The 186,682-nt window shown below is 36.2% G+C and carries 162 protein-coding genes, 4 pseudogenes and 1 riboswitch; of the genes and pseudogenes, 31 read left to right on the top strand and 135 right to left on the bottom strand.

Features of this window, described 5'->3' with window-relative positions; genetic code table 11:
• Positions 1-116: 116 nt before the first annotated feature.
• From JOE23_RS05265 to JOE23_RS05220, 10 genes are all read right to left on the bottom strand, one after another.
• Complete coding sequence (locus tag JOE23_RS05265; protein ID WP_017472115.1) at positions 117-746, bottom strand: V-type ATP synthase subunit D; 630 nt, start codon at positions 744-746, stop codon at positions 117-119.
• A gap of 7 nt (positions 747-753) precedes the next feature.
• Positions 754-2,130, bottom strand: coding sequence for a V-type ATP synthase subunit B (locus JOE23_RS05260; RefSeq protein ID WP_017472114.1), 1,377 nt, complete (start codon positions 2,128-2,130; stop codon positions 754-756).
• Entirely contained in the window at positions 2,123-3,907 is a 1,785-nt protein-coding gene (locus tag JOE23_RS05255) for a V-type ATP synthase subunit A (RefSeq protein WP_204436237.1), read from the bottom strand. Before JOE23_RS05255 ends, JOE23_RS05260 begins: the two co-directional genes overlap by 8 nt.
• Positions 3,908-3,923: 16 nt before the next feature.
• A complete protein-coding gene (locus JOE23_RS05250) occupies positions 3,924-4,235 on the bottom strand; it encodes a V-type ATP synthase subunit F (RefSeq protein WP_017472112.1) in 312 nt (103 codons plus the stop codon).
• Entirely contained in the window at positions 4,225-5,232 is a 1,008-nt protein-coding gene (locus JOE23_RS05245) for a V-type ATPase subunit (protein WP_204436236.1), read from the bottom strand. The genes JOE23_RS05250 and JOE23_RS05245 overlap by 11 nt, the downstream gene beginning before the upstream one ends.
• 13 nt (positions 5,233-5,245) lie before the next feature.
• Entirely contained in the window at positions 5,246-5,836 is a 591-nt protein-coding gene (locus tag JOE23_RS05240) for a V-type ATP synthase subunit E (RefSeq protein ID WP_204436235.1), read from the bottom strand.
• A gap of 28 nt (positions 5,837-5,864) precedes the next feature.
• Positions 5,865-6,341 (bottom strand): V-type ATP synthase subunit K, encoded by a 477-nt coding sequence (locus JOE23_RS05235; protein WP_017472109.1) that lies wholly within the window; start codon positions 6,339-6,341, stop codon positions 5,865-5,867.
• Positions 6,342-6,362: 21 nt separating this feature from the next.
• Positions 6,363-8,327 (bottom strand): V-type ATP synthase subunit I, encoded by a 1,965-nt coding sequence (locus JOE23_RS05230; protein WP_204436234.1) that lies wholly within the window; start codon positions 8,325-8,327, stop codon positions 6,363-6,365.
• On the bottom strand, positions 8,314-8,640 hold the full coding sequence (locus JOE23_RS05225; protein ID WP_204436233.1) for a hypothetical protein: 327 nt from the start codon (positions 8,638-8,640) through the stop codon (positions 8,314-8,316). The genes JOE23_RS05230 and JOE23_RS05225 overlap by 14 nt, the downstream gene beginning before the upstream one ends.
• A 216-nt stretch (positions 8,641-8,856) precedes the next feature.
• Positions 8,857-9,723: a CvfB family protein gene (locus JOE23_RS05220; RefSeq protein WP_204436232.1), complete on the bottom strand. Its 867-nt coding sequence runs from the start codon at positions 9,721-9,723 to the stop codon at positions 8,857-8,859.
• A gap of 78 nt (positions 9,724-9,801) precedes the next feature.
• On the opposite strand from JOE23_RS05220, the gene JOE23_RS05215 reads away from it, so the two are divergent.
• Positions 9,802-10,248: a YaiI/YqxD family protein gene (locus tag JOE23_RS05215; protein ID WP_204436231.1), complete on the top strand. Its 447-nt coding sequence runs from the start codon at positions 9,802-9,804 to the stop codon at positions 10,246-10,248.
• Here JOE23_RS05215 and JOE23_RS05210 read toward each other — a convergent pair.
• The 9 genes from JOE23_RS05210 to gltB all read right to left on the bottom strand — a co-directional run bounded on the left by JOE23_RS05210 (position 10,241) and on the right by gltB (position 24,073).
• Entirely contained in the window at positions 10,241-10,390 is a 150-nt protein-coding gene (locus tag JOE23_RS05210) for a hypothetical protein (protein ID WP_204436230.1), read from the bottom strand. The two genes, JOE23_RS05215 and JOE23_RS05210, sit on opposite strands and share 8 nt — an antisense overlap.
• Positions 10,391-10,640: 250 nt before the next feature.
• Positions 10,641-11,900 (bottom strand): threonine ammonia-lyase IlvA, encoded by a 1,260-nt coding sequence (gene ilvA / locus JOE23_RS05205; protein WP_204436229.1) that lies wholly within the window; start codon positions 11,898-11,900, stop codon positions 10,641-10,643.
• 206 nt (positions 11,901-12,106) lie between these two features.
• Positions 12,107-13,033: a manganese-dependent inorganic pyrophosphatase gene (locus JOE23_RS05200; RefSeq protein WP_204436228.1), complete on the bottom strand. Its 927-nt coding sequence runs from the start codon at positions 13,031-13,033 to the stop codon at positions 12,107-12,109.
• Positions 13,034-13,117: 84 nt separating this feature from the next.
• Entirely contained in the window at positions 13,118-14,365 is a 1,248-nt protein-coding gene (locus JOE23_RS05195) for a glutamate-5-semialdehyde dehydrogenase (protein WP_204436227.1), read from the bottom strand.
• A complete protein-coding gene (proB, locus tag JOE23_RS05190) occupies positions 14,362-15,486 on the bottom strand; it encodes a glutamate 5-kinase (RefSeq protein WP_204436226.1) in 1,125 nt (374 codons plus the stop codon). Before proB ends, JOE23_RS05195 begins: the two co-directional genes overlap by 4 nt.
• 423 nt (positions 15,487-15,909) lie before the next feature.
• The gene (locus JOE23_RS05185) at positions 15,910-16,437 is read right to left on the bottom strand and encodes a VanZ family protein (protein ID WP_204436225.1); all 528 of its coding nucleotides are present in this window, start codon (positions 16,435-16,437) and stop codon (positions 15,910-15,912) included.
• Between the two features lie 75 nt (positions 16,438-16,512).
• A complete protein-coding gene (locus JOE23_RS05180) occupies positions 16,513-17,583 on the bottom strand; it encodes a branched-chain amino acid aminotransferase (protein ID WP_204436224.1) in 1,071 nt (356 codons plus the stop codon).
• 424 nt (positions 17,584-18,007) lie between these two features.
• Positions 18,008-19,498 (bottom strand): glutamate synthase subunit beta, encoded by a 1,491-nt coding sequence (locus tag JOE23_RS05175; protein WP_204436223.1) that lies wholly within the window; start codon positions 19,496-19,498, stop codon positions 18,008-18,010.
• Positions 19,499-19,513: 15 nt separating this feature from the next.
• Positions 19,514-24,073, bottom strand: coding sequence for a glutamate synthase large subunit (gene gltB / locus JOE23_RS05170; protein ID WP_204436222.1), 4,560 nt, complete (start codon positions 24,071-24,073; stop codon positions 19,514-19,516).
• A 126-nt stretch (positions 24,074-24,199) separates the two neighbouring features.
• Between gltB and gltC the strand changes: the two genes are divergently transcribed.
• Both gltC and msrA read left to right on the top strand, forming a co-directional pair.
• Positions 24,200-25,114 carry a glutamate biosynthesis transcriptional regulator GltC gene (gene gltC, locus JOE23_RS05165; RefSeq protein WP_204436221.1) on the top strand — a complete coding sequence of 305 codons (915 nt, stop codon included), beginning with the start codon at positions 24,200-24,202 and terminating at the stop codon, positions 25,112-25,114.
• A gap of 17 nt (positions 25,115-25,131) precedes the next feature.
• Positions 25,132-25,656 (top strand): peptide-methionine (S)-S-oxide reductase MsrA, encoded by a 525-nt coding sequence (gene msrA / locus JOE23_RS05160; RefSeq protein WP_204436220.1) that lies wholly within the window; start codon positions 25,132-25,134, stop codon positions 25,654-25,656.
• Between the two features lie 502 nt (positions 25,657-26,158).
• Here msrA and hisIE read toward each other — a convergent pair.
• Genes hisIE through JOE23_RS05120 form a run of 8 tightly spaced genes read right to left on the bottom strand, consistent with a single transcriptional unit; the run spans position 26,159 to position 32,464 of the window.
• A complete protein-coding gene (gene hisIE, locus JOE23_RS05155; protein ID WP_204436219.1) occupies positions 26,159-26,812 on the bottom strand; it encodes a bifunctional phosphoribosyl-AMP cyclohydrolase/phosphoribosyl-ATP diphosphatase HisIE in 654 nt (217 codons plus the stop codon).
• The gene (gene hisF / locus JOE23_RS05150) at positions 26,802-27,560 is read right to left on the bottom strand and encodes an imidazole glycerol phosphate synthase subunit HisF (protein ID WP_204436218.1); all 759 of its coding nucleotides are present in this window, start codon (positions 27,558-27,560) and stop codon (positions 26,802-26,804) included. Before hisF ends, hisIE begins: the two co-directional genes overlap by 11 nt.
• On the bottom strand, positions 27,550-28,263 hold the full coding sequence (gene hisA, locus JOE23_RS05145; protein ID WP_204436217.1) for a 1-(5-phosphoribosyl)-5-[(5-phosphoribosylamino)methylideneamino]imidazole-4-carboxamide isomerase: 714 nt from the start codon (positions 28,261-28,263) through the stop codon (positions 27,550-27,552). Before hisA ends, hisF begins: the two co-directional genes overlap by 11 nt.
• Complete coding sequence (gene hisH, locus JOE23_RS05140) at positions 28,260-28,859, bottom strand: imidazole glycerol phosphate synthase subunit HisH (RefSeq protein WP_204436216.1); 600 nt, start codon at positions 28,857-28,859, stop codon at positions 28,260-28,262. The genes hisA and hisH overlap by 4 nt, the downstream gene beginning before the upstream one ends.
• Positions 28,856-29,443, bottom strand: coding sequence for an imidazoleglycerol-phosphate dehydratase HisB (hisB, locus tag JOE23_RS05135; RefSeq protein ID WP_204436215.1), 588 nt, complete (start codon positions 29,441-29,443; stop codon positions 28,856-28,858). The genes hisH and hisB overlap by 4 nt, the downstream gene beginning before the upstream one ends.
• A gap of 16 nt (positions 29,444-29,459) precedes the next feature.
• Positions 29,460-30,740 carry a histidinol dehydrogenase gene (gene hisD / locus JOE23_RS05130; RefSeq protein WP_204436214.1) on the bottom strand — a complete coding sequence of 427 codons (1,281 nt, stop codon included), beginning with the start codon at positions 30,738-30,740 and terminating at the stop codon, positions 29,460-29,462.
• A gap of 3 nt (positions 30,741-30,743) precedes the next feature.
• Positions 30,744-31,361: an ATP phosphoribosyltransferase gene (hisG, locus tag JOE23_RS05125; RefSeq protein WP_204436213.1), complete on the bottom strand. Its 618-nt coding sequence runs from the start codon at positions 31,359-31,361 to the stop codon at positions 30,744-30,746.
• Positions 31,358-32,464 (bottom strand): ATP phosphoribosyltransferase regulatory subunit, encoded by a 1,107-nt coding sequence (locus tag JOE23_RS05120; RefSeq protein ID WP_204436212.1) that lies wholly within the window; start codon positions 32,462-32,464, stop codon positions 31,358-31,360. The genes hisG and JOE23_RS05120 overlap by 4 nt, the downstream gene beginning before the upstream one ends.
• Positions 32,465-32,620: 156 nt before the next feature.
• Between JOE23_RS05120 and hisJ the strand changes: the two genes are divergently transcribed.
• Positions 32,621-33,433 (top strand): histidinol-phosphatase HisJ, encoded by an 813-nt coding sequence (hisJ, locus tag JOE23_RS05115; protein ID WP_204436211.1) that lies wholly within the window; start codon positions 32,621-32,623, stop codon positions 33,431-33,433.
• A gap of 171 nt (positions 33,434-33,604) precedes the next feature.
• On the opposite strand, the gene parC is transcribed toward hisJ, so the two are convergent.
• The 3 genes from parC to JOE23_RS05100 form a co-directional block, all read right to left on the bottom strand.
• On the bottom strand, positions 33,605-36,055 hold the full coding sequence (gene parC / locus JOE23_RS05110) for a DNA topoisomerase IV subunit A (RefSeq protein WP_204436210.1): 2,451 nt from the start codon (positions 36,053-36,055) through the stop codon (positions 33,605-33,607).
• An 18-nt stretch (positions 36,056-36,073) separates the two neighbouring features.
• On the bottom strand, positions 36,074-38,032 hold the full coding sequence (gene parE, locus JOE23_RS05105; RefSeq protein WP_204436209.1) for a DNA topoisomerase IV subunit B: 1,959 nt from the start codon (positions 38,030-38,032) through the stop codon (positions 36,074-36,076).
• 199 nt (positions 38,033-38,231) lie between these two features.
• Positions 38,232-38,642 (bottom strand): CoA-binding protein, encoded by a 411-nt coding sequence (locus JOE23_RS05100; protein ID WP_204436208.1) that lies wholly within the window; start codon positions 38,640-38,642, stop codon positions 38,232-38,234.
• A 174-nt stretch (positions 38,643-38,816) separates the two neighbouring features.
• On the opposite strand from JOE23_RS05100, the gene plsY reads away from it, so the two are divergent.
• The 3 genes from plsY to yidD all read left to right on the top strand — a co-directional run bounded on the left by plsY (position 38,817) and on the right by yidD (position 40,849).
• Positions 38,817-39,404, top strand: coding sequence for a glycerol-3-phosphate 1-O-acyltransferase PlsY (gene plsY / locus JOE23_RS05095; RefSeq protein WP_204436207.1), 588 nt, complete (start codon positions 38,817-38,819; stop codon positions 39,402-39,404).
• 282 nt (positions 39,405-39,686) lie between these two features.
• Positions 39,687-40,613: a GTP cyclohydrolase FolE2 gene (gene folE2 / locus JOE23_RS05090; protein ID WP_204436206.1), complete on the top strand. Its 927-nt coding sequence runs from the start codon at positions 39,687-39,689 to the stop codon at positions 40,611-40,613.
• Positions 40,614-40,615: 2 nt separating this feature from the next.
• Positions 40,616-40,849 (top strand): membrane protein insertion efficiency factor YidD, encoded by a 234-nt coding sequence (gene yidD / locus JOE23_RS05085; RefSeq protein ID WP_204436205.1) that lies wholly within the window; start codon positions 40,616-40,618, stop codon positions 40,847-40,849.
• Between the two features lie 423 nt (positions 40,850-41,272).
• Here the strand turns inward: yidD and JOE23_RS05080 are convergent, their stop codons facing one another.
• From JOE23_RS05080 to sirA, 8 genes are all read right to left on the bottom strand, one after another.
• A complete protein-coding gene (locus JOE23_RS05080; protein ID WP_204436204.1) occupies positions 41,273-41,794 on the bottom strand; it encodes a transposase in 522 nt (173 codons plus the stop codon).
• 472 nt (positions 41,795-42,266) lie between these two features.
• Positions 42,267-42,593 carry a hypothetical protein gene (locus tag JOE23_RS05075; protein WP_204436203.1) on the bottom strand — a complete coding sequence of 109 codons (327 nt, stop codon included), beginning with the start codon at positions 42,591-42,593 and terminating at the stop codon, positions 42,267-42,269.
• Positions 42,593-43,018: an acyl-CoA thioesterase gene (locus JOE23_RS05070; RefSeq protein ID WP_204436202.1), complete on the bottom strand. Its 426-nt coding sequence runs from the start codon at positions 43,016-43,018 to the stop codon at positions 42,593-42,595. Before JOE23_RS05070 ends, JOE23_RS05075 begins: the two co-directional genes overlap by 1 nt.
• Positions 43,019-43,021: 3 nt before the next feature.
• Positions 43,022-45,316, bottom strand: coding sequence for an AAA family ATPase (locus tag JOE23_RS05065; RefSeq protein ID WP_204436201.1), 2,295 nt, complete (start codon positions 45,314-45,316; stop codon positions 43,022-43,024).
• Between the two features lie 463 nt (positions 45,317-45,779).
• Positions 45,780-48,476 carry an aconitate hydratase AcnA gene (gene acnA, locus JOE23_RS05060; RefSeq protein WP_204436200.1) on the bottom strand — a complete coding sequence of 899 codons (2,697 nt, stop codon included), beginning with the start codon at positions 48,474-48,476 and terminating at the stop codon, positions 45,780-45,782.
• A gap of 168 nt (positions 48,477-48,644) precedes the next feature.
• A complete protein-coding gene (locus JOE23_RS05055) occupies positions 48,645-49,799 on the bottom strand; it encodes an ATP-binding protein (RefSeq protein WP_204436199.1) in 1,155 nt (384 codons plus the stop codon).
• A gap of 671 nt (positions 49,800-50,470) precedes the next feature.
• Positions 50,471-50,695 (bottom strand): YneF family protein, encoded by a 225-nt coding sequence (locus JOE23_RS05050; protein ID WP_017472072.1) that lies wholly within the window; start codon positions 50,693-50,695, stop codon positions 50,471-50,473.
• A gap of 151 nt (positions 50,696-50,846) precedes the next feature.
• Entirely contained in the window at positions 50,847-51,275 is a 429-nt protein-coding gene (gene sirA / locus JOE23_RS05045; RefSeq protein WP_204436198.1) for a sporulation inhibitor of replication protein SirA, read from the bottom strand.
• Between the two features lie 79 nt (positions 51,276-51,354).
• Here sirA and JOE23_RS05040 point away from each other — a divergent pair, with 79 nt between their 5' ends.
• Complete coding sequence (locus JOE23_RS05040) at positions 51,355-51,495, top strand: hypothetical protein (protein ID WP_204436197.1); 141 nt, start codon at positions 51,355-51,357, stop codon at positions 51,493-51,495.
• Positions 51,496-51,794: 299 nt separating this feature from the next.
• Here the strand turns inward: JOE23_RS05040 and tkt are convergent, their stop codons facing one another.
• The 3 genes from tkt to JOE23_RS05025 all read right to left on the bottom strand — a co-directional run bounded on the left by tkt (position 51,795) and on the right by JOE23_RS05025 (position 54,830).
• Positions 51,795-53,792: a transketolase gene (tkt, locus tag JOE23_RS05035; RefSeq protein ID WP_204436196.1), complete on the bottom strand. Its 1,998-nt coding sequence runs from the start codon at positions 53,790-53,792 to the stop codon at positions 51,795-51,797.
• A 102-nt stretch (positions 53,793-53,894) separates the two neighbouring features.
• On the bottom strand, positions 53,895-54,128 hold the full coding sequence (locus JOE23_RS05030; RefSeq protein ID WP_204436195.1) for a DUF896 domain-containing protein: 234 nt from the start codon (positions 54,126-54,128) through the stop codon (positions 53,895-53,897).
• 36 nt (positions 54,129-54,164) lie between these two features.
• Positions 54,165-54,830: a YneB family resolvase-like protein gene (locus JOE23_RS05025; RefSeq protein ID WP_204436194.1), complete on the bottom strand. Its 666-nt coding sequence runs from the start codon at positions 54,828-54,830 to the stop codon at positions 54,165-54,167.
• A gap of 394 nt (positions 54,831-55,224) precedes the next feature.
• Between JOE23_RS05025 and lexA the strand changes: the two genes are divergently transcribed.
• Positions 55,225-55,848 carry a transcriptional repressor LexA gene (lexA, locus tag JOE23_RS05020; RefSeq protein WP_204436255.1) on the top strand — a complete coding sequence of 208 codons (624 nt, stop codon included), beginning with the start codon at positions 55,225-55,227 and terminating at the stop codon, positions 55,846-55,848.
• Positions 55,849-56,011: 163 nt separating this feature from the next.
• Here the strand turns inward: lexA and JOE23_RS05015 are convergent, their stop codons facing one another.
• Positions 56,012-56,809 (bottom strand): N-acetylmuramoyl-L-alanine amidase, encoded by a 798-nt coding sequence (locus tag JOE23_RS05015; protein ID WP_204436193.1) that lies wholly within the window; start codon positions 56,807-56,809, stop codon positions 56,012-56,014.
• A gap of 136 nt (positions 56,810-56,945) precedes the next feature.
• On the opposite strand from JOE23_RS05015, the gene JOE23_RS05010 reads away from it, so the two are divergent.
• A complete protein-coding gene (locus JOE23_RS05010) occupies positions 56,946-57,575 on the top strand; it encodes a peptidylprolyl isomerase (RefSeq protein WP_204436192.1) in 630 nt (209 codons plus the stop codon).
• Between the two features lie 101 nt (positions 57,576-57,676).
• Here the strand turns inward: JOE23_RS05010 and JOE23_RS05005 are convergent, their stop codons facing one another.
• Positions 57,677-58,756: an AI-2E family transporter gene (locus tag JOE23_RS05005; RefSeq protein WP_204436191.1), complete on the bottom strand. Its 1,080-nt coding sequence runs from the start codon at positions 58,754-58,756 to the stop codon at positions 57,677-57,679.
• Positions 58,757-59,228: 472 nt separating this feature from the next.
• Between JOE23_RS05005 and JOE23_RS05000 the strand changes: the two genes are divergently transcribed.
• The 4 genes and pseudogenes from JOE23_RS05000 (at position 59,229) to JOE23_RS04990 (ending at position 62,751) form a co-directional block, all read left to right on the top strand.
• On the top strand, positions 59,229-60,926 hold the full coding sequence (locus tag JOE23_RS05000) for a methyl-accepting chemotaxis protein (protein ID WP_204436190.1): 1,698 nt from the start codon (positions 59,229-59,231) through the stop codon (positions 60,924-60,926).
• Between the two features lie 479 nt (positions 60,927-61,405).
• The gene (locus JOE23_RS18360) at positions 61,406-61,606 is read left to right on the top strand and encodes a transposase (RefSeq protein ID WP_476692426.1); all 201 of its coding nucleotides are present in this window, start codon (positions 61,406-61,408) and stop codon (positions 61,604-61,606) included.
• Positions 61,607-62,254, top strand: a pseudogene (locus JOE23_RS04995) (transposase); the annotation flags it as partial. It abuts the gene before it with no gap.
• Positions 62,255-62,562: 308 nt separating this feature from the next.
• The gene (locus JOE23_RS04990; RefSeq protein WP_204436189.1) at positions 62,563-62,751 is read left to right on the top strand and encodes a hypothetical protein; all 189 of its coding nucleotides are present in this window, start codon (positions 62,563-62,565) and stop codon (positions 62,749-62,751) included.
• Here JOE23_RS04990 and JOE23_RS04985 read toward each other — a convergent pair.
• On the bottom strand, positions 62,748-63,485 hold the full coding sequence (locus JOE23_RS04985) for a SurA N-terminal domain-containing protein (RefSeq protein ID WP_204436188.1): 738 nt from the start codon (positions 63,483-63,485) through the stop codon (positions 62,748-62,750). The two genes, JOE23_RS04990 and JOE23_RS04985, sit on opposite strands and share 4 nt — an antisense overlap.
• Positions 63,486-63,832: 347 nt before the next feature.
• Between JOE23_RS04985 and JOE23_RS04980 the strand changes: the two genes are divergently transcribed.
• Complete coding sequence (locus JOE23_RS04980) at positions 63,833-64,651, top strand: squalene/phytoene synthase family protein (RefSeq protein ID WP_239585265.1); 819 nt, start codon at positions 63,833-63,835, stop codon at positions 64,649-64,651.
• A 117-nt stretch (positions 64,652-64,768) separates the two neighbouring features.
• Here JOE23_RS04980 and JOE23_RS04975 read toward each other — a convergent pair whose 3' ends face one another.
• The 7 genes from JOE23_RS04975 to JOE23_RS04945 form a co-directional block, all read right to left on the bottom strand.
• On the bottom strand, positions 64,769-66,229 hold the full coding sequence (locus tag JOE23_RS04975; protein WP_204436187.1) for a protein adenylyltransferase SelO: 1,461 nt from the start codon (positions 66,227-66,229) through the stop codon (positions 64,769-64,771).
• Between the two features lie 382 nt (positions 66,230-66,611).
• Positions 66,612-68,015 (bottom strand): NAD(P)(+) transhydrogenase (Re/Si-specific) subunit beta, encoded by a 1,404-nt coding sequence (locus JOE23_RS04970; RefSeq protein WP_204436186.1) that lies wholly within the window; start codon positions 68,013-68,015, stop codon positions 66,612-66,614.
• Complete coding sequence (locus tag JOE23_RS04965) at positions 68,008-68,313, bottom strand: NAD(P) transhydrogenase subunit alpha part 2 (protein ID WP_204436185.1); 306 nt, start codon at positions 68,311-68,313, stop codon at positions 68,008-68,010. Before JOE23_RS04965 ends, JOE23_RS04970 begins: the two co-directional genes overlap by 8 nt.
• Entirely contained in the window at positions 68,313-69,443 is a 1,131-nt protein-coding gene (locus JOE23_RS04960) for an NAD(P) transhydrogenase subunit alpha (RefSeq protein WP_204436184.1), read from the bottom strand. The genes JOE23_RS04965 and JOE23_RS04960 overlap by 1 nt, the downstream gene beginning before the upstream one ends.
• A gap of 436 nt (positions 69,444-69,879) precedes the next feature.
• A complete protein-coding gene (locus tag JOE23_RS04955) occupies positions 69,880-70,560 on the bottom strand; it encodes an aldo/keto reductase (protein WP_338021892.1) in 681 nt (226 codons plus the stop codon).
• Positions 70,561-70,886: 326 nt separating this feature from the next.
• Complete coding sequence (locus JOE23_RS04950; RefSeq protein ID WP_204436183.1) at positions 70,887-71,309, bottom strand: hypothetical protein; 423 nt, start codon at positions 71,307-71,309, stop codon at positions 70,887-70,889.
• A complete protein-coding gene (locus JOE23_RS04945) occupies positions 71,299-71,508 on the bottom strand; it encodes a helix-turn-helix domain-containing protein (protein ID WP_204436253.1) in 210 nt (69 codons plus the stop codon). The genes JOE23_RS04950 and JOE23_RS04945 overlap by 11 nt, the downstream gene beginning before the upstream one ends.
• Positions 71,509-72,008: 500 nt before the next feature.
• On the opposite strand from JOE23_RS04945, the gene JOE23_RS04940 reads away from it, so the two are divergent.
• Entirely contained in the window at positions 72,009-72,647 is a 639-nt protein-coding gene (locus tag JOE23_RS04940; RefSeq protein WP_204436252.1) for an ATP-binding cassette domain-containing protein, read from the top strand.
• 3 nt (positions 72,648-72,650) lie between these two features.
• Positions 72,651-73,436: an ABC transporter permease gene (locus JOE23_RS04935; protein WP_204436182.1), complete on the top strand. Its 786-nt coding sequence runs from the start codon at positions 72,651-72,653 to the stop codon at positions 73,434-73,436.
• A gap of 884 nt (positions 73,437-74,320) precedes the next feature.
• On the opposite strand, the gene JOE23_RS04930 is transcribed toward JOE23_RS04935, so the two are convergent.
• Positions 74,321-74,725, bottom strand: coding sequence for a carboxymuconolactone decarboxylase family protein (locus JOE23_RS04930; protein ID WP_204436181.1), 405 nt, complete (start codon positions 74,723-74,725; stop codon positions 74,321-74,323).
• Between the two features lie 120 nt (positions 74,726-74,845).
• Here JOE23_RS04930 and JOE23_RS04925 point away from each other — a divergent pair, with 120 nt between their 5' ends.
• Entirely contained in the window at positions 74,846-75,295 is a 450-nt protein-coding gene (locus JOE23_RS04925) for an Lrp/AsnC family transcriptional regulator (RefSeq protein WP_204436180.1), read from the top strand.
• 41 nt (positions 75,296-75,336) lie between these two features.
• On the opposite strand, the gene JOE23_RS04920 is transcribed toward JOE23_RS04925, so the two are convergent.
• The 12 genes from JOE23_RS04920 to JOE23_RS04865 all read right to left on the bottom strand — a co-directional run bounded on the left by JOE23_RS04920 (position 75,337) and on the right by JOE23_RS04865 (position 90,452).
• A complete protein-coding gene (locus tag JOE23_RS04920; RefSeq protein WP_204436179.1) occupies positions 75,337-78,795 on the bottom strand; it encodes a hypothetical protein in 3,459 nt (1,152 codons plus the stop codon).
• Positions 78,796-79,115: 320 nt separating this feature from the next.
• Positions 79,116-79,988 (bottom strand): hypothetical protein, encoded by an 873-nt coding sequence (locus JOE23_RS04915; RefSeq protein WP_204436178.1) that lies wholly within the window; start codon positions 79,986-79,988, stop codon positions 79,116-79,118.
• 449 nt (positions 79,989-80,437) lie between these two features.
• On the bottom strand, positions 80,438-80,632 hold the full coding sequence (locus JOE23_RS04910; protein ID WP_204436177.1) for a YwbE family protein: 195 nt from the start codon (positions 80,630-80,632) through the stop codon (positions 80,438-80,440).
• A gap of 18 nt (positions 80,633-80,650) precedes the next feature.
• Positions 80,651-81,820 carry a 23S rRNA (uracil(1939)-C(5))-methyltransferase RlmD gene (gene rlmD / locus JOE23_RS04905; protein ID WP_204436176.1) on the bottom strand — a complete coding sequence of 390 codons (1,170 nt, stop codon included), beginning with the start codon at positions 81,818-81,820 and terminating at the stop codon, positions 80,651-80,653.
• 12 nt (positions 81,821-81,832) lie between these two features.
• The gene (locus JOE23_RS04900; RefSeq protein WP_204436175.1) at positions 81,833-82,384 is read right to left on the bottom strand and encodes a flavodoxin domain-containing protein; all 552 of its coding nucleotides are present in this window, start codon (positions 82,382-82,384) and stop codon (positions 81,833-81,835) included.
• Between the two features lie 83 nt (positions 82,385-82,467).
• Entirely contained in the window at positions 82,468-83,067 is a 600-nt protein-coding gene (locus JOE23_RS04895; RefSeq protein ID WP_204436174.1) for a TetR/AcrR family transcriptional regulator, read from the bottom strand.
• Positions 83,068-83,226: 159 nt separating this feature from the next.
• Positions 83,227-84,150, bottom strand: coding sequence for an AraC family transcriptional regulator (locus JOE23_RS04890; RefSeq protein ID WP_204436173.1), 924 nt, complete (start codon positions 84,148-84,150; stop codon positions 83,227-83,229).
• 430 nt (positions 84,151-84,580) lie between these two features.
• Complete coding sequence (locus JOE23_RS04885; protein WP_204436172.1) at positions 84,581-85,633, bottom strand: serine hydrolase domain-containing protein; 1,053 nt, start codon at positions 85,631-85,633, stop codon at positions 84,581-84,583.
• An 897-nt stretch (positions 85,634-86,530) separates the two neighbouring features.
• Positions 86,531-87,511: a MerR family transcriptional regulator gene (locus JOE23_RS04880; protein WP_204436171.1), complete on the bottom strand. Its 981-nt coding sequence runs from the start codon at positions 87,509-87,511 to the stop codon at positions 86,531-86,533.
• Positions 87,512-87,731: 220 nt separating this feature from the next.
• Positions 87,732-88,784 (bottom strand): amidohydrolase family protein, encoded by a 1,053-nt coding sequence (locus JOE23_RS04875; protein ID WP_204436170.1) that lies wholly within the window; start codon positions 88,782-88,784, stop codon positions 87,732-87,734.
• The gene (locus JOE23_RS04870) at positions 88,777-89,841 is read right to left on the bottom strand and encodes an alpha/beta hydrolase family protein (RefSeq protein ID WP_204436169.1); all 1,065 of its coding nucleotides are present in this window, start codon (positions 89,839-89,841) and stop codon (positions 88,777-88,779) included. The genes JOE23_RS04875 and JOE23_RS04870 overlap by 8 nt, the downstream gene beginning before the upstream one ends.
• Complete coding sequence (locus JOE23_RS04865; protein ID WP_204436168.1) at positions 89,838-90,452, bottom strand: TetR/AcrR family transcriptional regulator; 615 nt, start codon at positions 90,450-90,452, stop codon at positions 89,838-89,840. The genes JOE23_RS04870 and JOE23_RS04865 overlap by 4 nt, the downstream gene beginning before the upstream one ends.
• Before the next feature lie 735 nt (positions 90,453-91,187).
• Here JOE23_RS04865 and JOE23_RS04860 point away from each other — a divergent pair.
• Together JOE23_RS04860 and JOE23_RS04855 are read left to right on the top strand one after the other, a co-directional pair.
• Complete coding sequence (locus tag JOE23_RS04860; RefSeq protein WP_204436167.1) at positions 91,188-91,511, top strand: ArsR/SmtB family transcription factor; 324 nt, start codon at positions 91,188-91,190, stop codon at positions 91,509-91,511.
• Positions 91,512-91,605: 94 nt separating this feature from the next.
• A complete protein-coding gene (locus JOE23_RS04855) occupies positions 91,606-93,543 on the top strand; it encodes a heavy metal translocating P-type ATPase (protein ID WP_204436166.1) in 1,938 nt (645 codons plus the stop codon).
• Between the two features lie 387 nt (positions 93,544-93,930).
• Here JOE23_RS04855 and JOE23_RS04850 read toward each other — a convergent pair whose 3' ends face one another.
• The 3 genes from JOE23_RS04850 to JOE23_RS04840 all read right to left on the bottom strand — a co-directional run bounded on the left by JOE23_RS04850 (position 93,931) and on the right by JOE23_RS04840 (position 96,611).
• Positions 93,931-94,686: a MerR family transcriptional regulator gene (locus tag JOE23_RS04850; RefSeq protein ID WP_204436165.1), complete on the bottom strand. Its 756-nt coding sequence runs from the start codon at positions 94,684-94,686 to the stop codon at positions 93,931-93,933.
• A gap of 237 nt (positions 94,687-94,923) precedes the next feature.
• Positions 94,924-95,535 carry a methyl-accepting chemotaxis protein gene (locus JOE23_RS04845; RefSeq protein ID WP_420827531.1) on the bottom strand — a complete coding sequence of 204 codons (612 nt, stop codon included), beginning with the start codon at positions 95,533-95,535 and terminating at the stop codon, positions 94,924-94,926.
• 65 nt (positions 95,536-95,600) lie between these two features.
• Positions 95,601-96,611: a HAMP domain-containing protein gene (locus JOE23_RS04840; protein WP_204436163.1), complete on the bottom strand. Its 1,011-nt coding sequence runs from the start codon at positions 96,609-96,611 to the stop codon at positions 95,601-95,603.
• A 197-nt stretch (positions 96,612-96,808) separates the two neighbouring features.
• On the opposite strand from JOE23_RS04840, the gene JOE23_RS04835 reads away from it, so the two are divergent.
• Positions 96,809-96,952 (top strand): transposase, encoded by a 144-nt coding sequence (locus tag JOE23_RS04835; protein ID WP_239585263.1) that lies wholly within the window; start codon positions 96,809-96,811, stop codon positions 96,950-96,952.
• Between the two features lie 482 nt (positions 96,953-97,434).
• On the opposite strand, the gene JOE23_RS04830 is transcribed toward JOE23_RS04835, so the two are convergent.
• From JOE23_RS04830 to JOE23_RS04805, 6 genes are read right to left on the bottom strand one after another with little or no spacing between them, the layout of a single operon-like run.
• Complete coding sequence (locus JOE23_RS04830) at positions 97,435-98,202, bottom strand: ABC transporter permease (protein ID WP_204436162.1); 768 nt, start codon at positions 98,200-98,202, stop codon at positions 97,435-97,437.
• Positions 98,203-98,964 carry an ABC transporter ATP-binding protein gene (locus JOE23_RS04825; protein ID WP_204436161.1) on the bottom strand — a complete coding sequence of 254 codons (762 nt, stop codon included), beginning with the start codon at positions 98,962-98,964 and terminating at the stop codon, positions 98,203-98,205.
• 53 nt (positions 98,965-99,017) lie between these two features.
• Positions 99,018-99,203 carry a cysteine-rich KTR domain-containing protein gene (locus JOE23_RS04820; protein WP_204436160.1) on the bottom strand — a complete coding sequence of 62 codons (186 nt, stop codon included), beginning with the start codon at positions 99,201-99,203 and terminating at the stop codon, positions 99,018-99,020.
• A gap of 20 nt (positions 99,204-99,223) precedes the next feature.
• Positions 99,224-99,577 (bottom strand): DUF1048 domain-containing protein, encoded by a 354-nt coding sequence (locus JOE23_RS04815; protein WP_204436159.1) that lies wholly within the window; start codon positions 99,575-99,577, stop codon positions 99,224-99,226.
• Positions 99,578-99,587: 10 nt separating this feature from the next.
• Entirely contained in the window at positions 99,588-99,935 is a 348-nt protein-coding gene (locus JOE23_RS04810; RefSeq protein WP_204436158.1) for a DUF1048 domain-containing protein, read from the bottom strand.
• Positions 99,935-100,240 carry a PadR family transcriptional regulator gene (locus tag JOE23_RS04805; RefSeq protein WP_275581452.1) on the bottom strand — a complete coding sequence of 102 codons (306 nt, stop codon included), beginning with the start codon at positions 100,238-100,240 and terminating at the stop codon, positions 99,935-99,937. Before JOE23_RS04805 ends, JOE23_RS04810 begins: the two co-directional genes overlap by 1 nt.
• A 241-nt stretch (positions 100,241-100,481) precedes the next feature.
• Between JOE23_RS04805 and JOE23_RS04800 the strand changes: the two genes are divergently transcribed.
• Complete coding sequence (locus JOE23_RS04800; protein WP_204436157.1) at positions 100,482-100,985, top strand: hypothetical protein; 504 nt, start codon at positions 100,482-100,484, stop codon at positions 100,983-100,985.
• A gap of 82 nt (positions 100,986-101,067) precedes the next feature.
• Here JOE23_RS04800 and rlmD (JOE23_RS04795) read toward each other — a convergent pair whose 3' ends face one another.
• Positions 101,068-102,462 carry a 23S rRNA (uracil(1939)-C(5))-methyltransferase RlmD gene (rlmD, locus tag JOE23_RS04795; RefSeq protein ID WP_204436156.1) on the bottom strand — a complete coding sequence of 465 codons (1,395 nt, stop codon included), beginning with the start codon at positions 102,460-102,462 and terminating at the stop codon, positions 101,068-101,070.
• Between the two features lie 237 nt (positions 102,463-102,699).
• Here rlmD (JOE23_RS04795) and JOE23_RS04790 point away from each other — a divergent pair, with 237 nt between their 5' ends.
• Positions 102,700-103,740 (top strand): NAD(P)/FAD-dependent oxidoreductase, encoded by a 1,041-nt coding sequence (locus tag JOE23_RS04790; protein ID WP_204436155.1) that lies wholly within the window; start codon positions 102,700-102,702, stop codon positions 103,738-103,740.
• A 519-nt stretch (positions 103,741-104,259) separates the two neighbouring features.
• Here JOE23_RS04790 and JOE23_RS04785 read toward each other — a convergent pair.
• The 18 genes and pseudogenes from JOE23_RS04785 to JOE23_RS04710 all read right to left on the bottom strand — a co-directional run bounded on the left by JOE23_RS04785 (position 104,260) and on the right by JOE23_RS04710 (position 119,185).
• Complete coding sequence (locus JOE23_RS04785; RefSeq protein ID WP_204436154.1) at positions 104,260-105,195, bottom strand: nucleoside hydrolase; 936 nt, start codon at positions 105,193-105,195, stop codon at positions 104,260-104,262.
• 394 nt (positions 105,196-105,589) lie between these two features.
• The gene (locus JOE23_RS04780; RefSeq protein ID WP_204436153.1) at positions 105,590-105,979 is read right to left on the bottom strand and encodes a DUF2752 domain-containing protein; all 390 of its coding nucleotides are present in this window, start codon (positions 105,977-105,979) and stop codon (positions 105,590-105,592) included.
• Positions 105,980-106,076: 97 nt separating this feature from the next.
• Positions 106,077-106,415 (bottom strand): DUF4234 domain-containing protein, encoded by a 339-nt coding sequence (locus JOE23_RS04775; protein WP_204436152.1) that lies wholly within the window; start codon positions 106,413-106,415, stop codon positions 106,077-106,079.
• Between the two features lie 310 nt (positions 106,416-106,725).
• Positions 106,726-107,655 (bottom strand): glutaminase A, encoded by a 930-nt coding sequence (glsA, locus tag JOE23_RS04770; RefSeq protein ID WP_204436151.1) that lies wholly within the window; start codon positions 107,653-107,655, stop codon positions 106,726-106,728.
• A gap of 203 nt (positions 107,656-107,858) precedes the next feature.
• On the bottom strand, positions 107,859-108,065 hold the full coding sequence (locus JOE23_RS04765) for a zinc ribbon domain-containing protein (protein WP_204436150.1): 207 nt from the start codon (positions 108,063-108,065) through the stop codon (positions 107,859-107,861).
• A gap of 384 nt (positions 108,066-108,449) precedes the next feature.
• Positions 108,450-108,686, bottom strand: a pseudogene (locus JOE23_RS17830) (NADPH-dependent FMN reductase); the annotation flags it as partial.
• 273 nt (positions 108,687-108,959) lie between these two features.
• Positions 108,960-109,889: an AEC family transporter gene (locus JOE23_RS04760; RefSeq protein WP_204436149.1), complete on the bottom strand. Its 930-nt coding sequence runs from the start codon at positions 109,887-109,889 to the stop codon at positions 108,960-108,962.
• Between the two features lie 15 nt (positions 109,890-109,904).
• Positions 109,905-110,666 (bottom strand): amino acid ABC transporter ATP-binding protein, encoded by a 762-nt coding sequence (locus JOE23_RS04755; protein ID WP_204436250.1) that lies wholly within the window; start codon positions 110,664-110,666, stop codon positions 109,905-109,907.
• A gap of 38 nt (positions 110,667-110,704) precedes the next feature.
• Positions 110,705-111,397: an amino acid ABC transporter permease gene (locus JOE23_RS04750; protein WP_204436148.1), complete on the bottom strand. Its 693-nt coding sequence runs from the start codon at positions 111,395-111,397 to the stop codon at positions 110,705-110,707.
• A 15-nt stretch (positions 111,398-111,412) separates the two neighbouring features.
• The gene (locus JOE23_RS04745) at positions 111,413-112,114 is read right to left on the bottom strand and encodes an amino acid ABC transporter permease (protein ID WP_204436147.1); all 702 of its coding nucleotides are present in this window, start codon (positions 112,112-112,114) and stop codon (positions 111,413-111,415) included.
• Positions 112,115-112,129: 15 nt separating this feature from the next.
• The gene (locus JOE23_RS04740; RefSeq protein ID WP_204436146.1) at positions 112,130-112,996 is read right to left on the bottom strand and encodes a transporter substrate-binding domain-containing protein; all 867 of its coding nucleotides are present in this window, start codon (positions 112,994-112,996) and stop codon (positions 112,130-112,132) included.
• A 30-nt stretch (positions 112,997-113,026) separates the two neighbouring features.
• On the bottom strand, positions 113,027-113,704 hold the full coding sequence (locus tag JOE23_RS04735; RefSeq protein WP_204436145.1) for a cysteine hydrolase family protein: 678 nt from the start codon (positions 113,702-113,704) through the stop codon (positions 113,027-113,029).
• A 68-nt stretch (positions 113,705-113,772) separates the two neighbouring features.
• Positions 113,773-114,462, bottom strand: a complete 690-nt coding sequence (locus JOE23_RS04730) for a FadR/GntR family transcriptional regulator (protein WP_204436144.1) — start codon at positions 114,460-114,462, stop codon at positions 113,773-113,775.
• 348 nt (positions 114,463-114,810) lie between these two features.
• Positions 114,811-115,365, bottom strand: coding sequence for an NADPH-dependent FMN reductase (locus tag JOE23_RS04725; RefSeq protein WP_204436143.1), 555 nt, complete (start codon positions 115,363-115,365; stop codon positions 114,811-114,813).
• 132 nt (positions 115,366-115,497) lie between these two features.
• A complete protein-coding gene (locus JOE23_RS18050; RefSeq protein WP_275581445.1) occupies positions 115,498-115,629 on the bottom strand; it encodes a hypothetical protein in 132 nt (43 codons plus the stop codon).
• A gap of 168 nt (positions 115,630-115,797) precedes the next feature.
• On the bottom strand, positions 115,798-116,802 hold the full coding sequence (locus JOE23_RS04720) for an LLM class flavin-dependent oxidoreductase (protein WP_204436142.1): 1,005 nt from the start codon (positions 116,800-116,802) through the stop codon (positions 115,798-115,800).
• A gap of 247 nt (positions 116,803-117,049) precedes the next feature.
• Complete coding sequence (locus JOE23_RS04715) at positions 117,050-118,246, bottom strand: 3-phosphoglycerate dehydrogenase family protein (protein WP_204436141.1); 1,197 nt, start codon at positions 118,244-118,246, stop codon at positions 117,050-117,052.
• A gap of 114 nt (positions 118,247-118,360) precedes the next feature.
• Positions 118,361-118,441, bottom strand: a riboswitch (ZMP/ZTP riboswitch).
• 314 nt (positions 118,442-118,755) lie between these two features.
• Positions 118,756-119,185 (bottom strand): annotated as a pseudogene (locus tag JOE23_RS04710) (VOC family protein).
• 83 nt (positions 119,186-119,268) lie between these two features.
• On the opposite strand from JOE23_RS04710, the gene JOE23_RS04705 reads away from it, so the two are divergent.
• A complete protein-coding gene (locus JOE23_RS04705; protein WP_204436140.1) occupies positions 119,269-120,207 on the top strand; it encodes a helix-turn-helix transcriptional regulator in 939 nt (312 codons plus the stop codon).
• A 466-nt stretch (positions 120,208-120,673) separates the two neighbouring features.
• Here JOE23_RS04705 and JOE23_RS04700 read toward each other — a convergent pair whose 3' ends face one another.
• Together JOE23_RS04700 and uxaC are read right to left on the bottom strand one after the other, a co-directional pair.
• Positions 120,674-121,198, bottom strand: coding sequence for a hypothetical protein (locus tag JOE23_RS04700; RefSeq protein WP_204436139.1), 525 nt, complete (start codon positions 121,196-121,198; stop codon positions 120,674-120,676).
• A 377-nt stretch (positions 121,199-121,575) separates the two neighbouring features.
• Entirely contained in the window at positions 121,576-122,976 is a 1,401-nt protein-coding gene (gene uxaC, locus JOE23_RS04695; protein WP_204436138.1) for a glucuronate isomerase, read from the bottom strand.
• Between the two features lie 123 nt (positions 122,977-123,099).
• Here uxaC and JOE23_RS04690 point away from each other — a divergent pair, with 123 nt between their 5' ends.
• Positions 123,100-124,086, top strand: coding sequence for a LacI family DNA-binding transcriptional regulator (locus JOE23_RS04690; protein ID WP_204436137.1), 987 nt, complete (start codon positions 123,100-123,102; stop codon positions 124,084-124,086).
• 10 nt (positions 124,087-124,096) lie between these two features.
• Here JOE23_RS04690 and JOE23_RS18145 read toward each other — a convergent pair whose 3' ends face one another.
• The 8 genes from JOE23_RS18145 to JOE23_RS04650 form a co-directional block, all read right to left on the bottom strand.
• Positions 124,097-126,166 carry a glycosyl hydrolase family 28 protein gene (locus JOE23_RS18145; protein WP_204436136.1) on the bottom strand — a complete coding sequence of 690 codons (2,070 nt, stop codon included), beginning with the start codon at positions 126,164-126,166 and terminating at the stop codon, positions 124,097-124,099.
• A 22-nt stretch (positions 126,167-126,188) separates the two neighbouring features.
• Complete coding sequence (locus JOE23_RS04680) at positions 126,189-126,695, bottom strand: hypothetical protein (protein ID WP_204436135.1); 507 nt, start codon at positions 126,693-126,695, stop codon at positions 126,189-126,191.
• Between the two features lie 14 nt (positions 126,696-126,709).
• Positions 126,710-127,804, bottom strand: coding sequence for a glycoside hydrolase family 88/105 protein (locus JOE23_RS04675; protein WP_204436134.1), 1,095 nt, complete (start codon positions 127,802-127,804; stop codon positions 126,710-126,712).
• Between the two features lie 2 nt (positions 127,805-127,806).
• On the bottom strand, positions 127,807-129,384 hold the full coding sequence (locus tag JOE23_RS04670) for a glycoside hydrolase family 43 protein (protein ID WP_204436133.1): 1,578 nt from the start codon (positions 129,382-129,384) through the stop codon (positions 127,807-127,809).
• A 1-nt stretch (position 129,385) separates the two neighbouring features.
• Positions 129,386-130,900, bottom strand: a complete 1,515-nt coding sequence (locus tag JOE23_RS04665; RefSeq protein ID WP_204436132.1) for a glycoside hydrolase family 28 protein — start codon at positions 130,898-130,900, stop codon at positions 129,386-129,388.
• Positions 130,901-130,931: 31 nt separating this feature from the next.
• Entirely contained in the window at positions 130,932-131,822 is an 891-nt protein-coding gene (locus tag JOE23_RS04660; RefSeq protein ID WP_026065200.1) for a carbohydrate ABC transporter permease, read from the bottom strand.
• A 25-nt stretch (positions 131,823-131,847) separates the two neighbouring features.
• Positions 131,848-132,822, bottom strand: coding sequence for an ABC transporter permease (locus tag JOE23_RS04655; protein WP_204436131.1), 975 nt, complete (start codon positions 132,820-132,822; stop codon positions 131,848-131,850).
• Positions 132,823-133,045: 223 nt separating this feature from the next.
• Positions 133,046-134,587, bottom strand: a complete 1,542-nt coding sequence (locus JOE23_RS04650) for an extracellular solute-binding protein (protein WP_204436249.1) — start codon at positions 134,585-134,587, stop codon at positions 133,046-133,048.
• A gap of 297 nt (positions 134,588-134,884) precedes the next feature.
• On the opposite strand from JOE23_RS04650, the gene JOE23_RS04645 reads away from it, so the two are divergent.
• The 3 genes and pseudogenes from JOE23_RS04645 to JOE23_RS04635 form a co-directional block, all read left to right on the top strand.
• The gene (locus tag JOE23_RS04645; RefSeq protein ID WP_204436130.1) at positions 134,885-135,523 is read left to right on the top strand and encodes a YesL family protein; all 639 of its coding nucleotides are present in this window, start codon (positions 134,885-134,887) and stop codon (positions 135,521-135,523) included.
• Between the two features lie 58 nt (positions 135,524-135,581).
• Positions 135,582-137,876 carry an AraC family transcriptional regulator gene (locus JOE23_RS04640; RefSeq protein ID WP_204436129.1) on the top strand — a complete coding sequence of 765 codons (2,295 nt, stop codon included), beginning with the start codon at positions 135,582-135,584 and terminating at the stop codon, positions 137,874-137,876.
• 507 nt (positions 137,877-138,383) lie between these two features.
• Positions 138,384-138,863, top strand: a pseudogene (locus JOE23_RS04635) (transposase); the annotation flags it as partial.
• A 402-nt stretch (positions 138,864-139,265) separates the two neighbouring features.
• On the opposite strand, the gene JOE23_RS04630 reads toward JOE23_RS04635, so the two are convergent.
• The 4 genes from JOE23_RS04630 to JOE23_RS04615 all read right to left on the bottom strand — a co-directional run bounded on the left by JOE23_RS04630 (position 139,266) and on the right by JOE23_RS04615 (position 144,653).
• Positions 139,266-140,570: a Gfo/Idh/MocA family oxidoreductase gene (locus tag JOE23_RS04630; RefSeq protein ID WP_204436127.1), complete on the bottom strand. Its 1,305-nt coding sequence runs from the start codon at positions 140,568-140,570 to the stop codon at positions 139,266-139,268.
• 12 nt (positions 140,571-140,582) lie between these two features.
• Positions 140,583-141,581 carry an alpha/beta hydrolase family protein gene (locus JOE23_RS04625; RefSeq protein ID WP_204436126.1) on the bottom strand — a complete coding sequence of 333 codons (999 nt, stop codon included), beginning with the start codon at positions 141,579-141,581 and terminating at the stop codon, positions 140,583-140,585.
• 122 nt (positions 141,582-141,703) lie between these two features.
• Complete coding sequence (locus JOE23_RS04620; RefSeq protein WP_204436125.1) at positions 141,704-143,194, bottom strand: UxaA family hydrolase; 1,491 nt, start codon at positions 143,192-143,194, stop codon at positions 141,704-141,706.
• The gene (locus JOE23_RS04615; RefSeq protein ID WP_204436124.1) at positions 143,187-144,653 is read right to left on the bottom strand and encodes a tagaturonate reductase; all 1,467 of its coding nucleotides are present in this window, start codon (positions 144,651-144,653) and stop codon (positions 143,187-143,189) included. Before JOE23_RS04615 ends, JOE23_RS04620 begins: the two co-directional genes overlap by 8 nt.
• A gap of 229 nt (positions 144,654-144,882) precedes the next feature.
• Between JOE23_RS04615 and JOE23_RS04610 the strand changes: the two genes are divergently transcribed.
• Both JOE23_RS04610 and JOE23_RS04605 read left to right on the top strand, forming a co-directional pair.
• Positions 144,883-145,236, top strand: a complete 354-nt coding sequence (locus tag JOE23_RS04610) for a YhjD family protein (protein ID WP_204436123.1) — start codon at positions 144,883-144,885, stop codon at positions 145,234-145,236.
• Between the two features lie 948 nt (positions 145,237-146,184).
• Entirely contained in the window at positions 146,185-147,147 is a 963-nt protein-coding gene (locus JOE23_RS04605) for an arabinan endo-1,5-alpha-L-arabinosidase AbnA (RefSeq protein ID WP_239585261.1), read from the top strand.
• A gap of 1,078 nt (positions 147,148-148,225) precedes the next feature.
• Here JOE23_RS04605 and JOE23_RS04600 read toward each other — a convergent pair.
• From JOE23_RS04600 to JOE23_RS04465, 28 genes are all read right to left on the bottom strand, one after another.
• A complete protein-coding gene (locus JOE23_RS04600; protein ID WP_204436121.1) occupies positions 148,226-150,007 on the bottom strand; it encodes an ABC transporter ATP-binding protein in 1,782 nt (593 codons plus the stop codon).
• A gap of 27 nt (positions 150,008-150,034) precedes the next feature.
• On the bottom strand, positions 150,035-150,328 hold the full coding sequence (locus JOE23_RS04595; RefSeq protein ID WP_204436120.1) for a lasso peptide biosynthesis PqqD family chaperone: 294 nt from the start codon (positions 150,326-150,328) through the stop codon (positions 150,035-150,037).
• Positions 150,315-151,265: a phosphoenolpyruvate carboxykinase (ATP) gene (locus JOE23_RS04590; RefSeq protein ID WP_204436119.1), complete on the bottom strand. Its 951-nt coding sequence runs from the start codon at positions 151,263-151,265 to the stop codon at positions 150,315-150,317. Before JOE23_RS04590 ends, JOE23_RS04595 begins: the two co-directional genes overlap by 14 nt.
• 111 nt (positions 151,266-151,376) lie before the next feature.
• Entirely contained in the window at positions 151,377-151,529 is a 153-nt protein-coding gene (locus tag JOE23_RS04585) for a paeninodin family lasso peptide (protein ID WP_017471994.1), read from the bottom strand.
• Between the two features lie 142 nt (positions 151,530-151,671).
• Complete coding sequence (locus JOE23_RS04580) at positions 151,672-153,606, bottom strand: asparagine synthase-related protein (RefSeq protein ID WP_204436118.1); 1,935 nt, start codon at positions 153,604-153,606, stop codon at positions 151,672-151,674.
• 136 nt (positions 153,607-153,742) lie between these two features.
• Entirely contained in the window at positions 153,743-154,183 is a 441-nt protein-coding gene (locus tag JOE23_RS04575) for a lasso peptide biosynthesis B2 protein (RefSeq protein WP_204436117.1), read from the bottom strand.
• Positions 154,184-154,255: 72 nt separating this feature from the next.
• A complete protein-coding gene (locus tag JOE23_RS04570) occupies positions 154,256-154,942 on the bottom strand; it encodes a response regulator transcription factor (protein ID WP_204436116.1) in 687 nt (228 codons plus the stop codon).
• A gap of 101 nt (positions 154,943-155,043) precedes the next feature.
• Positions 155,044-156,423, bottom strand: coding sequence for a sugar phosphate nucleotidyltransferase (locus JOE23_RS04565; RefSeq protein WP_204436115.1), 1,380 nt, complete (start codon positions 156,421-156,423; stop codon positions 155,044-155,046).
• 133 nt (positions 156,424-156,556) lie between these two features.
• Positions 156,557-157,735 (bottom strand): nucleotidyltransferase domain-containing protein, encoded by a 1,179-nt coding sequence (locus JOE23_RS04560; protein ID WP_204436114.1) that lies wholly within the window; start codon positions 157,733-157,735, stop codon positions 156,557-156,559.
• A gap of 227 nt (positions 157,736-157,962) precedes the next feature.
• Positions 157,963-159,162: a glycosyltransferase family 4 protein gene (locus JOE23_RS04555; protein WP_204436113.1), complete on the bottom strand. Its 1,200-nt coding sequence runs from the start codon at positions 159,160-159,162 to the stop codon at positions 157,963-157,965.
• A 136-nt stretch (positions 159,163-159,298) separates the two neighbouring features.
• Positions 159,299-160,831: an oligosaccharide flippase family protein gene (locus JOE23_RS04550; protein WP_204436112.1), complete on the bottom strand. Its 1,533-nt coding sequence runs from the start codon at positions 160,829-160,831 to the stop codon at positions 159,299-159,301.
• Between the two features lie 39 nt (positions 160,832-160,870).
• Complete coding sequence (locus JOE23_RS04545) at positions 160,871-162,148, bottom strand: polysaccharide pyruvyl transferase family protein (protein ID WP_204436111.1); 1,278 nt, start codon at positions 162,146-162,148, stop codon at positions 160,871-160,873.
• A gap of 335 nt (positions 162,149-162,483) precedes the next feature.
• Positions 162,484-163,476, bottom strand: coding sequence for a glycosyltransferase family 2 protein (locus tag JOE23_RS04540; RefSeq protein ID WP_204436110.1), 993 nt, complete (start codon positions 163,474-163,476; stop codon positions 162,484-162,486).
• Between the two features lie 22 nt (positions 163,477-163,498).
• Positions 163,499-164,650: a glycosyltransferase gene (locus JOE23_RS04535; RefSeq protein ID WP_204436109.1), complete on the bottom strand. Its 1,152-nt coding sequence runs from the start codon at positions 164,648-164,650 to the stop codon at positions 163,499-163,501.
• A 376-nt stretch (positions 164,651-165,026) separates the two neighbouring features.
• Positions 165,027-166,151 (bottom strand): glycosyltransferase family 4 protein, encoded by a 1,125-nt coding sequence (locus tag JOE23_RS04530; protein ID WP_204436108.1) that lies wholly within the window; start codon positions 166,149-166,151, stop codon positions 165,027-165,029.
• A 32-nt stretch (positions 166,152-166,183) separates the two neighbouring features.
• Positions 166,184-166,750 carry a glycosyltransferase gene (locus JOE23_RS04525; protein WP_204436107.1) on the bottom strand — a complete coding sequence of 189 codons (567 nt, stop codon included), beginning with the start codon at positions 166,748-166,750 and terminating at the stop codon, positions 166,184-166,186.
• Complete coding sequence (locus JOE23_RS04520) at positions 166,740-167,318, bottom strand: glycosyltransferase (RefSeq protein ID WP_204436106.1); 579 nt, start codon at positions 167,316-167,318, stop codon at positions 166,740-166,742. Before JOE23_RS04520 ends, JOE23_RS04525 begins: the two co-directional genes overlap by 11 nt.
• A gap of 4 nt (positions 167,319-167,322) precedes the next feature.
• Positions 167,323-168,468: a glycosyltransferase family 4 protein gene (locus JOE23_RS04515; RefSeq protein ID WP_204436105.1), complete on the bottom strand. Its 1,146-nt coding sequence runs from the start codon at positions 168,466-168,468 to the stop codon at positions 167,323-167,325.
• Positions 168,469-168,482: 14 nt separating this feature from the next.
• Complete coding sequence (locus tag JOE23_RS04510; protein ID WP_204436104.1) at positions 168,483-169,619, bottom strand: glycosyltransferase; 1,137 nt, start codon at positions 169,617-169,619, stop codon at positions 168,483-168,485.
• On the bottom strand, positions 169,600-171,018 hold the full coding sequence (locus JOE23_RS04505; RefSeq protein ID WP_204436103.1) for a hypothetical protein: 1,419 nt from the start codon (positions 171,016-171,018) through the stop codon (positions 169,600-169,602). The genes JOE23_RS04510 and JOE23_RS04505 overlap by 20 nt, the downstream gene beginning before the upstream one ends.
• Before the next feature lie 30 nt (positions 171,019-171,048).
• Positions 171,049-172,194, bottom strand: coding sequence for a glycosyltransferase family 4 protein (locus JOE23_RS04500; RefSeq protein WP_204436102.1), 1,146 nt, complete (start codon positions 172,192-172,194; stop codon positions 171,049-171,051).
• Between the two features lie 11 nt (positions 172,195-172,205).
• Entirely contained in the window at positions 172,206-173,141 is a 936-nt protein-coding gene (locus JOE23_RS04495) for a glycosyltransferase family 2 protein (RefSeq protein WP_204436101.1), read from the bottom strand.
• Positions 173,142-173,174: 33 nt separating this feature from the next.
• Positions 173,175-173,801 (bottom strand): sugar transferase, encoded by a 627-nt coding sequence (locus JOE23_RS04490; protein ID WP_239585280.1) that lies wholly within the window; start codon positions 173,799-173,801, stop codon positions 173,175-173,177.
• 146 nt (positions 173,802-173,947) lie between these two features.
• The gene (gene galU, locus JOE23_RS04485; RefSeq protein WP_204436099.1) at positions 173,948-174,829 is read right to left on the bottom strand and encodes a UTP--glucose-1-phosphate uridylyltransferase GalU; all 882 of its coding nucleotides are present in this window, start codon (positions 174,827-174,829) and stop codon (positions 173,948-173,950) included.
• Between the two features lie 1,146 nt (positions 174,830-175,975).
• Entirely contained in the window at positions 175,976-176,692 is a 717-nt protein-coding gene (locus tag JOE23_RS04480; RefSeq protein ID WP_204436098.1) for a polysaccharide biosynthesis tyrosine autokinase, read from the bottom strand.
• A gap of 17 nt (positions 176,693-176,709) precedes the next feature.
• Positions 176,710-177,405, bottom strand: coding sequence for a YveK family protein (locus JOE23_RS04475; RefSeq protein WP_204436097.1), 696 nt, complete (start codon positions 177,403-177,405; stop codon positions 176,710-176,712).
• A gap of 332 nt (positions 177,406-177,737) precedes the next feature.
• Positions 177,738-182,345 (bottom strand): AAA family ATPase, encoded by a 4,608-nt coding sequence (locus JOE23_RS04470; protein WP_204436096.1) that lies wholly within the window; start codon positions 182,343-182,345, stop codon positions 177,738-177,740.
• Between the two features lie 2,802 nt (positions 182,346-185,147).
• Complete coding sequence (locus JOE23_RS04465; RefSeq protein WP_204436095.1) at positions 185,148-185,459, bottom strand: hypothetical protein; 312 nt, start codon at positions 185,457-185,459, stop codon at positions 185,148-185,150.
• 332 nt (positions 185,460-185,791) lie between these two features.
• Here JOE23_RS04465 and JOE23_RS04460 point away from each other — a divergent pair, with 332 nt between their 5' ends.
• Complete coding sequence (locus tag JOE23_RS04460) at positions 185,792-186,052, top strand: hypothetical protein (protein WP_338021891.1); 261 nt, start codon at positions 185,792-185,794, stop codon at positions 186,050-186,052.
• Positions 186,053-186,185: 133 nt separating this feature from the next.
• Here JOE23_RS04460 and JOE23_RS04455 read toward each other — a convergent pair whose 3' ends face one another.
• Positions 186,186-186,575 (bottom strand): hypothetical protein, encoded by a 390-nt coding sequence (locus JOE23_RS04455; RefSeq protein ID WP_204436094.1) that lies wholly within the window; start codon positions 186,573-186,575, stop codon positions 186,186-186,188.
• Between the last annotated feature and the right edge of the window lie 107 nt (positions 186,576-186,682).

Here is a 186,682-nt window from a genome sequence, read left to right as displayed (position 1 = left end):
TTCTTTCCCCATTTACTGTTTTTTCTCTAATTATACACAAAAGTACCCTATAGGTAGACTTTTTTTAAAGTGTCTACTCTATAGGGTACATTTTATATAACGAATAGCTTTTTTTCTTAAGTACCCATATCTTTAACTTTCATAATACGTGTAATACTTGCTCTCTCATTTTCTTCGAGCTTCATTTGAATATAATGAATCGTTTCCTTTAGTTGAGGAATCTTCAAATATTCAAGTGCATTGACACGTCTTCTTGTCTTCTCAATTTCATCAGCCATCAACTGACACGTTTTTTCGATTTCAGAAAGCTTTAAGAGTTTTGGCAGAATATTGCTAATGCGATCAATGGAATCATCTAATTCACTATTCGAATTTAGCAGACCATACTGCATCTCAGATTCTTTTTCATCTTCATTAACAGAAAAATTCATTTCAGGAACCATAACACTCATGATATTCTTTTCTTCAATATTTAAAGAAACAGATTTATCAGGTATAGCAAATAGTTCTTCAATAAATGATTCATTCAAAAGTGACTTAGCAACAACAAAAGCACGCATTGCCTCGGTCAGTTCTTTTTCCACTTCATCTCTTAACTTGTTATTTTCACGAATCAAGTCAATGAACTGACGCATTAACTCATCCTGTTTGTCCTTTAACAGCTTATGACCTCGAGTAGAAATTGCTAAACGGTCTTTAAGGTTAGATAGCTCCATCCGTGTTGGCTTGACATTTAATCTCGCCATGGGCCGATCACTCTCCTTCCGGCATATACTCTTCGATCAATTCACTCTTAATTCGTTTTAATTCAGTGCGCGGTAAAATAGAAAGTAATTGCCAGCCAAGTTCTAACGTATCTTCAATTGAACGATTTTTGTAGAAACCTTGATTAATATATTCTTTCTCAAATCGATCAGTAAATTCAACATATAGCTTATCTGTTTTAGATAATGCAGACTCACCAAGTACCACTGCAAGTTCTTTAGCCTCTTTACCTTTAGCATAAGCAGCAAATAACTGGTTCATGGTTGGTGCATGATCTTTTCTTGTTTTACCTTCACCTGTCCCTTTATCTTTCAAACGCGATAAGGACGGCAACACGTTGATTGGTGGTTTATATCCAGCTTTATCTAGGTCACGGGAAAGGATAATTTGTCCCTCAGTAATATAACCTGTTAAATCAGGTATTGGGTGAGTAATATCATCCTCTGGCATTGACAAAATTGGAATTTGGGTTACTGAACCTTTTTTACCAACTAAGCGTCCTGCACGTTCATAAAGTGTAGATAAGTTTGTATAAAGATAACCAGGATAACCACGACGTCCAGGTACTTCACGTCGTGCTGCTGAAATTTCACGTAATGCCTCACAATAATAAGTCATGTCTGTCATAATAACAAGGACGTGCATGTCTTTTTCAAAGGCTAGGTATTCAGCAGTTGTTAGTGCCATTTTAGGTGTGGCAATACGTTCAATGGCAGGGTCATTCGCCAAGTTAATAAACATAACAGAGCGATCAATCGCTCCCGTTTTACGGAAATCTTCCATAAAATACTCAGCTTCATCGAAGGTAATCCCCATCGCTGCAAAAACAACCGCAAATTTTTCATCGCTATTTAATACAGATGCTTGACGAGCAATTTGAGCGGCTAACTCTTTATGCGGTAAACCAGATCCAGAAAACACAGGCAACTTTTGTCCACGAACCAACGTATTTAAGTGGTCGATAGCTGAGATTCCCGTTTGAATAAACTCATCAGGATAATCACGTGCAATCGGATTGATCGCTTGGCCATTCACATCTAAGCTTGACTCTGGGATGATCTCAGGACCATTATCAATCGGTTCACCCATCCCATTGAATACTCGGCCAACCATATCTTCAGACACATCAAGCGAGAGAGGCTTTCCTCTGAAGCGTACTTTTGTGTCCTTAATATTAATGCCACTAGGTCCTTCAAAAATCTGAACCATCGCTTTGTCGCCTTCAACTTCTAACACTTGACCATGTCGAATTTCACCGGTCTGCATTTGCACTTCAACAAGTTCATCAAATTTAACACCTTCAACTTGCTCGACTGCCATCAGAGGTCCAACGACTTCGCTAACTGTTTTGTATTCCTTAAGCATTTTGCGTCATACCTCCTTCAGCAACAATATCATGTACTTTATCTTTAATTTCTTGTTTAATTGCACTAATTTCATCTAGGTTATCTTCAGAAATATACTTCGCACGTGCAATCTTATCGCGTAAGTCTTCTGTTCCGTCGATAATCTCTTTGAAGTAAGCGCCCAAACGCATCGCTTCTCTCGCCTCTGTTTCGAGTGAAAGGATTAAATCAAGCATTAAGAATTGTTTCTGTCTTGATGTATAAGTATCCACATCATCGAATGCATTTTGTTGTAAGTAATCTTCTCTCAATGATTGAGCAATGACCATTGTAATGCGGTCTTTTTCTGATAATGACTCAATACCGACAAGACGAACAATCTCCTGTAATTCAGATTCCTCTTGTAAAATATTCATGGCATGCTGAACCATATTTGACCAATCTTGTTTCAACTCTTCATTCATGTATTGACCAACTTCACTTAAATAAAGTGAATAGGATGTTAACCAGTTTACTGACGGGAAGTGGCGCTTTTGAGCAAGTGATGAATCAAGCGCCCAATACACTTTAACAACACGTAATGTATTTTGGGTAACAGGCTCTGATGTATCCCCACCAGGAGGCGATACCGCTCCAATTGCCGTAATACTCCCTTCACGGTCCTCTGAACCAATTGAAAGTGTTCGACCCGCACGCTCGTAATATTCAGCAATTCGACTACCTAAGTATGCAGGATACCCTTCATCACCAGGCATTTCTTCTAAACGACCAGACATTTCACGGAGCGCTTCTGCCCAACGGGATGTCGAGTCGGCCATGATTGCAACACTATACCCCATATCACGGAAATACTCAGCAATTGTAATCCCTGTATAAATAGATGCTTCACGGGCCGCAACAGGCATGTTTGATGTATTGGCAATTAAAATCGTACGTTCCATTAAAGACTCCCCAGTATTTGGATCAATCAATTCTGGGAATTCATTTAATACGTCTGTCATTTCATTTCCACGTTCACCGCAACCAACATAAACCACAAGATCCACATCACTAAATTTAGCTATTTGGTGTTGCACAACTGTTTTACCCGCACCGAATGGCCCAGGGACAGCTGCAGCTCCACCTTTAGTAATTGGGAAAAAGGTGTCAATGACACGTTGTCCAGTTAGCATTGGTTTATCTGGATTTAACTTTCGTTTAAATGGACGTCCACGACGAACAGGCCATCTTTGCAAGAGTGTTTGTTCTTTTACACCATCTTCAGTTTCAATGGTGTAAAGCACGTCATTCAGGGCGAATTCACCATTTTCAATGGATTTGATCGTACCTTTAACACCATGAGGTACCATAATACGATGTTCAATAACTTTAGTTTCTTGAACTGTACCTACAATGTCACCAGCTTCTACTTGATCTCCGACAGCTTTCGTTGCTGTAAACGCCCATTTCTTATCACGATCAAGCGCTGAAATATTTACACCTCTAACTAAAAAGTTACTACCTGTCTTCGCTTTAAATGTATCAAGTGGGCGTTGAATCCCATCAAACATCTGCGAAACGATACCAGGTCCTAGTTCAACAGACAGAGCCTCACCCGTTGTCTCTACAGGTTCACCTGGACCTAAACCAGAGGTTTCTTCATATACTTGGATTGAAGCAACATCATTACGCATTTCAATGATCTCACCTACTAATCTCATGTCCCCTACGTAGCAAAGGTCTTGGATATTCGCATGTTCCATTGCCTCTGCCATTACTAAAGGACCGGAAACTTTGATAATATTCCCTTTCTTCAAATAAGTCCCCTCCTAATTATAAGATGTTCTGTCCAACCGCTTTTTCTACATTATCTTGAATACGATCCTTACCGATATTGAGTGAACCCTTATGGTTCGGTATTAAGATAATAGCTGGTTGAACTTCAGCATCATAACGTTTAATCGTATCCGGTATTTCCTTTGCCATTGCTTCTGTTAAGTAAATAACACCATAGTCTTTATCCGCTAGTGAATCAATTGTTTCACGCGCTTTTTGAGGTGTAGAAGCAGCAAAAACATCAAAACCAAGAATCTTAAAAGGAAGCACCGAATCTTTATCTCCTACTACAGCAATTTTATGAGCCATAAATGGGTCGCATCCTTTCTCTAATGATATCTTCTTCGATTTGATTGTCTTTTCCGACAAGAATTAAACGGATATTTGTTACTTCTTTTTCTATAGCAAACATAAAAGCCATCACAGGCATTGGACCAAACGGTTGATACTTACCTTCCTCCATGAGTTCATGAATGATTTCATCAATCACTTTATCCAACACCATTGAATTTATACTGTCTTTTGAGTCTGCTAGTACAGCTTCCAATTGTTTAGCATATGGTTTATCTAAAAAGAGTTGTTGCATGACATTGACTGCCCCTTGATCAGCTGCTTCAATAATTGCTTGCTTTGATATAGACCCAGAACTCGATAATACCGTATGCAAAAATGACCGAGATTTACCTTGGTTAATACTTCTTACTACAGTTGATAGGTTATCTAAATCAATCATTACATCTGCCATCCGTGTAATCGTATCATTATCTAGACGGTTGGTTATCGCTCGCATATGTTTATAGTAATACGTATCCATAAACACATCAGCTGCTTCAATGCGACCGTATACCTCATAATCAGCAATTGCTTCTTGTACAGCTTCGACCATAATTGGATTTAACTCTTCAGATTGCTCCGTATTAACCAAATTTCTTAATGTGGTTAATGGATATTTACCAATTGGAATTAGCAAATGTTCAAGCTCTAAATCTTTAAAACGTTGCTTCAACAATACTTTTAAGTTGTGATATGAATAACGTAATGTGTAAATTTGGATAACCTCAGAATCAGGTGTTACACTATACAGTTCCTCATAAATATCCTTTAGACGATGCATAAGAAACGCATCGAAATTTTTATCTTCTAGAATCTCAGAATCATTAATATGATATTCTGTGCTCTTCAATACTTCTAATGCTTCCTTTAAATCTTCAGCACGAATCATCTTTTCGTAATCTTCAGATGTTAAAAGCCTTGTTTCATAAACACGCAACAGTGTATTGACGCCCTTATATTGAGTGTCTTGCATTTATTCTCCCCCCTTATTCATTACTTTTAAATGCTAAGGTTGCAAGTTGTGGAGAAAATTCTTTTTTAAGCTCAGCTACCAGCACATCAAAGCAGAAATTATAGTCAATGCCACCTTGTTGTACAATAAAACCAGCTTTTTGCTTAACGACGTCATTTGACACTGTCACAAATGAATAGTCATTAACTACAGACTGAACTTGATTTGTTTTAAAAAGGTCAGTTGATTTTTCACCCGAAACAAGTGTCCATTGACTATTCGCATCTAATTGAGACAGTACACCATTTAAGAACACAGAAAATTGTTCGCCATCCCATTGCGCCATTTTATTCGTAGCCTCAGTAAATACTGAATTTAGAAGTGACTGTTTTTTGGCAAGGACTGTGTTTCTTTGGGTGTTAGCTAATGTCTGTGCTTCTCGTTCGTAGTCGTTCTTCATTTGACGTGCAATTGACGCCTCACGATTTTTTTGACTTTCCACAAGCTTTTGACGTTGTTCTTCCATTTTGTCATTAGCAACTTTTTCGTACTCATCTAGTTTGGCTTGTCCTTCTTGTTTGGTTTTAGCCAAAATTTGTGTGGACAAAGCTTGTAAATCTTTCATAGTCCCCATCCTCTCACTATTTTTTATTTTATGCTAAAACAAGTAAGAAGGAGATAACGAACCCTAAGATTGCATAAGTTTCAACCATTGCTGAATAAATGATACCTTTTGAGTTTTGATCTTCTCTTTTTGCCAAGATTTGAACAGCTGCAGTTGATACACGCCCTTGTGCTACACCCGCAGTTAAACCTGTAAATGCAATAGGTAGTGCAGCCATAAACATATAGAAACCATCAGCTAAAGCCATATCTGGTGTCATGTTTAAGTAGATCAAGAAACCGATAACGAATCCGTATAAACCTTGTGTACCCGGTAATAATTGAAGAATTAAAGACTTACCAAATTTTTCAGGTTGTTCTTTGATTAATGAAGCCGCAGCTTCACCAGTCATCCCAACACCTTTAGCAGAACCCATACCTGCAAAAATAACTGCAACACCAATACCTAGTGCAGCAAAGATAAATCCTCCGTTATTTTCCATAAAAAATTGTAACCAGCTTTCCATAATGTAATTCCTCCATCTCGTTTATGATTCTTTTTGATTTTTTAATTGAATATATTTCTCAGATGCTTTTAATGGCGCTAGTGCCTTTCCGCCACCTTCATAGAATTTACCAAAAAATTCAACAAAGATTAAACGTGCACCATGCACATATGCACTTAACATCGTTAAACCAATATTGACTGCATGAAGGACAAGGAATAAAAGAATACCAACCGTGAACCTGCCCCACACAGGGATAAATCCGATAATCATATTAAATGCTAAAGCAATACTTGCACTTGAAACACCTAAAGCCATTAAACGTGTATAACTAACAATATCACCAACATAGCCTGTAATACCGTATAAATTATAAACACCTAAGCCAATACCAAGGCCTTTGTTTTCGGTACCTAATGTTGTAGCTAGTATAATACCTAAAGCACTGAGAACAGCGATAATCCCACCGATTGTACCTAGTAGTTCATTCTCTAACAACATATTACCTGCTAATAAGAGAATAAGGCCTGCAAATATACCAATCCAACCTATTCCATCAGCAAAGGCTCCATATTTATCTTGGCTTCTCCATTTAAGGTATGTATTAATACCTAAGCCGAAGAATATTTGAACGACACCCAACACCACTGAGATGATTAAAATCGTAATAACATCATCTGTTGTTGATAGAATAATAAATGGTAATGGAGCTCCAAAGAAAGTCCCGTATAGTATTCCCCAAAGCATAGTTGGATACGACAACAAGTGGAAAAATCTTAAATTTTTCTTCATTCCACCATCAAAATTAAAATAATTTAATGCAACAAAGGTTGCCACCCACAGCAACAATCCATAGCCGAGGTCAGCAGCCATCATACCGAAAAACAACAAGTAAAACGGTGCTAAAAATGGCGTCGGATCAATCTCATTATACTTAGGTAGATTGTACATTGATGTAATACTTTCAAATGGTGAAACATAACCATTATTCTTCAATACAATTGGAACTTGATCATATTCTTCTTCTTTGACATCATCAACGATTAAAGCAAAATCATCTTCTGAAAAGTTATCCGTCAAAGCTAATTTGATTGAGGAAACTTTTTCCTCTTCCAGCCAACCTTCCATGATAAACAAATGCTTTTCATCTACAAGTAATAATTTGCTGCGTTCCCGTTGAAGTTTAGCTTCATAATACTCTTCAGTCAGCATTAATTGCCACTCTTCATTGGTCATTTGTTCAAGTTCGCGTTTAATATTGGATTTGCGTTTTTTCAATTCTTTTTGTTGCTGTTGAACGGCTGTCAACTGATCACTTGGTGTTTGTTTAAATCTTTCTGTTAAATTTTCGAAATGACTGTCGTTAAGTAATTGTTTAATTGCTTGTTCATTTTGCTTATCATAGAAAATGAATATCCCGTGCTCATCTTTGTTCTGATAAACTTCTTCAACATACAGGAGCTCACTTTCTTTGAGTTGATTAATGTATGCATTTTGAACATTTTGTGGTACGGTACCGACACTTCCAGTCACGTGTTGCATTTGTTGCACATCAGCTTGTTTAAAATTCAACTTTTTCCAATTTGACAAAAACATTTCTTCTTCAATTAAACGTTTCTGCTCTTCAGCAAGACTTTCAAGTTGTTGTTGTTTATTTAAAAGGTTAGAAACTAAATCATGTGGTGAAAATTTGAAAATTTCTTGTTCAAGCTCTTCAAGAGAATATTCTTTTTTCTTCTCTTTTAACTTCTTCACCATTGATGTTTTTGGCAAGTGAGGCTGAATAAATGACAGAACAGCTTGCACTTGGTCAATTCGCGTTTCAAATTTTTTAATAATAGTTTCTAAGCTATCGACCTCATAGGCAGACACTTGATAATCACCTAAGTCAGATGATGGTAGATCAACAACTTCAAACCTTTGTAGCGCTTGAATCGACTGCAACAACTGATCTTTCTTTTCATGAAAAGATATGAGTGTCAGTTTTTTCATCTTAGCTATTGCCATACTTCCTCATTACCTCCTCAATGACTGCATTAACCAATTGATCGCTCTTATCTGTAAAGTTAGTTTCAAGATGGTTTAATTCTTTTTCTAACTGTTCTTGGTAAGACGTCTTTAATGCCTTCAGCTTTTCATCTTTAGTTGCAGATTCTTTCTTTTTGAAAGCTTCTAACTCACTTTCTACTTTCTCTTCCATCTCTGCAATGGTTTCTTTTGTTTCTTGTTTCATTTTCTGTAGCTTCTCTTCATAGTCGCGTTCAAGCTCTTCAGCCTGACGTTCTATTCTTTTAACTTCGTCTATGGTCTTCAAGCTCATTCCATTAGCACCCCCAATCATACAGCAAGCATAGTCTAAAGATTTAAAAAGCTCCAAGTAATCCTATTATATCTTTTATAGATCAGCTGTTCAAATCTTTTTAACTAGTTTGAGTCAATCAGTAATATCGATTTATAGTTATATTTAATAAGAAGAAATAATTTTTATTTTTTTAAAAAAAGCACCTTTTCCCTATTTCGAAAAAGGACTTTTGAACTAATCCTTTCTTTCCAATAAATATGTTTTTCCATCTTCTTGTTTAATTAATCGCTCTTTGTATAATTTCCCAATCGCTCGCTTAAAAGCGGCTTTGCTTAAGTTAAATGTTCTTTTAATCGCTTCCGGGTCAGATTGATTATCAAATTCCATCACCCCTTGCTGTGCTTTTAGATGGGATAAAATAGTCTCGGCATCTAATGCCTGTGCATCTTTTTTTCTAGGGATTAATGATATATTTAAGCTACCATCAGCTTTAACTTTGATCACCCGTCCATTTACCCATTCTCCTAAACGCAACTCCTGTTTACGTTGCGTATGGTGAATAAACCCTCGATAGCCTTCTTCTGTGATCACAACAGCTCCTTCTCTACCAGATCGAAAGACACGTCCTGAAATGTCATTATTTAACATGGATTCAGGCGCTAAATCCCAATTCCCTTCAAAATCGGCTTCTGAAACAGGATCAGCTAATAACCGTCCTTTTTTATCTTGTTTTAATGTCACATAAAGTTGATCACCGATTTCAGGCCAAACCGTACGTAACAATGGCAAGTCATCAACTGATACGAGCACATCTTTTGTGGTACCAATATTAACAAACACACCTAATCCTTCTTTGATTTCGGTCACTTCAGCCCAATCAAATAGGTCGTACCGTACATTAGGCAGCACCATTGTTGCAACGCATTTATTTTGTTTATCATGATAAACAAATACTTCAACTTCTTCTGACTCTTTTAATGTGCGCGTGGTTTCGTTTTTATGGAGTAGTATTTCAATCGAATGATCGGTTAATACATAACCCGTTTCAATTTCTCTTAGAACGGTTAGCATCATAACTTCACCAGGTTGGATCTTCGCCATATGTGCATTCTCCTTATTTTTTATGATAAAATATAGTATAAGTCCCAAAACTGTTATAGTACAATATTGGAGGAAAAAATGATTATTTACGTTGATGCAGATGCTTGTCCGGTGACAGAAGACATTATTAAGCTTTGTGAACCTTATCAATTGACCATTATTTTGGTTAAGAGCTACGCACATTTTTCACACCGGTTATACCACGAATGGATAAAAGAAATATACGTGGACAGTGAGAAAGAAGCGGTTGATTACAAAATATTAAGTATGATTAACAAAGGTCACGTGCTTGTGACGCAAGATTATGGTTTAGCTTCTTTAGCATTACAAAAGTCATGTTATGTTATACATCCGAAAGGGTTTCAGTACACGTCTAAAAATATAGACCAACTATTAGCATCCCGTTATCACAGTGCACAACTAAGAAAACAGGGGGGACGAACCAAGGGACCAAAACCTTTTGTTCAAGAAGATCACGAACGATTTCAGACAGTATTCACCAAATTGCTGAGCACCATCATTTAATCGTATTTTGTTCTTCTTCTACAATAACAGCTATTTTGCTTTGATGCCACCTGTGCGCTGTTGAATCAGGTACATCATAGATCTTATCTGCACGGAGTAAAGCATTTTTATATTGTGTTTGGATTAACATCTTCACTTTCATCAGTGTCACTCCTCCTATCCGCAACCTATTATTTTAGGCTCTTTTCTGAATAAGAGCCTTTATAACACCGTTACCTTTCACTGCTGGTGGACAAAAAACAGGAAAAAGATAGAGAGGAAAGACACCAGCCATCCTCTCTACCCTTTATCACAGATAACCGTCCGTAAAACACCCACCTCAAAATAGAGCTTAGAGCAAATCGATTGAGGTGGGTGATAACGAGCGCTCAGATTCGTTTTATTATCGATGATTAAATAAGTAATTGAAATAAACCTTGATCTTTATTGATCTCAATATAGGAGAATCCCTTCTCTTCCATTCGATCAATTAAAGGTAGATAGTCTTCTTTGTTTTGCAACTCAATCCCTACTAACACAGGACCGCGATCACGATTATTTTTCTTTGTATACTCAAACCTTGTAATATCATCATTCTCTCCCAGTACACTGGTCAAAAATTCACGCAGAGCCCCTACTCTTTGCGGAAAACTAACAATGAAGTAGTGCTTGTAACCTTCATAAATCAATGATCGCTCTTTAATATCTTGCATACGATCAATATCATTATTTCCACCACTTACGACAACGACAACATTCTTCCCTTTTATTTGATCTTTGTAATCATCTAATGCAGAAATTGGAAGCGCTCCAGCCGGTTCTACAACTAAAGCATTTTCATTATAGAGATTTAACATCGTTGTACATATTTTGCCCTCGGGTATTGTTGCAAAGCCATCGACCACTTGTTTAGCTACTTCAAAGGTTAGGTCACCAATTCGCTTGACACTTGCACCATCGACAAATTTATCAACATGGTCAAGTTTAACCACCTTATTTGCTTGCATTGAAGCTTGCATCGAAGCTGCACCTGCTGGTTCTACACCGATGACCTGCGTTTCAGGACTAATACTTTTTATATAAGAACCTACACCAGAAATTAGACCACCTCCCCCAACTGACATAAATATATGTGAGATGGGTTGATCCATTGCTTCTAATATCTCTAAACCTACAGTTCCTTGTCCAACTATAGTGCGATAATCATCAAACGGATGAATAAATGCCATTTCATGATCTTCGCAATATTTTTTTGACTGATCAGAGGCATCATCAAATGTATCACCCGTTAAGACAATATCAACGTAGTCTCCACCAAAAAAGGCAACGCGATTGACTTTTTGCCTTGGCGTGGTCGTCGGCATGAAGATCTTGCCTTTTACTTTTAATGCTTGACATGAATAAGCGACACCTTGAGCATGGTTACCTGCACTAGCACAAACAACCCCGTTTCTCAGCTCGTCTTTACTCAAGCTCTGCATAAAATTATAAGCACCCCGTATTTTAAATGAGCGGACGACTTGTAAATCTTCACGTTTTAAATAAACATTACATTGATATTTTTCAGAGAGTATCGGATCTCTTTGTAATGGTGTTTTGGTTACGACATCTTTAATCATCTGATGGGCGATGACAATGTCTTTAATAGCTATCGATTGTAATTGCGTACTCATTGTCCTGGATCCCTTCTTTGCTAAGATTAATAGTATTTTATTCTATCCAACAAATAATAGACTAAGATGAATTTTTCTCCATTGATTGAATAGGGTGAAACAAACCGCCTATATGCTAGCTATCGGTAATCTCCTATCCTATTATAACAATTGATAAAGAATAAAGGTGACGATAGCACTCATTTCCTTAACACGATGCATTTTATCTAAGAAAGTGCATGTGTTAATTGTGGTATAATTTGTTTTTTGCGTGATACAACACCTTTAAGTAGGGCTTTATCGTCAGCAAGTTCAACATTGAATGCCTGATTCATAACATCTGCTTTTTCACCTAATGCAATAATGGTTGAATCGTTAGCCAAAATATCAGTAATAACAAAAACGAACAAGTTTAATTTACGTTGTTCAATCACCGTTGTAATCGCATCTTTTATGCTAGCTTCTTCTTGTAATAATTCTTCGGGATCGACCGTATTCACTTGCGCTACCTCTATGTGATTTGTTCCAATATCAAACGCTTTAGCATCTAGCGCTAATAATTCCTCAACCGTTTTTTCACTTAAGTCAGCACCTGCCTTTAGCATTTCTAAACCGTAAATTTCAGAATCGACTTCTGCAAGTTCGGCCAGTTGATTTGCCGCCTCAATATCTTCATCTGTACATGTCGGAGACTTAAAAAGCAAAGAATCTGAAATAATCGCAGAAAGCATTAAACCTGCCATATCCTTCGGAATACGAACGTGATGTTCTTTAAATAATTTGTTTAGGATGGTCGCTGTACACCCTACTGGTTCTGCTCGATAATAGAGCGGGTCAGACGTTTCAAAATTAGAGATGCGATGATGATCAATCACCTCTTTAACTTTGACTTGATCGATATCAGCTACACTTTGTTGTTTCTCATTATGATCAACCAAAATAACTTCTTTTGTCTCTTTAGCGACTTCGTTCACTACACGAGGTGCTTCAACATTAAAGTAATCGAGGGCAAACTTTGTCTCATTATTAGCTTCTCCTAAAGCAACAGCCTCTACTTGATCACCTAATTGCTCTTTTAAATATGCATATACAATCGCAGAAGTAATCGTATCTGTATCTGGATTTTTATGTCCAAATATTAATGTTTTACTCACAATATCGCTCCTTTTATCGTTATACAGTTTAATAAATCTATGTTTAATTGTAACGCAAAAAACGTGATCTTTCATCATAAAAAATTACTGTTTAAATTGTCCTGCCCCAAATAATTGATATTTCGTTGATGTTAAAGCTTTTAACCCCATCGGACCGCGACTGTGCAATTTTTGTGTGCTTATACCAATCTCAGCACCAAAACCAAATTCAAATCCGTCCGTAAAGCGTGTTGATGCATTATGGTATACACATGCGGCATCTACTTGATTCATAAATTGGATAACATGCTGCTCATCCTCTGTAATAATGGCTTCAGAATGCTTCGTACCATATTGATTAATGTGGTCGATCGCTTCATCTAGGGTTGTGACGACTTTCATAGCAACAACATCATCTAAATACTCTGTATACCAATCTTCTTCATCTGCCTCAATAATTGAGTTATCATATGCTTTAATGTTTAGGTCACCATGTATTTCTACCCCAGCATGTTTTAATGCATGAATTAATGTATGACCATTTACTTCAAACCATTTTTTCTGTACTATTACAGTTTCAATCGCATTACATACGGAAGGTCGTTGTGTTTTTGCATTAATGACTAAGTTGATTGCCATGTCTTTTTCAGCATTATAATCGATATACATGTGACAATTACCAGCACCCGTTTCTAAGACAGGAACCGAAGCATTTGCAACAACCGTATCAATTAACTTTTTGCTGCCCCGTGGAATGAGTACATCTAAATATTTATTCATACGGAACATTTTTTCTGCGGTTTTCCGATCGGTATCTTCAATTAATTGGACGCTATCCGTTGGTAAATTAGAGTTTGTTAATGCTTTGCGAATCACTTGAACAATCGCTTGATTAGAATGTATTGCTGAAGAACTGCCACGTAAAATCACAGCATTACCCGTTTTTAAACATAGACTGGCTGCATCAACCGTCACATTTGGACGTGCCTCATATATGATTCCAACAACGCCAATAGGAACAGCTACTTTTCTTATCTTCAAATCATTTGGGCGTATCCATTCTTCTAATTGCTCACCAATTGGATCTTGTAACTCAATGAGTTGCAATAATGCATCGCTAATAGCTTTAATCCTACTATCAGTTAAACGAATACGATCAATAATTGCATCCGATATCTTATTTTTTTTAGCGATGTCGATATCTATTGCATTTGCTTCTAAGATTTGCACTTGTGAATCTAATAGCTGTTCAGCTATTAGAGCAAGCGCTGCATTTTTATCCTTCGTTGATGCCTGAGCTAAATCGTTACTCGCCCGCTTCGCCTTTAATCCCATTTCTTCTAAATTGCTCATACGTCTACCTCCTGAACCGTAATAATTAATTTATTTCTATGAATGACTTCCGGTTTGTTAGATCCAGTTAATTCCATTACCTCTTTACTACTTAATCCTTTAACACGCATTAATTGATCTGCGGCATAATTAACCTGACCCTTTCCAATCATTTCTTTATTATAATATATTTCAACGACATCTTCTTGTTCAAACTGGTTTTCAATCGCAATAATACCTGCTGCTAAAAGACTTCGACCTTCAGATAATAGCGCATCCTTAGCCCCATCATCAACTAAAATTCGACCTTTTACTTCAGAGTGAAAAGCAATCCACTGCTTATGTTTCCTAACATGTGACGTATGCTTATCCCCAATATAGGTTCCATTTCCTTTACCATCTCGTATAGCAATAAGCTTTTCTGCACCTTCTCCATTACCTACAAAACAGTTAACCCCTAATGTTGTAGCCATTTGAGAAGCAAGTAACTTAGATTTCATGCCCCCCGTACCTACTTTTGAACCAGCGTGCTGACTCGTCTGCTCTACCAATTGGTCTGATATATGAGGTAGATGATGATAACGTTTAGCATCTGGGGCTTTATTAGGGTTTTGATCATAAATACCGTCAATATCTGTAAGCATCACTAACATATCTGCATTTACAAGACCACTTACTAATGCAGATAACATGTCATTATCGCCAAATGTCAGTTCATCAGTTGCTACAGAGTCATTTTCATTAATAATTGGTATGATTCTACGTTTCAACAACTCGGTGATCGTTTGATATACATTAGTAAACTGCGTTTCATGTTTGAAAACATCTCGCGTTAGCAGAAGCTGAGCAGATACATAACCGTACGTCTTAAATATATGGTTATATGCTTCAATCAATAGGCCTTGACCAACTGCTGCTGCAGCTTGTTTTCCTTGAACGGTTACAGGTCGACTAGAGTAACCCAAGTCTCTAAAACCAGCCGATATCGCTCCCGAAGAGATTAAAATCACTTCGGTTCCCTGATTGATGAGTTTCACAATCGCCTCGCTATGTGCTTTTAATTTTAATAAACTTAACGTCCCATCTTTCCTTGTTAATGAGCTACTCCCAATTTTAACAACAATCCGGTTTTCCTTTGACACATCTAACACCTACTTTCCATTAACCAACACGGTAAATTAAGAAAAACTGCTTTTCAGCCACTACACATATACTGTAATGGACGAAAAGCAGTTTTCCGCGGTACCACCATGATTTGATAAACGATACATATCCTCTTGTTTTTTGTTAACGCTCTTATGGTGAGCGGTTAAGCTTTTTACTTAACAATTCAAAGGGCAGGTTTCGATAGCGAGAGGTATCTTGAAACGTTTCAGCCAATGCATTCCAATCTCTGTTCTTACATCATCTATCTACTTGATCCTTATCATCATTTTTGCTGATATGAATTTGATTCTATTATCCATAAGCCCGTTGCTAATGTCAAGGTTTTTATCAGAAAAATCTGTCCATTATATAGTAGCAGCAAAGCCTATGGTTTTAATTGATTTATAAAGTGGCAGTTTTCATTTTCTATTACCGATTGACCGCGCGTATAAATAAACAAAATAGCCACAGAGGCCACCTAATGTATTAAAAAATAAATCATCGACAGTACCTGTTCTCGTTAAGGTGAATAAAGCTTGACTAAGTTCAATGGCTAAAGAAAATAAAAAAGCCATGCTTATTAAAAGCAAAGGGTGACGCATTTTCTTAAACACGATTGGAGCTAGCATACCGAACGGAACAAATAATAAGATATTGCCAACCGTATACAATAATTGTAGATGCAGATAACCTTCAGCCATATGCGTCAATTGATAAAATAAGTTCATATCAAATGAAAAGGCTCGCTCCCCAACAATTGGTAATTGAAAGTAGAAAGGCTCCATTGTTAAATAAATCACAGCCAAGATATAAATAGCAAAAGCTTGCAACACAATTTCTTCTGTTAATCCGATGCTTTTTTTATGCTTAATCACATATCTTCTTCGTATAAAAAGCCATAATGGATAGCTGATTAAGAAAAATATAATAAATCTGTTTTCAATCATTAGTACCAATCCTTCACTTCACAATGAAGAGTAGCTGATCAAAATCAACTACTCTTTGCCATGTGAAGACATCTTTTATATTTCTTTAATCCAATCAAATGGATCGTCTATTTTTCCATATTGAATGCCAGTTAACGTTTCATATAATTTTTTTGAAAGCTGTCCGGTTTGCTGTTCATTAATCACCATTTCTTCACCATTGTAAGCTAACATTCCAATTGGTGAAATAACGGCTGCTGTTCCCGCTCCAAAGGCTTCTTCCAATTCTCCGCGTTGATAAGCTTGTATAATTTCATCTAAAGCTATTCTTCGCTCTGAAACCTCTATATTCCAATGTTTAAGTAACTGGATAACAGATTTCCTTGTCACACCAGGTAATATACTTCCATTTAATGCAGGGGTAATGATTTCACCATTGATTTTGAAAAAAACGTTCATACTGCCGACTTCTTCGATATATTTCTTTTCATACCCATCTAACCACAAAACCTGTGCATAACCATCGGCAGCTACCTTTTCTTGCGCGATTAAGCTACCTGCATAGTTTCCTGCGGTTTTGGCCTCTCCGGTTCCGCCTTTAATCGCTCGAATATATTGATTTTCTACTGCTATCTTAACCGGGTTAATTCCCTCTTTATAGTATGCACCTACTGGAGACAAAATAATGATGAACTTATACTGTTTAGAAGGGGCGACACCTAAGTAAGGTTCAGTTGCAATCACAAATGGTCGAATATATAACGAAGTTCCTTCAGCTTGTGGCACCCACTCTCTCTCTATCTGAACGAGCTTTTTAATCGCTGCTAGAGCTAATGCTGGTTCGATTTCTGGGATACACATACGCGCATTAGAACGATTTAAACGTAGAATATTTTCTTCAGGCCTGAATAATTGAATATCACCTTGGGGTGTAGCATAAGCCTTTAAACCTTCAAACACGGTTTGTCCATAATGGAAGATCATTGAAGCTGGATCTAATGTTAGTGGTTGATAAGGAACAATTCGCCCATCATACCAACCTTTATCAATGTGATAATCGATAATAAACATATGATCGGTAAAATGCTTACCAAATGCTAATTGATCACTTGCCGGTTTCGTCTTTTCTGTCATCACTTTGGTTACTGTAAAATCATAGTTAATCATCCTTCTCCCCCTTAATATATATTTCTGCGAACAAATTTTAAATAATATATCTATTTTATTATGTAAATATACAAACTGACAAGTTATTTTTCGAGAAAATTAAAGATATATGCTTTAGCTACCCTCTGACAACATAAGCGGTTTTTGTTGTTGACGCCCGGAACCTTGGTGACCTTTCTCTTGTCCTAATCGAAAATGCGTGAATTTCAACAAAAAAAGAATCTCCAAACCATGTCATTCTTGATTGTTTGGAGATTATTAGATTCATTCAAAACGAACCTTCAATCAGGGGGCGTTTAAGTTCTTCCCTCACTAATTGGTCGTTAACGTCCGCCATTAGCTCCCGCTTAAATAGATAAGCTCTACTCTCTATTTTGAAGAGGACATTTCACACGAAAAATTATCTTGATGCTAGCGCTTCTTCTTATACAGCGTGGACAGATGGTAAAGTTGTTTTGCCCATTAAATAATGATCGACAGCATGAGCAACTTCTCTTCCTTCATTAATTGCCCAAACAATAAGACTTTGACCACGTCTTGCATCTCCGGCAGCAAATACCCCTTCAATATTTGTTCTAAAATCACCATAGGGTGCGTCAATTTTATTTCTCTGTGTATCAACACCAAATGCATGTAATAACGGCTCTTCTGCACCTTCAAAACCAATAGCGATAATGACAAGTTGAGCCGGCCAAACCTCTTCAGTTCCGGCGATTTCATCATATACAAACATACCGTTCTCATCTCTTGTTTTGCCCATTTCCACCGTATACAATGCCTGTAAGCCATCTTCACCATCTGTAATAAAGGCTTTTGTTTGAATAGAATGATGACGAACATCTTCCCCGAATTGTTCTTTAGCTTCTTTATGAGCATACTCTAAGCTAAATACTTTAGGATAAGCTGGCCATTGATTATCTTCCGCTCGCTTAAACGGCAATTGCGGATTGATTGCAAACTGATTAATAGATTTGGCGCCTTGTCGTAATGCGGTAGCCACACAATCGGCCCCCGTATCTCCCCCACCAATTACAATAACGTCTTTCCCATGAGCATTTAATGCTTGATTTTCTTCGTTATCTAATAAATTTTTTGTTGCTTGTGTCAAGTAATCCATCGCAAAATGAACGCCTTTTAGTTCGCGACCTGGAATCGGTAAATCTCTAGGTTTTTGTGAACCCGTACAAAGAATAACCGAATCAAAATCCTTTTTCAACTGCTCTGGAGATATATCTTTACCTACTTCAGTATTAAGGATGAATGATACACCTTCCTGCTCAAGTAGATCGATACGTCGCTGGACGACCTCTTTTTCTAACTTCATATTTGGAATTCCGTACATTAGCAAACCACCCGCACGATCAGAACGCTCATAAATCGTTACTTTATGGCCGGCTTGATTTAACTGATCTGCTGCTGAGAGACCAGCTGGACCTGAACCTATAATGGCTACTCGTTTTTGTGTGCGAGCTTTTGGAATTCGCGGTTTAATCCAGCCCATTTCAAAACCTTTATCAATAATAGCTCGCTCAATATTTTTGATCGCTACCGCCGGGTCAGAAATCGCTACTGTACAAGAGCCTTCGCACGGTGCTGGGCAAACACGTCCAGTAAATTCAGGGAAATTATTTGTCTTCATTAAACGTTCCAGTGCTTCTTTCCACTTTCCTTTATAAACTAAGTCATTCCATTCAGGAATTAGATTATGAATGGGACAGCCGGATGTTGCCCCATCAATCTCCATTCCAATGTGACAAAATGGTGTTGCACAGTCCATACATCGTGCCCCTTGACGTTGCATCATTTCATCAGAGAAAGGAGCAGAATATTCTTTCCAATCATTTATACGCTTTTTCGGATCGCGCTCAATTGCCTGCTCCCGTTTAATTTCCATAAATCCAGTCGCTTTTCCCATATTCATGTCTCCTTTCTATTGCGCAATAACTTCTTGGTCATCAACATAATCAGCTAACTGATCAGCCTTCTTCAACTGAAATGCCTTCATTTTTGCTTGTTCTTCCGTATGACCAGCAGATACTAACGCATCGATTTTTGCTGTAATTTGCTTATAATCATGTGGAATAATTTTTATAAATCTTTCTACTGCTATATCCCAATTTGCTAAAATGTGCTGAGCACGTTTAGAATTTGTATATGCCACATGTTTTTGAATCATATTTTTAAGCTCAAGTATCTCTTCCGGATTCGTTACCGACTCAAATCCCACTAATTCAGAATTAGCTTGAGATTTAAAAGCTTGATGATCTTCACTAAACACATAGGCTATCCCACCTGACATTCCAGCACCAAAGTTTTTACCTACGCCACCGAGTATGACAACACGACCACCAGTCATGTATTCACAACCGTGATCACCAACGCCCTCTACTACTATTTTCGCGCCACTATTTCTAACTGCGAACCGCTCACCTGCATAACCATTAATATATGCTTCTCCATTAGTAGCACCATAGAAAGATACATTACCAGCAATCACATTGTCACTCGCATTAAAGGTTACCTGTTTAGGTGCTTTAACAATTAATTTTCCACCTGAAAGTCCTTTACCCACATAATCATTAGCGTCACCGTCTAAAGTCAATGTCATCCCGCGAGGTATAAAGGCACCAAAGCTTTGACCAGCAGAACCCGTAAAATTCAATTTGATGGTATCTTCTGGTAAACCTTTCGCTCCATATTTTTTCGAGATTTCACTGCCAATAACCGTTCCCACAACACGATTAATATTGGTAATCTTACTATTCACTTCAACCGGTTGACCAGTGGCAATCGTATCTTTAACGGCAGGTAATAGTGTAGTCACATCTAATGATTGATCGATTTTATGATCTTGATTCGTCTTATTAAGTTTAAATGCACCTTTAGGTTGATAAACGATCCGAGCTAGATCTAACTGGCTTGCTTTCCAATGTTTTTTGGCTTTATCATTAATGGTTAATATATCTGTACGACCTACCATTTCTTCAAGTGTTTTAAAGCCTAGTTCTGCCATAATTTCGCGAACCTCTTGTGCAACAAAACGCATAAAATTAACGATATGGTCAGGATCACCAGTGAACTTTTTGCGTAATTCAGGATTTTGTGTCGCTACACCGACAGGACAAGTATCAAGATGGCAAACGCGCATCATTACACAACCCAGAATGACAAGTGGAGCTGTGGCAAATCCATATTCCTCTGCACCTAGTAATGTAGCTAAAACAACGTCACGTCCTGTTAAGAGCTTCCCATCTGTTTCTAAAACCACACGCTCACGTAAATCATTAATTAATAAAGTTTGATGTGCTTCAGCTAAACCAAGTTCCCATGGTAATCCCGCGTGCTTAATGCTCGTTTTCGGCGAAGCACCCGTACCTCCATCATAACCAACAACAGAGATAACATCAGCGTTTCCTTTGGCAACCCCAGAAGCAATCGTTCCAACTCCAGCCTTGGCTACTAATTTCACACTTATACGCGCATCACGATTAGCATTTTTTAAGTCATGAATCAACTGGGCCAAATCTTCAATAGAGTAAATATCATGATGTGGTGGTGGTGAAATCAAGTCAACACCCGTCGTTGAATTTCGTACATTCGCAACCCACGGATACACTTTCTGACCTGGTAAATGACCACCTTCACCTGGTTTAGCACCTTGGGCCATCTTAATTTGTAATTCCTCTGCATTCACCAAATAATGACTATCTACACCGAAACGAGCTGAGGCGATTTGTTTAATAGCACTTCTCCTGAGCTCTCCGTTCTCATCAGGCTCAAATCGACGTGGGTCTTCTCCACCCTCCCCACTATTACTTTTACCACCTAATCGGTTCATAGCAATGGCTAAAGCCTCGTGAGCCTCTTGACTGATCGACCCAAATGACATTGCCCCGGTCTTAAAACGTTTGACAATGGCGTCAACAGATTCTACTTCATCAATGTCAATGGCCTCTCTTTTATTAAAAGTAAATAAATTTCTCAAGAAGCCAATTTGTTCATCGTTAACAGCTTGTGTAAATTCTTTAAATAGACTATAGTCTCCACGACGAGCGGCCCACTGCAATTTATGCAGTGTTAATGGGTTATAGGCATGATGTTCACCTGTTTTTCTCCATTGAAAGTCACTACCTGAATCAAGTGATTTATTCACTTCGTTACGATAACCTTGTTCATGCCTCATTTTAGCTTCAAGTGCTATAGTCTTTAAATCAATCCCATCAATTTGTGATGACGTCCCCGTAAAATGTTCATCGATAACCGTTTGGCTAATGCCGACTGCTTCAAATATTTGAGCACCTCGATAGCTTTGAATAGTTGAGATCCCCATCTTTGACATCACTTTGATAACGCCCTCCGTTACAACATCAATATAGCGTGTAACCGTTTCTTGATACGTCAATGTCAGATTATCTGACAAAATTTCGGACAAGTAAGTCTCGTAAACAAGATATGGTGTAATAGCATCAGCACCATAACCAATCAAGGCTGCAAAATGATGAACTTCTCGTGCTTCACCTGATTCTACAATAATACTTGCCTTCGTACGGATTCCTTGTCTGACGAGATATTGGTGTAAACTACTTACGGCTAATAAAGCAGGTATAGCCGTTTGATTCGCATCCATATTCCGATCTGTTAATACAATTAGATTTGTGCCATCATTGATAGCTGCCTCAGCTTGTTGATGCAATTGTTTTAAGCCTAAAGCTAAATCGTTGGTAAATAGACTATCAATCTCAGTTGCTATAAATCCTTCACTCTCTTTATTCAGGAGTTCCTGATGCTGTGCATTCGATAAGATCGGCGTCTTTAATCGAATTCGATGACTGTTCTTTTTGGATGGATGTAAAATATCACCTTCCGAACCTAACCACGTTAACGTTGATGTCACAAGCTTTTCTCGATATGCATCAATTGGCGGATTGGTTACTTGAGCAAATAATTGTTTGAAATAATTAAATAAAGATTGCGCTCGATTGGATAATACCGCTAGTGGCGTGTCATTACCCATTGCACCGATTGGATCTTTACCATTAGTAATCAATGGATTCAAATACTTTTCGATATCTTCTGTCGTATAACCAAAAGCGACTTGTCGCTCAAGCAATTGATTTGTTTGCTTTGGACTCGATTCAACTTTCGGTCCATTCAGCGTCACCACTTGTTCGTCCAGCCATTTCTGATAAGGTGCATCATTAACAATGTCATCTTTTATTTCTTGATCTGAAATAATTCGCCCTTCTTCTAAATCAACTAATAACATCTTCCCTGGACTTAAGCGATCTTTTAATAATACATTCGCTTCATCAACATCAACCACCCCTGTCTCAGATGAATAAATAATGTAATCATCTTTTGTTACATAATAGCGAGCTGGTCTTAAACCATTACGATCTAAAATAGCACCAATTTGCTTGCCATTAGTAAAAGTAATTGATGTCGGACCATCCCATTGTTCCATTAAACAACTATGGTATTTGTAAAAGGCCCGCTTTTCTTTAGACATATTAGGATTTTGTTCCCATGGTTCTGGAATTAACATCATCGCTGCATGAGCTGGTTTGCGACCGGCTAAAATAAAGAATTCCAACGCATTATCTAAAACAGAGGAATCACTGCCATCTGCATTTAAGATCGGGATGATTTTCTCCAAATCATCACCAAATGCATCAGAAACAAATTGTTTTTCACGCGCTCGCATCCAATTAATATTTCCACGCAATGTATTTATTTCTCCATTATGAATTAAATATCGATTTGGATGAGCTCTTTCCCAGCTTGGAAATGTATTTGTACTGAACCGTGAATGAACCAATGAGAATGCTGAGACAAACGCAGGATCTTGTAAGTCCAAATAAAACCGATCTACTTGCTCAGGTGTTAACAAACCTTTATAAACAATGGTTTGACTTGAAAAACTCGGAAAATAAAATGCATCATTGTTATCTCTGGCTATTTTTTCAGCTTGTTTTCTAATCAAATATAACTTCCGCTCAAAGCTAAGGGTATCTGAGATATCCGGATTTGCCTTGACGAAAACTTGTCGAACGAAAGGAGCCGAAGCTTGTGCTTTTTTTCCGACTTTTCTGAAATCGGTTGGCACGGTTCTCCACCCTAGTACCTCTTGCTCTTCTGCTTTAACTAATGCGTTAATTTGCTCTTCCCATTCCCTTTGCTTCGGATCATTTTGAGAAAAAAACGCCATCCCAACACCATATTTACCTTCCTCTGGTAAATTGAAGTTTGGAAGTTCTTTTCTAAAGAATGCATCTGGTAGTTGTACCATTAGACCGGCGCCATCACCTGTATCCGGTTCACTACCTTGACCGCCACGATGATCCAATTTAATTAACATTTCAATACCTTTTTTAACAATATCATGTGTTCGTAAGCCTTTAATATGGGCATACAAGCCTATACCACAGTTATCACGTTCAAACTGCGACTGATATAACCCTTGCGTTTCAGCCATTTGGTTATATTTCATGAAACACGCCCCCGAAAATAAGATTTTTGTGTCTATTTCTATTGTAGTTTTTATGATTTATATATACAATATATAATAACAATGAATATAATCTAAAATATAGATTAATCTTTTGGGGGGATGATGATGGAATTTAGACAATTGAAATATTTTATCGAGGTAGCAGAACGAGAACATGTATCGGAAGCAGCTGTTCATCTCCATGTTGCGCAATCAGCAATTAGTCGACAGATCGCCAATTTAGAAAATGAACTAGGTGTGCAACTTTTCGAAAGGGAAGGACGAAATGTTAAACTTTTACCAATTGGCAAAATTTTTTTAACTCATGCTAAAGAAGCGATGAAGGCGATTGATTATGCAAAAAAACAAATGGACGAATATATTGACCCTGAACGTGGATCAATTAAGATTGGCTTTCCCACTAGTTTGGCGAGTAGTTTATTACCCCATCTCTTAGCCGAGTTCAAAACCACTTATCCTAATATCCATTTTCAATTAAGACAAGGAGCTTATCATTTTCTTATTGAAGCTATTAAGGAGAGAGAACTCGATATTGCATTTATTGGCCCAGTTATAACGGATGATCCCCATATTAATGGTGATATCCTCTTTCACGAGAAGATGTATCTCTTAACTCCGAACAACCATCGGTTATCTAAACGAAAAAGTGTTTATTTAACTGAATTGAAAGAGGAAGATTTCGTTTTATTTCCTAGAGGCTATATTTTCGAAAAGCTTGTTATTGATGCTTGTTATTCAGTTGGATTTGAGCCACATGTAACTACACAAGGCGAGGATTTAGATGCGATTAAAGGGATGGTGGCTGCAGGTATAGGTATTACCGTTTTGCCTGAAAGTGCCATTGCTGAATATCAATCAAATTACACTGTAAGAATTCCCATTAGCAGTCCTGATTTAAAAAGAAGTGTAGGGATGATTACCCCTAAACATCGCGATTTAGCTCCATCTGAGAAAGTGTTTTATCAATTTGTTATTAATTATTTTAGTAAACATCACCCAACATTAGACAGAGAATTTTAAATAAGGGGGAAATAAATATGAAGAAAAAAGCTTATGCCACATTTGCTGGTGGTTGCTTTTGGTGTATGGTAAAACCATTTGACCAATGGGATGGTGTAGACGCTGTGATTTCTGGATATACCGGAGGAGATACAGATCACCCAACTTATGAACAAATAAAAACAGGGCAAACGGGTCATTATGAAGCTGTGCAAATAACCTATGATCCTGACAAAATAACTTACCAGCAAATCTTAGATTTATATTGGCCGCAAATTGATCCTACCGATCCAGATGGTCAATTTCATGATCGGGGTCCACAATACCGTACAGCGATCTTTTATCATAACGAAGAACAAAAGCGCTTAGCCGACGCAACGAAGCAAGCTGTTGCACAAAGTGGTCGGTTTAATAAACCCATCGTAACAGAAATCCTCCCTGCTAGCCCTTTCTATCCAGCGGAAGACTACCATCAGGATTACTACAAAACGAACACAGAACACTATAAAGAAGACCGTGCAAAGTCAGGTCGGGACGAATTTATTAAAACAAATTGGTCATGAAACGAACCTTCATTCAGTAGACGGAGGGCTACAGGATATAGGTCATGCAGACGTGGGCCTACAGGATGTAGGTTATGCAGACGTTGCCACAGGACGTGGCGCCCTTAGTCTGTAATCCTCTTAAGGAGGTGGCGATCTTAGTCTGTAATCCTGGCGGTCTTAGTCTACGATCTTACCCACCCACTGATGGTTCGTTGAGTGAATCCGAACATGAGCGCTCGTTATCACCCACCTAAACTGCTTTACCTCTGTTCTCTATTTTGTTTACGGACGGTTATCTGTGATAAATGCTCTATAATACAAATTTAAGATCTCCAAACGATGGTCTCATTCATTCGTTTGGAGATTTATACTTCTCATATACTTCAGCTATGTTTTAAAGATGATAAACCCATTTCAATACATTATCTAGTTTACATAATATTATTATCGTTAACAGGTAGTTTGTTTTTTACTACTGCCTGTTTCGTAGCGAATCACACCATTAAAAGATTATCCTTATTTACCACTGATCAATGTCAGGTCGGTCACCTTTACTATTGCCTTTTTTACTGAATCTTTTTGTTAATTCTGCTTTTATATCAGCTAAATCAACATCTTTCTCTGCTAACATCACAAAGGTATGGTAAAGTAAATCACTTACTTCTAATGTCAATTCTTCTTTATCATTATTCTTAGAAGCAATAACGACTTCGCCAGCTTCTTCGATAATTTTTTTGCCAATTTTATCAGTACCTTTATTAAACAAATAATTGGTATAAGAACCTTCTTGAGGACTTTTCTTCCGTAGCAAAATTTCATCGCATACTTTATCGAAAATGGTCGGGTCAAAATCTTTAGACCTTGAATCGTTTTGCACTTCATTAAAGAAACATGTAGTAGATCCAGTATGACATGCCGGGCCATTCGGTTTTACTTCAATGAGAAGTGTATCTTGGTCACAATCAAGCTTGATTGAAACCACCTTCTGGGTATTTCCAGACGTTGCCCCTTTATGCCATAATTGCTGCCTTGATCGAGAGTAAAACCAAGTCTCCCGTGTCTGTAAAGTTTTTTCATATGCTGATTGGTTCATATAAGCCAACATTAATACCATTTTCGTGTCTGCATCAACGACAATCGCCGGGATAAGGCCTTTTGTGAAATCAGGCTTCACGAACGTTCACTCCTTTCGCTTTACAAGCTGCTTTAACCGCTTTTATGGTATAAGTATTTTCATGAAAGATTGACGCCGCTAAACCAGCTGAAACATTTGTCGCATCAAATACTTCAGCAAAGTGATCTGGATGACCGACGCCACCTGATGCAATCACTGGAATACGAATAACTTCAACGATCGCTCGTGTTAACGAGAGGTCAAAGCCGTTTTTTACCCCATCAGTATCTACACTGGTTAACAATATTTCACCTGCCCCTCGCTGTTCTGCTTCTTGAGCCCACTCTACCGCGTCAATACCCGTATCTTTCCGGCCACCATGTGTCATCACATGCCATCGATCAGCAACTTTCTTAGCATCAATAGCTACGACGATACATTGTGAACCAAAGCGAGTAGCTCCCGCTGTAATTAATTGCGGATCAGTTACAGCTGCTGAATTAATGCCTACTTTGTCAGCACCTGCTTGTAACAATCGCGTCATATCTTCTATTGAACGGACCCCACCGCCGACCGTGAAAGGTACATGTACGTTTCGCGCGGTTTCTTTAACGATATCTACAATTGTATCTCTTGCTTCATGTGTCGCTGATATATCAAGAAAAACTATTTCATCAGCACCTGCTTCGGAGTATGTCTTTGCCATTTCAACTGGATCACCAAGTTCTCTTAAACCAACAAAATTAGTTCCCTTGACCACTTTTCCATCTTTAACATCTAGACATGGGATAATGCGTTTAGCAATCATAACGATTGTGCCCCTTTAATGTAACCGTACCTTGGTAAATGGCTTTTCCGACAATAGCTTCCTTTATGCCAATTTTGGCTAAATCCTTAATATCTTGGTCACGACTAATGCCACCTGAAGCAACGACTTTACACGATACCGCATGATTTAATGCACGTAATTGTTCTAAATTAGGCCCTTGCATGGTCCCGTCCTTTGATATATCCGTAAACACGATGGTTTGAACACCAAGTTGCTCAATTTCCTTTGCAAATGCAAGATAATCAAGTTCTGATAGGTTTTCCCAACCATGGCTCGCTACTTTACCATTTTTAGCATCAATGCCAACCACAATGTTTTCTGGGTATTTAGCTAAAGCCTCTTTTAAAAAATTAATGTTTTCTATTGCGGCTGTACCCACCACTAAACGTTCAGCTCCAGCCTTTATTAGCTGATCAACCGTTTCAATTGAACGAATCCCACCACCAACTTGAATTGGTACTGTTGATCGTGAACAAAGAGCCTCAATTAATTGAATTTGTCTGCCATTACTATTCCTTGCGCCATCCAAATCAACAATATGAACAATCTCCGCACCATCTTTTATAAAGCTGTCTAGTTGCTCAAGCGGATCACTTGCTACTTGTTCAGATTGATTAAAGTCACCTTGATAAAGGCGGACACATTTACCATCCATCAGATCAATTGCCGGTAATATTTTCATTTCTTCACCTCTTCTAAAAATGTTTTCATTATTTCTCCACCAATGGTTGCACTTTTTTCCGGATGAAATTGGATGCCGAATACATTGCCTTTACGGACAATAGCGGTAACCTCTCCACCATAGTCCGTTGTTGCAACAATATATTCTTTCGCTGTTTTAGCAGCAAATGTATGGACAAAATAAACAAATTCATCATTAAACGCTTGAAAACTTGGGACGAGATCAGTGACTTGCAGTTGGTTCCATCCAATATGTGGTAATATATGAGCGGTATCAATACGATCAACGCTTCCTGGGATAAGGTTAAGACCTTTAGTTAATCCTCCTTCAGTCCCTTCAGTAAACAAAAGCTGCATTCCTAAACAAATACCTAAAAATGGTTTGGTTTCCGCCAATTCAATTAGAATTTTCTTCAAATTTCGCGATTCAATTTCAATCATGGCAGCTTGAAAAGAACCAACGCCTGGTAAAATAATATGTGACGACTTACGTAATGTCGCATGATCATCCGTAAGCACCACTTGATAGCCTAAATTCTCAAAGGCTGTTTGTACACTTGCAACATTTCCCATACCATAATCAATAATGGCGATCATTCAAGCAACCCCTTTGTTGAATTAATCCCTTTAATTTCTGGATTAATTTTTATCGCTTCGCCAAATGCTCGACCTAATGCTTTAAAAATCGCTTCAATTTTATGATGTGTGTTAATTCCATATAAGACACGGGCATGCAAGGTTATGCCGCCATGAACCATAAAAGCTTGTAAAAATTCACGGACAAGCTCAGTATCAAAGTTACCTAGCTTATCATTTTTAAAATCAGCATCTAAAACAAGGTATGGGCGACCACTAATATCGAGCGATACAAACCCTAAAGCTTCATCCATCGGTACATAAGCCGTACCATAACGATTAATTTGTTGTTTGTCACCTAACGCTTCTTTGATCAATTGACCAATGACAATACCAACATCTTCAACGGTATGATGGCTATCAATATGTAAATCGCCATCTGCTTTAACCACCAATCCGAATCTCCCATGTTTAGCAAATAACGTCAGCATATGATCGAAAAAGCCAACGCCCGTGTCAATGTTTACTTCATTTGGATCATCCAAGTTTAGATTCACTTCAATTTTCGTTTCAAAGGTTTGTCTCGTTTTTTTAGCGTGTCGCATCCTAATCCCTCTTTTCTCATTTCATTAATCGTTGCGATACCGCTCGTGCGTGTCCGGCTAATTGTTCTTCTTCTGCGATCGTGATCACATCTTGAGCAGCATTTTGCAAAGCGGTTTTAGAGTAATATAAAAAAGTTGTTTTTTTAACGAAATCATCAACAGACAGTCCAGAAGAAAATTTAGCCGTTCCTGACGTCGGCAAAACATGATTAGGACCCGCATAATAGTCGCCCAATGATTCTGGTGTATAATGACCTAAAAAAACAGACCCGGCATGTTTAACATACTTCAAATAATCTAGCGCATGGTCAACTTGAATTTCTAAATGCTCAGGTGCTAACATGTTAGACAGTCTAAAAGCATCATCTAAATGTTCGACCATCACAAGCGCACCATTAGCTTTTAAAGCTGAAACGGCAATTTCAGCTCTTGGTAGTCGTTCCGTTTGTTTACTCAACTCCACTTTAGTTTCGTCAATTAATTGCTGTGAAGGTGTGAATAAGAATGCACGTGCGTTCGTATCGTGTTCTGCTTGTGCAATAAGATCTGCCGCGACATGGGCTGGATTAGCCGTCTGATCGGCAATAATCGCCACCTCCGATGGTCCAGCAATCATATCAATACCTACATCGCCATAGACAAGCGCTTTAGCAGCCGCTACATAAGCATTACCAGGCCCTACAATCTTATCAACAGAAGGGATCGACTCCGTTCCATAAGCCAATGCGGCAACCGCTTGGATGCCACCTATTTTATAGATTGAACTTACACCGGCAATATCAGCGGCTACAGATAAAATCGGTGCGATCTCAGCACCATGACGTGCTGGTGTAACCATAATAACCTCTTCTACCCCTGCAAGCACGGCAGGTATGGCATTCATAAGTACTGATGATGGATAACAAGCCGTACCGCCTGGGACATAAATCCCCACTTTATCAATCGCTCGATACAGTTGACCAGAAACAATATCAAGTTCATCTTGCATAAATTTTGATTGTTTAATCTGCTTAGCATGAAACGCTCTAATATTTTCAGCTGCATTTTTTAATGCTTGAATGGTTTGATCATCAACTTGTTGCCACGCTTGTTCACGCTCCTGTTCAGAAACAAGATAACGATCAGGTACAACGCCATCAAACTTCTCTACATACTTCGCTAGTGCACGATCTCCATCTGCTTGAACTTCGGCAATCACTTCTTTTGCAACTTGATAAGCTTCACTGGTTTGATTGCTTTGTTTTTTTTGCGCGTGCAACATCGCTTCAAATTCAGACGCACGATAAGTAGATATCATGACTTATTCATTCTCCTTTTGCTGTAGTTTTTCAATGATTGGATTGAGTTGTTGCCGTTTGATCTTTAATGATGCACGATTAGCTATTAACCGTGCACTAAATTCCATAAATTCTTCATCAATAACCAAACCGTTTTCTTTTAATGTTGTACCGGTCTCAACAATATCCACAATCGCATCTGCTAAACCTAATATCGGAGCGAGTTCTACCGATCCTTCTAATTTTATAATTTCTACAGACTCACCTTTATCTTTAAAAAATGCTTTAGTAATGCCCGTATATTTACTCGCAATATATTTTTTTTGATTTGACCAGCTTTTACCTTTTTCTGTTGCTACAGCCATACGACACTGACCGAACGGGAGTGGCAAGAGATCATAGACATCAGGTTGAAATTCAGCCAGTATATCCCCACCAACAATACCAAGGTCAGCAATACCATATTGAACATATGTTGCAACATCAGGACCTTTAGCAAAAATAAAAGCAAATTCATGGGTCTCAACACGCAATTTACGACCTTTTTCTATTAGTGGATTAATGTCATAGCCTATGGAAGCAAAAAAGCTTAAAAATTGTTTTTCTAAACGCCCTTTCGTTAATGCAATGACCGGCTTCATCTTTTCACCCCATCTGCTAACTGAATAATTTGATCATATTGATCCGATGATGGCATTTGATATTGGATATCGACACGGAACTCAGGATAATCTCGTCTCATTTTTTCAGCTTTAACATGCGTATTTGGAGAGGCTACAATGCAAAGACGTTTAGCTTCCAGTTGTGGTTTGATAATTTTCGCTAATTGATCAACGTCAAAGGCTAAACCGACTGCAGAAATATTTTGGTTAAATTGTTTGTATAACTTATCATAGCGTCCACCAGAAAAGCAGATATCTCCAGAGCTTGTTAAATAGCCACGAAACATCGTACCACTGTAATAAGGGAGTTGTTTAACACGACCAAGGTCTACAGTCACATCAATATCTCCAAGCTCTTCTAAGGCATTAACTAACTTTTTTAACAAACAGATGATTTCTTTAAGTTCATGAACATCCTGCCATTTTTCCATGTAATCATCTAATACGCTTTTTCCACCAAAAGCTTGTGTCAAAGTAACTAATTGCTCGGCAATGTCTTCATGTCCTTTCTCTAGGACTAAACGGTAGACCACATCTTTCTTTTTATCATGCATCGCTGCTCTTAGCAAACCTTCCTCTTTTCTATCTAATCCAAGAGGTGTTGTTAAGTATTCAAATATACCTGTATGTCCTAATTCAACCATATAATTGTCTATAGATAAAGCGGACAAAAAATCAACCGCCGTAAACAATGATTCCATTTCTCCAAGGAAGGCATCTGTTCTAATAATCTCAATCCCTGCTTGCCTACTCTCAATCCCGTTTTTATCTTGTCGAAAAATAGACCCTTGATAAAACCATTTTAATTGAGAGCGATGCTGTTTCATTAATGCTCTGGCAATCGCTGTTGTCCAATCTGGTCTAAGAACCTCTATTTCCCCTTCTCTGTCAAACCATTTTAATAGTTTGCTAAAATCCATACCAACATGCGGATTGGTAAACGTTTCTGCATATTCAACGACTGGGGTTTCTATCGCTTTATAATCCCTGCGCTGAACCACAGTCCTAAACATTTGATTAACATGCGCTTGCTTATTTAATTTTTCACCAATTTGGTCTTGACTCCCTGCAGGTAAAAACACGATCATCACTCCCGTTTCTTTATCGCTCTACCACTTTATCTAGATAAAGTATTTTATTGTACTAACAGTAACATGCAATCTTTAATAAAGTCAACAAAAAATCCTTTTCAATTCATCATTTTAACTTTATCATTAAATAAATAAGGAGGAAATGCGATGATAGCTTATGGAGATTTTCATGTACACACACCATTTTGTCCACACGGATCAAATGACCAATGGGAACACTATATTTTAAATGCAATCAAATTAGGATTATCAGAAATCAGCTTTACGGAACACGCCCCGCTGCCAATATCATTTCAGGATCCGGTTCCTAATCAAGATAGCGCGATGGCGTGGTCAGACTTAGACATGTATTTAAAAAAAGGCGAACAACTAAAACTACAATATAAAGAAGATATTAAAATTAATATAGGATTTGAAGTCGATTATATTGACGGTTATCAAGAAGAAATCCAATCATTTCTTGACCAATATGGTAAGCAAATTGACGATGCCATTCTTTCGGTACATATGTTAAAAGCGCCTGATAATCAATATGTATGTTTAGATTACAGTGCCACTGAATTCGCTAATATCATTAAGCAATTTCAGTCAATAGAAGCTGTATATAAACACTACTATCAAACCGTTCTTTCATCAATCACTGTCGATTTAGGCCAGTATAAGCCACAGCGAATTGGTCATTTAACTTTAATTGAAAAATTTGCACTCAAATACCCGAGTCCATTCAATGATCAGACCATCATAGATGAAGTACTAAATAAAATAAAAGCAAATCATTATTCACTTGACCTCAATACAGCTGGGTTATACAAACCAGACTGTCTATCGGTTTATCCAAAACTTGAAGTCGCACGAAAAGCTAAAGAAATTGGTATTGAGCTTATACCTGGATCAGACAGTCATCAATCGACAACAATCGGACGAGGATTCGAACAGATAAGAGAGCTCCTTAAGCCATAAAACGAACCTGCATCAGTGAGCGGAGGGCTACAATAACCAGCTTGTTATTGAAACTTTTTTCGATTACTAATAATAATGTTAAACCTCAATAAAAAAGCTTTTAATCATTTACTAAACCATTTTAAAAATCAGTAAGGATAATCAAACTATCCTTACTGATTAAATATCAAGTTATTCCGTTTTAAATGGTGTTTGATAAACAATTTCTTTCCAAATGGTTGCTACTTCTCCCATTTCATCTGTATCTAAAACAAAAGATCCATTGCTGTATCGATCACTGATGCTTAATTCCATCGGATGTACGGTCATCGTTTGACCAGTCTCGGTTAGAACAGTAACACGTTCTTCTGGAAATACTTCAGTAAATCCAGCTACACGATGAGGCTTGCCTTTTAGTTCTCTTAACATAATTTGTCCGCGCTTAGCACGCGTCGATTGTTCAAACTCTGTAATTTTCATGCGTTTCATTGCTCCACGTTGTGTGACAAGCGTGAAGTAAGTTTCATCTTGTTTATCACCGTCCATCACAAATCCATTAACCACGTACTCTTCTTTTTTTAAATTCATTGCCTTCACTCCTGCAGCACGTTGACCCACAGGCGAAACTTCTGCCTCGTTATAACGCAATCCATAGCCTCGATTGCAGACGACAAATACGTCCTGTAAGCCATTGGATAAGAACACATTAACAAGTTGATCATTACCTTTTAAGTTAATGGCAACCAGTGGCTTTGAATATCTTTGCGCCTCATATAAACTAAGTTCACTACGTTTAATCATGCCATTTTGAGTAAAGAAGATCAAATATTGTGGGGCCTTAAAATCGCGAATCGGTATCGCTTTAATGATCTTTTCACCGTTATCAATCGCTACTATGTTAGAAATATGTTGTGCTAAATCTTTCCATCTAATATCAGGTAAAAGATGTACAGGCATATAAATATATCGACCCTTATTAGTAAATAATAATAAGGTATCCGTTGTGTTGATTTCAAAAAGTCCAACAAGGCGATCATTATCTTTCATGGCTAAATCTTCGCCATTCGATGCAGCATATGACCGTAAACTTGTTCGTTTAAGATAGCCATCATACGTAACAGAAACAAGCACCTCTTCACTAGCTACCATTACCTCGAGATTTATTTTTAATTCTTCGACTTCAGCTTCAATAGAGGTCAGTCTTGGCGTGTTAAATTTTTTCTTAATCTGACGCAAATCGCTTTTTATTACCTGCGCTAATTTTTTCGGATCAGCAATAATACTGTTTAACTCGATAATCGCTTGTTTTAGTTCGTTAGCCTCTTTTTCTAATGATGTGATATCGGTATTTGTTAAGCGATATAATTGCAAATTCACAATAGCTTCTGCTTGCTTTTCCGAGAAGCCAAATTGTGCTTCTATCCGCATTTTCGCATTGGCTTTATCTTTACTAGCTCGAATGGTTGCAATCAATTGATCTAAAACAGAAATCGCCTTAATTAACCCTTCAACAATGTGTGCTCTGTCATTAGCCCGTTTTAAATCATAATGTGATTGTCTAAGAACAACCTCTTTTTGATGGTTAATATAAGCATCCAATAATTCTATTAAATTAAGTTGCGTCGGCGTTTTATCCTTAATTGCGACCATGTTAAAGTGATAAGCAATTTGTAAATCAGTATGTTTGTATAGAAAATTTAAAATCCCTTCACTGTCCGCTTCTTTACGCAACTCAACTACAATTCGCATCCCTGTCCGGTCTGTTTCATCTCGTACTTCAGCAATACCCTCGACTTTGCGATCAAGTTTTAATTCGTCGATTCGCTTTACCAATACTGCTTTATTAACCTCATAGGGAATTTCATCGATCACAATTTGTTCACGATTTCCTCTAATTGCTTCAATTTCTGCACGTCCTCTTACAATCACTTTACCTTTACCTGTACGGTATGCCTGTTTCAGTCCCTCTTCTCCTTGAATAATACCACCTGTTGGAAAGTCGGGCCCCTTCATGATCTCGAGCAATTGATCAATTGTGACATCTGGTTGATCAATTTTTTTAATAACTGCATCGATCACTTCAGTTAAGTTATGTGGAGGAATATCTGTTGCGTAACCAGCTGAAATACCTGTTGAGCCATTGACAAGTAAGTTTGGAAATCGTGCAGGTAAGACAACAGGTTCATTAATAGTATCATCAAAATTTGGAATATAATCAACGGTTTCTTTGTCAATATCACGTAATAATTCACTAGAAATCGCAGAAAGTCGAGCCTCAGTATAACGCATCGCGGCTGGTGGATCTCCATCAACACTACCATTATTACCATGCATTTCCACAAGAACGTTACGCACTTTCCATTCTTGACTTAAACGAACCATTGCTTCATATACAGAACTATCACCATGTGGATGGTAGTTTCCAATTACTGTACCAACCGTTTTAGCAGATTTACGAAATCCTTTTTCGTGTGTATTTTTTTCTTCATGCATCGCATAAAGGATTCGACGTTGAACCGGCTTCAAACCATCTCGAGCATCAGGTAAAGCACGATCTTGTATGATGTATTTACTATAGCGACCAAATCGGTCACCAATCACTTCTTCTAATGGTAAATCTAAATATTTCTCTTGTGAAGCCAAAATATTTCCTCCTCAAAACTAACCATGAATATTCTCATTGTCAATGATATTCGTCTCTTCATCAAGGCCAAAGGCAACATGCGATTCAATCCATTTACGTCGTGGCGCTACTTTATCCCCCATTAATGTTGTTACTCTTCGTTCTGCTCTTGCTAAATCATCAATGGTGACACGAATTAAAGTTCTTGTCTCTGGATTCATCGTTGTATCCCACAACTGATCGGCATTCATTTCACCGAGCCCTTTATAACGTTGCAAGATATAACCACTTTTCCACTCTTGAGTCGCTTGTTTCATCTCCTCTTCGTTCCAAGCATAGCGAATTTTTTCGTTTTTCCCTTTACCTTTTGAAACCTTGTAAAGAGGGGGAAGAGCAATGTAAATCTTACCGGCCTCAATTAGTGGTCGCATATATCGATAAAAAAAGGTTAACAAGAGTACTTGAATATGAGCGCCATCCGTATCAGCATCTGTCATAATTACAATTTTATTGTACTGAACATCATCTAAATTAAAGTCGCCGCCAACGCCAGCACCAATTGTATGAATAATGGTTGAGATTTCTTCATTTTTAAAGACATCTTCAAGCTTCGCTTTCTCTGTATTAATTACCTTACCACGTAATGGTAATACCGCTTGAAACTTACGGTCACGTCCTTGTTTGGCTGACCCCCCTGCTGAGTCACCCTCAACGAGATAGAGTTCATTGCGATCGGGCTTGCGTGATTGGGCGGGTGTAAGCTTACCACTCAATAAAGCATCTTTTCTTCTTTTTTGCTTACCCGTCCGAGCATCTTCACGTGCTTTTCGTGCCGCTTCCCGAGCTTCTTTTGCCCTAACTGCTTTCTTTAATAACATCGCGGCTACTTCCGCGTTTTCTTCAAGAAAATAAGCCAAATGTTCTGACACAACGGCATCAACTGCAGACCTTGCCTCAGAAGTTCCTAATTTACCCTTTGTTTGTCCTTCAAATTGTAACTTCTCTTCTGGAATTCTAACCGATACAATTGCAGTGAAACCTTCTCGGATATCATTACCTTCTAGATTTTTATCTTTATCTTTCAGTAAACCATTTTTTCGTGCATATTCATTAAATACTCTCGTAATCGCTGTTCGAGCACCAGATTCATGCGTTCCACCATCTTTCGTTCGAACATTATTAACAAAGGATAGCATACTTTCGGCATAACCATCGTTAAATTGAAAAGCAAAATCCACTTCTATATCTTGTTGTTCACTCTCAAACGAAACAACAGCATGTAACACATCCTTCTCCTCATTTAAATAATCAACAAAGGATTTTAAACCATCAGGGTATTTATAAGATTCTTTAAGATCTTGCCTTTTGTCAACTAATGTAATCTCTAAACCCTTCAGCAAAAAAGCCGCTTCTCTTAAGCGTTCTGAAAGGATATCAAATTGAAAAGTTGTTGTTGAAAAAATACCAGAATCAGGTTTGAAGTGTATGGAAGTCCCTGTCTTCTTAGTAGTACCGATTTGCGTTAGAGGCCCATCAGCTATCCCACCATTTGAAAAAGTTTGTTCCATGATTTTTCCATCTCGGTAAATTGTCACTGTTAATTTCTCTGATAGCGCATTAACAACTGAGGCACCCACACCATGAAGGCCGCCAGATGTTTTATAGCCCCCTTGACCAAATTTACCTCCAGCATGTAAAACGGTTAGAATAACCTCTGGTGTAGACTTTCCAGATTGATGCATACCAATTGGCATGCCACGCGCTTCATCGGTAACGGTAATGCTATTATCTGCATGAATCGTGACATTAATCTTCTCGCCAAAACCAGATAGCGCTTCATCAACAGCATTATCTACAATTTCATAGACAAGGTGGTGTAATCCCCTTGCATCAGTTGAACCTATATACATACCTGGACGTTTTCTAACAGCTTCTAAACCTTCTAATACTTGAATCGAATCGTCTGTATAGATAGTATCTTGATTAGTCAAACTCATCTTGCTCCTTCCATATATCTCAACATCCCAATAAAAGCGAACCTACGTTTGTAATTAGTTATTAAGTAAGTATAGCATGTGTTTATTAAATGTGAAATAGCTAAAATAGTCTCTATTTTGACTAGCTTAACTAAACCTGACCATAAGATCGGCTTAGTTAAGGCCTCAACTTAAGGTCATAGACATGCTTTAAAAATATTTAGCCGTGGTGGTGATAAGCCACTTTAATACATGAATCCATAACGATGAACAAGTCTTTATTATACAATTCATAGACCGCTTCATCAACCACGCCCTGTTGTGCCCATAACACTTTGGCTCCAATTTGAACAGTTTCCTTTGCAATGTCTTTTAAAAATAGCGATTTTCGGAAAACGTTAACAATATCAACCGGCTCTGGTATTTCAGAAAGATGACGATAAGCTTTTTCACCAAGGGATGATTGAATATTAGGATTAACGGGAATGATTTTAAAGCCGACTTTCTGCATCACTTGAGAAACTTGATACGAGATTCGATTGGGTTGATCGGATAGCCCTACTACGGCAATTGTCGTCGTCTGATTAAATATCTCTTTCAATCTTTCCTGGTTCGGATGTGAATAGCTCATAATCAGGCTCCACCTTTCATTATTCATCCATTAGTTTATAGTTTACGCTTTTTTGTTCATTTGGGTCAAATAGTAATGTATTAAAACCTGGTACTAAAAAGATTTAATATTATTTAAATTCATGTTAAAATAAAACGACCGGACTATATTGTTAAATAGAAATGAGGAACAAATATGTGGACTTATCTATTATTTATATTAATTGCTTATCTATTAGGATCGATTCCATCAGGGCTCATTGTTGGGAAAGTTTTTTACCAAACGGATATACGGGAACACGGAAGTGGAAATTTAGGCGCAACCAATACTTTTCGTGTACTAGGTAAAAAAGCAGGTATCATTGTAACATTGGCTGATATTTTAAAAGGTACCTTGGCAGCTAGCTTGCCTTTCCTATTTAATCAACCAGAGTTGAGCGCTTTGATTATTGGTATTTTTGCTGTTATTGGTCATATGTATCCTGTATTTGCTAACTTTCGAGGTGGAAAAGCTGTTGCTACATCTGGAGGTATGATTTTAGGTGTTAATCCGCTTTTGTTTCTAATTATTTTGGCTACGTTTCTTATTGTTTTATATATCTGTAAATATGTTTCACTCTCATCAATACTCACAAGCATTATCGCAGTGATCACTTCCTTCTTATTAAGTGATTACGGATCGCTGATTTTAACGAGTATTTTGGCTGTTTTTATCATCTATCGTCATATACCAAATATTAAGCGAATAGTGAACAAATCAGAGCCTAAAGTTACTTGGATTTAAATTATCTTCACTTTGAGCATAGCTTAAAGTGTTTTTTATTGCCTATTATACAGTTTGTCTGTAATAAACACGATGATATGTTACGAAGTGCCAAAGTTCAGCAAAATCCTCGGTAATTTGAAAGTTCTCCCTGACTCCCCTAGCTTGTCGTTTAGATACAGCCTTTGGAAGAGAGACTAACTTTTTTGTTAGCCTGTCTGTGTATAAGTTAAATAAATTGAATCATCACCCAGAGTTCAGTATACTTTGAACTAATAAAGACGCGAAAGGGGTCTATAATCCATGACGAATCATAAATTAAAATATCGAAATTTACCTAATAAAACAGAAAGACATCGTCTATTTGGTTCGGTTGAACCTGGAGAAAAAAATAAACCAACCAAAAAAGAAGACATGCCAGACTTACAAAATACGCAAAACGACTTTCTATTTAAATTAGATGCAGTTGGTATAACAAACGTGAAACATCCGGTTCAAATAAATAGTAAATACAAACCACACCAACAAAGTTCAATTGGTATTTTCACATTCTCTTCATCCGTGGATCAAGGGAGTAAAGGAACCAATATGAGCAGATTTACTGAGCAATTACAAGACTATTATAAAAATGGGGAATTAACATTAGACCTCCATTTACTGAAGAGATTTACAAAAGATTTAGCAAAACGTCTACACAGCTCTGATGCATTTTTAAAAGTAGATGTCCCTTGGTTTTATGAGCGCCGTGGACCAAGTTCAAATTTAGCTGGCTTAAATCATGCCAATTTGATGGTAAGCATTCATTTTAACGAACCTCATATTTATCAAATCAAAGTCGGATTAACCGGAACCGTTACTACACTCTGTCCATGTTCAAAGGAAATTAGTGAATATAGCGCTCATAATCAACGCGGAGAAGTACAAATGGAGATTGAACTCGTTGATGATTTTGATGAACAACATGCAGATTGGAAAGTTTTATTACTAGAAGCAGCCGAAAGCAATGCTAGTGCTCGCATTCATCCGGTTTTAAAAAGGCCTGATGAAAAAATGGTTACAGAACAAGCCTATGAAAATCCACGTTTTGTTGAAGATATGGTTAGACTTGTAGCAGCTGATCTATATGAATCTGAAGAAATCGTTGCTTTTAAAGTAACTTGTCAGAATGAAGAATCGATTCATTTGCATGATGCACTTGCATCAATTAGCTTTGATAAACGGGTGAACTAAAAATGAAGTACTTATTGTTGGCTCTTATTAATTTCTATCGAAAATACATTAGCCCGCATAAACAGCCAAGTTGTCGATTTCAGCCCACGTGTTCACAATACGGAAAAGAAGCGATTACTCGATTTGGTGCAATTAAAGGAGGATGGCTCACGATCATTCGCATCTTCAAATGCCATCCGTTTCACCCAGGGGGGCTTGATCCTGTCCCAGAAAAGAAAAATAAGAACAACAATTGAGGTTGGGACAAAAGCGTCATTAGAAAGATGAAATCCGGACATTAATATCTGAGCATTGCGCTTCAGCACAATACTTCGCTTTCCGTGGACACGGCCCATAGCCGTCAAGCTAAGGATCAATTACAGAAAAAGCAAGTCTAGAGCGAATAATTTTTACACAAAATTATATTATTTTCCAATTCGGTGCATGATTAGTAAAAACCACTTTATTGCTTTTTTTTAAATATTACGCTGTTAAAAGTGGCTGTTGATTTGCGATCCAGGCATTTCGCTTTCCGCGGGCTCGCGCTGAGCCTCCTCGTTCGCACAGAACGCTCACTGTGGGGTCTCATCGTCTTCGCTTTTCCCGCAGGAGTCGAATGCCTTCCTCTCCAATCAACAAAGTTAAAAAACAATAAGCTTTGGCAAAACCCAAATATTCATCTATACTGCTTTAAACGTTCGTTCATAAGTAAGATTTAAGATGTCAAAAGGACTCTTATACTGATAGCGATGATCTTTCCTTCCATGTCGGTATACATTTTGATAAATATTCTTCATCAGTGCACGAAGTGAAGAGATATCATGCAATGGCTGTCCTTTCTCATCTTCAATGGCGCTTTTCGCAAGGTCGATACACTTGTATTCGCTACCTTCGATCTGATGCTTCTTATGGAGATAATAACGACATTGAAAAGCAATCATAGACGAAAGAAGAATATGAATTAGCGTACCGTATAAATGACACTCAAACCGCTCTGGATTCATCGCTCGCACCTTATCGATATCAAATAATGATTTCCATGTTTTAAATAGAATCTCCACTTGCCAACGTAAGGAATAGATCGGATACAACGCTTGCATATCCAATTGTTGCCGTGTTATATTGGTGGCAAGCATTTGGATTTGATTCTTTTTTGTGGCGGATTGGATGTGACCCCTTATAGTTGCACATCGTTTACTCAACCGCTCAGAGCCTGCCGTTTGTTGTAAAAAGGCACAAATACTTAAGAAATCCTCTGGACTTAATTTTTTTGACGTTGAATGAAACCTACATTGCGAGCCAATTGACGAACCTCATTGACAGATAATACCTGATGGATAGCTTGAATAAATGGATCAATTTCTTTCATGAAATTCATCGAAACCCCCTCCAGACAAATATTTCTTGTCCGTTAGGGTAACGTATTTTTCAATTTATTTAAACCTTACTGCTTAGCTTGACGGCTATGAGGCACGGCCTCGGGCCTACAGGATGTAGGCCAATTAGACGTTGTCACACGAGGTGACGGATTTAGTCTAATATTCCACTGTGTGAATTAAGAACATTTCAAACAGTGGATCTTCAGCTTGTGCTATTTCCACAGGAGTTGGTAGTTTGCCTACGTTTTGTTATTTGTTCGGATTTTCATTACTTCTGTTCGTTTTGTCCCAGACTTCATTTGGCATGAGGATTATTGCCATCTATTAGATTAAAACGTTGTATTTGGTCATTTATTCCTTCTGCTTTTAATATTTCAATTTGGCGAGGCGCAAATAAATCATAATGTGGATAATCTCGATCGAGATGAATCCATTCCTGTTTCAATTGATATTTCTCTCCCCACTTTATTAATTTTTCTACATCTGCACACCCTACTTTAGTTACACTTGTACAGCTAGGAAAACGAGGATCTTGCCAATAGTGGGTAATAAATGCAATTTCTCCTGCCTTAACACGCTTCTTCCAGTTTATTAATTCTTGTCTATTTACACCAAAAGCCATTATACTTTTTCACCAAGCGCAGCACAGTAACTTTGATGCCATTCTGGAAACATACGCCGCACAGAAATAGGACGAAAATTATCTTTTTTCACCACAACATGATCTGTCTTGCCTGAGACAGCCACTTCTCCGACTTTATTGAGGACTTGATAGCCGTAGGCGGTTCGTAAACCGTCATAACTAACCAGCCATGTTTCTACAAAAGCAGCTTCACCATAACGAATCGGTTGCTTATAATCCACTTCCACATGGGTCACAGGAGAAACCACGCCAGCCTTTTCCATTTCTGCATAGGATAGACCAAGCGCGTCAACAAATGCTGTTCTACCAATTTCAAACCAGACCAAATAATTAGCGTGATAGACTACCCCCATTTGATCAGTCTCTTGATAACGTACTTGGATGGGTGTTTTTACTTTTTTCATTTACTAGTCTCCCTTCACTGTTTGCCACGCTTTTTTAAAGTCATCTTTATTTAGGTGTAAAAACTGATCATCACTTGGGGATTGTTCAGCCATACGTAAAGCTTGAAATTGAATAGCCTCTTCAACAAGGTTTACAACAAACCTTGCATTTCCTTTAATTGATTCAGCCTGATAGTGTTCAATTAAAAAGTCTCGTGCATCATCAGTTATTTTGTAGTGGTAACGTTCAATATGATAATGGGTAATCGCCAATAATTCATTTGCTTGATAATCAACAAATTCAAAGTACTTTCTGAATCGCGAAGATAAACCAGGATTACTATCAATAAATCGTTCCATGTCTTTCCGATAACCGGCAAGGATAACGACAAGATTTTCATTGTGCTTCGTCATCTCATCAACTAACGTATCAATTGCTTCCTTTCCAAAGTCATTTTCGCCCCTAAATAGTGCGTAAGCTTCATCGATAAATAATACTCCACCGAGTGCCTCTCTGATCTTATTTTTGGTTTTTAAAGCGGTTTGTCCCACATAACCGGCTACTAAATCACTACGTGAAGCTAAAACAAAATGACCGCGTTTTAATAAGCCGCATTCTTTTAATAATTTTGAATAGATTTTTGCTACAGTCGTCTTTCCTGTACCAGGATTACCAGAAAAAACAGCATGCAATTGGATTGGGACAATCGGATAGCCTTGGTGTTTTCTCTTTTGTTGCATTTTAACAAAAGAGGACAATTTCTTTACCTCTGCTTTAATGTTGTCTAAACCAATTAACTGATCAAGCTGGTCCATCGGTTCCGTATCATCTCTTTGATCATCCATTACAGACAGATCTTTTGATTCGATCCTCATGTGATCGAGCCAATCGTCGTTAGCATCTACAGTTATCGAGGCTCCTTTTTTGAATATAGCTTTCATGACAAGATCTCTTACCGTCCTAGCATTTCCAAACGTATCATCAACTTTGGCGCGTTCAATTAAATCGTAAAAGCTATTTAAAGCAGTCTCGGTAAAGAAGTAATCATTGCTTAATGCCGTCATTTCTGCAATTTCAACTAACTCACTCATTTTAAAATCAGGTAAGCTAATCATATTTTGATCAGGAAAGCGACTACGAAGACCAGGGTTTGACCATAAAAACTGTCGCATCTCTTCCGGATATCCTGCCAAAATAACGACAAATTTACCCGCATATTCACCACTTGTCATTGCTGATACCAGCGTATCAATAACAGCTTGTCCATAGTCACTTCCACTAGAATCTTGACGCTTTAAACTGTACGCTTCATCAATAAATAGGACACCACCAACTGCTTGACGTATATAAGTCATCGTGTTCTCTTCACTCTGACCAACAAATGATCCGACCAGATGAGAACGATTGACTTCAATCACATGTTTTGATTCAAGTAATCCAAGTTCATGATAAATCTCTGCGAGCAAACGCGCGATTGTCGTTTTACCTGTACCAGGGTTACCTGTAATAATCATATGTAAACCTGGCTCATCGATCATTTGGAAACCAATGTCTTTTCTATCCTTTTGATATTTCAGATAATGATAGTATTGCTTCATATATTGTTTAATTTGATCGAGCCCAATCATGCCCTCAAGCTTTTGCAAAGGACTTTTGTCAACTTTGGCATGTAGTGTATCAGGGAGTGTTTGATCAAATGTGTGTTCTAAATCCTCAAGTTCTTTAATAATAAGATTAATTTGTTTAGTCGGTATACCAGAGCGCTTATTCTCTATTGATTCAATACCTTCCTTCAACAGCTGATTCAAATTTATTAGTTTTTCTTTCATCTGGCTGTATATCTGATCCAGTTGCGATTGGTATTCGTCCGCCTCAAATTCTACTGCATCTGTTTCACTGTAAAAAGAAGTTATTTTTTTCTGCCATTCTTGAAGTTTCTTTAGTTTTGCTTGATCAAAATCCGTTTCTCGAATCGACCATTGATTGATATGGAGCTGTTTGAAATGTTGGATTAGGAAATAATAGTGTTTAATTGATTGAAGTTTGTGATGTATAGAAAGACTCGGTTCCATTTTAGCAGCTATGTCGAGTAAGTTTTGCGCTAATTGATCTTGCTCTTCGTGACGAACCAAACGATGAAAGGCTAACATCACGTGCAATATGGCCTCCGCATGTTTTGATAGTTGATCAGTGTCAACTTTAACTTGATCTAAAGCCCGCAGTATATCTATTTCAGAATAAGGAGGTGTGGTTTCGATATTATCCCATTCAATGATTGTCTGTTCATTAATTTTGGATAAAATTAAATGATTGGTCAAACGAATCAGCCCCTTTCTTCAGCTAAGTATTACGCTGTAAAACTACCATTTAAATTTATAATGTGTTGCCCTTTTTAGATGAATCACTGATTTGAGATTATTAACAAAAACCAGCTTCATTTGCTTATTTTAGCACATTTGATTTTTTTACGATAATGAACAAACTTGAATCATATAAACACAAAAGAAATATACTTCCACTCATAATTATTATTAGCATTATTTAAAAGTGACATCTATAAAACGAACCTTCAATCCGTGGGGGTTTTCATTCTTCTCCCACCTTGTTAGTTAAGTGAATTAGGCCATTGGCGTCCGTTATCTTCCGCCTAAATAGATGAGCTCTACTAACTTCGGGACGGTTATCTGTGATAAACGTTGATAGCTTACAGCATTAAAGAACCAAGTAAAAAGCCACCCTCGAAAGCTAAGCTTTCGGGACGGCATTTTACCAGCAAGTAGTTTACACGTTTTCTAATTTATGACGCAATACCATTGGTAGTATACCACCATGTCGATAATAATCAATTTCAACTTCACTATCAAATCGAGCGATGGCTTCAAACGCAATAATCTCGCCAGCTTCAGTAGTAGCAGTAACTTTGACTTCTTGATTAGGTTGTACCGATTGATCAATATCAACAGCTATCGTTTCCCGTCCTGTAAGACCAAGGGTATCTGCACTTTCTCCCTCTAAGAACTGAAGTGGAAGTACACCCATCATAACAAGGTTACTACGGTGAATCCGTTCATAACTTTGAGCAATAACCGTCTTAATACCCAATAAGTTAGTACCTTTAGCAGCCCAGTCACGAGAACTACCCATACCGTAATCATTACCTGCAAGGACAACTAATCCTGTCCCGTGTTCTTGGTACTTCATCGCAGCATCATATATTGACATCACCTCTTCAGTTGGCCAATACGTTGTAAATCCGCCTTCTGTTCCAGGTGCTAACACATTTTTTATGCGAATATTAGCAAACGTCCCACGCATCATTACCTCATGGTTTCCACGACGAGAACCATAAGAATTAAAATTGCGCGGTGAAACACCATGATCCTGCAGATATTTTCCTGCTGGCATATCCTTCGCAATAGCGCCAGCGGGAGAAATATGATCGGTTGTCACTGAATCGCCAAATTTGCCAATAATACGCAAATCAGATAACGGTTCAACTGATTTTGGATCTTTTGATAGATTTTCAAAAAATGGTGGATTTTGAATGTATGTTGATTTTTCATTCCATGCATACAAAGGTTGATCTGTTGTTTCAATTGCATTCCATTTTTCATTTGAGTTGAAGATGTTTTCATACTCTTTCTTAAAAATCTCAGGTGTGACAACTCTACTAACCTCATCACGAATTTCATCCAAAGAAGGCCAAATATCCTTAAAGTAGACCGGCTGCCCTTGTTCATCAAAACCTAACGGTTCATCTTGAATATCAATATCTACTGTACCAGCTAAAGCATAGGCAACGACTAATGGCGGTGATGCAAGGTAGTTAGCCTTAACAAGTGGATGAATACGACCCTCAAAGTTACGGTTTCCCGATAGAACTGAAGAGACCGTTAGATCATGTTCAATAATTGCTTCTTCCACAGCTGTTTCGAGCGGACCAGAATTACCGATACACGTCGTACAACCATACCCTACTAAGTTAAAGCCTAGTTTTTCAAGATAAGGCATTAAACCAGCATCTTCCAAATATCGAGTAACCACTTTTGAACCAGGTGCCAACGATGTTTTCACATACTCAGGAACTGTCAGTCCCTTTTCAACTGCATTCTTTGCCAATAAACCAGAACCCAACATAACATATGGATTTGACGTATTAGTGCATGATGTAATAGCAGCAATGGCTAAAGAACCTGTCTTCATCGTTGATTCTTCTCCATTTGCATGTTTAACAGTTGCTTGTTTACTAAATTCTGACTCATCTAATCCAAATCCCTGATTACCTGCAGGTGCCGTAACCGCCTCATTGAATGATTTTTTCATATCAGATAATAAAATTAAATCTTGAGGTCGCTTAGGTCCTGACAAGCTTGGCTCCAACTCCGAAAGATTAATTTCAACAAGATCAGTGAACTCTGGATCCGGTTGAGAAGAATCATACCATAAATTATTTTCTTTACAATATTTTTCAACTAAAGCAATTTGCTCTTCACTTCGACCTGTTAAATGCAAGTAATTAAGTGCTTCAGCATCAACTGGAAAGAAACCACAAGTTGCACCGTATTCAGGAGCCATATTTGAAATCGTAGCTCGATCAGCTAATGGCATTTCTTTTAGACCTGGACCAAAATACTCAACAAATTTCCCAACTACTTTTTTCTCACGTAACACTTGAGTAACTTTCAAGGCAAGATCGGTGGCAGTTATTCCATTTGGCATATTGCCAGTAAATTTAACACCAATAACATCTGGGGCAGGGAAATAAGAAGGTTGTCCTAACATACCAGCTTCTGCCTCAATACCTCCTACACCCCAGCCGAGTACACCTAAACCATTAATCATTGTTGTATGAGAATCGGTTCCTACAAGTGTGTCTGGGAAAGCATCGAAGCTTCCATCTTCATTTTCATACTTATGGACAACGTTCGCAATATACTCCAAGTTAACTTGGTGAACGATGCCCGTTGCCGGCGGTACAGCTCGATAGTTATCAAATACTTTTTGTGCCCAGTTTAAAAATTGATAACGTTCTGCATTCCGTTCAAACTCCAACTCCATATTAGCAAGCAAAGCGGTATTTGATCCGAACTCATCTACTTGGACAGAGTGATCAATTACCAGATCAACAGGGACCTCAGGATTAATTTGATCTGCTTTTCCACCTAGGTCAACCATTGCCTTTCTTAAAGAAGCCAAATCAACAACCGCAGGAACACCTGTGAAATCTTGTAGTATGACACGGGAGGGCTTAAAGGGGACATCCGTCTTATCAACCTTACCCCAGTTTACCAAACCTTCAATATGTTCATCTTTAATCACATGACCATCAAACTGTCGTAATAATGATTCCAATAAAACCCGGATCGAAAAAGGTAAACGCGCAATCTTTCCTTTTCCCGCTTCTTCTAAAGCTTTTAATTGGTAGTAGTTATACTTCTGACCATTCAGTTCAAATGTTTTTTTTGTATTAATAGCCATACTTGATACCCCCTAACTAAATCTCATAACACTTCCTAAATACGAACGATTAAGGATCGACACGGTTATGTACCTTACTATTTTAATGTATAACTGCAAATAAGTAAAATCTTTCGACACTAAATGCAAAAACAGCCAATACAAGTTAAGTATAGACTGTTTTTCCATTCACTCTTTATTTTCATTGATATGTTCAGGCTTATAGAATGGTAAATGCACTTCAAAAGTCGTTCCTTTATCATGATTTGTAATAATTTCAAAAAGCCCGTTATGGTTTTCAATAATACGGGTGGTTATCATCAACCCTAGACCAGTGCCATCTTTTTTGGTAGTAAAAAACGGTTCTTTAACCTTATGTATAAGATGTGGAGGGATACCAGGACCTTCATCAATAACTGAGATAACGCACAAACCTTTTCTGATTTCTACTTTAGTTACAACTTTACCAGGATTCGACATTGCTTCTATGGCATTTTTAATTAAATTAATGAATACTTGCTTCATTTGTGATCGATCAACATAAACCACGAAATCATCTGGACATATAAGTTCTAATTGAATATCATAATTTTTCGCCTGAGTATTCAGTAAAACAATGACATCCTTAATCATCGGTTTTAGCCATTGGTATTTTTGGTTGTGTGTAAGTGGTTTTGATATAAACAATAATTCTGCAGATATGGTTTCAATTTTGTCAATTTCATCTATCATTATTTTATAATATTCTTGCTCCCGATCAATGCCAGCTTGCAATAAATCAATAAACCCTTTTAACGATGTTAGGGGATTTCTTATTTCATGAACAACGCCTGCTGCTAGTTGACCTGCAACTGACATTTTTTCTGATCTTATCAACATCTCTTCTGCTTCTTTTTTATCACTAATATTTTTAATTAGAATGATATAGACCGTATTTTTCGTATCTTGAATAAAAATGGCTTTAATAACGATATCAGCCCAAACATATTTTCCAGTGGTACTTTTGAGTTGGATAGTAAAACGTTGTCTATAAGGTGTATCAAATAAAAATGTTTCTACAAAAGCTTGGCGGGAGCGCTTCGGGATATATCGCAAAGCAAAATTTCCAATTATATCTTCTCTTTGATAACCCAATATTTTCTCTATCGAAGTAGAGGTATATAATATTTTTCCTTTTCTATTACAGAAACCAATAAAATCAAAACCATGATGCTCTATCCAATCGACGATTTCTTCTGGTAAATTTGCCATATTGAAGCGGATTGGTGTTGTGTTAAGCGAAAAACGAACTTGATCTTGTTTAACATGATAATATTCTATTTTTCGTTGAGAATACACAAACATGCTCCTCTCCATTCAAGATAGACTACCATTACTTTACAATAATAACATATCTAGAACCATTATATGTACTAAATTCGTTAAATATGTGATAAATTTTACAGATTACTTACGAATTGTTTCAAAATTATCAATTAATATCAATGTTATGTAAACTAAAAGAGAAAAATAGGTTATCTTATTCAGGTTTTTGTTGCACATTAAAAAAGTTAGCAAAGAAGTTAGAAGTGATGACATAAAGCAAAACTTCAATCAGTGGGCGGAGGGCTACAGGACGTAGGTCATGCAGACGTGGGCCTACAAGGATGTAGGTTATGCAGACGTTGCCACAGGAGGTGGCGATCTTAGTCTGTAATCCTTCTTAAAGATGTGGCGGATTTAGTCTACGGTCTTACCCGTACATTGGTTGTTCGTTGAGTGAATCCGAACATGAGCGTCCGTTATCACCTACCTAAATCGATTTGCTCTGCTTTCTATTTTGAGGGGGTTTTTACGAACGGTTATCTGTGATGAAATTCTAGCGTACTAAGGATATTATTAAGGTGAAATACTCACCGAACGACAAGCGAATGTGAAGTTTTCTAATGCTTTTCTAAAAAAATAAACCTCCAGCACGTAAGTCGTACAAGAGATTTATTTGTTGCAATGTATATATCAAGGCCTATAAAATTGCTTTATTTTTCTTGATTTTGGTTGTTCATTGCACGCATCATTTGATTAATTTTTTTCTGCGATGGCTTTTGCCCCATTTGCATCATTAAAGTCCGTAACATTTGTTCATTAATTGGTGGATTCTTTTTCAAATAATTCATCATGTACTTTCTAGCGATGAAAAATCCTAGTGCTACACCAGCTAATAGTGCAATGATGACAATAAGTATTACCCAACCTGTAGCCATAAACTCTCTTCCTCCTTAAAAACATCTCTCATATAGTATATTAAACATTCAACTATATTACAATAGCAGTGAGCAAACTGGTAATGATCGCGTTTGAAAGAGGATGGCTAACATATTTATTTCAGTATGTTGACGAAATAATAGACGAATACTATGTACAATATGATTTAATCAGTTCTAGCTGATTAAGTGGGTGTGTAAGTGTATCAATTGACTCAACCTTATATATTGGAGAGCTCATCTTATGTAAGGGTGATAACCAACCAAAATGCTGATAGGTATGATCAACAATAAAGCAATGATGATTCTGATCTTCTAAATCATAGAGCAAGGGATGATCTAATATACATTGTGCACTCGAAAAAATCGTCATCATTCGATTGTTCGTTATTTCTATCTGTTGTGTTTGAATATTATCTTTTGTTGGAATCGGTCTGGTAATATAAAAAAACTGTTTTTCTAAATCTGAGCGATCTGGTTGACTCATATACTTATGAAAAAAACGATTTAGTAAAGCTGCTTTATAAAAATAGTGGTGATAAACTTCAGCTTTTAAAAAAAAGATATAATAACGATTCAATGGACAACCCCCTTTTTCATAATTATATGTACTTAAGGGATAAAAAACTGTCAATCACTGAAATAAAGAAGTACGAGTTTTGTCGAATTCAAATCAATTAAAAGATGGTGTTGCTTGTAGGGGTAAATTCAATAAAGCGAAACTTCAATCAATGGGCGGGGGGCTACAAGACGTAGGTCATGCAGACGTTGCCACAGGAGGTGGCGATCTTAGTCTGTAATCCTTCTTAAAGATGTGGCGGTTTTAGTCTACGATCTTCCCCATCCACTGATGGTTCGCTGAATGAACAGAACATGAGCGTCCGTTATCACCCACCTCAATCGATTTGCTCAATTCTCTATTCTGAGGGGGAGGGTTTACGGAGGGTTATCTGTGATAAAACGTGTTAATCAATACATTTAAATTGCGCTTTTTCTTATAATTACTGTCAGGAATATTGATTCCTTCACTATTTATTATTTTTTCCTAAAAAGACAAAAAGAAAATCCACCCAATTAATGTGGATTTTCTTTTTCAACCTTATTTTTCACCAATAGCTGTGAAGCGTTCAACAACGTTATCAACTGTAAAACCGTATTCTTGCATAACACGTTTTCCTTCTCCAGAAGCTCCAAAGCGGTCAATTGCTAGAATGTCGCCTTCTACCCCTACATAGCGATCCCATCCTAAAGACGCACCCATTTCAATTGCCAAACGCTTAGTAACTGATTTTGGCAAGATAGAATCTTTATATGCTTGATCTTGTTGCTCAAATCGATCCCATGATGGCATACTTACTACACTAACATCATAACCTTTTTCTCTTAAAGTAGCTTGTGCTTTGACAGCCAATTGCACTTCTGAACCAGCAGCGACTAAAATACCGTCAGCCTCTGCTTTTGTTGATGGACTAACAATATAACCACCTTTTTGTACACCTTCATAATTTGTACCTTTTAACGTTGGTAGACCTTGTCTAGTTAATACTAGTAATGTTGGTGTATCGACTGATTGCATAGCTAAACGCCATGCTGCTTGTACTTCGTTTCCATCAGCTGGACGCATAACTGAGATGCCTGGCATAGCTCGGAATGCGGCAAGCTGTTCAACAGGCTCGTGGGTAGGGCCATCCTCACCCACAGCAATTGAATCATGTGTCAGTACATAGGTCACAGGTAACTTTTGAATCGCCGATAATCGTACAGCTGGACGTAGGTAATCACTAAACACGAAGAATGTACCACCATATACTTTTAATCCACCATGAAGCGCCATACCATTAAGTGCAGCAGCCATAGCAAATTCTCGTACGCCAAACCAAATGTTACGACCTGCATAATTGGTTTTATCAAAGTCTTCTTCTTCATTCATTCGGGTGTTATTAGAACCGGCAAGATCGGCGCTACCTCCAAATAAGCTTGGCACTGATTGAGATAGTGCGTTAACCACTTTACCAGAAGATGCCCGAGTGGCAAGGGTGTCCTCACCAGGAGTGAAAGCAGGTAAATCAGCATCCCAACCTTCAGGTAATTCGCCTTTCATAGCTATTTCAAATTCGTTTGCAAGCTCTGGATATGTTGTTTTATATTGAGCAAACATTTGGTTCCATTCATCCTCAGCCACTTGTCCACGTTTTGCAACCTTTTCTTTAAAATCTGCATAAACCTCTTCAGGAACAGCAAATGGTTCATGGTCCCAGTTATACGCTTGCTTAGTTAAAGTGACTTCATCTTCTCCAAGAGGCGCACCGTGTGATGCATTAGACCCTGCCTTGTTTGGTGATCCAAACCCAATCACCGTTTTCACTTCAATTAGTGTCGGTTGCGTTGTATTCGCTTTCGCTTTTTCAAGCGCATTAGCAATCTCAGCCGTATCATTTCCATCTGCTACGTGCAAGACTTGCCAGCCGTATGACTCAAAGCGCTTCTCTACTGATTCAGAGAAAGATTTTCCTAATTCTCCATCTAAAGAAATATCATTAGAATCGTAAAGCGCAATAAGCTTGCCCAATCCTAAATGGCCAGCTAAAGAAGCAGCTTCATGAGAAATACCTTCCATAAGGTCACCATCACTGACTAGCGCATAACTGTAATGATCAACTACATTAAAATGATCACGGTTATATTTTGCAGCTAAATGTGCCTCGGCCATTGCCATTCCAACTGTCATAGCAATACCTTGTCCAAGTGGTCCGGTTGTTGCTTCTACACCGTCTGTGTCAGTGACTTCTGGATGTCCTGGCGTATGTGAGCCAAATTGTCTAAAATTCTTTAAATCCTCAATTGAAACATTGTAACCAGCCAAATGTAGTAAAGCGTATAGTAACATGGAGCCATGTCCAGCAGATAAAACAAATCGATCTCGATTCACCCAACTTGAATGGTTTGGATTTTGCTCCATAAATTCAGTCCATAATGTATATGCCATTGGTGCCGCACCCATCGGTAGACCTGGGTGACCTGAATTCGCCTTCTGAATGGCATCAATTGACAATGTTCGAATCGCGTTTATTGATGTTTGTTGCACGTTATTTGTCATTTTTTATAAATCCCCTTTCTATTTTAGATGCAAGAATATGTACGTACAATTATTATCCTATAATGAAATAGGATAATAAACAAGCAAAAATTGTACGTTTTTTCAATTATCTTTATTTTCCCTGCGTAAGTTCTTAACTTTTTCTGGTGTAACATCATCTCCATTAGGATCTACAATTTTCATGCTTTTAAATTGATTTGTGAAAGATTTGCGTACGTTGCTCAAATATTCTTCTCTTAATTTTTGTTGTTCCCGCTTTTCTTTTTCAGTTAAACCATCATGCTTTGATTTTTTAGCTAAGTTATTGATACGATCGAGTTTATCTTTGGATAACATCTTAATTCTCCTTAATTTACAATTTAAATATTGACTTTATTTTATCGAATCCGACCGGTCCTGCGCAAGTGAAAGGTAGTCTTGATATCTACGATGGATGGTTGCCTTCGATATATTGTAACCTAAGCCTCTCAAAGTGGTAGATATTTCTTGGAATGTCAAGCCACTTTCCTTTAGACGAACAACCTCTTCAATAGGTACGTCCTTTCGATCCCGCCCATGACTTAAATGCCGGTTACTTAAATTACGGGTTGGATCATAGCCTTTGGCAATTGCTTTTTTCATTCCGCGTTTAATTTTAATATTATGGATTTTACGTTGGTATTCTTCAACGATACTAACAATTTGTAATACCATTTCATCCGACTCTGATAAATTCATTTCGCCTTGATTCGCGTATGAATAAATCGTTACACCTTGTTTGGTCAATTGATGATATAATGCGATCTTAGTATGGCCTCTTCCTAATCTCGTTTCATCTTGTACCATAACACAATCAATCTTCTCATGACTACATCGATCTAGAATGGTCATGATACCATCACGGTCAATTTCATAGCCACTAGCCTTTTCCTCTACGATATCGATTATCTTGATATTATGCTTTTTAGCTAGCTTAATTAACTCTTCTTTTTGACGCCCAAGAGAAGTAACTTGCGACGCTTTATTGGTACTGACTCGACAATAAATTATAGCTTGCATTACCCGTTCCCCTTTTCGTAATACTGACAGCAGAACATCCATTCGCCTTTAGATTACTTTTATTAACGTGGTAAGTCAAGTTTTATCGAACTAACGTTTGTCTATAACATATGTTCGTGTTATAATATTTTCATAATAAAAAATTCAAGAAGAATAGTAATAGGTTTTTTTAACTTGTTCGAAGATGATCTAACTATTTACAGCATCACTTGAATGGTTCAAAAGTGTAACTTTTCACAATATGCACCTTTATATAATCAAGACTAATTAGTCGCATATAACGTTACACTATTATTGAGAAGCTGTCATAAGTATACCCACCTTACAATTTGATTAAGGAATTTACTATTCTATCCAAGATACGTTAAAAATGATCGGAGGTTTATTAAACATTATGCACGCATTATCAAAGCGTCAAGAAGCTATTTTAAACTACATAAAAGAGCAAGTTACTTTAAAAGGTTATCCGCCATCTGTTAGAGAAATTGGGGAGGCTGTTGGGCTCGCCTCGAGCTCCACTGTGCATGGTCACTTGGCTCGTTTAGAAAAAAAAGGGTATATTCGTCGTGACCCCACTAAACCTCGAGCTATAGAAGTCATCCATGTCGATGAAGAATTAAATATCCCAAAAGAAGGTGTATCCTATGCACCTGTTATCGGTAAAGTGACAGCTGGGCTTCCTATAACTGCAGTGGAAAATATCGAGGAATTTATACCTCTTCCTTCATCAATTACTCACTCAGATGATAATGTTTTTGTGCTTATCATTGAAGGTGATAGTATGATTGAAGCTGGTATTTTAAATGGAGATATGGTTATTGTTAAACAACAACAAACCGCTAACAACGGCGATATTGTCGTAGCAATGACCGAAGATGATGAGGCCACCGTTAAGCGCTTTTTCAAAGAGAAGGATCGTATCCGCCTACAACCCGAAAATGCAACATTGGAGCCCTTAATCTATAATAGTGTATCGATATTAGGTAAAGTTATCGGTTTGTACCGTCATATGCAATGAAAAACAAGCTATTTGCAGTGAAAGCAATCATGCAAATAGCTTGTTTTTCTAATAATTAACTACTGAACCGTTGTTTTTGCTCTTCCACAGTATGAAAGTAACAAATGTAATGAATAATTATGATTATTTCCCGGGTAAACGCAGCACTCGCCATACTCAAACATTATACTACAACTAAAAATCCCTCAAAACCGTCATTTTTTAGCGAATCAAGTCGGTTCTCGGCATTTTGCTTTTGGTGAAATGCACCTGCTATAACACGATAATAGCGCTGTCCTTGTTGGTCATACGGCAAAATATAGGCCTCATAGCTAGTTTTTTTTAATGCATTTACTCTTGAACGGGCATTTTGCTCCTCTCTAAATGATCCCACAACGACACGATATAATAGGTCATCAGCTGATTCGTTATTTTGACGTTTTAGTTGAAAAGCTTTTTCAATTCCATGTGCATGAGCAATGGCTACGTTTTCTACCCAATTATCATCACGCATTGCCCTAGCCTCACTTTGATGGTCTATAAAACCATTCTCTGTTAACACTGCTGTCATTCGTGTTTCTCTTAACACATGAAAGTTTGCCTCTTTTTGACCACGATCTCGCCAATTTTTTGTATTAACAATGGTTTGGTGAATCGTAGATCTTATTTGTTGAGTGCGTGATTTATTCGAAAATTGACCATTCCAAATATAGCTTTCAAACCCGCTTCCACCACCAGCATTAACATGAATCGATAAATAAAAGTCTGGCTCCCACTGATTTGCCATTTGTGTTCTACTATTTAAAGAAACAGTTTGATCACTTGTTCGCGACATTCTGACGGATACGTTTTGGTAATTTTTTAAAATATAATCTCTTAAGGCTAGGCCAATCGCTAATGTCAAGTTTTTTTCTGATAATCCATTAGCAACTGCACCTGGATCACTCCCACCATGACCGGGATCAATAAATATTTTAACCATTTTATCCCCTCCTTTCTATATTATTCATACGTTTAAGTCTAAACTTGGCTTGGATGCTCAACAGTTCTCTATCCCAAAATATTCTGGAACATGTTATGATGTTAACGCTTAATGATAACAATGGAGGACTGAAATAATGAGAATCGGTAAATGTATTCTATTAATGATTTTGTTCAGCTTACTTACAGCATGTGCGCAACCCCAAACCAATAATGACAGGAAAGAAGATATTCATTACCCTGAGGTTGAAAATAATCCAATCGTAACCCTCACTATGGAAAATGAAGATGAAATCGTTATGGAACTTTATCCTGAAATAGCATCTAACACCGTTGCCAATTTCATTTCTCTTATTGAGAGAGGTTTTTATGATGGATTAATATTTCATCGTGTTTTACCAGGATTTATAATTCAAGGAGGCGATCCAGAAGGTAATGGTTTAGGCGGACCCGACTATTCGATACCAGGTGAATTTACTGACAATAACTTTAAAAATAGTCTAAGTCATGAGCGAGGTATTGTGTCAATGGCTCGATCACAATCACCAAACTCTGCTGGCTCGCAATTTTTCATTGTTCAAGAGACCTCTACTTATTTAGACGGTCAATATGCCGCCTTTGGAAAAGTAACCGAAGGAATGGACGTGGTTGATAAAATAGCAAATATAGACCGAGATAACAGTGATAAGCCATATGAAGATCAAGTAATCGATCATATCATCATTGAAACATATGGCGTCGACTACCCATCTCCAGTAAAACAATAAAGCGTCTCTATTATATAATCGTTTTATTTTATAATACTAGGCCTAATCTATGTGTTGTAAAAAGATATGATATTTTGGAACACACAAAAAACGTCAGCCTATTAAACTGACGTTTTTCTTAATTGAAGCACTCGATATAAATGGGTGAGGAGTACTTTTGCAATTGCGTAAAAAGGAACTGCCAAAATCATGCCTAAAATCCCCGCAAATCGCCCTGCGACCAATACAAGAAATAACACGGTCACCGGGTGCATTGACATTTTTTTACCCATAACTTGGGGTTGAATAAACAGGCTCTCAATCTGTTGAATCACAACAATAATAATAATAACTGTTAAAGCCATTAAAGGTGATTGCACTAAACCCACAATCGTAGCAGGAACTGCACCGATCCATGGCCCTATATATGGGATAACATTTGTTACCATCGCAATTAAAGCCAATATAAGAGCAAAGTCTAAGCCAACAATTGAAAAACTAGTATAGCACAATATTCCTATTGATAAACAAACGATCATAACGCCTTGTATGTAATGACTAAGTGTCTGATCCAAATCTTTAAACGTGCTCTTAAGTTCCTCATGTCGAGCCTCTGGAACAAACCGCACAAAGCTTTTAGGAAACTTCTCACCTTCCTTCAGCATATAAAACAAAACAAAAGGGATAATAAACAAACTAATCATTATATTGAACAGGACACCAAGAAAATTAATCGTACCAGATACAAAATCACCAATCGTAGTAGAAATGGATCGCCCTACTTCTTCAACCTGCTCTTCTACCTCAAATAAATCAACCAAGTTAAGGCGTTCAAGCCATTCATTCTCTTGTAACTCAAATAGAAGCGATTGAATATCTTCAACAATTGCTGGCATACTATTAATCAGTAATAATACTTGTTTTTGAATTTCTGGCACAATAAAAGAAACTAACCCAATAAGTATTGCAATAAAGCAAATGTACAAAATGATAATAGCCATTGTCTTGGAAACATAATTGTTCAACCACTTCACCAATGGTTTAAATATATAAAATAACAAGCTAGCTATTAAAATGGGAATAAATAATGTTCGTCCAAATACTAGAACAGGATAAAAGATCCAATTAACTAATGAGGCCAAGTAGATCATAATAAACAATACAATAATCACTGACGCGATTTTCATAAATTTTTTATACATGTTAATCTCCCTTCCATATCTAACCTTAGTATAGCAAACTAAATAAATATTGTATTATAATAAAGCGAAATTTCAATGATTGTTAGTTGAGTGAATTCGAACATTAGCCTTCGTTATCACCCACCTAAATAGTTTTGATCTACTCTCTATATTTGAAGTGGGGGTTTTTACGGACGGTTATTTGTGATAAACGTTTTTAAAAAGAGGAAGCTAACGTAAGCTACTATTTGATTTAAGTTCTTAGATGACTCTGGATTGAACAGTTAATCGCCCTTACTATCGATCTATGTAAGACTTTATTTAAAACAATTGATATATCTTTCAATTTGCACGAGTAGCCAAGTCTCTTTTTACTAACTTTACAAACTATAAAGTTAGTAAAAAGAACTAGTTCTAAAGTCATTGACAACTGTAATTATCTATGAATATACTAAGTGAATATAATAGAAGGTATAAGGGAGATTTGTTTACAATGAGACTAAGTTTGACCAATAAAATGGCGTTGATCGTGTCGCTTATTGTTTTTTTAACGATAAGTATACTTGCAATATTCAATTATCGTTCAAGCTATCAAGAAGTGTTACAAGCTGCCGGTGTTGAATTAACAGGTTGTGCTAATATTACAACTGGGATAATTGACCCAGAAGCCCTTCAGCAATTAGTGAGCGGGGAAAGAAGTTACCTCAATCAAATTGAAGATGAAATTGAATGGACAATTGGAAAAAAAGATATTTTTGAAGCTCACTATATTTTATCATTAGATGGTAAAGTATTAGCTGCTGATAGTAATCTTCGGTCACAGGGTTTTCAAGCAGGTGATACATTCATGATTGATGAAGAGGCAATTGAACATGTTAAAGCCGGACATAGTTATTATACCGATGTTTATGAATTTGGTGGGATCACAAGGGTAACAGGCTATGCGCCTATATTCCAAGATCATAATCCTCAAAATGAAGTCATCGCTATTAATACCATTGACTTCGAAGGATCAATTGTACGAGAACGTACTTGGGAAATGGCAAAGCCAACATTAATAATAGCGATCATTCTACCGTTCTTAGCCGCTATCGTAACGATTATCATCATTCGAAAAATGACTAAGCCTATTCAATTAATTAGTTCGCATGTAAATAAAGTTGCTAAAGGCTCACTAAATATTCAACCTCTCTCAATCTCTAATAAGGACGACTTAGGCGCTTTAGCCGATGATGTCAACCAAATGGTCGCATCTTTACAACAAGTTATCGCAGGAGTTGCTGAAAACGCTCAACTGATTGCAGCAACCTCAGAGCAATTATTTGCGAGTGCTGAAGATACTAGCTTTGCCACTGACCAAATACATATGGCAATGAATAATATGGCTGCCGGTGTCGAGCAACAATCACAATCAACACAGAACGCAAATCAGAATATTACAAATATAGCTAAACATATACATGTAGTTTCAACACAAATTGAGCAAGCTGCACAGGCTTCCAACGATACAGACCAAGTTTCTAAAAATGGTAGAGAGGTTGTTAACCAAACGATTCAACAAATGAATAACATTAAAGATAATACAAATCAAATGGGTAAGATTGCAAATCAACTGAACATTAAGGCAAAAGAAATTGACAAAATCGTTACGTTGATTACATCAATCTCAGAACAGACCAACTTACTAGCGTTGAATGCTTCTATTGAAGCAGCTCGTGCAGGGGAACATGGTCTAGGATTTTCAATTGTTGCAGAGGAAGTTCGAAAGCTAGCAGAAGAAACCGGACAAGCGACGGAGCAAGTTTCAAATTTAATTAAAGACTTACAAAGCGAAGCTATTCAATCTGTGGATCAAACAAGTCATGCTCAATTAACGGTTGAACAAGGTATTGATTTGATTTACAAAACCAATGGTGCATTCACTAGTATTTCATCAACAGCTTCTAAAACGGCACAGCAACTTCATCAATTAACAATCGATATAAATAAAAGCAAACAACAAATGCAAGATCTAGTCAAAGAAGTTGATGGGATGACTGAAATCGCCGAACAATCATCAGGTAGCACAGAAAAAATCGCGAAATCTGGGAAAGAACAGAAAAAAATGATGGAAGATATTTTTCAAGCATCTAAAGCTTTGGCGACCATTTCAGAAAAACTACAATATAGCATCGATCAATTTAAGTATTAATTCCACATACCTTAAGATTAAACACTAAAAGAGGCCGTCCCAAAAGTATTGAAACTTTTGGGCAGCCTCTTGTTTTTCTGGTAATTACAATTAGAGTACTCGAACCGCTATAGGCGGACGCTTTCCGCGGGCAATGCTTCAGCTTCCTCGGAAAAACCACCCTGCGGGATCTTCAGCTCGTGCTATTCGAGACTGCTGAAAAACTAGCCCATGGAGGTATTTTATAATTAAAGTATGGTGTATTCCACTCCAGTTACAGACGATCGCTTTCCGCGGGCACGGCCTCAGCTAACTTCTCCTAGCCAAGAACGCGAGGAGAAGTGGATCTTCGGACGCGTGCTATTCCCGCTGGAGTCGTCGTCTTTCACTTCCGTTTTATTAGCGATCTAATCTTACTAAACACCTTACAATAATCCGTTTTAATCTCTTTTTTTTGGTATAATAGAAAGAGAAGTAATAAGAAAAGAGCGGTGAAAATAATGTTAAAACAACAAACATCCCTTTCGTTAAGTCCTTATACGCAACTTTATGATGCGCTTATTCCAAAAGACAACTTTCTTCGTCAAATGCACGATCTTGTTGACTTCCGTTTTGTTGAAGAGGAATTAGAAGATAAATATGGTCTAGATAACGGACGAACTGCAAGCCACCTATTCGCATGTTTAAATACTTATTGTTAAACCTATTCTTCTGATCCAGATGCTCGTAAAGGTTATAAATCTTCTGATTCCTCTTTTTTAGGCTATAAAACCCATATTGCAATGTCAGATGAACCGATGATAACAGCCGCAACCGTAACAACAGGAGAAAAAAGTGATGCGAATTCTTTGCAGGATCTTATCAAGAAGAGTAAAGAAAATGGGCTGGCATTTGATACGGTTATTGGGGACAAGGCTTATTCAGGAAAACGACATTTGATATTTTCAAAAGAAAATAATCTACGTTTAGTTGCGCAACTGCATCCAGTGATATCAAACGGGACACGAACAGAAGAAACAACATTTCAGTTTAATAAAGATGCGGGGATGTATGTCTGTCCAGCTGGGCATCTAGCAACCAGAAAGGGAATGAAACATCGGCATTCAACCACTCAAAACCCACAACTAAAATATTTTTTCGATGTGAAGCAATGTAAAGTGTGTCCGTTGCGTGAAGGTTGTTATCGAGAAGGGGCCAAAACAAAATCCTATTCAATAACAATAAAATCAACAGAACATGTGGAACAAGAGGCATTCCAAGAGACAAAAGAATTTAAGGAATTAGCCGCATCAAGATATAAAATAGAAGCAAAAAATGCAGAGTTGAAAAATAGACACGGGTATGAAAAAGAGATAAAATAGAGTCTCTATACTCTGAAAAATAAGCGTAATTTCTCACTTTTATAATGAGGATTACGCTCATTTTTTTTATTTTATTATTACGGGAGAAAAATATCACTTTTTCAGTAGTCTCATTGCTTTTCCCGCTGGAGTCGCCGCCTGTCGCTCTTTGCGTTATTTTCATACAATGGAAAAATACATGGTCATTACTTTAGTAATAAGCTTGCCTATTTTTAACAAAAATGAAAAATAAAAAAATCGCTCTAATTGGTATAATTAAAGTACCACCAATAACCTACCAAAGGAGCGATTTTCTTATGACATATGATCATATATCTTTCAAAAATTATAACATGAAACAGCTCTATTTACCAATGGATTTAGAAGTACATATACCCCAAAATCATGTTTGCCGAATTGTTCATGAAGCTGTTGAACAGGTTGATACGAAGTTTCTGTTGGATACCTATGATGGTGGTGGACGACCACTTTATTACAACATCTAAAGATACGTTTCAATTTCCGCATCGCTTCGAAGTACTTCAATCAAAGCCATAATCGCTTCTGATTCTTCTTGCATTTGCAATTCTTCTTCTATTTCAGTCCTAACTTCATCAAAAGGAGGTAATTCTTCCATACCTTCAGTCTCTTCATATTGTGCCGAAAGCTCATCATAAAATGTCTGTAATTCTTCTTCAGTGGCTTCAACTTCACCCACTTCATCAGCAATCAGTTGATCCAATTTAATTTGCATTTCTATTTGAGAGATAACCTCAGATTCAGACGTTCCTTGCTCGTCTAAAACAGCAAATAGCTCGTCTCGTGATTCTAGCTGGTTCGCTTCCATAATATCATTAATCATCTCATCTACCTCTTGCTCTGTTGCCTCAAATCCTCTGGTATCTGCCTCTTGAACTAATAGTTCTTGATCAACCATATTATCTGCGAGTTCAGATTTAAGCTGATCCTGATCAACGGGTTGACCTGTCATTTGTGATTGCATGGCAGCTTGTTGAAACTGACTAATGTAAGTCATTTCAAATTCAGCACCTGTAATTTCATTACCATTCACTTCAGCAACCACGTCAGGAATCCCTTCTAAATCAGGTTCTGGCATTTCTAACTCCTCATTCGGATCTGCTCCTTGCTCCTGTTCAGTTGTATCTTCCTCGTCATTACCACAAGCAACTAATAAACCTACAACAGTAATGAGGAATAACCCCAGTATCCATTTTTTCATTATTAAAAACCCCTTTCAGAACCAATTGATGCTTAGTTTAACACAATTGATTTTTAGTTTAAAGCCAAAGAATGAGCTCTAAAAGAATATGACAGTTGTGTAACATTACTAAAATCACCATTCACAGTCTTTTTCACTTTATCTCATCAATCTAACTTTTATTTTAGTAAAAAATGTGTAATCACATGCTTACCTCTGACTGACTTCATATTTCGTGTTTAATAACAACTATTTTTTACGAACGGTGTCTGTGATAAATGTGTTTACTATTTAAATTCCTTGCTTATTAACAATCAATCCTGCTAAACTTACATTAAGATAGGCTGGATTTTAAAGGAGGAAATAGATTGAGAAGTGATAACAAATTCAATAAAGAAGCCATGCGCGTCCTTAAAGAAACAAGCCGGACATTCTACATTCCCATCACTTTATTAAAGCCAACCTTAAAGAAAGCTGTTGCTTCTGCTTATTTATCCATGCGCGCAATCGACGAAATTGAAGATCATGAACAATTACCGCAACAAGTTAAAGCGGGCCTTTTAGAAGAGACAAGTCAATTATTACTTAAACCTTTTGATGTTAAAACATATCAACAACTAATTGCCCCCTATGTAGAAGTGCTCCCAGAAGTGACAAAACGTTTAGGCGACTGGCTTAGCATTTGTCCAGATGGGATTGTTGATAAAGTTAAAGCATCTACTTCCACCATGGCCATAGGAATGGCAAAGTGGGTGAAAAAAGACTGGAAAATACATACGAAGGAAGATTTAGATGACTACACTTATTATGTAGCTGGTCTTGTCGGTGTCATGTTATCAGATATTTGGAGTTGGTATGACGATACAGAAACTAATCAAGAACTAGCGATTGGATTTGGTCGTGGACTACAATCAGTAAACATCTTACGGAACCAAGATGAGGATCAAGAGCGGGGTGTCACCTTTATGCCAGACGGATGGGCTCGCGACGATATGTTTGCTTATGCAACAGAAAACCTTAGCTTGGCCAAAGCATATATGAAAGATATTGACAATCGTAACATCGCTACATTTTGTAAAATCCCTTATAAATTGGCAGAAAAAACGCTGGTTGTTATGAGGCATGGAAGTGAAAAGATGACCCGCGCCGAAGTTGCCGCAGTGGTAGAAGATATTGTTAACGACTGACCATAGCATTATTAGCAACTTCACATTAGACAAACCAAATTTACATGATCTCATCATTACTTCTTCATGTGTAAAAAACTCCAGACACCCTATTTTACAATAGTGGACTCTGGAGTTTTATGTTCCACAATAGGTTCGATATCCTTGTTCAGTTACCGGTGGGAGTTCTGCATAAACCTTTTGCTCATCTGTATAAGCATATGGGCTTAATAAAACATTTAGTAATTTATTAAACGGTTTAAAATCTTGTTTTTCTACAGCTGCGCTCAAAGCCTGTTCAACTCGAAAATTACGCGGAATCACCGATGGGTTATGGTTTTTCATATGTTGCTTTATTTGATCTAAGGTTTGCGTTTGACATTGTATTCTTTTTTGCCACCTCTGATACCATTGCTTGAAATCATTTGAAACAAACCACTGTTGACTGTTAAAATCAGATAATGTTAAAGCTCGAAATGTATCTGTATAATCTGCCTTAAACGTAGTCATTAATGTAAGAAGCTCTTTAATAAGATTGTCATCATCTGCCTGTTGCGTAAATAGACCGAGCTTAGCCCTCATCCCCTTACTCCAAGCATCTTGATAAACCTCTGAAAATTTGTGCAAAATAGCTTCTAAATCTTTAATTGCATCATCACTCTCTATCTCAATAAGTGGTAACAAAGATTCAGCCAGTCGAGCTAAGTTCCAAACGGCGACACGTTTTTGCTGGTTGTATGCATAACGCCCATGTTGATCAATCGAACTAAATACAGTTGCAGGATCATAAACATCAATAAACGCACATGGACCATAATCAATCGTTTCACCACTAACTGCCATATTATCTGTATTCATCACACCATGAACGAATCCCAATAGATCCCATTTAGCAATTAATTTAGCTTGCCGTTTAACGATTTCTTTAAACATCGATAAATAAATATTAGGTTGTTGTTGTATTTCAGGGAAATGACGAGCAATTGTATAATCAGCTAAAATCCGTAACTCATCTGTTGTTCCGTATTGTCTTATATACTGAAATGTTCCAACTCGAATATGGCTTGCTGCCACACGCGTTAAGATTGCACCTGGTAGTGGTTCCTCACGCATGACCATCTCACCTGTCATCACAACAGCTAAACTTCTATTGGTCGGAGCACCTAATCCATGCATCGCCTCACTAACAAGATATTCACGCAGCATGGGACCGAGAGTTGCCCTTCCATCTCCACCTCTAGAATAAGGCGTTTTACCAGCACCTTTTAACTGAATATCATAACGTTCGCCTTTAGATGTTACTTGCTCACCTAATAAAATAGCTCGACCATCACCGAGCATCGTAAAATGGCCAAATTGGTGTCCGGCATAGGCTTGCGCTATTGATTCAATTCCGTCTAGAACGTGGTTTCCAGCCAATAATTCTAGTCCTTGATCACTACTTAAGCTTTGGTAATCCAATTCTAATTCTTTGGCCAATCGTTGGTTGAAAACAACCCATTGTGGTGATTTGACCGGCGTTGGCTTCACTTTTTGATACATTTTATCAGGTAGACTTAGATACGAATGATCTAAACTTAAACGAATGTGCTGTCCCATAATACTCCCTCTCTATATCTTATTGTCTTTAGCTCATTATAAAACATAATCATAGTTTTAACTAATTAGCTGTTTATATGCTTTAAAATAAATGAATGCATGAAGACATAGAATGAGGATTTCAATATCTCTAACTTTTGTTAATACAGCAATGTATGATGGTTAAATTTGATTATGTAAACTGCTATAATTTAGAGGGACTTTAAAATAGGTTTCCCCAGAAAAAAACAGCCTCATTCCTATTAAAAAAAGGATTTGAGGCTACTTTTTCATCTCATCAGCTGGATGAAATGATTTTATATCTAGCTATGCTCATTTGGCATAATTTTTTAAAAGTGCAAATTGAAGGTAATGGCCTTTTTAAGCTAAAGCCTTAACACCATTAATCTTTAAATTCAGCCACCAAACCTTGTGTTGTTTTCTTAGCATCTCCAAATAACATTCTCGTGTTATCATTAAAAAATAATGGGTTATCAATTCCCGCAAAACCAGGATTCAATGAACGTTTCATTACGATAACGGTTCTAGCTTTATCAACATCGATAACGGGCATGCCATAAATTGGCGAGTCTTCATCCGTTCGTGCTGCTGGATTAACAACGTCATTAGCACCAATAACAATAACCACGTCTACCGATTCGATGGTTGGATTTACATCATCCATTTCTTTCAGTTGCTCATATGGTACATTGGCTTCTGCTAATAGCACATTCATATGTCCTGGCATTCGACCAGCTACTGGGTGGATGGCAAAGTTAACTTCAGCCCCATTTTCTTCAAGTTGTGCCGCTAACTCTTGAATAGCATGCTGCGCTTGAGCGACTGCCATCCCATATCCTGGTACGATCAAAACACTACCAGCAGCTTCGAGCATAAAATAGGCATCTTCAACCGATACAGGGTTAGCTTCTCCTTGAAAACCAGCTCCGGTTTTCGATTTTCCTGAACCAAAACCACTAAAGAGGACATTTGTTAAATTTCGATTCATCGATTTACACATAATATTGGTCAAAATAATACCACTAGAGCCAACCAATGCCCCAGCGACAATCAAAACATTATTAGTAATGACAAACCCTGCTGCACAAGCAGCCATTCCACTAAAGGAGTTCAGCAATGAGATCACGACAGGCATATCCCCTCCACCAATCGGAATAACAAAAGAAATCCCTAAAATACAGGACAAGACAATCGTTATAATCACTAACCAATAAGAATTCATGCTCATCAATTCACGAAGTGGTCCGAACAAAACCGTGGTACCAAGTAAGAAGATTAATAATAACGCATTAACAAGCTGTTGCCCTGGATATTGAATCGCTTTACTTGGTAATTTCTCTGATAGTTTACCCCACGCCATAATAGAACCGGTAAATGTGGCACCACCAATGACGATAGTAACAATAATAATGAGCAGTGAGGGTACACTAACCTCCATAAAATCACCAACTGTTACATAACGATGATATTCTGACCATCCTACAAGCAAACTTGCAGCACCACCGAACCCATTGAACAAAGCTACCATTTCCGGCATTGCTGTCATCGCTACCAAGCGAGCAGCTACAGCACCTACAATGGCACCAGCGATCATACCAATGGCAATCCATTGCCACTGAAGGACATCGTGACTGACAAGTGCTGCTAAAATCGCGATTAACATACCCAGAGCAGAAATCAAATTACCTTGTCGTGCTTTTTGGGCATTTCCTAACATTTTTAAACCAACGATAAATAAAATGGCTGCTAAAATATATAGTAAGTTAATGATAGTGTCATTAATCATGTTGGTCCTCCTTCTTGGCAACTGTAAACATGGATAACATACGATCAGTTACCATATAACCTCCCACAACGTTAATCGTAGCAAAGAATACAGATAAGGTTCCTAACACAATTCTAACCACTTCTCCCTCTACCACAAAAGTACCTGCGAGGCTGAGGATAGCACCAACGACCGTAATTCCAGATATAGCATTAGAACCAGACATGAGTGGTGTATGTAATTGTGACGGCACTTTTGATATTAATTCAAAACCTAAAAAAGAAGCTAAAATCAACACAAATACAAGTATCATTTCCATTACTTACCTCCATAAATATCTTTAAGTCGTTCATTAACTACATGGCCATCTTTGACGACAAGACACCCGTTCATGATTTCATCCGATCGATCTAAGTCCAGTGTCTTGGTCTCTTTATTATAAAAATGTGTTACTAAATTATTTAAATTGCTGGAATACATGGTCGATGCATCGTAAGCCACTTCACCTGGAAGATTATCAATGCCAATGACATCGACCCCCTCAAGGTTGACTGTTTCATCCACCAAGGTGCCTTCCACATTGCCTCCAGAACCTGCGGCCAAATCGATAACCACCGATCCATCTCGCATTTGTTTCAGTATTTCTTTTGTCACAATCACGGGTGCTTTTCTAGCAAATAGTTTGGCTGTAGTAATAACCAAATCAGCGTTGGCACAACTTTTTGCCATAGCTTGTTGTTGAATTTTTAATTGTTCATCAGTTAAGGCATTGGCATAGCCATCCTTATTTTGTCCCGTATCTCCTAAATCCACTTTAACAAACTTGGCACCAAGCGATGTCACTTGCTCTTCTACAACAGGTCTGGTATCAAACGCTTCCACTTTTGCCCCCAGTCGCTTCGCTGTTGCAATTGCCTGTAAACCAGCAACGCCCGCTCCTATAACAAATACTTTTGCCGGAGGAATAGTACCAGCGGGTGTCATCATCATTGGGAAAATACGATCCAATTTTTGCGCACCTAAAATGACAGCCACATATCCTGCTAGAGATGCTTGTGAACTAATTGCGTCCATTTTTTGAGCCAACGTCGTTCTTGGAATCATTTCCATACTAATGGCATTGATTCCTTGCTTCATGAAGCCACGCACAACTTCAGTTTGATTATACGGATCTAAAAAACTAATACTGATAGACCCTTTTTTCATTTTACTCACATCTTCTAGTGACGGTGCATTCACCCACAAAAACACATTGCCAGTGGACAATAACGCGTCTCTTGAATCCATCACACTCGCACCGGAATTTTGATAGGCTTGATCAGAAATCATAGTTGTTAAGTTCGTTTCGACTGCAACTTCAACGCCCTCTAATTGAAGCAATTTTTTGATCGAATCAGGTACTAAAGCAACCCGTGATTCATCACTTTCCTTAAGTACAACTATTTTCATATACACGATTCCTTTCACTATATTAGATTATTATTATGCTAAATTCATATAAAATTATAGCATTGAAATTAGGCTTTTCCAATAGTGAATGGTACAAATTTTACAAAATATACAATGTGATGAATTCGACGAATTATAGCAAATACAATGAGAAAAGTATGATCACGTGATAACATAATTACACAACTAAGAAATTAGTAGAACCTTTAGGCTCTCAGACAAAAGAGATGGTGTGATTTTCACTCATACCATCTCTTTTCCTTTCGTATATTTAGCTTCTGTGTTGATGTAAACACTCTCGCGCTAAGATTAACTGAATCCATTTCAATTCATTCCATAGCATCATTTTTTTCTCGCGTTCTTTCCGAGTTCATTTGTGTTATCCAAGCTGCGCTACCTTCCTTCTCCACCTAACCCAACCATATTTAGGATGGTTTTAAGCTGGTAATGGGGCAAGAGGAGAGATGAGATTCTTTTCCACGAGTTCTTTCCAAAATTCAGCTGGTATGGGCGTTTTTAAACCAGCTAAATCATTCTTTATTCTTTCTGGTCTTGTTGATCCAGGAATAACAGCTGCTACAGACGGATGAGCTGTTGAAAACTGTAGAGCTGCTGCTTTTAAAGTAGTGTCATATTTAGCTGCCACTTCCTCAAGTTGTTTAATTTGGTCAGCAACCTCTTGTGGGATATCACCATAATTATAGGAATGACCGCCTAAAAGAGCTCCAGAGCTGTATGGTGCACCAACAACTATCCCGACACCTTTTTCCTTTGCCATTGGCATCACGTGTTCCAGTGCCTTTTCATGGTCAAGCAAGGTATACTGTGTAGCAGACAAGCAGATATCCGGTCTCACCTCTTCAAGCCCTAATAATAACTCTATCGGTTCAGTTGTATTGACGCCTATTCCCCATCCTTTAATAACCCCTTCATCTCTTAGATCTGTCAGTGCTTTAAAAGCTCCATTCCTCGCTTCGTCAAATTTGCTTATCCATTCATCTCCATAAAAATCTGGTGAAATATCATGAACAAATACGACATCTAATTTATCCGTTTTTAAACGCTTCATACTACCTTCAATTGAACGCAACGTCCCGTCGGTAGTATAATCAGGGATAATCTTATTGCGTCGTCCATCCTTAAAAATCCCTCCTAGAAATAATTGGTATTTGTATACCTGTTTTCAAAAATACTTAAACGGATTTCCTGCATCTATTCCAGAAGTTTAATAACGAGAAACATTTAACACAAACGAAGAGCCGACTAAAAATGACGTCTAGATACACCTTCTTTAACACGAAAAAACTTTTTCGTTATTTGAGCGCTTATTGCTTTATTTGCACCATAGCGCTTTGAAAGGCACGTTCATTTCGGAACAAAGATCATCCTAAACGTACCAAGTTTGCCTTAAGTTAATTTACTATAATGTGTTTTTATAATAAGCTACGTGTTTCTTCTCTCCCAAAAATAAAGAATGAACTTGTATAAGAAAAATAGAACAAGCATACCTAAAAAGCTCACTGTAAAACCACCCGATATCCGTTTAATATCCACCCCAACCCTAAAAAAAACACTAATCGCTGACAGAACACCTGTCAATAACGGGACTAAAATCAAAAAATAAACTTGCTCTCTTTTGCTCATTGAAACGGGATACGTAATTGGAATACCTTTAGATGCTAAAGCAAAAAAATGCACCAGCGATGCAATAAACCATACTAAAAAAAAGTCAAGTGTATCTATTAGCGTTTGATTCAAGACAAACCATCGATACAATAACACTATAAATATTCCAAACCAAAAAATAGTATAACCAATACTCTTTGCTACTTTGACATCTGAATTCACTCTCTCATCAGTTTTCATTTACATCCTCCTCTAGCCAAAATAATTGATCAAGCGACTTATTGAGAACTTTGCTTAACTTAAGTCCTAAGGAAATGGTGGGATTATATTTCTCTTTCTCGATCAGACCAATGGTTTGTCTTGTTACACCCACTTGTTCAGCTAGTTCTTCTTGTGTGAGTTTTTTTTCGTTACGACTTAATTTAACGCTGTTCTTAATTATATAAATCACCTCATTTTCTTAAATGCAAAATATATGTTCCATTAGATTGTAATATATATTTTGCATTTGTTCAAGGAAAAGAAATATAAAAAGTCAAAAAATATCCACCACTTATGATTTGAATGCGTTACTTCGTTCATCATCAAAGATCGCTATCCGCTCAGCAAGCCCCCTTTTCCAATTGCTAAGCATCTTTCTCTAACTTGTAAAGCTGCCCCTTATCTTCTCCAACAAATACATGTTGTTTTCGTTCTTCTCCCACTAATTGGTCGTTGCGTGACTCATCTATTTTGGAGCGAACGTTTTACGAACGATTGTCTGTGATCAACCACTTCGTTAGCGTGTTTCTTGTCACACCCTCACTTTTATGATATTATTATATCGAATTTCGATATCGAATAAAGATATATAAGTAGTTCAAAATCGATAGCACTGGCGAATGAAAGGTAAGAACAAAATTAAAGAAATTGGAGCTTAATTAAAGGGAGAGGATTCTAATTTTTTTGTTTAAAGAAGTTAAATATAAGGATATTCTTAATATTAAACATTTAAGTATTAAAAAAAATAACATCACTTGTATAGTAGGTGAGAGTGGTAGTGGAAAAACGACATTATTACGCCTATTAAATAGACTCATTAGCCATGATCATGGAGAGATTTTTTATCATGACCAACCTTTAAGCCAGATAGACCCTGTGAAGTTAAGAAGAGCTGTCACCATGCTACCGCAAACCCCTGCTACCTTTAGTGGGAGTATAAAAGATAATCTACTAATCGGACTAGAGTTTGCTGAAAGACCACTTGCCTCCGATAATGAGCTTTATGAACTATTAAAACGTGTAAAGTTAAATAAAGAGCTAGATCAAGATGCTGCAAAGTTATCTGGTGGAGAAAAGCAACGCGTTGCTTTAGCTAGGGTCGTGCTTATGAATCCAGAAGTGCTATTACTTGATGAACCTTCTTCTGCTCTCGATGAAGATACTGAGCATATCATTATTGAGGAACTAGTAAATTATACCCGAAAACGTGGTAAGACCCTAATTATGGCTACGCATTCTAAAAAAGTAGCCAGTCAATTTTCTGATCAAATGATTGAGATAAAAGATGGTAAGATAATCAACGGAAAGGGCGTTTAAGCGATGGATCGTGTAGTAGAACTTCAATTATGGCAAATGGCTGCTGCTTATATTTTTGTTGTTATGCTGTTGTTTATTGCAAGAATACGAGGAATATCAAGAGAAAAGGAAATTCTTATTTCTTCTATAAGAATGACCGTTCAACTTATATTAGTAGGTTATATTCTTGACTATCTATTTAATAATATTAATCCTTTAAATACAATTGTAGTCATTGTTGTTATGGAGGCATTTGCTATTCATAATATAATTAAGCGAACAAAAGAAAAACTTTCTAAACCGTTAAAAAAGATTATTGCTCTATCTATGACCTTTGGAACATTAGCAAGCTTGATTTATTTCCTACTTGCTGTCATCAACATCTCCCCTTGGTATGATCCGAGATACTTCATCCCAATCGCAGGGATGTTGATTGGCAATTCCATGACGGGCATTTCACTTGGCGTAACGAGGCTTGTAGATGGTATGGATTCTGAAAAACACCTTATTGAATCAGCATTGATGCTTGGTGCAACGCCTAAAATGGCTACAAAACAAATAGTAGATAATGCTTTTGATTCGGCAATCCTACCAACCATTAACTCTATGGTAGGGATGGGAATCGTATTCTTACCCGGAATGATGACGGGGCAAATTTTATCTGGTATATCTCCGGTTACTGCTGTTTCATATCAAATAGCAATCATGCTTGGCATTCTTGGCAGTGTTTCGATCACGGTCATATTATTTGTCCAATTAGGCTATAAAACTTTTTTTAATGAAGAAAAGCAATTGATTGAGAACGAATAGGATGTGAGTCTATATTTCACATGAATAAGGTAATGGCCACTGACTATTTGCTCATGTCCATCCTTACTAATAAGCCCTTTTTGAGATTCCGCACCAAAAATTCCATTTTATACCACGGCGAGTTTAATGGATAACTTAACAGGAAGAGAGACAGCATCCATTTGATTAAGGTCTCCACGAAAAACATATCTTTTGTAGGGTAATAAAACGCAAATGAACCTGTTGGCCGTAATATCCAATTAATTCTCCACCCTGTTTGTTTAATATCTTTGTTAATTCAATTTCATCTCTGAATCGAACAAAATCCCTCAGTACGTATTCAACACATTGGCGACTTGATCGATAGCCTAAAAACAGCAAGTGGCATTGAGGACATCCAACAGTTGCAGGCTATCTTGCTAGTATTTTCATTTTTTTCCGCACCAGCTTACGCAGACAATTGGCTTCAAATTGATTTTAAAGCCCAATTGAAGAAGTCTGGAAGCTAATTGAAGCGGGGATTATGCGCTAATTTTATCAGGGGGTTGCTGAACGACTTTTTTAGAAGTTAAACGATCAACGTTTAATTTAATATCGTCGAATTTCGCTTTAGGTAATTGATAGTAATGATTTAAGTGGTTTAATATTTGAAGCTGATGAAGAAGATCCCCATTTCATCTCTATGTGAAATGGGGACAATATTTTTCAAACGTTATTTTCATTGTGTACAAAAAAACGAGTGCGATCACTAGTAACGGGGTCACTTGCAGGAGAGAAAATGTAAATTACATTATATTTATTAGACCAATTCGTAAATGAATTGGTCTCTTCTATCACATAAAATTTAAAATCCAAAGTTCTTCTTTTTTTAAATCGTTTTTAGAAACCTATTGTTGACTTCTCGCTCATTCTAACTTCATCATAGCTCCAAAGTATTGTGAAGCGGTAGTGAAAGAAATAAATGCACAAAGTTCACTAATTTCTTCCTCAGTCATGTATTCCTTCAAAATTTTAAAAGATGAATCTGGTATTTCTCCTTTTTGCTTTAAGAACACCTCAGTAAATGCAGCCGAAATAGAAGTTTTTTCGTCAAATTTATCAAGTTCAGGCATACCTTTCGCTTTACAATATTCACAACCATTCTCTTGAGCTAACGTTCTTCTGACTTGCTCTTTTAGTTCAGCAGAGAGCAAACCTTTTTTTTCTAATACAGTCCCTAAATAGCGCCACCCTTGCATTACTTCTAAGTTGTGTCCTAAAAGTCGTTGAAAAGACGTATCTCCAAAATTTGATTCCTTAATTCTTGCCATTTGTAATCCCCCTTTGTATATTTATTATAGAAAACAAATCAATAAAATAACATTAAATATATAACAAATAGTTCACTTAAATGTTAAATAATCAATGAAAAAAAGGAGAAATTTTTAAAAATGAAAATTGATGATATTGATAAAATGATATTAGATGAATTACATAATAACAGTCGCCTATCTATGAGTGAGATTGGGAGGAGGATAAATTTATCTTCTCCTTCTGTAACAGAACGCGTTAGGCAAATGGAGTCCTACGGTATTATCAAGAAATACACGTTGGAAATTGATTATGACAAATTAGGTATGCCTATTCAATGTATAATAGAAGCTACTGTTAAAAATGGGGATTACAAAGCTTTTAAAAATTTTATTCAAACGCTTCCAAACGTGCAATTTTGTTATCGCATAGCAGGTAATGCGTGTTATATGCTGAAAATGCACTTTGATTCTTTTTCAAAAGCGGAACAATTCATAGAAGCGGTAAATCCCTATGCACAAACAGTCACACATTTTATTTTCTCCCACGTACCAACAGAACCACAAATAAAAGAAACAGACTCCTTATAAAAATTCAGGGAGCTGTTTCTTTTATTTAATAGCTAGCTAACTTATAATAATTTACTCCGATCTAGATAAACATGAATCACATCGATATCATGATTGCGCCCAAAGATTTTTTGACTTGTTTCAGCATCTAATGTGTGCCCATTATACGACTTTTCATTACCAGCGACATCGTACACCGCAAGCTTTTCTTGATCACTTAAGATATACAGGATTGGAACAGTTAGCGCAGTAAATCCTAACGTATCTTTTGCTAGCGTAATCAATTCTGTTGCCTTTGGATTGAGACGATCAGCTAGCGGCCATTGATGTTCTGACGTTAAGAACTCCTCTTTAGATATGAGCACAGGATCGAACTGTAGACGACCATCTTTTACTTTCATACCTAATTCGCCGAATCGAGACAAAATGTCTTCTTTTACTTGACCAGTCATACCGGGTTGTTGCACACCAGCAAATCCAGGTGTATGTGAGTAAGCTTCCGTTGGGAAGGCACCGTACTCAGCAGGTGTTTTATCAACACCAATACCCGCTTTAATCTCATGATAGTAAGTCATGAGATTCTTTGCATCTTCAGTCATACCTTCTGCACTGTAGACAGCATTAAAGTTCTCTTCGGTTGCGAGAAGAAGTTTCGATACCATGTGCCAATACACACTACCTAAGCCTTCATATTTATAAAATGTACCTGAGCGTCCCGTAAAGGCATGGTGGTTAAACAATTCTGTAAATAAATTTTCTACAACTTGAATATCTTCCGCATCATAACAATTTAATTCCATTAATGCGTCTCTAATTTCTTCACCATTTCTAAAACGACCATTAAAGCGATAACGACCATTAACATCTTGTTCTATAACACGTGTGTGGTTATTTTTCAGTTCTTCTTGTAAAACAACCGATGTTTTCACATCTGGTTCTGGAATGATATTTTTCTCTAAGAACTTCGGCAACTCACGGTTTGGATACAACATGTAGCTGTTTTGATCTTCTCGATAGATGGCACTGTCTCTTAATGATGCCAACACATGGATTGCTTCTTTTTTATCTAATGCTTTCGAGCTTAAAACAGCGACTTGCCCTTCTAACATTTCATAGAGATAAGATACTTGACAGCTATCCCCATTGAAACGAATGAGGTTATACGCATGATACAATCCATCCTCGCGTTTATTCTTTTTAATCGTGTCTTTCAAGTGTTTCATTGATACATCAATAAATGCTCGTAATGACGCAACCGGTAAATCTACTTTCTCACCTCTAAAGCCGTCATCATAAATTGTTTGACGATAAGCTTCTCCGATTTCACCTAATGCTTTCACAATAATAAATCGTGTCTCATCAGAGATTGGTTGACCGAGCTCTTGTTCATGTGCACTTAGAACTTCTAGCGTTGCATCAAACATACGTTTCACTTCAGCAGAAATCCTAATTGCATCTGTCGTAATTTCTTTAACAAGGTCATCCATATAGACTTGGAAACGGTACATGTAGTACAGTGTCACCATAGATAAACCATTACCAACAAGTGCGTTATTTGCATCATTCCATTCCGGACGCTGGGTGTTCATCCAAATACCGCCTTCTGGTACGTAATTCGAAAATTTTGCAAGTAGTGTGACTAACAGCTTTTCCATCAAATTAACTCGATATACTGCGTCATTAGAAAACACTAGTTTTCCATCAAAGCCTAGTGATGCCGTTCTTTCCTTAATCATCTTTTCTTTCTCATCGTCATAGACAATACTGTTTCTAGGGTCTTTGACTAGGTCACTGAATCGTTTAATACGATAAGGTACATGCGCATAGGCATAAATATCTTTTTCTAACAAGATGTGAAGCTTTTCCGGATTATATGCTTTAGATAACTCCAGCAACTTCAAGAGATAGATAATTTGATGGTCACCCCAGTAACCAATATTTGACCATGGATCATCTGGATCAAGTGTTTCCCAATCAATGCCGTCTTTAGTAATGCGGTATGGATTATACCCATCAGCCGTTGACGCATTGACGAATTTTGCAATAATACTCTCGATGAATGCAGGGTACGAAACAGATAGCGCTTCCCAGTTTTGGAAAATATCACGCCAGTTCCCTTCAAAGTTCAATGCTTTTGATCCATCTTCTTTTGTGACTTCAATATTAAACTTATTCCACGGTCGACTTGGATCACCATGCCGACGACTAAATGTTAGTGGTAAGTATTCAAATGCTAACCGCTCTAAGTCATAATTGTTTCGGTGTTTGGCTAAGTTAAGTAAATCATTATAATGCAGTGTATCAGGTAAGCTCATTAAGAATGTATGCTCATTAGTATAGACGGATTGATTCCAGTGTGAGACAAACTCGATAAAGTCTGATTTGTCAATCATATAACCATCAGCATAAATACCTCCACGCATAATGTTGTACAATGTATTTGAGAAATGACGATAACTCACTTTTTCATTTGCAGTAAACTGATAGCCATCAGCATTAAAGACAAGTTGTCTTAAGTTCTCTCCACCGAGCGCCACATCTGTTTCGACTGCCTCAATGATTTTAGCATTTTCGATAAGGTCTTTTCTCAGTTTTTCAACACCGAAAGCGCTTTTGTTAACATCAGCAATAATATGCCATCTTTTTTGTTCTTGGCCTTTTAAGTGTACTGTATCCGTTACATAGTAGGCACCCCGGCGTCCTTTCACATCAGTTTCCGTTTGAACGGATTCATTTTTTGAGAACGCTTTAATTTGTTGCTCCGATAAAAGATGTTTAGGGTCTTGAAGCCCACGTGACCAGACGATCGTTGCTTTTAGAGATTCGCTCGGTTCTGCTCTATCCGTTAAGATTGAGCTCATTGTATAAATACCTAAACCAACATCTTCAAGTAATTCACAACGTTTATATCCATCCACTAATGTACTTTGTGTTGATTGATGAACAGTAGTCACACCGTATGGTAAAATGTTTCGAATACCGTCTAACACTCGAACAACGACTGGATAATCTGTCATATTCACAAGCGTCGATTCTTTAACGAACCCAAAAGCGTCACTTGTTTTTAATGCGTAGCTAAACCTTACGCCTAGATCCTCATTAATTTCTTCAAAGATGATTTTATCACCTGCCGTGTTCTTGTAAAGGTTTCGTGTGATCTGATATACGTCACTTATTTGTTGTGAGAATGGTTTCCACAGATAGTCTTTATCATCTTTCGTGACAATTAGTGTTGTATCTGGTCCCGTCGTTTCAATACTGTCATGGATTTTATCATCCGTAGCATACGGAAATAATGCTGATTCTGCATTTTTGCGACCTGCTGTTAACCCTCCTGTACTTGATACAAATAGCCAATGATCTGTATCACTGACAACGGTCATAAAAAATGGTGCCATATGATTATAGTGCCCCATTTTAAAATAGGTTTCATTATTTAGTTTAATTGTTTCTAACGAAACCGCTTTCGTTTTTTGGTATAAAAAACTTTTCCCTAAATATAAATCACACAAAGTCTCCATAATCATTTCCTTTCTATAATTAAATTTACTAGCTTTTATCACCCCGTTTATTAACGGGTAATGACTGATAATGCAATAGGCTGCACTTAAAATGATAAGCCATTTCCTAATGGTTGGTGTAAAATCGTCATTCTCAGTGTGATAAACCGCTTTCGTAAAAGGTGAATCTCTCTTATATTGTAAACGATTTATTGTTATAATGCACCCCCTTTTTTGAAAGTGATAGAAAATTTCTAACAAGGTGTTTCACGTCTCATCCCTCTCATTTTTTAAACCTAGAAAGACAACAGTACGTTTATACTTAAGTGAGGTTCGTTTTATCATTGACTTTTTTGTTGATAAAACTGATAGCAACGTTGCCAATTTTTTATCTCGCCTGGCGCTAAAGTAATGTCAATGAAGACTTCGGGACTGATAACATGATCACGCCCCCATAAAGCCATCTTTGCTGGTTTAAAAACCGATTGTTCTCTCACCCCAGCACGCGCCGTTTTGTGATAAAGATCCCAGTTATAGCCCACACGATTTTCATCCATATCAATATGAGCATAGAAATCGCCATCCGGTACAACTGGCCACGTTAATTGTTTGTTTGATACTTTAATATTACCAATTTTTACATCTAGTCCACGCATATTTGGCAATATAAGTTTGTATTCTTCGTCAATTGTATGGCTATTAATCCCTAAAAAGTTATGAGAATATTCATTGGTTTTGAAAGCGATCTTACCAGTGTTTGTGAGTATATAGCTAATCACGAGATGGTTGTTATCAAGTGCAATTTCTTTCACTAAATGATAGCCATAACCACTTGGACTTTCTGCGGTTGTGGTGAATGTCGCGGTCTGATCTTTATTATTTACTTTAACATCGGCCGGTGCCACATTGTAGTCATAAAAAAAATCATATGCTGTCTCTTCTGCTTTTGTTAGTAAACCGACACCAATTTTAGGAAACTGTTCGCCCGTTCGAACCGCATCATAGCCTATCGGTGCATCAATCCCAAACTCATTACTTAGCCCAATGCCACCTGTACCTACCCCCGCTTCTAGACGTTCTGGTACACAATAGGTCACCGTCTTGTCTAGCGTAACTTGGGTAATAAGCCCAGTCCAATCAAATCTTGAACCACTATACACACCCCCAGGTTCTGCTATTTCAACTTTTAGACGATTATTTTCTAATACATACATAACTAACGCTCCCTTTCGTTAGAACATATTTTTTTTGGTATTCATCTCCTAATTATAGTGTTGCATCCTTTCTCCTTCATATATCAACTCCTTAACTTATTATCTCCATGGGGCTAACTAATGTTTTACAGGTAATAAGTGCTAATGTCAATATCTCAGGCGCATATATCTTTTAACTTTCTTGTCTTATATTTTTTGTAAAGGAGTCATTAAACAGATACCTGTTCGTCTTCATTTCGTCGATTTTTCTCATCATAATCATCCTTTCATTAATTCTTAAATTCAACAAATACGAAAGTTATCCCTAATTAATGTTATACATATATTACATTCTCTTTTATTAGCCTATATTAGAAAAACTGACTCAGATTATTGATCCAAGTCAGCTAGCAAATCTCTTATTATTCTATAGTATAAGGGTCAAAGTAGAATTTTTTCTAATTAAATCTCTAACCCAATACTTCCTTAACCCTACCAACAAGTCCACCCTCGAGCATCACTTTAATGCCATGCGGATGTGTAGCAGAGTTGGTAAGGATTTTTAAGACCACACCTTCCGTTAACTCCCCAGAGCGTTGATCCTGTTTTTGAACAACTTTGACCTTCTTGCCCTGTCTTATATTACCTCTTATAGTTCCATCCATGATTATTACCTTCTTTCTTTAACTTCGATATAGGTTCACTACGCACTCCACGTGATTTGTCCCAGGAAACATATCAACTGGGATGATCTTTTTCGCACGGTAGCCTTTTTTAGCTAAGATCTCCAAGTCTCGTGCTAGTGTAACCGGATTACAGGAAATATAGACAACTTTCTTTGGCTTTATTGACGCTAAAGCATGAATGAATTTTTCTGTACTACCCGATCTTGGTGGATCCATCAAGACCGCATCGACGGATTGTTTTTTGCGGGACATCTGGAGCATAAAGTCACTGGCATCAGCTTGATGGAAGTGAACATTTTTCACCTGATTTCGCTTTGCATTGTTAATCGCATCCTTTACTGCTGCTTGATTAAGCTCGACACCAATGACTTGTTTAACCCGATCACTAGCGATTAAACCAATTGTCCCAATCCCACAGTAGGCATCGATAATCGTTTCATTACCTTTAAATTCGGCAAGATCAAGTGCTTTTTTATATAAGACCTCTGTTTGAACGGGATTAACTTGGTAAAACGATTTTGGCGATAAGCGAAAGACCTTACCACACAAGGTATCCTCGATAAACCCCTTGCCATAGAGAACCTGTTCACGATCGCCAAGTACCATGCTGGTTTTTTTGTTGTTGACATTCATCACAACGGTTGTGATTTCTGGATGCTTGTCCAGCAAGGCTTTGATAAAATTCTTACGTGATGGAAAAACAGGTGCACCAAGGACAAGGACAACCATAATTTGTCCACTTTGAAAGCCTGTACGAACTAAAACATGGCGGAGTAAGCCTGTTCGATTATCTTCATTATAAGGTCTTATTTTAAATGAGCGGAGCATCTTTCTAATCGATACGACAATCTCATTCGCTCGTTGGTCCTCGATTAAACAGCTATCAATCGGCACAACCTGGTGTGATCCTCCTTGATACTTACCTGAGATCACGTGCCCCTTTCGATTCATCGCAAAGGTCGTATGAATTTTATTCCGGTAATAATAGGGATTTTTCATCCCTATTATTGGATCAACCTTAGCAAACTTACTTAGCAACTTGTTAACCTGCTTTTGCTTTTTGTCTAATTGTTCTTGGTAGGAAAGCTGTTGTATTTGACAGCCTCCACAGACTTCGACAACAGGACAGTCTATTTTCGGTATGTGTGTGTTCATCTGCTTTTGCATAATAACCCTTTCTTAAGTGGACGTTGATGTGTTGACTTTCGATTGCTTTAAGTAATCAATCATCGGCATAATAAATTCCTGATTAGAATGATCATGGGATTGCGTAATTGCTTGACTCGTTCCGTCCTCTATCTCTGACTTATTTTTTTTACGTGCTAATACTTTACTGAACGTTTTCATCACTAGTTTATCAAAGAAGGGCATCTTCTCATAATTTAATCCGCTTTGAAAATAAAAGAAAACAACAGCTTGGCGCTCATTTTCTGAAAAATTGTTCTGTTTAATAGCCGTCACAATTTTTTCATCATATGGAGCAGCACCAGTTGCGAAGATTACCATCTTATCATCAACTAAATTTAAGACATGCTTTTTGAATGTCTTTAATCCTTGAATATGACCGGCATGGATGCCAGCACCGTAAATAATCTTTGCATATGACTTCAAATCAACATTCCCGATTTGATCCAAGCGAACGGTGTCACATGTAATCCGTTCTTTGATCCAATTTACATATTTCTCGGTAAAGCCTGTACGTGATTGGTAAACAATTAGTATTGATGTCATCTTACCACACTCCTCTATAATTTTTAAAATGGATAGAGTAAGTCAAATGGTTTTGTCGATGCATAGATGTTGGGATTTACGATTCACTCTATTTCTTGTGTTAATAATTGATACATCTGCTTTAAGTTCGATAAAATTTCTGCTCTTAACTCTTTTTTTTGTTTTTCCTTTGCACGACCACTGAGCCATTGGCATATTTCACCATGCATATAACTGTGTAGCATATTAGCGATTCTCGATACATCTATATCAGTAAGATGCTCACCACTTGCTTTAGACAAAAGCTCCTCAAAACCCGCGGTCGGTTTGGTTAAAATCATGGCGATTTCTTCAGGTGGCTCGCCATCAATGGACTCAAGCCATACGAGTCGATACCAACCAGGATGGTCAAGAGAAAAGCTGATAATGGTATCAAGCGCAATAAAGAAGCGTTCTTGATCATTTTTCCCTAAGGCGACCCTTGCTTCTACATCATCAATCATATTGCTCAATATTTGACCCAAAGCCGTCCAAATAATTTCACTGAAATTATTAAAGTAGTTATAAATATTGGTATGGGCACACCCCATTGCCTTAGCAATTCCCCTTAAGTTCACATCTTTAATACTTTGATTCTCTTCAACTTTAACTAACAAAGTGTTTACAATACGGTCTTTACTTATCTTTTTCTTATCAACTGCCAATTCTCCACCACCTCATTACCACTGGTCATATAATAGCAAAAAAATAATGTCCTGTCATTAACTTTTTTAAAAGAAAGCTTGTTTTACAGAGCTGTTCGTTAAGATCGCTCTTGTTAATCAAAAAAGACCACTCTAGTGGCCTTTTGAATATAGGTCATGTCATGGTGTATCTTTGATTGAAACTGGAACAATCCATATTTCCATGTAGGCTGCTGACGATGTTGTCTGATAATATTTCTCTACTGAAAATGGCTGTATTGTCAATCCTCGTTTGACCAACCACGTTTCCACAAGATAGTTCATCGCTTTCCCAAGTGCGTTAGTAGACAGCTCGCTGAAATTTTCCGCTTCAAAGCAGCAAACAACATATTCTCCTGCTGTGAGCTCCCATTTAACAAAGGGTTCACACACAAAGGTATTTGACATCATTTCCCCACCTACAAAGTAAGTGAATGTATCAGACATTGCTTCGCCCATCATTGAGACACCCAATTCAATGCCATCAGACAGTAGGTAAGGGATATCATCCTTACAACTGTGAAATGAATCCCATAACTGACCGGCTCTATCAATACCGGTTGTTTCTCCTGCGGGCATTTGTGAAATAGGAATCTTAGTAGAAAGTCCTACATAAGCCTCTGCGCTGTCCAGTTTCCTACGTGTCATTTCCAATACCATACTATCCGTAATTAAGGGCACGTCTTCATCTATCATCGTATAGTCAAGAAACAAGTCTGGTTTAGAAACATGAGTGAGCCGAGAAGGTCTACTACGAAATTCTGCTGGTGTAATCCGATAGGCATCTTTAAACGAGCGGGTAAACGTTTCATGCGATGAAAACCCATAGTCTAAAGCTATATCTACAATTCGCTTATTCTTATCCAATAAAACTTCTGACGCTCTTGCTAGACGACGTAGCTTTACGTATTTATTAACCGGTTTCTTTACCAAGCGTTTAAATAGTCGCTGAAAATAAAACGGTGATAGACCTGTCAAGTTCGCTAACGTTTCAATTTTTATTTCTTCTGAGAGCCTTTCCTCAATATAGTCAACCGTTTTTTGAATTTGTTCCCATGCATGCATCATAAGCACCTCCTTATGAAAAGGATACCATCTGTTTAATCCGCGCGCTTGACCATCAATGCCCTTTTGTGAATTTCGATAAAAAGCTTGGATATTTCTCTAACAGGCAGTCATCTTCGTTGACTAGGGAAAGAAACACTCTGAAATCCCACGCTTTTTGACCACTGCTGCTATATAATACAACCGTAAATCTCTGTTTGTTGATGTCAAGCTATGCGATATGGTTAGCTCACTCATTTATAGAAACTAATAAAAAATGCTCAATTTTATTGAACGCGAATTATAATTAGTATCTACTAAATTATTCTCGCTCTGGCTTTTCTGTCCTGCGTGACCTTATGTGCACCCTATTCTATGGGAGTCTCCTACCTGTATCTATTGACTATTTGAACATAGCCATTCCTGTTGATAAGTCTGCTTTGAGCGTCTACTAAAAAATCCTATTTGCTGCCATAGCAAGTTGAATGGATAATTTAATGGGGAGAGAGGCAGTAGCCATCTGATTAAGATCCCCCACAAAAAATAAATCTTTTATAGGATAATAAAACGCAAAGGAACCTGTTGATCCAGAATGTCCTACTAATTCACCTTTGCCCATATAAAGACTAATCAGCCCACTTAAGGGGATTTGCATATATCCCCCTCCATAATGAATCGGTCCCATAGAAGCCTGGAGTTTATTGTAAGTAGATAGACGTCTAAAAATGCTCTTATTAAACAATTCCCCTCCAAAGAATGCCTTTATAAATATCATTAATTCTTGAGCAGTCGTTATACAACCTCCACTTGCACCGCTACTAATCACAAACTTAGGGCGATGGATAACCTGATTCATGTAATAGACCTTAGGTATTTCATCATATCTATCCTCAGGAAGATATGTACTAACTAACCCAAGTGGTTCAAAAATATACTTTTCATACGCCTGACATAATGTTAAACCACTTTCTTTTTCCACGATTTGACCCAATATATCGAAGTTTATATCTGCATAGTAAGCTTTACCTTTCTTTCTAGGTTCAAAATGAGGTTTTAACTTCTTAACTCTATTCATGGTATCGTTAAAATGAATATGAAAATCCTCTTGTATGATCCTGTTTATTAAGCTGTTTTTCCCTTCTAAGTAAACATCAGGAAGCCCGCTTGTTTGAAACAATAAATCAGAAACTGTTAACTCATAAGAGTATTCTCTCCCCTTATAAACATGAACTCCCTTTAAAATATTTACATCAAGAAATTTTACAATTCTATCTTCCAATGATAATTTATCCTGCTCTAATAATATCAAAATACAAGTGGTAGTAAGTAACTTAGTAATACTAGCCATAAGAAATGGCGAACTTAATTCCTTTTTTCCATATCCTTTCATAAACGAAAACTCTCCACTTGTATTTTCTACCAACAAAATTCCCTCATTGATTTTTTTTGAACTGGTAAACTTATTAAAAATTTTTTGGAATTTCTCAGTTTTATTGATTGTCATAACCACTCCCCCCCCTATGTTTAAATCGTACTCTTACCCTTTTTTTATTACCTTTTTTAAAATTTAATATTAAGGAACTATATCAATAAACTTTTTTACATACATTGCATAAATAACATACAAACAGTAATCCAGTTAAAATTAATATGATGATGCTGACCTGCCCTCCGCCTAAAAGCTTTACTAATCCATAGCTCAAAAAATTTGTAATCATTTAAAGAGAAAGTAAGATGTTTACGTTATTTTTGACTGCCGCTGTAGGATTCATCCAATTTAAATATGGCCTTTCAATACCACTTGGTCTTTTCTTGAAATACCAGTTTTCCTTTTACATTTTGATGCGATAAACCAACCATACTAGCAATCTCTTTAACTGACAAGCAACTATCTTTCCCTTATACTCAATCACTATCCATCCCCCATTATTTTCAAAATAAAGGTCTATCAGTTAAAACCAAAGAAAAAATGGTCATAAAGAGAAAAATCACCTGCTAAAATAAAGGTAATATATTACCTTTATTTTAGCAGGTGAAGACCTAGATGTCAATGTAATGCCTTTTACTGAACGATGTGACTTAAATAACCAATAACTAGGAAGCTACATTAATCTCAGTATCTACGCTAAACTTGACAATCAATTTCTAATCATAGACTGTTACTTTTTCGATAAGCCACATTACCACTTTGCTCATCAAACTCAACTGCTTCACAAAGCTGTTCGTTCAAAAGCCTGCCATTGCGGCAATGCTTTATTAAGCTTGTTTAATATATTGTTTTCGAAGGTGATCGCTCGATTTTTTTAGCAGAAAGCTTCTATAATTTTAGTATCGTTTTCGGATTTGCTCAGTTTAATTCCTCCCTCTAATGATGTTTTTTCATTAGAGTTTGCCAAAGTGCTTAAATATCATCTTTCAGCTTTATAGGAAAATATCTTTGCATTTGTTTATAACCAAGCCCCTTTTCTATGTCTTTATAGGCAATATCTCTTCCATCTTCATATAAATAAGGCATATTGAACATAACCTTGCGATCTTCGTCAAGTTCAAAATTTGTGCTTTCAATCCATCGGCGAACTTTATCTTCCACTTTGTGTATGCTCTCGTTATCTTCATCAATACTGACTGCCATAGCGTATAAGCCTCCCGGAAAATCGAACAGATTAAAAGGTTTTACATCCGCATTGGTAACACCATCTTTAACGGCACATATCCATTCAGCTTTGTCATTTTTAGATAGCAAAAAATCAAAACAATCGAAAATCACATGCTTATACAAATGGCAATGTTGCCACAATTGGTACATATATCCACCATTTTTGAACATATCCTCCCATGATTGTTCGCCCACTGTCACCGCTTTAAATCCCGGTATCCTAACGACCATTATATCAGGGATTTTTTTATCTAATTTTTCCGTTATTTCAATCAAGCGGTTTATATTGGAGGGCTTGCCGATATAGTCAATGCTTATTAATTGAGTTTCAATCTCTTTAGTCTTGTTATACAACTGTTTTATGTCTGAGGTGTCTGAAAAGTTCAATTGTTCGATTTCGCGTATAAAATCTAGCACGATTTTCTTCAGCTCATGTAAAAGCGCAACCTCGTCGTCTATGCTCTGAGCTTTTTTCCCAAGTACTTCTAAGACAACATCAGAACTGGAAGTGTTAAAAACACGTTGAATATCTTTTATACTGATATTCAACTTGCGTAAAATGAGTATTTGCTCAAGTCGCCTAACAGCGTTTTCATCGTACATTCTGTATGCGTAGCCGTCACTTCGGGTGCTGTACAGTAATCCCATATCCTCATAGTAACGCAGTGCACGAGCTGTAATGTCATATTTGCTTGACATATCCTTAATTTTGATTAGGTTGTTCATTTGTTTCAACCTCTTTTCTAAATAATTGGGTATAAACTTAATATAAAGTGTTACCTAAAGGAAGAGTCAAGAGCGTGATGCTATTTCATGTAAAAAAACGTTTCACCAGTCATCATTAAGCGAATAAATCTCATTATAACCATCGCTCATTCACATACCTAAACGAAACAAACATCCAATCGTCTCAAGATTCAAATCAGAGGTTTGCTAGCTTTTAGGACTATAATTTCAATATTCTAAGTGCATTTCTAGAAAAAATATTTTTTAAGTGTTCATCAACTGAGGTCGCCCTAAGTACAGAGACAATTGAAAAGGCATGATTTACAAAGGGATAATCTGTTCCAAATAATATTCTCTCACTTCCAATTTTTTCTATCAGTTTTTTTATATTATTAGAAGGTTGAATGCTGATATCAGTGTATGTATTTGGAAATCTCTTCATTAATTCTATTAATTCATCGATTTCGAAACATCCTCCGTGAGCTAATATAAATGTAGCATTAGGAACTGTTCTCAAAACCTTATAGAATTGTTTTATCCTTTGTGTACCCAATTCAACCTTCTGCTTTTTAGTTAAAATAGTTGTAGCTAAAAAATCTTCAGGCACCCCAAAGCCGCTACAGGATAGTATGGGCATATTTGTTTCTTCTAATGTTTTTATTAAATCAATACTTTCACTGCTGTCGACATTAAAACCACAAACATGGGGGTTAATTTTCCACCCCTTAATATCTAGTCCTAAGTAGTTATCTATTTTCCCTTGTACATCACTGTCTAGTGGATGAATCGATCCAAATGTCATGATTGACTCATCAGCACTTACTATGTTTTCCATTTCAATACTAGAATTATTATTCGGTGGATTTATTTGCATAACTACACTCTTATCAATTCCATTTAATTTCATATCCCTTAAAAGTCTGTTTACCGAAGCATTCCTAAGTATAAATCCGCCAACTTGTAGCTTGTATTTTGTTTTAATGCCATCAATACTCTTAATACTTGAAGGGTATCTTGTGAATGTAGTTTGGTTTATATCAAATAATTTTAAGCAAAAAGGATAACAGCTTTTATCAAAAAATGAAGCTCTCATATCCTCAATTTCCCTTCGAAGAAATTTAGGAAACAAGTTTTGTAGGCCTTTAAATAAATGACAGTGAAAATCTATAATTTCATAGCCTTTCACATAGTCATCTTTAATCTTAAAATCTCCAAAGTCTGTTAATTCAAGTTCAGGACAATCCAACAAAATATCTTCCTTCGTTTTATACATTTTTATCCCCTCCCCCCCTCATCTCTTCACTATTAAGAATACGAATAAACGCTTCTTTTACTTTTCTTAACTCAAATAATAATCCAATATGACCTGCACTATAGTTAATATTATGTTTGCTTTTAAAAAATTCTCTTAATTCTTGGACCCTTTTAAATCTAATTAACTTATCATATTTACCACCTATTGATATTACTTTTTCTGAAGGAATAACTGAAGTATAATCTAATAATTCTATAGGTCTATACAGCTCTTCAAAATCGATTCCATTTTTAATCCATCTCTTTCTTTTCTCATTAAGACCCGCACATACCGTTAAGTAATTCAAAGTTTCTGGCAAACGGGCTCCCGCTTGCCCCATGCAGTATAAGTCTGCTCTGTTATCGCATGTACCTAAAAAACTAATCATAAGTCCTCCCAAACTAAATCCTGCAACAATAATTTTTTCATAGTTTTCCTTTGCATAGGATATAACCTGAGACACATCATGAACCCCTTGTCTAAAGCCTTCTATCGTTACAATAGGATACGAATCAAAAATGTAGGCACCTGAATAGGGTTGATGCTTGGGACTTCTTCTCATATGATAAGGTAAATGTACAGCCAATACTTCTATATCTAGATTTTCTAATATTAGAGAATTAAACAAATAGCTTATTTCGTTATCGTAATTCCTCTCAGAGAAACCATGAAGATAAATAATACATGTTTTAGCTCTGCTATTGTTATTTTTTCTACTAATTCTTTCAAAATATATATAATTATTCTCAGGTAAGGATTCATATGTACTTTTAAATTCATCTATAGGCTTATATTTGGACCCCATGCTATATATACTAATTTCAAGATTTGATTTTTCATTTAACTCAATTAATTTAGGCGAACTATAAGACTCACATTTACTAAATACTTTTACTCTAAAATACATTGATTTTATCTTGTTAGCATCTAATTCTCTACAGTTATGAAATTTTACTGTATTTTCTTTTTTCCTGTTTATATATTTTAAAAAAGTCACCCCTAAATTCTCTATTGTATTAGATAATAACCTGTTCATTTTAGCCCCCCCTGTGTTTCTGTATAATCACAAATTCTATCTATTAGAAATTCTATAACTACTGGATATCTCTCTTCTCCTATCTCTTCTTTATGAAACCATAAGTATACTAATGAACGTAGCGACTCAATAACCATATTTATATCCGTATCTTTTATTAAACCTTTTTCTATCCAATATTTACTAATATCCACTATAGGATTTAATGACTTTTCACGTTCTTTTATCATCTCTGCTTCTGTCATCTGATTAGTTATAAAACTATACTCACCTTTAACTAGTATGGTTTTCATTATTGGATTAGCCTGTAATTCTTCAATTATTGTATAATAGAACCCCCTAAGAGCATTTTTAGGTTCGTCTTTGTAATCCATCAATTTATTATAAATTTTATTACGTATTTCAATCCTCTCATTCTCAAGTATTATAAAAAACAACTCTTCCTTTGAGTTAAAAAACTTATAAAACATCCCCGTCGATATCCCTGTTTCCTCCGCTAAGTCTCTTATTCCAAACTTGTTATATCCATATTTGATGAACAGCTCTTTTCCTTTTATTATTAGTTGATTCTTTATAATCTCAACTTCTTTTTGAGTAAAACCTTTTGGCATCTATTCATCCCTCCTATGTAATAAATATTAAAACTGCTAAACACACGAACACATATGAACTATTTGTTCATATGTTCATATAATTGTTGTTATTATATATGCTTTTTATTGGCAAAGTCAATAGTTTTATGCACATTTAAAAAAGTATCTGCAAAAGATACTCTAGACAAGGGACGTTTCATCTGTTTGTTGCTTTGAAACTTATCTTCTTCCTCGAGGAACATTAAGGTTAGTTCTTGAAAACTACACGAACGCGTTCATCCTTCTCTGCTATATCTAATATTAAATCAAACATCTGTTTTCATTTCGCAATGAAATACACCTCTCTATTCTTTTATATCCTTAGTTTCATTTAATTTATTTTCTATAAAGTCATAAACATTGACAATCTCTTTTTCATAATTATTATGTATTTCAAAATACTCAACACCGTTCTCTTTGCATTTCTCTCTTAACGCTTCATGCTCAATTATAAATTGAGTTATAAACCGCTACGTGAATACAAAGAAAAAAAGGTAGCGAGGTATAACTACGTAAACAACCGGGGTGTATAATGGTTTAGGATTGTATTTTTAAATTGACTTTCATAATACGTATAATGTTGGGATTGTCCAAAATAGGAGGACATATGATATACTGAATTAGTAAAACTCAAGAAATCTTTCTTACCACTTAAAACTCATTATGTATTGATAGTACATTATTAATTAAGATAAGCGAAAGGATATTATATACATGAAAGAAAATAATAAAGAGAACCTGCATTTTCAAGAATTAGATAATGGTACACTTGAACTTGTTTCTCAAACGTTTAAAGCATTAAGTGACCCAACACGAATTCGTATTATATATTTACTGTCACAAGAAGAATGTGCTGTAAATGAAATTGTTGAGTCATTGAATCTTAAACAATCAACAGTTTCTCAACAATTGCGTTATTTGAAAAATTTGAGATTGGTTAAAAACAGACGTGAGGGAACTACATTATACTATTCTGTAGATGACCAGCACGTTCTTGACTTGCTAAATGAATCCATCGAACATTCTCTACACTGCTAGAACACATGTCCATTCGAAAAAGAATGGATTTTTTATTGCTCTTTATATTTGTATATGATAATATAATCATATAATAAAATAGGAGGGATTTTATATGTCTAAAACACATGAACATCATGATCATAGCCATAGTCATAGTCATGAGCACAATCATGGAAAAAAGCCTATTGTGTTGTATTTTATTGGTTTAACTTTAGCGATTATTGCTTTGTTTTTAAATGAAACTTACGAAATCTTACAGAATATACTGTTTTCCGTTGCTACTCTTACCGCTGGGTATCACGTGGTTATCCTTGAGGGAATTGGAGAAACATTAGAAAATACAAGAGCATGTAAGAGGTTTACACCCAACTCTCATATTTTAATGGGGTTGGCTGCACTAGGTGCTTCTCTTATCGGAGAATTCTGGGAAGGTACACTATTAATTTTAATTTTCTCAGGCGCTCATTTTCTGGAAGAGTATGCAGAAGGAAGATCTAAAAGAGAGATTACTAAGTTAGTTGAATTAAACCCAACAACAGCGCGCCTGATTACTTCAAATGGAAATATCGAAACAGTTAATGTAGACCAACTTAAAATTGGAGATCATATTCAAGTAAGAAACGGCGACCAAGTGCCAATTGATGGTGTAATATTATCTGGTGAGACATCCATTGATGAGTCATCAATTAATGGGGAAAGTATTCCTAAAGAAAAGACAAAAGGAGATCCAGTCTTCGGAAGTACAATAAATGGAACAGGTACGTTCACAATGGAGGTCACAAAAGAGAACGACGATACTGTCTTTTCAAAAATTTTGCAATTGGTGGATCAAAACCAGAATAACCAGACAAAAGTTGGCAGCCTTATTAAAAAGTTTGAGCCGAAGTATGTGACATTCGTGTTGATCGCCATTGTCTCATTTATAGTGTTGGCTCCTCTATTATTTAATTGGACATGGGAACAAAGCATTTATAGAGGATTAGTTTTGTTAGTTGCCGCCGCTCCTTGTGCTCTAGCGGCGGCTACCGTATCTGTTACTTTATCAGCAACGTCCAATCTTGCTAAAAAAGGGGTACTGTCAAAAGGAAGCTCCTATTTGTCTCAATTAGCCAATATTGAAGCCATCTCTTTTGATAAAACGGGAACATTAACAAAAGGAAAACCAGAAGTCACCAATGTGCATTTTTCTGACGCTGTAAATGAAGAAGAACTGATAGATATCATTGTTGCTTTAGAAAAAGAATCCAACCATCCACTTGCAGATGCAATTTTAAGAAAATTTGAGACTAAAAATAAATTAGATATTCAAGTTACGAATCAAATTGGGAAAGGGCTAGAAGGAAAATATAATGGTCATTGTTACCGAATTGGAAAGCCGACCTCTTTTAAAAGTGTTTCCGATGCGTTTTCCAACTTAAACAATCACTGGGAGATAGAAGGGAAAACGGTTGTCTATCTAGCAAAAGACGAAGAAGTGATTGGATTGATTGGGTTAATGGATGTACCGAATGAACAAGCCAAAGCAACAATAGACTATTTTAAACAAAAGGGAATCCACACAACATTAATTACTGGCGATTCTGAGAAGACCGGGCAAGCTGTGGCCAAAAAACTTGGAATCAATGAAGTTATTGCCAATGTAATGCCAGAAGATAAATCGAATACTATAAACGAACAAAAAAAACGACATGGTGTTACTGCAATGGTAGGAGATGGAATAAACGACGCACCTGCATTAGTAAATGCAGATGTAGGGATTGCTATGGGAGATGGAACCGACGTAGCTGTTGATGTATCTGATTTAATACTGATGCAAAATGATTTATCTAAATTGGTGCAATCACATAGAATGTCTCAGAGAATGAACCGTGTGATCTGGCAAAACATCATCTTCTCTATGGCAGTCGTTGTCTTTTTAGTTATTGTAACTTTCTTAGGGTTAACTGATATTTCCATTAGTGTCATTATTCATGAAGGAAGTACATTAGTCGTTATATTAAATGGACTTCAACTATTACGATCAATTGATCCACAAAAATTGAATGCCTAGTAAAAAATTGAAGTGTTCCTGTTTTCCTCTCGAATTAACAAAACAGAAACACTTCTTTGCTATGATTAACAAAAAGTGAAGATGATGACATGATTCAACGCCTTATTATAGGCAGAAACTGCTCCCTTCACTCTGGCAGTTATAATAGGAAAAGACGCCAGTGAATTTCAATCTTTACCAATGTCAAACATTTTTTCAACTCTTTTACGAGATGACTACTTAAATAGCCGGTTGCTCCCGCTACTAATACTTTCATCTCTTTTCACCTCTTCGGCATTTACAGCTACCGTCTATCGACTTATATTCAACTGGTCATCAGTAATCTAATGACCAGTTGAAATACATGTGGTTGAACCCGCGAACAATATCAAACTTTCAACATAAAGGTTATTGACAATAAACCGTCATAGCATCTCGTAAAAATTCGGCAGATCCTTCAGCAACTTCCTCATAATATGCCTTGAAACGAGGGTCCTCAACATAAAGTTGAGTCAATCCGAGATGGGCCTCTTTCGAATAATGCTTCCAATAATAGCTTAACCATTCTTTATGCAAAGCGCATACCTTCTGTGCTAATTCACTACTCGGATCGCCTTGTTCTACTGCTTTTTTCAAATGATCATTTATTTGACGAGACAGACTTTGAGCTTCTTCATATTGATCAGGGGTCATCCCCATCAGCTTTTCACGGCTAGCATCTACAGTCGCATCGCCATAGTTTTCACGAATTTCCTTACCATATTTCTTTTCATTTTCATCTATCATGTTCTGTTTAAAACCTTCAAATTTTTCTTCGTCACTCATTGTTAACTCTCCTTTTGATGCCATAATTGTTTTTTCGACATTGTCGATCAATAAATCAATTTGTTCCCTTTTTGATCTTAGTTTTGAGAGATGACTCTGCAGAGCTTCTAAACGATCATAGTTTTCTGATTCTATCATTTGTTTAATAGCTGCAAGTGGCATATCCATTTCACGATAAAACAAAATCTGCTGAAGTAAGTCGACTTCCTTTTGACCATATACCCGATAACCGTTACGCTTCTTACGCTTCGGTGATAATAGATCAATTTCATCATAATAACGTAAAGTGCGTGAACTAACGCCAGCGAGCTTTCCCAACTGGTTAATCGTATATTCCATCTTCAACTCCCCTAACTAATTTTATTGGCCAATAAATGATCATAGCTATAATATAAACGATGACGTAACGTGAAGGTCAACAGTTTCTTGAAAATAATTTCTTTCACTGATTTTTTAGTCAGAATAAAGTATAGATAGAAGAATGAAACAAGTGAGTCGAAAAGGGGTTATATAATAAAAGACGTTGATGAGTAAAAAAACTCATCAACGTCAAATATTAGCTGTGTTTCGGGTTTCCTATAGTTTAAATTCACGGATAATATCGTTTAAGCCTTCTGATAGTTTTGCCAATTCATCGGAACTGTTAACAACTTCCTCCATAGAGACACTGGTTTGTTGTGATGACGCAGATACCTGTTCCACTCCAGCTGCAGACTCCTGAGAAATAGCCGCAATCTTCTGGATTTTGGTATTCATTTCTTCACTACTCTCTAGTATGGTTAACAAGTTTGAAGATACGGTGTCTATGCGGCCTACCATGTCTGTTACCGAATAACTTATTTCGTTAAATTTGTCATTTGTTTTTGTCATCTCTGTGGTCCCTTGTTCAACTTGTTTATATCCAGACTGTAGTGTATCGGTAACCACACTTGATTCCGACTGAATTGTTGTAACAATCTCTGTAATGTCAGAAGCAGATACAGTCACTTGTTCAGCAAGTTTTCTAACTTCATCTGCTACAACTGCAAATCCTTTTCCGTGTTCTCCTGCCCGAGCAGCTTCAATAGCTGCATTTAAGGCTAGTAAATTTGTCTGCTCTGCAATGTCATTAATGACTTTAGTCAATTTATTAATTTCCCGTGTCTGTGAATCTAGCCCTTGAACCTTAAGTACAGATTCATTCACCATTTGATCTATTATTTGCATTTGATTCATTGAAGTTGACATTAAGTTTTTACCTTCATTTGTCATGTTTAAAACCTTTTTGAGGATAAAGAAATATGTTCTCCATTTTCATTTGCCACTTTTATATTATGAGCGAACGCATTCATAACTGCTGATAAATCACTAGCATTAGAAGCTTGTGATTCTGATCCAGAAGCTAATTCTTGCATGGTTGTTGCAATCTGAGTTGTACTCGTTTGAACTTCATTAGCAGTTTGAGCAAGTTCTTCACTTTGTCCTGACAAATTTTCAGAGCTATTTGCTACTCTTCCTATAATCCCCTTTAATTTCTGTTGCATCTTATTTAATGAACCACCTAGTTGCCCAACTTCATCCTTCGATTTTATATCTAGTTGCTTTCCATTTAAAACGCCCGATGCTATTTCATTACTCAGTGCTTGACTTGCTTTTATTGGTCCAGAGATTTGTCTACCTATGAAAAACGCAATGAAAATGCTGAAAATAATTGAGACTACAGGAATTAAAATTGTAAATAATTGAGACTGCGAAAGTTGGTTGTCTTCTCGCTCCTCAGCTAATAAGGCATCTCTCTGAGCAATTTCCACAATGTCATCAATTGAAGATTCAATGGACCTTTCAGCTTCTTCTATAATTGTACTGTCAATTTCTATAGCAAGATCAATATTACCTGCTTCTAATGCAGGAACAAGTTCATTAAAGAAAGCTTCATCAATTTGATGAGTACTCTGTTGTAGGTTCTCAAAAAGGGCTATTTGATCCTCTGTTTCCATGTACAATTCTAGTTCATCTAAGCGTGTACTCTGTTCATTGACAGCACTCTCATAATCGTTTATATGTTCATTATCTGATGAAACAATATAATCTAATAATATAACATTTTTTTCTAACGTTATCGCCCTTAACTCCATAGATATAAATTGTTCCCTAGAAGCATCTCTTCCTTCTTCATTAGCTTCTTTAATATTACTTTGAAAAAATCCGATTATTAACATTCCAATTGAAAACAACAAGATAACTGATAAAAAGCCTATGGATAGTTTGGTCTGTATCTTTTTCATGTGATCATTCCTTGGTGGTATGACTTTTGAATCTTGTAATATGGACCGATTAATCGATATCAGTCCAATGCGTTTTCCCTATGCTTATGTATGATGATAAACGAAGCATAGCTCTTCATAATGTAGTGCATTGTTGTTTTTTGTCGAATAATATTAATCATATGGTCAAATTAACGCCTTGTAAAGGATAAATGAAAATGTATAATGTCATTATTGCGGGAATCAACAATGAGATTAAAGCGCTTAATCATGTTGCCTATGGCTTTCGTAATTTCAATTTCAGAAACTATAAATACCAAATTTTACTTCATTTTAAGTTAAGATCTGTTGAATCGAAATGAGCAAAAAAACGACTCCAAAACAAACAACATTCAAGTAGATTATCCTATTTGAATGTTGTTTGTGAAATTCACCTATAAAATTATCGGCAAAAATTCTGACCAACGTCATTTGACAAAGAACCACTTATGGACAGTTAATATTTTCCATTCATTGATTATTTATTGGTGTCCTCAGCCATAGTGATTGCTAAAATAATACTGTTTTGAAGCAACATAATGACTATGAAAGTAGCAATAGAGATTTCTGGGTCGAAAATATTCATTAGCATAATATGCAAATTACTAACAAGCATCGATTGTATATTCGGTTTCCAAATATTTATCAACGTAAATCCTGATTAACTTAAAAAAGCCGACTCAGATCATTGATCAAAGTCAGCCAGTTAATCCTTTATTACTCCTCGTTACACTCCATCCCCGTACGGTTTACAATCTGAATGGTAGTGGCAATAACAATGTTTTGATCTGTCGTTTACCCATTTTCATACCATTCTTTTATATATTCTCATTGCAATGATATATGCCACGACCATGATTCCAACACACCATGCTATGGCGATCCAAATATCATTACTCGCCAATGCATTCGAAAGTAATGCACGGATAGCTTCTACGATAGATGTTACTGGCTGGTTTTCTGCAAAGGCTCGTACTGCTTTAGGCATCGCATCTGTTGGTACAAAGGCAGAACTGATAAATGGTAAGAAGGCAATTGGGTAAGCGAATGCACCTACGCCATCTGATGTTTTAGCAGTAAGTCCCGCAATTACAGCAATCCAGGTCAAAGCAAGTGTAAAGATCCCAAGAATTCCAAATACCGCTAACCATTCTAAGATTCCTGCTGAAGAACGGAAGCCCATTAATAATGCAACAAGTATAATCACTAATACAGAAATTCCATTAGAAATTAATGAAGTTAATACATGTCCCCATAATACTGTAGAACGAGCGATAGGCATAGAGTGAAAACGTTCAAATATACCACGTTCTTTATCTGTAAACAAACGGTAAGCTACATATGCAATCCCACTACCAATAGCCATTAACATTATACCTGGAAATAGATAATTAACATAATTTTCTGTACCTGTTTCGATTGCACCACCAAATACATAAACGAATAATAACATCATCGCAATTGGTGTGATACAAACTGTAATAATTGTATCCATACTTCTAATAATATGACGCATAGAACGTCCAAACATAACACTCATATCTTTGAAAAAATATTTATTTGTTGATTCCATTTATTTCTCCCCCTTTTCACCAATGATTGTTAGAAATATTTCTTCTAAGGTCGGTTGTTTTTCAACATATTCAACTTTTGCAGGCGGGAATAGTTTTTTCAATCCCTCTAGTGTATCTAACGCAATGATTTTTCCTCCATGAAGAATAGCTATTTTATCCGCAAGTTGTTCTGCTTCTTCTAAATATTGAGTCGTTAAGAATACTGTAGTTCCTGCAGCTGATAACTCCTTTACAATCTTCCAAACTTCTAAACGTGCTTCTGGATCAAGACCTGTCGTTGGCTCATCTAGGAAAATAATCTTTGGATTTCCCACAAGACTCATTGCGATATCAATTCTTCTTTTCATACCTCCAGAGTAAGTACCCGCTCTGCGGTCTGCAGCCTCTGACATACCAAAACGATTAATTAACTCATCTGCTACTTGATTTGGATTTTCAAGATGTCTAAGTTTTGCTATCATTTGAAGATTTTCACGTCCAGTCAATATTTCGTCAATAGCAGCAAACTGACCAGTAAGACTGATAGAATTTCTAATCTCTGCTGGTTCTTTTTCAATATCAAAGCCATTGATTACAACACTTCCGGCATCTGCCTTAAGTAAAGTAGCCATGACTCTAATCATCGTAGTTTTTCCGGCTCCATTGGAACCTAATAATGCAAAAACACCTCCCTGCTCCACTTCAAAATTTACTCCTTTGAGTACTTCTACATCTTTATAAGATTTCTTTACACCTTCAATTTGTATGATATTTTTTTTCATTTACTTTTCCTCCTCTATAAACAAAGAGCCGACAACTGTGATTCAACTCACGGCTATCGGCTCTGCGTCTTAGCGTCTGGCTCTTTGCTAACTGAAATATTCATTTGTTTTACATTGATAATCGTTTCATATTTACACTTAGGACAAAATAGTGGAAAGTTTTCAAGTACCGTATCAACCCCTACCTTGACTCGTGTTTTGTTGCCACAAACAGGGCATAATATCCACTCATAATTCACACGCTACCAATCCCTCCCGTTTACTTAGTTTTATCCTTGACAACCTTTTTCATTGACTTGTTGACCTCTTGATTAACAGATTCTTGAATGATGTCAGCAAAAGTTTTTGAATCTTTGATTAGATCGTCGCAGAAGGCTGCAACGTCACTGCCCGTCACCTCCAGCACACCTTTCCCCAAGGCCGCCCCCTCTTCAAAAAGATCGATAATCCCTGAAAGCAACCCAGTCCCCTCGGTTAGTTCAACAGGACCGACTTTAAATAGATATTTTTGAATCTCTTTATAAACAATTTGATAATCTTGTGGTAGTTTTTTGACACGCGCCATGTGCGCTCGCCACTCTTTTTTTCCTTCGACAATATCTTGTATTCTCACTTTCATCCTCCTAACGACCTAATTTTTTAGCGATATTATTGTTCAGTTGCTGGCGCAACTTGTCGCGATAAGACTTTGCCCCTTCTTCACCAGCCAGAGATGAACAGAATCCTTCTATATCGTCACCCAACACCTCCTGTACACTCTGACCGTCGGCCGCCGCTTCCTCCAAGAGGCCAAGGACACCATCAAGAATTGGCATAAGGTTGCGACCGGTGAAATCTGAGTACTGCCAAAGATAGGTGTCTATTGTTTCCCATGCCCCTTGAAAATCAGCAGGTAGCTTCTTGATCCGAGAAGCGAAGGCTTGCGCTTGTTTTTCCATGTCCTTCCCCGTGATTTTGTCCCAAAAATTCATTATATCTCCTCCTTTAATTGGTTTATTTTAGATGATAGAAACTCCCATTTTTCCCAGAACCTCTGCAACTCTTCACGCCCTGCATCATTGAGTACATAAAACTTGCGCGCAGGTCCTTTATCAGATGGCTTTTTCGTTATCTCCACCAACCTGTTTTTCTCTAAACGCACCAAGATGGTATAAACTGTCCCATCCACGACATCTGTAAAGCCAAGATCATTCAGCTGCCTCGTTATTTCGTAACCATAAGTTTCTTTGCGGTTTATAATTTCAAGCACGCAGCCCTCAAGCACGCCTTTGAGCATTTCTGTTAGATGTACCAGGATATTCACCCCTCCCTATTCAGTAATACTGGTATGTAGTATTACTTACTACCACTATATAGTATCACTAAGTAGATAAACCTGTCAATAGCATTTAAAGAGAATGATTTTAATGAAAAAGCAGCATCAATTACAGGTTTTCCACTCGGTACATTGACATTTGACTATGGAGATAACGCATATTCCTTTGATGAATCATCGCAAACTATGACGGTATCAAATTTTGATATTTCAAGATATTTTGAACAAGCTGGGAGGATTTCAGGAAGCAAGGAGAAAAATTTATGAAGTAATTAATGGACTGGAATACAGAATTGAGAACACAGAAACCATGTCAGCCAAACGAGGTAGTAGAACAATGGTTTCTTATAGTGGTGATATTAAAATTGGTTTCATCAAAACCGATGCTAGTTTAAGCGATATAAAAGAGAATCAATTGGCAAGTTACCAACTATTCGGATTTATATCTCTAACTGAGGCTTTATACGACCAAGAAATTCAAACGTTCATCAAACCTGGACCAATTAGAGTTAATCAAAGAAATATTTATACTTCCATGGAGAAACTACAAGTAGAGCCTTATCTAGAAATAAATGATATGAAAACCTTTATCTATCTTCTGTTATTGATGCTATTTACAAAAAAACAATCTATATGCCAATCCCCTAGATGTGATGCTCCATATACACTACCATATTTCTTACATAAATTTGGAAGGAAACAATAAATTTATTCAGTTCTTAAAAATTTTTAATAACAAAAGAGCCTTTAATTGCTTAAAAAGGCTCTTAACTCACTGTTACATCTATTTATTTTCCCACATAAGTTAGTAGTGAACAGCACTCAACATGCACGGTATGTGGAAAAAGATCGACGGGTTGTACTTTTTCTAGCTGATAACCAAAAGGTTCAAGCTCCTTAATGTCAGTGGCAAATGTTTCTGGATTACAAGAAACATAGACAATACGTTCAGGCTTAGCTCTACCAATACGACGCATGACTTTGCCACCCGCACCAGATCGCGGTGGATCAAGTAAAAGGAGATCAGGTATGCCAAAGTCAGTTAATATTTGGTCAATACCTCGCCTTGCGTCTTTAGCCAAAAAGACGGTATTATCGATACCATTATCAATGGCATTACGTTTTGCTGACGCAATTGACGTTTCCACTATTTCTATGCCGGCTAACGCACTTACCCTAGTGGCGAAAGGTAAGGAAAAGGTGCCGACACCACAAAAGAGATCAATCATTTTCTCTGAAGATTTAGGATTAGCCATCTCTATTGCTAATTCTACTAGCTTTTCTGCTTGCTTCGGATTCGTTTGAAAAAAAGTATCGAACCATAAACGGTAACGATAACCAAACATCTCGTCATAAATAAAATCTCTGCCCGCTAAGATATGAGCCTGTTCGGCTTGAGTCCGATCAGCCCAATCACGATTTTCAAACCACATTAAACTTTTTACTTGGGGGCATTTGCGACCTATACGACGGATCAAATCCTCTATAGCATAAGTGAGTTCATGATCGGGAGCTTCCGTTGCAAAGATACCAAGCATGATTTCACCTGTTTCAAATGACTGTCTCACCATAAGATGACGTAATAACCCTGTGTGTGTGTCTTTATGGTAGCCAGAAAGTTGATGTGTCTTGGTCCAATTAGCTACTTCCATTGCTGCATTTACCATGTCTTCACTAGCAATCAGACATGTTTCTAGCGGAATCACCTTGCGAAAATTACCTTGTTCATGTAATCCTAGTGAACCATCAGCTGCAAAAGTAAATTCCATCTTATTACGATAACGCCAAGGATTTTCAGCACCCACTGTATCTAAAACAAGGGACTGATCAAAACCTTGGGCTTCCAGTACTTTCTTAACATAATCTGTCTTATGTTTTAATTGTCCTGAATAACTCCAATGTTGCCAAACACAGCCACCACACCGTACAAAGTGAGGACAATCCGGTTCAATTCGTTCTAGATCCGGTTCAACAACTTGGTCAGCTTGTAATCTCAGCCATTTTCGATCTGGGTTGTCCACTGTTACTTTTACTTTTTCACCCGGAATGGTCTGAGGGATCGTTAACTTAAGCTTTTTCGGATTAACTTGTCCCGTATCACGCCAAACAACCGCCCGTCCTGATCCTTTACGATCTAATTCATTAATTTCAGTTATATATGTTTCAGTCTTTATATTTGTCAACACACTTCCTCCTATCAACATGCCCTTTTAACATCTTAACGGCTAACGAGCAAGAATACAATACGCTAAATTATAATTGCGATTCACTAACCATTATAATCGTTCTTAATATATTCGAAACTTAACCCTTCACTCCATCACACGATAAAGAAATGTTTCAGGGTGAGCTAGACTTTTAAACATCTCACTTCTTATTAAAAATGATTTAAGTTATAATAGACGATCAGGAGGGATTCAATGTCTACATTTACAATTATCGGTGGTGGTATAGCAGGTGCTTCTATTGCCTATCACTTAGTCAAAAGCGGTTATCCGGTCACTGTTTATGACCGATTAGATAAAGGACAAGCTACCTCTGCTTCAGCAGGTATTATTTGTCCGTGGGTAAGTCAGCGTCGAAATCAGAAATGGTATCGCTTAGTTCGAGAAGGCGCTCGTTATTACCCCCATTTTATCAAGCAATTAGAAGGGATCACTCAACTGTCTACGGGTTATCGAAAAAATGGTGCTATTTGTTTATTTAAAGATAATCATATTCAACAACTCGCTTATGATAGAATATCTGCCAAACAAGTGGATGCGCCCGAAATGGGGAAGGTTATAAAAATGACGAAACAACAAGTGAAAGCCATGCATCCATACTTGACCGATAGCTATCCTGCTGTTTTCGTTGAAGGTGGTGGTCAAGTTAATGGCGAAAAACTACTCTCTGCTTTAAAAGCAGGTATTCGGCATTATGGTGGTCAATGGCTTGAACAAGCAAAGAAACCTACTGAAATAGAGGATACCGTTATTTATACAGCAGGTGCATGGTCACGTGAACATTATCAACAACCTAATATTAAACATCAACGTGCTGAGCTTCTACATTTTAAGTTCCTAGCAGCTGATCAGCAAGCAGAAACCCCTGTTGTGATGGGCCTAGGACCAATGTACATCGTCGAGACCGAAAAAAACAATTTTGCAATTGGTACGACCCATGAAGATACGGATGCTTTTAACAGTGATCCATCTCGTGAAGGTCAACACTATTTATATGATCAAGCTACTCGTTATTTCCCAGATACACGTATTGAAAATCAAACGGTCGCTGTTGGCTTACGCCCTTTTACACGCGATTCATTGCCTTACATCGGTTATGTAAAAGACAATAACTTTGTCGTTAATGGGCTAGGGTCATCAGGATTAACTGCTGCACCCGTTATTGGGAGAGAAGTTGCTAACTATTTGACAGGAAGAGAAACAGTCTTAGACTTAAATGATTATGCTTATTTTTAAAAAGCTAGCTAGTGTTTGCTCATCATTAACAAAATTCAACTTTTCTTATACTTAGTCCTTTAAATCACTTTTACTTGTTTGCTATTATTTAATACTTTTCTAACATAGATAGGTAGGATTAATCCGTAATAAAACGAAGCTTCAATCAGTAGACGTTTTTGTTCTTCGCCCACTGATTGCAGGCTCGTTGAGTGAATCTGCATGAGCGTCCATTATCACCCACCTCAATCGATTGGCTCTACGCTCTATTTTGAGGGGGGGATTTTACGGACGGTTATCTGTGATAAAAAAGGGACAATCCAACTGAATATAGACAATACCTCGGTAAAATACTTTCCTTCTAGAAGGAAAAACACTAGATTGTAACCGTCTCTCGCTAGCTAGTAGTATGCAAAGACAGCTCTACTGTTAGTACTGTTCCGATTCAATAAAAAAGCTTCCGATGTATGTTATCTCCCTTTTGCTCAGATAGGATTCTCATTATTTCTGTTTCGTGATTTCCAACTGCTTGTCTATTTGCTAACCCTGTCTAGATAGGTCTGTGATATAAGTGAAAAATGCATCACGATCGACATGATAAACAAGATTAACTGGGCGGCCGTTTTCAGCTATTTCCGTCTTTCCTTGACTAGCTCCTTCAACATTCACGATGCTTTTAACAACCTTTTGCTTAACAAGATCAGGCTTGCCAACCGTTGCTGTTGTTAAGACATCCCAAAGGAAATATGTTGAATTGGTCTGAAAATGAACAAGTGGTGGTACCATGGCATAACATTGCCCAAGAAAATCAATACCAAGGTCTTTACGTTGGCTTGCCCAAGATTGACGAACTTCCATTGTCAACGGCACCATGTTCGTACTTTCTAAAGCAACGAGATCAATAATGATCGAACTATCCCATACACGCTTTACAGCTTCAGGGTCCCAAAAAGCATTCCATTCAGCGGTGCCGTCATGTTCAGGCTCTTCAACATTGCCTTGTTCAAGGAAAGTGCCCCCCATCCAAACGAGCTTTTCAATATTTTTTTCGATTTCAGGTGCTTCATCTAAAGCTCGTGCCAAATCTGTTAACGGACCAATAAACAGAAGTGTGATCGGCTGTTCACTTGTTTTTAATACTTCGATTAAATGTTGATGAGCAGGTAGTGGCGAAACCGGTGTTGTCATTTTACCGGACTCATTTAAAATCGGTAATGCATCAACGAAAAAAGCATGCATACGCCAATCTTTTGGAAATGGGTTTTTTCCACGTGAATTTGAAGCAGAGACCTCTACTTGGCGCTTACTGAAGCGATCAATAATCTTCCGACTTGCATACATGGCCGGTTCTAAATAACAATCGGCTGGAATAACACCCACACCAACCAAATCGATATCCTCCATTTGTGTTAATAAAAATAATGAAACTAAATCATCAACACCGCCATCATGATTTAAATATACCTTTTTAGACAAAATACGTCCCCCTCTGTTAGTCATATTAACCTTTTATTTGTACAAGTGTTACTCAATCTCTATTATAGCTTAATTTGATAGCTGATTAAACGCAAAAAAAACGTCCAACTATTCCAGGACGTCTTCCCATATAAAACGAACCTAATCAGTAGGCGTGGGCTTACAGGATGTAGGTTATGCAGACGTTGCCACAGGACGTGGCGGTCTTAGTCTGTAATCCTTCTTAAAGCTGTGGCGGTTTTAGTCTACGATCTTACCCTCCCACTAATGGTTAGTTGAATGAATCCGGACATTAGCGTCCGTTATCACCCATCTCAATCGATTGGCTCTACTCCCTATTTGAAGGGGGTTACGGACGATTATCTGTAATAAAGATCAATTCACTTGCTCCCGATTACAAATCGGTCGGTGCCATCCAATCAAACGGCTTAAAGTTTCTTAGTACACCAAATAATACTGTCATGGTCAACATTAATGCCATTAGCATTTGACTTTGTTTATGTTTGCCTTTTTTCTCTAAAATGTAGTAAATCAAAAACAAAGGTAATAGAAAAAAAATAAGCATATTATAGCGAAAAGATTGATGAACATCGCCTTCTAATAATGCTAATGAAGCTCTTGTCATTCCACAACCTGGACATTCATAACCGGTTACTTGTCTAAAAGGACATGAAATATGTATCCCTAACTTTGGAATAACAACTGTCAAATAAAGTATAGCTGCTCCTAATAAAGATAGACCCATATATATTTTTTTATGCACGCTAGCAAGATACTTTTTCATCATGACCATTCCTTAATATAAAATGAAGATTCATGGATTAAAAGCAAACAAAAAAATGATCGGAAATACTTAACCCTGGTCAAGTATTTCCTTTTTATTAAGCTAATTTGTTCATATCCGATTGAATAATTGCATTTGCTACAAGACTTAATCCAAATACAGATAATAAAATATAAATAAGTCCATTATCATTCGTATGCTGATTTTGTCGATACTGAACATCGGCAATTTTTTGCCCGACAATATAATACCAGAAAAACACATAAATACCACATGTTAAAAAGCTAAACAAAATGACTTTACCACCTCTAAATGCTCTGTCATCAGTTGCTGCTGCTAGCTCTTCTGTGATCGAAAACATCCAAAAAAAAGTATAAATGCCACAAGTAATAAGTGATAGTATGATAACCATTGCCACACTACGTTCTCTTATCACACAATCCCCTCCTTCTCTTTATATATTTAAAATAGCCTATTATGATAACTTCTAATTTATAGAGAAGTTACACACACAAATAATATATCGACTAAACCCTAAAAAATTATATCATAAATAAGTCTTTATATGCACAAAAACTGCACATTTACAATTTAGACTTTTTAAAAACCTCTCCCGCTAAACCACTGGATGGCATAAAACGAACCTTCAATCAGTGGTTTAACGGACGCTTATCTGTAATAAAAAATACCGAAAAAAGTGCTACCCACTTCATCCGGTACCTTTATTTCCATAACATCAACTTTAATCAAAACATACTCAAACTATAATTTTTTGATAACAATTCAAGCAACTTTAATCCGGCTAAACTGTTGCCTTTATCATCTAATGCTGGCCCAAAGATACCAACCCCGAATTTTCCCGGTACGGATCCCATAATACCACCAGATACCCCACTTTTAGCCGGGATGCCTATTTTGATTGCGAATTCACCTGAGGCATTATACATACCACACGTGACCATAAACGTTTTACAAATCCGAGCGATATCCTTAGAGATAATTTGTTTTCCCGTTTCATGATCTTTCCCATCTTGAGCAAATACCATAGCTATTCGGGCCAACTGTAAACAATTCATTTCAATCGCACACTGTTTCGTATAAAGTTGGATCAATTGTTCGACCGGCTCATCTATTTGGCCATGCTGTTTTAAAAAATAGCTTAATGCACGGTTTAAATCCGCAGTTTCATTTTCAGATTGGGCCGTTTGCTCACAATAGCCTATTGTGTAATCATTAGTAAGGTCATGGATAAAGGATAATAAACGTTGAAATCGAGCTTCAACTGACTCACCTTCTATCATATGTGTAACAACTAACGCACCAGCGTTTATCATAGGATTTAAAGGTTTGGCCGGCGCCATATTTTCTAACTTCGCAATTGAGTTAAATGGATCGCCAGTTGGCTCCATTCCTACCTTTTCGAAGACATAATCTGGTCCATGATCGCTTAAAACAAGTGCTAAACTAATGACTTTAGATATACTTTGTAAAGTGAATTTCTTTTTTACATCACCTGCTGATGCATAACGACCATCGGGATATTTAATAGCAATAGATAGATCATGCGGATTCGCCTTACCTAATGCTGGAATGTAGTCAGCTACTTTACCTTGACTTGTATAAGCTCGTGCTTCTGAAACAAAATACGCTAACTCTTTACTACTTTCACAAAACACATTGATCACCCTTTACTAGTATAAACAAGTATATTAAATCAATAACGTATTTAAATGACAATAGTCGACTAATGTTTAAGATTATTCATTTCTGCTTGTCCATCTTCAATTTTAAAGATGTATCGTCTTATTATGCAACTAAAATACTAAAACATGCCCCATCTTATTTCAACAAAAAAGCATCCCAAAGATTAAGATGCTACTTATCCTCCAAAAAACAGGTCAATAATATTTGAAGCTGTTGATGATTGTTTATTATAGAGTTCCGAGTAACCACAATCTTGACAATAGACAACTAGAAAGTGGTTATGTTGCACGTCAAACATTTTTGATAAGCCGGTGCCAGATGTAGCAATCTCTTTCTGAGCAGCACGTCTACTCCCGCATTTAATACAACCTTGATTATCCATCGCTTAACTCCTTTATAGCATTATTTTAAAACGATAAAACGAAACTTCAATCCGTGGACGTGGGCCTACAGGATGTAGGTTATGCAGACGTTGCCACAGGACGTGGCGGTTTTAGTCTACGATCTTACCCTACCACGGATTGTTAGTTGAGTGAATCAGGACATTAGCGTCCGTTATCATCCACCTCAATCGAGTGGCTCTACGCCCTAATTTAAGAGGGGTCTTACGGACGGTTAACTGTGATAAATAGTTATATTATAACATATAGACTAGCTTTACTTTTTAAATAAATCTTTATTTAAAAACGAATGACAATTTTATTAATCATTATCATTCGTCTCTAGTCCACAAATATTTAATTTTCTTCTATATAATTTATTAGATTTAACGAATCGTTTTTAAAGCGCCACTCCATTTTAATAATTGATCAAGCATTTCGTTTGCATTATTTTCATGATAGCTTGCTGGCTTAAAGACTGAAAAGTTCTCAAAATCACTCATTAAAGAGAATGTAACAGCCGTACGCACATCAGCGACTTGAAGTTCATCTAGAATGAGTCGTAAATTTTCATGCGCTCTTGCACCACCTAAGCTTCCGTATCCAACAAAACCTGCTGCTTTAATAACCTCATATTCGAGATGATTTTATTTTACACCTTGTTTTTTATATGTGTCGAGCACTATGCTATATGGCTTAGGTTCTTCAGGATTAACCGCCACATCTGTCATTGGTAGAGAAGTTGCCGATTTACTAAGTGGGCGTAAAACCATTCTGAATTTAGCAGATTATCAATTATAACCACCCTAATGCGAATGGTATCAGAAAAAGAAGAGGAAGGACCCATTTTCGTTCCTCTTTTAAAACCTTTTATTCAACATCAAATAAGTAACACCTTAGACAGATACCAGGTAACCAAACAACGGAATTGTTACGACTGACAGTAATGTCGTAATAAAAATGATTTGGGCAGCTAAATAGGAGTCTGCATGATATTGTTCAGTTAGAACGGTCACATTAGGTGGGGCTGGCATGGCAGCGATAATAACAGGAATCGCCAAAAGTAATCCATCTATCCGAAACATTTTTAAAATTAGAAACAAAACAAATGGTAGAACAAGTAATCTGAGCAAGGTAAATAAGAAAACGTTACGATTGCTAAATACGGTTCTGAAGCTGAAGGCAGCAAGTGTCATACCCGCAATCGCCATGGCAAGTGGCGTAGTCGTTGCGGATAAAAGTGATACGACTCCCGAAATCTGTGAGGGTAATGAAATCGAGAAGATAAAGAACAATAAGCCTATTGCCGTGGCAATATTGGGTGGTGTTAACAGCTGTCTTAACGAAAATCTGCTTCTTTTGCCACTCACTTTTGAAAAAATGATGCTGCCATACAGATAAAAGCTAATATTAATGGGAATCGCAAAGACTGAGGAATAAAATATACCATCATCGCCGAAGAGAGCATAGCTCACAGGCCAACCCATAAAGCCATAGTTTGTGATAACGAAAAGGAATTCATAGACGGTTTGTCGCCTGACATCCTTTTCCTGTAAAAGTATCACCCCCATTTTTTTTACTAAGGCGCCAAATATAAGAAAACCGACGCTTAACATCAAAATCCAAATGATCTCCTGCATCTTATCCTCTGAGAATGGTTGACTTATCGAATTAATCATCGTTGCGGGAATGCTTACATAGAAAAGAAAGGTGCTTAATTCTTTTCGAAAGGATTGGGTCACAATTTTCTTTTTGGCAACGATTAAGCCGATGATAACAATTAGAAACAGGGTAAGAATTTCATTATATGCCATAAGTATGTTCATAGACGATAACTCCTATTAATTACTAAAATCAGTCGATCCTTTTTCTGAGGTAATCCGGCTTAAAAATTGCTTGGTTCGCTCTTTTTCTGGATTTACTAACAGTTTCTCTGGTGGACCTTGTTCTACAATATTTCCATCCGCCATAAACACAATTCGATTGGCAACCTCTTTAGCGAATGATACCTCGTGTGTCACAACAACCATCGTAACACCAGTTTGGGCGATCTTCTTGATCGTTGTTAACACCTCCCCTACTAGCTCTGGATCAAGCGCTGAAGTTGGTTCATCAAACAAAATCACGTCAGGATTTAGCAGGATTGCTCTTGCAATACCGGCTCGCTGTTGTTGTCCACCTGAGAGTTGATTAGGATAAGCATTCGCCTTATCTGCAAGACCCACCTTATCAAGAACTTCGAGACCTTTCTTCTCAGCGATCTTTTTCTTTATTTTCTTTACTATGATTAATCCTTCCATCACATTCTCAAGAATGGTTTTATTGGCAAATAAATTATAATTTTGAAAAACCATAGCTGTTTTGCGCCTCAACATCAAAACGTCCTGCTTTTTAGCATCAAGACATTCTACAGTAAACTGATTGGCCGTTATACTACCTCTGTCTGCTTTTTCAAGAAAATTAACTGTTCTCAACAAGGTCGTTTTTCCTGATCCACTTGGACCAAGAATGACGACAACCTCCCCTTTTTCAACGGTAAGGTTTATCCCTTTCAACACGTGCTGTGTTCCAAATGCCTTATGAATATCTCTTAATTGCAACATCGGGTTAGACACGATAGATTCACTCCCCTTATTAAAATTTAAACCGTCATTTTCCCTTTCATTAAACGTCTTTCTATCGCGGAAAATATAAATTCAAACCCTAAGCATATCCCCCAGTATAAAAGTGATACAATGATAAAAATCTCTGTATAACGATATGAATTGACAGCTTGGATATTGGACATATTCATCATTTCAACTACAGACACAATTGAAGCTAAAGATGATTCCTTTACCGCTCCTAAAAACAAATTACTCACATTAGGAATAGCGATCACTAATGCTTGAGGGATAATCACGCGTTTGTACGCCTGAAAGGTTGTCATTCCTACCGAATAGCATGCTTCTAGCTGGCCATTAGGAATGGATTGAATAGCCGAACGAATAGCCTGTGTTAAGTAAACGGAACGATCTAGGCTAAGCGCAATAATTGCGAAAAAAATGGGTGGCACAGCGTTTACCGAAATGTTTAGCGATGTAGATTGAGCTAAGCTAAATAAGATTTGGGGTATGCCATAATAAGCTAGAAACATTAAGATTAAAACAGGTGTCCCTCTAATCACAGCTAAGTAGAGTGAAACAAGTCTATTAATGAATGGTAGTTTGTAAATTTGAATGATAGCGCAGCCTAGACCTATTGTCGCTCCAATTACCATAGCGGTCACAGCTAATAAAATGGTTACAGGTGCAACTGAAATGATCGCTAATAAATTATCAACAAAAAACTGCATAACTAATCTCCTCCATTAGCGTAACTGGCCCATTTTTCTTTTGAAATAGTTTTCTAAAAATTGACTAAACTGTTCAATAAAAATACATAAAACAAAATATACTAACGCTGCAATAAGATACACTTCTAAATTTTTGGCTCCAAATGCAGCTGAGCTTACCATACGAGCCTGTCCCACCAGATCTACCATACCAATGGTAAAAGCTAATGAGGTGTTTTTTAAGACGATAACGGTGCTGTTCGTTAAATTCGGTACTGCAACCACTAGCGTTTGTGGCAAAATAATTCTTCTGAAGGCTTGGATATCCGTCATCCCCACACTTTGAGCCGCTTCTAATTGTAGCGATGGTACAGACAAGTAAGCTGAACGCATGGCCTCCGATAGATAAGCTGCATTACCTAAACCAAAAGCAATAAAGGCAAAAATCATTTTATCCCACCTATCAACGTTCATTCCGAAATAGCTCAAGAGATTAGGAGAGCCATAGTATATGAGAAACAATTGCACAATGGGAGGTGTTCCTCGCATAAAAGATATATACGTACTTGCCAGTAAAACCATTGCTTTATTTCCCTTTACTTTCATAACAGTCAAGATAAACCCTAAGACTAGACCTAACAGCATTGATAAGCATAGTAAAACAAGCGTTGTTGGGATTGCTTCAATAATTCTAGGAAAAGCAGAGCCCATAAATGTTAGATCGATAATTTGATCCATACTTATCCCTCTTTTTTATTCAAATGATTGATCACCGGTAAATTCCGTGTATTCAGCAAAATTGTCTAGTCCATACCATTTCTCAGATAGCTCTGCTATAACCCCTGATTCCCTTAGCTCTCTGATGGCTTCATCGAGTACGTCTTTAAGCTCAGTATTATCTTTTTCAAGAATATAGTAGACACCATAAGCATCGATGACATCGCCTGATCGTGTGGGTGCGTTCATTTCGTCGGCAAGCTTATTATAAGTCCCTGCCAATGCGATCGTCCCATCAATTCTACCTGAACTCACCATATCCATAGCATCTGCAACAGGTAAACTCTCTACGGTTTGAATATTGATTGGATTTTCAGGATTCTCATCGTTGTAGCCGGTCAGATAGGTATAGAAGCTCGATGTTGGCATTTGTGCCATCGTTAAGCCACCCATATCGGAAAGACTATTTAGCTCATCTTGCTCTTCATGGGTAATTAAAATAGGTAAGCCAACGTCGTAAGGTTCATCAGGATACAAGAATGTTTCTTCTCTTTCTGCTGTACGGCCAAATTGCCAATCTGCTATATCAATCCGTCCTGCCTCTAAAGCAACTAAGGTTGCAGCTAAGTCAAGTTGCTCAAATTCAAACGTATATTGTGGAAGTAAGTCGTCAATCGCTTTTAGCACATCGACATCATAACCAACAAGTTCTCCGGATTCGTCAGTGAAAAACTGTGGAGGGATAACATTCCCAATCCCGACTGTAAGCACCTCTGCCTCTTCTTCACTCGCTTGATTCTCATCTCCATCTTCATTAGCGCAACCCATTAGGAGAAAAACTAATAAAAAAGCCATCAGCAATCGTCTAAAAACCTTTTTTGAGCCCAAGTATTGAAATGTCATGTGAGATAAACCCCTTTTTTTATTATTGTCTTACCGTTCTGCCCAATGGGCTAATAAATCGTCTGATTCAACAACTAAGCCAAAATATCTTGCAATGATTTGTAAAGCGGACGCTTCTAATTGCGCATTGCCTCTCGTTAAATCCTTCGGCACAACCACTCTAAAATCACGATTCGCGCCATCACTGCTCGTATTTAATACACAGCAATCGGTCAAGGCACCTACTAAAATAATCGTTTCTTTTTTTATATTTCTTAAAAGAAGCTCCAAATCGGTAACATAGAAGGCACTTAATCGTTTCTTACTATCAATCTGATAATCTGATGGTTGAACATCGACAGAAAATTCTATCCATTTTGAACCTTCTATTCCATGTGCATCTAAATTTTCTGGCGGTTGTTCTCGAAATGAGGACATGATCCGCCAGGCGCTTTTATTGCCATTTATATCATCGCTACCGTCTCTTCTTAATACAGAGCGGACATGAATAATCGGGATGCTCATTGATCGACAATTTGTCACAAATTTGTTTATCGGTTCAATGATTTCTTTCCCTCTAGGTGAAGGGGCTGGGCAGTCGGGATCGTCTGATAAATGTCCCTCGTGCATATCGATTGTGATGACCGCAGTCTTTTTTGGATCTAGGTATTGCTCAAAAATAATTTCATCAGTAATTAATCTTTTCTCTCCATCGTAATAAGCATGCATATACCACTACCTCCACTCTTTTCGTCAAACATCTAATCATCAGATGTTTGACGACAAAATGATGTCACTTACTTATATTTTTTCTTAAAAGCCTCTAGGTTCATTTGATTCCAATTCAATGCCTCATCTCGATCCCCCGACTTAATTGCCTTAAATAATTTATTATGAAAGAGAGAGTTATCCTCATACGTTTTAATATCGACGACCGACACATTAAATATTTTCGTTAACGATTCGCATAAAGATGCGTACATTTTGTACAAAATTTTATTGTGGCATGCAGCGCAAATAGCTAAGTGAAACTGAATATCCGATTTAATATACGCTGTGTATTTTCCTTCTTCAAGGTAGGTATTCCTTAAGCGCAGGTGATACTCCATCGCTTCAATATCTTTTTGGGTCCTTCTTTCTGCAGCCAACCGAGCCATTTGCATTTCAAGTATTTCCCTAGCTTCCAGCAATTCATATAATCGATCTGCACTAGTCTCATGGTTAAATAACTCATTGGTAGTTGAACGAATAAATGTCCCGTTTCCCTGCTGTACTTCAAGGATACCCGCATGAGCCAGAATCTTTATCGCCTCTCTAAGGGTGGACCTACCTACACCTAGCAAGTCTTTTAAATCTTTTTCTGATGGGATGCGATCACCTATTTGGTAGGAGCCAGATTGAATAATTTCTTGTAGCTGGGTTAATACTTCGTCAACAAGCTTCCTTTTTTCAATTTTCGAGAAATTTAATGGTGATTCAACAGACATCTGATCACCTCCTCTTTGATATTATTAAATAAAGTCTAGCACTGATAACTTTGGTTAAAAGGAGTTTGTCATATTTACTTACAGAGTTTTTAGAAAATTCTATTTTATTATCTGGTCATTGTCTATGAAGACTGGTGGTGCTATGAGATTTTCACGCGCTTATTTTTTATTCTATTTAACACTGAGCCAATGCCTGAGTTTCTAGCGTTAAGCTTCTTTATCCTACAGCTTGTCACAACGATCCTTGCCCTATTTCCGACCGAAAAGGCTATTCGAAGCCAAAGTGATGAGAAAATAGGTGCTCGATTAAACATAAAAAAAGCCTGCCAAATTGGCAGGCCTTTTTGCTTATCGAATGGCTTTTAATGCGCCACTCCATTTTATCACTTGATCAAATAGCTCACTGGCATTAGCTGCGTGGTAATCTGCAGGCTTAAAGACAGAGAAATTTTCAAAATCACTCATTAGCGAGAAGGTTAACGCTGTACGTACATCAGCAACTTGTAACTCACCTAGTATAAGACGTAAATTCTCATGTGCGCGTACGCCGCCTAAGCTACCATAACCTACAAAACCTGCTGCTTTATCGTTAAGCTCTGGATTTAGATAGTCTAACGCATTTTTTAGTGCGCCTCCAACGGCATGATTATATTCTGGTGCAACAAAGATGTAACCATCAAATGATGCGATTTTTTCTTTCCACGCATCAATAACCTCTGTTACTTGTACGCGATCATTTTCGGGAACCGACGCACCTAAGAGTGGGAGATTGTAATCCTTTAAGTCAACCAACTCATAATCTGCATCACCTCTGTTTTTAGCGAAATCGTACACCCATTGCGCAACCTGCTCGCCATTTCTTCCTTCTCTTACACTACCTAAAATAATACCTATTTTCAACATCTTAACGCCTCCTCAAAAATTAATCTCAAATTCAAGATAAATATATTATATCTCGAATTTGAGATATTGTCTACTTATTTGTTCTTGCATTATAAATGTTTTTTTATATGAGGCTTTTTCGGGTCGCTAAAATTAAAATATCCCTTGCACTCCCTTATAATCAATAAAAGGTAACGGTCCATCTAACTCGGGACGCTTTGTAATGCGTTGATAAATGGCTTCAGCTGATTGATGGGGCTCTAATGGCGCTTGACTCCCACCCATATCAGTATGCATCAAGCCTGGTGAACAGAAAGTATGTCTATTTGATCCTCATTTAATGAAATCACTAGTTATTCATTTCATCATAGCTTTCAATCAGTTTATTAAATCACTTTCATACATTCATTGTTGTTTATTGATGACCCCTACACAAATGATACGTTCAACCGATTAAGCGTTATCGACAATTTCCTTAAGTAGTTGATATGACCGTTTTTGTTTTTCTCGATCATATATATAAGAAATGGCCATCACCTCATCAACATCAAATTGGTCTTGAAAATCAATCAGCTGTTGGCGAACAGATGCCTGACTGCCAACCAGAGAGTAACTCGACATTGAGGTTGCGGCATATTTCTCATGTTCCGTCCAAATCTCGTCCATATCTTCAACTGGCGGACTTAAAGGCTGACTTGAACCTCTTACAACATTTAAGAAAAATTGCTGCATCGATGTCATTTCATACTTAGCCTGCTCATCGCTCTCTTGAGCAATAACATTTAAGCAAACAATCATGTAGGGTTCCTTCAAGAAACGGGATGGCACAAACTGTTGCCGGTAAATCTGAATAGCCTCGGCCATATGCTGCGGAGCAAAATGGCTAGCAAAAGCATAGGGCAAGCCCTTTTTAGCCGCTAATCTAGCTGAATCAGTCGATGAGCCTAATATATAAAGCGGAATATCCGTATTAACACCAGGATATGCTTTTACATGTCCTTGCTGCTCAAGTGGACCAAAATATTTCAGTAAGGTATCCACATCATCCGGAAACGTGTAGACAGGGTCCTTACCAGTTGATCGTCTTAGCGCAGATGCTGTCAACATATCTGTACCAGGGGCTCGACCTAGTCCCAAATCAACCCGATCTGGATAGAGAACAGCCATTGTACCGAACTGCTCAGCTACAACGAGGGGCGCATGATTTGGAAGCATAATCCCGCCAGACCCAATCCGGATCGTCTTCGTGTTTGCTAATGTATGATTAATAAGCACAGCTGTCGCAGAACTCATTAACGTTGGTGTATTATGATGCTCGGCAATCCAATAACGACTATAACCCATTTGTTCAGTCGCCTGTGCCAGTTCAACCATTGCATCAATCGCTTGCTTTTGATCTTCTCCTTGTCTAATTGGCGCCAAATTTAAGACAGACAGTGGGATATTAAGACGCGTCATAACTTCACTTCCTTTTGTATCGTATTTCCAACATCTTAACACGCCGTTAATCACTGCTCAATTTATTTGATCTGAATCTTATAAAAACCCGACAAACCAAAGGACGAAAAGCTTTATGGGTAGTATTTCCTGATCAACCTGATTTAGCCTCACTACTCAACGTAGCGGATTCATTTTCCAGTAAAAAATAAGGCCACGAGAGGCGTTTGGACTGAACGCTTCCTCGTGGCTTTTACTAGCTCCAGTATTAAATAAATCTTGTCATAACGATTCCTTCGACTGTCTTTAATTTCATTTCTATTTCTGGCAGCAGCTTATGTTCCACCTTATCCTCCACGTCAATAATCGTATAAGCATGCTCCTGTTTTCCGCGATTAACCATATCTGCAATGTTTAAATGAAAGTCTGATAATATACTCGTAATCTGACCAACCATATTAGGCACATTTAGATGAAAGACAGTTAACCTCTTTCTCCCCGTATAAGGAAGGTTAGCATTTGGGAAATTGACAGAATTACTTATGTTACCTGTTTCAAGATAGTCTTTTAACTGTCGAGCTGCCATGATTGCACAGTTTTCTTCAGATTCCTTTGAAGAGGCCCCAAGATGTGGAATTGGAATGACATTTTCCATACTTAAAACCGTCTCATTAGGAAAATCAGTAATGTATTTTCCAACTTTACCTGTAGATAAAGCCTCTGCCATATCTTGATCATTAATAAGTTGATCACGTGAAAAATTCAAAATGAACACATTGTCTTTCATCAACTGAATCGTCTTACGATTAAACATTCCTTTTGTTTCCTCAGTTAAGGGTACATGTATCGTAATATAGTCTGCCTTCGCAAACAATTCTTCAATTGATAAGACACGCTTAATCGATCTCGATAATTGCCATGCCATATCAATAGAAATAAAGGGATCAAAACCAACCACGTCCATGCCTAACTCAAGTGCATCATTAGCTACACGCGCACCAATAGCTCCTAAACCAATTACCCCTAATGTTTTTCCTCTAACCTCTTTACCAACAAATTGCTTCTTCCCTGATTCGACTAATTTAGGTATAGCTTCTCCTTGTCCTTCCAATTTACGTGCCCAAGCAATACCGTCAAATAATTGACGAGAAGCTGCCATTAATGTCGTTAAGACTAATTCTTTTACTGCATTAGCATTTGCTCCCGGTGTATTAAACACCACAACACCCAAATCTGTACATTTTTCAACAGGTATATTATTGACACCTGCACCAGCTCTAGCAATTGCTCTCAAACCCGAACCAAATTCCATATCATGCATGTTATAACTTCTTAACATAATTGCTTCTGGATCTTGTACTTGCTCGTCTATAGAAAAATCATCTTTTAAAATTTCCAAACCTTTCTCTGAAATGACATTTAATGTCTGAATCGATTGTTTTTTATTAATAATTGCCGTCCCCATTATAAATCCCCCTAATTTAATTAATAATAATCAAACGCATAACTTAACATTACACCCTTTATTTATGAGCCCCTCCTTTAAAAAAGCAGAAAGAGGTAAGGAGTTTAAACTCCTTACCTCTGCCCAGGCGAACGGCTATATATTACAATGCGCTTCCTCACGGTTAATCCGTGTGCGCCAGTTACGCATTGTTTCATTTATCAATAAAACTTATAAACAATGATAATATATCAAAAAAAACACACCTAATCAAGTCAAAATATTAACATTAATATATTTTTTCGCAAAAACGTTCGCTTCTATTGTTGTGGTTGAATGGCTCGGTGAAACTCCTTTAATGGACTTGCTTCTACTCTTCGATAAAAGGTGTAGAGACCTTGTTTCAGCGTTCATCTCTTATTGCAACCTCTAATGAGGCATTTTGATCATTGATTGTTTTCACTCATAATGACTGCCATTTCCCGTGCAATACTGCACCAGTGATAAATTTTCATTCCAATCAAATTAATTCATACTCGCCTTTTCGTAAATAGATGGAAATATATCCCAAACGGATCTTTTACATACCCATAACCTTCTGTATAAAAAGCGTCTGTGTATTCTCTTAATATGCTTGAACCTTTTTCAATCATTCTGTCATAGATAGCTTTTGTTTCTTCCGCTGTATTAAAGGTAAGACAAATAGAAACATTTAGTACCTTCCATAATAGGAAGACCCTCTGTATCATCAGCCAGCATTATTTTAATGTTCCCAAATTGTAGTACAGATTGGTCAATTCGATTGTAATCATCTTCAGAAATACCTTTCTTGGCTTGTTCTGGTCTGTCTTTCACCCTTTGCAAATATACTGTTCTTGCTTTAAAAATTTCTTCATAAAACAATCGTGCTTTTTCTGCGTCCGTCGTTATTAAAAAATAGGGCGATACTTCAAACTCCATTATAAATCCTCCTTATCATTTTGATATAATACAAGTATAAAATTAAATGGTGCCACTTTACGGCACCTTAAGGAGAATTTTGTATGAAAAAATCAATGCGGTTATATCATATAATTCACTTTGTCAATACAAAGACCGTCTTCAACCTCTCTGATTTGATGGAGAAATTTAATATTTCAAGGAGAACAGCATTACGAGATATTCAAGAAATGGAAAAAATTGGCGTTCCCGTATATAGTGAAACCGGAAAGCACGGCGGATATCGAATCATCCGAGAAAGAAATTTAACAAAAATTGATTTAACGAATGAGGAAAGTAACGCTTTGATATTTGCCTTAACCAGCATTTCGAATATGAATTCTCTGCCATTCAGCACCACTTATAAAGATATTTTTCATAAAATATACACCAATTCTACTGCTGAACAAAGGAATAGCATTGATTTCTTTAAAAATAAAGTGAAGTACCATCATATCCATGTAAATAAGAGCGAGTTTGATGTAACTCCTTTTATTCAAGTTATGGCTAAAAAGAAATGGCTGCATATTATTTATGCTGATAGAAAAATGAACGGACTTTATTTCATCATCGGCTTTCTTTTTAAAAATGGACTTTGGTATATGGTTATTACAAATGAATCGATGAACTACACCAAGATTCTAAATATAGAAAAAATTAATGAACTTCAAGAAATAACTGAAATGAAGGAAATACCAAAGATAACGATGGATAACTTTCAAAAGTATATGTTTCGTCCTGATAATAAAGTTAAAATAGAAATTCATTGTCAGAAGAGAGGTCTCAATATGCTAAAGAATCATCTTTGGGATAGCATAACGATTTCCCTCATAAGCGATGATATGTATCACTTTGAAACTTATGTGAATGAAAAGGATTTAAATTTTATTTCCTCTTTACTAAGTAAAATGGGTAAACATATTAAAGTAGTCTCACCAGAACCTTTAATACAGCGAATAATTAACGAGTTAGAGGAAGTCTTAGCAATGTATCAGAATAGCTAAGACTTTTAATTTAAAGGTTACTTGGAAGTAGTCATTTATAAAAAGTAATAATTTTGAAGAATTCATTTCATTACCATCTAATCAATAAAAGAATGAGTAATTTGCTGAATGTCGTAATTGTATTATAAATGTTATAGCCGGACTATTAGGGAAAATTAGGTGTTTCTTCATCAGCTTTAATTAAAACTGAGGTGCACGACGTGTTGCTTTAAGACCGTATTTCTTACACTTGTTAGCAACTTCACAACTCGCATTCGCTCGGCTTTATTACAGATAACCGTCCGTAAAACACCCACCTCAAAGTAGAGAGTAGAGCAAATCGAGTGAGGTGGGTGTTTTACGGAAACTAATGTTCGTTTTATCATTTCTAACAGAAAAGACGAATGAACATTCTATTATTGAATGATCATTCGTCTTTCCTTCTATTCTATTTACTTTTGTATTAATCTTTTTTTTAAAAGATTAATTATTCAACTTCTACCGCACCTGTTACGGTTCCACCAGTTAAATCTGCTGATTCTTGGTATTCTTCACTAGCGAAGTACACATTTCCATCAATAGTACCATCTGGAATAGAGAATCCATCAGCTTTCACGTAAACATCACCTGCAAATGTACCGCCTTGAATACGTGCATTGTCATTCTCTATCGTGATACTTGGTGCAGTTAACGTAAACTGATCGATAATCACGCGATCTTCATCTTGAGTATAAAGAGCAAGTTTACGAGCTGGTTCATCATTGTTTTCAAAACCACCAGTAAGAACTAATTCTTCACTTGTTTCTAAGTCATCTTCAAAGATAATAATCCATGCACCATCATTAGAAACACCTGTTAGTAATGATTCTTCATCTTCAACCACAACTTGTGTTGCACCTGTTGTTGCATCAGCATCTTCTTCTGTATCACCTGCTGTATCATCATCTGCACCACACGCTGCTAACAACCCAATGATTAGTACCATCATTAATAATGTCATCAATTTTTTCATAATCTTTCTCCTCCTAAATTATCTATCTATTGTGACTCTGTTCACATACTATATTAACATAAAACTCTTAAAAGTCTATGAACAAATTGTGAATAGTTGATCAATTTTTATTTAATTTTTCATCTTTTCAGTTCAAATATAATGGGTAAATATACTATAATATTAAGTTGTTTTCTTGTTTATCCCCCCTTACCCCATTAGAAAACAGGTTATTGTTTTCACTGTATTTTAAATGATTAAGTTTGTTAACTTTCAAGCATTAATAACAGAAACACGAAAAAGTTTGGCTCAATACAAAGACGAATGCCCTTGCAATTAAAACAGGTACATTCGCCTTTGATTCTATTTGTTTTGTCCAGTGCCTCCTGATAAATTGATTAAAATTCAAAGTATCTTTTGGCATTATTGTAACAGATATTTCTTACTATTTTTCCGAGTTGTTCCTTTTCCTCTGGATATTCGCCATCTTCTACCCATTGAGCAATCATCTGACACATGATTCTTCGAAAATATTCATGTCTAGGAAACGAGAGAAAACTCCTTGAATCTGTTAACATACCAATAAATCTCCCCAAAACACCCACATTAGCTAACGTCTCCATTTGAGAAAGCATACCGCGCTTTGTATCATTAAACCACCATGCTGTACCTAATTGCATTTTTCCAGCTATGCCTTCCCCTTGGAAACTACCGATTACCGTTGCCAATATCGGTAAATCATTGGGGTTTAATGAGTAAACAATCGTTTTAGGTAATTGTCCATCCTTTTCTAAACGATCAAAAAAGGATACAAGGGGCTTAGCAATAAGATGATCATTAATGGCGTCATAACCTGTATCTGGACCAAGTTTATCTAGCATTCGGTTATTATTGTTTCTAAGTGCGTTGATATGCAATTGCATCGCCCACCCATACTGCTTATAATGCATGGCCAAGAAAGCTAGTACATATGACTTAAATTGATCGGCTTCATCTTTAGCTATCTGTTCTTGAGCTAATGCCTTATTAAATACATGAGAAGCTTCTTGCTCTGTTGCCTCCACATCATTAAATTGATCTAAGGCATGATCTGATAAACGACAGCCATGACGATGAAAATAATCAATTCTTTTTACAAGTGCATGCAAAAAATCTTGAAATGTTGTCATCTTTGTTTTAGTGATGTTTGATAATTGCTCTAACCAAGACAAGAAATGCTTTGTCTCAATGGCTAGTGCCTTATCTGGACGAAAGCTCGGTCTTACACTTACATCAAACGTGTGATCTTTCATTAATTCATTATGAAAGTGTAAATCATCTACGGGGTCATCTGTTGTACAAATAACTTCAACTTTTGACATCTCAATAAGATTTCTAACTTTTAATTGTCCTTCAATTAATTGTTGATTAGCTTTTTCCCATATGACTGGGGCAGTATGCTCATTTAGTATCTCATGTATATTAAAAAAACGCTGCAATTCTAAGTGTGTCCAATGATACAGTGGGTTTCCAATTAATTGAGGAACCGTCTTGGCCCAAGCACAAAATTTATCATAGTCATTCGCCTCGCCAGTTATATATAGCTCATCAATACCCATTGCGCGCATCGCACGCCATTTGTAATGATCACCGTGTAGCCATACCTCTGTTATGTTTTCATAACTACGATTATAGTAAATATCAGCAGGACTTAAATGGCAATGATAATCAATAATAGGCATTGCTTTTGCGTAATCATGAAATAGTACTTTAGCAAGTTCATTTTTCAATAAAAAGTCTTCATCCATAAATGGTTTCATTCCATTACACTCCTTTTTTATATGTACACCTGTCATAGATGCAATTATTAGATGATTATGGTACATTAAGTTCTAAATAAGCATTAAATGATGTTGATAAAAGGACAAGCGAAGGTGGATTTCATGGGAATTACGATAAAAGATATTGCTCAACAAGCTGGCGTTAGCTATTCAACCGTGTCGAAAGCGTTGAATGATAGTCCACTTGTTAAACCTGATACAAAGCTTAAAATAATTGAAATTGCACGCACATTAGGTTATCAACCAAATTTTGCAGCCCAACACCTCGTGAAAAAACGCACCAATACCATTGGTCTGATCTGGCCTACTATTGCCCGTACTGTTCCAGCTCGACTAGTTAGTCTAATTCGAGAAGAATTAGAGAAGCAAGGATATACTATGATTCTGTCTGTCGATTCACTTCTGAAAGCGTTCGATACATTTAAGCGCTTTCAAGTTGATGGTTTAATTATTTTTGAAGGGGTCGATCCCGTACCACCTCTTTCTTTGTCTATTCCTATTATTACCTATGGCATATATCATCCCAATAAATCCTATCTTATCATTGATGCTAATCATCGTTTAGCAATGGATAAAGCGGTTGATCATTTAGTTAAACTCGGTCATTCTCGCCTCCAATTTATCGGGGACTTAGATTCAAATGACCCTTTTCAATATGAGAAACAGCAAGGATTTATCAAGGCACTAGAAAAATATCGACTTCCCATTGGAGACCATGCCATCATTAATACTCATGGTTTAGATTGGTTTAATGGGTATCAAGCCATTAAACATTGTCTAAGCCACAAGCAATTAGGGCGTGCAATCATTAGTGGAAGCTATGAATTGAGTGGTGGTATTGTTCGCGGTTTAAAAGAACACCAGTACGCAATACCAGAAGACATCTCTATCATAGGTTATGACAATATCCCCCAAATGGCTCACTTAGAAAAACCGATAACATCCGTCGGCGTTTCAATGGATAAGCTCGCTATAACTATTGTAAAACATCTCATCAATTTATTAAATGATAAAAATGATGTACATTTCCCTGTTAAAATGATACCAGAATTAAATACTCGGCATTCATGTGCTAGATTAGTATTTTAATCGTATAGATTTATTTTGTTTTAAACACTTGAGGATAGGTTATTCGATTTGATTCACCAGCTATTTCAATTTGGTTGGATTGATCAAGGTTGCCAGTAACCGATTCAATAGATAGATGGTTAACATCAATTAGACTACACCAAGTTGTTGTATTTAAAAAACTTTTAATATCTATGAATGAAATAAATTGACTATTTATGCACTGGATCCCTTTATCAGCTGTTCCAATCAGCTTTCTTATCGTTATATCAACTAATGGTTGTTCTGGTAATCCAATCATGTTTACTAACTTATTGGCACCACTCACTAAAATTTCTTCCATCCAAATGTGGCGAGTTAAGGGTACAAGATGATTATGCCTTGGATCTGCTGGTTCGTTTTCATGTGTATAATCCATCCGAATACTAATGGCTTCACCTTCAATATTAAACATGTTGATTTTTTCAAGTTGAATATATTCAATGACACCTCCTCTCCCTTTCTTCGATTTGATACGAATCCCTTTATCTGTTCCAATGAACTGACATGAACGCACTTTAACATCTCTTACGTCTCCTGACATTTCACTACCAATCACAAAACCACCATGACCATGAAAAACACGACAGTTTTCAATTAAGACATGTTGACAAGGCATTTGCTTTTTATCAGCTTCTCTACCCGCTTTCAGACAAATCGCATCATCACCAACATCAAATTGACAATGATTCACATATACATAGCAACAAGATTCAATATCAAGACCATCTCCATTTTGTGCATACCAAGGGTTACGTATCTTAACGCCTTCTATAACAACATTTTGACAGCACCACGGATGAATCGTCCATGCGGGTGCATTTTGAAATGTAACATCTTTTAATTTGATCCGTTTAGATCGTCTGATGCTAACCAAGTTAGGGCGGAGATAATCCCTAATTTGTTGATAGTCTAATTCTGTCAGCGATTGTGATAGCACTTGATTCTCCAACAAACGTGCGCCATTTCTCGCTTTCTCTGTTGGCCGCCAATATTGACCCGTTCCATCTATTATACCCGTCCCAGTGATCGCAATATCTGATAAATCTTCACCATCGATAGGCGCTTGACACCTCATCATTTCTTGACCTTCAAAGCTCGATTTAATTAATGGATAGTCTTCCAGAATCGGTGAAAAGGTAATAATTGCACCTGGTTTTAAATGTAATTCAATCTTTGATTTCAATTTAAGGGGTCCCGTTAGCCAAATCCCATCCTCAATGATAATCTTGCCACCACCTTGCTGATCACAATGACTTATCGCTTGATGGAAAGCTTTAGTATTATCATGGATACCATCAGCTATCCCCCCAAAATCCGATAAGAAACAAGTATACGCAGGGATGATCGGTTCATCAATCGAAAACGGAATAAATACTGGCTTTTCATTCCAAAGCTTTAAGTATTTAATTAAAGGAATAGTTAATAACTTAAGTTCGTCAATGACTAATTGAGCGATTTGCTTTGCCCCTTCTAGAGAAAAGTGTGTATTATCACTTTTCCCCTCTGGAAAATAATTATAGAGACCTTGCTCAATCCATAAAAACAGTAATTTAGATTGTTCAATTCCATACCTTTCATAAAGATTAGCACTTCGTTTGGCCAAATCAATTAGCGGTACTGATAAGGTTATAGCTAATTCACGGACTGCCTTCGTATAATCACCATGGCTATCTATTACGTTCCCTAACTGGCTAAATTGTCTTCTTGCTACCGGTGTGACTAAAATTGGTTTCGCACCTTTCTTGATTGCAGATTTCACAAAATAGGTTAAATTAGCTGTATAATCGAGGTAAGGTTTAGTATGTCGTTCTTGATCTTGCTTTTGGTCATTGTGACCAAATTGAATAAATAAATAATCGCCTTTTTCTAACGCTGCTTCTACTTGAGAAAATCTGCCTTCACTTATAAAACTTTTTGTACTCGCACCTGACTTAGCATAGTTATGAACGTCCACTTCATCATTAAAGAACGAGTCAAGAACTTGCCCCCAACCTGTTTGTGGATATTGATCATCAGGATAATCAGATACAGTAGAATCACCGATTAAAAAAACATTCACCGTTTCCCTCCCCTTTACTCTCTTATTCTAACCAAGATACTAGCAATTGTTTCGATTGATTAACATCATTAACATAGATTGGAATAAGAGCCACCCACTCCTTTGGTTCCTTGATTGACGGAATAAGATCCTCCGTTAGCAGTTGAATGCCATAGATATGATTTGTATTTTCCACCTTGTGATAGGCCGTAAAGGATTCTGTTAATTGTTCTTGATTAACAATTTCATCCAATGGAACAAGACCTTCCGGATCTAAAATGGTCGGCGTAAGCAATGCGGTATCGATAATAAGTAAATCACCATTATGAGCAGCAATTTCCATAATTAAACGTTCATAGACAGGTGGAATAATCTCTACATTTAAATCAACTACTGGTGTTTGTAGCGATCGATCATTTGTCCATGCCTCAATCACTTCTTCTTGACTAATATGATCCAGTTCAGTAAATAGTAAAACATGTTGAACGTCCTGTTCTGAACACCCGAATAATCCGATCATACATAGACAGAGTACACTTGTTAATTTCATGATAAACGCCCGCTTCATACACGCAACTGTGCAATTTGAATACTTGCTAAGACAAAAGCACCCACCCCATGTAAGTCGTTAACACACACTTCTCTATTAATATAGTAATCATACGTTCCAATTGATGTTCCAATGCAAATGTCTTTCAATAATAAATGGCCTTTTTCATCAAAGTCAATCTTTTCCTTAATCAGACATTGATAGCTTTCATCAACAATTGGCACATATTCCTCGCCAATATAACCTTTTTTTATCGCTTTTGCGATGGTATAAATAAATAAACAAGAACAAGAAGCTTCCAGCCAGTTATCCTGATGATCACCTTTATCAACCACTTGATACCATAAGCCTGATTCTTGATCGCGGTATTTAATTAGTGATTCGATTAACTCAACCAAGACTCGCCTTAACGCCGGTCGCTCTGAATGATCATTTGGTAGTAAATCAAGAAAAAGCGTTAATACCATCGCATACCACCCTAATGCTCTCCCCCAAATTTCTGGGGCATGACCCGCTTCAGTTGCCCATATCGCTGATTTGCTTTCATCGTAGCCATGATAATATAAACCTGACTTTACGTCTTTCGTATATTTACGCATTAATTGTTCTTGTTTAAGAACCAATTCAACTAATCCAGGTTCTCCATACCATTGACCATACTGAATTGCAAATGGTCCTGCCATGTAGAGACCATCAAGCCACATTTGGTAAGGATAATGATCTTTATGCCAGAAACCACCTTCTTTCGTCTGATTTAAAGTGTTTAATAGATGTCTTAACTTGGAAGCTGCGATAAAGTAACGTTTGTCGTTTGTTTCTTTATATAATGGAAATAATAAAAGACCTGCTTGAATAGCATCGAGTTCACCTCGGGCGAATAAAAAATTACCGGATGCATCAATCAATCCATCAACATATCGTTTAACATACTGATAATAATCGTTATTATCAGTATGTTCCCAAACATCTAACATACTCCAAAGGAATACACCTTGGTGATAATGCCAACGATTTTTAGGCGGTAATTCAATTGAATCGTATTTGTTCATTAGGCTGCGACAAGCTAATTCTGCCCATTCAAGAGCCGTTTTTTCTTGAAATGCATTCATGTTTATACCCCCTCTTTATCATGTATTGCGCTATATTCGAACCAATCAAAATCTGCCCAATTATCAGAATCGTAGCCATTCCCGCTAATATACAAACCAATATACGTCCCGACAAAACCACCCGCTTTATCGGTACTTAAAATGGTTCCATCAGTATCAGCCAAGCAAACCCATTTATTCAGTTGTAATGCATAGTAAAAAGAATAACGTTGTTGATCTGCCTCTACTTTTAAATAAAGCGTAGATAGGTTTAGTGTTACTTTAGCTAGACATTGATCAACTCCCGCTTCCCGTCGCATTAACATTAAGTATGATTGTTGATCGATTTGGATATATTCAAATCGAAAATGATAATCATGATTCTGTAATAGGACAATACCTGCTGATTCACGTTCTTGACTTGGCACGTATTCCATCTTCGTTTGTGCACTAAAACAAATATGTTGTTGGCGTCGACCAATAAAAGCTGGGTTAGCTTCTTCCGTTAGTTTGATTGACTTAGCTTTGAGACGTAAATAACCTGGTCGTTCTGTTAATGACCAGAATTGACCCCGAGGGGTACGAATAAAATTCCAACAATCAGCTAAAGTCTCACTTTCAAAATGGTCACATGCTGGCATACTCGACCATTGGTGTTTTGGTAGTCTTGGAAAAGTCATAACCGGATCAATCACACCCCTACCCGGATTAACTACGGGCCAATCATCTTCCCAACTTACGGGCGCTAGAAAAGACTCCCGACCTAAATTTCTGTAAAAGCCACCATAAGGACGTGATGCTAAACAAACAAGCCACCAGTCACCGTTTTGTGTTTCTACGAAATCCGCATGACCGACGTTACTTATCGGGTAATCCCTGCCTAAATGACGGTGAGTTAAAATTGGATTTGTTTTAGCGGATTGATAAGGACCTGTTATCGATCGACTTCTAGCAATCGTCACAGCATGGGTGAATCCTGTACCGCCTTCTGCAATTAATAAATAATAATAGCCATTTCGTTTATAGAGATGTGGTGCTTCTTGGGCATGAGCATTTTTTAACGCCCCGTCCCACAATCCATAGCTCGTACCTATTAGCATATTTTTATTGGTATCAAGCTCTTGTAGCCAGATTTGATTATGCTTTGAATAATCTTGACCATCTGGTGGTACGCGATTACCTGTGTAATAAGCTTTACCATCATCGTCGAAAAACAATGATGGATCAATACCAGGAGCGCCTTTTAACCAAATCGGATCTGACCAATCACCAGCTGGATCAGTAGCGGTAACGTAAAAGTTTCGCCGTTCACCACATTGGCTTTCTACGAAAGTTGTAATCATATAAAAGATTCCATCATTATAACGAATCGTTGGGGCGTATATCCCTTTGGAGCATGGCGTGCAATCTAAGTTTAATTGACTAGGACGATCCAAAATATGACCTATCTGTTTCCAATGAACTAAATCCTTGCTATGAAAAATCGGAACACCAGGAAAATATTCAAACGTTGATGTAACAAGATAATAATCTTCGCCTACTCTGCAGATCGAAGGGTCTGGATAAAAACCCGGTAAAATCGGATTTTTAAACGTTTTCATTTTATCCATCCTTTCGTTCATTTAACTCGATATACATTTGACCGAGTTGCTCATATTGTTGGCCTTCAACTGTATAATTTGACACCGATTGGAATGAAACAACAGGAACTGATTCATGCTTGTTATTTGTTTGAAAATTCATTAAAGTAATATTCTCGCCACTAATAACCTCAAGAGCAGGTCCGTTTTTTGTATTTATCAGTAAATCTCTACATGTAAAGTCCTTAACATATTTCCCATAAATGCCCGAACCTGCAACAATCATCGGCTCCTTAATCATATCAGGTTCACCACCTTCTACATCATCAGCTAATGCCATATCAATAGTGATATTGGACAATGTGATGTTTTTTATCGGCATTTCTGGTAGACCATAAATAAATCCAGCCGCCGCCCTTACTCCTTTAGCTAGAATATCCGTTAGCTTAATATCCTCAATTTCAGGCGTTCGTTCAGTTATAGGTATCGGTTGATCAATAGTCATTAATGGATCTTCACTATTGACACCGTATCGATAAAAAGCATTTATCGCTATCGGGCACAAACAATTTTCCATGATAATGTTGTTAACCAAAACCTGCTTAATATAACTGCCTCTCGCACGATTTGTTTTCAATCGAATCCCCCGATCGGTACCAACAAAAATACAGTTACTAATCGTGACATTCTTTATTCCTCCCGAATTTTCACTGCCTAATACAACCCCACCATGACCATGAATCATGGTGCAGTTACTAATGGCAATGTGTTGTGAAGGTATCGCTATCTTCCGACCGTCTTCATTAATGCCAGACTTAACTGCAATACAATCATCGCCCACATCAAAGTGACAATTTGATATCCGCACATGTTGGCAGGAATCAATATCTAAACCATCACCATTTGGCGTATCTTTAGGATTATATATTGTTAGTCCATCGACGATGACTTGATCACAATACAACAGATGTGTATTCCAAAATGGTGAATTTTGTAATGTGATGCCTTCTAACTTTACATGTTTACAATGGTTCAACTGTAAAAGAGCTGGTCTTAAAAATTGAGAAGGCCATTCAACGATATTCGTTTGGTTCGGTTCTGTGAAATCTTGATTTAATTGATTTAATCGTTTTGTCACCTGATTCTGATAGGAGGCGCCCGTTTTGAGCAATTGATTAATTAACCACCAGTTCTTACCTTGGCCATCAATCACGCCTTCACCTTTGATTGTGATATACTCAAGATTTTCTCCATATAAAAGAGGTGAAAAGGCATAGCACTGATAGCCAGACCACCTTGTATATACGGGATGATAACGGTTAAAATTATCATCAAATAATAACTTAGCCCCAGCACTTAAATATAATGTTAGATAACTTTTCATCTTTATTGGACCGGTGCGATAAATGCCTGGAGGGAAGTATATCGTTCCTCCTCCACCTTTTTCACATTTATCAATTAACCATGCTATTGCGTCTGTATTATCTGTCTGATTATCACCAATAATATTAAAATCTGTTGCCATATAATCAAACATTCTATTCCCTCCTCAGCCATATTTCTCTGAACTAACCTTTCACCGAACCGAGTAAGGCCCCTTTAGCAAAGTATTTTTGCAAAAATGGATATACCAATAAAACGGGCACGGTAGCAACAACAATGGTGGCCATTTTAATCGTAACTTCTGGCGGTGGCACATCAGTATAAGCCGTACCATCATAGTTAAACCCACTTGCTAATACGACAATTTGACGAAGTAAAACTTGAACTGGCCATTTGGTCGAATCACTTAAATAAAGAATCGCATGCATATAAGTATTCCAATATGTTACCGCATAAAATAGTGATATTGTCGCAATTGATGGTAGTGAGACGGGAATTACAATACGGAACAAAATACCAAAATCACTGGCCCCATCTATTTTTGCTGACTCTTCTAGTCCCTGTGGTAAGTTCATAAAAAAGCTACGTAATATAATCATATTAAACGCATTGATTGTCACTGGAATTATAAGTGCCCACAAAGAATTTAGTAAACCGGTTTGTTGAACGACGAGGAATGTCGGGATCATCCCACCGTTAAATAACATCGTAAACACAATTAAAAAATTTAACGCTCGACGTCCAACAAGATCACGCCTAGACAACCCATAAGCAGTCAATATCGAGAAAAACATGCTCCAAATCGTCCCAACAAATGTGACAAATACTGATATACCTAATGCTCTAAAAATCGTATCTGTGGAAAAGATAAAACGATAAGCATCAAGCGTAAACTTTGTCGGAAATAATAAAAAACGGGTACTGGCTATTTCGGCACTCGTGGCAAATGAACTACCAACCACATGGATAAATGGTAAAATGGTTATTAAGCCAATTAATCCAAGTAAAGTATAATTTATGACATCGAAAACTTTACTCCCTACAGAGATTCGAGTTGCTTGATTTTTTTGTTTCATTTTCTTCACCTCAGCTTGATATAAATTAATAAATCCCTTCTTCATTGAATGCCTTAGCAAGGCGGTTCGCAATTACTACCATAATTAAACCGACCACCCCTTTAAAGAAGCCAACAGCTGCACTATAACTAAATTGTCCTTGTTGAAGTCCAGCCACATAGACATAAGTATCAAAAATTTCACCGACATTACGATTCGACGCATTTAATAAGAGATAAACATGTTCAAAGCCTAATTCAAGTACATTCCCAATTTTAAGAATAAGTAAAACGATAATTACACTTCGAATCGCTGGCAAGGTAATGTGCCAGATTTGCCGGAAACGATTAGCGCCATCAATCTTTGCCGCTTCATATAATTGTGGATCAACCGCTGTTATAGCTGCAAGGAAAACGATGGTACCCCAGCCTGCTTCGCGCCAAATGACTTGAATAATATAAATCGGCCTGAACCACTCAGCACTCATTAAAAAATTTATCTTGGTGAAGCCTAAGCTCTCTAGAACAGAGTTAATAATCCCACCATCAAGTGTCAACATCACAAAGCTAATCGATACGATAACCACCCAAGACATAAAATGCGGGATATAAATCAAGGTTTGGATTCCACGCTTGTATAAAGAATGACGTACTTCATTTAACATCAAGGAAATAATTATAGGGATAGGGAAATAAACAAAAATTTGTAAAGCAAACAAAATTAACGTATTCCTAAAAATCGTCCAAAATTCAGGACTTGTAAATAAACGCTCAAAATGGGTGAATCCTACCCAAGGGCTACCTGTTATTCCTAAATAAGGTTTGTAATCTTGAAAAGAAATGATTAAACCATACATAGGAAGGTACCTATACACAAGAAAATAAATAATGCCAGGCAAAATCATCAAGTAAATCATTTTATTTCGCTTGATTCGTCTCCATAATTCTGAGCGCCTTCTCTTTCGATCAACAGCACTAAGTTTTTTTTTGGCTTTTAACTTTGGTACTACAATACTACTCATAAGCAAAACCTCTCTTCTTTCTTTTGATAAAAGATATAGCTTTAAGATAAAGTTAAATGATCCCACCATAACAGTAAATAATCATTTTATAAGTTTGATGCCTCTAATTTCGGAATTTAGCGATTTTTCTCTTTAATATGTGCTAATGATTATCCTATCCCCCTACGGCTATATAGGGATAAAACGCCTGTCTTAATAGGAAGACAGGCATTTCAATCATTTCTTAATTGCTGTAATTTTCATTAAATTCATCAATGATTTGTTGACCACCTTGAGATTTCCAATTTTCTACTGCGGCGTCAAAACCTGCTTGATCAATTTGGCCTAAAATATACTGATAGGTGGCATCTGTAATAATTTGTTCCAGTCTTGCACCATCTCTGGTAAACGTCTCAGAATAAAGCGGTACTGTCGGATCTTCTATTAAATAATTTTCATTATCAATAAATAAATCTTCAGATTTTGCTTTTGGTTCATAATCGAAGTAACCTTCGTAGCGACCATTTGTTTCAGCTTCACCAACTTCTATTGCTTGATAAGGTCTAACTTCACGATCGAGCAATGCTGTATCATCAACCGGTAATGCTTGCCCATCAATGACTTCATAATGGACGTCTTCTATTCCCCAATACGCATAATTCATGACTTCAGGTGTCATCATTTGATCAAAGAAACCCAATATTTTTAATAACTCCTCTTCAGTTTCAACTGAGCTTTTTGGAAACATGACCAAATTACCATAGCCTGGAATAGACCAAATACCATACTCCCCTGTCGGTCCTTCCACATAATTATGAACATCTAGTTCAACATCAGGGTTTATCGTCACCGCGTCACTGTATATACTAACGACATCCCCCATCGATCCTATATAAATGCCAGCAGAGCCATTTTTAAAAAATTCTTGCTGGTCTACTTTGCTTGTTACAGGAAAGTCCTGATTTATATAACCGTTTTCATGTAATGCTTTAAAATATTCCATTGTCTCAAAATACTCATCAAACATAAATTCCGGCAAAAGTTCCCCTTCACGTTCTCCCCAATTATTAGGCGTGTTAAACCATGAAGCAATGGTCTTAAACGCACCATAAATCAAGTCATTACGATCGGTAATCCCAAAAGTGTTATCACTACCACTCTGATTCGGGTCATCTTCTGTGAATGCTCTTGCCATTTCAAAAAATTCTTCTGTGGTGGTTGGGGCTTCTAATCCCAAATAATCCGCCCAATCCTTGCGGTAAATTATCCCTTGTCTAGATAGTGGACGCCCCTGATAAAGCGTATACAACTTCCCATCAACTCGTGTATTATCCTGAACATTATCTTTTAATTTCTGTAAATTCTCAAATTGATCCAAATACGGGTCTAATTCCCAAAATTGTCCATCTTGGATGGCGTCACGAAATTGAATAAATGTGCTTTGATTTTTCAAAAAAACTGCTTCGGGTAGTGTATTCGTAGCAAATGCCGTATTCAAACGATCTTCATAATTATTGTCTGGTACCCATTGAATCTCTATTTCTGTATTCGTTAACTGCTCTATTTCTTCTAAGACCGTCTCTGCTGGCACTTCCGGTGTGTGAAGATTAGCCATGATCGTAAATGCAAATGGCTCTTGATCCCCTTCTCCAACATCCATACTCTGGTCTTCATCATTACCGCCTTCCACCTCATTCGAGGAAGCGCTTTCATTATTGCAAGCTAAAAGAATCATTGCCAACATCACGAACATTAACCCCATTACAAATTTACGACAACTTAACATCATTACAACCCTCCAAATCAAATTTAAAATCTATTGCATAGTAAATATTAGTGCAATAGCCTGATTTCGTATATAATCACTTTTACATATGTTGGTTTATTATGATAAATCATTCACATCATTAATTATTTATCAGTCAAACAATGATGATTCATTAGAATAATCATTATATAGGATAATCGCTTTCAAATGTTCTTAACTAATGATTATTAATATTTACCGAAGTTTTCTACCATAATCATACAGAAGTGTTATAATAATGTCGATAGATATCTTATAAAATAGTAGGTGAATATAATGGAAACCAAACGTTTATTAAGTATCATTAATCATGTTGCAGTGATCATTAGTCGTTATGCCTATATTAATTTATTATGGGTTGCTTTTGTTTTATTAGGCGGGGTTATATTTGGAATAATGCCTGCTACAATAAGTATGTTTACCGTTATTCGAAAGTGGTTGCACCAAAATAGTGATGACTCAATTTTTCAAACTTTTTATTACACGTATAAACAAGAATTTATTAAAAGTAATACTCTAATGGCGGTCCTTCTTGTTTTCGCTGTTCTCTTATATAGTAATATCGCCTATGCAGGTTTGATTAGAGAGACTAGCTTATATCCTTTTTTCTTAGCGATTACTTTTATTGCACTTTCCCTATATATCATTTTAATGCTTTATATTGCCCCTGTTTATGTTCACTATCAATTTACTTTTAAGCGTTACTTAGCGTATTCGATTCATATTGGCTTAGCTAACATACTTCATACAACAGCAATGGTTGTAAGTCTATTAGGATTTTATTATCTTTCAATGAAATTTCCTGGTATAATATTATTTTTTAGCTTTAGTGTAAGCGCTTCAATTGTTGATTTTTTTGCTCAATTTAGTTTTAACAACCTACAGACTCAGGAAACAACCGTTAAGTCAGCTTAACTATAACTTTTCTTAATTGATACTTAGTCAATAAAATTGAAGTGTAGGAGTAGATAACATGAAATGGTGCCGAATTAAACATTATTATAAAATGATGATCGTTATATTAATGATCAGCACTGTTCCTGTCATTATAACGGGAGCTCTCTCTTATTGGCAATCCTCTCAAGCGATTCAAAATTATTCAAATCAAGAGAAGATGCAAAATATTTATCAAATTCAAACAAACGTAGAACAAGTTTTAAAAAATATTGATCACTCAATCACTTACTTTGTCCGCACCTCACAATTGCAACAATATATTCATGAGTCAATATCAGCTGAAACTTTTTCTGATTATGATACGATAAAAAGAGATTTAAATCATCTCCAAACACTAGATACGGGTATTGAAGATATTGTGCTCGTCAGTCTTGAACAGGGTTGGCTTATTAACAATAATGGACTGATGCACATCGATCAATCAACAAAGGAATCCATTACCAATCATTATCTCTCATTAGCTGACAATTCGACATGGATACTAGAAGAGTATGAGACAATTAGCTTGCCCCATACTGTGCAACATCGAAGCTCACATTATATCAATCTAGCAAAGAAGTTACCTTTATTAGCATCTGAAAAAACCGGACTTATTACCGTATTTATTCCAAGTAGTGCGCTGACTGAAATCATGGAAAGACGCGTTGATGCTGAATCTTTTCTCATTTTAGATGAAGCCAACCAAATTATCTCGCATTCTAATTCAAATTATATAGGTGATAATTTTACCATGCCTGAACAAATTATCACATCTATTAGATCCCAGGCAAAAGAAGGACAATTTGATCATATTATTGATGATATACCATATAAGGTAACTTACCTTCATTCTGATTATAACAATTGGACTTATCTCTCTTTAGTGAAAGTAAGTGATTTAAACAAGCGTTCCAGTTCAATTGGTTGGATAACATTTATTATTTGCTCTATACTTCTCCTGTTGTCCTTGATCGCCTCAATTCTTAGCAGTAAAAAGCTTTACCGACCCATTCGTCGCATTCACGAGCTCGTTTCACAATCGAATGAGGAGCATCAACAGCAGTCGTTAGTGAATCAAAATGAATTTAGTTTAATTGAAACACATATTAATCAACTTCTTAATAAGAACAAGCATTTAGAAGTGAGGATGCAAAATCAAGTTAGTCAGCTTAAGCAGCTCTTTATCATTCGGCTTTTACAAGGGAAAGTTACTGCAAATGAAATTCCGATTAAATTAAAGGCATTTAATTATCCAAGAGTGTGGAAACAACTTACCCTTTTATCTTTACAGATCGATACATTAAAAAATCATTCTTTTGATAAAAGTAACAGTGACTTACTTTTGTTTGCAATTAATAATATTATTGAAGATCTCATTGATAGTCAAAAGCGTTTGACACCTGTTGTGATTAATCATACCCAATCGACGATTCTGATTAACAATAATGATGATTACCAGCAATATATGCGCTTCATTAATGACAAGGCTAACTATATTCAAAAAGAAGTGAAGCGAATCTTTGGTTTATCAATTAGCATTGGAATTAGTCAACCATTTAAAGATTTAATTGAGGCTAAAGAAGCTTATCATGAAAGCATTGAGGCACTAAAATATCGAATTAAAGTAGGAGCTGAATCGGTGATTTTTTTCGATAATTTAAATAGAAGTGGTCAACTTTTCATTGATTATCCGAAAAATATTAAATATAAACTATTTGATGCCATTAAGTTGGCCAACCGAACCAAAGCCGATCATGAATTAGAAAAACTATTTACGTATATTAATAGAGAAGATCATCATCATAATTACTATCAAATCATCTTAACCCGTTTCCTTTATGATCTCATCGAATTAAAACAAGTCTTAGGTGTTGAATTAGAACAAGAAGATAATCAAGCATTCTTAACTGAGTTCTTTGAACTCAAAACGTTGGCAGATATAAAGGATTGGTTTACTCAAACATTCATTTATCCTTTAATTGAAAAAATCGAAGCTAGGACAAAATCAGAAGATAAAACATTGTCTGAAAAAATTATTCAAATCATCCAAGATGAGTTTGATCAAGATATTTCCTTAGATATAATTGCATCAAAATTACATTATAATCCAAATTACTTAAGTAACATCTTTCAAAAAGAAACCCAGCGGTCGTTTAGTGAATATTTATTACTTTATCGTATTGCAAAAGCTAAAGAGTGGTTAGCTGAAACTAACTTATCAGTTAAAGAAATTGCTGCTAAACTAAAATATAATAACTCACAAAATTTCATAAGGTCCTTTCGGCGAATTGAAGGCCTTACACCTGGAAAATATCGAAATGAACTTCGATAAACTACCTTTTTCCTCTACGAGTTAGCGTCTAGCATAATAAAACGAATGATCCATTCAATATAGGTTGTATACTATTTGACGTTGGTGAAGGGAATTCTCCATTTCATGCGTTTTGAAATGGGGTAGACTTTCGCTAAGGTCTTTTCTATTTCTCTGAAAATAGAAATGGGTTCGGTCATCCAGTAATTCGCTTTCCGCAGGCACGGCTTCAGCTAACTCATGTGCGCACCAAACGCGCACATGAGTGGATCTTCGGACGCGTGCTATTCCCGCTGGAGTCGTCGTCTTTCACTTCCGTTTTATTAGCGATCTAATCTTACTAAACACCTTACAATAATCCGTTTTAATCTCTTTTTTTTGGTATAATAGAAAGAGAAGTAATAAGAAAAGAGCGGTGAAAATGATGTTAAAACAACAAACATCCCTTTCGTTAAGTCCTTATACGCAACTTTATGATGCGCTTATTCCAAAAGACAACTTTCTTCGTCAAATGCACGATCTTGTTGACTCCATCCAGTGATATCAAACGGGACACGAACAGAAGAAACAACATTTCAGTTTAATAAAGATGCGGGGATGTCTGTCTGTCCAGCTGGGCATCTAGCAACCAGAAAGGGAATGAAACATCGGCATTCAACCACTCAAAACCCACAACTAAAATATTTTTTCGATGTGAAGCAATGTAAAGTGTGTCCGTTGCGTGAAGGTTGTTATCGAGAAGGGGCCAAAACAAAATCCTATTCAATAACAATAAAATCAACAGAACATGTGGAACAAGAGGCATTCCAAGAGACAAAAGAATTTAAAGAGTTAGCTGCATCAAGATATAAAATAGAAGCAAAAAATGCAGAGTTGAAAAATAGACACGGGTATGAAAAAGCGATTACCTTAGGTCTGTTTGGCATGAAAATGCAAGGAGCTGCCACCATCTTCGTCGTTAATATGAAACGAATGATCAAGCTAATCAATGAAAAAGAGATAAAATAGAGTCTCTATACTCTGAAAAACAAGCGTAATTTCTCACTTTTATAATGAGGATTACGCTCATTTTTTTTATTTTATTATTACGGGAGAAAAATATCACTTTTTCAGTAGTCTCCGTGCTATTCCTGCCGGAGTCTCATCACTTCCTGACCGAACCCGTATGAATTTACGTGTAGATAGACATTCAAATTAAGTTAAGATCTATTGAATCGAAATCAGTCCAAAATGCACCTAACCAAACAAACATTCAAGCAGCATAATCCGACTTGAATATTTGTGAAATTCATCTATAAAATTGCCAGCAAAAATTCTCACCAACGTCATTTGACAAAGAACCTCAATATATAAAGGGATCATTCGTTTTGATTGTACTGTCTCAGTCTAATTTCTAATAATACAAGATATTTACTTAAGTTCCTTTTGGCTGGGCAACTTAAGCAGATCATCAATTTTCACAGGCAAACCGGTTTTTAATGAGTGATTACCTGCAATACCAGTCATAATTGACTGAATGCCATCGATATGTGTAGCTGCTCGTTTAAATGGATCTATTTTCTCTTCTCCAAATAAATCTTCCAACAATATTTGATCTCCACCGCCATGTCCTCCACTTGCCATTTTAATAGGCACATCATAGGGCTTATCAAACATAGGGAGCACACGCAAGGCAATACGTTCAGCTTGACCTTCTTCTCGTTTTTTTCCACTAGAGTTAATATAAGACCGTTCCTTAACCATTAACTCAATTCTTCCTTTGCTACCGTTTAGTGCAACACTAAATCCTTCCCATGGTAAATAAGCATTAAGTGAATATGTTAGAACAGCTTTGTTTTGATAAGTAACGAGTACTGCAAGAGTATCCTCAATATCAATGCCATCTCCAAACACACTTTGATCTCTTTGGTAGCCATCTTCTTCTTCTGCATCCAAATACATCGCCTTTAAATGTTGATTCGTTGATATATCAAGTGCAAAAGGGTCTGACTCAGCATGCTTATTTTGGTATGCACGTTGATAAAAATGCCGTTCCCCTCGTTCTTCAGCATTTTCTTTACCATAAAAGCGCAATCCTCCAGCTGCATAAACGGTTTCAGGGCGTGTACCTAACCAAAAATTAACTAAGTCAAAATGATGGGTTGATTTATGAACTAACAATCCACCACTATTTGCTTTATTTCGATGCCAACGCCGAAAATAATCAGCACCATGCTGAGTATCTAGTGCCCACTCAAAATGTACAGAAAAGACTTGGCCAATGGTATCATTTTGAATGAGTTCCCGAAGTTTTGTATGATGGGGAGCATAGCGATAATTAAAGGCAACCCTGATCTCCCCATTTGTTCGTTCCACTGCGTCTGCTATTGCCTTTGCCTTGTCGTGATCGATTGTAATTGGCTTTTCTGTAATCACATCGCAACCAAGTTCAAGTGCTTTTATAATATATGTATGATGTGTACGATCAATCGACGTTACAATCACAATATCTGGTTTGTTATCGTTAATCATTTTCTCGAATTGATTAGCTGAATATATTGCTATTGCTTTATGCTGATATTTTTCCTGGAGTAGCCGATTAGCATAATGCTGTCTGGTAAGGTTGCTATCACAAAAAGCTACCAATTCACATGTTTTCTGAAAATCTTGAGCGATTGCACCATAAAAGAATTCTGCTCTTCCACCTGTACCGACTAATGCATATTTTTTTCGCACTTTATTCTCTCCTTATTTATTCATTTGATTTACTAACCATTCTATCGCTTGCGTTCCATTAATTTCATGCCCACCTTGAAATAAGTGGTAAGAAAAATTTTCTTGAGCTCCAATCGATTGATAATGATTTTCAATATTATTTATTACTCGTCTAGCTGAAGCAATTGGAAAGAGGTGATCTTGATTTCCAGATTCGATAAATAATGACCGTGGGGCAATTTGCTTTAATAAATCTGGCATTTCCCCCAAAGTCAGCATGTCAGGAATATAATTATCTAAGCAGTGTCTCCTCGCCATAATACTGTCTTTAAAATAAGCAGGATAACCACTTAAAAGCGTCGTTTGAATATTCGTATTCAATATAGCTAGACACATTGAAATAAGTGCACCTCCTGAAAAACCAACCACACCTAATTTATCGGGTTTTTGATCAGGCATAGTCTGCATAAATTCAATTAGTTGTTGACATTCACTTACTCTGAGTCCCGTTAATGTGTAACCTAACAAAAGAAGTTGAGCTGCTAGCTGATAACATGTATTTTCAGTGGGGGGAGTCTGTCCATCCCTTATTAATCGGCGTTTTCCCATACCGACCAACTCTGGCACATAAACATGAAATCCTTTCTTAACTAACGTAATGGCAATATTTTTATAAATACTGATCTTTTTTAGCTTAGTATTATCCACTGTTAAGCCAACTAACTCTCGATGACCATAACCATGTCCAGGAATGATCAAGATCGCATATTGATTTAACGTATTTGTTATTTGCGGCACAAGCTGATAGGTCGCCATATGCAATCCATTAATCGTTGGAATCGACCATAAACGCCGAAGATAAGCTGACTCATTAATTTCGTCTACTATTCTCGCATCCCTATATCGATGTGGCGAATCTGAAGCAGTGAAAATACCCAACTGTTGTGCTAGCTTTTCTTTGCTTGCGCAGGCTGTAGCGGACTTCAATTTGCTTTGATATAACTGATCAATAAACGTCTCAATTTCAGTCATGTGAAAGCTCCTTCATCATAAAAGTAAGATAAAACCTTTCAATGGAGGAGCCATATCCTCCATTGAAGGCGATTCATAAGTTATCAATTTTTTTCATCTTTTTTTTTAATTAAAATAGTCTGTCACAGTGTGACACCTGTTTTAAAAATAGCTAATTCACGATAATCATTTTGTTCATTTTTAGCTTTAGCGCCATTGGCAATAGCAACGATATAATCAATAAATTGATCTCGTACTTCTTCTTTTTGATAACTTAAGAGCTTACCCGCATCAAAATCAATCCAGTGTGGTTTTTTTTGATAAATCTGACTGTTTGAAGAGATTTTTATCGTTGGGACAAAAGTTCCAAAAGGCGTTCCCCTTCCTGTCGTGAATAATACAATGTGACAGCCTGAAGCAGCCAAAGCAGATGAAGCGACAAGGTCATTGCCCGGAGCACTCAGTAAATTCAAGCCTGTTGTTTTTAAACGTTCACCATACGTTAACACATCTCTTACGGTGGACGTTCCAGCTTTCTGTGTACAGCCTAATGATTTATCTTCTAATGTTGTAATCCCTCCATCTTTGTTACCTGGAGATGGGTTCTCATAAACAGGTTGATCATTTTTTATAAAATATGCTTTAAAATCATTGATCATTGCAACCGTTTTGTTAAATACATGCGCATTTTCAGCACGCTCCATAAGAATCATTTCAGCGCCAAACATTTCAGGTACCTCTGTTAAAACCGTTGTTCCACCTTGTGCAACCAAATAATCAGAGAACTCGCCTACTAATGGGTTAGCTGTTATACCCGAAAGACCGTCAGATCCTCCACATTTTAAGCCTATTTTTAATTTCGATAGAGAAATAGGTTCGCGATGATCCTGACTTGCTGCCTCATGAATCTGCTTTAGTTTACGTACGCCTGCTGCAATTTCATCACCGACAAATTGGGTCACAAGAAATTGAACACGCTCTTGATCATATTCCCCTAACCCTTGTCTGAAATCTTCAACAATATTATTCTCACACCCTAAACCCAATACCAATACACCACCTGCATTCGGATGATGCACCACATCTGAAAGAATTTGGCGTGTATTCTCATGGTCGTCACCTAATTGTGAACAACCATACTGATGACTTAAGACAAGTGCTTGATCGAACGGTGCTATATCTTCTACTTCTTTAATAAATTGTTTTAACATATGTTCAGCTACACCATTGACACAACCAACAGTAGGAACAATCCATAATTCATTTCGAATCCCTACATCTCCATTCTTTCTTTGATAACCATTAAAGAAGCGCTCTTCCTGTTCAAACCGTTTGCTATTTGTAAGTTTAGGCTGATAATGATAGTTTTCTATTCCAGACAAGTTGGTACGCATATTATCCGTATGCACGCGCGAACCTTGTTTAATTGTTGTGATTGCATGACCAATTGGATAGCCATACTTGATCACATCCTCATTTTTTTCAATGGCTTTAATGGCGATTTTATGCCCTTGCGGTATTGTTTCTTGTAAAGTCAATGTTTCCCCATTAACCTGCAACGTCTCTTCTGCTTTTAACGCCGTTAAAGCAACGACCACATTATCATGTTCCTGAAGTTGGATGAATTTAGGCATTAGTATCAGCTCCTATAACTGATAATAATGCTGCTTCTAAACCATTTTGATCAATATCAATCAGCATCTCTGCCATCATCTCCGTCAAACCATTCATTTGTGTTAAATCTTCGCCCCACCATTTCTCTTGTTGTAAAACTTGACTAACTAACACACTTGCAGCTTCTTCACTTCCATCAAAGTTATTCCATAATTCCCTAAAACACGCCAATATCGCTTGATCATCTTTTATACTAATCTTCTCTTCCGCTCTTTTGCCACGGTAAAAATAAATTAAAGATGTAAAAGCAAAGACTAACTTCTTTGGTAAACGATGTTTTTGTTTAATATACTGTTTAAGCACCGGTAAATTTCTTGTAGCAAACTTTGCGATTCCATTTAACGAAATGCTCATTAATTGATGATTAATATAAGGGTTTTTAAAACGTTCAAGTACCGATTCTGTATACGCTTCCAATTCTGAGCGTTCTATTGGTAATGTTGGGGTGACCTCTTGGCTGATTAACAACTTCAAATACCGCTCTACTCGCCGATCACAAATCGCTTGTTCAACTGTTTCTAAACCAAGTAAATAAGCAACTGGAGTCATAGCCGTGTGTGTTCCATTTAATATATGAACTTTTCTCGTTCGATAAGGATTTAAATCACTAACAAATAACGTATTTAAACCGATCTGATCAACTGGTAATCGCTCTTGTAAATGGCGATCAGCTTCGATCACCCATAAATGGTAATGTTCAGCCACTGTCAAGAGTTGATCCCGATAACCTAATTCTTTTTCTATTATGTTTGCTTGATCACCTGGATAGCCTGGCACAATCCGATCAACAAGACTACAATAAAACTGATTTGCTGTTTCAATCCACTCTTTAAAGGCTTCTTCTAATTGCCATAACTGAATATACTGAAGAACACAAGCCTTTAGTTTGTCAGCATTTCGATCAATCAGTTCGCACGGAATAATGTACATCCCTTTCGTGTCATCACCATTAAAATGTAAATAACGTTGATACAAGAATGCGGTTAATTTCCCTGGAAAAGTCTTCGCTAAACGATCACTTAACTGATCTTGTGGGTCAAATGCTATACCAGCTTCTGTTGTGTTTGAGAAAATGAATTTCAAATCAGGTTGTTTGGCTAATGCTAAATATTGCGCTTTATCCACGTATGGATTAATAGAACGGCTAATCGAGTCAATCACTTGCTTTTCTCTTACAGGTTCTCCATTTTTCACACCTTCTAAAATGAGCGTATACAAATTATCCTGTTGATTCAATCTGTCAGTCAAGCCATGCTCAATTGGCTGAACAATGACAACACTACCATTAAAAAATCCAGCTTTATTCAACTTGTCAATCTGCCAGTCAACAAAAGCACGCATAAAATTCCCCTCACCAAACTGTAAAACACGTTCAGGATAGTTTTGTTTTTGAACAAGTTTTTCAGATAATTGTTTCATCTTTCTCCCCTCCAATTACAATATTTAGTAATAACAACGTTGTTATTTTATCATATATCAATAATTTCAGCTATAACTATCACCATATATATGTAAAGATGATTGTTAACATGCTAATGATTAATGGCTATACAGCTATATATATTTCCATTTATACCAATAAATTAGTTTGCATTTCTTTTAGCACATCACATATAATAAGAACAAACGTTCTGTTAGAGGTGAAAGTATGACCAAGCATAAGATCATTAACAACTTTATTATTTTACCTTTTGTTTTAACGCTTTTCAAAAAAGATCGCCATGCTTTTAATCAATTGAAATTCAATTATTTATATGAGCAATTTTTCGACCAGCTTATTGAACAGGTTCAAAAAGATATTATTGCTAATAAGCAACTTATGTACAGTAAATATAAAATTAATGTCCAACTCGTTGAACGAACAACAAAGACATGGCGTTATAAAATTTGCGAAAACAGTCATGGACGTATCATTGAGTTTACACCCAATGAGTTAAAAGAGATGACCATCACATCTATGAATGATTATTTATTGAAGAAAAAAGGGGGGTTAACATCCTAGTCATAGAAAGTTACCAACCTTAAGGTAAGAAATCGATGATATAAACAGATGTTTTTCCTGATCTTGCTTCACAAAAGAGTGGATAAAGATAAGATCACTTAAAACACTAGTCATTCTAAGGGGTTGATAAATGTTTCATTCAATTATTTCATAAAATACATTTTCTGGAATTATATCGTCGATACATTATTTTTGGTGGCTCCCAGACTGATATATTCCCAGAACAGGGATTCTTTCCGCAGTTATAAGCTTAAATCTGCTAATTATAATGATTAATGAAATCAGAATTTTTCTCTTCAAAATCAGTGATCACTGAATCTGTATCAGCTGTCTGTTTTTTTGAGTCTGCATATAGAACATTAAATTTTTTCGAACCTGATAGGTTCATTTTTTTAGCTAAAGTAGCATTATTGATATAGACTATAAAGGTTGCGTCTTATCAGAAACAAATCTACCTTCATTTTTATTTACTTTTGATACGATATACGCATCTGTCCCTCCATTGATCTCAATGTCTATGGCACTGCCTCTTGCTATATTAAACGTTTCTGCGATTCTTTTAGAAATGACGATCTCGTCTCAGAAGCAATTGACTGGAAATTTAGACATTTCATCTGTTTATGTTAGAAATTAGAAAATCTGCAAGGTGGAAAAGTGTTTAAGTATCAATCTTTTTATCAGTAATGATGAAAAAAAACTCTCACTAGTCACTGACTGTTACATATCCGATGATTGCTTAATTATCCAAATTTTTTGATGAAAGTACAGAGTGGTTAGTATTATCATTACGGTAAAAACACAGCCTGAAAATTTTTCCATTAATTCATATTATCGAAAATTTCTAAAAATAATCGTTAACTTAATCACCTTATATATGTTAAAATATTCACGCATGAATACGCTTACATTTCGTGGTGTATTCTAACAAAAAAGGAGAGGATGAGAATTATGTGGAAAAAGGATTGGAAGGTAATCTTATTTGTTTTAATTTTCTTTAGTCTGGGCGGCGCTTCAGTATCTGCAGCATTTTGGGAGATGGATGAACACCCTATGATTCATGATCCTTCGATGATTAGAGAAGGAGACACGTGGTGGGTTTTTGGAACAGGTGAAGTAAATCGGAATGGAATCCGGGTAATTTACTCTCACGATGAGGGACGAAATTGGAATGAAGCACCAGTTGTATTTCCTCAACCATTAAGTTGGTGGCGTCAGTATGTACCTAATCATACGAGTAATCAATGGGCGCCTGATATCCATTATTACAATGGTCGCTATTGGTTATATTATTCCGTCTCTTCTTTTGGCTCAAATCAATCAATTATCGGACTATTGTCAACAGAGAGTATTGCATCTGGAAATTGGAGGGATGATGGACTTGTCGTTCGATCAACAACACAGAACAATTACAATGCGATTGATGGGGAGTTAGTTATTGATGCTCAGGGTGAACCATGGCTAGCCTATGGTTCACATTGGAGTGGTATAAAACTGACCAGATTGAATGCTCAAACAATGAAACCAACTGGACAGACTTATAGCATTGCTGCTAGACCGAATCATCCACATGGGGCGATAGAAGCACCAAGTATTACGTACAGAGATGGATACTATTACTTATTTGCTTCATTTGATTCGTGTTGTGATGGTCTCAACAGTACGTATAATGTTGTTGTGGGGCGATCAAGAAACATAACAGGACCTTATTTTGATAAAGTAGGAAACAATATGCTTTATGGAGGCGGAACGGTTTTTGATAGTGGTAATGATAAATGGGTCGGACCAGGTCATCAATTTATCTATAACAATAATCTTTATGTCCGTCACGCTTATGATGCTGATCGAAATGGTCTGCCAAGTCTGTTAATAAATGATTTATATTGGGATAATCAAGGATGGCCGACTTATTAAAAAAATTGATAGGCTAATTAGAGACCATAATTTTCTTTTTTGTTATTAATTATGAATGAATTTCATAATTCTTATCCCTTGTGCCTCAATGAGTTTAAGACATAAAAAAGGAAGCACCTCCCTAAGTCTTGTATAATGGTTAGTAACCACCCAAACCAAAAGACTGGAGGGACTTCCTATGTCCATTATACAACAAACGAGCTTATTTGGCATCCAAGATTAATAGGTGGATTGGGAATACTAGGTTTCTTTTGGACAATTCAGGATAGTAGATTAAAAGCAAGAAAAAATATTGCATAGAATTTTTAAAGATTGAAACAAAGCAATATATGTCATCCCTCTACTAACTTGTTTTTGAAGGATTTATTCATGAAACTTAAAATACCGAAAGTAGTCTTAAACTCAGTTATATCAAGATCCTTATTTGTGCTTATACCAAATTCGCACCAAAAAAATTTAACTTGTACAAGAGCGTATCTCGACATAACAGATACTTTATAGCATCACTTAACGATTGTAAACGTTAACTGTTCAATAATCTTGTTAGCTAATTTTACAGAGTTAGGATCTCTTTTTGGTTTTGCCATCGAAAACACTCCCTTAGCTTTATATTTATGATTCTACCAAATAAAAAACTGTGTGAGTAAAAAACGTACGCATTTGTACCGCCCTCCGAAAGTTAGAGTGAAAAATCTAACTTTCGGGGGTAACCACTAAGGTATTTATAGTTTTTTGTACGAAGATTAAATTGAAGAAAAGAGCGACTATATTAAGCGGAGGAAACAATGGGCGAGACGCCTTGAAGACAGCGTCAGTCGAATATCCACTTGAGTAGCGTTTTTTGCTACTCAAGTTAGCTGAGGCGATGCCTCAGGAAAAAGAGTCCATTGATTGACGGAGTGAGTCAACACACTTCTCTTTAGCTATGTTTATATATTAACATGCGTGTTTAGCGTTAGCGCAAGCCATTATGAAATCCACTCATTATAATATAACAAATAACAATCGAAATAAGTTAGATAATATGATATCCTAAACCCAGTCAGAGCAGTGATATCGCTCTACTTTAAAGTTGCTATTAAGCTTGACTAACTAATTTTTTAAAGACACCTGTTGATTGATCAGAAAGCTGTTGATATTTTCCTTGTTCAACCACTGATCCCTCGTCTAATACAATAACTTGGTCAGCATTTCGAATCGTTGATAAGCGATGAGCAATGATAATAACGGTCATTTTACCTTTTAACTGTTCAATTGCTTGTTGAATCTTAAATTCATTTTCTGTATCAAGAGCACTAGTTGCCTCGTCTAAAATCAAAACAGCTGGCTTACGTAAAATCGCGCGAGCCAATACAAGTCTTTGCCGTTCACCACCAGATAATTTAACCCCTCTATCTCCGATTACGGTATCTAAGCCATCCGCTAATCCTCGGATGAATTCCGCCGCTGACGCAAATTCTAGCGCTTCCCATAAATCTTGAGCTTTAGCGTTTGGAGCAACGAGCAAAAGATTTTTTCTGACTGTTGTATTAAATAAAAATGGTTCTTGTGCTACATAACTTAGCGAAGTTCGTAATGAACGTAATAGTTCACCTTTAAGAAGATGACCGTCGATTAATGTTTGACCGCTCTCTGGTTGATTTAGCCCCATTAAAACATCTACTAATGTACTTTTCCCAGCACCTGATTTTCCAACTAAAGCGGTTATTTTATTAGCCGGAATAAAAATATTAATATCTTTTAGGGCGTGTTTCCCACATCCCTTAGCATAACGAAATGAGAGATGATCACAGTGAATACCATAATCAATTGACAGCTCCGTAGACTGTTGAAAAGGTTCATCTATAAACTCAGCTGCTTCCTCTGTTTCTTTTTGTAACAATCGAACTGCTTTCAACGAGGGGATGGTAAGTGCTACCTGTTCTAACGAGCTTTGAATCCCTGCAACACGAGGCCATAGTCTAGAAAAGATTACAATAATTAATGTTAATGATGCAGCTTGTGCAGAAAATAAATGAATAGATATAAAAACAAATGCAGCTATAAAAATAGTTGAAGCATTTTTGTAATTGGCTTGTGTTGTCGCTTTTAAGGCCATGAAATTGACTTGTTGATCTTGTATCTCTTTCGTAATCCAACGGTACCACTCCATTCTTGGTCCTTCTAATGAATTACTTTTAATATCTTTGATTCCATTGATATGATCGGTAATACCTGAAAGATAATGTTTTGATAATTCATAATTGCGCTCACCTAATGCAATCGAACGTTTTAAAAATTTTCGATTGAGGAATAATAGTAATAATCCGCACACCAAAACAAACGTTGTAATTGAAGGTGAAAGCCATAAAGCCATCCCTATTTGAATCACCGTAAATACAACGGATGCAATTAGGTTTAAAAATCCTTGTGCGCCTGCATTAGTACGACCGATTTCTACTGTTAAAATATTAATGAGATCTGTTTTTCTATTTTTCAGAAAGAAATTCCAATCAGCTTTTAAAATTGAATTATATGTTTCAAGTTGTAAATATCTTAAAAATCCTTGTTGAATAATCGAATTTTTGACGGTAAGATAACGTTTTAGTAGATTTTGTCCTACTGAAATAAGAAGATATATGGTTAATATAATTAATAAACTCACCACATTTGGAAATTCATTCAAAAAACTTATCACACGCGCAAAGGGTAATTCTGTTGTATTTAAATTGACAATGCCTGTTATGCTTATCATGGGAATTAACAACAAAATACCTACACCATCCAGCAAACCAATTCCCATTGACGCAAATGTATTTATATAAAACGCTTTACCACTATATAAATGGATTTGCTTAATAAAATAAAAAATATTTTTCATCTGTTACCTCTCCTTAGCATCCACGGTTCAATCATAAATTTGAATTAATTCAGCTTCTGCTAATTGTCTTATAAAAGCTATAACTTGTTGATAACAGACTTCTTGATCAACATCATATTGTTCTAGCAAATTCAATACTAATTGTTGGATAGAAATCGGTTCTATTATCATATCCCATATTTCTCCTCCTAGTTCACCTAAGTTAAAGTACTTTCCTTTAGTCACACTTAACATGACTTTTTCACCATCCATATCACTCACTATATTCCCTTCTAATTGCTTAATCATTTGATTTTTATCAACACCCTCAATTCTCTTCATATGAATACATCTCTCCTCTAATTATTGTTAAAATTCCGTCTACTAATTGATCAGCTGTAAATCGAGTGACAGGCCGTTGAATTTGAAACATTCCTATCTTATTAACAAGCTTTGCTGACGTTCGAAAATGCCAATCTGTTAACTCTGACTGTGGAATAAAGAAATTGCGATATGTATGTTTAAACAACAGATCGAATTGCTGCAGTTTTTCAATAGCATTAATTTTAATAGAACCATCGTTCGTTTTCGTTAATTCAAGTATCCCTGCCAATTCTTTTGCTTGATTTGCAAACTGATCAATAACAGGAATTGAAAACTTAGTTCCACGATTGTAGATGGGGGTAAAGTCACTAGAATCCCTTCCGTATTTTTCCAACGTTTCTAGCCACAATTTTTGGTAAGGATAGGCTGGAATAACGATTGGATTATTATCATTAGTGAATGTCACAGGAATAACATCATCACTAAGAAGCTGATAGCCGTTCCTTAAAAAAGCTGAAGCTAATGTTGATTTACCAGCTCCCGAATCGCCAACAATGGCATAAGCCTTACCATCAATAACAATTGCACTCCCATGTAACGGTAATATTTTTCTTTGCAATAAAATAGCGCCCATACATGTTCCAAGAATGTATAACCTTAACTCATCTTCATTTGTATCAGCCAATGGGTCAATATGAATTTCATCACCATTGACTATGAAAAATGTTGCAACATTAGGGATGCGGAACATAATCGTATCTTTCTTTACGTAAATGGTCTTATTCTTTTTAGCTCCTATCAATTGAGACCATGTATCTGCCAAATTCGTTCGTGTTATTACCACATCAATCTTCTGATGTGACGCTTTAACTGGAGCTATTTCTGGCAATCTTAAATAACTGTCTATTATTAATCCAAACCCCTTATATACATGTTGTTGCTCTAGGTTGTTCACATTTAATCATCACCTTTTATTTTTTAAAAAATAGGACTCTATCAAAAAAGATAGAGTCCACATTCATTAGTATTAAGTATCGATATCCACAGAAATTCCCTTTATATATTATTAACTTTCACCAATTAAGGGATTACCATCATCATCTGTTGGAATTGGAGAGCCATCAGTGAAATTCCCATCAAAATTAACGTAATTCGTACCCGCTAATGTCATACTTATATCTAATACTTCTAACGTTGGTTGTGTCCACGCTTTTCTCATTTGGTTCACCTCCTTTCAATCACAGATTCGCAACCTTTGTGTCTTTGCCTTTGTCTAACTAACCAAAGAACATAGGTTCATTAACATCTAATACTCCTAACGTTGGTTGTTTCCACGGTTTTCACATTTGATTCACCTCCTTTCAATTAAATTTTTTCAGAAAACGATTGACGATTAGACATCGCATTAAAAGACTATATTCAAACCTAGCATATTCTTGACTAGGTCCCTTTTCAGCGTGTTTTACGAAAGAAGCTATCGTGTCACCATCGATATATTCTAGCAAACGTGTCTCCTTACATAGTTGTTTTGCTTCATTTACAAAAGCCGGCCATACAGGAATCATTCTTTGAATCCAATCCGCCGCTTGAATACCCCTAGTCGACTGATTTAAGCGAATGCTATCAGGTAAGTACTGTTTCGTTGCTTTTCGAACAAGCGCCCGATCTAATCCATCTTGGACATATTGATCCTCAGGTAAGGATAGGCAAAAGCGAACGACTCTGAGATCATTAGTCGGATCGCGCTTCCACAATCTGTAACGCAACGATAATTTACAATCCAATGTATTCCCAGCATTCCATGGCAAAATATCTTCAAATAAAATTTTCCGTTGTTTATATGCATTTTGGGTCGCAAACCAACCTGATCTATTAAAACGATAATCTTTTAATTTACTAAAGATTTTGGTATCAGTGGCAAAGTTCGGATTTATAATAGATTGCGTTGCTGATGAAGACTTTTTAAATAATTGATTTAGGCTTGGAAACCCACTTTTTAGAATGAATGGCATTAATCGAGAACGCGAGCTACGCGTTCTCTCACAGTACTGATTAAATTCTCGTTGAAAATGAATCCACCTAAACTTTTTAATAAGCATGGCAAAATAAGGTGTTGATGATCCCCACGAAATAGTGAAATTCCCTCTATCTCCGTTTAATAAAACACCCAAGTCCAGATTATGTGCTTGTTCAAACATACCACTAAGCCAAAATGAATTTTCCAGAAATTTATATGGCATTTCCATAACATCAAGATAATGATCAATCTCAGAATAAGAGTTTCTCCCCATAAAATTATAATAACAATCCTGCATTCCACCTACATAATTGACGGTTTTTTTCACAAGATCTCTTTCATCAGGTATCAAATGACTTGGTGTATAATCAACAAAATCACTTGTTGGAACATAAGTGAACGTATGTAAACTTTTGCTGTCTTCTCTTAATTCTCTAGCCGCAAAACTTGCAACAGAACCAGAATCCAAACCACCACTCAACTGCGATCCAACCCCTCGAAATGTACGCAATTTTGCATTTACTGCCTTATGAAAAACATCTTGAAATGCTTCAATATATTCTTGATTTGATCTTAACTTCAAGCGTTCTTTCGGATGAAAAGAACCGTATTTCTCTAGCTTGATCTTGCTTTTATCCAATGTAAATAAATGAAAAGGTGGTATTTGTTCTATCTTCAAATACGGTGTCATACGAGCGTCTAATGTATCAATCATTCCTGATATTGCTAAATACTCTGCCAGCCATTGCTCATTTAACTCAGGTTTAATTCCTGTTAAAGTTAACAAAGGCTCAATCGTTGTACTAAAGGCAAACAGCGTATGACTATGATAATAATAAAGTGTGCGATAACCAGAGGGATCTCTTGCACCAAATAGCTTTTGCTTGCGCTCATCCCAAATTACAAAAGCATAGTCTCCAATCAAATAATTTAAGGCGGCCTCACCCCACTTGCAATAAGCGTGCATGATTAATTGGCTATCCGACATTTCTTTTTGATTACGCTTCTCAATAGCCAAGTACTCAAACAGTTCATCACGATTATCTATAATCGCATCAGCTGTTATGGTTAAGCCGCGCTCAGCATCATAAAAAGGTAGTATTTCACTAATCGATTCTTCCGTAATATGTTGAGCATGACACCCCATAAATATATGATCTTTATGCCAGATATTCGTTTTATCTGCCGGATATTCGCTCAAAGCATCCATCATTTGCGTCCTTTCTTCACATGAAACTTTCTTTTTATTCAAATGATAAATACCAACGATAGCACTCAATAAATCTCACCTCGCTTCATTATAATTACATCAATCCAATATGAGACCGTTGCTTTCAGTCTGATTGCCTTTCTCTATTCTTTAATTTTTTTATTGCTTAATCCTTTTTCAAAGCTGAATGATGAATCACATTCACTTAAATAAATTTAGCGAATGAACGCACAGGAGTAAATTTAGTCATATTCGCTCGACCTGTCACATAAAACCGGCCACTTCTTAACCAAGCATGTGCAATCATTTTCCCGTCTTTATCTCGAGCTGTTCCTAAATACAAAGTGCTTTCTATCTTTCTTTTTTCTAACATTTTCATGGCTGCAATAGCTTGTACAAGACAGGTACTTTGCCAAAAAGTGTACTTACTCATAATATCTATCGTCCGCGAAATTTCTTTAATTATAAATTGATCACTACTGATTGTAAGTGGCGTTTCTTTTGATTGTTCACCTAAATGTGGTGCTACTTTAACAAACGTTCTGTTTCTTAATACACGAGCTCGTGCTAAATTTAGTAACGTTTCAATATACAAGCTCTTTCTAAAAGAAGGAAGTTCTAGAAATTTCTTCATCGTTATAAACATCAATATCATCCCCTTTGTTACTGCTGCTATCCCCTATCCTATTTAGTAGCAAGTAATAACAGAATAGACTAATTAATCCGTAATTCGAAAAAACATTTGCATCAATTGTGTGCGACTATTAACATTTAATTTTCTATAAATACGAGAAATAGCATTTTTCACATTTCCTTCACTTACATTAAGTTCTTCAGAAATTTTTTTATTAGACCAGCCCTTGTTAATGGATAGAATTAATCGGTAATCATTTTCTTTAAAATTCAAATGTTTTTTTGATTCTAAACACTTTTTCACTGAATAAATGTGGCCTTGCTTTTCTAAATTAGTTAAATACATAAATTTTTCAGATAAATCATTAATCAAATATTTAGGTGCAACAAATTGGTCATCTAAGACAAGCTTTATTTCTTGCTTGAATTTTTCCAAACTTGATTCTTTCAGTAAATACCCATCTAACCCAGCTAATAGAGACTTTTCAAAAAGAGACTTACTTTTGTGATCCGATAAAAGAACGACCTTCATCTCAGAATTATATTTCTTTAACCATTCCGTGCAACATATGCCCTCTATATCTTGAATCTGGACATCAACCAAACATAAATTAGGCATTGATTCAGCACTCTCTACAAATTTAATAACCTCATTGCTATCTCTCACAATTTTAATAAAGTTAAAACTGCCCATTCCTTTAAAAGCAGCCGCAATTATTTCACTATAGAGCTTATGCTTTTCAGCAATTAACACACTGTATTGTTTAACCATTTTCTCATCTCCTATTAATAAAACATAAAGCCCCCCATATATGGATTTTCGGTACGCTTATGAAAACTTTCAGAAAATCATTGCTTTTATAGTATTTGGACTTACTTAGACATTACATTCGGTTGTATAATTGACTCAATTTCTTTCCAAGATACAACGATACGATAAATATCTTCTTCTACTAATTCACTTCCAGTTTGCACTTCAATTAACTCCATATCAGTTGTCGCCCTTACTGCATGCTTTGATGCTAAAGGTATATGAATGACATCACCTACTCGAATATGACTTATTCGATCCTCGAGAACTAAAACACCTTCTCCTTTAATAACCGTCCAAACTTCATTTCTTTTATAATGAACTTGATAACTTAGATTTTTGCCCGCATTAATACCAATTCTTTTTGTCAAAACTTCATTACCTGCGGGGTATTTTTTGTATTCTAGTACGCGATACCATCCCCATCTCCGTTCTTCATACATGGGTCGACCCTCTATAGCATGGGTGTATGATTTGATTTTTTGACTCGCTTCTTTATGTGATACTAAGATACCGTCGGGACTAGCGACAACGATCGCGTCATTAATACCGATTAATGTAATCGGTATGTCTAATTCATTGATCACATGAGTGTTTTTAGTATCTTTATCAACTACACCCTTTCCAACTAAATAATTCGGGATCTCTTCTGTTAAAACATTCCAGGTTCCTAAGTCTTTCCAAATACCGTCATAGGAAATGGCTGCAATATGTTGTGCCTTTTCTACAACTTCAAAGTCGAAGCTATTTTTTAACAAAATTGGATATTGTTTTAATAAAGCTTCATATTGAATCGGCAAACCTTTTTCTTTCAATACTTTAAGCATGTAATCTAATTTAAAAGCAAATACACCACAATTCCAAAGAGCGCTTTGATCAATAAGTGCCTGTGCCAATTCATGATCTGGTTTCTCTTTAAAATAATCCACCGTATAAAAGTCTTTGTCTTGCTGTTTTTTAGGTACAATATAACCATATTTCTCAGAAGGATAGGTCGGCGTTACACCTATCAAAGCTAAATCTGCTTGAGATGTTGCTATCACATTTTCTAAATCTTTTATTCGTTCAAAAAAACGATCTTCTACATACGGGTCAACAGGAAGAATAGTAATAACCTCTTCAGGACTCACATTTTCTAAATCATACAAATATACGGTTGCTAAGGCAATAGCTGGAAATGTATCCCTTCGTTCCGGTTCGCTTACAGTAGGGGTATCTTCACCTATTTGACTATAAATCATCTCTACTTGGTTTTTACCCGTAGCAATAACGGCGTCATCAATTAAATTATTTTTTTTCAATTGTCTCCAAACACGCTGCACCATCGATTCAAGATTACCATTTTCATCTTCTAACACTTTTAAGAATTGTTTTGACCGTGCATCATTTGATAATGGCCATAAACGTTTTCCTGATCCTCCAGACAATAAAACAAGCTTCATAAAATTCCCTCCTTTTCTTAAGCACAAGCCTTTAACCTTTTATACCTTCTAGCTCTCGACCAGATCACTTCTATCAAGCAGTGTGCAGTGACTAACAACTGACTGATATTTAAAAAGTTAATAATAGCTACCGTTAATGATTATCTTTTTTTTGAACACATCGCCAGATTCCAATGAAAGGACGTAAAGGAAAATAAAGAAAGTGGAGCGCCCTTGGTAAAGGTAATACTTGTGCGTCCCAAGAATTTGGTTGTGCTTTTCTAATCAACAACTGCCACTTTTGCGAGTGACTTTTAATTGCATATAAATAACGTTTTGATTTTTTCATCCAAAAAGTGTCAGGTGGAGCGTCAATATTTATGCTATCGCCAATAAAAGCTAACGCTTGACTCGCGAGATATTGCGACCTACGCGTTAGCGCAAAAGACTCTAAATCCGCTGATAACTCAACATCTAATAACGCTTTAGCAAGTTGAACATATTGACCAATCAAATGACTATATTTGTATCTTTTCAACATTAAAATAAGCTTATCGTGCTGATGATGGAGCCGTAGTAACTGATCAATATCAGTCAACCAACGCATTCTAAACCAACCATGTCGAGCACCATGGGTAATTAAATGAAAAAGCAAGTATTCTTCAGACAAACTATAAATGGGTGTTGTAGTAACAGGAATTTGAACCCTTTTGCCCCACATTTCACAAAATGAAGGTTCATTGGTTGGCCCAGGATTTAATTTCCAATGCACTTCAATTTCACAATTTTTTTCATAATTATAAAATTCAATATGATGATTTTGTACTTTCCAATCTTGAAGAAGTCTTGGCGGTTCATATGCTATTTGATAGCCTAAATCCTTTAAGATTTCCATTGAAGCATCTAAATCCTCAATCGAAATTAAAAAATCGAGATCATTAGATGTTCTCGATGATAAGTCTTTATATAATTGATAAGATAAAGCCGGACCTTTCAAAACCAGTACATTAAGCTTATGAAGATTAAAAATCGAGCAAACACGCTCCATTTCAGCGGTAAGTTGCATCATTCTCATTGTATTTGCCAAATAGTGATCGTGAAATGCTCTTAATATCTGGTTAGGAACAAGTTCAGTATTTAATTGCTTTAATTTTTTATATACCATAGGATTGACCCGATGATATCGTGCTAGCTTAAACAATTCCGTCCAATTCACTTTTTTAATAAGGGGGGACCATTTACATAATACCTCTTTGTTTTGATTTTTTAAAAGCTCTAATAACAATTCAAGTTCATTAGACATGCTTTTTTCCCTATTACTAATCGTGTTCATTGAAGATCACCTTATTCTATTTTTAATCCATTTAAATCTAAGATGTTGATTAAAACGATCATACTTTAGTCGGGCTAAATATTAACATTTACCTATCTCCATATTAATTACTTTTTGCTTGACTCCAATGCTGGTTATTACATTATCCTTTGATTGAATAAATATTGTCTATCTTTCTCACATAAGATTTACCACTCATATCATTCCTTTCTATACCAACACTCAAGTTAGTATGTCTTCTTATTCCAAGAAACAGATGAAATTTGAAAGCTTTTCATACGTTCTTTTGCTTCAGGGTGTTCAGAGCTTTGATCAGCGTTGAATAATTTTGATTCTACAAAGGCTTTGATTTCTCTCCTAAACCTTTGTGGTGAGAAGTTAATCGCATGATTTCGACAATGTTGTGGATTAAAGCTCATCCTTTCAAATTGTTCAACTGCTCTTCGAATCGCTTCTGGTTTCTGTTGATAAAAGAATAAACCTGTTGGCTCAGCTATTTGAGCGATTCCTCGCACAGTTTCTAACGATCCACCCTTACCATATGCAATAACTGGTGTACCACAAGCTTGAGCTTCTAATGGCAAAATACCAAAATCTTCTTCAGCTGCAAAAATAAAGGCCCTAGCTCGCTGCATGTGATCTCTTAAAACTTCGAAAGTTTGATAGCCTAGTATTTTAACATTTGCGCCCGCTTTGTCCCTTATTTTTTTAAATTCCGGTCCATCTCCAATAACGATTAACTTCTTTTGAGGCATTAAAGAAAAGGCGTCAACAATGGCATCTATTTTCTTATACGGAACCATTCGTGAGGCCGTTATATAAAAATCTTCTTTCTCTTCCTTTAAAGAAAAGCCTGCTATATCAATAGGTGGATAAATCGTAGTCGATTGACGACGATAAGCTTTCCAAATTCTTCGACCGACGAAATTAGAATTAGATATAAAATAATCTACACCATTCGCTGTTCGGTAATCCCATAATCGAATTTGGTGTAGTAGCATTCTCGTTAGTGCACCTTTTATTCCTTTATCCATTCTCGCTTCCTTTAAATACTGGTGTTGAAGATCCCAAGCATACCGAATTGGAGAGTGCACATATGAAATATGGAGCTGATCTGGACCTGTGATAACACCTTTTGCAACAGCATGAGAACTAGATAAAATTAAATCATATCCTGACATATCAAGTTGCTCGATCGCTAACGGCATAAAAGGGAGATAGTTACGATATTTTTTTTTTGAACAAGGTAGCTTCTGAATAAACGTTGTTTTAACGGTTTTATTCAGAATAAATTGCCGATTACCTTTCGATAGATGGTCTACTGTACTGTATAAATCTGCTTCTGGAAAGATCTTTAATAGCTGTTCCAAAACTTTTTCCGCACCACTATAGACAACAAGCCAGTCATGAATAATAGCTACTTTCATGAATACACCTCCTCATTAGAACAATTATTGGTTTGAATTAAATGGAAAAGAACATTTTAAAAATAGTCAAACAACGCATACCGTTAGTATCGTCAATGTTAGAAAACAGCGACGCAACCATTTGACGATAAATTTGTTAAATACACCGTTTTTTCGGATCCTCTTTTTTAGAGAAGCGTTTATGATAAGAATTGATGATAAAACGCTTTTCACCATCATTCATATAAAAATGAAACATGATCCAGCCATAGATTACACTAAATGCAACCGCAAAAATAAACACATCGATCATATTCGAAACATGAAAAAAACTTTTAAGCAAATAGCCTAAAAGCCCCATAGTTACCATAGGTATAAATAAAATAAAAACTTCCTTACTATAGCGTTTCATATCAATTCCAATACGAACATAATAAATGTTCATGACAACCGTATTAATGATTTTCCCAATAACGGTCCCAATCGCTGCTCCAATAACACCATACATCATTGCTAAAGGAATACTAATTAACAAATTGAATACGGCAACGACCAGATAGAGTTTTGATTGAAAAACATGTTGGTTCTTTGCTTGTAAAATAGATGTTGCTAGCACTTGAACAATGGGGATAAATCGTGACGAAATAATTAATAAAGCGACCCAATAAGCCAATTGGTAATCTGGCCCTGCCCACAAGACTATAAATTCATGTCCTACTGAGATAAAGCCTGTTATCACCAAAGCCGCAAGAAAAAACTGTATTCTTGATATTTTAATAAAGATATTATCTATTTGACGATTAGACACTTTGTTCGTTATCATTTTAACGAGCTTCGGTAAAAGAAAACCACTTAAAACCATTGTTAACTTATTAAATAAACTATTTATAACATCTGCTATATGATAGACAGCAACTTCTCTTGCATTGACTAGAGCCCCTAAGATAAAAATATCTGTTCGAGTATAAATAATATCTGCAAGACCAGCAACAAAAACCCAAAGTGAATAACTAGCTATCTCCTTTAATAATTGAAAATCAACTTTATGTAATTTGATTTTCAATTTTAGTATGACGATACAGTAATAAACATCAAGCAGTGACAAGAATATACTAACAATTGTGATTGTGGCTAATACAACGCTTGAAGTGTAACCCATGTAAAGTACAGACAATATCGTTAGTGGATTAACAATGAATCTGATTAAATTGACGACTTTACTAAAAATAAACCGTTCATGGGCAACAATGACACCACTAAAGAGTTTAAGTGGGAATGAAACTGCTAAATTAATAGCCACAATAATCAACATATCTTTAAAACGCTCAATCTCTTCAACAGAAAGACCTTTAGCAAAGATTTTATCGGCTTGTAACGACATGATAACTGCACAAACAAATAGAATGATTCCGATGATTGAATATAATAGAAGAAACATCGCCATCGTATTTTGGTAGCCTTTTTCATCATTTTTCTCTTTAAATTTTGTTGCATATTTAACGACTGCATTTGAAAAACCGAAATCAAATAAAAACAACATCCCCATTATTGACATTGCTAATGCATACAGCCCATATTCTTCCTGTCCAAACAAACGTAAGGTTATTGGCGTCACTAATAATCCAGTTAATAAGTTAATTAATGTTCCAATATAAGTAATGATCACACCAAATTTAATCTGCTTGACCATAGGCTCGCCTCGTTTTCTCTATTTACTGTTTTGTCTAAGTCATTCCACTTTATTCTCTATCTGTACGATGCAACTTTGATCGATTTCAACCGCGATTTTTTGATAATACGATTTGGTAAAGTCATTGTTATAACGGGCATCATCACAATTTAAAGCTAATAATTCATCTATATAAAGAAAAATATTTTCATCTTTTTCAACGAATTTTATATAAGGGAGATGTTTAAGCCATTGATAAGTTCCTCTAACCTTATGATTATAGTTACTGAGAACTATACAAGGGGTTGATGTTATAGCCGCAAAGACCATACCATGCAATCGATCGGTAACTATCAATTTAGATTGGCTAAAAGCGTCCCAAATCTTATTAAGTTCTCGCTCTCTTTGTCGCTTGCTAACACCATATTTTACCACCGTATCAGTTATGATTGCCTGATTTTCATCATCAGCAAAACGATCTATTATTTGTTGTTTTAGATGATCATTTAATATCGATTCGACGTCGTTTCTAAAACACAACAAAACATCTCGGCGCTGTTTCTTTTGCGTTTGGTTTAAGTACATAACAATATCTGGAACGATTATAACGGTATTATTCTTAAAGGCATCACACATCATCTGGTAAGATTGCTTTTCTCGTGCAATTAGAATAAGATTTCTATGTGAATTATAAATTCTTTTTGTTAGCTCAAATTCCTTTTTCCCCTTTTCAGAATCATCAAAATACATTGTTTGTGGGAAAAGAATGATTTTTTGTCTGTTGAAAATCTTAATAATCATCCGTCTAAGTTCCTCTTCTGCTGGGTATTCATTTCCTAAATTCCCACCGCCATGAAGCATAATAATATCTTGATCTATAATATGTTCTTTGAGCGCATATAAACAATACTTCAATTCACTAAATTGAATTTCAATTCGTTTAAAATTTTGACACGTCTCATCTAAAAAACGTTTCTCTGCATAAGCTATGGCTTGATCTCCTAAATTCCCATGTTCTGGAGTGCCAATTAGTATAATATTGCATTCCTTACTGTTTTTTATTGCTCTGCTAACCTTATATGCACTGAATCTCACACTCAATTTGTAGCCAAACCTCTTTAATTTGTAACCAAACCTCTTCAATTTGTAGCCAAACCTCTTTAATTTGTAACCAAACCTCTTCAATTTGTAGCTAGATCTCTTTAATTTGTGACTAAACCTCTTCAATTTGTAGCTAAATCTCTTTAATTTGTGACTAAACCTCTTCAATTTGTAGCTAAATCTCTTTAATTTGTGGCTAAACCTCTTTAATTTCTTTGTAATCTTGTATAACATCATTTGATATCACTCCTTATTAACCAGCATATCTTTTATATCTTTTATTTCATCTATTAATCCTAGATGAATGCTTTTCATCAAAAATGATATCTTTAAAACCGAAAGATATAAAATATTAAGAAATCTCTTGATGAATGAAAAAAATCAATCAACGCGATGCTAAGATTGACTTGATCACCATTTCTTTACTGATCAAATTGCCTCTAGCAAGTGCGTTTATTGATTTAGCGAGCGTATCTATATGCTTAGCCTCGTATAATTTTCGAACGAATATGAACTTTATCGCTATATTTGTTCGTTTTAAAACTGAATGAATAGTTATTAAATTCATTCAGTTATTTCCTTCTGAAATTTAGTGCTATATATAATCTTCTAATTAGAAATACCGGCATAAAGCGATAAAAATTTCTAATCAGTTTCGTTTTCATTGAGCTCGGATATAATTCAAACACTTGCAAATGATCCTTATAATACTGAATGAGCTTGTTTATTATGACATCACGATTATCAATATCATAGATAATCACACGATTAATTGATCCTCTGACTAAAGACTCTAATCTTCTAAGTGCCTTTTTCTGTAACTCGATCAAACCATGTTCATGATAAAATTGCCACTGATTATCATAAGCTTCTATTTGATTAAGTCGTTGGTGATTAAAACCTGCTCCCATAATACTTGATGTTCGTTGCAAATAATAATACATTTTACGCTCCATTATTACGAGTTTATTTGCCTGATATAAAAGTTTATACGTGGTTAATTCATCTTCGTGAACTTTACCTTTTGGAAACTCAATATCTTGAAACAAATTTAATTTAAATAGCTTATTCCAAATTACAACCGTGTCACCATAATTTTGATTGTATAAATTGTCTAGAATCTCTTGTTTTTTTGAAAAAACAAATGTATCTAACTTATTAACCGATTCATTAATCAGATCATGATCTGATTCTTCTGTAACTTTAGTGTAGCCACATTGAACGATATCGGCCTTGTTTTCAATCATATCTTCCAATAAATAACGATAGAATTCACTATGAATATAATCATCAGAATCAATGAAACTAATATACCTACCTGTTGCGATTCGTAAGCCAGCATTCCTCGCATCAGAAAGTCCACCGTTTTCTTTATGAATAACGCAAATTCGCTCATCAATTTCTGCATATTTATTACATATTGTACCGCAATAATCAGGAGAACCATCATTGACTAAAATGATTTCTAAGTTGCGATACGTTTGATTGAGAATACTATCGATACATTTGGGTAAGTAGCGTTCCACTTTATATACCGGAACAACAACGCTTATTTTAGGATTCATATTATCAACCTCGCTATTTCAGTTAAAGATAATTTTCACAATCCTGTTCTAGTAAATCTTGGTATATGTCCGTATACATTGTTCTAAATAAATTATCATTATATTCTGTGTGCCTTTGTTCCTTAGCCGTTAATATTGTATTGGCGAGATCAAATGAATCTTTCCTTTTTGCAACATAAATATGATTCATCATGTGTGACCATTCTGACAATCCACCACTGTCAAATACCACAACAGGCTTTCCTGCTTGTCTGGCTTCAGGTACTACTAACCCCGCGGCTTCATACCAAATTGACGGGACAACAACAATGTCCGCATTCTGATAATATTGTTTAATCTTAACACTGTCTACCTTACCGATAAAATGAATGAACTGCCTTAGTTCTTTATCTTCTACCAGGTTAATCAAGCGATCTTCATACCAACCACCGCCAACAATATAACATGCTATATCAATACCTCTAGTTTTAAGTTCTGAAATCGCAGAGATTAAATACTGTACACCTTTATTATAAGAAAGCCTGCCAACATACAGTATATTTAGGATAGTATCTTGACGTGTAACATTGTTTATTGGTCCTACATCTGTTAATGATCCAAGGGTAATATCAAATAACTTAATCTGATTCGGATCAATACCTTCCCATTCTAGTGATTGTTTCATCGCTTGGGTTGCAACATAGATTGCTTTACTTTGCTTAAACAGATCATGGGTCGCTTGACTCTTTTTAAATAATCGAAACGCTTCTTTAGGCGCCTTGTTTATTCCACATCTTCTAACATACCAATTCACCATGCATTTAAGACCTGTAGAACACATACATATTTCATCTTTATCCCTAAATAGCCTTGTCCCTGCTGGACATGTGACATTATGAACGATTGAAAAAAGTGGATATTTAAGCGCAAGTTCCTTTACCTCATCGGTTGTGTTAGGGCTTACATGCCATAGTAACGCATCTGGTTTAAACGCTTGAACGTTATCGCGCCAAGCTTTATCGAAAGTCATCATCTCACATCCTATCTCCCCCCCCCAAATTGACGTACCACTATAATCCAAACATATCACAGCAGTTTCCGAATCATTAGCTCGTATCTTTTGTGTTAAATCATACAAAAAGCGTTCTTTCCCTCCACCATCATGATATTTATCTATGATTTGTAATAATCTCAAAATCCCACTCCTTTACAGGCTAAGATGCATAAACCGAACCTTCAATCAGTGGGCGGAGGGCTACAGGATGTAGGTCATGCAGACGTGGGCCTACAGGATGTAGGTTATGCAGACGTTGCCACAGGACGTGGCGGCCTTAGTCTGTAATCCTCTTAAGGAGGTGGCGATCTTAGTCTGTAATCCTTCTTAAAGACGTGGCGGTCTTAGTCTGCGATCTTACTCTCCCACAGATTGGTAATTGAGTGAATCAGAACATTAGCCCCGCCTAAATAAATTTAGCTCTACTCTCTATTTTGAGCCTGTTTTTTTACAGACAGTTATCTGTGATAAAAGTTGCGTGCGATAAGCATTGTTTCATCTATCGATAGTTCATAGCTTATTTGCGTTTGTCTCTATTTTTTAATGCTTGTTTATAAGCATTCAGTCTGATTTCTGCAGCTTGATACCAACTATATTTTTGAGCGGTCTGATAAGCGTTATGACGTATGTTATATAACAACGTCTCATCATTAATTAACTGTTCAATCGCGTTTTCTAGTGCTCGAATATTCCGACGCGGAACCACTAATGCATCATGATTGTCGTTAACAATATCGTTAGGTCCCGGTGTTTCAAACGTTATCGGTGCCAGTCCACATGACATTGCTTCAATCAATGTTTTCCCAAACCCTTCTGACAGTGAAGGAAATAGATTAATATGAAATCTCCTTAAGAGGTTAGGTAAATCAACATGATTGTAATTTTCAATCACATGAACTCTGTCTATTACTGTATAATTGAATGCTTTATGCACCTGTTCTACTGGACAGCCCGTTCCAAAAAAGGTAACACTAACATTTGGATATAAGGATAAAATTTTATTTAATGCTTTTGTACTATAATCAATCCCCTTCCTCTGAATATAGCTCCCAACTTGAGCTATATTTATTAGCCCATAATTTTTACGCTCAATTTTTACATTCTGATTTAAAAAGTAATCTGGTATTCCATTAGGTACAATGCGAATACGATCAAGTTCAATACCCATCTGATTTACAATATAATCTTTATCAGTCTTATTTAAAACGATCGACATATCTGATCTTCTTATTGAGCTGGTTACTTCTTGCAATCTAATACCGCCCCAATATAATGGATATTTCCAACTTAATTTAAGGTGTCCTTGCATGGACTCTTTAACGATTTCTTCATGAGCAAGATGTTCTAACCCATGGCTACTAAACACGGTTATGGGCCTGTTTTTCATAAATGTCAAGATCCAACCATCACCAGAAGCGATATCGATTAAATCATACTCTCTCCATTTCTTTATTTTTGAAGCAACTCGCCATGGGAAGATAACTCTATCCAGTAACCCACCCGAAAACAACTTTAGATCATCCATAAAATAGGTGTCGACCCTGATATCTAGTTTTCTTAATGCATCACTTAGTGCAATGCGACTACCTGACACACCAGTATTCGGATCGAAATCAGCACTGGATATTAATGCTACTTTCATTTTTTCACCCTCTAAGCTTAAAATTGAAATTGTCAATCTTTTAATACGGATAAACGAATATGTTTTTCTACTAATGAAACGGTTTGTTCAATCGTAAATTTATTTTGAAAACGTTGATAAGCTTGATTTGCTATTTTTTGATAACCTTGTTTATCGGTGAGCAAATACTCAATTGCTTCTACTAAACCGCCAACATTACCAGGTTGATAAAGAAGCCCTGATAAACCATGCTCAATAATTTCCAAAGGGCCTCCGATACCCGAAGCAATCACGGGTACCTTGGCGGCCATCCCCTCAATAATCACCCTACCAAAAGGCTCCGGTCGTACGGAAGCATGAACCAAGATATCAATGTCATTTAGTAGCGGCCTGACATTTCCTTGGTGTCCTAAAAATTGAATGGCTGCACAACCACTAGCTTCTTCAATGATGGTTTGTTTGAAATTTAGCTCTTCCTCTTTATTAAATAAAACGTCACCAATGATTAAAAACTTTAGCTCGGGATATTTCTGATGTAAACATTTTGCAGCTTGGATAAAAATATCTTGCCCTTTCCATTTCGCAATTTGACCAACTATAGCCACCTTATCAGCATTCAATTTTATTAGCCTCCTCATGAGGACAGATGCCGTTATAAACGATTTTCAATTTATGATTTTGTTTAAATTGTTTTGACACCGCAGCAGATATACAAATAATTTTATCTGTATATCTTGCTAAGTATGTGAATAGGGTTCGATTTAAGCCGTCGTCAAGAATATCTCTTACATGCCAAATGACTTTTTTAAACATCAGTTTCCCAACTATTAAACCAATAAAATGTGCCTTCATAGAATTGGTATAATATAAATCTACTTTATGCCTTAATCCAAATCGCCAAAGTTTTACTATTGGGAAAAATAAAGAAAAGCCATAAAAAAAACGAAAACGATTTTTTTGGTCTCGGTTATATTTCAAAATTTTATCAGGGAATTTTATAATGGAAACTTCTATCCCTTTAATTTGTCTAGCTAGACGAACGAGTTCCCCATCTTCAAAACAAACAAGCAATGGGTGAAATAATTCTTTATTAATATAACTAAGCATATCTAATAAACTGCGCTCAGCACCACCAACGACAGCGGTATGATTGATAAAAATGACTTTAATTGGCTGTTTATCCCCCATATCATCACTCCAACGTTTCTAATAAATTCACTCTTTGTTTCCATAAACAATGCTCTGTAACCCAACGATAACCATTATTACCGATTTTTCTTGCTAATTCGTGATCATTTAAAAGCGTTAGTATGGTCTGAATAACTTCCTTTTTATCTAATGGATTAATTAAAAAGCCGGTTTTTCCATCTATCACGGCATCAGGAACACCGCCATTACGCCCTCCAATCACAGGTGTTCTATGTAATCCCGCTTCCAAAAACACGATGCCATAACCTTCTACATCGCCTTCTTGATGTAATTCTTGATTAAGCATGATAAACAAATTAGCCAATGAATATAATGTTTCTAATTCACTTCTTTCTATTGCACCCGTAAAAACAACGTGTTTTTCCATAGCTAAGGTTTTTACTATCTTTTCTAAATTATCCCGTTCGGGACCACTACCACAAATGACATAGACGACTTCTTCATTACCTTTTATAACTTCTTGTAACGCTTTAATCACAAGATCATGTCCTTTTCTTTTCACTAGTCGTCCCACCGTTAATAAGACCGCCTTGTCTGCTAACCCAAATTTTTCACTAACAGCAGTTGTATTAAGGTCTATATCGTCATGTTTCATTGTTCCTGGATTGATAATAACAATATCAGCTGGTTTAATTCCTACTTCTATTAACTTTGTTTTCGTATACTGGCTATTAGAGATAATTTTATTTGCCCGCTTTAAACTGTACATTAATAACTTATATTTCAAGCGATTTTGCTTAGATTCCAAAAAGTCTAAACCATGAATATATGGATAATAGTTTACTTTTAACCATTTACGAGCCAGGGGGCCAATCACTCCTATAGGCATAATATTTCCAAAGTGTAATTCTTCAATTTTGTGTTTTCTTTTTATTTTAACTAAATAATAAATCAAGCCAAAGAGTTGTTGGATTTGCCTTATAAATGAAACGCGATTAGTCATACCCATCCGGTATGTTTTATAAGCTTGTGATTCATCAAAACGCTTATATGTTTCTTTTCCAATTCTATTTGATGTTAAGACAAATGTTTGACTGGGATTTAAATGTTTAACCATTCCATAAACATAATTTTGTATCCCGCCATTTTCGGGTGGGAAATCAATTGACACAAATAAACGTTTAATCATCCAATCACAACCTTCTATCCAACTATTTTTTCAAATGACGCGATAATCATTTGTGCAATTTGTTTATTGCCAAATTTGTTTATCGCATGCTCTCTTATACTGAGCCTATTTTTTTCAGCTTTTGCTGCAACAATTATTCTATTAGATAATTGATCTATATCATCCTCTTCAAACACCCAATCCATTCGTAATGCTTTAAGCACTTGCGGAATTTCTCCACAATTACTACCAATAGATGCTACACCACAGGCTGCCGCTTCTATTAACACTCTACCGAACTGTTCTTTCCAATTGTGCGAAGTTTTTGAAGGGAGTACATGTACATCCATACAGTTGAACCATTTGGACATCGCACTATGTTCAGCATTATCAATAAAACTTACCTGTTGATCAATATGAAGATTCGTGGCTAACGCTCTCAATTCTTTTTGTAACGGACCTCTTCCTACAATTATTAAGTGAATGTCCGATAAAAATGCAAGTGATTTTTTAAACGCTTTAAATAGAATATCTACGCCCTTTTCTTCAACTAATCGACCTGCAAAACCAATAACAAACGTATCATTTGATAGATCTAATTCTGCTCTCCCATACTGTCTGATCTGATAATCAATATTAAAATGAGCTTCATCTACACCTAAAGGAATTTCAATTAACGACTTTTGATAACCTTTATCACGTAATACACCTGTTACATCCTTACTAATACTAACCGCTAAATCAGCATAATTATAGGTGTATTGCTCTATTCGCTTTATTATAAAAGGATAGTTTTTATAAATATTCTGCGCTGAATAAAATCCAACCGGGATTTTTAATGCCTTGGCATATCTTATTGATTGAAAACAGCTAAGCGAGTATGGTTCTTCGGCTAAATAAATCGCATCTGGATTTAGTCTTTTTAGGACGTGTTTTAAGTTTTTGCGGTAAAAATGTAAAGGGATACTTCTATTTAATACTGTTGGTATTTCAATAATTTCTCCATTAAATCCTGGCCAACGCTTTACTTGAATCGGTCTATTTGTTAAATCAGCAGCTATAAAATTACTTGGTACGATCACATCTACATGATGACCCAATTTCTCCATTTCACTATATACTTGTTGATTGACATCCGTAACACATGCATGACTAATCACCGTTAAACGCATATTCTCCACCTCGTTGCAACATATATTCTTTATGAATCCATCCAACAAATAACCAAACAATCATTGGGGTTAGATAGAAGCCTCCATTAAGCCATTGACCTAAAGTACTAATTAAAATACCTAGCGTAACAACATGTTCCATTTGCCTTTGATGATAAATTAACCAAATCGACCTGTAAATTGTGATGCCAATAACCACCATGTATATAATGCCACCTAAACCTAAAGCAACAATCATATTTGATATATCAATCTCTGTAGACATGCTTTGCGAAGTTTCCGCTTTATCTGCTGCCTTCGTAATCGAAGCTATTCCATTACCGAACGGATTCGTATATATATTCTTGGCGCCATCTACCACACGTTCAATATGACCAATACCCGTTTGCTCTTCCGAGAGCGGATCTGCAAGGCCCCCTATTACATGTTTGATAACTGGTTCAGCAGAGCCAAACCAAGCAGGGTTAATTTGAGGGAATGTTGACCACAATATTATAAAACCTATCGCAACTATGACCCCTGCACTCACTCGCGCTATTAAGCGTTTTCGAGTGATAACTATAACCATAAAAATAGCTAGACAAATAAAGAAGATAACCATTCTTGATCCTGCTAAAATGATTGCCGTTAGTGCTGTGATACTTACAAGAGCATGGATAATCTTAAAACGATCAACGATCATTCTTGCAAAAGAAATGCTAAATGTTATTGTTATAAAATAAACAAATTCATGAGCGCTTGGAAACGTCCCAATTGCCCTTACCGTGTCTTCAGCCAAGTATAATGCTGCATAACCTGATATATTTACCCAATCCATTTCAAATGGAAGCAACCCGAAAAATGACTGATATAAACCGTACAGGGCTATGATTACGCCTAATAGTTCGATCGTGTTCATAATATGTTTAATCATTGTTTTATTAAACTTAAAAAATGAAATATAGTACCATAACCATGGAATTAAAATAAACATGGAAGCGACTAGACCTAATGTCAATGGATTAATGATATGGATACAACTCATACCAAAGAGTAAAGCCATCAATTTGTCTGGTTTTTCTCTTTGCTCATGTGGATTATTTTTATGTTCCCAAAACATTAGAATAGCAAGTATAACGGTAAAAATCGGGATTAAAATCAGAAGCGGATCAAAGCTACTCCATCCAGCAATCGGGATTAGTGCTCGTCTAATTAATCCTATGAAAGCTAAATAAATAATAAAAAGATATATCATCCGTTCTCGATAGCTGATAACTAAACCGGATATGATTAAAAACAATGCAATAAATACAAGAGGCCTTATCATTTGTGCTGATATAGATAATACGCCAACCATTAAGGATGTTATGACTACTAATAGTATTAGTTGAGCAAACTTTTTATTAAAAATTACAGCCACTAGATGTTCCTCCTCTTTTCCATGCATCATTTAATTTACAATATTTTTATATAGTGCTTTAAATAAAATATAGCTCCGATCCCATGTTAAATACTTAGCTTTCTCGTGCGCTTTGATCGACATTTCTTTTCTTAATTGAGTATTTAACGATAAAGTCTCACAAGCCGCTTGTAAAGAATGCTTATTTCTTTCAACTGTGAAACCTGTCACTCCATTTTCTGCCAAAATATTTGAAATTCCAACTTCTGTCATGATAATAGGTAAACCACATGCAGCTGCTTCGAGTGAAGCAATACTAAACGTTTCATACAAGCTTGGAAGCACATATATATCCGCTGTATTATACAATTCAGTTGGATTTTCCTGAAACCCATAAAAAATAACGTGATTTCTCATGTTTGAATCGAGTCCACTAAGAAGCCTTTTTTCATCTCCCTTTCCTACAACCAACAACTTTGCATTAATCGTTGGATAAGTCGATCGAAGATGCACAAATACCTCTATCATAATCGGCAAGCCTTTTCGAGTCCAATCTCCACCAACAAAAATAAATACCAAAGCATCCTCTGGTATTCTTCTTTTCCTTTTATAGATCTTCTTTCTTGCTTCATTTACGGGTTTAAATACTTCTGTATCGACCCCATTATATATAATCGACACATTTTGATTATCATAATTAAAATATCTAGTAAGTTCTTCTTTCACGTGTTCAGATACAGCGACTAACTGTGGTATCCGTTTAGGTTGATAACACAGATTTTCCATTATTCTTGCAAAATGATTTTGAAACCAAGTATTTAATCGATGGGCATTTGATTTAACGACCTTCACTCGATCATGTAATCCCAATTGATGATAAGCTTTATGACAAAAATGGACAGTTGAAACATCAACACGATTTAGGACAATTGCGCCTGTTGTATGGACAAGATCAAACTTTTTAAAAGTGAGAATCACGCTAACAATAATCATAAATAACATACTTTTCAGAAAGACAGGTCGTTGTGGAATGGGGATTCTCATAAATTTGACATCTTCACAATCACAATCTAATTCGGTCGCAATTACCGTAATAGCATAATCATACTTTAGTCGCTTAATCATTTCCAACAAATGTTTCTCCATACCGCCTTTATTATTTATATTATGCGCAACGATCGCTAATTTCTTCTTCATAAACTTCTCCTTTAAGATACTTGCCTATCCTTTGTTTTTTTGACAAAGGATAATCTTACACTTAAATTAACCTTAAACTTTTCCATCACTAAATAAGGTTGATTACTTAATGAGCGAAATAAGTGAAGAACACCCGGTCGATCGCGTGTACCTATTAACACAGTCCATAAAATATAGATTAACCTTCTACAGCGCGATGGCATATATTCTAATATGATTAGTGTTTCATTATATATAGCATGATAATAGGCTTTAGCATTAAATTCATCCCGTTTATTTAAATCAAATCGTCGTGCAGGAAAGTGATCAACCATTGCACGAGGATCATATATTAAACGCCATCCCTTTCGCTTCACACTTAGGCTGAATGCCATGTCATTATGTACCTGAGCCCCCTCTCCAAGTAATCTTTCATCAAAATACAATTCGTTGATCGCTTCACGACGATAACTCATATTTGCTCCCTTTAACACATCAACATCGCGAACAGGCCCATAACCTAGGTGATGATTTCCGATCACCCGACCAAACCACTGAATTTTCCCAACCGTTCTTTTTTTTGCTTTTCCTTTCATTGATTTGTAATTTATCCAATCTCGCCCGCCTATGCCACCGATATCATCGGCAAGATGAAATTGATCAACAATGGTTTGTAACCAGGTGTGATACGGTGCTGTATCATCATCTAGAATACAAATAAATTTACCACGCGCACTTCGCAAACCTTCATTTAAAGCGGCTACTTGTCCAGGAATAGTCACCAGCCTTTCTACTAGTTGATACTTTGTTGATTGAAGTCCTCTTATAAATCGTCTTGTTTCTGAATCTGTATCTCTAACAATAACGATGACTTCGTCTGGTAACAAAGTTTGTTTTTGCAAAGCTAATAAACAACGTCGCAAATCGCTTGTTCGTTTATAAGTTGGCACTAATACGGAAGTATTCATACTATATCTCATCCTTTAAATATTTGGTGAACATTAATAAGCTCCATTTGAACCACATAGAACGACAACGGTTCTAACAATTAATTTAAGATCAATTAACAGATTTCTTTCACTTATATACTTTAAATCTAAATAGACCCATTCTTCAAAATCAAGATCACTTCTACCACTTATTTGCCAATAACAAGTTAGTCCGGGAACAACCTTCAAACGTTGCATTTGGTAACTTGAATATTTTAATACTTCATCCGGCAGTGGAGGTCTAGGTCCAACTAAACTCATTTCACCTTTTAAAACATTAATTAACTGTGGCAATTCATCAATACTTGTTTTTCTAATAAATTTACCTATTTTCGTAATCCTAGGGTCTTTTTTCATTTTAAATACTGGACCAGTTACTTCATTATTAGCTAATAATGAATGTTTTAATGCTTCTGCATTAGGTACCATGGAGCGGAATTTGTACATGTTAAAACTTTTGCCATCTTTACCTAAACGTTCTTGACTAAAAAAAATCGAAGTCTGACTATCATCTAATTTAATTAGAAGTCCAATAATAAGAAATACAGGAGATAACATGATCAATCCTACACCAGCAATTATTAGGTCGATACATCTTTTCGAAACACGATAAAAACGCGATTCATTTACTGGGATCATAATGTATTTAATATTATAATTCTTTTTTTCTTCTGTATGACCTTTTGTTATCAGCAACTCGCTTCACCAACCTTGTCATCAGTTTCAGTCAAATAGTTATTTCAAATTAGCTTCTAGTAGTTAATATCTACACTGATTAGATTAGATCAATTTGGTACTGCTTCAAGTATCATTTCTTTTAACATTTTTTCAACATGAGGACCTAACTCTTTATTCAGTAATGCAAATTCTATCGTTGTTTTTATAAACCCTAGTTTCTCTCCAACATCATAGCGTTCACCTTCAAAATCATAAGCGAATACACGTTGTATATGATTCAATCTTTGAATTGAGTCCGTTAATTGAATCTCTCCTCCAGTCCCCACTTCCAGCTTATCTAAGAATCTGAAAATTTCTGGTGTAAGTATGTAGCGACCCATAATGGCTAGATTGGAAGGCGCGGTTCCTGGTTCTGGTTTCTCGACAAAACTATTAACTTTGTAACGTCGCCCTTCAAAGCTATCAGGGTTTATAATTCCATAACGACTTGTTTCTTCATCTGGTACTTTTTGAACACCTATAATAGAAGAATAAGTTTTCTCGTATTGTTCTATTAACTGCTTAAGGCAAGGAACATCGCTTTTAACAATATCATCGCCTAACAATACGGCAAATGGTTCATCACCAATAAAGTTTCGCGCGCACCAAACCGCATGACCTAATCCTTTGGGTTGACTTTGTCTAATATAGTGAATATCTGCAAGATTAGAAGTATATTCTACCTGAGCAAGTAAATCTAACTTTCCTTTTTCTGCAAGATTCCGTTCTAATTCAGGTGCATGATCAAAATGATCCTCAATTGCTCGTTTCCCTTTACCTGTTACAATGATAATGTCTTCAATACCTGACGCAACAGCTTCTTCTATAATGTATTGAATCGTTGGTTTATCAACAATAGGTAACATCTCTTTGGGCATTGCTTTAGTTGCCGGCAAAAATCTTGTTCCTAATCCAGCGGCTGGTATGATTGCTTTTTTTATCTTTTTCATAACCTACCTCCTTAAATTTTTTTGATAAATATCTTGGATAGTATACTTTTTTACTTTGGTCGTTTTTCCTAACTTAAATATATATTTTTTTGACTTCTCGCTTGTTAGTGTTTAAATCAGAGAAAAGATAACATCATTGTCGATTTGCTATAAATGATTTTCAGGTTTTATTACTCAAGCCAAATATCAAGAACATTGCGTTTTGGCTTACGTAAGTGATCATTTCATATTTTAATCTCCAATCCTAAATCTGCAGATAGACTAAATAGCGAAAAGGCATAATTTAATTAAAAATGGGCATCTAACCCGTCCTCACTTCCACACCCTTGCTGACTTGCGCTAAGGTTATCTATCTTTGATATAACCCACAGTATGACCGAGTGCATCCATTGATAAGGGTTAGGATACATCACCCATAAACTCATACATTAAGTATCTCTGTTCATTATTTTATTTTCCTTTTACTGAAGACAAGCTTTTCTATTACGTTTTAAGTTCTTTTTTTGACTTCATATATAGAGAGCTAACTTGTTATTATTACAGTTGCTTCGTTATTCATCTTAGGTACTGTGAAATTTATATACGTAGATTATTGATTCGTTTACTTGCTTTGATAAATAACACTACTTTTTTCTTTAAACTATTTATAACAAAATAAAAAATAATTCACATATAACTAAAGTTATATTTAGACAATTTTTTTAAGAAATAATTCCTTAACTATGTACTTTACCGCCCATAATAGGAGAAAAGTTAATAAAATGTAGATTGATATGGAAATAAAGTTAAATTTCAGAAGAGAATAAATATCGATATGACAGATGTGAAAATACGTGGTATCAAAATAATGACTTTGGTAAAAGCAAATAATTCCTCTAAAAAATTAACGACATAGAGATTTTTAATGATTAGATAAAGTCATCCTCACTCCAAACTCAAATCAACTTTTTTGCTTGTCAACACGAAGATAACAATACGTTTGTAAAGCAATGAAACATTTTTGTATTGGCACGTTTCCCTTTCCCAGAGTAAATGCACATTTCAAAAGAATCCTCTCAAACTGGTTAAAGAAACTGAACTTAATCCATTTGCAAATTAAGCTATCTATCATGAGCATAAAAAAACTATAGGTAGACTTTTTTAAGTCTACCTATAGGCTATATCAATCTCACTAACATCATATTTTTGTAATATTGCTAATTTATCATCTTTATCATGATCATTTAATACCACACCTATTAATTCTGCTTCTGCGTTTTCCAATATTTCTTTTGCTTTAGAAGCTTTTTCCGAATTTGTTTTCATACTGCGAACAACTAAAAGGGAAACATCGCAAATATTTGCCAAGATTCTCGTATCCACAACTCCTAAAATGTTTGGTGTATCAAAAATTACTAAATCATAGATTTTATTTACTTCAACTAGTAATTCAGTCATTTTATTTGATGCCAATAATTCCGTCGGGTCGGCAGAAATCGAACCGCCTGTTAATAAATCCAGATTCTTCACCCGGCTACGAATCACAACATCTTTAAATTGTTTCTTACCATTAATGATACTGCATAAGCCATGATTATTTTTTTCTTGGAAATAACAATGCAAACTTGCATGACGAATATCGGCATCAATAATTAATGCTCTGTAATTTCGTTTAGCAAAGGCAACAGCTAAATTTGCACTCACCATTGACTTTCCGTCCTGAAATTCTGGAGAAGTAATAATCAATGATTTCATCTTGTTTTTTTTCATGAAGTATTCTACATTTGTTCTCAAAGTTAAGTATTGTGCCGTAATATGTGAATCTTGCATTTTGTTCGTTACTCGATCAGCTTGATCATAGTCTAATTTTCTATTTCTTTTCACTCGTAAATACGCCCTTTCTAATTTCCGTTAACCTTAAAAATGTCATGAAATTTCTTAATATTTCTTGGTTGAGCATGACCAATCACACCCAAAACAGGAAGATCCAATTGTCTTTTAACATCCTTCTCTGATGTTATCGTGTTATCTAAATAGCCTAATACTAAAACAATACCTACTCCGATTATTAGACCTAATACGGTAGCAATGGTAATATTTAATGATATATTAGGTCCCCGTTTTTGTGCCGTCGATGCTCTGCTAATAATATTTATATTATCTACCTGCATAATTCCAGGCAATTCTTTTTGGAAAACTTCAACAACAGTATTAGCTAAAATTACTGCATCTGTTGGATCTGAATCAAAAGCACCTAATGTAACAATTTGTGAACCACTTCTATTATCTATTTCAATAGAATTAGCAAAAATCGGCCTGTCCAACTCTTCTGATACGATGTCTAATATTTGCCGGCTGACGATAAGGTCTTTATAGGAATTAATTAAATCTAAATTGACACTAATTTGATTTGATTGGTAGATTTCGTCTTCACTCATTTGATTCACTAAAAATTGAGCACTCGAATAATAAGTTGGTGTTACTCTAAAAGTAAAGATCCCACTGATAACCCCTGCCAAAATTGCAATTGATATGATCATGAGAAACCTTTTTTTAATTAATGCAGTGATCTCTTTTAACGCTTCAAAATCTTGCATTTTACCACTCCATTCTGCTTGATTTGAATAATATAGTTATCCTACAACAAAAATCACTTTCTCTACGTATATCAAAAGTTATAATTCCTGTATAAAATTTATTTTTTTCATTTTCAGCACTTAACAATTAACATTCAATTTGCTATTCAACAGCCGCGTAAGCTTGTCATGCTAATGATTTAAGTACAAATCTGAACTGCAAAAGTTAAGTTATAGATCTATGCCTATTACGAATAGCGTCAACTATATTAAAAAATCATTTAAAGCTAAAGAAAGAGGGTGTCCATAAAAAGTCACTGTGTAGTGATTATTTAGGACACCCTCTTCTAAACTTAATTTATGAGTTTTAACTGATTCGCTTTAAAGATTGCCATTGTTCGTCGGTTAACATCTAATTTAGAGAAGATGTTATGTATATGAACTTTTATCGTTCCGATTTTCACACCTAAGATTTTTGCTATCTCTTTGTTTGAATGCCCAGCTGCCATTAAGTTAATAATCTCAAGTTCCCTGTCAGTGAGATCATCATAAATCATTAGCTCTTCATCCACATTATCATTCTTATAAAGTGCTTGTTTCAAATCTATAGTATCAGATTTAAAGGGTTCTATTAATCTCGTCACAAACATAGCTTGGGTACCTAGAAATTTCAAGATAGAAAATTGCTCTTCAGAAAACAGATTGGCAATCCAACGATTTTCCAAATAAAGAATTCCCACGTACTGACCTTGGATAAAGAGCGGCATACATAATGTGGATTTTTGAGAATATTCCATAATATACGACGTCCCCTTATAGATTTCTGCATGTGTATTATTAGATGTGTTAACAAGTTTCTTCGTACGATCAACATATCTAATGACTTGATGCGGAATCTCCTTTGATTCATCAATTGGCTTATTGGGCATCGAGACATCATCTATTCCTTGCACAATCGAAGTGACAATGACCACATTTTCTTGTTTGGTAAAAAGAATAACTTTTTCTGCTAGAGATTCTCGTTTAATAGCACACATTAATTCTTTAAGTGCATCGGAAAAGTTTATTTCTTTTGACATTACTTCTGATGCTCTAATAATATTGTCTAATTTTGTCTTCGAACGAATACTTAAGTCTCGACTCATTTCTTGTGATGGAGATTCTTTTTTTATTATTAGGTGATTGACATCGTCTGTCATCCTATCAAAATATCCATGTTCAATAAAGCGCGCTTTCCAACCCGCTCCCCACTCATTATACTCTTGAATAGCCACTTTCAGAAAGATTAGCGCAATTCTTATTTTTCCTCTTTCATGATAAAACTGCCCCGTAAGTTCATTAGTTAACGCCTTACTTAACCGATTTCCGTTCTTTTCTGCCGAAGCTATCGCTTGTTCATATAACTCTTCTGCTTTATCAAGATAACCAAAAACATTAGCGTATTCAGCTCGAATCAACCATTCTTTGTAGGCAAAACATTTCTCATCATATTTCCGAAAATGCGCAAGCTGTTCTAGAACAATCCTCAACTCACGATTCCACTCCAATTGTTTAGTGCCACTCTGATCCTTCCAGCATTTCAACATAACTATTGCTTTGTAAAAGTAATGATCAACTAGATAATTGTAATGATCAGAATATTCAACATAATTATCTGCTTTTAAAGCATATGACACCGCCTTACTATATTCTGCGTTTAAATAACAAATTTGGGTTTTGTATAGATAATAATTAAATAGAGTCATATCTTTTGTGTCTTTAGCTTCAATATCAACCATAAAATGCTTTTCATTAAAATCATCACTATCCATTGATAAAGGGTCGCTCGTTCGTCCTTTCATGCACAAAATAAATTGTGAAAAGAGCATGACATTATCATACACCAATCCATCATTAAATTGTTGTAGGATCCTCATGTATCTATCCGTTAATTCTAACAAATCCACTAATGTTTTTTTCTCATATGATAAAAATGTGTGTTTTAAAATAGCCATACTGGTATAAATGTTTCCGCTACCAATACATCCTCCAAATTCAATAGCTTGTTTTAAGTATTCTTCTTTATTGATAATCTCCTCGTTACCATAATGATAGAATGCACTCCCCAAAACCATATAAGTTTTACTTTTTACTGAAGGAGTATTTTCCTCTACTACCATACTTAACGCAATATCTCTAATAGAGTAAGCTTCTGGAAATGCTTTCGATTCAAGACACAATAAAGAACCATAAACAGCGAAAACAGCAGGCGCATCTTCATATTTTCCATATTCTATAATTAAACGCATAAGTTTACAAATAATAACAGAAAAAACGCTTTTATTTATTAGAAAGCTAGGGATTAATAATTCAAATAAAACCTTCATGATGGTATAAATTTCACGTGTTTTAACATTAGGTAAATACCTTAATTTTTTAAAATCCCCAGCAAGACGTTGCCTTGTTAACACCATCTCTTCTCTAACAAGTTGCGGGGTTGGTTCTCTTGGAATATCAATATTAATCTTTTCAAGAGAATAGATTCCTACTTCTAAAGCCATTTTCGGTTTCCCACAATTAATATAGTTTAAAATCTTTTGACTATATACCAATAGGCTATCTGAACTTGCGTGAGCGCGTTGTAATAATTTTTCATGTAGTATTTCAACTTCTTGCTCATGGCCAGTGTAATACTCCGATTCTGCTAACTCTAAATACAGATTAAAACAAAAATCATGACATTTATCCCACTTTAGTTGCTCCATACTCATAACAGCGCTTCGGTAATAGTGCAGAGCAGTAACATAATCATTTGATTCCTTAGCCAATGAACCTGCTTTGTAATTCAACTCGATCAGCTGCTCTTTTTCACTTGTTTCTTGAATCATATCTCTGCCTTTGTTAAAATGATCGACTGTTTTAAATATCAAATCATCTTGTGGCCCTAAATCAACAAAAAATCTTGCTAATTCTAAATGATTTCGTTTTTTTTCAGTCTCGCTATTTAAATCATAAATAACCTGTTGAATCTGGTTATGGAAAAAATGATAGCGCTGATCCTGATTATTAAGCGTTTCAGAAAAAATTAACCCCTCTTTTTCAGCGCGATGTATCGCGTCCGCAATTGCTTTAACTGAGAAATCTGAAAACCGTTCAATTTCTGATCGTTCAAAAACATAACCAAAACAAGCGATAATCTTTAACACCTTTTTCACGACTTTAGGCAGTCGATCAATTTTATGAATCATATAATTGATTAAACACTTCTGCTCTTTAACTGATTGAATCGCCTCTTGGTCCCATTCCCATGTTTGCGTCACATTATTATACATTATCCAATCGTTGGCATAAATAACTTTTAGTAATTGTTTCGTGTAGAAAAGGTTTCCTGCTGTCTTTTTATAAATTAATTTAGTCAATGCTACAGTCTTAGTTGGATCACTATGAAGTGTGTCGGCTACTAACTGGTTAACTTCCTTCATTGATAAATTTAACAATTCCAATTCCGTGCACCGAACGCCATACTGATCAATCATTTCAAATTGATCTTTTATCATCTCAAATTGCGCTCTGTCACCATCGTCTCTACAGCCTAAAATCAGCATTAGTCTGGTTGTGTTTGGTTTCATTATTAAAGAACGAATTAGTTTAATGAATGGTTGATCAGCCAAATGAAAGTTATCTAAAAATAAGACTAGTGGCTGACCACTATTGATAAATACTTGAATAAATTGTTGAAATACCTGGATAAATTTCTGCTCTTTTTCTTCAACAGACATTAAGCTTATTGCTGTTTGCTCTCCTATAATTGACGTTAATTCTGGTATAACATTAGTAATAAGGTGTGCTTGATCTCCAATTGCATCCAAAATTACTTCTTTCCATTTGCCCATTTGTTGATTCGTTTGTGTTAAAATTTCACTAACTACATCTTGAAAAGCTGTAATCAATGGTTGATAAGGTGTATGATTTTGGGTCTGATCAAATTCACCCGAAGTAAAGTATGCTCTGTTATAAATCATTTTTCTAAATTGATTGTTTATTAAAGTTGTTTTCCCTATTCCAACAGGCCCATGTAGAAACACTAATTCTACTGAACCATTGGAAGCGTCTTGAAATAAATCATACATTAGACAAATTTCGTTATCCCTTCCGTAATAGTGTTTTGGAATTTTAAAAAATCCATCTAGTTGTTCAATGGATAAGCGAAATGAGTCAATTTTCTCTGTCTCTTTTAACGCGACTAAGCACTTCGTTAAATCTTTAAGTAGTTGACCACATGTTTGGTATCTATTTTCTGGATTTTTAGATAAAAGTGTCATAACTATATAATTAACCATCTTAGGGACTTTCCGATTCATTCTTATTAATTGAATCGCCTCAACAGCTATGTGATTATGGGTCCAATCCTGATTATTGTATCTAGAAAATGGATTTTTACCTCTTGCAAATACTTCATATAACAGCATACCTAGCTTATATAATTCAGAACGTTGATCATAGTTTTTCTTAAGCAATACTTCAGGCGATTGATATTTACTTTCCAATGATTCCTTCGTCGAAACCATAGGTAATATTTTAACTTCCAAATCTTCGGATAAAATAATGCGATCTGGTTTAACCATAAACTTAATTTCTTTTATATGCTGACATTGCTCAACTGACTTAACAAGTTGAATCGCTATCTTTAGCGATTCTTCAATAGAATATGCGTGACTTTTCAACGCTTCACTTAAACTTAGGCCTTCTATATTTTCAAAAGCTATCCCTTTATCAACTATTTCTAGCGGGGTTAACATACAAGGTATATCAAATTGTTGACGAATCTGAAATTCCTTAATTAATAACCCTTCAGATATTTCATCATCACCAGTCAACCTCCTCAATAATATCTTATTAGAATCAGCTTGAATGGCCCTAATAAATTGATGATTATCAATTTCCCATGCAAGTTCTAACTCACTATATCCTACAGTTTTCATTAGCATTACCTCTTTCAATATGAGCTATAATATTCGTATTGTATGTATTTCTAACTAACAAACACTAACTCTTTTTATAATAAAAATAGCAATTATAAAATCATTGTCAGAGTCTTATTTACTCTTAAGATTGTAAATACTAATCAATAACTATTAAATCATGAATAGGTAAGTGAATTTCCAACTATCTTAATAAGTATATTAGAAAGAATACCTTACAACGGTATTCAACTATTCGTAGTAACCAACTTAACACATCAAAAATAATGAACTTACTTTATGATCTAATCCTATTTTAAAAACAAACACATTTAAATGAATAACTAAAATCGTGCGATTATCGTCATGATTTTGAGCGCTTGAACACGCTTTATCTGCTAATGACTTCGCTTGTTTAAAGGCATCGCCTAAGGTCAACAGGATGTTGATCAGTTCGATGTTAACACATGATGTGACGCTTTCAATTTAACATTCCCTTAAGTGAAGCTTTACCTGATGTTTTTACTCTTAGCGGTTCATTCTCCGGCTTCCTTTGTTCATTGAAAACTTACATATTGTTCGTCTTCTACTCCAAATAGCTGAATTATGAAATGCATTCACATAACAAAAGTTATGAATTTTTCTTTTATAAACAATCACTATTTCTACATTTAATTCCCCCCCTAAAAAATTCGAATTTTCAATAAATGATATAAACTTCTATATATGGATACATCAGGTGTTAATACACCTGCATTCATTTTTAAAAAGACAACTCATGGAAAAGATTATACAATAGCTTCATTTCTACAATAATAGTGCTCGTCAATATACATTTAATTACTTAATCAACAAGCGCAACCAAAAACTTAATTGATTATGCGCGAAACTAAAGACCTATTCATTCTAAAATTTATTACTAACTAGTTTGCTAAAAGAAGTTGAAAATCTTGATACAATAAATAAATGTCTTCTTTTTAATAAAATTCAAATTAGAAAAAACATCATCTATAAAATAAAGTTTTATATTCAATTTTCACTTAAAAGTCCATTTATAATAATACTACCATCACATTCTTTCTTCTTAAAAGGGGGCTTTGGCCTAATTATATTTTCTCATTTTTGTTAAATCATTCTATATATTTAACACTTCTACTCCATTTAATTCACATGAAATACAAGTGTAATCATACTTTACAGTTTTATTCACAACGCTTAAATTTTTTTAAGAAGTAAATATGACCACCAAACCTAGATATACAATAAATCATTTAATTAATGACTATTTTTACAGAAATCTTTGGAACATCTTATCCACTTACTAAACGATCGATCACTTACTACAGATGCTATTAAAAAAACAAGCTGATGGCGCAATAATACTAATCCTCACATGTCGGCGTACGATAAAGTAAAATAAACAGCTTCTAGCCAGCTATTGCTTACTCCAGTAATCAACGGTCAATTAACGTTTATTTATAAGGTTGGGAGCACTTTCAAAATCATTAATTAGAGAGTAGTATTAATCAAATGTTTTACACAGTTAATAGGTCTTATTAAGATTACACTAAATTTTTTGTTTTCACCTATTGTTTACGTACACTTTTACTATAAGCGATTTCAGCTTGTAATTTGCATGCAAATAGATAAGAATTAATATAAGGTATGTAGTTTTATGATTGGCGTGTCACTACCAAAATTTCTTATAACTTTTTTAACTTATAAGCAAATACCTCTGTATTTTTTTGTATTATTATACATATAACTTGATTATTTTGGAATATAAAACCTTTTAAGCATTTCTTATTACCCAAGACAGGCGTCGTTACATTTAAATGGAAATAATATGTAAAATAAATGATTCTTTAAGCTCATATTTAATTCTGATTATACTTCTAATGCTCCGATAGCAGTAGTTCACATCTATGCTATTTTCATCGTTCAGATTCCTTCTGTTTTGCTATTTCTCAATGCTTCTTTAAATAGATTTATACTGAAATAATAATAGACAACCGCTTTTCGATTGATTATAAACCTTTCGTTTTAGATGCGCAGGTGAGATATGTTCTGCTTTCACTCTCCCAATCACAAGGGAGACATCTTGGTAAACGCAGTGTCTCCCTAGCCGTGGGTGTTAGATTTACGCCATGTAGATCATGAAGACATCACAGAATAAGAATTCGCTTTATTTCGTGCGGTTGGGCTTACTCAGGAAATCGCACGCAAAGTGAGAACTTCACATGAAAATTAGTTGCGATCGCACGCAAAATAGAGAAATCGCATGAAGCATTCCCAGTCGAAGTGGAGATAAGCAAGGGATGAGACTTCTGTGGGATTAGGATGAGCTGAAGATCCACTTGAGGCGTGATCTTTGCGACTCAAGTTAGCTGAAGCCATCCCCGCGAAAAGCGAATCCCTTGCTTTTCGAAACGAAATAACGTGCTAAACGTATGTGGCACATCCATGCAGACGTAAAGTCAACAAGCCTATTGAATACCGCGTCTATTGAACACGATCAAGGTTCAATGACTATTTTCAGTGTGCGAAAGTTGAGTTAGTGAAAATTAACTTCATTTCTGCAAAATCTTGACCTTCCAATCAAATCCTCTCTTTAATCATTTTGATTTCAATATTTGTATATATATTTAAAGGAGAAAAACTGTATAGACAAAGTGCTGAAGGGGGAGTAGAGTAACTCAATTGAGCTGGGTGATAACGGACGCTAATGTTCGGATTCACTCAACAAACCTGCAATCAGTAGGAGATGAACGAAAATGTCCGCTGATTGCAGGTTCTTTTTATCTATACGCCATTAAATAGGTATTATTCAGATAACTTATTGTTCATTGCTTCAATATTTTTATTCAAGCGACTAAGTTGTCTAATGATCATCCAATTTTGCTCAACCATAGCAGACAAATACGACACTTTCGCCTGCTCTTCAGCTTTAGCAAAGCTGAAAGCCAAACCAACCTTGAAGAAGTTATTACCGACAAGGTCATTAGCGATACGTTGTAAAACAACTAAATCTTTTTCGTCTAATTCCTCAAGTTGATATTTTTCCATAAACTTAGCTAATTGTTTTTCTTCTTTATCCATTTTTTTATCATTAGAGCTCCCACCAAACAATCCCATTTGAAAAACCTCCCGTTTTTTGTTTTATTTACGATTGCTTTCAATAATAAGATCAACATCTGTCAGCATTATAAGGTGCGATTCAGAGCACGCGGCTATCTGACTATCATAATTTCCCCATATTTATGAAAAACTTACATGATAATTCATAATATCAATACATGAACACCAATTAGATTAGGCAAATTTACTTTTATATCTGATAATTTTCAAGTAAATAGTGAAAAAGAACCAAAACTATAGTGTAATATTATTGTAATTATGGTTTGAAAATAAAAGAAGAAGCAAGAATTTTGAAATAGGTTACAGGTGGATTAGAAGCGCTTTGGGGGATTCCCGTATTAGGGGGTACAATCATTATTGGTTTAGCTTGGACACCCCTTATGCTTATGCTAGCTTTACATATAATTGGGCTCGTATTAAGTATTAAAAGTAACATGAAGAAGGTTGGCCATATACTTGGTATTGTTACTTCGTGTGTTGGGTTCATTCCATTTGTAGGCATGGTTCTACATATTTTAACAGCTATTTTCCTTCTCATTGAAGCAGCCAAAAACGAAGTAGAGATATCACCATTAAAACATGCTTCTTAATTAAGGAAATACAAAACCACTAATCCTGTAGTAGCCTACCTCATCATTTCCATTTAAAGGGATATAGGTAGACTTCTTTAGATAACTAGTGGCTTTGTAATATAGCAAACTACACTTTATTACTTTATGTTCATCATGCAGACTCCTTCTGCTTTACAAATTTCAAAACTTCTTTAAATAGATTAATGCTGAAATAATAGTAAACGACTATACCTAAACCTGCCAACAAGATAAAAATGATTTGGAAACTACTCAAATAGGTCTGTACGATATAGTTAAACATAACCACACTAATAAATGCATGTACAGTACTAATAAAAATAGCTACTCCAATTAAAGCAATTTGCATCACACCAACTAACTTTTTATCTTTTTGAGTTCTTGAGGATTTTTTATTTCTCTTCACAAATAATGCGATCAGAAGCATAATTAACGACCAAACGCTTAAAATAACGCTAAAAATGCTCAGAAAATTAATAATTACTGATAAAATGGCGATTTTTACATATTTTTTAAAACCCATCTTTATTTTCATTCTCCTCGCTTTTTAATGTAATCAGAACCTGAATTCTATACTAGAAGTTCTCTTAGCCATACTATTCAAAATTAATTTTTAATTAAAGATAGAAA

Source organism: Amphibacillus cookii (assembly GCF_016908375.1).
GTDB classification, from domain to species: domain Bacteria; phylum Bacillota; class Bacilli; order Bacillales; family Amphibacillaceae; genus Amphibacillus_C; species Amphibacillus_C cookii.
This window is presented reverse-complemented; position numbering and strand designations above follow the sequence as displayed.

Bases quoted from the DNA above. Each gene is read 5' to 3' on its own strand.
- JOE23_RS04880 (WP_204436171.1), bottom strand. From the start codon at position 87,511: ATGAACAACCTAATCAAAATTAAGGATATGTCAAGCAAATATGACATT.
- plsY (WP_204436207.1), top strand. From the start codon at position 38,817: ATGTGGACTTATCTATTATTTATATTAATTGCTTATCTATTAGGATCG.
- JOE23_RS04720 (WP_204436142.1), bottom strand. From the start codon at position 116,802: ATGACGCGTCTTAATATCCCACTGTCTGTCTTAAATTTGGCGCCAATT.
- JOE23_RS04845 (WP_420827531.1), bottom strand. From the start codon at position 95,535: ATGGTGAATGAATCTGTACTTAAGGTTCAAGGGCTAGATTCACAGACA.
- JOE23_RS04885 (WP_204436172.1), bottom strand. From the start codon at position 85,633: ATGACAATCAATAAAACTGAGAAATTCCAAAAAATTTTTAATAAGTTT.
- hisB (WP_204436215.1), bottom strand. From the start codon at position 29,443: ATGCGACACGCTAAAAAAACGAGACAAACCTTTGAAACGAAAATTGAA.
- JOE23_RS04565 (WP_204436115.1), bottom strand. From the start codon at position 156,423: ATGAAGCTTGTTTTATTGTCTGGAGGATCAGGAAAACGTTTATGGCCA.
- JOE23_RS05240 (WP_204436235.1), bottom strand. From the start codon at position 5,836: ATGAAAGATTTACAAGCTTTGTCCACACAAATTTTGGCTAAAACCAAA.
- JOE23_RS04585 (WP_017471994.1), bottom strand. From the start codon at position 151,529: ATGAGAAAAGCGTGGACACAACCAACGTTAGAAGTATTAGATATAAGT.
- JOE23_RS04715 (WP_204436141.1), bottom strand. From the start codon at position 118,246: ATGGGGACGGCAATTATTAATAAAAAACAATCGATTCAGACATTAAAT.
- JOE23_RS05250 (WP_017472112.1), bottom strand. From the start codon at position 4,235: ATGGCTCATAAAATTGCTGTAGTAGGAGATAAAGATTCGGTGCTTCCT.
- JOE23_RS04545 (WP_204436111.1), bottom strand. From the start codon at position 162,148: ATGATGTTATACAAGATTACAAAGAAATTAAAGAGGTTTAGCCACAAA.
- gltB (WP_204436222.1), bottom strand. From the start codon at position 24,073: ATGAAATATAACCAAATGGCTGAAACGCAAGGGTTATATCAGTCGCAG.
- JOE23_RS04495 (WP_204436101.1), bottom strand. From the start codon at position 173,141: ATGAATACTTCCGTATTAGTGCCAACTTATAAACGAACAAGCGATTTG.
- JOE23_RS04640 (WP_204436129.1), top strand. From the start codon at position 135,582: ATGAAATGGTGCCGAATTAAACATTATTATAAAATGATGATCGTTATA.
- JOE23_RS05185 (WP_204436225.1), bottom strand. From the start codon at position 16,437: ATGATTGAAAACAGATTTATTATATTTTTCTTAATCAGCTATCCATTA.
- JOE23_RS04600 (WP_204436121.1), bottom strand. From the start codon at position 150,007: ATGAAAAATATTTTTTATTTTATTAAGCAAATCCATTTATATAGTGGT.
- JOE23_RS04515 (WP_204436105.1), bottom strand. From the start codon at position 168,468: ATGATTAAACGTTTATTTGTGTCAATTGATTTCCCACCCGAAAATGGC.
- JOE23_RS04860 (WP_204436167.1), top strand. From the start codon at position 91,188: ATGAAAGAAAATAATAAAGAGAACCTGCATTTTCAAGAATTAGATAAT.
- JOE23_RS04755 (WP_204436250.1), bottom strand. From the start codon at position 110,666: ATGTTGCAATTAAGAGATATTCATAAGGCATTTGGAACACAGCACGTG.
- galU (WP_204436099.1), bottom strand. From the start codon at position 174,829: ATGAAAAAGATAAAAAAAGCAATCATACCAGCCGCTGGATTAGGAACA.
- JOE23_RS05235 (WP_017472109.1), bottom strand. From the start codon at position 6,341: ATGGAAAGCTGGTTACAATTTTTTATGGAAAATAACGGAGGATTTATC.
- JOE23_RS04665 (WP_204436132.1), bottom strand. From the start codon at position 130,900: ATGTTTGATTATATGGCAACAGATTTTAATATTATTGGTGATAATCAG.
- JOE23_RS04730 (WP_204436144.1), bottom strand. From the start codon at position 114,462: ATGTCTGTTGAATCACCATTAAATTTCTCGAAAATTGAAAAAAGGAAG.
- hisF (WP_204436218.1), bottom strand. From the start codon at position 27,560: ATGATTGCTAAACGCATTATCCCATGTCTAGATGTTAAAGATGGAAAA.
- ilvA (WP_204436229.1), bottom strand. From the start codon at position 11,900: ATGAGTACGCAATTACAATCGATAGCTATTAAAGACATTGTCATCGCC.
- JOE23_RS04780 (WP_204436153.1), bottom strand. From the start codon at position 105,979: ATGAAAAAGTATCTTGCTAGCGTGCATAAAAAAATATATATGGGTCTA.
- JOE23_RS04915 (WP_204436178.1), bottom strand. From the start codon at position 79,988: ATGTATGTATTAGAAAATAATCGTCTAAAAGTTGAAATAGCAGAACCT.
- JOE23_RS05180 (WP_204436224.1), bottom strand. From the start codon at position 17,583: ATGATTAACTATGATTTTACAGTAACCAAAGTGATGACAGAAAAGACG.
- JOE23_RS04655 (WP_204436131.1), bottom strand. From the start codon at position 132,822: ATGAGTAGTATTGTAGTACCAAAGTTAAAAGCCAAAAAAAAACTTAGT.
- tkt (WP_204436196.1), bottom strand. From the start codon at position 53,792: ATGACAAATAACGTGCAACAAACATCAATAAACGCGATTCGAACATTG.
- JOE23_RS05055 (WP_204436199.1), bottom strand. From the start codon at position 49,799: ATGTTTGTGTATTCTCAACGAAAAATAGAATATTATCATGTTAAACAA.
- JOE23_RS04900 (WP_204436175.1), bottom strand. From the start codon at position 82,384: ATGACATCAATACTAATTGTTTACCAATCACGTACAGGCTTTACCGAG.
- hisD (WP_204436214.1), bottom strand. From the start codon at position 30,740: ATGATATCTACTTATCGTGCGTCTGAATTTGAAGCGATGTTGCACGCG.
- JOE23_RS04870 (WP_204436169.1), bottom strand. From the start codon at position 89,841: ATGAACAGGTTATTATCTAATACAATAGAGAATTTAGGGGTGACTTTT.
- JOE23_RS04475 (WP_204436097.1), bottom strand. From the start codon at position 177,405: ATGCAAGATTTTGAAGCGTTAAAAGAGATCACTGCATTAATTAAAAAA.
- JOE23_RS04660 (WP_026065200.1), bottom strand. From the start codon at position 131,822: ATGAAACAAAAAAATCAAGCAACTCGAATCTCTGTAGGGAGTAAAGTT.
- JOE23_RS04790 (WP_204436155.1), top strand. From the start codon at position 102,700: ATGTCTACATTTACAATTATCGGTGGTGGTATAGCAGGTGCTTCTATT.
- JOE23_RS04830 (WP_204436162.1), bottom strand. From the start codon at position 98,202: ATGGAATCAACAAATAAATATTTTTTCAAAGATATGAGTGTTATGTTT.
- hisA (WP_204436217.1), bottom strand. From the start codon at position 28,263: ATGAAAATATTACCGGCAATTGATCTGATGGATGGTAAATGTGTCCGC.
- JOE23_RS05050 (WP_017472072.1), bottom strand. From the start codon at position 50,695: ATGGCTACAGGTTGGGTAATACTTATTGTCATCATTGCACTATTAGCT.
- JOE23_RS04610 (WP_204436123.1), top strand. From the start codon at position 144,883: ATGACCAAGCATAAGATCATTAACAACTTTATTATTTTACCTTTTGTT.
- acnA (WP_204436200.1), bottom strand. From the start codon at position 48,476: ATGGCTATTAATACAAAAAAAACATTTGAACTGAATGGTCAGAAGTAT.
- JOE23_RS05225 (WP_204436233.1), bottom strand. From the start codon at position 8,640: ATGAGCTTGAAGACCATAGACGAAGTTAAAAGAATAGAACGTCAGGCT.
- JOE23_RS04680 (WP_204436135.1), bottom strand. From the start codon at position 126,695: ATGAAATTAACAAGTGTACTCTGTCTATGTATGATCGGATTATTCGGG.
- JOE23_RS04560 (WP_204436114.1), bottom strand. From the start codon at position 157,735: ATGAACACGATTAGTAATAGGGAAAAAAGCATGTCTAATGAACTTGAA.
- JOE23_RS04570 (WP_204436116.1), bottom strand. From the start codon at position 154,942: ATGGTTAAACAATACAGTGTGTTAATTGCTGAAAAGCATAAGCTCTAT.
- JOE23_RS04645 (WP_204436130.1), top strand. From the start codon at position 134,885: ATGGAAACCAAACGTTTATTAAGTATCATTAATCATGTTGCAGTGATC.
- JOE23_RS05070 (WP_204436202.1), bottom strand. From the start codon at position 43,018: ATGAAAAAAGTAAAAACACCCATCCAAGTACGTTATCAAGAGACTGAT.
- JOE23_RS05030 (WP_204436195.1), bottom strand. From the start codon at position 54,128: ATGTTATCCAAAGATAAACTCGATCGTATCAATAACTTAGCTAAAAAA.
- hisH (WP_204436216.1), bottom strand. From the start codon at position 28,859: ATGATCGCCATTATTGATTATGGTATGGGAAATGTTGCAAGTGTACAA.
- JOE23_RS04825 (WP_204436161.1), bottom strand. From the start codon at position 98,964: ATGAAAAAAAATATCATACAAATTGAAGGTGTAAAGAAATCTTATAAA.
- yidD (WP_204436205.1), top strand. From the start codon at position 40,616: ATGAAGTACTTATTGTTGGCTCTTATTAATTTCTATCGAAAATACATT.
- JOE23_RS05230 (WP_204436234.1), bottom strand. From the start codon at position 8,327: ATGGCAATAGCTAAGATGAAAAAACTGACACTCATATCTTTTCATGAA.
- JOE23_RS04970 (WP_204436186.1), bottom strand. From the start codon at position 68,015: ATGATTAATGACACTATCATTAACTTACTATATATTTTAGCAGCCATT.
- JOE23_RS04875 (WP_204436170.1), bottom strand. From the start codon at position 88,784: ATGTATAAAACGAAGGAAGATATTTTGTTGGATTGTCCTGAACTTGAA.
- JOE23_RS04470 (WP_204436096.1), bottom strand. From the start codon at position 182,345: ATGAAAACTGTAGGATATAGTGAGTTAGAACTTGCATGGGAAATTGAT.
- JOE23_RS04735 (WP_204436145.1), bottom strand. From the start codon at position 113,704: ATGCATGCTTATTACGATGGAGAGAAAAGATTAATTACTGATGAAATT.
- JOE23_RS05245 (WP_204436236.1), bottom strand. From the start codon at position 5,232: ATGCAAGACACTCAATATAAGGGCGTCAATACACTGTTGCGTGTTTAT.
- JOE23_RS04500 (WP_204436102.1), bottom strand. From the start codon at position 172,194: ATGAAGAAGAAATTAGCGATCGTTGCGCATAATATAAATAATAAAGGC.
- JOE23_RS05000 (WP_204436190.1), top strand. From the start codon at position 59,229: ATGAGACTAAGTTTGACCAATAAAATGGCGTTGATCGTGTCGCTTATT.
- parE (WP_204436209.1), bottom strand. From the start codon at position 38,032: ATGAGTTTGACTAATCAAGATACTATCTATACAGACGATTCGATTCAA.
- JOE23_RS04965 (WP_204436185.1), bottom strand. From the start codon at position 68,313: ATGGAAATGATACTTGTATTTGTGTTGATTTTAGCTTCTTTTTTAGGT.
- JOE23_RS04520 (WP_204436106.1), bottom strand. From the start codon at position 167,318: ATGGGGGATAAACAGCCAATTAAAGTCATTTTTATCAATCATACCGCT.
- hisG (WP_204436213.1), bottom strand. From the start codon at position 31,361: ATGAAGCCGGTCATTGCATTAACGAAAGGGCGTTTAGAAAAACAATTT.
- JOE23_RS04985 (WP_204436188.1), bottom strand. From the start codon at position 63,485: ATGAAAAAATGGATACTGGGGTTATTCCTCATTACTGTTGTAGGTTTA.
- JOE23_RS04850 (WP_204436165.1), bottom strand. From the start codon at position 94,686: ATGGAATATACGATTAACCAGTTGGGAAAGCTCGCTGGCGTTAGTTCA.
- JOE23_RS04960 (WP_204436184.1), bottom strand. From the start codon at position 69,443: ATGAAAATAGTTGTACTTAAGGAAAGTGATGAATCACGGGTTGCTTTA.
- msrA (WP_204436220.1), top strand. From the start codon at position 25,132: ATGAAGAAAAAAGCTTATGCCACATTTGCTGGTGGTTGCTTTTGGTGT.
- gltC (WP_204436221.1), top strand. From the start codon at position 24,200: ATGGAATTTAGACAATTGAAATATTTTATCGAGGTAGCAGAACGAGAA.
- JOE23_RS04950 (WP_204436183.1), bottom strand. From the start codon at position 71,309: ATGAAAACTGATGAGAGAGTGAATTCAGATGTCAAAGTAGCAAAGAGT.
- JOE23_RS04575 (WP_204436117.1), bottom strand. From the start codon at position 154,183: ATGTTTATAACGATGAAGAAATTTCTAGAACTTCCTTCTTTTAGAAAG.
- JOE23_RS04700 (WP_204436139.1), bottom strand. From the start codon at position 121,198: ATGAAAAAATTGATGACATTATTAATGATGGTACTAATCATTGGGTTG.
- JOE23_RS04510 (WP_204436104.1), bottom strand. From the start codon at position 169,619: ATGCGTTTAACGGTGATTAGTCATGCATGTGTTACGGATGTCAATCAA.
- JOE23_RS05260 (WP_017472114.1), bottom strand. From the start codon at position 2,130: ATGCTTAAGGAATACAAAACAGTTAGCGAAGTCGTTGGACCTCTGATG.
- JOE23_RS04455 (WP_204436094.1), bottom strand. From the start codon at position 186,575: ATGGGTTTTAAAAAATATGTAAAAATCGCCATTTTATCAGTAATTATT.
- JOE23_RS04690 (WP_204436137.1), top strand. From the start codon at position 123,100: ATGGGAATTACGATAAAAGATATTGCTCAACAAGCTGGCGTTAGCTAT.
- JOE23_RS04750 (WP_204436148.1), bottom strand. From the start codon at position 111,397: ATGCAGTTTTTTGTTGATAATTTATTAGCGATCATTTCAGTTGCACCT.
- JOE23_RS05220 (WP_204436232.1), bottom strand. From the start codon at position 9,723: ATGGCGAAGATCCAACCTGGTGAAGTTATGATGCTAACCGTTCTAAGA.
- JOE23_RS04530 (WP_204436108.1), bottom strand. From the start codon at position 166,151: ATGAAAGTAGCATTAATATCCAGTGCTGATTTCGATCCGAATACTGGT.
- JOE23_RS04675 (WP_204436134.1), bottom strand. From the start codon at position 127,804: ATGAATGCATTTCAAGAAAAAACGGCTCTTGAATGGGCAGAATTAGCT.
- JOE23_RS05215 (WP_204436231.1), top strand. From the start codon at position 9,802: ATGATTATTTACGTTGATGCAGATGCTTGTCCGGTGACAGAAGACATT.
- JOE23_RS04865 (WP_204436168.1), bottom strand. From the start codon at position 90,452: ATGCCAAAAGGTTTTACTCAAAAAGAAGTTGAGATTATAAAGAATCAA.
- JOE23_RS04935 (WP_204436182.1), top strand. From the start codon at position 72,651: ATGGATCGTGTAGTAGAACTTCAATTATGGCAAATGGCTGCTGCTTAT.
- JOE23_RS05010 (WP_204436192.1), top strand. From the start codon at position 56,946: ATGAGAATCGGTAAATGTATTCTATTAATGATTTTGTTCAGCTTACTT.
- JOE23_RS04920 (WP_204436179.1), bottom strand. From the start codon at position 78,795: ATGGAGACTTTGTGTGATTTATATTTAGGGAAAAGTTTTTTATACCAA.
- JOE23_RS05210 (WP_204436230.1), bottom strand. From the start codon at position 10,390: ATGAAAGTGAAGATGTTAATCCAAACACAATATAAAAATGCTTTACTC.
- JOE23_RS05195 (WP_204436227.1), bottom strand. From the start codon at position 14,365: ATGAGCAATTTAGAAGAAATGGGATTAAAGGCGAAGCGGGCGAGTAAC.
- JOE23_RS04625 (WP_204436126.1), bottom strand. From the start codon at position 141,581: ATGACTGAAATTGAGACGTTTATTGATCAGTTATATCAAAGCAAATTG.
- JOE23_RS04745 (WP_204436147.1), bottom strand. From the start codon at position 112,114: ATGGATCAAATTATCGATCTAACATTTATGGGCTCTGCTTTTCCTAGA.
- JOE23_RS04930 (WP_204436181.1), bottom strand. From the start codon at position 74,725: ATGGCAAGAATTAAGGAATCAAATTTTGGAGATACGTCTTTTCAACGA.
- JOE23_RS04760 (WP_204436149.1), bottom strand. From the start codon at position 109,889: ATGAACATACTTATGGCATATAATGAAATTCTTACCCTGTTTCTAATT.
- JOE23_RS04670 (WP_204436133.1), bottom strand. From the start codon at position 129,384: ATGAAAACGTTTAAAAATCCGATTTTACCGGGTTTTTATCCAGACCCT.
- JOE23_RS05175 (WP_204436223.1), bottom strand. From the start codon at position 19,498: ATGGGAAAAGCGACTGGATTTATGGAAATTAAACGGGAGCAGGCAATT.
- JOE23_RS05025 (WP_204436194.1), bottom strand. From the start codon at position 54,830: ATGCAAGCTATAATTTATTGTCGAGTCAGTACCAATAAAGCGTCGCAA.
- JOE23_RS04835 (WP_239585263.1), top strand. From the start codon at position 96,809: ATGTATAATGTCATTATTGCGGGAATCAACAATGAGATTAAAGCGCTT.
- JOE23_RS04605 (WP_239585261.1), top strand. From the start codon at position 146,185: ATGTGGAAAAAGGATTGGAAGGTAATCTTATTTGTTTTAATTTTCTTT.
- JOE23_RS18050 (WP_275581445.1), bottom strand. From the start codon at position 115,629: ATGGGTGGGAGTCAAGCGCCATTAGAGCCCCATCAATCAGCTGAAGCC.
- JOE23_RS05015 (WP_204436193.1), bottom strand. From the start codon at position 56,809: ATGGTTAAAATATTTATTGATCCCGGTCATGGTGGGAGTGATCCAGGT.
- JOE23_RS04550 (WP_204436112.1), bottom strand. From the start codon at position 160,831: ATGGTCAAGCAGATTAAATTTGGTGTGATCATTACTTATATTGGAACA.
- JOE23_RS04540 (WP_204436110.1), bottom strand. From the start codon at position 163,476: ATGAATCCTAAAATAAGCGTTGTTGTTCCGGTATATAAAGTGGAACGC.
- JOE23_RS04615 (WP_204436124.1), bottom strand. From the start codon at position 144,653: ATGAAACAATTATCTGAAAAACTTGTTCAAAAACAAAACTATCCTGAA.
- JOE23_RS04810 (WP_204436158.1), bottom strand. From the start codon at position 99,935: ATGAATTTTTGGGACAAAATCACGGGGAAGGACATGGAAAAACAAGCG.
- JOE23_RS04620 (WP_204436125.1), bottom strand. From the start codon at position 143,194: ATGCCTAAATTCATCCAACTTCAGGAACATGATAATGTGGTCGTTGCT.
- lexA (WP_204436255.1), top strand. From the start codon at position 55,225: ATGCACGCATTATCAAAGCGTCAAGAAGCTATTTTAAACTACATAAAA.
- JOE23_RS05265 (WP_017472115.1), bottom strand. From the start codon at position 746: ATGGCGAGATTAAATGTCAAGCCAACACGGATGGAGCTATCTAACCTT.
- JOE23_RS04910 (WP_204436177.1), bottom strand. From the start codon at position 80,632: ATGGATGGAACTATAAGAGGTAATATAAGACAGGGCAAGAAGGTCAAA.
- JOE23_RS04465 (WP_204436095.1), bottom strand. From the start codon at position 185,459: ATGGGATTGTTTGGTGGGAGCTCTAATGATAAAAAAATGGATAAAGAA.
- hisJ (WP_204436211.1), top strand. From the start codon at position 32,621: ATGATAGCTTATGGAGATTTTCATGTACACACACCATTTTGTCCACAC.
- JOE23_RS04650 (WP_204436249.1), bottom strand. From the start codon at position 134,587: ATGTTAAGTTGTCGTAAATTTGTAATGGGGTTAATGTTCGTGATGTTG.
- JOE23_RS04855 (WP_204436166.1), top strand. From the start codon at position 91,606: ATGTCTAAAACACATGAACATCATGATCATAGCCATAGTCATAGTCAT.
- JOE23_RS04890 (WP_204436173.1), bottom strand. From the start codon at position 84,150: ATGCATGCATGGGAACAAATTCAAAAAACGGTTGACTATATTGAGGAA.
- JOE23_RS05005 (WP_204436191.1), bottom strand. From the start codon at position 58,756: ATGTATAAAAAATTTATGAAAATCGCGTCAGTGATTATTGTATTGTTT.
- JOE23_RS04805 (WP_275581452.1), bottom strand. From the start codon at position 100,240: ATGCTCAAAGGCGTGCTTGAGGGCTGCGTGCTTGAAATTATAAACCGC.
- JOE23_RS05100 (WP_204436208.1), bottom strand. From the start codon at position 38,642: ATGAGCTATTCACATCCGAACCAGGAAAGATTGAAAGAGATATTTAAT.
- JOE23_RS04990 (WP_204436189.1), top strand. From the start codon at position 62,563: ATGACATATGATCATATATCTTTCAAAAATTATAACATGAAACAGCTC.
- JOE23_RS18360 (WP_476692426.1), top strand. From the start codon at position 61,406: ATGTTAAAACAACAAACATCCCTTTCGTTAAGTCCTTATACGCAACTT.
- JOE23_RS04975 (WP_204436187.1), bottom strand. From the start codon at position 66,229: ATGGGACAGCACATTCGTTTAAGTTTAGATCATTCGTATCTAAGTCTA.
- JOE23_RS04705 (WP_204436140.1), top strand. From the start codon at position 119,269: ATGAAAAAATCAATGCGGTTATATCATATAATTCACTTTGTCAATACA.
- JOE23_RS04925 (WP_204436180.1), top strand. From the start codon at position 74,846: ATGAAAATTGATGATATTGATAAAATGATATTAGATGAATTACATAAT.
- JOE23_RS04725 (WP_204436143.1), bottom strand. From the start codon at position 115,365: ATGTTGAAAATAGGTATTATTTTAGGTAGTGTAAGAGAAGGAAGAAAT.
- JOE23_RS04555 (WP_204436113.1), bottom strand. From the start codon at position 159,162: ATGAAAGTAGCTATTATTCATGACTGGCTTGTTGTCTATAGTGGTGCG.
- rlmD (WP_204436176.1), bottom strand. From the start codon at position 81,820: ATGCAAAAGCAGATGAACACACACATACCGAAAATAGACTGTCCTGTT.
- JOE23_RS04840 (WP_204436163.1), bottom strand. From the start codon at position 96,611: ATGAAAAAGATACAGACCAAACTATCCATAGGCTTTTTATCAGTTATC.
- JOE23_RS05075 (WP_204436203.1), bottom strand. From the start codon at position 42,593: ATGGCTTTTGGTGTAAATAGACAAGAATTAATAAACTGGAAGAAGCGT.
- JOE23_RS04490 (WP_239585280.1), bottom strand. From the start codon at position 173,801: ATGATCCCAGTAAATGAATCGCGTTTTTATCGTGTTTCGAAAAGATGT.
- uxaC (WP_204436138.1), bottom strand. From the start codon at position 122,976: ATGAAACCATTTATGGATGAAGACTTTTTATTGAAAAATGAACTTGCT.
- folE2 (WP_204436206.1), top strand. From the start codon at position 39,687: ATGACGAATCATAAATTAAAATATCGAAATTTACCTAATAAAACAGAA.
- JOE23_RS04765 (WP_204436150.1), bottom strand. From the start codon at position 108,065: ATGGATAATCAAGGTTGTATTAAATGCGGGAGTAGACGTGCTGCTCAG.
- JOE23_RS04595 (WP_204436120.1), bottom strand. From the start codon at position 150,328: ATGAAGAGAATTGAGGGTGTTGATAAAAATCAAATGATTAAGCAATTA.
- JOE23_RS04740 (WP_204436146.1), bottom strand. From the start codon at position 112,996: ATGACATTTCAATACTTGGGCTCAAAAAAGGTTTTTAGACGATTGCTG.